Source organism: Caldibacillus debilis DSM 16016 (assembly GCF_000383875.1).
GTDB lineage: Bacteria > Bacillota > Bacilli > Bacillales > Caldibacillaceae > Caldibacillus > Caldibacillus debilis.
Map to the genome: position 1 here is coordinate 173,015 of NZ_KB912879.1, position 230,686 is coordinate 403,700.

General features: G+C 50.7%; 193 protein-coding genes, 6 tRNA genes, 1 pseudogene and 2 riboswitches (2 of these 202 cut by a window edge). Of the genes and pseudogenes, 53 read left to right on the plus strand and 147 right to left on the minus strand.

The genetic code is table 11. The features are described 5' to 3' along the window. The 8 genes from A3EQ_RS0101205 to A3EQ_RS0101240 form a co-directional block, all read left to right on the plus strand. Window positions 1–1,297, plus strand: partial view of a BglG family transcription antiterminator gene (locus tag A3EQ_RS0101205; protein ID WP_020153361.1) — the 3' portion only. The gene continues 758 nt to the left of window position 1, outside the view; the window shows 1,297 of its 2,055 coding nt (coding positions 759–2,055); the start codon falls outside the window, past its left edge; the stop codon is at window positions 1,295–1,297. Window positions 1,298–1,543: 246 nt separating this feature from the next. Further along, a complete protein-coding gene (locus A3EQ_RS0101210; protein WP_040369020.1) occupies window positions 1,544–2,227 on the plus strand; it encodes an L-fuculose-phosphate aldolase in 684 nt (227 codons plus the stop codon). Next, a complete protein-coding gene (locus A3EQ_RS20450) occupies window positions 2,214–2,681 on the plus strand; it encodes a PTS sugar transporter subunit IIA (RefSeq protein WP_020153363.1) in 468 nt (155 codons plus the stop codon). Before A3EQ_RS0101210 ends, A3EQ_RS20450 begins: the two co-directional genes overlap by 14 nt. Window positions 2,682–2,726: 45 nt before the next feature. After that, window positions 2,727–3,002 carry a PTS sugar transporter subunit IIB gene (locus A3EQ_RS0101220; protein WP_020153364.1) on the plus strand — a complete coding sequence of 92 codons (276 nt, stop codon included), beginning with the start codon at window positions 2,727–2,729 and terminating at the stop codon, window positions 3,000–3,002. Between the two features lie 24 nt (window positions 3,003–3,026). Then, complete coding sequence (locus tag A3EQ_RS0101225) at window positions 3,027–4,391, plus strand: PTS galactitol transporter subunit IIC (RefSeq protein ID WP_020153365.1); 1,365 nt, start codon at window positions 3,027–3,029, stop codon at window positions 4,389–4,391. Between the two features lie 161 nt (window positions 4,392–4,552). Further along, window positions 4,553–5,494, plus strand: coding sequence for a 1-phosphofructokinase family hexose kinase (locus A3EQ_RS0101230; protein WP_020153366.1), 942 nt, complete (start codon window positions 4,553–4,555; stop codon window positions 5,492–5,494). 176 nt (window positions 5,495–5,670) lie between these two features. Next, window positions 5,671–6,315 (plus strand): class II aldolase/adducin family protein, encoded by a 645-nt coding sequence (locus A3EQ_RS0101235; RefSeq protein ID WP_020153367.1) that lies wholly within the window; start codon window positions 5,671–5,673, stop codon window positions 6,313–6,315. 1 nt (window position 6,316) lies between these two features. Next, window positions 6,317–6,577 carry a hypothetical protein gene (locus A3EQ_RS0101240; protein WP_020153368.1) on the plus strand — a complete coding sequence of 87 codons (261 nt, stop codon included), beginning with the start codon at window positions 6,317–6,319 and terminating at the stop codon, window positions 6,575–6,577. A gap of 440 nt (window positions 6,578–7,017) precedes the next feature. Here the strand turns inward: A3EQ_RS0101240 and A3EQ_RS0101245 are convergent, their stop codons facing one another. From A3EQ_RS0101245 to A3EQ_RS0101305, 8 genes are all read right to left on the minus strand, one after another. Beyond that, entirely contained in the window at window positions 7,018–7,200 is a 183-nt protein-coding gene (locus A3EQ_RS0101245) for an ATP-binding cassette domain-containing protein (protein WP_061570165.1), read from the minus strand. Between the two features lie 233 nt (window positions 7,201–7,433). Then, a complete protein-coding gene (locus A3EQ_RS0101255) occupies window positions 7,434–7,871 on the minus strand; it encodes a hypothetical protein (protein WP_026499640.1) in 438 nt (145 codons plus the stop codon). Further along, window positions 7,838–8,158 carry a hypothetical protein gene (locus A3EQ_RS0101260; RefSeq protein ID WP_040368963.1) on the minus strand — a complete coding sequence of 107 codons (321 nt, stop codon included), beginning with the start codon at window positions 8,156–8,158 and terminating at the stop codon, window positions 7,838–7,840. Before A3EQ_RS0101260 ends, A3EQ_RS0101255 begins: the two co-directional genes overlap by 34 nt. Before the next feature lie 187 nt (window positions 8,159–8,345). Further along, window positions 8,346–8,705, minus strand: coding sequence for a hypothetical protein (locus A3EQ_RS0101270; protein WP_026499642.1), 360 nt, complete (start codon window positions 8,703–8,705; stop codon window positions 8,346–8,348). Window positions 8,706–9,706: 1,001 nt separating this feature from the next. Next, window positions 9,707–11,137 carry an Asp-tRNA(Asn)/Glu-tRNA(Gln) amidotransferase subunit GatB gene (gene gatB / locus A3EQ_RS0101285; RefSeq protein ID WP_020153374.1) on the minus strand — a complete coding sequence of 477 codons (1,431 nt, stop codon included), beginning with the start codon at window positions 11,135–11,137 and terminating at the stop codon, window positions 9,707–9,709. Window positions 11,138–11,149: 12 nt separating this feature from the next. Next, on the minus strand, window positions 11,150–12,610 hold the full coding sequence (gene gatA / locus A3EQ_RS0101290; RefSeq protein WP_020153375.1) for an Asp-tRNA(Asn)/Glu-tRNA(Gln) amidotransferase subunit GatA: 1,461 nt from the start codon (window positions 12,608–12,610) through the stop codon (window positions 11,150–11,152). A 10-nt stretch (window positions 12,611–12,620) separates the two neighbouring features. Continuing rightward, the gene (gatC, locus tag A3EQ_RS0101295; RefSeq protein WP_020153376.1) at window positions 12,621–12,911 is read right to left on the minus strand and encodes an Asp-tRNA(Asn)/Glu-tRNA(Gln) amidotransferase subunit GatC; all 291 of its coding nucleotides are present in this window, start codon (window positions 12,909–12,911) and stop codon (window positions 12,621–12,623) included. 587 nt (window positions 12,912–13,498) lie between these two features. Beyond that, window positions 13,499–14,458: a hypothetical protein gene (locus A3EQ_RS0101305; protein WP_020153378.1), complete on the minus strand. Its 960-nt coding sequence runs from the start codon at window positions 14,456–14,458 to the stop codon at window positions 13,499–13,501. 209 nt (window positions 14,459–14,667) lie between these two features. Between A3EQ_RS0101305 and A3EQ_RS0101310 the strand changes: the two genes are divergently transcribed. After that, window positions 14,668–15,222 carry a hypothetical protein gene (locus A3EQ_RS0101310; protein WP_154652789.1) on the plus strand — a complete coding sequence of 185 codons (555 nt, stop codon included), beginning with the start codon at window positions 14,668–14,670 and terminating at the stop codon, window positions 15,220–15,222. Here A3EQ_RS0101310 and A3EQ_RS0101315 read toward each other — a convergent pair. Beyond that, the gene (locus tag A3EQ_RS0101315) at window positions 15,179–16,006 is read right to left on the minus strand and encodes an alpha/beta fold hydrolase (RefSeq protein WP_020153380.1); all 828 of its coding nucleotides are present in this window, start codon (window positions 16,004–16,006) and stop codon (window positions 15,179–15,181) included. The two genes, A3EQ_RS0101310 and A3EQ_RS0101315, sit on opposite strands and share 44 nt — an antisense overlap. A 191-nt stretch (window positions 16,007–16,197) precedes the next feature. Between A3EQ_RS0101315 and A3EQ_RS22360 the strand changes: the two genes are divergently transcribed. After that, complete coding sequence (locus tag A3EQ_RS22360) at window positions 16,198–16,359, plus strand: hypothetical protein (protein ID WP_154652790.1); 162 nt, start codon at window positions 16,198–16,200, stop codon at window positions 16,357–16,359. A gap of 293 nt (window positions 16,360–16,652) precedes the next feature. Here A3EQ_RS22360 and A3EQ_RS21610 read toward each other — a convergent pair whose 3' ends face one another. Next, a complete protein-coding gene (locus A3EQ_RS21610) occupies window positions 16,653–17,033 on the minus strand; it encodes a VOC family protein (RefSeq protein WP_020153382.1) in 381 nt (126 codons plus the stop codon). A gap of 305 nt (window positions 17,034–17,338) precedes the next feature. Here A3EQ_RS21610 and A3EQ_RS0101335 point away from each other — a divergent pair, with 305 nt between their 5' ends. Beyond that, a complete protein-coding gene (locus tag A3EQ_RS0101335) occupies window positions 17,339–18,337 on the plus strand; it encodes an ArsR/SmtB family transcription factor (protein WP_211212053.1) in 999 nt (332 codons plus the stop codon). A 179-nt stretch (window positions 18,338–18,516) separates the two neighbouring features. Here A3EQ_RS0101335 and A3EQ_RS22365 read toward each other — a convergent pair whose 3' ends face one another. From A3EQ_RS22365 to A3EQ_RS0101390, 8 genes are all read right to left on the minus strand, one after another. Further along, on the minus strand, window positions 18,517–18,660 hold the full coding sequence (locus A3EQ_RS22365) for a hypothetical protein (RefSeq protein WP_020153385.1): 144 nt from the start codon (window positions 18,658–18,660) through the stop codon (window positions 18,517–18,519). A 390-nt stretch (window positions 18,661–19,050) separates the two neighbouring features. Continuing rightward, window positions 19,051–20,598 (minus strand): L-glutamate gamma-semialdehyde dehydrogenase, encoded by a 1,548-nt coding sequence (gene pruA / locus A3EQ_RS0101345; protein WP_020153386.1) that lies wholly within the window; start codon window positions 20,596–20,598, stop codon window positions 19,051–19,053. A gap of 207 nt (window positions 20,599–20,805) precedes the next feature. After that, entirely contained in the window at window positions 20,806–21,972 is a 1,167-nt protein-coding gene (locus tag A3EQ_RS0101355) for a CamS family sex pheromone protein (RefSeq protein WP_020153388.1), read from the minus strand. Beyond that, entirely contained in the window at window positions 21,969–23,990 is a 2,022-nt protein-coding gene (ligA, locus tag A3EQ_RS0101360) for an NAD-dependent DNA ligase LigA (protein WP_020153389.1), read from the minus strand. Before ligA ends, A3EQ_RS0101355 begins: the two co-directional genes overlap by 4 nt. A 34-nt stretch (window positions 23,991–24,024) precedes the next feature. Beyond that, window positions 24,025–26,211: a DNA helicase PcrA gene (gene pcrA / locus A3EQ_RS0101365; protein ID WP_026499645.1), complete on the minus strand. Its 2,187-nt coding sequence runs from the start codon at window positions 26,209–26,211 to the stop codon at window positions 24,025–24,027. Window positions 26,212–26,403: 192 nt separating this feature from the next. Then, complete coding sequence (gene pcrB, locus A3EQ_RS0101370; RefSeq protein WP_020153391.1) at window positions 26,404–27,096, minus strand: heptaprenylglyceryl phosphate synthase; 693 nt, start codon at window positions 27,094–27,096, stop codon at window positions 26,404–26,406. A gap of 416 nt (window positions 27,097–27,512) precedes the next feature. Then, on the minus strand, window positions 27,513–27,833 hold the full coding sequence (locus A3EQ_RS0101385) for a YerC/YecD family TrpR-related protein (protein WP_020153394.1): 321 nt from the start codon (window positions 27,831–27,833) through the stop codon (window positions 27,513–27,515). Window positions 27,834–27,985: 152 nt separating this feature from the next. Further along, complete coding sequence (locus A3EQ_RS0101390) at window positions 27,986–29,017, minus strand: DUF3048 domain-containing protein (protein ID WP_154652802.1); 1,032 nt, start codon at window positions 29,015–29,017, stop codon at window positions 27,986–27,988. 240 nt (window positions 29,018–29,257) lie between these two features. Between A3EQ_RS0101390 and A3EQ_RS21980 the strand changes: the two genes are divergently transcribed. After that, window positions 29,258–29,572, plus strand: a complete 315-nt coding sequence (locus tag A3EQ_RS21980) for a YgaP family membrane protein (protein WP_081626168.1) — start codon at window positions 29,258–29,260, stop codon at window positions 29,570–29,572. Between the two features lie 308 nt (window positions 29,573–29,880). Here A3EQ_RS21980 and purB read toward each other — a convergent pair whose 3' ends face one another. The 15 genes from purB to nadE all read right to left on the minus strand — a co-directional run bounded on the left by purB (window position 29,881) and on the right by nadE (window position 49,751). Continuing rightward, on the minus strand, window positions 29,881–31,188 hold the full coding sequence (gene purB / locus A3EQ_RS0101410; RefSeq protein WP_026499646.1) for an adenylosuccinate lyase: 1,308 nt from the start codon (window positions 31,186–31,188) through the stop codon (window positions 29,881–29,883). A 388-nt stretch (window positions 31,189–31,576) separates the two neighbouring features. Next, window positions 31,577–32,695, minus strand: coding sequence for an NAD(P)/FAD-dependent oxidoreductase (locus A3EQ_RS0101415; protein WP_020153400.1), 1,119 nt, complete (start codon window positions 32,693–32,695; stop codon window positions 31,577–31,579). Window positions 32,696–33,444: 749 nt separating this feature from the next. Next, window positions 33,445–34,779 carry an NCS2 family permease gene (locus A3EQ_RS0101430; protein ID WP_026499647.1) on the minus strand — a complete coding sequence of 445 codons (1,335 nt, stop codon included), beginning with the start codon at window positions 34,777–34,779 and terminating at the stop codon, window positions 33,445–33,447. A gap of 173 nt (window positions 34,780–34,952) precedes the next feature. Continuing rightward, window positions 34,953–35,054, minus strand: a riboswitch (purine riboswitch). 214 nt (window positions 35,055–35,268) lie between these two features. After that, a complete protein-coding gene (gene guaA, locus A3EQ_RS0101435) occupies window positions 35,269–36,846 on the minus strand; it encodes a glutamine-hydrolyzing GMP synthase (protein WP_051091382.1) in 1,578 nt (525 codons plus the stop codon). A gap of 75 nt (window positions 36,847–36,921) precedes the next feature. Beyond that, a riboswitch (purine riboswitch) is annotated at window positions 36,922–37,022 on the minus strand. A 240-nt stretch (window positions 37,023–37,262) separates the two neighbouring features. Further along, on the minus strand, window positions 37,263–38,756 hold the full coding sequence (locus A3EQ_RS0101440; protein WP_020153405.1) for a PH domain-containing protein: 1,494 nt from the start codon (window positions 38,754–38,756) through the stop codon (window positions 37,263–37,265). After that, complete coding sequence (locus A3EQ_RS0101445; RefSeq protein WP_020153406.1) at window positions 38,749–39,228, minus strand: PH domain-containing protein; 480 nt, start codon at window positions 39,226–39,228, stop codon at window positions 38,749–38,751. Before A3EQ_RS0101445 ends, A3EQ_RS0101440 begins: the two co-directional genes overlap by 8 nt. A gap of 120 nt (window positions 39,229–39,348) precedes the next feature. Next, the gene (locus tag A3EQ_RS0101450; protein WP_020153407.1) at window positions 39,349–40,032 is read right to left on the minus strand and encodes a DUF1129 family protein; all 684 of its coding nucleotides are present in this window, start codon (window positions 40,030–40,032) and stop codon (window positions 39,349–39,351) included. A gap of 215 nt (window positions 40,033–40,247) precedes the next feature. After that, the gene (locus A3EQ_RS0101460) at window positions 40,248–40,577 is read right to left on the minus strand and encodes a PadR family transcriptional regulator (protein WP_020153410.1); all 330 of its coding nucleotides are present in this window, start codon (window positions 40,575–40,577) and stop codon (window positions 40,248–40,250) included. A 230-nt stretch (window positions 40,578–40,807) separates the two neighbouring features. After that, on the minus strand, window positions 40,808–41,005 hold the full coding sequence (locus A3EQ_RS0101465) for a hypothetical protein (protein ID WP_026499648.1): 198 nt from the start codon (window positions 41,003–41,005) through the stop codon (window positions 40,808–40,810). A 236-nt stretch (window positions 41,006–41,241) separates the two neighbouring features. Next, entirely contained in the window at window positions 41,242–43,479 is a 2,238-nt protein-coding gene (locus A3EQ_RS0101470; RefSeq protein WP_020153412.1) for a transglutaminase TgpA family protein, read from the minus strand. Then, window positions 43,476–44,690 (minus strand): DUF58 domain-containing protein, encoded by a 1,215-nt coding sequence (locus A3EQ_RS0101475; protein WP_026499649.1) that lies wholly within the window; start codon window positions 44,688–44,690, stop codon window positions 43,476–43,478. Before A3EQ_RS0101475 ends, A3EQ_RS0101470 begins: the two co-directional genes overlap by 4 nt. A gap of 5 nt (window positions 44,691–44,695) precedes the next feature. Beyond that, window positions 44,696–45,652, minus strand: coding sequence for an AAA family ATPase (locus tag A3EQ_RS0101480; RefSeq protein WP_020153414.1), 957 nt, complete (start codon window positions 45,650–45,652; stop codon window positions 44,696–44,698). A gap of 1,301 nt (window positions 45,653–46,953) precedes the next feature. Then, window positions 46,954–48,288 (minus strand): type I glutamate--ammonia ligase, encoded by a 1,335-nt coding sequence (glnA, locus tag A3EQ_RS0101505; RefSeq protein WP_020153419.1) that lies wholly within the window; start codon window positions 48,286–48,288, stop codon window positions 46,954–46,956. A gap of 24 nt (window positions 48,289–48,312) precedes the next feature. Further along, the gene (locus A3EQ_RS0101510; protein WP_026499650.1) at window positions 48,313–48,711 is read right to left on the minus strand and encodes a MerR family transcriptional regulator; all 399 of its coding nucleotides are present in this window, start codon (window positions 48,709–48,711) and stop codon (window positions 48,313–48,315) included. A 221-nt stretch (window positions 48,712–48,932) separates the two neighbouring features. Continuing rightward, a complete protein-coding gene (gene nadE, locus A3EQ_RS0101515) occupies window positions 48,933–49,751 on the minus strand; it encodes an ammonia-dependent NAD(+) synthetase (RefSeq protein ID WP_026499651.1) in 819 nt (272 codons plus the stop codon). Window positions 49,752–50,205: 454 nt separating this feature from the next. Here nadE and A3EQ_RS0101530 point away from each other — a divergent pair, with 454 nt between their 5' ends. After that, window positions 50,206–51,969, plus strand: coding sequence for a methyl-accepting chemotaxis protein (locus A3EQ_RS0101530; RefSeq protein WP_020153424.1), 1,764 nt, complete (start codon window positions 50,206–50,208; stop codon window positions 51,967–51,969). 330 nt (window positions 51,970–52,299) lie between these two features. On the opposite strand, the gene A3EQ_RS0101540 is transcribed toward A3EQ_RS0101530, so the two are convergent. The 5 genes from A3EQ_RS0101540 to groES all read right to left on the minus strand — a co-directional run bounded on the left by A3EQ_RS0101540 (window position 52,300) and on the right by groES (window position 57,088). Continuing rightward, window positions 52,300–52,866, minus strand: a complete 567-nt coding sequence (locus A3EQ_RS0101540) for a DJ-1/PfpI family protein (RefSeq protein ID WP_020153426.1) — start codon at window positions 52,864–52,866, stop codon at window positions 52,300–52,302. Window positions 52,867–53,186: 320 nt separating this feature from the next. Then, window positions 53,187–53,888: an HAD family hydrolase gene (locus tag A3EQ_RS0101550; protein WP_026499653.1), complete on the minus strand. Its 702-nt coding sequence runs from the start codon at window positions 53,886–53,888 to the stop codon at window positions 53,187–53,189. Between the two features lie 405 nt (window positions 53,889–54,293). Beyond that, the gene (locus tag A3EQ_RS0101560; RefSeq protein ID WP_020153430.1) at window positions 54,294–54,791 is read right to left on the minus strand and encodes a DUF5946 family protein; all 498 of its coding nucleotides are present in this window, start codon (window positions 54,789–54,791) and stop codon (window positions 54,294–54,296) included. 317 nt (window positions 54,792–55,108) lie between these two features. Further along, window positions 55,109–56,728, minus strand: coding sequence for a chaperonin GroEL (groL, locus tag A3EQ_RS0101565; RefSeq protein ID WP_020153431.1), 1,620 nt, complete (start codon window positions 56,726–56,728; stop codon window positions 55,109–55,111). Between the two features lie 75 nt (window positions 56,729–56,803). Continuing rightward, window positions 56,804–57,088, minus strand: coding sequence for a co-chaperone GroES (groES, locus tag A3EQ_RS0101570; RefSeq protein ID WP_020153432.1), 285 nt, complete (start codon window positions 57,086–57,088; stop codon window positions 56,804–56,806). A gap of 758 nt (window positions 57,089–57,846) precedes the next feature. On the opposite strand from groES, the gene A3EQ_RS0101585 reads away from it, so the two are divergent. After that, a complete protein-coding gene (locus tag A3EQ_RS0101585) occupies window positions 57,847–58,527 on the plus strand; it encodes a CPBP family intramembrane glutamic endopeptidase (protein ID WP_020153435.1) in 681 nt (226 codons plus the stop codon). Between the two features lie 139 nt (window positions 58,528–58,666). Here A3EQ_RS0101585 and tatC read toward each other — a convergent pair whose 3' ends face one another. The 3 genes from tatC to A3EQ_RS0101600 are packed head-to-tail and all read right to left on the minus strand — an operon-like array spanning window position 58,667 to window position 60,402. After that, window positions 58,667–59,452, minus strand: a complete 786-nt coding sequence (gene tatC, locus A3EQ_RS0101590; RefSeq protein WP_020153436.1) for a twin-arginine translocase subunit TatC — start codon at window positions 59,450–59,452, stop codon at window positions 58,667–58,669. A 26-nt stretch (window positions 59,453–59,478) separates the two neighbouring features. Next, window positions 59,479–59,664 (minus strand): twin-arginine translocase TatA/TatE family subunit, encoded by a 186-nt coding sequence (gene tatA / locus A3EQ_RS0101595; protein ID WP_020153437.1) that lies wholly within the window; start codon window positions 59,662–59,664, stop codon window positions 59,479–59,481. Between the two features lie 54 nt (window positions 59,665–59,718). Next, window positions 59,719–60,402 carry a redox-sensing transcriptional repressor Rex gene (locus A3EQ_RS0101600; protein WP_020153438.1) on the minus strand — a complete coding sequence of 228 codons (684 nt, stop codon included), beginning with the start codon at window positions 60,400–60,402 and terminating at the stop codon, window positions 59,719–59,721. Window positions 60,403–60,743: 341 nt separating this feature from the next. On the opposite strand from A3EQ_RS0101600, the gene A3EQ_RS0101605 reads away from it, so the two are divergent. Beyond that, window positions 60,744–62,684 (plus strand): ABC-F family ATP-binding cassette domain-containing protein, encoded by a 1,941-nt coding sequence (locus tag A3EQ_RS0101605; RefSeq protein WP_026499654.1) that lies wholly within the window; start codon window positions 60,744–60,746, stop codon window positions 62,682–62,684. A 44-nt stretch (window positions 62,685–62,728) separates the two neighbouring features. On the opposite strand, the gene A3EQ_RS0101610 is transcribed toward A3EQ_RS0101605, so the two are convergent. Next, a complete protein-coding gene (locus A3EQ_RS0101610) occupies window positions 62,729–62,917 on the minus strand; it encodes a hypothetical protein (RefSeq protein WP_154652791.1) in 189 nt (62 codons plus the stop codon). A gap of 439 nt (window positions 62,918–63,356) precedes the next feature. Continuing rightward, window positions 63,357–64,088 carry an NAD-dependent protein deacylase gene (locus A3EQ_RS0101615; protein ID WP_020153441.1) on the minus strand — a complete coding sequence of 244 codons (732 nt, stop codon included), beginning with the start codon at window positions 64,086–64,088 and terminating at the stop codon, window positions 63,357–63,359. 311 nt (window positions 64,089–64,399) lie between these two features. Between A3EQ_RS0101615 and pepF the strand changes: the two genes are divergently transcribed. Further along, window positions 64,400–66,205 carry an oligoendopeptidase F gene (gene pepF, locus A3EQ_RS0101625; RefSeq protein WP_020153443.1) on the plus strand — a complete coding sequence of 602 codons (1,806 nt, stop codon included), beginning with the start codon at window positions 64,400–64,402 and terminating at the stop codon, window positions 66,203–66,205. Window positions 66,206–66,403: 198 nt separating this feature from the next. Here the strand turns inward: pepF and A3EQ_RS0101635 are convergent, their stop codons facing one another. The 16 genes and pseudogenes from A3EQ_RS0101635 to A3EQ_RS22860 all read right to left on the minus strand — a co-directional run. Beyond that, a complete protein-coding gene (locus tag A3EQ_RS0101635; RefSeq protein ID WP_020153445.1) occupies window positions 66,404–66,883 on the minus strand; it encodes a YaiI/YqxD family protein in 480 nt (159 codons plus the stop codon). Window positions 66,884–66,995: 112 nt separating this feature from the next. Further along, window positions 66,996–68,021: a tRNA (adenosine(37)-N6)-threonylcarbamoyltransferase complex transferase subunit TsaD gene (gene tsaD, locus A3EQ_RS0101645; protein ID WP_020153447.1), complete on the minus strand. Its 1,026-nt coding sequence runs from the start codon at window positions 68,019–68,021 to the stop codon at window positions 66,996–66,998. After that, window positions 68,018–68,467 (minus strand): ribosomal protein S18-alanine N-acetyltransferase, encoded by a 450-nt coding sequence (rimI, locus tag A3EQ_RS0101650; protein WP_020153448.1) that lies wholly within the window; start codon window positions 68,465–68,467, stop codon window positions 68,018–68,020. Before rimI ends, tsaD begins: the two co-directional genes overlap by 4 nt. A 16-nt stretch (window positions 68,468–68,483) precedes the next feature. Next, window positions 68,484–69,179 (minus strand): tRNA (adenosine(37)-N6)-threonylcarbamoyltransferase complex dimerization subunit type 1 TsaB, encoded by a 696-nt coding sequence (gene tsaB, locus A3EQ_RS0101655; RefSeq protein WP_020153449.1) that lies wholly within the window; start codon window positions 69,177–69,179, stop codon window positions 68,484–68,486. Continuing rightward, window positions 69,160–69,633 (minus strand): tRNA (adenosine(37)-N6)-threonylcarbamoyltransferase complex ATPase subunit type 1 TsaE, encoded by a 474-nt coding sequence (gene tsaE, locus A3EQ_RS0101660; protein ID WP_026499655.1) that lies wholly within the window; start codon window positions 69,631–69,633, stop codon window positions 69,160–69,162. The genes tsaB and tsaE overlap by 20 nt, the downstream gene beginning before the upstream one ends. 300 nt (window positions 69,634–69,933) lie before the next feature. After that, window positions 69,934–70,004 (minus strand) — tRNA-Gly (locus A3EQ_RS0101670). Between the two features lie 304 nt (window positions 70,005–70,308). Next, window positions 70,309–70,382 (minus strand) — tRNA-Pro (locus tag A3EQ_RS0101675). Window positions 70,383–70,421: 39 nt separating this feature from the next. Continuing rightward, window positions 70,422–70,495 (minus strand) — tRNA-Arg (locus tag A3EQ_RS0101680). 38 nt (window positions 70,496–70,533) lie between these two features. Next, window positions 70,534–70,616: transfer RNA gene (locus tag A3EQ_RS0101685), tRNA-Leu, on the minus strand. A 74-nt stretch (window positions 70,617–70,690) separates the two neighbouring features. Then, window positions 70,691–70,762, minus strand: a tRNA-Gln gene (locus tag A3EQ_RS0101690). Between the two features lie 8 nt (window positions 70,763–70,770). Then, window positions 70,771–70,842: transfer RNA gene (locus A3EQ_RS0101695), tRNA-Glu, on the minus strand. Between the two features lie 283 nt (window positions 70,843–71,125). Next, the gene (locus A3EQ_RS0101705; RefSeq protein WP_020153452.1) at window positions 71,126–72,823 is read right to left on the minus strand and encodes a M3 family oligoendopeptidase; all 1,698 of its coding nucleotides are present in this window, start codon (window positions 72,821–72,823) and stop codon (window positions 71,126–71,128) included. 70 nt (window positions 72,824–72,893) lie between these two features. After that, window positions 72,894–73,355 carry a SprT family protein gene (locus A3EQ_RS0101710; RefSeq protein WP_026499656.1) on the minus strand — a complete coding sequence of 154 codons (462 nt, stop codon included), beginning with the start codon at window positions 73,353–73,355 and terminating at the stop codon, window positions 72,894–72,896. A 369-nt stretch (window positions 73,356–73,724) separates the two neighbouring features. Further along, on the minus strand, window positions 73,725–75,911 hold the full coding sequence (locus A3EQ_RS0101720) for a Tex family protein (protein WP_154652792.1): 2,187 nt from the start codon (window positions 75,909–75,911) through the stop codon (window positions 73,725–73,727). Window positions 75,912–76,357: 446 nt separating this feature from the next. Continuing rightward, window positions 76,358–76,756: an SRPBCC family protein gene (locus A3EQ_RS22855; RefSeq protein WP_026499695.1), complete on the minus strand. Its 399-nt coding sequence runs from the start codon at window positions 76,754–76,756 to the stop codon at window positions 76,358–76,360. A gap of 3 nt (window positions 76,757–76,759) precedes the next feature. Continuing rightward, window positions 76,760–77,083, minus strand: a pseudogene (locus A3EQ_RS22860) (ArsR/SmtB family transcription factor); the annotation flags it as partial. A 433-nt stretch (window positions 77,084–77,516) separates the two neighbouring features. Between A3EQ_RS22860 and A3EQ_RS22370 the strand changes: the two are divergent. Both A3EQ_RS22370 and A3EQ_RS23190 read left to right on the plus strand, forming a co-directional pair. Then, window positions 77,517–77,729, plus strand: coding sequence for a hypothetical protein (locus A3EQ_RS22370; RefSeq protein ID WP_020153457.1), 213 nt, complete (start codon window positions 77,517–77,519; stop codon window positions 77,727–77,729). A gap of 168 nt (window positions 77,730–77,897) precedes the next feature. Continuing rightward, on the plus strand, window positions 77,898–78,029 hold the full coding sequence (locus A3EQ_RS23190) for a transposase (protein WP_154652793.1): 132 nt from the start codon (window positions 77,898–77,900) through the stop codon (window positions 78,027–78,029). Window positions 78,030–78,490: 461 nt separating this feature from the next. Here A3EQ_RS23190 and A3EQ_RS0101745 read toward each other — a convergent pair whose 3' ends face one another. The 6 genes from A3EQ_RS0101745 to acpS all read right to left on the minus strand — a co-directional run bounded on the left by A3EQ_RS0101745 (window position 78,491) and on the right by acpS (window position 84,354). Further along, window positions 78,491–78,841 (minus strand): type II toxin-antitoxin system PemK/MazF family toxin, encoded by a 351-nt coding sequence (locus A3EQ_RS0101745; protein ID WP_026499658.1) that lies wholly within the window; start codon window positions 78,839–78,841, stop codon window positions 78,491–78,493. A gap of 4 nt (window positions 78,842–78,845) precedes the next feature. Then, window positions 78,846–79,127 carry a hypothetical protein gene (locus tag A3EQ_RS0101750; protein WP_026499659.1) on the minus strand — a complete coding sequence of 94 codons (282 nt, stop codon included), beginning with the start codon at window positions 79,125–79,127 and terminating at the stop codon, window positions 78,846–78,848. Window positions 79,128–79,281: 154 nt separating this feature from the next. Continuing rightward, window positions 79,282–80,424 (minus strand): alanine racemase, encoded by a 1,143-nt coding sequence (gene alr / locus A3EQ_RS0101755; RefSeq protein ID WP_020153461.1) that lies wholly within the window; start codon window positions 80,422–80,424, stop codon window positions 79,282–79,284. Between the two features lie 600 nt (window positions 80,425–81,024). Beyond that, a complete protein-coding gene (locus tag A3EQ_RS0101765; RefSeq protein ID WP_020153463.1) occupies window positions 81,025–81,792 on the minus strand; it encodes a sporulation protein in 768 nt (255 codons plus the stop codon). Between the two features lie 992 nt (window positions 81,793–82,784). Continuing rightward, the gene (locus tag A3EQ_RS0101785; protein ID WP_020153467.1) at window positions 82,785–83,798 is read right to left on the minus strand and encodes a LolA family protein; all 1,014 of its coding nucleotides are present in this window, start codon (window positions 83,796–83,798) and stop codon (window positions 82,785–82,787) included. 202 nt (window positions 83,799–84,000) lie between these two features. Next, the gene (acpS, locus tag A3EQ_RS0101790) at window positions 84,001–84,354 is read right to left on the minus strand and encodes a holo-ACP synthase (RefSeq protein ID WP_020153468.1); all 354 of its coding nucleotides are present in this window, start codon (window positions 84,352–84,354) and stop codon (window positions 84,001–84,003) included. 465 nt (window positions 84,355–84,819) lie between these two features. Here acpS and A3EQ_RS22690 point away from each other — a divergent pair, with 465 nt between their 5' ends. After that, entirely contained in the window at window positions 84,820–85,392 is a 573-nt protein-coding gene (locus A3EQ_RS22690) for a rhomboid family intramembrane serine protease (protein WP_169382632.1), read from the plus strand. Between the two features lie 218 nt (window positions 85,393–85,610). Here A3EQ_RS22690 and A3EQ_RS0101805 read toward each other — a convergent pair whose 3' ends face one another. The 4 genes from A3EQ_RS0101805 to A3EQ_RS0101830 form a co-directional block, all read right to left on the minus strand. Beyond that, a complete protein-coding gene (locus tag A3EQ_RS0101805) occupies window positions 85,611–87,029 on the minus strand; it encodes a DEAD/DEAH box helicase (protein ID WP_020153471.1) in 1,419 nt (472 codons plus the stop codon). 582 nt (window positions 87,030–87,611) lie between these two features. Next, complete coding sequence (locus A3EQ_RS0101820) at window positions 87,612–88,997, minus strand: UDP-N-acetylmuramoyl-tripeptide--D-alanyl-D-alanine ligase (RefSeq protein WP_026499661.1); 1,386 nt, start codon at window positions 88,995–88,997, stop codon at window positions 87,612–87,614. Between the two features lie 105 nt (window positions 88,998–89,102). Further along, complete coding sequence (locus A3EQ_RS0101825; RefSeq protein ID WP_026499662.1) at window positions 89,103–90,206, minus strand: D-alanine--D-alanine ligase; 1,104 nt, start codon at window positions 90,204–90,206, stop codon at window positions 89,103–89,105. Window positions 90,207–90,325: 119 nt separating this feature from the next. Beyond that, complete coding sequence (locus tag A3EQ_RS0101830; protein ID WP_020153476.1) at window positions 90,326–91,135, minus strand: hypothetical protein; 810 nt, start codon at window positions 91,133–91,135, stop codon at window positions 90,326–90,328. Window positions 91,136–91,473: 338 nt separating this feature from the next. On the opposite strand from A3EQ_RS0101830, the gene mgtE reads away from it, so the two are divergent. The 4 genes from mgtE (at window position 91,474) to A3EQ_RS0101885 (ending at window position 98,394) form a co-directional block, all read left to right on the plus strand. After that, the gene (mgtE, locus tag A3EQ_RS0101840; RefSeq protein WP_020153478.1) at window positions 91,474–92,832 is read left to right on the plus strand and encodes a magnesium transporter; all 1,359 of its coding nucleotides are present in this window, start codon (window positions 91,474–91,476) and stop codon (window positions 92,830–92,832) included. 224 nt (window positions 92,833–93,056) lie between these two features. Next, window positions 93,057–94,418: a hemolysin family protein gene (locus A3EQ_RS0101850; RefSeq protein ID WP_244874550.1), complete on the plus strand. Its 1,362-nt coding sequence runs from the start codon at window positions 93,057–93,059 to the stop codon at window positions 94,416–94,418. 956 nt (window positions 94,419–95,374) lie between these two features. Next, window positions 95,375–96,724 (plus strand): hemolysin family protein, encoded by a 1,350-nt coding sequence (locus tag A3EQ_RS0101870; protein WP_020153483.1) that lies wholly within the window; start codon window positions 95,375–95,377, stop codon window positions 96,722–96,724. 497 nt (window positions 96,725–97,221) lie between these two features. Beyond that, window positions 97,222–98,394 (plus strand): FtsW/RodA/SpoVE family cell cycle protein, encoded by a 1,173-nt coding sequence (locus A3EQ_RS0101885; protein WP_020153486.1) that lies wholly within the window; start codon window positions 97,222–97,224, stop codon window positions 98,392–98,394. A 322-nt stretch (window positions 98,395–98,716) separates the two neighbouring features. On the opposite strand, the gene A3EQ_RS0101895 is transcribed toward A3EQ_RS0101885, so the two are convergent. The 7 genes from A3EQ_RS0101895 to A3EQ_RS0101950 form a co-directional block, all read right to left on the minus strand. Further along, a complete protein-coding gene (locus A3EQ_RS0101895) occupies window positions 98,717–98,953 on the minus strand; it encodes a hypothetical protein (protein ID WP_040368970.1) in 237 nt (78 codons plus the stop codon). Continuing rightward, window positions 98,925–100,283, minus strand: a complete 1,359-nt coding sequence (locus A3EQ_RS0101900) for a PTS sugar transporter subunit IIC (RefSeq protein WP_020153489.1) — start codon at window positions 100,281–100,283, stop codon at window positions 98,925–98,927. The genes A3EQ_RS0101895 and A3EQ_RS0101900 overlap by 29 nt, the downstream gene beginning before the upstream one ends. Before the next feature lie 28 nt (window positions 100,284–100,311). Beyond that, the gene (locus A3EQ_RS0101905) at window positions 100,312–100,617 is read right to left on the minus strand and encodes a PTS sugar transporter subunit IIB (RefSeq protein ID WP_026499664.1); all 306 of its coding nucleotides are present in this window, start codon (window positions 100,615–100,617) and stop codon (window positions 100,312–100,314) included. A 348-nt stretch (window positions 100,618–100,965) separates the two neighbouring features. Next, window positions 100,966–102,300, minus strand: coding sequence for a 6-phospho-beta-glucosidase (locus A3EQ_RS0101915; RefSeq protein WP_020153492.1), 1,335 nt, complete (start codon window positions 102,298–102,300; stop codon window positions 100,966–100,968). Further along, entirely contained in the window at window positions 102,297–102,620 is a 324-nt protein-coding gene (locus A3EQ_RS0101920) for a PTS lactose/cellobiose transporter subunit IIA (RefSeq protein ID WP_026499665.1), read from the minus strand. Before A3EQ_RS0101920 ends, A3EQ_RS0101915 begins: the two co-directional genes overlap by 4 nt. A 745-nt stretch (window positions 102,621–103,365) precedes the next feature. Further along, on the minus strand, window positions 103,366–105,324 hold the full coding sequence (locus A3EQ_RS0101940; RefSeq protein WP_020153496.1) for a BglG family transcription antiterminator: 1,959 nt from the start codon (window positions 105,322–105,324) through the stop codon (window positions 103,366–103,368). Window positions 105,325–105,640: 316 nt separating this feature from the next. Then, the gene (locus A3EQ_RS0101950) at window positions 105,641–106,348 is read right to left on the minus strand and encodes a uracil-DNA glycosylase (RefSeq protein ID WP_020153498.1); all 708 of its coding nucleotides are present in this window, start codon (window positions 106,346–106,348) and stop codon (window positions 105,641–105,643) included. Window positions 106,349–106,475: 127 nt separating this feature from the next. On the opposite strand from A3EQ_RS0101950, the gene A3EQ_RS0101955 reads away from it, so the two are divergent. Further along, window positions 106,476–108,266 (plus strand): alpha/beta hydrolase family protein, encoded by a 1,791-nt coding sequence (locus A3EQ_RS0101955; protein WP_020153499.1) that lies wholly within the window; start codon window positions 106,476–106,478, stop codon window positions 108,264–108,266. A gap of 377 nt (window positions 108,267–108,643) precedes the next feature. On the opposite strand, the gene A3EQ_RS20480 is transcribed toward A3EQ_RS0101955, so the two are convergent. Beyond that, on the minus strand, window positions 108,644–108,976 hold the full coding sequence (locus tag A3EQ_RS20480) for a DUF2680 domain-containing protein (protein WP_169382634.1): 333 nt from the start codon (window positions 108,974–108,976) through the stop codon (window positions 108,644–108,646). A gap of 921 nt (window positions 108,977–109,897) precedes the next feature. On the opposite strand from A3EQ_RS20480, the gene A3EQ_RS0101975 reads away from it, so the two are divergent. From A3EQ_RS0101975 to A3EQ_RS0101995, 5 genes are all read left to right on the plus strand, one after another. Beyond that, a complete protein-coding gene (locus A3EQ_RS0101975; protein WP_020153503.1) occupies window positions 109,898–111,946 on the plus strand; it encodes a BglG family transcription antiterminator in 2,049 nt (682 codons plus the stop codon). Between the two features lie 124 nt (window positions 111,947–112,070). Continuing rightward, window positions 112,071–112,352 (plus strand): PTS sugar transporter subunit IIB, encoded by a 282-nt coding sequence (locus A3EQ_RS0101980; protein WP_020153504.1) that lies wholly within the window; start codon window positions 112,071–112,073, stop codon window positions 112,350–112,352. A 12-nt stretch (window positions 112,353–112,364) separates the two neighbouring features. After that, on the plus strand, window positions 112,365–113,717 hold the full coding sequence (locus A3EQ_RS0101985; RefSeq protein WP_020153505.1) for a PTS ascorbate transporter subunit IIC: 1,353 nt from the start codon (window positions 112,365–112,367) through the stop codon (window positions 113,715–113,717). Window positions 113,718–113,809: 92 nt separating this feature from the next. Further along, complete coding sequence (locus A3EQ_RS0101990) at window positions 113,810–114,649, plus strand: transketolase (RefSeq protein ID WP_020153506.1); 840 nt, start codon at window positions 113,810–113,812, stop codon at window positions 114,647–114,649. Further along, window positions 114,646–115,617 (plus strand): transketolase family protein, encoded by a 972-nt coding sequence (locus A3EQ_RS0101995; RefSeq protein WP_020153507.1) that lies wholly within the window; start codon window positions 114,646–114,648, stop codon window positions 115,615–115,617. Before A3EQ_RS0101990 ends, A3EQ_RS0101995 begins: the two co-directional genes overlap by 4 nt. Window positions 115,618–115,990: 373 nt before the next feature. On the opposite strand, the gene A3EQ_RS0102005 is transcribed toward A3EQ_RS0101995, so the two are convergent. The 6 genes from A3EQ_RS0102005 to A3EQ_RS0102030 form a co-directional block, all read right to left on the minus strand. Then, window positions 115,991–117,172, minus strand: coding sequence for an SIS domain-containing protein (locus A3EQ_RS0102005; RefSeq protein ID WP_244874551.1), 1,182 nt, complete (start codon window positions 117,170–117,172; stop codon window positions 115,991–115,993). Window positions 117,173–117,341: 169 nt separating this feature from the next. Continuing rightward, window positions 117,342–117,779 carry a PTS sugar transporter subunit IIA gene (locus A3EQ_RS0102010; protein WP_020153510.1) on the minus strand — a complete coding sequence of 146 codons (438 nt, stop codon included), beginning with the start codon at window positions 117,777–117,779 and terminating at the stop codon, window positions 117,342–117,344. Between the two features lies 1 nt (window position 117,780). Then, window positions 117,781–118,599: a PTS galactosamine transporter subunit IID gene (gene agaD / locus A3EQ_RS0102015; protein WP_051091383.1), complete on the minus strand. Its 819-nt coding sequence runs from the start codon at window positions 118,597–118,599 to the stop codon at window positions 117,781–117,783. Continuing rightward, on the minus strand, window positions 118,577–119,368 hold the full coding sequence (gene agaC, locus A3EQ_RS0102020; RefSeq protein ID WP_020153512.1) for a PTS galactosamine transporter subunit IIC: 792 nt from the start codon (window positions 119,366–119,368) through the stop codon (window positions 118,577–118,579). Before agaC ends, agaD begins: the two co-directional genes overlap by 23 nt. A gap of 12 nt (window positions 119,369–119,380) precedes the next feature. Further along, a complete protein-coding gene (gene agaB / locus A3EQ_RS0102025; protein WP_020153513.1) occupies window positions 119,381–119,854 on the minus strand; it encodes a PTS galactosamine transporter subunit IIB in 474 nt (157 codons plus the stop codon). Window positions 119,855–120,552: 698 nt separating this feature from the next. After that, the gene (locus tag A3EQ_RS0102030) at window positions 120,553–121,278 is read right to left on the minus strand and encodes a GntR family transcriptional regulator (RefSeq protein WP_020153514.1); all 726 of its coding nucleotides are present in this window, start codon (window positions 121,276–121,278) and stop codon (window positions 120,553–120,555) included. A gap of 577 nt (window positions 121,279–121,855) precedes the next feature. Here A3EQ_RS0102030 and A3EQ_RS0102035 point away from each other — a divergent pair. The 9 genes from A3EQ_RS0102035 (at window position 121,856) to A3EQ_RS0102080 (ending at window position 130,952) form a co-directional block, all read left to right on the plus strand. Further along, window positions 121,856–122,578 carry a GntR family transcriptional regulator gene (locus A3EQ_RS0102035; RefSeq protein WP_026499670.1) on the plus strand — a complete coding sequence of 241 codons (723 nt, stop codon included), beginning with the start codon at window positions 121,856–121,858 and terminating at the stop codon, window positions 122,576–122,578. 142 nt (window positions 122,579–122,720) lie between these two features. Next, entirely contained in the window at window positions 122,721–123,896 is a 1,176-nt protein-coding gene (locus tag A3EQ_RS0102040; RefSeq protein WP_020153516.1) for an SIS domain-containing protein, read from the plus strand. 93 nt (window positions 123,897–123,989) lie between these two features. Next, complete coding sequence (locus A3EQ_RS0102045; RefSeq protein WP_020153517.1) at window positions 123,990–124,859, plus strand: tagatose bisphosphate family class II aldolase; 870 nt, start codon at window positions 123,990–123,992, stop codon at window positions 124,857–124,859. Window positions 124,860–124,871: 12 nt separating this feature from the next. Further along, window positions 124,872–125,798 carry a 1-phosphofructokinase family hexose kinase gene (locus tag A3EQ_RS0102050; protein WP_020153518.1) on the plus strand — a complete coding sequence of 309 codons (927 nt, stop codon included), beginning with the start codon at window positions 124,872–124,874 and terminating at the stop codon, window positions 125,796–125,798. 275 nt (window positions 125,799–126,073) lie between these two features. Next, complete coding sequence (locus A3EQ_RS0102060) at window positions 126,074–126,892, plus strand: ABC transporter ATP-binding protein (protein WP_020153520.1); 819 nt, start codon at window positions 126,074–126,076, stop codon at window positions 126,890–126,892. 68 nt (window positions 126,893–126,960) lie between these two features. Beyond that, window positions 126,961–127,899 (plus strand): iron-hydroxamate ABC transporter substrate-binding protein, encoded by a 939-nt coding sequence (locus A3EQ_RS0102065; RefSeq protein WP_020153521.1) that lies wholly within the window; start codon window positions 126,961–126,963, stop codon window positions 127,897–127,899. A 23-nt stretch (window positions 127,900–127,922) separates the two neighbouring features. Further along, entirely contained in the window at window positions 127,923–128,945 is a 1,023-nt protein-coding gene (locus tag A3EQ_RS0102070) for a FecCD family ABC transporter permease (protein WP_020153522.1), read from the plus strand. Further along, window positions 128,942–129,952: a FecCD family ABC transporter permease gene (locus A3EQ_RS0102075; protein ID WP_020153523.1), complete on the plus strand. Its 1,011-nt coding sequence runs from the start codon at window positions 128,942–128,944 to the stop codon at window positions 129,950–129,952. Before A3EQ_RS0102070 ends, A3EQ_RS0102075 begins: the two co-directional genes overlap by 4 nt. A gap of 13 nt (window positions 129,953–129,965) precedes the next feature. Continuing rightward, complete coding sequence (locus A3EQ_RS0102080) at window positions 129,966–130,952, plus strand: NAD(P)/FAD-dependent oxidoreductase (RefSeq protein WP_020153524.1); 987 nt, start codon at window positions 129,966–129,968, stop codon at window positions 130,950–130,952. A 199-nt stretch (window positions 130,953–131,151) separates the two neighbouring features. On the opposite strand, the gene A3EQ_RS0102090 is transcribed toward A3EQ_RS0102080, so the two are convergent. The 8 genes from A3EQ_RS0102090 to A3EQ_RS0102125 form a co-directional block, all read right to left on the minus strand. Further along, the gene (locus A3EQ_RS0102090) at window positions 131,152–131,925 is read right to left on the minus strand and encodes a Cof-type HAD-IIB family hydrolase (protein WP_020153526.1); all 774 of its coding nucleotides are present in this window, start codon (window positions 131,923–131,925) and stop codon (window positions 131,152–131,154) included. A gap of 11 nt (window positions 131,926–131,936) precedes the next feature. After that, the gene (locus A3EQ_RS0102095; protein ID WP_040369034.1) at window positions 131,937–133,037 is read right to left on the minus strand and encodes a M42 family metallopeptidase; all 1,101 of its coding nucleotides are present in this window, start codon (window positions 133,035–133,037) and stop codon (window positions 131,937–131,939) included. Between the two features lie 43 nt (window positions 133,038–133,080). Then, the gene (gene rpe, locus A3EQ_RS0102100; RefSeq protein WP_020153528.1) at window positions 133,081–133,752 is read right to left on the minus strand and encodes a ribulose-phosphate 3-epimerase; all 672 of its coding nucleotides are present in this window, start codon (window positions 133,750–133,752) and stop codon (window positions 133,081–133,083) included. 40 nt (window positions 133,753–133,792) lie between these two features. Beyond that, the gene (locus tag A3EQ_RS0102105) at window positions 133,793–134,287 is read right to left on the minus strand and encodes a PTS sugar transporter subunit IIA (protein ID WP_020153529.1); all 495 of its coding nucleotides are present in this window, start codon (window positions 134,285–134,287) and stop codon (window positions 133,793–133,795) included. 21 nt (window positions 134,288–134,308) lie between these two features. Further along, a complete protein-coding gene (locus A3EQ_RS0102110; RefSeq protein ID WP_020153530.1) occupies window positions 134,309–135,652 on the minus strand; it encodes a PTS galactitol transporter subunit IIC in 1,344 nt (447 codons plus the stop codon). Between the two features lie 35 nt (window positions 135,653–135,687). Further along, window positions 135,688–135,969 carry a PTS sugar transporter subunit IIB gene (locus tag A3EQ_RS0102115; RefSeq protein WP_020153531.1) on the minus strand — a complete coding sequence of 94 codons (282 nt, stop codon included), beginning with the start codon at window positions 135,967–135,969 and terminating at the stop codon, window positions 135,688–135,690. Window positions 135,970–136,054: 85 nt separating this feature from the next. After that, window positions 136,055–136,873, minus strand: coding sequence for a BtpA/SgcQ family protein (locus A3EQ_RS0102120; protein ID WP_020153532.1), 819 nt, complete (start codon window positions 136,871–136,873; stop codon window positions 136,055–136,057). Window positions 136,874–136,902: 29 nt separating this feature from the next. Beyond that, the gene (locus A3EQ_RS0102125; protein ID WP_020153533.1) at window positions 136,903–137,688 is read right to left on the minus strand and encodes a DeoR/GlpR family DNA-binding transcription regulator; all 786 of its coding nucleotides are present in this window, start codon (window positions 137,686–137,688) and stop codon (window positions 136,903–136,905) included. 328 nt (window positions 137,689–138,016) lie between these two features. On the opposite strand from A3EQ_RS0102125, the gene A3EQ_RS0102130 reads away from it, so the two are divergent. After that, window positions 138,017–138,679, plus strand: a complete 663-nt coding sequence (locus A3EQ_RS0102130) for a type 1 glutamine amidotransferase domain-containing protein (protein WP_020153534.1) — start codon at window positions 138,017–138,019, stop codon at window positions 138,677–138,679. 72 nt (window positions 138,680–138,751) lie between these two features. Here A3EQ_RS0102130 and A3EQ_RS22380 read toward each other — a convergent pair whose 3' ends face one another. The 10 genes from A3EQ_RS22380 to A3EQ_RS0102225 form a co-directional block, all read right to left on the minus strand. Continuing rightward, the gene (locus tag A3EQ_RS22380) at window positions 138,752–138,889 is read right to left on the minus strand and encodes a hypothetical protein (protein ID WP_020153535.1); all 138 of its coding nucleotides are present in this window, start codon (window positions 138,887–138,889) and stop codon (window positions 138,752–138,754) included. Window positions 138,890–139,495: 606 nt separating this feature from the next. After that, on the minus strand, window positions 139,496–141,043 hold the full coding sequence (locus A3EQ_RS0102145; RefSeq protein ID WP_020153537.1) for a solute symporter family protein: 1,548 nt from the start codon (window positions 141,041–141,043) through the stop codon (window positions 139,496–139,498). Window positions 141,044–141,046: 3 nt separating this feature from the next. Then, the gene (locus A3EQ_RS0102150; RefSeq protein WP_322786152.1) at window positions 141,047–141,328 is read right to left on the minus strand and encodes a DUF485 domain-containing protein; all 282 of its coding nucleotides are present in this window, start codon (window positions 141,326–141,328) and stop codon (window positions 141,047–141,049) included. Between the two features lie 297 nt (window positions 141,329–141,625). Next, window positions 141,626–142,378 carry a LytR/AlgR family response regulator transcription factor gene (locus A3EQ_RS0102160; RefSeq protein ID WP_020153540.1) on the minus strand — a complete coding sequence of 251 codons (753 nt, stop codon included), beginning with the start codon at window positions 142,376–142,378 and terminating at the stop codon, window positions 141,626–141,628. Then, a complete protein-coding gene (locus A3EQ_RS0102165) occupies window positions 142,375–144,162 on the minus strand; it encodes a LytS/YhcK type 5TM receptor domain-containing protein (RefSeq protein WP_020153541.1) in 1,788 nt (595 codons plus the stop codon). Before A3EQ_RS0102165 ends, A3EQ_RS0102160 begins: the two co-directional genes overlap by 4 nt. Further along, on the minus strand, window positions 144,140–145,702 hold the full coding sequence (locus A3EQ_RS0102170; protein WP_020153542.1) for a solute symporter family protein: 1,563 nt from the start codon (window positions 145,700–145,702) through the stop codon (window positions 144,140–144,142). The genes A3EQ_RS0102165 and A3EQ_RS0102170 overlap by 23 nt, the downstream gene beginning before the upstream one ends. Continuing rightward, window positions 145,699–145,974 carry a DUF485 domain-containing protein gene (locus A3EQ_RS0102175; RefSeq protein ID WP_020153543.1) on the minus strand — a complete coding sequence of 92 codons (276 nt, stop codon included), beginning with the start codon at window positions 145,972–145,974 and terminating at the stop codon, window positions 145,699–145,701. Before A3EQ_RS0102175 ends, A3EQ_RS0102170 begins: the two co-directional genes overlap by 4 nt. A 771-nt stretch (window positions 145,975–146,745) precedes the next feature. Then, on the minus strand, window positions 146,746–148,776 hold the full coding sequence (locus A3EQ_RS0102195; RefSeq protein ID WP_020153547.1) for a penicillin-binding transpeptidase domain-containing protein: 2,031 nt from the start codon (window positions 148,774–148,776) through the stop codon (window positions 146,746–146,748). A gap of 463 nt (window positions 148,777–149,239) precedes the next feature. Next, window positions 149,240–149,404: a hypothetical protein gene (locus A3EQ_RS22695; protein ID WP_169382636.1), complete on the minus strand. Its 165-nt coding sequence runs from the start codon at window positions 149,402–149,404 to the stop codon at window positions 149,240–149,242. A 521-nt stretch (window positions 149,405–149,925) separates the two neighbouring features. Then, entirely contained in the window at window positions 149,926–150,996 is a 1,071-nt protein-coding gene (locus tag A3EQ_RS0102225; protein WP_244874556.1) for an AbrB family transcriptional regulator, read from the minus strand. A gap of 264 nt (window positions 150,997–151,260) precedes the next feature. Here A3EQ_RS0102225 and A3EQ_RS0102235 point away from each other — a divergent pair, with 264 nt between their 5' ends. Then, on the plus strand, window positions 151,261–151,929 hold the full coding sequence (locus tag A3EQ_RS0102235; protein ID WP_020153555.1) for an HAD family hydrolase: 669 nt from the start codon (window positions 151,261–151,263) through the stop codon (window positions 151,927–151,929). A 366-nt stretch (window positions 151,930–152,295) separates the two neighbouring features. Here A3EQ_RS0102235 and A3EQ_RS0102245 read toward each other — a convergent pair whose 3' ends face one another. The 6 genes from A3EQ_RS0102245 to A3EQ_RS0102285 all read right to left on the minus strand — a co-directional run bounded on the left by A3EQ_RS0102245 (window position 152,296) and on the right by A3EQ_RS0102285 (window position 160,303). Continuing rightward, window positions 152,296–153,525 (minus strand): MFS transporter, encoded by a 1,230-nt coding sequence (locus A3EQ_RS0102245; protein ID WP_020153557.1) that lies wholly within the window; start codon window positions 153,523–153,525, stop codon window positions 152,296–152,298. A gap of 800 nt (window positions 153,526–154,325) precedes the next feature. Next, on the minus strand, window positions 154,326–155,249 hold the full coding sequence (gene opp4C, locus A3EQ_RS0102260) for an oligopeptide ABC transporter permease (RefSeq protein WP_020153560.1): 924 nt from the start codon (window positions 155,247–155,249) through the stop codon (window positions 154,326–154,328). Window positions 155,250–155,261: 12 nt separating this feature from the next. Further along, complete coding sequence (locus tag A3EQ_RS0102265; protein ID WP_020153561.1) at window positions 155,262–156,227, minus strand: ABC transporter permease; 966 nt, start codon at window positions 156,225–156,227, stop codon at window positions 155,262–155,264. 246 nt (window positions 156,228–156,473) lie between these two features. Beyond that, entirely contained in the window at window positions 156,474–158,204 is a 1,731-nt protein-coding gene (locus A3EQ_RS0102275) for a peptide-binding protein (RefSeq protein WP_026499677.1), read from the minus strand. A gap of 101 nt (window positions 158,205–158,305) precedes the next feature. Further along, complete coding sequence (locus A3EQ_RS0102280) at window positions 158,306–159,319, minus strand: ABC transporter ATP-binding protein (RefSeq protein WP_020153564.1); 1,014 nt, start codon at window positions 159,317–159,319, stop codon at window positions 158,306–158,308. A 12-nt stretch (window positions 159,320–159,331) separates the two neighbouring features. Then, entirely contained in the window at window positions 159,332–160,303 is a 972-nt protein-coding gene (locus A3EQ_RS0102285) for an ABC transporter ATP-binding protein (RefSeq protein WP_020153565.1), read from the minus strand. A gap of 378 nt (window positions 160,304–160,681) precedes the next feature. On the opposite strand from A3EQ_RS0102285, the gene A3EQ_RS22385 reads away from it, so the two are divergent. Further along, window positions 160,682–160,864 (plus strand): hypothetical protein, encoded by a 183-nt coding sequence (locus A3EQ_RS22385; RefSeq protein ID WP_154652795.1) that lies wholly within the window; start codon window positions 160,682–160,684, stop codon window positions 160,862–160,864. Window positions 160,865–161,059: 195 nt separating this feature from the next. Here the strand turns inward: A3EQ_RS22385 and A3EQ_RS0102295 are convergent, their stop codons facing one another. From A3EQ_RS0102295 to A3EQ_RS0102325, 7 genes are all read right to left on the minus strand, one after another. Next, complete coding sequence (locus A3EQ_RS0102295) at window positions 161,060–162,010, minus strand: MTP-1 family protein (protein WP_020153567.1); 951 nt, start codon at window positions 162,008–162,010, stop codon at window positions 161,060–161,062. A 109-nt stretch (window positions 162,011–162,119) separates the two neighbouring features. Continuing rightward, window positions 162,120–163,736: a glycoside hydrolase family 13 protein gene (locus A3EQ_RS0102300; RefSeq protein ID WP_020153568.1), complete on the minus strand. Its 1,617-nt coding sequence runs from the start codon at window positions 163,734–163,736 to the stop codon at window positions 162,120–162,122. A gap of 77 nt (window positions 163,737–163,813) precedes the next feature. Continuing rightward, on the minus strand, window positions 163,814–166,336 hold the full coding sequence (locus tag A3EQ_RS0102305; RefSeq protein WP_026499679.1) for a beta-mannosidase: 2,523 nt from the start codon (window positions 166,334–166,336) through the stop codon (window positions 163,814–163,816). Between the two features lie 90 nt (window positions 166,337–166,426). Continuing rightward, window positions 166,427–167,257 (minus strand): carbohydrate ABC transporter permease, encoded by an 831-nt coding sequence (locus tag A3EQ_RS0102310; protein WP_026499680.1) that lies wholly within the window; start codon window positions 167,255–167,257, stop codon window positions 166,427–166,429. Continuing rightward, window positions 167,244–168,119: a carbohydrate ABC transporter permease gene (locus tag A3EQ_RS0102315; RefSeq protein ID WP_020153571.1), complete on the minus strand. Its 876-nt coding sequence runs from the start codon at window positions 168,117–168,119 to the stop codon at window positions 167,244–167,246. Before A3EQ_RS0102315 ends, A3EQ_RS0102310 begins: the two co-directional genes overlap by 14 nt. Then, on the minus strand, window positions 168,120–169,439 hold the full coding sequence (locus A3EQ_RS0102320; RefSeq protein ID WP_020153572.1) for an extracellular solute-binding protein: 1,320 nt from the start codon (window positions 169,437–169,439) through the stop codon (window positions 168,120–168,122). Between the two features lie 163 nt (window positions 169,440–169,602). Then, window positions 169,603–170,667 (minus strand): BtaManbiosPhlase, encoded by a 1,065-nt coding sequence (locus A3EQ_RS0102325; protein WP_020153573.1) that lies wholly within the window; start codon window positions 170,665–170,667, stop codon window positions 169,603–169,605. A 502-nt stretch (window positions 170,668–171,169) separates the two neighbouring features. On the opposite strand from A3EQ_RS0102325, the gene A3EQ_RS0102330 reads away from it, so the two are divergent. The 8 genes from A3EQ_RS0102330 (at window position 171,170) to A3EQ_RS0102390 (ending at window position 182,273) form a co-directional block, all read left to right on the plus strand. Beyond that, window positions 171,170–172,204: a substrate-binding domain-containing protein gene (locus A3EQ_RS0102330; RefSeq protein ID WP_020153574.1), complete on the plus strand. Its 1,035-nt coding sequence runs from the start codon at window positions 171,170–171,172 to the stop codon at window positions 172,202–172,204. 1,231 nt (window positions 172,205–173,435) lie between these two features. Then, a complete protein-coding gene (locus A3EQ_RS0102350; RefSeq protein WP_020153578.1) occupies window positions 173,436–173,978 on the plus strand; it encodes a helix-turn-helix domain-containing protein in 543 nt (180 codons plus the stop codon). A gap of 29 nt (window positions 173,979–174,007) precedes the next feature. After that, complete coding sequence (locus A3EQ_RS23075) at window positions 174,008–176,038, plus strand: ABC transporter ATP-binding protein (protein WP_020153579.1); 2,031 nt, start codon at window positions 174,008–174,010, stop codon at window positions 176,036–176,038. A 47-nt stretch (window positions 176,039–176,085) separates the two neighbouring features. Continuing rightward, a complete protein-coding gene (locus tag A3EQ_RS0102360) occupies window positions 176,086–177,315 on the plus strand; it encodes a dipeptidase (protein ID WP_020153580.1) in 1,230 nt (409 codons plus the stop codon). A 61-nt stretch (window positions 177,316–177,376) separates the two neighbouring features. After that, entirely contained in the window at window positions 177,377–178,993 is a 1,617-nt protein-coding gene (locus A3EQ_RS0102365) for an ABC transporter substrate-binding protein (RefSeq protein WP_120670340.1), read from the plus strand. A gap of 241 nt (window positions 178,994–179,234) precedes the next feature. Next, window positions 179,235–180,170, plus strand: coding sequence for an ABC transporter permease (locus A3EQ_RS0102375; RefSeq protein WP_020153583.1), 936 nt, complete (start codon window positions 179,235–179,237; stop codon window positions 180,168–180,170). Between the two features lie 151 nt (window positions 180,171–180,321). After that, window positions 180,322–181,215 carry an ABC transporter permease gene (locus A3EQ_RS0102385; RefSeq protein WP_020153585.1) on the plus strand — a complete coding sequence of 298 codons (894 nt, stop codon included), beginning with the start codon at window positions 180,322–180,324 and terminating at the stop codon, window positions 181,213–181,215. 203 nt (window positions 181,216–181,418) lie between these two features. Then, complete coding sequence (locus A3EQ_RS0102390) at window positions 181,419–182,273, plus strand: alpha/beta fold hydrolase (protein ID WP_040369037.1); 855 nt, start codon at window positions 181,419–181,421, stop codon at window positions 182,271–182,273. Between the two features lie 315 nt (window positions 182,274–182,588). Here A3EQ_RS0102390 and A3EQ_RS20485 read toward each other — a convergent pair whose 3' ends face one another. Continuing rightward, window positions 182,589–183,158, minus strand: a complete 570-nt coding sequence (locus A3EQ_RS20485; protein WP_020153588.1) for a PadR family transcriptional regulator — start codon at window positions 183,156–183,158, stop codon at window positions 182,589–182,591. A gap of 216 nt (window positions 183,159–183,374) precedes the next feature. On the opposite strand from A3EQ_RS20485, the gene A3EQ_RS0102405 reads away from it, so the two are divergent. Continuing rightward, on the plus strand, window positions 183,375–184,103 hold the full coding sequence (locus tag A3EQ_RS0102405; protein WP_020153589.1) for an ABC transporter ATP-binding protein: 729 nt from the start codon (window positions 183,375–183,377) through the stop codon (window positions 184,101–184,103). Continuing rightward, a complete protein-coding gene (locus A3EQ_RS0102410; protein ID WP_020153590.1) occupies window positions 184,087–184,827 on the plus strand; it encodes an ABC transporter permease in 741 nt (246 codons plus the stop codon). Before A3EQ_RS0102405 ends, A3EQ_RS0102410 begins: the two co-directional genes overlap by 17 nt. Window positions 184,828–185,176: 349 nt before the next feature. Here A3EQ_RS0102410 and A3EQ_RS0102415 read toward each other — a convergent pair whose 3' ends face one another. From A3EQ_RS0102415 to A3EQ_RS0102470, 8 genes are all read right to left on the minus strand, one after another. Next, complete coding sequence (locus tag A3EQ_RS0102415) at window positions 185,177–186,520, minus strand: PTS galactitol transporter subunit IIC (RefSeq protein ID WP_020153591.1); 1,344 nt, start codon at window positions 186,518–186,520, stop codon at window positions 185,177–185,179. Window positions 186,521–186,541: 21 nt separating this feature from the next. Beyond that, window positions 186,542–186,817, minus strand: a complete 276-nt coding sequence (locus A3EQ_RS0102420; protein WP_020153592.1) for a PTS sugar transporter subunit IIB — start codon at window positions 186,815–186,817, stop codon at window positions 186,542–186,544. A 22-nt stretch (window positions 186,818–186,839) separates the two neighbouring features. Further along, entirely contained in the window at window positions 186,840–187,304 is a 465-nt protein-coding gene (locus A3EQ_RS0102425; RefSeq protein WP_026499682.1) for a PTS sugar transporter subunit IIA, read from the minus strand. 1,496 nt (window positions 187,305–188,800) lie between these two features. Further along, on the minus strand, window positions 188,801–189,748 hold the full coding sequence (locus tag A3EQ_RS0102450; protein ID WP_020153598.1) for a sugar-binding transcriptional regulator: 948 nt from the start codon (window positions 189,746–189,748) through the stop codon (window positions 188,801–188,803). A 134-nt stretch (window positions 189,749–189,882) separates the two neighbouring features. Then, window positions 189,883–191,253, minus strand: coding sequence for a dihydrolipoyl dehydrogenase (gene lpdA / locus A3EQ_RS0102455; protein WP_020153599.1), 1,371 nt, complete (start codon window positions 191,251–191,253; stop codon window positions 189,883–189,885). A gap of 13 nt (window positions 191,254–191,266) precedes the next feature. Beyond that, a complete protein-coding gene (locus A3EQ_RS0102460) occupies window positions 191,267–192,607 on the minus strand; it encodes a dihydrolipoamide acetyltransferase family protein (protein ID WP_020153600.1) in 1,341 nt (446 codons plus the stop codon). 13 nt (window positions 192,608–192,620) lie between these two features. Then, window positions 192,621–193,604, minus strand: a complete 984-nt coding sequence (locus A3EQ_RS0102465; protein WP_026499684.1) for an alpha-ketoacid dehydrogenase subunit beta — start codon at window positions 193,602–193,604, stop codon at window positions 192,621–192,623. Window positions 193,605–193,621: 17 nt separating this feature from the next. Then, the gene (locus tag A3EQ_RS0102470; protein WP_120667740.1) at window positions 193,622–194,539 is read right to left on the minus strand and encodes a thiamine pyrophosphate-dependent dehydrogenase E1 component subunit alpha; all 918 of its coding nucleotides are present in this window, start codon (window positions 194,537–194,539) and stop codon (window positions 193,622–193,624) included. A 1,020-nt stretch (window positions 194,540–195,559) separates the two neighbouring features. Here A3EQ_RS0102470 and A3EQ_RS0102480 point away from each other — a divergent pair. Continuing rightward, window positions 195,560–195,901: a hypothetical protein gene (locus A3EQ_RS0102480; protein ID WP_026499685.1), complete on the plus strand. Its 342-nt coding sequence runs from the start codon at window positions 195,560–195,562 to the stop codon at window positions 195,899–195,901. Between the two features lie 357 nt (window positions 195,902–196,258). Here A3EQ_RS0102480 and A3EQ_RS0102490 read toward each other — a convergent pair whose 3' ends face one another. The 10 genes from A3EQ_RS0102490 to xylA all read right to left on the minus strand — a co-directional run bounded on the left by A3EQ_RS0102490 (window position 196,259) and on the right by xylA (window position 209,656). Further along, window positions 196,259–197,251: a Gfo/Idh/MocA family protein gene (locus tag A3EQ_RS0102490; protein WP_020153606.1), complete on the minus strand. Its 993-nt coding sequence runs from the start codon at window positions 197,249–197,251 to the stop codon at window positions 196,259–196,261. 31 nt (window positions 197,252–197,282) lie between these two features. After that, entirely contained in the window at window positions 197,283–198,461 is a 1,179-nt protein-coding gene (locus A3EQ_RS0102495; protein ID WP_020153607.1) for a sugar ABC transporter permease, read from the minus strand. Continuing rightward, entirely contained in the window at window positions 198,458–199,975 is a 1,518-nt protein-coding gene (locus tag A3EQ_RS0102500; RefSeq protein WP_020153608.1) for a xylose ABC transporter ATP-binding protein, read from the minus strand. Before A3EQ_RS0102500 ends, A3EQ_RS0102495 begins: the two co-directional genes overlap by 4 nt. A gap of 95 nt (window positions 199,976–200,070) precedes the next feature. Next, window positions 200,071–201,168 carry a D-xylose ABC transporter substrate-binding protein gene (gene xylF / locus A3EQ_RS0102505; protein WP_020153609.1) on the minus strand — a complete coding sequence of 366 codons (1,098 nt, stop codon included), beginning with the start codon at window positions 201,166–201,168 and terminating at the stop codon, window positions 200,071–200,073. A 544-nt stretch (window positions 201,169–201,712) separates the two neighbouring features. After that, window positions 201,713–202,534, minus strand: coding sequence for a carbohydrate ABC transporter permease (locus tag A3EQ_RS22390; protein ID WP_020153611.1), 822 nt, complete (start codon window positions 202,532–202,534; stop codon window positions 201,713–201,715). A 15-nt stretch (window positions 202,535–202,549) separates the two neighbouring features. After that, window positions 202,550–203,425: a carbohydrate ABC transporter permease gene (locus tag A3EQ_RS22395; RefSeq protein ID WP_020153612.1), complete on the minus strand. Its 876-nt coding sequence runs from the start codon at window positions 203,423–203,425 to the stop codon at window positions 202,550–202,552. A 109-nt stretch (window positions 203,426–203,534) separates the two neighbouring features. Beyond that, window positions 203,535–204,836 carry an extracellular solute-binding protein gene (locus tag A3EQ_RS0102530; RefSeq protein ID WP_020153614.1) on the minus strand — a complete coding sequence of 434 codons (1,302 nt, stop codon included), beginning with the start codon at window positions 204,834–204,836 and terminating at the stop codon, window positions 203,535–203,537. A 206-nt stretch (window positions 204,837–205,042) separates the two neighbouring features. Beyond that, window positions 205,043–206,656: a glycoside hydrolase family 43 protein gene (locus tag A3EQ_RS0102535; protein ID WP_020153615.1), complete on the minus strand. Its 1,614-nt coding sequence runs from the start codon at window positions 206,654–206,656 to the stop codon at window positions 205,043–205,045. Between the two features lie 19 nt (window positions 206,657–206,675). Next, the gene (gene xylB / locus A3EQ_RS0102540; protein WP_026499687.1) at window positions 206,676–208,175 is read right to left on the minus strand and encodes a xylulokinase; all 1,500 of its coding nucleotides are present in this window, start codon (window positions 208,173–208,175) and stop codon (window positions 206,676–206,678) included. A 158-nt stretch (window positions 208,176–208,333) separates the two neighbouring features. Next, window positions 208,334–209,656: a xylose isomerase gene (xylA, locus tag A3EQ_RS0102545; protein WP_020153617.1), complete on the minus strand. Its 1,323-nt coding sequence runs from the start codon at window positions 209,654–209,656 to the stop codon at window positions 208,334–208,336. A gap of 332 nt (window positions 209,657–209,988) precedes the next feature. On the opposite strand from xylA, the gene A3EQ_RS0102550 reads away from it, so the two are divergent. Next, entirely contained in the window at window positions 209,989–211,167 is a 1,179-nt protein-coding gene (locus A3EQ_RS0102550) for an ROK family transcriptional regulator (protein ID WP_020153618.1), read from the plus strand. A 283-nt stretch (window positions 211,168–211,450) separates the two neighbouring features. On the opposite strand, the gene A3EQ_RS0102555 is transcribed toward A3EQ_RS0102550, so the two are convergent. The 14 genes from A3EQ_RS0102555 to A3EQ_RS0102640 all read right to left on the minus strand — a co-directional run. Further along, window positions 211,451–212,224 carry a patatin-like phospholipase family protein gene (locus tag A3EQ_RS0102555; RefSeq protein ID WP_020153619.1) on the minus strand — a complete coding sequence of 258 codons (774 nt, stop codon included), beginning with the start codon at window positions 212,222–212,224 and terminating at the stop codon, window positions 211,451–211,453. Between the two features lie 515 nt (window positions 212,225–212,739). Further along, on the minus strand, window positions 212,740–213,417 hold the full coding sequence (locus tag A3EQ_RS0102570; protein WP_020153621.1) for a helix-turn-helix domain-containing protein: 678 nt from the start codon (window positions 213,415–213,417) through the stop codon (window positions 212,740–212,742). Between the two features lie 252 nt (window positions 213,418–213,669). After that, window positions 213,670–214,659 carry a LacI family DNA-binding transcriptional regulator gene (locus A3EQ_RS0102580; RefSeq protein ID WP_020153623.1) on the minus strand — a complete coding sequence of 330 codons (990 nt, stop codon included), beginning with the start codon at window positions 214,657–214,659 and terminating at the stop codon, window positions 213,670–213,672. Window positions 214,660–214,726: 67 nt separating this feature from the next. Continuing rightward, a complete protein-coding gene (locus tag A3EQ_RS0102585; protein WP_026499688.1) occupies window positions 214,727–215,776 on the minus strand; it encodes an aldose epimerase family protein in 1,050 nt (349 codons plus the stop codon). 525 nt (window positions 215,777–216,301) lie between these two features. Further along, entirely contained in the window at window positions 216,302–217,831 is a 1,530-nt protein-coding gene (gene galT, locus A3EQ_RS0102595) for a UDP-glucose--hexose-1-phosphate uridylyltransferase (RefSeq protein ID WP_020153626.1), read from the minus strand. A 10-nt stretch (window positions 217,832–217,841) separates the two neighbouring features. Further along, window positions 217,842–218,831, minus strand: a complete 990-nt coding sequence (gene galE / locus A3EQ_RS0102600) for a UDP-glucose 4-epimerase GalE (RefSeq protein WP_026499689.1) — start codon at window positions 218,829–218,831, stop codon at window positions 217,842–217,844. A gap of 186 nt (window positions 218,832–219,017) precedes the next feature. Next, window positions 219,018–220,205 carry a galactokinase gene (locus A3EQ_RS0102605; protein ID WP_020153628.1) on the minus strand — a complete coding sequence of 396 codons (1,188 nt, stop codon included), beginning with the start codon at window positions 220,203–220,205 and terminating at the stop codon, window positions 219,018–219,020. A gap of 231 nt (window positions 220,206–220,436) precedes the next feature. Continuing rightward, window positions 220,437–223,178 carry a glycosyl hydrolase 53 family protein gene (locus A3EQ_RS0102610; RefSeq protein ID WP_020153629.1) on the minus strand — a complete coding sequence of 914 codons (2,742 nt, stop codon included), beginning with the start codon at window positions 223,176–223,178 and terminating at the stop codon, window positions 220,437–220,439. A 51-nt stretch (window positions 223,179–223,229) separates the two neighbouring features. After that, window positions 223,230–225,293, minus strand: coding sequence for a beta-galactosidase (locus A3EQ_RS0102615; protein ID WP_020153630.1), 2,064 nt, complete (start codon window positions 225,291–225,293; stop codon window positions 223,230–223,232). Between the two features lie 106 nt (window positions 225,294–225,399). Continuing rightward, a complete protein-coding gene (locus tag A3EQ_RS0102620; RefSeq protein WP_020153631.1) occupies window positions 225,400–226,251 on the minus strand; it encodes a sugar ABC transporter permease in 852 nt (283 codons plus the stop codon). Between the two features lie 2 nt (window positions 226,252–226,253). Next, the gene (locus A3EQ_RS0102625; protein ID WP_020153632.1) at window positions 226,254–227,510 is read right to left on the minus strand and encodes a carbohydrate ABC transporter permease; all 1,257 of its coding nucleotides are present in this window, start codon (window positions 227,508–227,510) and stop codon (window positions 226,254–226,256) included. Window positions 227,511–227,611: 101 nt separating this feature from the next. Continuing rightward, window positions 227,612–228,892 carry a sugar ABC transporter substrate-binding protein gene (locus A3EQ_RS0102630; RefSeq protein WP_020153633.1) on the minus strand — a complete coding sequence of 427 codons (1,281 nt, stop codon included), beginning with the start codon at window positions 228,890–228,892 and terminating at the stop codon, window positions 227,612–227,614. A 269-nt stretch (window positions 228,893–229,161) separates the two neighbouring features. After that, on the minus strand, window positions 229,162–230,154 hold the full coding sequence (locus tag A3EQ_RS0102635) for a LacI family DNA-binding transcriptional regulator (protein WP_020153634.1): 993 nt from the start codon (window positions 230,152–230,154) through the stop codon (window positions 229,162–229,164). 304 nt (window positions 230,155–230,458) lie between these two features. Beyond that, window positions 230,459–230,686 carry the final stretch of a carbohydrate ABC transporter permease gene (locus A3EQ_RS0102640; protein ID WP_040369043.1) on the minus strand. It continues 588 nt past the right edge of the window, so the window shows 228 of its 816 coding nt (coding positions 589–816); its start codon lies off the right edge, out of view; its stop codon occupies window positions 230,459–230,461.

Consider the following 230,686-nt stretch of genomic DNA (forward strand, 5'->3'; position numbering starts at 1 on the left):
GGAAGATTTGTTCGGCAACGATGAAAAACTGACCGAGCAAGACCGGCTCTATATCGCCTTGCATCTCCTTTCGTCGAGCGTCGTCTCCACGGAAATGGACCAAGTGAATTTTAAAGAAAAACTGTACGGCGCCATCGAACGGTTCGTCGCCAATTTCGAAAAAGTGGCCTGCGTGAATTTCCAAAGCAAGCACACCCTCTATCAAAAGCTTTACCAGCATTTAAAGCCGGCCTTTTACCGGGTGACCTATGAACTTTCGGTGGAAAACCCTTTGCTGGACTTGATCAAGCAGGAATACGGGGATATCCATCACTTGGTCAAACAGAGCATCGGCCCTTTGGAAAAGTTTTTCTCCGCGCCGATTCCGGAAGACGAACTCGCCTATTTGACTTTGCTGATCAAAAGTTCCCTGCAGCAGCAAGGCGATGATCTTTTGAAAAAGCCGAAAGCGATCGTCGTCTGCCCGAGCGGGATTTCCGTCTCAAAGCTCGTCTTCGAAGAATTAAAGCAAATGTTTCCCGACATCATCTTCCTCGACCATATTTCGGTGCGGGATTTTCCGGCCTTTGAACCGGATTACGATATCGTGTTTTCCACCGTGTTTTTAAATACAAAGAAAAAATTATTCCTGATTCCTCCCGTCTTCACGGACCAAGAAAAACAAAACCTGAAAATCGCCGTGGAGCAGGAACTGAAAAAGAAGAGCCCGGCGCTCATCAATTATGACCGGCTGATGAACATCATCGAAAAACATGCGTCGGTGAAAAACCCGGCTTCCCTGAAAGAAGAACTGAAATCCTTTTTCTACCACACCCAATTTCCGGATGAGAACTACGGGGAAGATTACAAGCCGAATCTGACCGATCTCGTTCCCGTCGAATTCATCCGGCTGCAGCAACCGGCAAGGGATTGGAAGGAAGCCATCCTTTTGGCCTCCCGGCCGCTTCTGCAAAATTCCATCATCGACATGAGCTACATCGATGCCATGATCCGGGTCATCCAGGAGTACGGGACGTACATGATCGCGCCAAAGGTCGTCATCCCCCATGCCAAACCGGAGGACGGCGCCCACAAACTGTGCATGAGCGTGCTCACGCTGAAAAATGCGGTCCGTTTTCCGAAAAATATCTTCATTCAAGTGCTGATCGTCATTGCCGCCGTCGACCGGAAGTCCCATATCAAGGCATTGACCCAGCTGTACGATTTACTGATGGATAAAAACAATGTGGAAACGATGATCGGAACGGACAACCCGATGGTGATCCACCGGCTTTTCCGGGAGTATTCCACCCATTGAATACCCATTTTCTTGCATCGGAAAGGTGAATGGCGGGGAAAGGATCCCGTATTCCGCCCATGGAATGCCCATATTCCCGGCGTCATCTTTCGGGCCTATTTCGGCTGCGGGATTTCCCGGACTTTGCACCGTCTCATGACATCGAGTTTTCCACCGTTATAACGAATGGCACTTGAAGGAGGTGATGGATTTTTCCGCAAACGCCACCATTCGAGAGGAGGGAGCAGCATGACGCAGCAAAAAAAATTGCTGATGGAAGAAGAACGAAAAGCGATTGTCCATTATGGGAAAAAACTGATCGAATCCGGCCTGACGACCGGAACGGGAGGCAATTTGAGCATTTACGACCCGGAAACCGGATATATGGCGATCAAACCGACCGGCATCGATTATTTCGAAATTCAACCGGAAGATGTCGTCATCACCGACCTCAACGGCAACATCGTCGACGGCCGGCTGAAACCGTCCAGCGAGTATGAAATGCACGCCATCGTTTACCGGAACCGCGACGATGCCAGGGCGATGATCCATACCCACGCCTTGTATTTGACAACGATCGCCTGCCTGCGCTGGGACTTGCCCGCCGTCGATTACCTTGTCGCCCATGCCGGCGGAAAAAACGTGCGTTGTGCGGAATACGCCACTTACGGAACGAAGGAACTCGCCGAAAATGCATTGAAGGCGATGGAAGGGCGCAAAGCGGTCCTCCTGGCCAACCACGGCGTCAATGTGATCGGGGAAACCCTCGAACAGGCCTTTGCCGTGTTGGAACAGCTGGAGTTTTGTGCAAAGCTCTACTGGCAAGCCAAGGCCATCGGCGAACCGGTCATCTTGCCGGACGAAGAAATGGAGCACATGGTTTTCAGATTCAAAGATTACGGTCAAAAGAAGAAACCACAGCAAGGAAGGGAACAACATGGGATTATTTAACGAATTGTTCAGCGAGGATCTGGTCTTCCTCGATTTCCCATGCCGGGACAAATACGAATTCTTTGAAAAAATTTCCCGTCTGCTTCTGGAAAAAGGCTATGTAAAATCCAGCTTTCAAAAGGCTCTCGTCGAAAGGGAAGAAAAATATCCGACCGGCTTGCGGACGACGCCGTTCCATGTGGCCATCCCGCATACCGATCCGGCAAACATCGTCCGTCCCTTCATCGCCGTGATCCGTCCGGAGCGCGCGGTCGAATTTAACGAAATGGGAATGAGCGACGAAAAAGTGGAAGCCAGATTTTTGTTCCTGTTGGGACTGAACCGCGGGGAAGGCCAAACGGAACTGCTGTCCCGGCTGATCCATTTATTCAACAACCGGGAAGCCATGGAGCGGCTGATCAAGGAAAACGACAAAGGGAACGTCATCCGGCTGTTGAAGGAAAACATCAACTGATCCCATCGGAACCCAAAAAACTTCAAAATATTGGAGGTTTTCATCATGAAAAAGATTATCGTTGCCTGCGGATCCGGCGTGGCCACGTCACAAACGGTGGCTTCCAAAATCCAGAACCTGCTCCGGGAAAGAAACATCCAAGCCCAAGTGGAAGCCGTCGACATCAAATCGTTGGATACCCATATTAAAACATCCGCCGCCTATGTCGCCATCACGAAACCCGACAAAGAATACCCCATCCCGGTGGTCAACGGCATCGCCTTCCTGACGGGCGTCGGCATGGAAGCGGAACTGGAAAAGATCATCCGCGCACTACAATAAAATATTTGAAAGGAGAAATCATTCATGGATGTGATCCGCTCGATCTTCCAATTCATCCTGGACATGGGCGCCTCCGTTTTCGTCCCGCTCATTTTGCTGGTCATGGGCCTCATCGTCCGCATGAAATTCAAAGACGCTTTCACGAGCGCATTGACCCTCGGCGTGGCGTTCGTGGGCATGAACATCGTCGTCGGTTTCATGATGAACTCGATCGGCCCCGCGGCCCAACAATTTGTCAAAAACACCGGCATTCAATTGAATGTCATCGACGGCGGCTGGACTTCCATGGCGACCCTCGCCTGGGCCTGGCCGCTCGCGTTCCTCATGTTTCCGTTCCAAATCGGCGTAAACCTGCTCATGCTTTTAACGAAACAAACGGATACGTTGAATGTGGACCTCTGGAACGTATGGGGAAAAATTTTCACGGCCGTTCTTGTCATCGGGGTGACCGGAAGTCCGACTGCGGCCTTTGCGGTGGCAATCATTCAAATGTTTATTGAATTGAAAATTGCCGACGTAAACCAAAAACAAATTGAAAGGCTGACGAACATTCCCGGGGTGACCACAACCCACAGCATGAACATCATCGCCGTCATCCTCTATCCGATCAACCGGCTGATGGATTACATCCCCGGCTTGAACAAACGGATTGACGCCAACTGGCTGAAAGGGAAAATCGGCGTCTTCGCGGAAAACCACGTCATGGGCTTTATGATCGCCATTTTGCTTGGAATCTTTGCCAAATATTCGGTCCAGGAAACTTTAATTCTCGGCGTGCAAGGCGGAACGGCATTAACCTTGTTCCCGATGGTGGCGAAGCTGTTCATGCAAGCGTTGGCCCCGATTTCCGACGCCACGAGCGAATTCATGAAAAAGCACTCCCGCGGAAGAAATTTCTATATCGGGTTGGACTGGCCGATCCTTGCGGGCTGCAATGAAATCTGGGTCACCACGATCCTTTTGGTGCCGATCACCTTGGTGTTGGCCGTCATATTGCCGGGCAACAACATTTTGCCCTTTGCCGGCATCATCAACTTGTCCATTGCCGTGCCGGCGCTGCTTGTGACGGGAGGAAACCTGCTCCGGATGGTCATCCTGGGGACCTTGGCGACACCGATCTTCCTGTATGCGGCCACCGAGTTCGCCCCGACCATCACCCAATTGGCGCTCGACACGAAAGCCTTGGAAATTCCCTCCGGGCAAATGCTTTCCTGGAGCACGATCGAATATCCTGTATTCCGTTATATCTTCGCCCATGCGGCAAATATCATCAACGGCGAATTCACCGGATTCATCGCGGCGATCATCTGGCTCGGCCTGTTCGCCTGGTATATCAAAGGCATGCGGGCACGGACAAAAGCCTTTGAAGAAGAAGAAAAAGCGGCATAATTCATCCCGGAAAGGATCATTGAATCATGCCGCACTCGGGAACGGGGCTCCTTTTCCCACGGGGATCGGGAGCCCTTTCTAAAAAAATATCATGAACCTTGGAGAAATTCAATTACCAATTTCCAAATAATTCCGTTTCTACAGATAAGGTGTGGATAGTCGTGATCTATACGGTGACTTTGAATACGGCCATCGACCGGGTTATTTATATCGATGGCATTTTAAGCCGCAAAAAAAACAATAAGGTGAAACGGACCTTTTACGATATCGGCGGAAAGGCCACCCATGTCTCCGTCGTCCTTTCCCGGCTGCGCATCCCGAATATCGCCACGGGATTTGTCGGGGAAAAAAACAAAGAAAAGCTGATGCAATTATTGGAAGAAAAGGGCGTTGCCTGCGACTTCATCGCGCAGGCGGACTGTCCGACGCGGGAGACCCTCGTCATTCTTGATGACGCCGGCGAAGGCAGCTTCATGATTACGGAAAAGGGATTTTCCGTTCATGGGGATACCTTGGAAAAACTGAAAAGGAAATTATCGGAAAAGGTGACGGAAGGCGATTTTGCCATATTCGCCGGGAGCCTTCCCCCCGGGCTGGACGGCGATCAATACCGGGAACTTTTGCAAGCGGCCGCCGAGAAGGGCGGAAAACTCATTCTCGATACAACCGGCGCGCAATTGCGCTCCGCCATCCGACTGAAGCCATATGCCATCAAACCCAATGAAGACGAATTTCAAGAGCTTGTCGGAAAACGGCTGAACACGCCGGACGAATATGCTTCCGAAATCAAAAAACTCCTGCAAGCCGGCATCGAATACGTCATCGTGACTTTAGGCAAAAAGGGCAGCCTGGTCGGGCACGGGGACGAAGTTTACCGGGTCCTTCCGCCCAAGGTGAAGGAAGTCAACGACACGGGCTGCGGCGATGTATTTGTCGGGGGGTTCGTCGCCGGACTGCACCAACGCTTTCCCTTGGAGAAAATGATCCGCTTCGCCACCGCGTTAAGCGCATCGAAAGCCGAGCAGCCGGAAAGTTCCGCCTTTTCCCCGGAAAGGGCAGAACAGCTGGAGGGAGAGGTCGTCATCCGGCGATTGCCGGCATGACGAGCCTTTTGCTGAAAGGAAGAACAATAGGCTGAACGGGTTTGCGTGCATTTATTCGAAATGAAGCCAAAGAAGCGCCCGGCCCGGAAGAAGGGAACCGAATCCTTCGGCCCATGCAGGTAGGCCGCCCGTTCCAACCGGCTTTCGAAATACTTCGGATCGGAGGTAGGCAATTGATGATGTTTCTTGATGAACGGATCGATTTGTGCGAAGTCGCAAGAATGATGTTTGACCGGTACCTGACCAACGCCGCCGGCGGAAACATCACGGTCAAGGTGAGCGAGGAACTATTTCTTATGACCCCCACGCTCATGTCCCAGGCGAAATTTTGCCGGTTGACCCCGGAGGATATCCTCGTTGTCGACAAACATGGAAACATTTATGAAGGAAAGGGGAAATTGACAAGGGAATTCAACATGCATATGGCCGCCTATGAGGCCCTTCCCGAGGCCGGCGCCGTCATCCACGGCCATGCGAAGGAATCCATGGTCTTTGCCTCCCTGGGGATGCAGATGCCGAACTTGACCGAAGCGACACAAAAATTGGGCGATATCGCCACCCTCGAATTCGCCCCGGCGACGACGAAAGAACTGGCGAAGATCGTGCGCGAGCATTTATTGTCCCGGAACGGACAGCTTCCCGTCGCCGCTTTATTGAACAAACACGGGGTGATCGTTGTCGACCGGACATTGCGCAAGGCGTACGATATGTTCGAGCGGCTGGAATACAATGCCTACGTGGGCATCCACGCGAAAATCTTTTCCGCCTTGGGCCTTTATAAGGAAGAGAGGAAGGCGTACAATTATAACCTGGAGGAATGACATGAACAAATGGCTTTGGTATTTCCTCGTCGTCGTCGCCACGGTGCTCCTGATCCTTTCTTTTCTGAAAGGGAACGCCCTGCTGGCTGTCCTCGCCTTCCTGTTGGCGCTGTTTCTGCGCCGCTTCTACGATTCCATTCCGCTTCCCAAATCGATCCGGGAACGGATGGAAGCCGCTGAGGGAAGAAGCAAGGGCGCGGTCCCGCCGGTTAATTCCACCGAAAAGGGCGCAAGCAGCCGTCGGGCACAAGAATCAGAATGACCGCGCTGTCCAGCATCCATGAAAAAAGATATTTCCATGATTATCCAAATGAATGAAGCCAATGAATTGCCGGCAACTAGACATTCATCCCAGCCAAAGAAAAAAATGGGGCGGCCTTTTTCCGTATACGACCGGAAAAAGGCCGCTCTGTCGAAAAACGGAAATAACGGCACGTGCAGTCTAATCTCTTTCCCATTTACCTTATGCTTATCGCTCAATCAATCATTTTCTGGAAAATTTTCGATTGCAAACCGATCACAAGTACATGAACAATACCATCGATAACAAACTGCAGCTAAAACGTATCGCTGATGAACAGCTTCACGGTCCAATACGGCGGCAGCACCATGCCAAGCGCCGACGACGATCTTGAATCGATCAAATGGATCACGAACGGTGTGAGGAGAAGATCGTTGTCCCTTCTTTTTTCTTCTGCAAAATCAAATTTTTTTATTTCGCGCGTTAACCGGATCCAATCCGGATGTCGGTTCATCCAGAAATAATATTTTCGGATGATTTAATAATGCTCGGCAAAAATTCAGGCGCATTTTCATTCCCTTCGAAAAATGGGATAAACGAACATCCGCAGCATCCGCCAACCCGACAAGCTTTAGCAGTTCCACCGGATCCGCTGTCGGTTTCGTATACAGCTTTCGAAAAAAAGTAAATTTTCGAGCGCCGTCAATCGGGCATAAAATTCGGAAATTCAAATTTGTTTTTGATGATTTTTTTATTCCTTCTCATCCTCCTTTTCGGACGGTCGCAACCGCCTGCATGTCAAGGCGCCCCGCAAATGCGCCCCGTTCCACGGCAATTTTCGGATAGCAAAAGCACCGGAATTGACGGTTTGCGATAATCATTTCGTATGGACCGCCGTTTCGCTGATGAGATAACTCAGCCTAAGTCGCGATAACCATCTCTCAGCTTCTGTCTTATTTTGTTCGGAATGATTAATATCTTCCCGATACATCAGGCCGTTCACTTTCATAAAACCGACCTTTCCCTTTTCCATGCGCTTGATGATCATCGGCCACTCCGCATCGGTGACCGAGGCCTTCGATTGCCCGGCAATTTTTAATAAACCGGCTTTGTTCAGGCCGCAGGAACCGGCCGTCACATCGATCTCATCCCGGCTTCCGAATTCGAGCGTAAAAATCTTGTTGGTAATCTTTTCCGTTTCCCGCCATGCGGCCGGATGGGACCGGAAGGCCGCTTCCGTTCTTCCGATGATCAGATAGTCGAATGTTCTGATCCTCTCCTTTACTTTTTCGAACTCCTCCGGATGGACAAGCACCAGGTGATCATACGGTCAAGATCACAATAATGAAAATGGGCATGACCGGTGTGTTGAACAAGCTGCAAAATGCTTCGCCGCGCGGCCGCGGCGCCCCTTTTTTCGATGAAAAATACGACAAAACCGGCCCCTTCAAGCAGCCGCTTCAATTCCCGGTCCGTATTTTCGCTTAATGCAATATAGCCGTTGCTGTAATGCCTTTTTAAAACAGGCAATGCTTCTTTCAAGCTGTTTGCCAATGATCCTTTTGGATCGTGCATGACAGAGATGAAGGCAACATCGTTCAATTTTATCTGCTCCCCAAATCATGTTCAATCTTCCTTCCGCCGCAAAAAAACGGGGAGGGTCCTTCCCCGCCGGGATCGGCAATGACCGCCGGCCAATATCCAGCCGCGGCAATTTTTCACGGAAATTTTTCCCGAAAAGTTCGTGCCGCAAGAAAGCAAAACCGAAAGCGGCAAACGGCCCCTTCCGTCATCGCATGCTTCTTCTCTCGATGAACCCCCCTGTGACGACGGTCAGTGAGCCGATTATCGACAGGGCATAAAAGGAAAACCGGGACAAGGCGACGCCGGCGGGATATAAGACGGCGGCGTAAAGCAAGAAAAAACCGAGGATTTGGATGAGATACGGATAATATTTCCGTTTCTTTTCCCCGCCGTTTCCGCCCTTTTTTCGGAGGATGATGCCTGCGTAGGCGGTCAACGTTCCGAAAATCGCAAGGGGATAAAAGGAAAACAAGGGTATTCCTTCACCGACCAAATAGAAGAGGGAAAGCAGCATCAGGAGAAAACCGCCCCATTGCATGGCAAGTGGAACATAATTCTTTATCATACCGATCCCGCTCCTTTGCAAATGAACGCCGGAATCCGGTCAAACCCGGCGATGAGCCGCTGCGCCCAGGGCACGATTGGACGGACCGCCGTTCGGAAACCTGGCGCTTAGGTGTAATCAAGCCATTCCCCCGCGGGGTGGATCTGCCCCTTAGCGGCGGATCAAGTAAAAATAGGAAACGGCTGTTGGGTGAAGGTAAATGGCGAAATAATTTAATTAATTATAATATTTCAATTCTTTTTGTGTCAAGGCCGGTGAACGTACGGATATCCTGCCGGATCATGGAGGTATACTTCTTCATCGCTTACTTCATATACGGCGCTCCACGCCTTGGGGATAACGGCGATTGGGATCGTAGGACGGAAATTCCATATCCGATGGGCCGACGGCAACCATTTCTTAAGACCGGGATCCGATCAAAACCGCAAATAAGCCGTTGTACCCTGTGGTGCGATTGGACAACCTGCCCTCCGGCAACCTCGCACCCGCGGCGAAAGCAAACCTAGCCCCTGCCGGGGAAAAGTGCCGGGGGATCTCCCCTCGCCGGCGGATCCGGTAAAAACGGAAAAATCGAAATGGCGATCGAGCGGCAATAAATGGTAATATATTTGAATTCTTCGTGTGGCAAGGCGAAACTCCGGTTATCCAACCATTTCAAACGCCACATTGCCTGTCCCGGCTACTTCCCCCGGGAGCGGCCGTCTTTCCTTTGCGAAGAAAAATGAGGGACGGGAGAAGCCGGTCCGACAACCATGATGGAACCTTTGCCCGGGAGGGCAGCCGGACCGGGACCGAATTCGCGGCCGGTCATCCCCGTCTTTCCCAAAAACATGCGGCCCTTCCCCGGCCGGTCGCCGGGAAAAGGCCGCAAGCCTGATCCGCGTTTGATTGTCTGCCTGGACAGGTTTTTGTGTATTCCGGGAACCGTCTTTACTTTTTCCGGACTTCATCTTCGGCCGGATGCCGGCCTTCGCTCCATCCCCCGCCGTTTCTCTTCCGCTTTATCTCTTTCCGATTTCTTCCAACAGCAGCTTATTTACGAGCGGAGGGTTGGCTTGCCCCTTCGTCCGCTTCATGATCTGCCCGACCAGATAGGCCAGGGCCCGGTCTTTTCCGTTTTTGAAATCCTGGACGGATTGTTCGTTTTCATCCAAAACTTCCAGTACGATTTTCCTTAGCGTGGCTTCGTCGGAAATTTGGGCAAGGCCTCTTTCCTTGACGATTTCTTCCGGATCTCCGCCCTTTTCGATCAATTCCCGGAACACCTTTTTGGCGATCTTCGAGGAAATGGTGCCGTTTCCGATCAATCGGATCAATTTGGCCAGGCTTTCCGGCGTCAAGGCCGTATCTCCCAATTCCTTCTGTTCGGCGTTGAGATAAGCGGACACTTCCCCCATCAGCCAGTTGGAGGCTTGCTTCGGATCGGCGCCGTGCCCGACCGTCGCTTCAAAGAAATCGGACATTTCCTTCGTCAGCGTCAGTATCTTGGCGTCGTATTCGGGAAGCCCCAGTTCTTCGACGTACCGCCGTTTCCTCGAATCGGGAAGCTCGGGGATCTGGGCCCGGATTTCTTCCTTCCACTTTTCATCAATATATAGCTCCACCAGATCCGGTTCGGGGAAATACCGGTAATCCTCGGAACCTTCCTTTACCCGCATTAAAACCGTCGTTCCCGTCGCCTCGTCGAACCTTCGCGTTTCTTGGCGGATGACCCCGCCCGAAAGGAGGATTTTTTCCTGCCTTGCCGCTTCATATTCCAGCCCTTTGCGGACGAAATTGAAGGAGTTCAAGTTTTTCAATTCCGTTTTCGTCCCGAAGGTTTCCTGGCCGAAGGGCCTGAGGGAAATGTTCGCGTCGCAGCGCAGGGAACCTTCTTCCATCTTGCAGTCGGAGACGCCGGTGTATTGGATGATCGACTTCAATTTTTCCAAATAGGCGTAAGCCTCTTCCGGCGAGCGGATATCCGGTTCGGAAACGATCTCGATCAGCGGCGTCCCCTGCCGGTTGAAATCGACCAGCGAGTAGCCGTCATCGGTGTGGAACAGTTTGCCGGCATCCTCCTCCAGATGGATCCGGGTAATGCCGATCCTCTTCTTTTTCCCGTTCACTTCGATTTCGATCCATCCGTTTCTGCCGATCGGCTGGTCGTATTGGGAAATTTGATAGGCCTTCGGGTTGTCGGGGTAAAAATAATTTTTCCGGTCGAATTTCGTAACCGTGGCGATCTCGCAGTTTAAGGCCATCGCCGCCTTCAAGGCGTAATTCACCGCTTCCTTATTTAAAACGGGGAGAACCCCGGGATAGCCGAGATCGATCACATTGGTGTTCGTATTCGGTTCCGCGCCGAAATGGGCCGGGGCCGGCGAAAAGATTTTTGATTTCGTCTTCAATTCCACATGGACTTCGAGGCCGATTACGATTTCAAAATTCATCCTTTTCCCCCCTTACAAATTTGGCCGTTGCCTGTGGTAGTCGGTCGCCTGTTCGAAGGCGTGCGCCACCCGGTAGACCGTCGTTTCGTCAAAGGGTTTGCCGATGATTTGCAGTCCGAGGGGCAGATGTCCCGCAAAACCGCACGGGACGGAAATCGCCGGCAGCCCCGCCAAATTGACGGGAATCGTTAAAATGTCGTTGGCGTACATCGTCAACGGGTCGTCAATTTTTTCGCCGATCTTGAACGCCGGCGTGGGGGTCGTCGGCCCGATGACGACGTCGAAGGCTTCGAATACCCGGTCGAAGTCCTGCTTGATCAGCGTCCGGACCTGTTGCGCTTTTTTATAGTAGGCGTCGTAATAGCCGGAACTTAAGGCAAAGGTCCCGAGCATGATTCGGCGTTTCACTTCATCGCCGAACCCTTCCGCCCGGGTCTTTTTATAAAGATCCCAAAGGTTCTCGGCATCCTTCGCCCGGTATCCGTAGCGGATCCCGTCAAAACGGGCGAGGTTGGAAGAAGCTTCGGAAGAAGCCAGCAAATAATAGCAGGCCACCCCGTATTTGGAATGGGGGAGGGAAACCTCTTCCCAGACGGCCCCCAGTTTTTCCAGCACTTTTAAGGCCGCGAGGACGGCCTGCCGCGATTCCTCGGATACGCCTTCGCCCAAATACTCTTTCGGCACGGCGATTTTCAGGCCTTTTACATCTCCGGTAAAGGCCTTCGTATAATCCGGGACTTCCACGTCGGCGGATGTGGAATCGTGGGGATCAACGCCGGCAATCAGCTGCAGCAAATAGGCGTTGTCTTCCACGTTTCGGGTGATCGGGCCGATTTGATCCAGCGATGACGCGAAGGCCACCAGCCCGAACCGGGAAACCCGCCCGTAGGTCGGCTTCATGCCGACGACGCCGCAAAAAGCGGCAGGCTGCCGGATCGATCCGCCGGTATCGGACCCGAGGGCGAAAGGCACTTCCCCCGCGGCCACGGCAGCGGCCGATCCCCCCGAAGATCCTCCGGGCACCCTTTCCAAATCCCACGGATTATACGTTTTTTTGAAGTGGGAGTTTTCCGTCGAAGAGCCCATGGCAAATTCGTCCATGTTCAGTTTCCCGATCATCACCGTTCCCGCGTTTTGCAGCTTCTCCACGACGGTGGCGTTGTAGATGGGGATGAAGTTTTCCAGGATTTTGCTTGCGCATGTGGTTAGGACGCCCTTCGTGACGATGTTGTCCTTGATCCCGATCGGCATGCCGTAGAAAAGGCTATGTACTTCCGCTTCTTCCCGCCGTTCGTCGAGCTCCTTCGCCCTTTTTCTCGCCCCCTCCTCATCGAGGGTGATAAAGGCTTGAACCTTATCTTCCACTTCGCGGATCCGGCGGAAGGATTCATCGACCAAATCCGCAGCGGATATCTCCTTTTTCACGAGCATTTCGTGCAAATCCTTCAGCTTATGTTCGAATAAACCCGCCATGGCGTACCTCCTATTCCAAGATGGACGGAACCCGTATTAAACCGTCCTTATGATCCGGTGCGTTTTTCAACACTTCTTCCCGCGGCAATCCCTTTTCCGGGATGTCCTCCCGCATGACGTTTTTTATATCCAATACGTGGGAAGTCGGCTTGACGTTTGTCGTGTCCAGCTCATTCAATTGTTCGGCGTACTCGATGATCGCCCCAAGCTGCGTCGCGAATTTTTCCGTTTCCTCTTCCGTAATGGCGAGCTTGGCCAATTCCGCCACATATTTTACCTCTTCTTTGGAAATCTTGGCCACCCCTGTCACCTCCGTATCAATGTTAAGGAAAAAATAAAAAATGGATATGTATTTGCACAAGACATAACTTATTTTACCATGTTTTCAAAGGCAAGGGAAACCGGCCCGGGGCTGAAAAACCCGTGGCCGTCCCTCCTTGGAATCCCGCCCGGAAGGGATTGCCCACATCCGTTGCAGAGTTTTTGCCTGCGGTCCGCCGCTCCCGCTGGCCCCGGATCCGGTCTCGCCCATCAACGGCCGGAAGAGATGTGAACATAGCTTGGTTCCCCTCCCTCAACGGGTTCGGGATGCTGATCCCGCCGCGGAAAATCCAAATACTTCCTCCGTCCCGGACGGGGCGAACCCATGGGGTTTGGCCCGGACTTCGACGGCATCATCCAAAAGGCGAAAACCTGTGTCGTCCGCAAGATGTCATTTTGGGATATTTCTTTGCTTGGGGCAGGCTCTTGTCCATAAAAGTTTTAGGGGGACCGTTGAAAGAAAAAAGCCGGCCATTTGGCCGTATGTTCCCATGCAGGGGGCTGAAGGGCAAATTCCGTTTTGGGGCAAAAGGTTCCGGCAATTCGCTTCCGGCACCGCTCCGCCGTTCACCACATCTTCAAGATTTCCTCGAGATCAGCGACGTACACTTTATCCTCATGGAAAACCGCCATTTGGGACAGGCGGCAGCTCAGGATATCCATGGGGATCTCTTTTCCTTTTTCATCGAGGAAGGATAGCCGCGCCTTCCTTTTCAGCTTTCCTATTTTCCCCATCTCGAACAAAACGAACCGATTGTCGTCCCAGCCGGCTTTGAACAGGATGTACGGCTTATGGACGAGGAAGGCGGTCGAGCTTTCCACATCCGTTTTCCAGTAGGACAAGGCACCGTCGCGGTAACGGGCCAGCTCGAAATCGTTATAATCGTTATAATAATAAAACCAGACGTCCCGGTCGCCGCATACGTTCATCGCATAGCAGTCGACGATCTGATGCTTTCCTCCGTTCGGATATTCATATAGGATGTTCCCGTTGGCGTCCCACCGGATCAGCCCCGCCGATCCGACCGGTTCGTCCCAGCCGTAATTGCCGAAAATCCCTTCATCGAAGTAGCCTGTCCAAATGTTGTTTTGTTCCGTCACAAAAAGGTGCTCGATCCCGTCGCCGAGAAGGAATTCGCGAACCAAGTTCCCCTCCGGGCCATACACTTTGGCATTCAAGTCGGCCGTACCGTCATCGTAACGGGTGCAGCGTGCGGCGGCGAGCAAATAGTTGCCGCCGTCGATCGGCTGGACGAAATGGAAATTCCAATGCTGGTCCGGGATGGAAATTTCTTCGCAGCCGCCGCCGGAATATCGGATGATTTTGTAATGGAACGGTCTCTCTGTCTGCGCCTCGGGGAACCGGTCCTCGATCAGCTCCGGCGGTTCATGGACCGCAAGAAGGAGGATTTCCCCGTCGTGCCCTTGGCCAATGTTCACCAATTGATAGTCTCCCAGATCCGCTTCAAAAACCGGGGAGAGGGTGACCGTGATTTCCCCTCTTTCAGACAACTGCCCTTTTATCATGACCTCACCTTTTTCCCTTCGTTTGCTCCTATTATAAAAATTGAAAGAATGGAAGTAAAGCTGGGGGGATTTTGTCGGCCATGGTGTTCAAAGGGCGGTCATGCCAGCCGACAAACGCCGCACGCCGTTCCTAAACCTGTCGGCCAGATCCTCATTAATAAAGCGGATTGCTTTGCCCCACGGACTGCCGTTTCTGGGTTCCTCATATTATGGCCATGCTTACCGTCGCCGGAGCGGAGTCCAATTCCCCGTCTATGACGAGGGAAATTTGCCGGTTGGATCACCGCGGCGGAAATCTCTTATCGGTTGAGAAGAACGTGGAAAACGGCCTGATCTCGATTGGGGATACCCGGGTGCGGGACGTGTTGGAATACGAAGAAGAGAAAGACAATTATCCTTTCATCGGCCGTGACGCCAATGGATACGAAGTGAAAGAATTGTTCAAAAAACGCTTGGACAAAGGGAAGCGGCCGGATGCCGTGCTGATCACCGAAAATGGGAACGCCGACGATGCGCCGCTCGGGATCATCACCTCTTGGGCCATGTTGAAGCGGTACAAGGGCGTATCGGCGGAAAACGGACTCCCAGAAGGCGGCCGGACGCTGACGGGTCCGCCGTTTTACTTTATGAAAACGCAAACCGGACCTTCCCTTTGGAAAAGCCCGGCTTCAGCTTTTCACCCCGTCCCGCGCGAAAATCCCTTCGGGACATGCCGCACCGCTACTTCCGGCTTTCGGATAAAAATTGTTCCAGAATCTCATTAAATTTTTCGCTGTGTTCCCAAAACATCATATGCCCGCCCAGCACGGCCACCTTCGAGCGGGGAGCCGTCTTTTCAATGAAGGCCTTCGCCGTATCCGCCCAATGTTCCGCCACGACGTTCAAAACCGGAACCGTTTCGCTGGCAATCCTCGCTTGTTCCCGGTAATCGGAAAACATCCCCGACGCGAAGAGATTGGCCGCAATGTAATAGGGCGTCTTCAGCGACTCGCCGACAAGCCACGCCAGTTCTTCCTCCCGAAGCTTTCTTTGCACCATCACTTGGGTGATGTAGCCGGTGATAAATTCCCGATGTCCTTGCGGATTTCGCAAATACGTGTTGTAGATGGCGCCGATCTCATCCAGCGGCCCCTCGGTCCAATCGCCGTCATTGACCGATAACGATTTTGGCGACATATCGATGAGAACCAGCGATCGGATCCTTTCAAAGCCGAATTGTTTCACATATTCCCAAACGGTCAGGCAGCCGAAGGACCAACCGGCGAGGACGGCATTTTCCACATCCAGTTCCCGCAGCACTTTCCCCAAATCGGTTCCATGGGTCACATAATCATTGCCGTGCACCGTTACGGTGGACCGGCCATGGCTTCTCGGATCGATGACAATCACCCGGTTGGTTTTTGAAAAATGTTCCACTTGTTTGGAAAAAACTTCCGTCGTAAAGGTAAACCCCGGAATAAAAACGATCGGGTCCCCCTTTCCCACATCCTGGACGAACAATTCCACGCCGGGGTCGACTTCCACATACTTTCCCCCTGAGACCGCCATACGCCCATCTCCTTTCTTTGAATTCTCGAGAAATTGTTTTTTTACTATATTCGCAGCGGACGGCCCCTATCCCTTTTCACAAACCGAAAAAAAATGCCGGTATCCCGCAAAATTTGCCAAAATTTGCGGAACCGGCGGAATCGGTACAGTCGATTCGCCCATTTTTCCGGTAACATCGGATGTCCCTGAAGATGACCGTCCGGCAGTCCAAAGGATATTCAAGTCATGGCTTCACCGAAGGGAATGTCAAGCATGTTTCTTTTGGCGACAAGCACCTTCCCCCCTTTGCCCTCCTGTCATTCTGTCCTCGGGTGATCGCCGCCAGCATCTTCCTTTCCGGTCTGCGCTTCTGATTCAAATAGAGGACAAACAGCTCAGCAGCTTCCTTATCCGTCATCCCCACCACTGGCTCCAACCACTTGTCCTCTATCAGCGGCGACATACCAGCTTCGTTCCACTCCCGGGAATTTTTTCTGATTCTCATTTCGTTGTAATATTCCTTTATCATCGCTTGTATATGAACATCCTGATCAATCCCCCGATAGTCTTTGTGCCAGTCTGTGGGTCATACTCTGCATATCCAGTAGCATCCTTCGAGCGGGCAAACCTGATTTCAACCAAAAAAACCCCTTTTTCCGTCACGGATTTATCCGTTCAAAGGCTGATTGCACCAGAACTGATATCCGTCCGGATCTTCAATAATTGCTTCCCTAACGCCCCATTCGCGATCGACCGGTTCTTGGACGACTCTGCCAATTCCTGCGGATTTGACGGCAGAAACCAATGCATCGACATCATCGACACTGAAATCGACCGAAAGACCTGCTGTCACCGGATTCGGTTTTTCCGACGGATGAAGCATCAGCGGCGTCGCATTTTCCCCTTCACCGATTAGAAACCATACCATACCGTCATATTCATCGGTTTTTTTGAGTCCGAGGACTTTTCCATAAAACTCGGCGGAAACTTTCGTGTCCTTCACATGAAGCACTACGGACGAAATCTTGGAAACAGAAAATGTATTCATATTCTCATCCTCCTTACTTTGTTTCAACCGCCATATTGACGGACTTTTCCGTATTTTGATAAAATTTTATTATCAAATTGCAAAATTGTCAATTTTGCAATTTTTAAATAATAAAGGTGATTCAAATGCAAAGGGACATCATTTTTACAACTAAGCCTGCGCCCCGTTATCGTGTTATCCATTCGCTGGCGATCAATTTATTTACGGAAATGATCTTTGTCGACTATGCCGTCCACTGTGCTGAGACGCCATCCGAATGGACAAAGGAGCTCGCGGCGAAACTTTCCGATACGGACAAAGAAATATTGAAATCCATCCGTTCCGTCCTCGCACACGGCTGGGTGTTGCGTGATTTCGCCATCAAAAAACTCCAGGGAAGCCATCCCGCACATCATAACTTCCATGATCTGATCCGTTGGCTTGAACATCTGGATGAGACGGAAATGACCGATTTGGCCATTGATGGCGTTATTTCTGGCTTGGATTATTACCATACCTATATGGAACCGATGCCGGTCGTGGAAGCGATTCTGAAGGACCTTGGCACCCCCATGCCGGATAAAAAAATGATGTTAGACGCCGAAAAACGGAAGCTCGCGATACATGCCCTTCTGGAAAGCTGGAGCGTAAAAGAAACCGGAAAAATTGCGGCTGTCATCATGGATCCTGAAGCATTCCGGGGGCGGATCATCCATTTCATCAAGGCACTTTGGGAAAAGGGGTATCAAGAAGAGTGGAACCTACAGGAAAGGACGCTTCGCCAACATGCAGGAGCGATTCAGCAACAAATCGGAACTCCAATGGCACCAGGAGACATGGTCTTACGGATCACCGGTATGGAACCGGAAGAAAAAGCCAAACAGATCTTGAATGAATCGCCTTCCGTCACTTTTGTGCCATGTCTGCACCTCGGAAAATTTATGGCCGTCTTTCCGGTAGAAAGGGAATGTTATGTCCTGTTCGAACCGGTTATTCGTACGGCCGAGGGCCAACAGACTGAAAGGCCATTTTTTGCATCTGCCAGGAAAGACGAAGAAATGGCCTCCATACTGGAAGCCATCGGTGACAAAACCCGGCTGAAAATCGTGATGCTCTTGAAAAATCAACCGGGGCTGCACACCGTCCAAATCGCCAAGGCCCTTGACATTCATCAAAGCACCGTATCCAGACAATGTGGAGTACTCGTAAAGGCCGGCATCCTGGAGATTCATAAAGACCATGCTTTTAAATATTTCCGGCTACGCCCGGGTTGGGCGGCAGACCTTTCCCGATGGCTCATGGAAACTTTCCGGAACGGACAATGACCTCTTAAAATATGGAATACAATAAGACTTGTTTCTTAAACAAACGGATGAAGGGCAGGTTCTCTCCTTCATCCTAATCTTAAATAACGATCCACCTTGATATCCTCGCTATTCGCTACCAGTTGCGAAGATGCTCAATGTGTCCCATCAATAAATCCGTTGTCAATTGACCCTTATTTTTATCTTTCAGCATCGCCATAAATTTTTGCACACACCTCTCCCCCTTCCTTAATCACCAGGATTTTTGCTTCGAGGGTAACCCGCTTAGCCTCAAGTTCCTCATTTAAAGCTCGCTCGCTTCCATGCATGAAATTTTCATTCAAGGAAGCTCACTTCTTCATGAATCAAATTCCATTGTCCGTCCATATCTCTGAATCTCTGATGGAACATTGGTCGCGTCTTCGTACTCCGATACAAAACGGCTTTCTAACCCTCATAGCGGGATCGGTAAACAACTCCCGAACGTTCATCAGCCTTAATCCATTGGACGCCGGACTCGATAGACTTCATCCTTTATCTAATATTTCACGCTTTGGCAAGATAATCTTCGATTGGTTGTACACCTTTGATCCGCAAACAATACACCACCTTTGGATACAGTAGTCCTCTGACCGTTTCTAGTCGATCGGGGCTCTGCCGTTTTTTCAAACGCTTCCCTCCAAATTACAAAAAAAGAGACAAGCCGGTTCAGCTTGTCTCGTTGCGGGTGGCTTTCAATACATTTCAGAAACGGTTTTGGCCTGCATGTGCAGCAACAAATAATCGGGTCCGCCGGCCTTTGAATCGGTGCCGGACATGTTGAACCCGCCGAAGGGTTGATAGCCGACGATCGCGCCGGTGCAGCCGCGGTTGAAGTAGAGGTTGCCGACGTGGAATTCTTCCCTCGCCTTTTCCAGGTTTTCCCGGTTGTTGGAGATCACCGCACCGGTCAACCCGTATTCGGTATTGTTGGCAATTTCAAGGGCATGGTCGAAATCTTCCGCTTTGCAGAAGGCGACCACCGGGCCGAAGATTTCTTCCTGCATGATGACGGCCTTCGGGTCGAGGTCGGCAAACACGGTCGGCTGGATGAAGAAGCCCTTCGAGCTGTCCCCTTCGCCGCCGGTCATCAATCTTCCTTCCTTCTTGCCGATTTCAATGTATTTCATGATTTTGTCGAAGGCGGCCTGATCGATGACCGGGCCGGTGAAGTTTCCGTAATCGGCGGGATCTCCGACTTTCAGTTCCTTCGTCAGTTCCACCACCCGGTCAAGCACTTGGTCGTAAACCTCTTTGAGGGCGACCACCCGCGAACAGGCGGAGCATTTTTGCCCGGAAAAACCGAAGGCGGACGTGACGATGGATTGGGCCGCCAATTCCAGGTCGGCGTCCTTGTCGACGATGATCGTATCCTTGCCGCCCATTTCGGCGATGACCCGTTTCAACCAGATTTGGCCCGGATGGACTTTCGCCGCCCGTTCATAAATGCGGACACCCACTTCTTTCGATCCGGTGAAGCTGATGAAGCGGGTCTTCGGATGATCGACCAAATAATCGCCGACTTCGGCGCCGCTTCCCGGGATGAAGTTCAGCACGCCGGCGGGAAGCCCGGCCTCTTCCAAAACTTCGACAAATTTCGCAGCCACGACCGGCGTGGCCGATGCCGGTTTCAATAAAACCGTATTCCCGGTAACGAGGGCTGCCACCGTCGTACCGCACATAATGGCAAAGGGGAAATTCCATGGCGAAATGACCACGCCGACACCGAGGGGAATGTACCCGAAGCGGTTGGATTCCCCGGGGCGGCTCTCCACTTCAAATCCGTCCTTGATCCGCAGCATCTGCCGGCCGTAATATTCCATAAAGTCGATGGCTTCCGCGGTGTCCGCGTCCGCCTCCCGCCAGGATTTGCCGGCCTCTTTGACCATCAGCGCGCTGAATTCATGCTTCCTTCTGCGGACGATGGCCGCCGCTTTAAACAAGATGTCGGCACGGGCCTCCGGTTTGAACTTCCGCCATTCGTTGAATTTTTCCAGGGCGGCCTGCATGGCCTGTTCGGCAAGTTCCCGATTGGCCTTCGACACCCGGCCGATGACTTCGTTTTTATTGGCGGGGTTGACCGAAACGATTTTTTCCTCCATCCGGATCCTTTTTCCGCCGATGACAAGATCGTACTCCCGCCCCAATTCGGCTTCCACTTTTTTCAATGCCCGCAAAAAAGCTTGACGGTTTTCTTCCCGGGAAAAATCGGTGAGGGGCTCATGCTTAAACGGAACAACCATGAAAATCCTCCTTTTCAAAACGTGTTCACAATCAACCTCATTCTATCATGTTCCCGAACGGTCGTTCAACGGCCGCGCCTTTCGGCCGCCGTGCCTCCATTCCCTTCCCTTTGACGCGGCCGGATGAAAAGCGAGTCTTTCCATTCCCCGGCATCTCCTGCGCCGAAGGCCCGCATCGCGGATCTGGCGCCCCGATTCGCCGGAAAACTAATAAATATGGACGAAAGGTTCATCCATGTCCGGCTCCCAAAGGATGAGCGCCTCCATGCCGTCCTGGGATTTCAGGTTCACTTCCACCGACCATTGTTTCGGGAAATAGGAGAGGAGCCCGGCGATATATTGGGCGAACCCGATGACTTCCGTCTTCCCGTAAAACTGCATGGAAATATCGATCTTCAACTGCTTCAATTCATCATCGACATAAAAGGCCCGCCCAACGATGCCGTTGTAGTTCGGGAAATATTCGCTGACCTGGTCCTGGAAGGTTTGAAACTGCTTGTAGTCCGCGCTGTATTTCTTCGCTTCGCTCGACGGGAAGAGGACGTACTTCTCATTGACGGTTTCCCATTTCAGCGACGTCCCTTTTTCCGCATAGCCGTAGGCGATGAAATGCCCCGGCACGACGGAAGTCCTGTCCTCCAGTTTATAGATGCCGACCAGGATCGGGACGTCCCCGACCTCCTTCTTTTGGCGGAGGCGTTTCACGATTTCCTGGGCCATTTCCCTGCCCTTTTCCATGATCTTTTTCTCGGAAATTTTTACCTTCAATTCCTTTGTCCCGCCGCCCTTTTCCTCCACCGTGTAATAATAGACCGAATTCATGGCGAGCCCGATGGACAGGCCGGCCGGTTTCACCTTGTTCTTCTCCGATTTTTTCAAAAAGTTATGCTCCAAAATATGGGATAAATAGATCGGATTTTTTTCCTGCTCTTCGGCATTGTTTTCATCCGCCACGACAGGGTTCAACCCGAGATTTTGCTCCTCGCTCATCCCCTTTTCTTTCAATTGGGCGGCGGTCATCTTCCGGCTCAGCCAGCGGGTGACCGTTTCCTCATCCAGATACTGGCCTTCCTGAAAGATGTATTCGTCGGTCGGAAAAACCTTCTGGGCGAGGCGAAGGAGGCCTTCCTCAAATTCGTCGCTGTCATAGCGGGAGCTCAAATTGTAAACGATCGTTCCCCGGGATCCGGAAGGCGTAAAAGGCAAAGCGGTCCTGTAATAGGAATCGGAAATCTGGTAGTTGGGAACGATGGATTTTTCCGCTTCCTGCGTCTTATTGTTTTCCTGGATGACCTCTTCCGGATTATCCACATGGGGAAAACATCCCGCCAGGAAAAAGGGGAGCAAGCAAAGGATGAAGAGCCGCCTTTTCATGGTAACACCTCTTGATTTTCCAATTCTTTCAAAAACCTCGCCTCATCCCAAATCTCAACGCCCAGGCTTTGGGCCTTCGTCAGCTTGGATCCCGCATCGGTGCCGGCGACGACGATATCCGTATTTTTGCTGACGCTTCCGGTTACGTTGCCGCCCAATTTTTCAATCAGTTCCTTCGCTTCGTTCCTTGTAAATCTTTCCAATTTCCCCGTCAAAACGACAGTTTTCCCGGCGAAGGGCGAATCCTTCTGTCCGGCGTCAAGGGATTGCCCGCCTTGATAAACCGTATTGACCCCTAGGGATTTCAGCTCCTCCACCAATTCCCGCACCTGGGGCATGCGGAAAAAGGTGACGATGGAATCGGCCATTTTTTCCCCGATCTCGCGGATTTCCATCAGCTCTTCCCGGGAGGCGGCCATCAGCCGGTCGAGGGTTTGGAATCGGGCGGCGAGAATTTTTGCCGCCTTGGCACCCACGTGGCGAATGCCGAGCCCGAAAAGGAGCCGTTCGAGGGAATTTCGCTTCGATGACTCGATGGCCCGGAGGAGGTTGTCGGCGGATTTGTCGCCCATCCGTTCCAAGCCCGTCAATTGATCCTTTCGCAATTTGTAAATGTCGGCCACATCCTCCACAAGCCCCTTCTTGTGCAGCAGGGCGACCACCTTTTCCCCCATTCCTTCAATATTCATCGCATCCCGGGATGCGAAATGGATCAATCCTTCCCGGATTTGCGCCGGGCATTTCGGATTGATGCAGCGCAGCGCCACCTCCCCTTCCAGGCGGACGAGGCGGCTTTTGCATTCGGGGCAGTTTTCAGGCATGGCGTAAGGTTTTTCATCCCCCGTCCTTCGTTCCGGCAAGGCGCGCACCACTTCCGGAATGATGTCGCCCGCTTTCCGGATGACGACGGCATCGCCGATCCGGATGTCCTTTTCCCGGATGAGATCTTCATTGTGGAGGGAAGCCCGCTGAACGGTCGTCCCGGCAACCCGCACCGGTTCCAGGACGGCGGTGGGCGTCACGACCCCCGTTCTTCCGACGCTCAATTCGATGTCGATCAGGCGGGTCACCACTTCTTCCGCGGGAAATTTGTAAGCGATCGCCCAGCGGGGGCTTTTGGCGGTATTCCCCAGCATCTCCTGCTGCCGGTAACTGTCGACTTTAATGACGATCCCGTCGATCTCGTAGGGAAGATTGTTCCGTTCCTTCTGCCATTTCTCGATGTAGGCGATCACTTCGTCGATGTTCTTGCATTTCCTTCGCTCTTTATTCGTTTTAAATCCGAGATAATCCAAATAATCGAGGCCTTCGCTGTGGTTTTCGATCCTCTTGTTTTCGATATAGCCGATGCCGTACAAAAAAATGTCCAGCTGGCGGGAGGCGGCGATTTTCGGGTCCAGCTGGCGCAAGGATCCCGCCGCCGCATTGCGGGGATTGGCGAACACCTCTTCCCCGTTTTCCTCCCGTTTTTTGTTTAAGGCGAGGAAGGCTTTTTTCGGCATGAAGGCCTCCCCGCGCACCTCGATGGTCACCTTCTCCTTCAGCTCCAGGGGAATCGAACGGATCGTACGCAAATTGGCGGTGATATCTTCCCCGGTCGTGCCGTCGCCGCGGGTGGCCCCTTGGACGAAAACCCCGTCCTCATAGCGCAGGGAAACGGCGAGCCCGTCGATTTTCAATTCGCAAACATAGGAATAATCCCCGCCGACGGCCTGGCGGACCCGCCGGTCAAAATCGCGGAGATCCCCTTCGTTGAACGCGTTGCTTAAACTCAGCATCGGCACCCGGTGAACGACTTTCTGAAACCCGGCCAAAACTTCCCCGCCGACCCGTTGGGTAGGGGAATTGGGGGTCACCAGCTCGGGGAATTTTTCTTCCAGGGCGATCAGTTCCTGCATGAGCCGGTCGTATTCCTGGTCGGTGACGCTCGGCCGGTCGAGCACGTGATATTCGTAATTATACTGATTGAGCAAGCGCCGCAATTCTTCCGCCCTTTTTTCCGCTTCTCGGATATCCATCGCTTCTCACCCTTCGAACGATTCATTGAAAATATTACTGCTTGGTAATCGGGGCGAATTTCGCCAGCAACCGCTTGATCCCGATCGGCCGGGGAAAGGCGATGTCCAGTTCCAGATTCTCGCCCTCTCCCTTGACGGCGACGACGGTCCCGGTTCCCCATTTCTTGTGGTAAGCTTTGTCCCCCGGTTTCCAAGACTGTTCCGTTGCCCCTTCGGACGGGGCGAAGACGATCTCCCGGACCCTTTTTTCCCGGCTTTCCCCCGCCGGCATCCTGCCCAACGGCCGCAAATACTCGTCCGGTATCTCCGACAAAAACCGGGAAGGGGGATTCATATTCGAATAGCCGTACAGGGTGCGGACTTGCGCGTTCGTCAAGTAGAGCTCCTCCTTGGCCCGGGTGATGCCGACATAGGCCAGCCGGCGCTCTTCTTCCATCTCTTCATCGCTTTCGTAGCTTCGGCTGTGGGGGAATACCCCTTCCTCCATTCCCGTGATGAACACGACGGGAAATTCCAGCCCTTTGGCGGAATGCAAGGTCATCAGGAAGGCCGCGTCCCCCTTCTTTTCTCCCTCATCGATCCGGTCGATGTCGGAAACGAGGGCCAAATCGGTCAAAAAGGCGATCAGGGAACGGTCCTCGTTTTCTTCCTCGAAATTTTTCGTAACGGATAAAAATTCTTCGATGTTTTCCAGGCGGCTTTGCGCCTCGAGGGTCTTTTCCAGCTTCAGCATCTCCCGGTACCCGGTCCGCTGCAAAATTTCTTCCGCCAGCTCGGTGACCGACAGGTAATCCTGCATCTTATGGAGCTGGCTGATCAACTGAGAAAATTCGGCGGCGGATTTTTCCGCTTTCCCGCCCAGGCCGATGGATTCGGCTTCGGCGAGGGCCGCGAACAGGGAACATTCATGTTCCGTCGCGTACCGGGAAATTTTTTCCAGGGAGCTCGCCCCGATGCCCCGTTTCGGCACGTTGATGACCCGCAAAAAGCTGATGTCGTCGTTCGGATTGGCCACCAGCCGCATATAGGCGATCAAATCCTTGATTTCCTTTCGCTCATAGAATTTCGTGCCGCCGACGATGACATACGGGATGCCCGCTTTCATCAGCATTTCTTCCAGCACCCGGGATTGGGCGTTGGTGCGGTACAATACGGCGAAATCGGAATATTTCCGCCCTTTCTTTTCCGCCAGCTCCTTGATTTTCCCCGCGACAAAAAAAGCCTCATCCTGCTCGTTTACGGCGCGGTAATAATAGACCGGCTCCCCTTTTCCGTTTTTCGTCCACAGCTTTTTCGGCTTCCGGTTGATGTTGTTCTCGATCACATGGTTCGCCGCGGCCAAAATATTTTTCGTCGAACGATAGTTTTCCTCGAGCAAGATCACCTTCGCCTTCGGATAATCCTTTTCAAAGGACAAAATATTGGAGATGTCCGCCCCCCGCCAGCGGTAGATCGACTGATCGGAATCGCCGACGACGCAGATGTTTTGGAACCGGGCCGAAAGCAGGCGGACGAGTTCGTACTGGGCCCTGTTCGTGTCCTGATATTCATCGACGTGGATGTATTGAAATTTCCGCTGGTAATATTCCAGCACGTCCGGGACCCGCTTAAAGAGCAAGATGGTTTTCATAATGAGGTCGTCAAAATCGAGGGAGTCGTTTTGCAGCAATTTTTTCTCGTATTCCAGATAGACCCGGCCGACCAATTGTCCGTAAAGATCGCCCTCATTTTTCCCGGCGAAGGTTTTGGCGTCGACCAGTTCGTTTTTCGCGCCGGAAATGTCGGCCAAAATGCCGCGGGGGTCATATTTTTTCGGATCGATGTTCAATTCGTTCAGCACCGTCTTGACCACGGACAGCTGGTCGGTCGTATCCAAGATCGTAAAGTTGCGGCTGATCCCGATCCGGTCGGCGTCCCTGCGCAAAATCTTCACGCACATGGCGTGAAAGGTGGAGATCCAGACTTCGGCGGCCGTTCCGCCGATGATCTTCTCCACCCTTTCCTTCATTTCCCTGGCCGCTTTGTTGGTAAACGTAATCGCCAAAATATTGTAGGGGTTGACCCCTTTTTCCGCGATCAAATAGGCGATCCGGTGGGTCAACACCCGCGTCTTCCCGCTCCCCGCGCCGGCCATGATCAACAGGGGGCCTTCCGTCGTTTTAACGGCTTCCTCCTGCTGTTTATTTAAACCTCTGAGCAAACGTTCCGATAAAAAATTCACGACAATCACCCTTATCCAATTTTGCCGCCTGTCCGAAACCTTCCGGACCAATTGCGGGGAAAGGGCCGGACGGATGGCCGCATCCGGCCTTTCTTCCCCTCGGGGGAACTTCCCCGCGGGGGAAAGCCTTCCGCGAAGGGTTTCCTGCCCGCATGCGGCGGAAACCCGGTGCGGACGGAAGGAGGGGGCCCTTCACTTGGCTCCCTTGGCGGCCTTCACCGTTTTCAACGCATTCTCCAGGTCGGTATACAGGCTGTTGCCGACGACGATGCAATCGGCATGCCGGGCCATCGCTTCCGCCTGTTCGGGGGTTCGAATCCCCCCGCCGTAAAACAGGACGGTGTCCGACAGAGCCGATTTCACTTTGGCGACCGTTTCCGGGTCTCCGTATGTACCGCTGTATTCCAGATAAAAAACGGGAAAATGAAACATTTTCTCCGCCACTTGGGCGTAGGCGAGCAAATCATCGAGGGACAAATCGGCGGCGGCTTCCGTCAGGGCGGCGGCCTTGCTGTCGGGATTTAAAATGCAGTAGCCTTCCATGACGATTTCATCCCAATTGATGAGGGGCCCGTATTTTTTCACGGCTTCCACATGGGCGTCGATCAGCCATTTTTTCCTTTTGCTGTTCAACACCGAAGGGATAAAATATAAGTCAAATCCGGGAGCGACCGCGTCCATGTCGGAAATCTCCAAAACGCAGGGAACGGAATATCTCCGGACCCGGGCCATTAAATTCACGACCTTTTCTTCCGTCACTCCGTCCGTTCCGCCGATCATGACCGCGTCGGTTCCGGATTCGCAGATCTTTTCCAAAGCGTCGTCGGAAATCTCTTTATTCGGATCGAGTTTAAAGATATGTTTCCACTCGCGAAAATGCTCCATTCACGGTTCCTCCATCGGTTATTCCGTCTAATAATTATAACATTCCTTACCGCCGGATAAAATCTTTGAAACGGAGGAAAAATAAGGGGGAAAAGGATCGGGGCAGAAACGGAAAGGGCGCCGAAAAAAGGGGGGCACGGCGCGATATCATTAAATCCGTCCCTTTTAACCATCCGTCCACGCCTCCCTATTCCGGCGGAAGGATAGACGCAAGGTGACGAAACCGAACGTTTTCCGCCGTCTACGTCCCCATGTTCCGGCGGAAGGCCCGGGCACGGATCCGCCATCGCTGAAAACCATGGCAAATACGGGGCGGACGGCCGTTTTCGTTCGGCACCCGGCTCCCGGTTTCCCCTTCCGAATGCAAAAAAAGACTTGATTTTCCGCCAGAAAACCAAGTCCAGCTTCGGTTCCGCTTACCCCTTCCCTCCCTCCGGATGCCCTTGTTTCTCCTTCATCCGGCGCAAAACGAGCTGATATCCGTCGCTGCCGTATTGCAGGCAGCGTTTCACCCTGGAAATCGTCGCCGTGGAGGCGCCGGTTTTTTCTTCGATTTCGTGATAGGTCGCCCCCTCCTTCAGCATGCGGGCCACCTCCAGCCGTTGGGAAAGGGAAAGGAGCTCATTGACCGTGCACAGATCATCAAAGAAACGGTAGCATTCTTCCAAATTCCGCAAGGAAAGGATGGCTTCAAACAGCTGATCGAGTTCTCTTCCGCGCAATTTATCGATTTGCATTCTCTCTTTCTTCCCCCTTGCCTCTTGTCGTGGCTTTATGAAAAACCGTGCGGTCCGCGATCCGATGCAACCGGTTTCGGATGTGAAAAAACCGGTTTCCGGCGCGGGAGGCTTGCCGCCCCCGCTTCCGGATGACCGTTCGCTATTGCCCTTCACTGCGCCGGCACGGAAAGGACGTTTTCCATCGGGGCCGGAACGATATTGATCCATGTTTTGCCGGGGACAAGCCTTGCTTGTTCAGTCCCGTCGTACGGGACGATCCTTCCGTTCACGTTTTCCCAGCGGATCTCCCGCATCTTGCCCTTTTGCAGCAAATATCCCCTTCCGCCGGATTCCAGATCGATGGCGATCCTTCCCGATCCGTCATTCAACGATGCGTGATCCATTTCCACGATGAGCACGTTGTCCAATAAGACCGGATCGCCCGTGTCATAATCGACGGTTTGCGCCCCTCCGGAATACCGTTTATATTTTTCCGCCGCCGGATCGTATTCGTAACGGACGAGAAAATCATCGGTGGAATAGGAGACGGCGACGGAGCGGACATCTTCGCCTTCGACGGTCTCCCCGCCGGACAGGAAACGATAGGGTGCCGGCGGCGTGTCCAGATCGCATCCCGCTTTTTCCGCCCCTTTTAAAATATTTTTATAGGAAATATAGGAATTGTGCGGCGCCTGCCGGAAAGCGACCCGCTGGAACAGGGTGCCGTCATAAAAAAGGCCGTTTAAGGAATCGATGTACTGGCTCTCGATTAATTTTTTTGCCTCGGGGCTCCAGCCGTGAAAGACGAACAGGCCGTCAAAGCCTTTGGCCAGCCGGATATAATAATCCCTCGCGCTGCGCACCGGACCGATTCTTTCCGGAAATTCGCTTTGGAAGACGGCAAGGAAGCGGGTGATGCCGCCTTCCGCCAGCGCCTCGATCACCACGTCCGCCTTTTGAAGGCCGGATTGGGGACGGGCCTTCGGATGGTTATTGATCATGACGGTGATCGCCCGATGGTTCGGCTTTTCCTCCGATAAAAGGCCGGTCAACGGAAAAGGATAGGACGGTTTTTCAACGGCTTCCGGCTTGTTTTCCGCCGGGCTTTCGCTTCCCTTTTCCGGAACCCGCTCCTTTGTGCAGGCGGAAAGAACGACCGCGGCGGCAACGGTGAAGATCAACAGCCATTTTTTCCCTTTCAAAGGGCTCACCTGTCTTCTGTCAAAAATTTGTTTATACCATTTTAACGCATCAACGTACAAAAAAAAATCGGTTTCCGACAATTTTGCCTTTCGTTTCGCCGGCCGGACCTGCCGGCGAAGAAAGCCGGAAGGAAAAAGAAAGAACGGGATTTCAAACGGGGATCCCCATGCATATTGCGGTTTCCGTTGGAAAGGCTAATGCTGAACGGACATCCCGAATCGGAAGGGGAGGTTTTTGCCATGCATGTGAAAAAAAATATCGGAATCATCAACGCTTTAATCCGGATAACGGCCGGTTTGACCCTGCTGTCCTGGTACACCGCCAAACTCGTTCGCCGGCCTTGGCGAAGGCGCGGGTATTTCTTCATCATCCTGTTGGCGGCTAATCAAGTCGCGGAAGGAATCGTCCGGTATTGCCCGATCACCGATCTGGCGAAAAAGGGATGGGCCGGCGGCTTCGACCGGAAAATGAAAGAATGGCGGGAAACCATTTCCCGGAATTTTGGGAAAGAGAGAGAAGGCGGGCGAGAAGAATCCGCCGACGAAGGCCTTTAACCGGCCGCGGGGCCGCCGCTTCCCCGATGGCTGGCGCGGGCAGGTCCCACGTCTTTTTAAAATTGATATAAACAGCATATTCGTAATTTTCCGAAAATCCCTTGTCAGTTGTCCAGCCTGCGAAAAAGTTTCAAAGGTTTCCAGGCGGCCGCCAACGTGAGTCCCGCCATGCCGGACGGCCGCAGCCGCGGACCCGTTAAATCCCGATGCAAAAGCGGACGGCGCCATCCGTGGAGAACCCTTGCAAAAAGGACCGTCCCGGCCTTTTTCGCCGGCCGGGACGAAGAACCCCAAACCGGATCCTGTCCTTATTCTCCCTCCGCATCAAGTCCCAGCCGGGCAAAAATCGTATCCACATATTTCAAATGATAACGGTTGTCAAAGCATTCAGCGATCTCTTCCGGGGTGAGGAAACGCCGGATCCTTTCGTTTTTTTCCAGAAGCCCCCGGAAGGAAACTTGCTTTTCCCAAGCCTCCATGGCGACGGGCTGAACCGTGTCGTAGGCCTCTTCCCGCGACATGCCGGCCTCGATCAGCTTCAGCAACACCCGCTGGGAGTAAATTAACCCGAAGGTTTTTTCCATGTTTCTTTTCATATTTTCCGGATAAACCGTCAAGTTTTCCAAAATGGAAGCAAAACGGTTCAGCATGTAGTTCAACAGGGTCGTCGCATCCGGCAGAATGATCCGCTCCGCCGACGAATGGGAAATATCCCGCTCGTGCCAAAGGGGAATGTTTTCGTAGGCGGTTGCCATATAGCCCCGGAGCACCCGGGCGATGCCGACCATGTTTTCCGATCCGATCGGGTTCCTTTTGTGGGGCATGGCGGAAGACCCCTTTTGGCCGGCCGCAAAAAACTCCTCCGCTTCCCGGATTTCGCTTCGCTGCAACCCCCGGATTTCGGTGGCAAATTTTTCGATGGAGGAAGCGATGAGGGCAATGGTGGCGACGTAGTAGGCGTGCCGGTCCCGCTGCAGCGTCTGGGTGGAAATCGGCGCCGGCTGCAGGCCCAGCCTTTCGCAAACGTATTTTTCCACGAAAGGATCCACATTGGCATAGGTGCCGACGGCGCCGGATATTTTCCCGACCTCCACCCCCTCGGCGGCCGCCCGGAAGCGGGCCAGATTCCGCTTCATCTCTTCATGCCAGAGGGCCATCTTTAAGCCGAAGGTGGTCGGCTCGGCGTGGACCCCGTGGGTCCGCCCGATCATGATCGTATATTTGTGGGCGGCGGCCTTTTCCCGGATCACCCGCAAAAGCCTCTCCATATCCCGGATCAATATGCGGTTGGCCTGTTTCAACAAACAGGACAGGGCCGTGTCGACCACATCCGTGGACGTCAGGCCGTAATGGATCCACTTCCGTTCTTCCCCCAATGTTTCCGAGACGGCCCGGGTGAAGGCGATCACATCGTGTTTCGTTTCCTTCTCGATTTCTTTCACCCGGTCCAGCCGGAAGGAGGCGTTTTTGCGAATCTTTTCCGCATCCTCCTTCGGAATGACGCCCAGTTCGGCCCATGCTTCACAGGCCAAAATTTCCACTTCCAGCCAGGTTTTGAATTTGTTTTCCTCCGACCAGATGTCGGCCATTTCCCGTCTTGTATAACGTTCGATCATTTCGGTCCTCCAAATTTGAAAAAATTTTGCCGGCTGCGCCGGAATCCGGGAAAAAAGCCGGAACCCGTTTCCGGTTGCGGCGCCGGCTGCTTCCACTCCATTTCCGTTCCCGCGTCCGGCCGCTCCCCAGGCGCGGCCGGCGTTTATCCTTCCCCGCCCGGCCGCTGAAAATCGCGGTGCGTAACGGAAGAGTACCGAGGGGGAAAGAAAGCAAAATGAAGCCCCCACCCGGCGGAGGCCGGCCGTTCCGAAAGGGCAAAGGTTTCCTTTCTCCCTCTTTTTCCGCGGTTTCATAGCCTTCATGACCGGTTCGCCCGGAAAGGATCCCCGCGATTTCAGTCTTTTTTATCGCGGGTGTATGGCCCCGGTGCCGACCTTCCCCGCCTTTTCACCGTTCGATAATCCTGGATACATCATAGGGGGATAGGGGGACATCGCATTTTTCCCCGAGGGCGATCTTCGCCACCTGCAGCCCGAGATAGGGCCCGACCGTCAAACCGGAAGAACCGAGCCCGTTGGCGACCAGCAAACCGTCGAATCCCGGGACGGGCCCGAAAGCGGGCATAAAATCGGAAGCGACGGGGCGGAACCCGAAGCGGGCCTCCAGAAATTGCCCTTCCGCCAATCCCGGGGCGGCAGATAAGGCCTTGTCCAAAATGGCATGCAGCCCGCCGGCCGTCACCCGTTCGTCGAAGGCGTCATCATCTTCATGGGTTGATCCGGCGAGAATCCTCCCGTCGTCAAAGGGCAGGATGTACTGGCTTTCCGGGAGCATGAGCATCGGCCAATCCTCCGTCTCCCGGTTTCTCAACTGGAGATGGACGATTTGCCCCTTCTGGCCCCGCACCTTCATCCGGATCCCGAGGGGCCACAGCAGCTCCGGCGTCCACGCCCCCGCGGCGACGATCACCGTGTCGGCCGGATAATATTCCCCCGAAGCGAAGACTCCGGTTACCGTATTTCCCTGGAAATCCAATTCCGCCGAGCGGATCGCGGTTTTAGCGCCGTGTTTTTTTGCGGCATTGAGGAGGGCCTCCCTCAAGGCGGAGCCGTTCACCCTCGCCGCCCCGCTGACATAAAGGAAGTAAAAATCCTTGCTTAACAAGGGGAACATTTCCGCCGCCTCATCGGGCGCAAGTTCGCGGACCTCCCCCATCTCCGGGGCATCTTCCCGCCTTTTCAAGACCCTTTCCTTCATTTTTTCCAGTTTGGACCGGTCCCTGTGGAGGGTGATGACGCCCACCCGGCGGTAACCGGTGTCCGTCTCCCCATCCTTTTCCAGCTCCTCCACCAATTCCGGAAAGTAACGGGTCCCCAACTTGGCCAGCAAATACCAGTCTTTGTTTCTCCGCTGGGAAAGCCACGGGCACAGGACGCCGGCCGCGGCATCCGTCGAACGGCCCGTTTCCCCGCGGTCGATCACCAAAACGTCCGCCCCCGCTTTGGCCAAATGATAGGCGCAGGAGGCGCCGAATATCCCCGCGCCGACAATCACGATTTTTTTCATCCCATTCACCTTTTTTCAAGATTCCCTATTCTTCATTTTATATAATACGGGGGCCAGCCTCAAAAGGAAAATGCAGGCTTTTTGTGCGCCCTTGCCGTTCCGCCTGCCGCCGGTCAGAAACGCGGATTTTCGCGGCCGTGCGCCCCTTGGCCCCCTTGCAATCTTTCGTTCCCGGCGCCCTTCCGGCCTCCTTTTTCATCCCGGCTGAATCTGCGCGTCCCGGCACTTCCGTGGCCGGAATCCAGACCGGCCTGCCCGGCGGCTTTCCATTAAGAAAGATCCGGCCGCGGGCGCCGCCTTGACGGCGGATGGCTTTTTCGCGGGCGAACTTTTCGGGAGGCAAGATCCGTGCGCTGATCCCAATCCGGCCATCCCCCGGTCCGGCATGCCTCCGGGGAGCGGATCGCGGCTTCCCGGTTCCCGGGTCGCCTCTTTCGGGCACGCCGGATCTCCCGTGGAAAACTTGTCTTTCCGGCTGGCATCCCCCGCTTCCTTCAGCCTTTTCCGCCGGCATACACACGGGCATGGGGATCCCCGAAACCATCCATAACAAAAGGTGCCCGGGGAAGGATTCCTCCCCGGACACCTTGATCCGCCAAAAAAGCCAGATTTTCATCCCTTTCCAGACCGTTCGCCTGAAGCCCGGTCCCTGTCCGCCCGCAACGCCCCCTTCCCGGGGACCGCGCGGCAGGAACCGGCGATGCCTTCCGGCGGTTTTCCCGCCATGGAAAAACCGACCGTTTATCCCGCTACCTTAAAAAGATAAAGTACAGGAGGAAGATCACCGCCATGCCGTACATGATCGGATGGATCTCCCTTCTTCTCCCGGCCAAAATCATGGTGATCGGGTAGAAGATGAATCCGGCCGCGATCCCGTTGGCGATGCTGTTGGAAAGGGGCATGGCGGTCAGCGTTAAAAAGGCGGGAACCGAAATTTCAAAGCGGCCCCAGTCGATTTTGTTCAGCGACGAGACCATGAGCACCCCGACAATGATCAGGGCGGGCGCGGTTACCGGTTCCGTGATGACGCTCAAGAGCGGATAGAAAAACAGGGACAACAGGAACAGCGCGGCGGTCACCACCGCGGCGAATCCGGAACGGGCGCCGGCCGCCACCCCCGCCGAAGATTCGATGTAGGAAGTGACCGTGGACGTTCCCAAAATGGAACCGGAAACGGTCGCCAGCGCATCGGCAAAGAGGGCCCGTCCGGCACGGGGCAGCTGATTGTTTTTCAACAGACCGGCCTGGTTGGCGACGGCGACCAGGGTGCCGGCGGTATCGAAAAAGTCAACGAACAGGAAGGTTAAGGCGACCGCCAGCATATCCAGCGTAAAAATTTGCTCCGGATGGCGGATGATCGCCTCGATCGACGCCCCGAAGGTAGGGGCGATACTGGGGATTTCCCCGACGATTTGCCTCGGCGTATCAATCAGGCTGGCGAACATCCCGACGACGGCGGTGATCACCATTCCGATGAAAACGGCGGCATTCACCTTTCTCACCATTAAAATGACGGTTACGAACAGCCCGAAAATGGCGAGCAATGTATTCCCGTTGGAAAAATCCCCCAAAGTCACCAGCGTGGAATCGTGGTTGACGATGATCCCCGCATTCCGGCAGCCGATGAAGGTAATAAACAGCCCGATCCCGGCGCTGACGGCATACTTCAATTCCTCGGGGATGGCATTGATGATTTTTTCGCGGATCCCGGATAATGTCAGGATGATAAACATCAGGCCGGAAAACATGACGCCGGTCAAGGCGTTTTGCCACGGGATGCCCATCGTCAGGACGACGGTGAAGGCGAAAAAGGCGTTCAACCCCATTCCCGGTGCGAGGGCGATCGGGTATTTGGCGATGATCCCCATGAACAGGGAGCCGATGGCGGCGGACAAAGCGGTGGCGACAAACACCGCTCCTTTGTCCATGCGCATGGCGTCCGGGAAATCCTCAACGGAAGACAGGGAAAGAACCAGCGGATTGACCACCAATATGTAGGCCATCGACAAGAACGTGGTCAGCCCCCCGATAAACTCCCGGCGATAATTGGTACCCAGCTCGTCAAACATGAAATATTTCCGCATGAATGACCTTCCCTTCCTTTTTTGATGGTTTGCGGCGAATGAAAGCAATAAAAGAAGCTCCGTGAAACTACCGGAGCTTGACGAGAGGGTACGCGGAAAGAAGGGCATGATCCGCCCGTCCCGCTCCCCCGCCGGGAAAAAGAAAACAACGGGGAAGGGCGGCGTCATCCCGTTCCTCTCACGCATCTCCTCGTAGTCAAGCTATTTACGGTAGCTTGGTAGAGACTTGCGGGCCATATTCCCGCAATTATACGAGTTTTCGATTCAGTTTTCTTTAGAATACAAAGAAATGGCCGGAATGTCAATACAATAAACGAACTATTTTAACATAAAAGGCAAAAAATGTTCGTTTACTTTGGCGTGCCCTCCGCTGAAACGCAAAGGGCGATCATCGCGGACAGAGGCCCGTTTCTATCCCGGGACGCGATGCAGGCCCATGCCGGTTCTCCCCGGCCAGACGCTTCTATCCCTCCGAAAAAAACCGGAACCTCATTCCCATTCGATGGTCGCGGGAGGTTTGCTCGTGATGTCGTAAACGACCCGGTTCACCCGTTTCACTTCATTGACCAATCGCGTTGAAATTTTCTCCAAGACGTGCCAAGGGATCTTCGCCCAGTCGGCGGTCATCCCGTCGACGGAGGTCACCGCCCGGATCGCCACCGTGTAGTCGTACGTGCGCTGATCCCCCATCACGCCCACCGTCCGGATCTCCGGAAGGACGGTGAAATATTGCCAGATTTCCCGGTCCAGCCCCGCTTTTTTTATCTCTTCCCGCAGGATGGCGTCCGTCTCCCGGACCAATTCCAGCTTTTCCTCCGTCACTTCCCCGAGGACGCGGATCGCCAGGCCGGGCCCCGGGAAGGGCTGCCGCCAGACGATTTCGTCGGGAAGCCCCAGTTTTTTCCCCAATAGGCGCACTTCGTCCTTAAACAACGATTTCAGCGGCTCCAGCAGGGAAAAATTCAGGTTTTTCGGCAATCCGCCGACGTTGTGGTGGGATTTGATCGACGCGGAGGTTTCCGTGCCGCTCTCAATCCAATCGGAATATAAAGTTCCTTGGGCCAAAAAAGGAATGTCGCCCATGCGGCCCACTTCATCCTCGAACACCCGGATAAATTCCTCGCCGATGATTTTTCGCTTCCGCTCCGGATCGGTGACGCCTTTTAACCGCCGCAAAAACCTTTCTTTGGCGTCGACCATGCGGACATCTACGGAAAACCGGTCCCGGAACGTCCGCATCACTTGTTCCGCCTCTCCCTTTCTCAACAGGCCGTGGTCGACAAACAAACAGACGAGCTGATCGCCGACCGCTTTGTGGACAAGGGCGGCCGTCACCGACGAATCGACGCCTCCGCTCAAGGCGCAAAGCACCCTTTTGTCCCCGACGGTCTCCCGGATCCTTTCGGCTTCTTCGTCAATGAAGCGGTCCATCGTCCAGTTTTTCCCGCAGCCGCAAATATGGCGGGCAAAATTTTCCAAGATTTGCAGGCCATATTCGCTGTGGCTCACTTCCGGATGGAATTGGACGGCGAAAATCCGCCTTTTTTCGTCGCTGATCGCCGCCGTGATCCCGTTTTCGCTCACCGCATCCGCGGAAAATCCTTCGGGAAGGCGGCTGATCACATCCCCGTGGCTCATCCATACGATTTGCTTCTCCGGCGTATGTTCAAAAAGGGCCGTTTTCCTTTGGCAAAAAATCTCCGTTTTTCCGTACTCCCGGGAAGGCAACGGACGGACCTCCCCGCCGAACCGATGGGCGATCAGCTGCATGCCGTAACAAATGCCCAAAATGGGGATCCCCAAGTCAAAGATTTTTTCGTCGCACCGGTATGCCCCCTCATCGTATACGCTCTTCGGACCCCCGGAAAAGACGATTCCTTTCACCTTCCGTTTCTTGATTTCCTCCGCGGATAAATGATGGGGATGAAGTTCGCTGTACACGCCGATTTCCCTGATCCGCCTCGTAATGAGCTGATTGTATTGGCTTCCGAAATCCAGGACGATGATCATATCTTGTTCCGGCAAAAAAATCCACTCCCTGTTTCGTCTTGTTATCGGCCGGATCATGCGGAATGATCCTGAGAAAATAAAAAACTAGAATCCCGCGAAAAAGGCAGAATTCTAGTATGTTTCCAAAAAAAGACATACAGGATCTGCCTTCATAGTCAAATCATTTCCGGTGATTTGGTAGAGACTCCCGAACCGATTATCGGGATTATATGAAGGTGATTGGACAGCCTATTCAGTTTTTCTGCGGCGGATCGATGACCGCCGCCTTTGGCGGTTCTTACAAGATTGGAGCACCCATTCCGTTTTTCCGGGTTCCGGAAAAATCCGTTCCCGGTGATAAAATGCTTTGCATTTAGTCTATCAACATCGGGAAACAGCGTCAAGCTAAATTTTTGCAGCCGAAACGCATATGTTGAGTCACCGAAACTATAAGACCGGAGGCGCTCCAATCCAAATTTTCGCAGCGGAAACCCTCACGCCTCCCGGGACGTGCGGCTGTACCAGCGATAAATTTTTTGCAAATCCCCGCCGTCCAGGTTGTTTCCGCGGCCCGCGGCAATGCCGATCCCCGATTTGATGTTCGCCTGGATGTTCCCCAAATTCTGCCGCTTTTGGAAAAGGTTTACGGATATCTCCAGGGATTGGATGCGATGCCGGAACAGGTACGCGGTCCGGGCGGTGACGAACCAGCTTCTCAAGGCGAGCTGGTCTCCGGTAATATTCCATCCCGAATGTCTGTAAGCCAGGTGGCCGAGCCACGCGGAAAGGGGAACGAGCACCAGGAGGACCCATCCCCAAGGCCGGAAAAACCAGACGGCCAGGCAAACCGGAAGGACGGAGACAAGGACCGGTTTGATGATGAACCGCCATCTCGCCCGTTTCGGCGCCGGCCGGAACCCGATTTCAACCGTATACTCGGGAAGGCAGGCCCGGATGAAGCGGCCGATTTGATTTTTCCGGATGAGCGGGAAGATGACGATCTCTCCGCTGACCTCGTACTTGTCTTCCCCGCTCGTTCCGGCGCTGACGAGAACGACGGTGGCATAGCCGAACAGTTTGCGGATAATATTTTCTTTCACCATGATTCCCTGCACCCGGTGGGCGGGAACGGATAACTGCCTTTTTTCCAGAAGCCCCCTGGAAATGAAAAGCTCCTCTTTCCCCCGTTTCACCGTAAAATGGGCGTATTTGAGCATCGTCTGCGCGATGGCCGCCAGGTAGGCGGCAAGAAAAACGAGGATGACGAAGGTCGCAACAAGGAGGATGTCCTGATGGATGAAAAACAGCGCTTCACGGTAGATCCATTGAAAGGAAATGAAATCATCCAATTCCTGGGCGAAGGCCAAGAGGGCGGCGATCACCCCCCACACTCCGCCGCTGGTAACCGCAAGCAGAAAAAGTTCCCGCATGTTCATCGTAAAAACGGTTTCCCATTCCTCGTCTTCCGCATGTTCCAAATCAGGCTCCCCGTCTTGGGAAACGGCTTCGCCAAGAGACGGATCCTCCGCTGTTCCCTTCTCTTTTTTCCACCGGATCTCCTTCTGCAGTTTGACCGCTTCTTCTTTCGTGATCGCGGTCAACTCCGCATCCGCCTTTCCGATCTCGTTGGAACCGGCGGTTTCCACCCGCACCTTCGCCAGCCCGAACAGCCTTTGCCACAGGCCTTCGGAAACGATCACGGATTGGATCCGCTCCAAAGGGATATACCTCTTTTTCCGGATGATGACGCCGTATTCCATCCGAAGTTCCCCGTCTTCCATCCAATAGCGGAACGTCAGCCATTTCAGAAAACCGAAAACGGCCGTGAGAAGGACGATGAGGAGGGGGAGGAGCAAAAAATTGGTTTTTATATTCCCTTTGGACCCGTTGAAAATGAGGACGAGGACATAGGGAAAGATCAAATCTTTTATCCCTTGCAAGGAAGATATGAAAATGGCGACGGGATGCAATCTCTTTTTTTCAGACATCTTCCCTTACCACCCTCACCAAATAGGAAATCGTTTTTCGGAGCTCCTCCGCCTCATCTTCGTCAAGGGCCGGGATTTCATGGGTCGTGGCCGCCGAGGAAATCACGACGGAGGCGAGGCGGTATTTTTTCATGATCGGCCCCTGGTTCGTGTCCACGTGCTGGACGCGGATGATCGGGATCAGCGTCCTTTTTACGACAAACAGGCCGTGCTGCAGTTCGATTTCCTGTTCGCGCAATTCGTAGCGCCATCTTTCCCAGCGGATTTTCGGTACGAAAAAGACGGCGATCAAAAGGAAACAAATATCGACAACGACGAGGATCGGTATGATCCATTTCGGCAGATCCAAAAGAAAAATGGCGACCGTTGCGGCGATGGAAAGGGCGAAAACAATTAAAGATAAAATGGCGCCGTAAATTTTCCAAACCTTCAACGCTTTCGGCGAGATCCTTTTTTCCGGACTGGTCAGCATGCGAATCCTCCCTTATATTGCCCGCTTTTTCAAATGACAGCAAACTCCGACAATTTTTACGGAAGAAAGACGGAAAAGATTCACCTCCCTCTTCCCGGCGAACAGCCTCATTTCACCGATCTATTTATTCGCAAAAATTTTCTTCGCCACCCGGACCGAAGCCCAAATCACAAAACCGGCGAGGATCTGGACGGGCCAGCTTACGGTGACGGACGGGCCGAAATCGGGGAAAAAGGCGGTAAAGGCGATCATCAGAGCGCCGCCGGTCCCCACGATGAAAAAGATTTCCAGGGAAAACTTCTTTTCCGCCTTTGCATTTTGCAAATAGACGGATTTTTTGATGAACCGGAACACGACCGCAGCCAAGGCGAGAGACATCGACAGGTTCACGAGGAAAACCACGAGTTCTTTTATCAGGAAAATTTCCGGGTCCACTTCCCGAAATTGGGAAACGATGAACAGGATCAGCCCGGAAATCATCAAAACGATCCCGAGGAGATCGGCGGCGACGACGGCTATGAAGGAAAGCCATCCGGTGAGCTTTTCCTTCGGCAAAAGCCCGAGAATTTCGTCCGCGTATTCCTTCGGATTCTTCCCGAATATCTCTTCCGCCGTCTTTCCCTCCCTTTGCCCTTCCAGCAAGTGCTCCAATATCTCCAGCAGGATTTCCTCGGTGGCTCGCTCGGAAACCGACATGTTGCTCCGGATGTAGATCAGCAAATCGGAATAATATTTTTCATTTTCCTCGGTCAAAAGCTTCCTTTTGCGATTGTTGATTTCAATTAACGTTTTCGCGCTAACCATCATTGTCCCCTCCGTCAAACTGAAACACGGACATGTGACACTTTTTGCGGCCGTTTTTTCCGGATGATGTTCTCCGTTTCGCGAGAGAGCGGCCCGGGTTAAACGCCGGAACCCGATTTTCCCGGATCATGTTTTCCCTTCACCCGGCGCCGGGCCGGCCCGGCCGTGCGGGGCCTCGGCTTTCCCCCATTTTCCGCGCCTTCCCCTTTCCGGCGTCACGGCTTGAATGCGCGGAACAGCCGGTCGACCGGCCGGGAAATCTTGTTCCATTCCTCCATAATTTCAACGAGGGCCTTTCGGCCTTCCTCCGTCAAATAATAATATTTCCGGTTCGGTCCGTACATGGAGGGATGCATCTCCCCGCGGATCATCCCGTTTTTTTGCAGCCGGAGAAGGATCGGGTAGACCGTGCCTTCGCTGACGTCTTCCAATCCCGCTTCCCGCAGCTTTTTGGACAATTCATAGCCGTAGACCGGTTGTTTGCCGATGATGGCCAGGACACATCCATCCAATACCCCTTTTAACAACTGGCTGCGGATCGACATGTCACATCCCTCCGTTGTTTCCGTCGGCTTTTTTGCGAAGCAAGGCAGGTGCAGCCCAAGGCCTTCCATTTCCGGAACCGACTATTTGGCAATGCAAGATAGATGGGTAAAATAAAAGGTCCCGTTAAAGAACAACGTCGCTCATCTGATAAATCGAATGGAACGCTTAAAAAACGTGGGGCCCTTGCCGAATGGCCGGCAATGAAACGAAAGAACCGAAAAGGGCAAGACTATTTCTGCCAAATCTTTTGAAATAACTTGGCATAGGTTAGGGCAAGTACGGATTGCAAGATGATGAAGAAAGATAAAATAACCGTTTGCCCGTTATGGTTTATCGCGCCTGCGACTGCCATAATCATGCCGAACAGGATAAATAGAACACTCAGGAAAGGCATTGCCTTAATCAATAGTTCAAGTGTTTTGTTCACCGCATCGATTCCCCTTTGCATTTTCCTTTGTCGGCGGGTTCTTAAAGACATTAAACGGAACCAAGCCGCATTCCGCTCTCGTCACTTTTATGTTCCGCCGAGGAACATTTGTTTGCTTTAACCAATCACATGGACAAAAAAAGAATGCAAGTATCTTGCATAACAAAATACCTGCATTCATTATAAGGCAATCCCTTCCATTTGTAAAGGAATTTGTTGGAAAAAGGGGATGAAACCTACCGCAAGATCTTCAACAGCCGTCTCCAGCTCAATTGCCATTCCGCCGATGCATCAAACGAAGCCGGCGGATAATAGACGACCCTTTCGTACAACCGGGTCAGCCGTTCCATATCGCCGGTGGAGAAATACCGGTCGATCCGTTCCGCATATTGGCGCAGCGATTCCCCTTCGTCCTTTTTCATCCCGCTTCGCTCCAATTGTTTCAAAAGGGCGAGATAGGCGCCGGCGAAATTTTTCGCGTCCGTTTTCCTTCCGTATCGGGCAACATACCAAAAAGGCAGCCATTTCCGGCGGAACTTATAGGTAAGAAAGGCGGCCAGGAGGAGGGCGATTCCGGAAGCGATGAGAGAAAACAGATGTTCCTTCATCCATTCGGAAAGATCGGTTCCCTTCCTCCCGCCATTTTCCGCGGCGGAATTGTCCGGCCCCTGTTCCGGAACATTGTTCCTTTCATTCGGCCGGTTTTGTTGAGGAGTCTGTTCCTCCTCCGGCTCCGGCGTATCCGAACCGGCATTTTCCTGGCTGTAGACGAAATTTGCCGGGTTGGTGAACCCTTTCGTCGGTTCGAAGGGAACCCAGCCCACCTCCGGAAAATAGACTTCCGGCCAAGAATGGGCGTGAGAATTTTTCAACTCGTAAACCCCGATCCCGCCTTCTTCCGTATCGACCAGTTCCCCGGACGAATACCCTTTAACCCATCGCGCCGGAATGCCGACGGAACGGAGCAGCACGACCATGGCCGTCGAAAAGTTGTCGCAATACCCGGTTTTGCTTTCAAACAAAAATTGGTCCACATAATCTTCGTCCACATCCGGAAAAGGGACATCGGCGGTGTCATAGGTGAATTCCGGACCCTTTAAATATTGTTCGATCGCCTTCGCCTTGTCATACCAGTTATCATAAGGGGCGGTGATCTCCGCCGCCAAATCCGTCACCCGCCGGGGAAGGTTTCCGGGAAGCTGGGTATATCGAAACAAAAATTCGAACCCTTCCCGGGAACTGCGGAAAGAATTCACACCGGATTCATCGTTAACGGCCCTCAGTTTATCGATCTCATAGACCGGTTCCCGGTACCCGACGGTATAGTCATCCTCGAATCCCGCGACGACTTTTTCCGTGGTTTGATTGAAGGCAAAGACGCCCCCGGAAAAATCGAAGTATTCAAATCCCCGCGGATAAATGATGTGGGGGTAATAGGTGGGGAAGGCTTTAATTTTCGCCCTGTGGATTTCATATCTCCGCTGAAGCACACTTGTATAGATCGGAAGGGATTTTTGGCTTACCAACTCGGCGGAAGCGATATCCCGCACCGTGGGAGAACCGGAAAAATAAACGATCTGGTCTGCTTTGCCGGTTGCCCATCCCTTTCCGGTATAATAATCCTTCGTTTCCACGACCCAGTAATTCCGCATAGGCGTTTTCACCCGGAAAACCAGGCCCTCATCCTGGGCAAAAGGCCCGCCCAAAAAGAGGTCGTCCGGATCATATCCGACCCTTGACATGCCTTTCCCCTTTCCCGGGCCGCCATCTCCGGAAAGGGACTGGATATAGGGCACCGGATCCGGCCAGATCGGGTCCGCCTTCGGCATGATATAGGCGAAAGCCGTGCTGAAAAAGACGAGAACCGCCAAAGAAAACGCCCATTTCGCCTTCAGCCCCGTTTTCAGGCGGACCCCTTCCCTTTCCGCGCAGCGGTCCAAAAACAGCATCCCCATGCTGAAGAGGCCGAAAACGACGGTGCGGATCATCGGCCATTTGCCGTCATAGGGCATGAAGGTGTCGAAGACGGCAATGTAAAGGATGGTCATCAACAGAAAGAAGAGAATCTTTTTCCGGACGACAAACCAATAATGGAGCAAGTAAACCATCAGCCAGATTAACAGAAAAAACTCCAGCGTCCGGAAACTGTCGCTTTGCCCGGTCCATTCCCGGCGGAACAGGATTTTCACGTTCGCCGCGACATCCTGGACGAACCACCCGACCCATTGGAAAGTGAAAAAAGGTTCATGAACAAAGGTCCGGTTCAGCACATAAAAAATGTAAACCGAGCCGGCGGCCAGCTGGACAAGAAAGGGAACGCGAAAGAGGAAAAACAGAAAGCAGAGGCCGGTGAACACGAGGAAAACCGGCATATTGTGAATGCCGCCGATCGTTTCCAAGGGGCGCATCCATTCCCAAAGCAGCAAAAAACCGGCCGCACAAAAAAGAATCGTGTTTGCCCGCAGCGTTCTCATCTGTCCATCCCCCCGCCAAAGGCATTGGCAAAATTCTCCTCCCGCAGGATTTTTACGAATATTCCCCGGTTTTTCGCCAGATTCATCATTTTCGTATCCCCGGGAGAAATTTGTTCATCGTTCCCTTTTACGCAGACCAACAGTTTCGCCCCCCGCGGCGAAACATTTTTGCCTATGGCCTCGATGTCCTCTTCCCGCAAGGCCGTCGTGACGAAGATTTTATTGATGTTCTGCAAAAAAATCACCGGATCGTTTTCAATCTGCTTGTGCCATGGGATGGCCGATTCGTCCTCCACCTTTGCCAAAAAGTAAAACATCGCCTGTTTATGAAAGACTCCCCCTTGGACGGGGAAATAGTGCCGCTCCTTTTCGCAGGCATACAAACCGGCTTGGCCGCCCTTTTTGATCACCGCCTGGATGAGGGAGGCGGTAAATTTCACCGCCAAATCAAAGGTGCCGCTCGGCGAACAATCAAGAACGATCATGATATCGTTCGTTTGCCTTTGTTCAAACTCTTTCGTCATCAATTCGTTCCTCCGGGCGGTGGCCTTCCAATGGATCCATGAAAACCGGTCGCCGGGCTGGTAATCCCTTAATTGGACGGCCATGGTGGAATCCCTTTTCACCTGGTCTCGCACCGTCGCCATCCCCTGGTCGAAATAATTTTCAAAGGGCCGGTAAACCATGTCCACAACGGCGGGATAAACGAGAAAAGAATCTTCGCAGGGAATCCGCCTGCTTTTTTCGACGAATCCGAACCAGTCGGCCACATATATCCGGACGGCGGGAAACACGTATTCCCCCCGGGTGATATTCGGGATGGCGTACTGAACGGCCAGCTCTTTTTTAAAGAAGGCAAACAGCAAAGTCTTGTAAGGAGTTCTCCCCCTTTTGGCCAGTTTCTCCGGCATTTCGTCCAAAAGGGTGAGAAAGAAAAGGGGCGAACGGAAGGGCAAACGGACGGTCATTTTCATCCGGACCGTTTCCCCTTCGGAAACATCCGTCTTTGCAATCTCCCGCATCACTTGAATTTTTTGAACCGGATAAAACAGGATGAAGAGGGCGTACAGGGCAAAGGGCAGGATGCTGAAAAAGAGAAACCAGGAGACAAAGCCGCCTTGAAACATTCCATAGGAAAAGGCCGCAAAGAACAAGAGCAGGAAACCGATGATTTTCGCGCCGGCGATGACATGGCGATTTACCGCTTTCATTTTCATTATTTTCCGTACCTCTGGATCGGGACTTTTACGGTTCGGACGACATCGTTGACCAATTGCTCCGCCGTGATGCCGTTGTATCTGGCCTCCGATTTTAAAATGAGGCGATGGGCGAATACGTAAGGAGCCAAAAACTGGATGTCATCGGGGATGACGTACTCCCTCCCGTGGAGGAAGGCGTAGGCCTGGGCGGCTTTCATGATGGCGATGGAACCCCGTGGGCTTACCCCCAGATAAATGTGGGGATGATTCCGCGTCCTTGCGACGATGTGGACGATATATTCCTTTATCGTTTCATCGACAAAAACGGACCGGATTTCCTTTTGATATTCCTGCAATTCATCGGTGGTGATCACCGGTTCCAGTTCTTCGACGGAAACGTCCGCCTGGGCGCGGGTCAAGACTTCCACTTCTTCCTGAATGGAAGGATAGCCCATTTTCATTTTCAGCAAAAAACGGTCCAATTGGGCTTCCGGAAGGGGATAGGTCCCTTCGTACTCGATCGGGTTTTGCGTGGCCATGACAAAGAACGGTTTTTTGAGCGGATATGTGACCCCGTCGATGGTTATATTTCCTTCCTCCATCCCTTCCAGCAAGGCGGATTGGGTCTTCGGGGAAGTCCGGTTGATTTCGTCGGCCAAAATAATGTTTCCCATAATCGGACCGGGCCGGTATTCGAACTCCATTTCCTTCGGATTATAGATGGAAACCCCCAAAACATCCGAAGGCAGCAAGTCCGGCGTGAACTGGATCCTTTTAAACTGGGCGTTGACAGATTTCGCCAAACTTTTTACCAGCTTCGTCTTCCCGACACCGGGCACATCCTCCAGCAAAACGTGCCCGCCGGCCAACAGGGCGGTCAAACAGAGCACCGCTTCCTTTCGTTTTCCGATCATGATTTTTTCGATGTTTTCTATAATATCGCCGAGCTTGGGATGCAATGTTTCCGTAATCACAGGGTCCCCTCCAAAAATAAAGATCGCAACGTATTCATTCGACAATCGACAAAAGGATTCCTTTCTTTAAAAATAATCAAAATTATGGAATAATGCAAACTTTATTTCCTGTGATCCGGCGTTTTAAGAGGAACTGGCCGGGAAAAGTTTGCAAGGGAAATGCGGACCCTGTTCCCGCCGCCGGGTTCAAGAATAATCGGAGGTTCCATCCATGTCCCGTCTCTGCCCGCTTTTTTCCCGCTGGCGGGGTTAAAAACAATCGGTCCTGAGACGGGGCAAGGCCGGATCGGCACATGTTTCGCTTCGCCGGAAGGCCGACGGGGAATCCGCCGTTTTTTCGCCGCGACCCATTCATGATTTGCGGGAAGATTTGCGGACGGATGGACCGCCGCAGCTGAAGGGCATTCTGCGGCAATTCGAAAACGGGATCGTTGCCGGACAATGACCAATTGGGACCGGATTTTGGACATATCGCGGACGATGATGGACACCGGGAGCGATGATGGACATTTTTTGTCCGGTGATGGACATTTTTTTCAGGATGATGGACATTTTTCCTTTCATGACGGACAAATTTTTTCCCGTGTTGAACATAAATGTGAAAATGATGGACCAATCATCGAAAATGACGGACAATCGCATACGGTGCCGGACGGTTTTTTTATGATATGGAACGATCCGAAGGAAATGGCGGATAATCCCCTGTAAAGTCATAACATAGGTTGAACGTTTTACCCAAGATATTGGACATACCAATCTTTTATTGGACTTTTTTGCAAAATGTCGGACACTTCCCCTTGATGCCGGATCATCCTTCCACGGCGGAAACAGGGATGTTGGACATTCCGGTCGGGCAAAAACCGCACGTCGGACATTCCTGCGCCGCGCCGAACAATCCGCCCTCCGTGCCGGTCAACGAAGGACAGGCGGCGAACCGAATCCAATCCGATATGAAAAAAACCGACTGCCATGAAACGCCCCTCGGAATTTCCCCCATCCGCAGCAAGCATCGGCCGCGATTCAGTAGGGGGGCTTGCCTGAACGGGAGCCGGTCATCAAGGAATGACGGCATTTCAAGATGCGGCGTTTCATCTCTCCTCAATGAAGCCCGGCGTCTTCGCAACTGAAAAAATGGCACGGCTCAGCCGTGCCATTTTTTTGTTCCGCATCTTTTATGTATCCTGAACAACATAAGGAAATACGATAATTAACTAAATAAATTTAAAATTTCGCGGGTGTCTCCGCCGGCAAACCACCATCCGGCGGAACCACCCACAAAGAAAACATTAATCCATCGCCCCTCAATACTGCTTCAAATATTGCTCCAGCTCCCACGGATGCACCTGCACGCGGAACATATCCCATTCGATCTCCTTCGCTTCGATAAACCGTTCCAAAATATGGGGGCCGAGGGCATCCTTGATGACTTCGTCGGATTTCAGATTTTCCAAGGCCTGTTCCAAAGTGGACGGCAAATCGACAATGCCTTCTTTCAGACGTTCCTCCTTCGTCATCACATAGATGTTCCGGTCGACGGGATCGGGCGGCGTCAGCTTGTTCTTAATGCCATCCAGCCCCGCCTTCAGGATGACCGCCATCGCCAAATAGGGATTGGCGGAAGGGTCCACGCTCCGGATTTCCAAACGGGTGCTCATGCCGCGGGACGAAGGGATGCGGACGAGGGGGCTCCGGTTTTTCGGCGACCAGGCCACGTAGCAGGGCGCTTCATACCCCGGCACCAGCCGTTTGTAGGAGTTGACCGTCGGGTTCGTCACCGCGGTGAAGTTCGGCGCGTGTTTCAATACCCCGGCCAAAAACTGGTACGCCGTTTCGCTCAATTGGAATTTCCCCTTTTCGTCGAAAAAGGCGTTTTCCCCGTCCTTGAACAGGGAAACATTGCTATGCATGCCGGAACCGTTGATCCCGAACACCGGCTTCGGCATGAACGTGGCGTGGAGGCCGTGCTTTCTGGCGATCGTCTTTACCACCAGCTTGAAGGTTTGGATGTTGTCACAGGCCGTGACCACATCGGCGTATTTAAAATCGATCTCATGCTGGCCGGGGGCGACCTCATGGTGGGAGGCTTCAATTTCAAACCCCATGTTTTCCAGCTCGATGACGATGTCCCTGCGGCAGTTTTCCCCGAGGTCCGTCGGGGCCAAATCGAAATAGCCGCCGGCATCATTCAGTTCCGATGTCGGTTCCGCTTTTTCATCCAATTTAAAAAGGAAGAATTCCGGTTCCGGACCGAGGTTAAAACTGGTAAAGCCAAGTTCCTTCATTTCTTCGAGAACCCGTTTCAAATTCACCCTCGGGTCTCCGATGAAGGGAGTGCCTTCCGGCGTGTAAATGTCGCAGATCAGGCGGGCAACTTTTCCGTCGCCGGTCGTCCAGGGAAAAACCACCCACGTGTCCAAATCCGGATACAGATACATGTCCGATTCCTCGATCCGCACGAATCCTTCGATGGACGAACCGTCAAACATAATCTTGTTGTCCAAGGCCTTCGGCAGCTGGCTGATCGGGATCTCGACATTTTTAATGGTCCCCAAAATGTCGGTGAATTGGAGACGGATAAATTTGACATTTTCCTCTTTTGCCATTCGTTCAATATCTTCTCTCGTGTATTTGCCCATATGCAAAATCCTCCATGACATGGATTAATGTAAAAATCTGGAAAGTTCCCCTTGGCGAATGGAAAACTGGTAATTTTTCCCGAGATGCAACGTTTCTTCCCGGAGTCTTTTTCTCAGTTCGTTTTCGGTGATTTCCTTCTTCTCTTTTTCGATCCGGTCCAACTTTTCCTTTTGCTCTTCCTTCAAGGAAAAAACTTCCTTGATCCCGGCGATGTTCAGTCCCTGATTCAACAAATCCTTGATTTCCAGCAGCTTATCGATGTCGTTCAAAGAAAACAGGCGGTGCTTGCCGTCGCTCCTGGCCGGAGAAATCAGTTGGTGTTCTTCGTAATAGCGGATCTGCCTGGCGGAAAGGCCCGTCAGCTTCATGACCGTACCGATGGAAAACAACGGCATGGATCGGCGGATCTGGCTCTCCTTCAAATTCACCTTCCTCCCTTCCAACCTATATGATGATTATATACAAATGTTATATTTTTTGTCAATATTATGTTAAAAATTCTTACATAAACACGGCCGAGCGGAAATTATAAAAAAAAGCTGTCATCAGCCATCGGTGATGGCTTTGATGACAGCCTGTCATTCACCCATAATATCCCCTCTTCCCTTCGTCACAGCACTATGGAGAAAACGATGGTTTTATTTCATTTCCACCAGTCATCAAACATCGTCGCGGGCAAACGGCGTTTATGTTCCGTCCGCAAATAGATCGCCTCGATCTTCTCCTTCACTTCCGGCGGGACTTCCTTGCCTTCCAGGTAATCGTCAATATGCTGGTACGAGAGCCCCAATTCCGTTTCATCCGCCTGTTGGGGGTTTTCATCCAGCAGGTCGGCCGTCGGGGTTTTCGTGTAAATCCGTTCATCCGCCCCCAATTCCTTCAGCAGGCTTTTCCCTTGCCGCTTCGTCAGGCCGCTCAAAGGCAAAATGTCCGCACCCCCGTCGCCGTATTTCGTGAAAAATCCCGTCACCGCCTCGGCGGCATGGTCCGTACCGATCACGAGGAGCCCTTCCTGGCCGGCGATGGCATATTGGGCGATCATCCGCATTCTCGCCTTCACGTTTCCTTTGTTATAATCCGTCAGCTTTTCCCCCGTCGCCTGCAAATAATGGCCGTCAAAGGCATCGACCGCATCGGAAATGTTGTAGGTGACCACCTTGTCGGGATTGATGAACGATAAGGCCAGCCGGGCATCCTCTTCGTCCTTTTGAACCCCGTACGGAAGCCGGACGGCGACGAAAACGGCTTGATAATTTTCCTTCCGCAGCTCTTCCACCGCCAGCTGGGCCAGCCGTCCGGCCAGGCTCGAATCCTGTCCTCCGCTGATCCCCAAGACATATCCTTTCGCGCCGGTCTTTTTCAAGTATTCCTTCAAGAAATCGATCCGTTTTCGGATCTCTTCCTTCGGGTCAATGACCGGGCGGACGTGCAAAGCCTCCATGATTTGGCGCTGCAGACTCATCCGCGATCCCTCCTTGAAAATGAATCATTCTCATTTTACATTTACTACTTTTTTCCTTCTCCGGTCAATCGGTTTCTACAGGAAATGGAAAAAAGGAACGTGGCGGGCCGGGAAAAGAACCGGCAGAAACGCCGGCGTAGGGAAAACGGCGAACGCCGCCCGCTTGTTCGAGACCGGGAAATTCCGAATGACATATGGCAGGGCGCCAGAAAAAATTTTTCCATTTATGCCACTTCAAGAACTTGAAAGTTTGTAAAACATTTTGCAAAACCGGCCCGAAAAAACGGCAAACATTGTTGAATTTCGGCAAATTTTGTCGAATATAAGAATGTCAAGCGATTTTCAACCCCATTCCCAGATCCCGGAAAGTTTTCCGGAAGATTGATCCGCATAGGACGGCCCACTGAAGGGGATTGCATCCGGCAAGAAAAATAAAGACAGAAAGGTGATTTCCATGAAGCGCAAGTCCTTCTTCGGCTTTTTGTCATCGATTCAATCAAAGCTGATCTTCTTTGCCGTTTTATTTTTGACCGTCCCCGCCGTCATTTTCTCCGTATTTACATATTACAAGACTTCCACCAGCCTGAATGCGGTCGGCGAAACCAATTTAAAAAACAGCGTGAAAATGACGATCGAAATGATCAATGCCTTAAACGATGAAGTGGAACAGGGAAAAATTCCCTTGGAAGAGGCCCAGGAAAAGGTGAGAATCGCCATATTGGGGGAAAAAGATGAAAACGGCATCCGGCCGGTCAACAAAAAGATTGATTTGGGAAAAGACGGGCATATCATGGCCTTCGATCAAAATGGAGTTGCCGTCGCCCACCCCGATAAAGAAGGCCAAAATTTGTCGGATCGAAAGGACTCGAAGGGCGTAATATTTGTCCGGGAGATCCTGAAAGCGGGGGATAACGGCGGAGGTTTCGTTTATTTCGATTACCCCCGGCCCGGCAAAAATAAGGCCGAAAAGGTCATCGCCTATGCGGAAACCGAACCGAACTGGGGATGGACGATCTGTGTCACCGCCTTTATGAAAGATTTTAACCAGCCGGCCCATGAAATCCTTATCTTCCTTGCCATCACGGCGGGAATCATGCTGCTCCTCGAAATTTTGATCGTATGGAGATACGCGGGCAACATCTCCAAACCGATCCGCCGCGTGACGGAAAAGATGATCCGCCTCGCCGACGGGGATTTGACCCAGGAAAAAATCGAAATCCGGTCGCGGGATGAAACCGGACAATTGGCTGAAGCGGTAAACATCATGGCGGAAAAATTAAAGGAAATGCTCCGCAATATTTCCAGCGCATCCGTTTTAATTTCCAGCCACAGCGAAGAATTGGCCCACTCGGCCAATGAAGTGAAAACCGGGGCGGAACAAGTGGCGCAAACCATGGAGGAATTGGCCGCCGGTTCGGGCAGGCAGGCCAGCAGTTCCAGCGAAATGTCCGAAAAGATGAAGGATTTTGCGGCAAAAGTCCAAGAATCCAGCCTTCACGGGGAAAAAATGGAGCAGTCCTCGAAAGAAATCCTGGAAATGGCCGGCGAAGGCAATCAATTGATGGACGCTTCCGCCAAACAGATGGAAAAAATCGACCGGATCATGAAGGAAACCGTCGACAAAGTGCAGATGCTGAACAGCCAGGCCCAGGAAATCAACAAACTCATCTACCTGATCCGGGACATCGCCGATCAGACGAATTTGCTCTCCTTGAACGCCGCCATTGAAGCGGCCCGGGCGGGAGAACAAGGAAAGGGATTCGCCGTTGTCGCCGACGAAATCCGGAAACTGGCGGAACAGGTGGCCGTATCCGTTTCCGAAATTACGGAAATCATTCAAAACATCCAAAAGGAATTCCAAAACGTGACCGAGGCGTTGCAGGAAGGCTATCAAGAAGTGGAAATGGGGACCGCCCAAATCGAGATTACGAAAGAAAGATTCCACAGCATCAACGAATCGATCCGCAAAATGGCCGAAAACATCCAAACCATTTCGCGAAATCTTGCCGATATTGCCTCCAGCAGCCAGGAGATCAACGGATCGATCCAGGAAATCGCCGCGATCGCCGAAGAATCGGCGGCCGGCATCCAGCAGACTTCCGCTTCCGCCGAACAAATCTCCAGTTCGATGGAAGAAATCTCGAAAAGCTCCGATCAGCTGTCCAAGCTGACCGACAACCTCAACGAACTGGTCGGCAGATTCAAGCTGTCGTCCTGAGCTCGCACAAACGGGATGCGGGGAATGTTCCGCATCCCGTTTGATTTTTACGGATCTCTTGGGCCCGCCGCGGAAGAATAGCGGCATACAAATGCCCTTTAATCAAAAAGTGAGGGCCCCCGTTTTCCATTAAAGCGGATTATGAAGAAGATTGCGGCAAAAAACCGAAAACCATGCCTCAAAAATCCCGCGGGCATTTTCCTGCATTCAACGGGGGAGAAACCGGGTTCGTTCATCAAAGATTTTGACGGCGGTTTCGGCCAAATCTTCGGCTTGAATAAAGCGACGCCCCATATTTAAGCGTCGCTCCGTTGATCGATCCCATATTTTTTATTCCTTTATGTACCACCTTTTGTCGAAGTTTAAGTTCAGCATCTCGCCAAATTTGATGGCAAAATCAATAAAGGCCGGTCCTTTGGCGGTGATGAGATTTCCGTCGATCACGACAGGCGAATCCAAATAATGGGCGCCGTTAAAAGTCCCGAGGAATTTTCTTTGATCGGCGGTCAATCCGGTCGTATACTTTCTCCCATCCAACAAACCGCTCATCGATAACAGATACGGGGCGCTGGATATGGCGCCGATCACGATGTCCTTTTTCCGGAATTTCCGCAGGAAGCCGGTCAAATCCGGATGATCGACCAAATGCGCAAAATCATCCACGCCGGGCAGGACAAGACTGTCCAGTTGACGGATATCCACCTCATTCACCGTCGCCTCTGGAACGCACGGCAGCCCCGACTCTCCTTTTACCACTTGATCATTCAAACCAATATATACCGTTGGTTTCTGCCCCTGCTTCAGCACGGACAGCAACACGGATAATTCATATTCACTGAATCTGGGATACAGTAATATTCCTGTATATATGATCAACACCCCCATTAAATGGTTCAAAAATTGGCCTTCTGGATCGAGCATCCTTTCCTTTCGATTTGTCTTCCATGAAATCCTTCCTTTTTGGAAAACAATTGGATTTTCTTCCGAACCGTTTCCCGCATGTTTGGCGGGAACGGCTCCAGAAAGCATAAAATGTCGGCAACGAGAAGGCGCCGCTTCGACAATCTTCTCTGCTGTGAATCTAAAAATCTTTTTCCCAAAAGGGCTTAAAGCGAATACGTTCAAAATGAACTTTCCCATGAATGGGGCTTGACCAAAATTTTGCAAAAACGATATCGATTTGAAATGTCCCCACTATGATTCCCCGTTATTCCGGGTTACAGGCAGAAATCAGCCAAATCCAACAATTCTCTTGGGCTATATACGATTTTATCAGGAAAGACACGGGAATCCGGCATATCCCTTTTTCGGTGGTTCATCCATATCGCCTTCCATCCCGCTTGTTTTGCCCCGATTACGTCATTTTCAAATGAATCTCCTATATATACGGCTTTTTCTTTCTTCAATTGGAGCTTTTTTTCCACATAAAGAAAAGCAGCCGGATCAGGCTTGGCACATCCGATCGCACCGGAGATGAAGATATTTTCGGCCGGGATCCACTTCGTCAAACCCAACTGTCGGACCTTCATCAGCTGGTGCTGATGCGGTCCGTTCGACAGGATAGCCAGCTGTTTGTTTTTTTGACAAAGCCGTTCTAATAACGTAATTATTTCGGGAAAAGGCGCAATCTTTTTTTGCTCTTTTTCGTAAGTTTTTTGAAACTTGACCGCCTCTTCATATTTTATGTCAATGCCGAATTCTTCGCAGGCGGCCATGATTCGGTAGGTGTGCAGCTCAAGCAAGGATACGGTTCCCGCTTCGCTCTTATGGAATAATCTGTCGCTGTGTTTTCGGCTGGAAAGATAAAGTTTTTCTATCGGAACATCGGATAAATGTTTAAAATGAAATAAAAATGCCTTTTTAAAAGGCTGAAGCTGATCATATAAAGTATCATCCACATCGAAAATTACCGCGTCCACGAACCGTTCACCGCCGTCACATAAGATGCTCTTTCCGTTCATCAGTATTATAGCATTTCAACATTCGGACGATAATGCCGAAAGTTGCAACAATGATGTTGCAACCGGCTGTTATTTAATTCTCTCCATAAAAGCGTTTAGAATAAAAATGCGGGAGGAAGAAAGCGCTGACAAACGACGTTTATGATTTCCATGTTGAAGAGGATTGTAAACACGTTAAAAGGGGGGAGGGGGAGATGGTCCAAATATCGGACGGCGGATCCAACCATCAAGAAATTGAAAACGATCGCAATGTCCGAATCGCTGGAGAAGACCGACAACAAAAACTCATCAAAAACCGACTCCTTTTAAATTACCGATCATGGTTTTTCCACCCATATGTTTTTTGCTTCATCAGAAGTCAAACTATTTTAACAGGGATTGTGAAAGGTTCCTTATCCACTCATGCTGATGTTCCCAACACAGCCACACGTCACGCATCCATTCCCGAAGCATGGCATCCCGATTTTTTCCCGGTTTCTCTTGCAGTACATCATTTACAGTCAAGGAATAGGGTTTGTCGGGAACCGGCAACGGCGGCCAGTCAAATTTCCGCCGGCTAAGCAGCATATGCACGCGCTGTACCTGTTTTCCCGTGTAACCACGCTCAACCGCATAATATAATCCGATTAATGAAAATGCGACGGTGATCGTTTTCATGCCGCACCCCGCATGCTGGGCGCTGTAAGCATCGACAGCGTGCTGGTGGATGAAATCGATGTCTTGTTTGTTCAGCGTGTATACGCTCAGTTCGCTGTATTTTTGGTAGCATTCTCCCGTCGCATGGAAACCGCGAGGCCTTTCCATTTGTCGGTCGGGCAGCATCAGCCCGCAACCCGGGCATATGCTCATTCGGCTCCCCATTTTCTTCCTCCCTTTCCGTTGCTTTCGCCGTAACCGCCATGGGTTCCTCCAAAGGGTTGCATCTCCTTCTTTCCCCCGTCCGCATCGCCAGCCTCTTCCCGTATTTTCCGGCGCGGCTCGTATCCGGCAACCGATCGCCATCAGATCTCCGGCACGAGCGCCCGCTTACCTGGAAACAAACGCCGGCATCCAAGGGTGGCGCAGTTTGCCCATACGAACTATGAGCTAGACGTCCGACGGCCCCATTGCCGGATTCATAAAAATTTAAAAAAAGGAACACCGGGCAAACCCCGGTGTCCCTGGGTCTCAGGCGGAGATTACATCATCCCGCCCATGTCGTTCATGCCGTTGTTATTGCCTTTGTTTTCTTCCGGAATATCGGCGACGACCGCTTCCGTCGTCAGGAACATGGCGGCAACAGAGGCGGCGTTTTGCAGCGCGGAACGGGTTACCTTCATCGGGTCGATGATGCCGGCTTCGATCATGTTCACCCATTCATTGGTGGCAGCGTTGAAGCCGACGCCGGGTTTTTCTTTCTTCATATGTTCGACGATGACGGAACCTTCCAAACCGGCGTTGCGGGCGATTTGGCGAACCGGTTCTTCCAGCGCGCGCAGGACGATTTTCACGCCCGTTGCCACGTCGCCTTCCGCTTCAATGGAAGCCACTTTGTTGTAGACGTCGATCAACGCCGTGCCGCCGCCGGCCACGATGCCTTCTTCAACAGCGGCGCGGGTAGCGTTCAACGCGTCTTCAATGCGGAGTTTCTTTTCTTTCAATTCGGTTTCCGTCGCCGCGCCGACTTTGATGACCGCTACGCCGCCGGCCAGTTTAGCGAGACGTTCTTGCAGTTTTTCTCTGTCAAAGTCGGATGTGGTTTCTTCGATTTGCGCTTTGATTTGGTTGATGCGGGCGGCAATTTTCGCGGAATCGCCGGCGCCTTCCACGATCGTCGTATTTTCCTTCGTCACGATGACTTTGGAAGCGCGGCCCAATTGGGAAATATTCGCGGATTTCAGTTCCAGACCGAGATCTTCGGTAATGACTTCACCGCCGGTCAAAATGGCGATATCTTCGAGCATGGCTTTTCTGCGATCGCCGAATCCCGGAGCTTTAACGGCAACAGCGGTGAAGGTGCCGCGGAGTTTGTTCACCACCAGCGTGGCCAAAGCTTCCCCTTCCACATCTTCGGCGATAATCAGCAACGGTTTGGATTGTTGGACCACTTGTTCCAAGAGCGGAAGGATTTCTTGGATGTTGGAAATCTTCTTATCGGTAATCAAAATGTACGGATCTTCGAGAACGGCTTCCATTTTGTCGGAATCGGTGACCATGTATTGGGACGTATAGCCGCGGTCGAATTGCATCCCTTCGACGACGTCCAGTTCCGTAACGATCCCTTTCGATTCTTCCGTGGTAATGACGCCGTCTTTGCCGACCCGTTCCATGGCTTCCGCGATCAATTTCCCGATTTCTTCGTCACCGGAAGAAATGGTGGCGACTTGGGCAATGGATTCTTTGCCTTCGATCGGTTTGGAAATGGCCTTTAATTCTTCCACGGCCACTTGGACGGCTTTTTCGATCCCTTTGCGGATTCCCATCGGATTGGCGCCCGCCGTTACGTTTTTCAAACCTTCTTTGATCATGGATTGCGCCAAAACCGTTGCCGTCGTCGTACCGTCACCGGCGACATCGTTGGTTTTGCTGGCGACTTCGGCGACGAGTTTCGCGCCCATGTTTTCAAAGGGATCTTCAAATTCGATTTCTTTCGCGATGGTCACGCCGTCATTGGTGATGAGCGGGGAACCGAATTTTTTCTCCAACACCACGTTGCGGCCTTTCGGTCCCAATGTGACTTTGACGGCGTCAGCCAGCTTATCGACACCGCGGAGCATCGCTCTGCGAGCTTCTTCGTTAAATTTGATTTGTTTAGCCATCTTCGTGAACCTCCTCGAATCTGATATTTAAGTATGCGATGGAAAATTATGTTATGATTATGTTATGGTTAAGGCTTATTCGACAACCGCCAAAATATCACTTTCACGCAAAATTAAATATTCCTTGCCGTTGTATTTTACTTCGGTTCCGGCATATTTGGAGAAAATGATGCGATCGCCGACGTTCACTTCCACTTTCACCCGTTCACCGTTGTCAAGAACGCGTCCGGAACCAACGGCAACCACTTTTCCTTCTTGGGGTTTTTCTTTTGCCGTATCAGGCAGAACAATGCCGCTGGCAGTTTTTTCTTCCGTTTCAACCGTTTCAATAACGACGCGATCTCCTAGTGGTTTTAACACAATGAACGACCTCCTTAATGTTTTGATTTAGCACTCTCGGGCTAAGAGTGCTAACACCACTTATTATATTAATGAATCACCTGTCATTTTGCAAGTCTCAAGGAAAAAAATTTTGTGATTTTCGCCCGGTCCGGCCGCGCCTCGCCTCCCGGCCGTTTCACGGCCTCCCCGAGCAGGGGATCTTGGCACGAAAGGATGTTTCCGTTAAAATCAAGGGAAAATGCGATGGCGGCCTCCACCCGGGCAGGCGGCGTTTTCCGGATATGGGAAAACAGGACGGGAATCGCCTTGAAAACAGCGGAAAACCCGGGAACGCTCAACATGCAAAAGGATACGCAAAACAGGAAACTCCGGAAAAACCGCCGGCGAACGGTCCGAAAAGCACCGGAAAGCGTCTTGCACGCGATAAGCCAAGAACCTTTCCTACGGCTGAAATTTGGGAGCAGGGCTAAATCACCCGGAAACGGCATGAGCCGCCGGCCCCGGAAGGCAGCCGGAGGAGCCGAAAGAACCGCTCGCCGGCCAAGGCGCAGCGTAAGCAGCCGGGAAAGCTGGCCGCCAAGGCGGCTCGATCAGGCCTGAAGAACCTGTGCAGGCGCCAGGTCCGAACCGCCGACAAGGCCGGAGAGAACCGCCGGCAGGCACGCAGCCAAAACCGCCGGGATTGACTTGAAAACCGCTTGCCGGCGCGACGGAAGACCGCCATCGCCTCGCCAAACAACGGGGGCAAAAATTTCAGAAAGCAGAGGGAATCACTTGTGAAACGGGAATACAAAATCGTGCTTCTCACCTATCTCATCATGCAGCTGTCATCGCCCGTCGGGGTGCCCTTCACCTATTATTTGTTAAACGGGCTTGGTTTTTCCGGGAAGGATTTGGAAAGCCGGAGCCTTTCCCTTTGGCTCCTGTTCAGTTTCTCGGCGGCTTTCATCGTCACGCTCTATTGCCTGAGAAGGGAAATGCGCTTCCGAAGCCAAAAAGCCGCTTCATTTCCCGTCTCCGCCTTTTGGGCGTCCGCCGGGGTCTTTTTGGCCCTCTTCGGGCAATTGGCCGCCGCAAGGATCGAAATGCTTTTCGGCGTGGAACCGGGATCGGAAAATACGAGGGAAATCATCGGGATGATCGAAAAAGCCCCCGCCATTTTCCTCGTCGCCGCCGTTTTCGGGCCGATTTTGGAAGAAGTGGTTTTCCGGAAAATCATCTTTGGGACGTGCATGCAAAGGCTCGGTTTTTTTCCGTCGGCGCTGATCAGCTCCCTGTTTTTTTCCGCGGCCCACATGGAATTCGAACATCTGCTTTTGTATACGGCCATCGGGTTCGCATTTTGCTATGTTTACCGGAAAACGAACCGCATCCTCGTCCCGATTTTTTCCCATGTGTCCATGAATGTGATCGCCATTCTTTCCCAGTTGGATCCGAAGATCTTTTCGATGTTTTGAATCTTGTGCGGTCCGGTTCTTTCAGGAAGCCAACAGGCGAAAGACAAGTCCCGGCTTGCCAAGGTTTCCCGGACCGTTTCCGCGAACAGCTTCCCTGCCTTTTCCAAAAAACGCCGCCGCTTCGGCGGCGATTTCGGTTTTATCCTTCCGGACCGTCCGAAAGGGTCTCCGCCATTTTTTCCTCTTCCTTTTTCCTCGCTTCTTCCGCGGCCAGCATCTTCCGGTAGGCCAGCTTGGAAATCCAGATGCTGAATTCATACAAAAGGCAGAGCGGCAAAGTCACCATCAACTGGGACAGGACATCCGGAGGGGTGATGACGGCGGCGATCACCAACAGGACGAAATAGGCGTACTTCCGGATCTTCCCCAAAAAAGCCGGCGTAATGATGGACAATCTGGTTAAAAACAGGATCACGACCGGAAGCTGGAACAAAATCCCGAATGGCAGGGTGATTTGGAACAAAAAGGTAAAATATTCGTTGATCCCGATGACTTGATGGATCTCCAGCCGTTCCCCCAAATTGGTCATGAACCGGATGAAAAAGGGGAAGAGAACGAAATAGGAAAAGGCGATTCCCAATATGAACAAAAGTATGGAAACCGGTATGTAGCTCAAGGTGATTTTTCTTTCTTTTTCATAAAGCCCGGGGGCGACAAAAGCCCAAATGTGGTAAAGGATCACCGGGGAAGTGAGAACGCACGAAAGCACAAAGGAAATCTGAAAGTAGATTTTCAACGGGTCGGTAATGCGGAAGGCGTTTAGGGAAAAATTTCTGGCCTCCGCCGAATGCTGCAGAAAAACGATGACCGGTTCGGCAAGGAAAAAGGAGACGATGAAGGCGAGACAGAAAAAAACGGCGACAAAAATCAGCCGTCTTCTCAACTCTTCAATATGTTCAGAAACGGTCATATCTTTATTTTTCATATCGATCGCATCCTAACGTCATGCCGTCAATTTTTCGGCTCGTCTTCTTCCTTTTTCGGCGGTTCTTCCTCTTCCGCCAGGCCTTTTGTGGCCTCTTTGAACTCCTTCAACGATTTCCCCGCCGCCCTTCCGATTTCCGGAAGCCGTTTCGGACCGAAAACCAGCAAAGCAACGATCAAAATGAGCAACAAACTGCCGGGTCCGATTGGCACAATATCTCCCTCCTCGACGTCCGAATGAAAAACGATGGCGCCCCGTATCCGGTCTTACCTATTATAATCTTTCTTTCCCTTCCCGTCCATTTTTTCCGAATGATCGGAGTAATGCTTGATAAAATAAACGAATGACTGCAATTCCACCGCCAAATCGATATGATGGACGTTGATGTTGGGCGGGACCGTGAGCCTGGCGGGGGTGAAGTTCAAGATCCCTTTGATGTTGGTGCGGATCAAACGGTCCGTCACCCCTTGTGCCGCCGATGCGGGAACGGTCAAGATGATGACCGGAATTTGTTCCTTCTCCAAGACCTCCTCCAGTTGATCCAGACTGTAAATCGGGACCTCTCCGATCTTCTTCCCGATTTTTTCCGGAGATATATCAAAGGCGGCGACGATCTTCGTATTGTTGTTCTTCGTGAAATTATATTGCAATAATGCCGTTCCCAAATTTCCGACACCGATCAGCCCGACTTTCGTCAATTCATCCTGATCGAGGGTTTTCCGGAAAAAGGAAAGCAAATACTGGACGTTATAACCGTACCCTTTTTTCCCCAGCGCGCCAAAATAGGAAAAATCCCTCCGGATGGTTGCGGAGTCGACTTTTACCGCCTGGCTCAACTCCGCCGACGATACCTTCTGTTTTCCCGAATTGTACAAGTATTGCAAAAAACGATAATACAACGGCAGCCTTTTCGCTGTCGCTTTCGGTATTTTCAATTGATCCGATGTCATCTTTCTGCCTCCAAAGCGATTTGGTTCTCCTGTTCGCGGTCATGGAAAGAAGCCCCGTTTCGGAATGGATCGGGAGCACGGGGTGGGAACGCTTCCAATCCCTTCCCATATTCCTTTTTCTACTATAATACACGATTTTTGCCCGTCTGTCTTGTCCCATTCTAAAATTAAGATCCTTTGGCCTTTCACCCGCCGTTATTGTACTATTAAAATTGGTACAGATGGGCGCGCAAACGGATTTTCTGCCCATGGAACAGCGAGGAACGGGCAATGGCCCCGCGGACGGGACGAGAAAGGCCCGCCGGAAGGGAAATCGCATCGAACGCTTAGGAGTGAACGGAATGATTTTGCTGCAGGCCAACCATATCGCAAAATACTTCGGAGCGGAACAAATTTTGACGGACGTCAAGCTGGAGATCCAAACCGGCGACCGAATCGCCCTCGTCGGCCGGAACGGCGCCGGAAAATCCACCTTATTAAAGATCCTCGCCGGACAATTGTCCGGTGACGGCGGGGAAATCATCAAACCGAAGGAGACGGCGGTCGGCTATCTGGATCAGCATGCGGGTTTGAACCCTGACGCCACCCTTTGGGAAGAAATGCTTTCCGTTTTTAAGCATTTGCAGATCATGGAAAAAAAATTAAGGGAACTGGAGCGGCAGATGGCCGACGAAAAGGTTCTCGCCGACGGCAAGTCCTATGAAAAGGTCATGGCGGAGTATGACCGGCTCCATCACGCCTTTCAAGAGGCGGGCGGATACCAATACGAAGCGGAGATCCGCTCCATCCTCCACGGGCTGAAGTTTCGCGATGACCCGAAAAGGGTCAAAGTCGCCACGTTGAGCGGCGGGCAAAAAACCCGCCTGGCGATGGGGAAGCTGTTGCTGGCCAAACCGGACGTCCTCATCCTGGACGAACCGACGAACCACCTGGACATGGAGACATTGACCTGGCTGGAACAATATTTGCAGACGTATCCGGGGGCCATCCTCGTCGTCTCCCACGACCGGTATTTTCTCGATAAAATCGTCAATCAAGTGCTGGAATTGGCGGACGGACGGCTGACCAAATATATCGGAAACTACAGCCAGTATGTAATCCAGCGGCAGGAAAACTATGAACGGGCCTTGAAACGGTACGAACAGCAGCAGGAACAAATCGAACGGATGAAAGACTTTATTCAGAGGAACATCGCCCGATCCTCGACGACGAGACGGGCCCAAAGCCGGAAAAAAGCGCTGGAAAAAATGCCGCGGATGGAAAAGCCGAAGGACGCCGGCAAAACCGCCCGTTTTTCCTTTGACATCAACAGGCAAAGCGGCAATGAAGTGCTCACTGTGAAAAATTTGCAAATTGGCTATGGGGAACGGACGGTGGCCGAAGGCATCCGCTTCCGGCTGACGAGGGGGGAAAGCGCCGCGATCATCGGGCCCAACGGGATCGGCAAATCCACCCTGCTGAAGACCATCGCCGGAAAACTCGCTCCCCTCAAAGGGGAAATCCTCCTCGGCACCAATGTGGAAATCGGCTACTATGACCAGGAGCAGACGGAACTGCATTCGAACAAAGACGTCCTGCACGAATTGTGGGATGAAAACCCGTTCATGAAGGAAAAGGAGATCCGGACGGTTTTGGGCAATTTCCTCTTTTCCGGGGACGATGTCTTCAAGCCCGTCGCCGCTTTGAGCGGCGGAGAAAAGGCCCGCTTGGCCCTGGCGAAGCTGATGCTGAAAAAGGCTAATTTCCTCGTCCTCGACGAGCCGACGAACCACCTGGACCTGGAAAGCAAGGAAGTGCTGGAAAATGCGCTGATGGACTTTCCCGGGACGATCCTTTTCGTTTCCCACGACCGGTATTTTATCAACCGGATGGCGACAAAAATCTTCGAGCTGTCGGAAACGGGATTCCGCGAATATTTGGGGGATTATGACTACTATTTGATGAAAAAGGAAGAAGAAGCCCGCTCCGGCCAGCCGGAAGCGCCCGATAAAGGGAAAGGGGCGCCATCGCGGGGCGAAGGGAGGATCCCCGAGAAGGATTATTTCATGGAAAAGGAAGCAAAAAAGCTGGAACGAAAACGGATCCGCAGAATCGAAGAAATACAAAAACGGATTGAGGAGCTGGAAAGGGAGATTGCGGAAAAGGAAAGGCAGCTGCTCGATCCGGAAATCTACAACGACCCCAAAAAATCCGCGGAGATTTTAAATGGGATCGATTCTGCGAAGAAGCAGGTGGACCGGTACCTCGACGAATGGGAAAAGCTGGAGGACCCTGCCGATTAAATCGGCAGGTCTTTTTTTGTTTTTTCCTGCGGGATGGGAGTTATTCACTTTTCCACAGGGTTATTCACAATTTCATGGTTGATTTGTCCATTTTCCCGGCCATTTTCCACATTATCCACAAAAAACGGAACGGTTATCCACAGAGTTGGGGATAACTGTTCCTGATACAGCCTTTCCTTTGCATATTCTGGCTTTTCGGCCTGTTCTCCCGCAAGCCGTTCCGATTCATCCACAGGAATATCCACAGGCAATAATTTGTCCGACCGTTGGGGCAAAAAAAATGCCCGCCCATGCAGGCGGAACGTCCTTCCTTTTCCGCCGGAAATCCTCCGTGATTGACGGTATTTTGCCGTCCGATATTGAAGTTAAACGGAAAAGGACTTCACCCTTACGGGAACTGTAATTTTCGGCTGAACCGGCTGTCGAGCGGCTGTCGAGCGCCGGTTGCGAGACAAACCGCAAACGGGCGGAATCCCCCTTCATCGTATGATGCTGCTTGCCGTTCCAGCCGATGCCGGGGGTTGCGGATAGATCGGCCGACAAGCCGTCCGGCCGCGATCTCCCCTTGATAGGAATACCGGCGGGCCCCGGCCGCAGGCCGGTCAGGCATCCTTCCATGAGCGAGGGAACCGGCAGCGCCGGCTAGGCGCCGGCTGGTGCCGCCGGCCGGACTCATGGAAGCCGGCTGTCGAGCTTTTCCAATAATTCCCCGATTTTTTCGCCGTGAATGACCAGGTCCGCCATGCCGTCGAGGGGCGTCTCATCCATGTTGACGATGACCAATTTCGCCCCGTTTCTTTTGGCGATGACCGGCATTTGATTGGCGGGAGTGACCGTTAACGAGGAACCCAAAACAATGAACAGTTCCGCCCTTTCCGAGTCTGCCAAGGCGTTTTGGAACGCCTCTTGCGGCAGCGGCTCCCCGAACAATACGACGTTCGGCCGGAAGATCCCGCCGCATTCACAGCGCACATCCCCCGTCAAGTACCGTTCATTGCTTTCTTCCCTGCCGCATTTTTGGCAGTGGACCCGTTGCAAGGTGCCATGCAATTCATGGACCCGGTTGCTGCCGGCCATTTGGTGGAATCCGTCCACATTCTGGGTAATGATGCTTTGAATACGCCCTTCCTTTTCCCACTTGGCCAAAATTTGATGCCCTTTATGGGGCTTATATTCATGGACGCCGATCACCCGCTGCCGGTAAAAATCAATGAAGGCCTCCACGTTTTTGTTCAACGATTCGATCGACGCCACCCGGCTCGGGTCTTGTTGCTTCCACAGCCCTTTGCTCGAACGGAAATCCGGCAGCCCGCTTTCGGTAGACATGCCGGCCCCCGTAAACACGACGGTATAGTTGGACCCGCGAAGCCAATCCAGTAAAAGATCCACCTGTTTCCCTTCCATCTTTTTCACCTTCTTGCATTGGAATTCTCAGGAAGTTCCCTGCCTTTATTTTAACACTTCTTCCGCCTTGCGCTTAAACGGATGGTTTTCCGAATCGGGTTGCGGGACGGTTTTTTTCCGTTATTTCCGGAGGATGATGCCCGGGTCCCGGCACAATCCGCGGGGATTCCGATCCTTTCCTTTTCCTTTCTCCGCGGGCAACGCCCTTCCTTTCGGCAAACCGTATTTCCATTTGCCCGATTTTTTCATATAATAAAAATAATTCGTATAACGAAATATTTTGCACATGCCTAAATAAGGGAGGATTTCGGATGGAACGCGCAAAGCGGACGCCGCTTCGCTCGGAAGTGGCTATGGAAGAGACGTGGGATCTTACCGACTTGTTCCGGACGGAGGCGGATTGGCGGGAGGAATTGACGGCCATCCGCAGGGAGGTCAAAACCGTCACCCGATTTAAGGGAAAGGTTTGTGAAAGCGCCAAGAATTTGTTGGATGCATTGCTCGCGAAAGACGCATTGTTGGAGCGGCTGAACCGGGCGGCCATTTATGCCTTTTTGAATCAGGCGGCGGACGGAACGGACCCGGTCTTTCAGGCCAACACGAGCCTGGCCGACAGCCTTTCTTCCGATGTCCATGCCGCCATTTCCTTCATCGATTCGGAAATCATGGAAGCGGATGCGGAGACGCTTAACCGGTACATGGAAGAAGAGAAAGGTTTGCAGGAATTCCGGAAGGTGCTTGCGGATCTTATGGAGAAAAAGCCCCACAAACTCCACCCGGAAGCGGAGGAAGCGCTGGCGGCCTTCGGGGAAATCCACAATGCCCCCTATGCGATTTACCAACGGAGCAAGACCTCCGACATGCGGTTTTCCCCGTTCCGAACAAAGGACGGGACGGAACATCCGCTCACCTTCAATTCATTCCCGAAATATGAGGAATCGGCCGACACGGAATTGCGCAGGAAGGCCTATCGGGCATTCGTGGAAGGATTGAACCGGTATAAAAACACCTATGCCGCCGCATATGCCACAGAAGTGAAAAAACACGTGATCGAGGCCGCCTTGCGCAAATATGCCTCGGCCACCGACATGCTATTGGCCGGTCAGCAGGTGACAAAAGAAATGTATCACGGGCTCTTGGATACGATCCTGGCGGAGCTGTCTCCCCATATGCGGCGCTACGCCAAATTGAAAAAAAGGGTATTGGGCCTGGATAAATTTTATTATTGCGATTTAAAAGCATCCCTGGACCCGGAATATGATCCGCAAATCAGCTACGAAGAAGCCGCCGAACTGATCCTCGAAGCTTTGCGGGTCATGGGGCCGGAATATGCGGAGATCATCGAGCAGGGGCTGTACAACCGCTGGGTCGACCGCGCCGACAATATCGGGAAAAGGTCCGGCGCCTTCTGTTCCAGCCCATATGGCGTCCATCCCTATATTTTGATGACGTGGAACGGCTCGATGCGAAACGCCTTTACATTAGCCCACGAACTGGGGCATGCCGCCCATTTCGTTTTGGCCGCGAGGAATCAGAAATTTTCCAATACCCGTCCGTCGAGATACTTCGTGGAAGCTCCGTCGACGCTGAATGAACGGCTGTTGAGCCGGCATATCCTCACCAGGACGAAAAACGCCCGGATGCGCCGATGGGTCATCCTCCAGTCTTTAAGCACCTATTATCATAATTTTGTCACCCATTTGCTGGAAGCGGAATTTCAGCGCCGGATTTACGATTTGGCGGATAAAGGGACGCCGATCACCGCCAAACTGCTTTGCGAGCAATTTATCGATCTTCTTGAAAAATTCTGGGGCGATGCGGTCATCATCGATGAGGGGGCGGGGCTGACCTGGATGCAGCAGCCGCACTACTACATGGGGCTTTACCCGTATACGTATTCGGCCGGTTTAACGGCCTCCACCGCCGTGGCACAAATGATCGAAAAGGAAGGAAAACCGGCCGTGGAACGATGGCTGGCGGCGCTGAAGGCCGGCGGCACGCTGAAACCGCTGGAACTGATGCAGCTTGCCGGCGTCGATATGTCCACCGCCAAACCGATCCGGCAGGCGGTGGCTTATGTCGGCACTATGATCGACGAGCTGGAGAAAAGCTTCTGACGAAATAAAAAAGGATGTCCGACAGCCTTTTGGCTTCAGACATCCTTTTTGTCCTTTTTCGGGGCGGGCCAACGGTCCGACCATACCTTTGCACACCGGCTCATCCCGGCCCTCGGCCGTTCGATTTTCCCGGAACCATCGGCAATCTTCGATCTTCCCCATTTCGCCCGGTTCCGACGAAAGGCAGGAAAAAATGATTCATCGGCCCTTCGGATCTTGCCCTTCTTCGTCTTTTCTTTCCGCGATGGCGGTCCGGCACAAACCGACGAGCCGTTCCCGAAAAAGGAGATCGTCCGTTGCCAACCGCTTTTTTGGTCCCTTCATCCGGACCCCGGCCAGGCGCATCTTTTGGGCAAGCTGCCTTTGCGCAAGCAGCCGGTCGATATTGGTTTCCGAGTAGATCAGGCCCTTCGGATGAATGGCGTATCCTCCCTTGGCGAGGATCAACGCCGCCAGGCCGTAATCCTGGGTGACGACAATATCTTTTTTCCGGACGCGGTTCAGGATGGCAAAATCCGCCGCATCCTTCCCCTCGGACACGGTGAGCGTCTCCGCGCCCTCACGGATGATATAATGGGACGTATCGCAAACGATGCAGGCGGGGATATGGAATTCCCCGGCGACCTGTACGGCAATGTCAACGACCGGACAACCGTCGGCATCGATCCATATCTTCATGAGACCCATCGCTTTCCGTCGGAATCATTCCGGATTCCCGGCTTTTGCAAAAAGGCGTCCGTTTTTCCGATATCCTCTTTACCGTCGCCGGCCCGCTTTGGCAAAAAGAGGTTCATCCTGAAGACTCCACAAGGCCGTAGGACGGATCGGCATTCAGCGTCAAATCGGCGCGCACCCCTTTTTCAAATAAAACACTGCCGCATGCGGCGATCATGGCGGCGTTGTCGGTGCATAATTCCAGGGAGGGGATGACCAAGGGTACGCCGGGAAGAGATTTCATCGCTTCCGCCATTTTTTCCCGCAATCCCCGGTTGGCCGCGACTCCCCCGGCCACCAGCACCTGTTTGGCCTGAAACTCCTTCGCCGCCCGGACCGTTTTTTCCGCCAGCACCTCTACGACGCTCGCTTGGAAGCTTGCGGCAAGATCCTTCGGGTCGATCGTCTCTCCCCGCTCTTCCGCGTCCCGAAGGGCATAGATCACCGCCGATTTTAAACCGCTGAAACTGAAGTCGTAGGAATCCTTTTCCAGCCAGGCGCGGGGAAGATCGATCACCGGCTTCCCTTCGCGGGCGAGACGGTCGATCTGCGGCCCCCCCGGATAGGGAAGATTGAGGGTGCGGGCAACCTTATCAAAGGCTTCTCCCGCCGCATCATCCCTCGTTTCCCCGATCAGCCGGAAACTCCCATGTTCCTTCATGTAAATGAGTTCCGTGTGGCCTCCCGAGACGACGAGGGCGATCAAGGGGAATTCCATTTCCCGTTCCAGCCGGTTGGCATAAATATGCCCGGCGATGTGATGAACCGGAACGAGGGGAAGCCGATGGGCGAAGGCCAACGTTTTCGCCGCCTCGATGCCGATCAATAAGGCTCCGACCAGCCCCGGCCCTTTTGTGACCGCAATCGCCGTCAAGTCACGGAAACCGATCCCGGCTTGTTCCATCGCCGCTTCGATCACGAGGGTAATCTGCTCCACATGATGCCTGGAAGCGATCTCCGGCACCACCCCGCCGAAACGCTTATGGCTTTCGATTTGCGAGGCGACCACATTGGACAAGACGATTTTTCCGTTCTTCACGACGGCGGCGGCCGTTTCGTCACAGCTTGTTTCGATGCCTAAAATGAATTGGTCCTGTTTCATATCCTCACCCACATGACGATTGCGTCTTCATAATTGTCCGTATAGTATCCTTTGCGGATGCCGCCGTAAACAAACCCCAATTTTTTATACAGGTTTTGGGCGACCGTATTGGAAATTCTCACTTCCAAGGTAACGGTTTTCGCCCCCCTCCGTTTTGCCGTGTCCATCACATGCCGCAGCAATTTTTCTCCGATCTTTCTGCCGCGGAATTCCGGAAGAACGGCGATATTGGTGATATGGGCCTCGTCCATGATGATCCAGATGCCGCAATAGCCGACCAAGTTGCCGTCGAGGCATGCCCCGGTGTAAAGGGCATAGGGATTCATCGTCAGTTCCCGGATGAACGCTTCCCGCGTCCACGGCAGCGAAAAGGACACGTTTTCAATTTTTAAAATCTCATCCACGTCCGCCACGGTTAACTGCCTGAAGGTCAGTGCCGTCTCCATACGATATAACCTGCCGTTATCCGTTTTTTTCCCGCCATTTGGCTTCCGCTTCCGCCAGGCGCAAATAGCTCGGCGTAAACGAATGGACGTCGGCGGCGGGGGCTTCCATTCCGAGCCGGGCCAATTCCGCGGGCCGGATCAGGTGATCGGTCAAGCTGCCGAACAGCGCCCTTTCGCCCAAAACTTCCGCAAAGGTTTGTTCATGTTTTGTGGCATCATAACCTAAAAACAAGATCTGTTCCGAATAACGGCTTAAACGTTCCGCCCATTCTTTCGCCGAAACATGCCGGTCTTCCAGGACGGGTTCCGGTTTTCCCGCAGCGTTCCACCGATACAGGCCGGAATAGATATTCCCCCGGCGGGCATCAATGACCGGGGCAATGAAGCCGCCGAAGTTTTTCCCCCCGGATGCCGCCATGACTTGCAGGGTGGAAACGCCCGACAGGGGAATATTCATGGTCCAGGCCAGGGTTTTGGCGATGGTGATTCCGATCCGGAGTCCGGTGTAGGAACCCGGGCCGCTGGTTACGACGACCTTGTTGATTTCCGGCAAAGTCACCCGGCAGTCGTCCAAAAGTTCCCGAACGGCGGCCAAGACCCGGACCGAATGGGTCCGTTTAATATTCGTCACGTATTCCCCGAGCACTTTTTCCCCGTTGATTAATCCTATGCCCATGATTTCCGTGGATGTGTCAATGGCCAAAATATTCATGGAAAAACTCCTTGCATAATGATTTGTACCGCTCGCCGCGCGGTTCAAAAAACAGCCTCCGCCTGTTTTCGCCGGCAATAAAAAAGCGGATGGCCAAGTATTGATCGGGAAGCTGGTCTTCGATCAAATGGGCCCATTCGACGACGGTGACACCGTCCCCGTGAAAGTATTCGTCAAACCCCAAATCTTCCCGGGAATCCTTCAAACGGTAAACATCCATGTGATACAAAGGAAATTCCTTTCCCTCGTATTCCCGGATGATCGTAAAGGTGGGGCTTTTGACCGTCTCTTCGACGCCCAATCCTTTGGCAATTCCCTTCGTAAAGGACGTCTTTCCCGCCCCCAAATCCCCTTCGAGACAAAGCACGTCCCCCGGTTTAAGATGCCGGCTCAGCCGTTCTGCGAGCTGCAGGGTTTCTTCCAAATAATTGATGAGGATTTCATATTTTTCCATCGTCGTCACCCGAAAATTCCTTTCTCCATCTAATGTAGCGAAACTATCGGAGAAGATCAATGTTCTTCCCTTTTCATCGGGGCGGGGTACCGCATGGGACACGGGGCTTCCCTCGTCTTGCCGGTCACCTTGTTCCGGAGGTTTTTCCATGGCGAACCGGGAAGGCGGAATCCCTTGGCCTGCCGGGGCCTGACGAAACGCCCGGCGAATGGAACAAATAAAAAAAGATGAGATCTTCTTCGTTCTCATCTTCGTTGTTTTCGCGTTTTTCTTTTTGACGTTTGGCAGACATAAAAATAGAGCGGGTGATGGGAATCGAACCCACGACAACAGCTTGGAAGGCTGTGGTTTTACCACTAAACTACACCCGCATTTCAGGCATAGTCTATAACACAAGTACCGGTTTGGAATGCCTCTTCCACTGCTAGCCGTTTCCGGGGAGCTGGGTGCGTCGAGGCAACTCGCAGCCTTTTCAGCGGAGCGTCGCTCGTGGCTGTGGTTTTACCACTAAACTACACCCGCGTATCAGGCATAGTCCATAACACAGGTATCGGTTTGGAATGCCTCTTCCTCTGCCAGCCGTTTCCGGGGAGCCGGATGCGTCGAGGCAACGCACAGCTTTCCGACGGAGGATCGCCCGTTCCCCGCAAAAAAGGGCGATATATGAAAAAGGAGTCGGGAAGACAGGATTTGAACCTGCGACCCCCACGTCCCGAACGTGGTGCTCTGCCAAGCTGAGCTACTTCCCGAAGTTCAAACCGCGGCTGAAAGCCGGTTTGCATAAGAAGCGCGCCCGAGAGGAATCGAACCCCTAACCTTCTGATCCGTAGTCAGACGCTCTATCCAGTTGAGCTACGGGCGCATGTGGGAAAATATTATTGGAAAATAGCTTTTCCAATATGCGGCCGAGAGGACTTGAACCTCCACGGTGTTGCCACCACTAGGCCCTCAACCTAGCGCGTCTGCCATTCCGCCACGACCGCTTCATCGTTATGGATGCATTTTTTATTTTACAGCAAAAACAACAAATTGTACAAGGAGAAATTTTGAACAATAACTGGGCCAGCTGGATTCGAACCAGCGCATCACGGAGTCAAAGTCCGTTGCCTTACCGCTTGGCTATGGCCCAACAGAGAATGACCCGTACGGGATTCGAACCCGTGTTACCGCCGTGAAAGGGCGGTGTCTTAACCACTTGACCAACGGGCCATCGAAATCGTTCAGACTCTTAAAATTATAGATAATGCATCATATCTTGTCAATACACTTCCCCAAATTTTTGGCCAAATTTTTTCCCTCCCTTCCGCTCCCGTTCGGGCGTTCCTCCGGCGATGTTTTGCAAACTTTGAAACCGCTCCGGATGCGGGAGCGGGGCGGAAGGGAAACGCCCGGGGGATGTCCCGTTCCCCGCCTCCCCTTCCCTTCCCGCACGAAGGGGAAGGCAATCCCCCCTGCACCCGGTTCTTCCCGCAAGAGGGAATGCCCGCCGGCTTTACAGCGCTTTGTCGTCCACCTGCTCCAGCCACTCCTTGATCGGCGCGATCACGGAGGAAACGGTCCCCTTTTCAAAGGGAGAACGAAGATTCGCCGCTTTTGCCAGGTTCAAAAAGGATCGGGAACCGCCCAGCCGGCAAAGGCGCACATAATCCTGCCAAGCCCCTTCATGATCCTCCCGGTCCCGTTTCCAAAATTGGAAGGCGCAGATTTGGGCGAGGGTGTAATCGATATAGTAAAAGGGATCCTCAAAAATATGGAGCTGCCGGTGCCAATATCCCCCTCCTTCCAAATATTCGTTTCCGTCATAATCCCGGTGCGGGAGGTAGATGTGTTCCAATTGCCGCCAGGCCTGATTCCGCTCCTGCGGCGTCCAATCCGGATTCGCGTAAACCAAATGCTGAAATTCATCCACCGCCGCTCCGTAGGGAATGAAGGTCAGGGCGTCGGTCAAATGGCTGTATTGATATTTCAGGGCATCTTCCCCGAAGAACAGGTGCATCCACGGCCAGGTGAAAAATTCCATGCTCATCGAGGAAATCTCCGCCGATTCGTGGGTCGGATGGAAATACTCGGGCACGGAAAAATCCCGGCTGCAATAGACTTGAAAGGCGTGGCCGAATTCGTGGGTCAACACGTTCACGTCTCCTGCGGTGCCGTTAAAATTGGCAAAAATGAACGGTGACTGATAATCTTCCAGATAGGTGCAATAGCCGCCCGGCGCTTTGTTCGGTTTCGATTCCAAATCCATTAAATTCCGATCAAGCATAAATTGGAAAAATTCTTCCGTTTCTTTTGCCAACCCGCGGTACATGGTTTTCCCGTTTTCAATCATCCATTCCGTCGGACCCTTCGGTTTGGCGTTTCCGCTTCGGAAATAAAAACTTTCATCGTAAAATTTCAAGGCATCCACGCCGATCCGTTCCCGCTGCCTTTTGTAAATTTCCGCAGCCACGGGAACGATATGTTCCCGCACTTGCTTCCGGAATGCTCCAACCATGCGGGCGTCGTAATCGATGCGGTTCATGAGCAGATAGCCCAGTTCCACAAAGTTTTTATAGCCGAGTTTCACCGCCCGTTCATTCCGCAGCTTGACGAGCTTGTCGAAAATCTCATTATACGTTTCCGCATGGTCGGCAAAAAAACCGTATTTTAGAGCCGCGGCCTCCTTGCGGGTGTCCCTGTCGGGATCCTGCAGGAAGAAATCGAGCTGGGACAGGGTCCATGTCTTCCCGCGGAACTTGATTTGCGCGGAAGCCCCCAATTTTTCGTATTCCGTCGTCAGCTTGTTTTCCTCTTGCAAAAGGGGAATAACTTCCTCAGAAAAAGACTTGATTTTGTATTCCGCAAGCTTAAACAGTTGGCTGCCGAACTCCTTCTCCAGTTCCTTCCGGTAGGCCGAATCCGCCAACGCCCTGTAAAACCTGGTCACCCGTTCCTCGAACTCCGGCATGACCGCGTCAAAAAATTCCCGCTCCTTTTGGTAAAAAGGATCGCTGACATCGACGGTCGAACGGATGTACACGAGATTTTCCAGGGTGGACAGCCGGCTCCGCAGCCGGTTGATTTCCTGCAAGGCCGCCTTGGCCGCCTCCAAGGAGGAGGCATTGACAAAATTTTTCAACAAACCGTCGAACTGGTCGTTTATCTCGGCCATCTTCGGCCGCTCATAAGGATAATTTTCAAATTTTAACACGTGGCTCCCCCCTGATTCGTCATCATTTCCGGCTGCCGGACAGATCGGTCTCCCCGCCGTGGACGGCCGCTCACGTCCGGTAGGCCACCAGTTTCCCCAGGCATCTTCCGCAAACGAATTTTTCGGTATTGATCCTCCGTTTTCTCCGGTACAAAGCCCCGCACCGACTGCACCGGTAAAGATGGATTTTTTCCGGTTTTCCCGCGGCGCCCTGCCCCGGCAGCGGTGTGCAATACCGCGGGGCCCCCACTTTTTCGATCAGCCGCTTGAAGTCTTTGTCCTTATGGCGAAAACCTTTCCCCGTTTGATGAAGATGATAATGGCAAAGCTCATGTTTAATGATGCCGATTAACTCCGGCATGCCATGGGCATCAAAATATTTTTTGTTGATCTCGATATTTCCGCTTGCCAAAAGATACCTGCCCCCGGTCGTCCGCAGCCTGGGATTAAACGTCGCCCGGTGGAGAAAGGGGCGTGAGAAAAACTTGAGGGAAATCTCTTCCGTCAGCCGTTGCAGCCGCTCGTCGTCCATCGGAGCGGAAACATTTTCTTCCATGAAGCATTCGAATTCTTTGTCTTGTCTCTCCATCCCCATAAAACCCCTTGAACGGTTTTGCCTCTCCTTTCTTTCGCCGTGTTTCAGCCTTCCCATCCGTCCGGAAGCCGCAAGGCCCATCGGCCCGTCCCTTTTCAACAGAAAAGGGAAGCTGGCGCAGGATGAAGAAGGCGTTGGCCAGCGGCCGAATCAGAAGAAAAGATCCATGTTTGTTTTCGCGAAAGGAAAAAGGGATCCGCCGGTGAAGGAGCCTTCGGTCCCCTTCGATTCCAAAGGGCGCAAAAACCCTCCTTCGGGCGCCGGGGAAATTCCCGGACCGGATGCTTGGCGGTTCTTTTTTACCGCTTATTTTGGAATCATCGTCAAGGAGATCCGTCCTTTTTGCACATCCACCTGCTCCACCCAGACGGTCACGATGTCCCCGACGGATACGGCATCGAGGGGATGTTTGATGTAGCCTTTGCTCATCTTGGAGATATGCACAAGCCCGTCCTGTTTCACGCCGATATCGATAAAGGCGCCGAAGTCCACCACGTTGCGGACCGTTCCTTGCAATTCCATTCCCGGCTTCAAATCCTCGAGCCGAAGGACGTCCTTTCTCAACAGCGGCTTCGGCAAATCGTCCCGCGGATCCCGTTCCGGACGCATGAATGAATCCAGGATATCCTTTAACGTGTATTCGCCGATGCCGATTTCTTCGGCGATTTTCCGGACGTCCGCCCCCTTCAGTTTTTCAGCCAATTTTTCCGTCCCCAGATCCGCCGCCGAGAGCCCCAAGGTTCGCAGCAGTTTTTTCGCGCTCGCATAATTTTCGGGGTGGATGCCGGTGCGATCCAGGGGCTCGTCCCCGTCGGGGATGCGCAAAAAGCCGATGCACTGCTCGTAGGTTTTGGCGCCGAGCCTCGGGATCTTTTTCAACTCTTCCCGGTTTTGAAATTTGCCGTTTTCTTCCCGGTATTTCACGATGTTTTTCGCCACGGCCTTGGACAATCCCGAGACGTATTGCAACAGGGAGACGGAAGCGGTGTTCACATTCACCCCGACCTGGTTGACGACGGTTTCGACGACAAATTGCAAAGATTCCTGCAATTTTTTGCCGGATACATCGTGCTGGTATTGGCCGACGCCGACGGATTTCGGATCGATCTTCACCAGTTCGGCCAAGGGATCCTGGATCCTCCGGGCAATGGACACCGCGCTCCTTTCCTCCACCTGCAAATCGGGGAATTCTTCCCTGGCCAAATCGGAAGCCGAATATACGCTGGCCCCGGCTTCGTTGACGATGGTGTAAAAAACTCTTTCATCCGCCTCCTGCAAAACGTCGCCGATAAATTGTTCCGTCTCCCTGGACGCGGTTCCGTTTCCGATGGCGATGATATCCACCCGGTATTTCTTCAAAAGGAGAAGCACTTTGCTTTTCGCTTCCTCCCGCTTTTCCGCCGGCGGGTGGGGATAAATGACGTCCACGTGAAGCAATTTTCCCGTTTCATCGACGACCGCCAATTTGCATCCGGTCCGGTAGGCGGGATCGACGCCGAGGACGATCTTCCCCTTCAACGGCGGCTGAAGCAGCAGCTTCCGCAAGTTTTCGGAAAAAACATGGATCGCCTGTTCTTCCGCCCTCTCCGTCAATTCGTTGCGCACTTCCCTTTCGATGGACGGCTGGATCAGACGCCTGTACCCGTCTTCCAAGGCCTCCTCCAGCTCTTTGGCGCAGACACAGTTTTCATCGGTTATGAACCGCCGTTTTAAATAGGCCAAGATCTTCTCCGTATCCGGCCGGATCGAAACCTTTAAAACCCCTTCCTTTTCCCCGCGGTTCAAGGCGAGCACCCGGTGGGGGACAATTTTGGCCACCGGCTCCTGATAATCGTAATACATTTCATATACCCGTTTTTCGTCCTTGCTTTCGTCTTTCACGGCCGATTGGATCACGCCGTTCTTCATCGTTTCCGAACGGATCCAGTTGCGGATTTCCGCCTGGTCGGCGGCATATTCGGCGATGATGTCCTTCGCGCCGCCGACCGCCTCTTCCGCGCTGTTTACTTCCAAATCTTCACGGACGTACCGGGATGCCTCTTCGAGCAAATCCCCCGACGCGGGACAGGAAAGCATCCAGCGGGCCAGCGGCTCCAGCCCCCGTTCCTTGGCGATGGCGGCCTTGGTGCGCCGTTTTTGTTTATAGGGCCGGTATAAATCTTCCACCTCTTGGAGCTTGGACGCCGCCCGGATTTGCGCGGCGAGTTCCTCCGTCAGCTTTCCCTGTTCGCCGATGAGCCGCAGGACTTCCGATTTTCTTTCTTCCAAATGTAAAAGATAATTCCAGCGCTCCAGGATGTCGCGGATGGCGACTTCATCCAAAGCGCCGGTCCTTTCCTTCCGGTATCTGGCGATGAAAGGGATCGTGTTCCCTTCCTCCGTCAGCTCGATGACGCTTTTCACCTGGCTGGCCTTAAGGTTCAACGCCTTGGCGACCGCCAGATAGGCCGAATCTCTTTCGAAAACCTGAACCAAACGATTCACTCCCGTCATGCCTTTTTCCGGACGCAGGCAAGGCATCCGTGGATGTCTCCATTTTAACAAACCGGAAGGAAGGACTGAAGAGTTTTCGAAGGCGAAGACTTTCAGACGCCGCAGGAAGGGGACGGAGGAATACGGGACGCGGAGAATGGGGGAGGTACGGAACGGCGCAATCGGACAAAGCCTTTGGGGGATCCCGAAGGCAAAAAAACGGTTATTCGGAAAATCGTGTTGAAGCCCATTCGGGCCGGCTTCGGCCAAGGATCCGGTTTTCCCTATCCGTATGCACTTCGTGCGATCTTGACCCGAAACGGCAAGAACTTGTCAGATTGTCCGACGTAGACATAACCGGCTGCTAACTACATGCAGCCGGTTTATGTTGATTCGGTCAAGCAGGGTTCAATTATCGTACCCATTAATTTGGCATTGGGGAGGGTGATATTTTGTACCAAATGCGGTTATTGATCCAACACTTTTTCAAGCTCGCCGATCCATCGACTCCAGCCATACTTAGCGCCTTGGACTCCTTTAGCATTTGAGAATCCGATTTGTTCGAGATGAAGGTTAACCTTTCCGTTCCCTAAATCCTGCAGCGTCCAGGTGACCGTGTGCTTCTCCCCTGCGCTTTCCCAAGTATAGGACAACCGGTTTGGCGGGTCCACGATAAGCACTTCACCTTCAATAATTCCATCCCACCATTCATTTGGCTCAGTTCGGAATTGAAATTTATGTCCTACGATTGGTTTAAAGTTATTTTCCATTATCCATTTTGCAAGAGTATCCGAATCTGTTAATGCGTTCCAAACCTTCTCGATCGATGCGTTGAATTGAAAATCCAAAGATAATGTTAAACTCATTCTTTCTTCCTCCTCTAATAGTTGGTTCAAGCGCAACAAATTCGTACTCCAGAACTTGCTGTAGAAAGCCACCCAATCTTGAACTTCTTTGAGTGGAGAGGCGTTTAGCCTAAATCGCGTTTCTCTGCCGACTTTCCGGTCAAGTACCAGTCCGGCCTCTTTAAGGATTTTCAAATGCTTGGATACCGCTGTCCGGCCAATTTGAAACTGTGCCGTTAACTCATGAAGCGGTTTCTCCTCTGCCTCTGCCAACAGCCGAATCAGTCGGCGCCTAGTTGGATCCGCAATCGCCTCAAACACATCCCGCGACTGGATCTTCTCGCTCATAACACCCCCTCCTAAGTATTTTGTTCATTCAAGTGAAACTGATACAGGTTCCAACTTTCCAAATGAATAACTCCTAATTGGACACCATTTGGTGGCGGTTTGATTATAGGACACCATATGGTGTCGTGTCAACAACATTTTTAAACTCCACATGAAAACTGTCAGTCAGCTATGTGTATTGATTTTATGCCATTTGGCTCCTTGACAACATGTTAAAAAGCCTCAGTGCGATAATGCCGAAGCTTTATGATCATGACTCAGTCTTGTTGGGTGTCGGGACTGCTTGATTAATCTCATTCGGTCCTAGATAACTGCCATTTATCACAGGAATTCAAATTCATTATGTAAATGGAACATCGATCTTTGTCTATAAAATAGAACTTAGCTATACTGGTTTTTAACCATATTAGGAACCTTTCTCGGAGGGGATCATGTGAAGCGAAATGGGGAGCTGGACGAGTTAATTGAGCATTTTACGTTTCTTCCAAACGAAATGCAGCAAGTTGGGAACAAATCAGGGGGAACTCGTTTAGGATTTGCCGTACTATTTGATGAAGACCAGGACGGCTCAAGCAGCGGTGAGGGACTTCTTTCTTTTCAGGAATTAAAGCTGATCCGGGTAAACCAGGCGTCGAAAATGTGTTAAAAGAAGTCAGTAAGCTGCGAACGATTCGAAATCTGGAACTTCCGCGGCCTTTTGCCGTTGGCTGAAACGGGCGAAAGACAACGGGGCGGAAGGCATCCTTCAAACCAAGAAAGAATTGCATGAGTGTTATAAACGCTGAGAACAGTCGGGGATTGAAGCGTTCCAACGATGTGTCCGGACATTCAGGAATTGGGATATGGAGCTCGTTTTGTTTTTGGCTGCACGAATGGCTTTTTGGAAGGGATCAATAATCATACGAAACTGATCAAACGCAATGCGGTATGGATTCAGGAACTTTAGCGGGCAAGGGCCAGGATACTGCTTACATGCAAGTAAAAAAAATCGGGGTCCATGTGGGGTATGGCCGCAGGCCCCGCCCCAACATTTGACAAAGGACCGACTTTAAACGGACAGGAAGAACCGGAAAAGTAAAAGGAACGGACCGAAAAGGCAAAAGAAGTCCCCGTTCCGGAAGGAAAAACCGATGTTTTTTAGCAATGAGACGGGAATCGGCTTCGTCGGTTTCAGAGAGGCAGGCGGACCGTTCCGCAAGCAGGAAAAAACAGTCCGACGGGGTTCTGCTTCATCGCTTCAGAAAGGCCATGCGGAAGGAGGCGGGAAACGGGAAAGAGACGTGCCGGTGGAGAACGCGTTCCCCTGCGGAATGCCCGGCTCCGGGGAAGGCCGGACGCGTTTTTCTTTTATGTAATGAATCTTCTTTATGTACAAAAACGCTCTTTTGGCAAAAAGAGCGTTTCCTTTCAAAAATCGATCAGTCCCAGGCTGATTTGCAGCGCCCTGTCCACTTTGGCCATCATCTCATCATCCAGATGGGTGATCTTGTCGGTGAGCCGTTGCTTGTCGATGGTGCGGATCTGTTCCAGCAATATGACGGAATCCCTGTCGAACCCGTATTTCTCGGCGCTGATTTCCACATGGGTGGGCAATTTCGCTTTTTGGATCTGCGCGGTAATCGCTGCAACGATCACGGTCGGGCTAAAGCGATTTCCTATATCATTTTGCAGGACTAATACCGGGCGCACCCCCCCTTGCTCGGAGCCGACCACAGGGGAAAGGTCAGCAAAATAAACATCGCCTCGCCTTACAATCAAAGGTTCATCCTCCACTTACCATTTTCTCTACCGTGGTTTCCGCCTCATCCTCCGCCTGGAAAGCTTCCGAAGCAATGGACAAATTGATCTTCGCCATCTCCATATATCCCCGCCGCATCGACTCGCGGATCTGCTTTTGTTTCCGTTCCCTCAGATACCATTTGACGGCTTGATGGAAAAATTCGTCCTGGTTGATCTCTTCCTGTTGGATGATGCCTTCGACTTCCAGCATTAATTTTTGCGGCAAGCTGATGACGACTTCCTGCATTTCTCTGGACTCAGACACAAAAGCACACCTCCACCACGACTGCATCCGAACTGTTAGTGAAATCAACTAAATCGTAACATTATTTTCCCGCCAAGAAAAGAAATTTTTAAAATTTCTACCCTATTATCCGCTGAAAAACGGACAATTTATGCATGAACTGTAAAATTTTTCATCATGAAAACAGGGCATTTTTGATCTTCACGATTTTCTCTCCCTGTTTGTAAATCCGGGGAATCCGCTGGGAAAGGGTGCTGACGATCTCGTAATTGATCGTGTTCCGCTTCCGGGCAATTTCATCGGCGGAAATTTCCTCGTCCCCCTGCCTGCCGATGAGGGTGACCAGCGTGCCCGGCTCCACCCTTTCCGGCAGCCTGATCATGCATTGGTCCATGCAGATCCTTCCGACGATCGGGGCCCTCTTCCCGTTGACCAGCACTTCCTGGCCTTGCAGGTCCCTCAGCCAGCCGTCCGCGTAGCCGATCGGAACGGTGCCGATCCACTCGTCCTGTTCCGCCGTGTACGTGCAGCCGTAGCTGATTTTTGCCCCTTTTTCCGCCTTTTTGACGTGGCTGAGCCTGGAATGGAGAGACAGGGCCGGTTTTAAAGGAAACGGGAGCGCCGGCTTGATTTCTTCCGAAGGGGAGAGGCCGTACATGACGATGCCGGTCCGGACGAGGTTAAAAGCGGCTTCGGGATGCAAAAGGGCCGCCGCGCTGTTGCTCGCATGGATCCATTCGGGACGCTCCGGAAAGCGGGACAGAAACGCCTGGAATTTTTCCAATTGTTTTTGATAATAGTCCCCTTCCAAGGTATCCGCCGCGGCGAAATGGGTAAAGACCCCTTCGGTGCGGATCCATTTGCTTTTTTTCAGCGCCGCAAGCAGCGAATCGAGTTCGTCGAGGGTCCGGACGCCCAATCTTCCCATTCCCGTATCGCATTTGACATGAATGTTCAAAGGAGAGGTCAAATGGCGCCCGGCCTCCTCCAGCCACCCTTCCTGGAAGGCCGTCAAGGAGATGCGGTTTTCCGCGGCGACTTGGGCGTGCTGCGGCGGGCAATAGCCAAGGACGAGTATGGGGGCGTCAATCCCCCGTTTGCGCAAAAAAAGCGCCTCATCCAACATGGCGACACCGATCCACTTGGCGCCCGCCTCCAAGGCGGCCTCCGCCGTCTCTTCCGCCCCGTGGCCGTATCCGTCCGCCTTCACGACCGCCATGAGTTCCGTACCTTCGGCCAAATGGCGGCGGATATTCCGGACATTTTCCGAGATGGCATCCAATCGGATTTCCATCCACGTATCCCTGTAATAATGCATCGTTACACTTCCTTAAAATTTCCTTTTTATAATATTGAATTATGTGCCTTATTTTTCCCAATGTCAAACGGTTTTCCACAAGAGTCCGGGGGTCAAGGGATGCGGGCATTTTTCCGTACGGGCCCATTCGCAAAAGGATTCAGGCCCGGGTGATCATCCGCTTCATCCGAATCAGTCCGTTTCTGAAAACCCCGCGTATGCGGCATGGAAAGACAGCCTGAAAACGAATGGCCGCTTTGCACGCGGTCCTACTTTGGGGCCCGGTCTTTTGAAATGGAGACCAAACCCTTTCCCGCAAACAACGCACCGGCCTTCTTTGGGGCTCGGTTCTTTTGAAATTGGATGGAGCCTGCCCGATTTCGCAAAGCGATTCTTCTTTGGGGTTCGGTTCTTTTGAAATCCCTTGGCGAGGAAACGTCCGGCCTGCCGGCCCGGGGAGGTTCGTGATTGCGGTACCTGTTTGGGGCGCCGATAAAGCCGGCAGGGGGCGGGATGCGTTCTGAACGCGGAATTTGCGGCAAAAGGACCGGATGAATTTTTCTTTATCATAGCCGCGAAGACGGGCCAGCCCCTTTTTTAATGCAACGTTCTTCATCCGGTTTAACTGTAACGGGATATAACGGAGCCAATGATTTCGGTCAAATTCGGAATATCCTGTTCCGATACCGTAAATCTCACCAGGCTTTCATCCATTTCCAGCGCCTCGGCCAATAAGCTGGCGAATCCTCGGGCTTTCCTGTCCACTTCCATCAACACTTCGACTCCCTGGCGTTTCGGAAAGAAGACGACCTCCAATTCGTCAAGTTTGCCCCGAAACGGCCCGCGCACGGGAACAAATTCAAATTCCTGAATGAAAGGGAGGCGGTTGCGGAAAATCCCTTTCGCCTGTTCACAATCGGCATTCCGCAAACGGAACCCTAATTGGCTCAATGAGTGAAAAATTGCACCGGTCAACGGCGTCGGGACAATGGAAATGTAATCACGGTCAGCGGGATCGACGGCATTTTTAATGTCCAACCCCGTCCGCACCCACACTTTCGTTTTCCCGATGGTAAGCGGGGTGTCGAGCGGCAGCTCAAAGGAAAAGGGAATTTCCTTTCCTTCATTCGGCCGGATGACGAGGGATTGGGTAAGCCGGTAGCGGCCGATCTGGATTTGTTCCCTTACCCGCCGGTCATCTTTTTTCAATTCATATGTCGTATACAAAGAAAGATAAATGCTGTCAATTTGTTGCTCGACATTCCCTCCTCGGATTTGCACGATCCCCTCCACTTTCTCGCCGGGAACCAACTCGCTCCGGAAAATTTTCGTATCCACTGTCGCCGAGCCGATCCCGACGCTTGCCAAGAGCTTGTTCACGAATGACATCGGTTTCGCCCTCCCTTTTCATTGATTAAGATCATTCTATCATAGGGTCTTCGGATTTCCTATGTGTTTTGTGATCACCGCGTTTTGCACGTTTCGTGATAAGGACAAGCTCACGGCGATAAAGCGGAGAGCCGCTCCGGACGGCGCAGGGCGGCCGCCGCGGCCGGAGAAGGAAACATGCATGTCCGCCGCAGCGTCAATCCGGCGGGTCGTGGAAGGATGCGGGGATTGGGAGCGGCTCTGTCTGGTTAGAAAATGAAAATCCTCACTTGAAATTTGGGGTAGAGCAAGTACTTTCAGGATGAAAATCCAAAGCGCTTCTTCACGGATAATCCGTATCCCAAAACTGGAATAAGGTTTTCTCCATAAGTCCGCAGGTCCGGAAAACGTTTTGTCGGAAATTCGGCTGCCCTATGGGAAACCAGGGTAAAGGCAGCCGGATCCGCTTGGTTGATCGACGCTTTTCCTTGCCCTTTGGTCGTCCCCGATCGGATGTACGGAAAAATTGGGCTGCGGTTTCTCTACGCGGGAATGCGGCAACCCGACCGGGTCCGGCAAGCGACGTCGTTTTCTTTTCCCGCGGGAATGCGGCCATATGGACGGGTTTCCGCCGGACTCCCCGGATCTTCCTTTCCGAAAAGCAGCTTCCCCGCGGAAAAACCGGCCCGACCTGCTTTCCGCGGTTTTCCCCGAAAAAAACCCCCTGTTCGCGAGAGAGAAACGTTCCGTTATTTGCGGCAAGATTTTGCCGGAAAAGGGCGGGCCGTCCCCGGGTGCGGCCAAGGCGTCCATTTTGCGGCAATGGTTGTGAAGAATAATCGTTTACCGCGCTGCCGGCGAACGATCCCCTGCCGAAAAAGGAAAACCCGACCATCAGGGCCGGGGTGTCCAATGGCTGAGACAGGCTTCAATCGAGAAAAGGGGGAAAGGAAAATCCCTTTCTCCCTTTCCCCGGCTTCCCAGAAAAACAGCCGATCTTTTCGGGAAAAGCGTCATTTTTCCGAAGCGGCATCGACGGACTTGGCGAGCATGACCATTTCCTCCCTCGACAGATCGTTGGAGGCGATCATATATTCCACCCCGTCATCGGCCCAAAGGAGGGAATGATCCGTTAAAACGCCGACGGTGAAGCCCAAATCGACCGGATCCCCTTCAAGGGCCAGCGTCGGCATCGCAACCGTTTCCTTCACATGGATCTTCTCCTGCATGAAGGTGAAGGACTTTTCCCCGTCGTAGGTCATCACGACCCGCTTCCCGTTCCCCGTCATCACTTCCTCTTCGTCGACCAGCTCCGCGCCGGGGATTTCCGCCATCGGAATTTTAACGGTGAAGTTGCTGTCGGCTTCTTCCTTTGCCGCCGGCACTTCCAAAAGGGCGCTGGACATGTTCCGGTTCAAATCGAAGGCCTTATCGTCAAAGGGAGCGTTGAATTTGATATCGGTGAATTCCACCGTAAGCATCACTTTCCGGTCCTGGTCCATCACTTTGACGCTGACCGGAGACAGATCCTTTTTCCGGAAGGTGACTTGCTGGTAAGGCAAGGACTTATTGTATTGATAGCGGGTTTTCCCTTCGAAAACATAATAGTCTTTCGACTGGGTGAATTTCGCGTCCTGATCTTCCGACAAATCTTTGATGAGCGATTCGTAGAAATAGGGCTGGCTGCTGTTTTTCGGCCAGTCGCTCCGGAATTTAAAACTTTTATTCATGGAAGGGGTAAGGACGTATACGCCGTCTTTATTGCGCAGGATCATCTGGCTTTGGTCCCGCGCGGCGTTTTTCATGTACACCCGGTAATATTCCGGTTTTTGATGCCACACTTCCACGTTGTACTCCTGTTTTTCCGTCCCGAGGGCAAGGGACATTTTCGCGTTGTATTTATACCCCTTGATCTTTTCCGCTTGTTCGGTCAATTTGTCCAGCACTTCATCCTTCGATTTTTCCCCGCATCCCGCCAGAAAAAATGCCAACAACCCGATGAAAAGCAAAAACCCGATCCTTCTCATTTTTCCAACCCCTTTGGCTCATTTCGATTGTCCTTAAAAAGGAAAGGGAATAAATCCTGTTGCCTTTCTCCCCGGCTTCCCTTCCCACTGATGTTGTCCGTTCTTCTTGCTTCGAATATATGAGACAACCAATCGATTTATGCCAGAAGAAATTTTTCCCTGGGGTTGGAAAGAATCGCGCCGGGCCGTCTTTCGGGAAATCCTATGGCGATTCGATCACGACCATGGCGACGGCGCAAGTTTTGCTGTGGGAGATGGATAAATGCACCCCCCTTTCCTTCGGTTTCGCGAAAAAGGGCTTCCCTGCCGGATCCGTTTGAATCTCGATGTCCCGGAAGGACAAATCTTTGCCGATCCCCGTCCCCAGCGCCTTGGCAAAGGCCTCCTTGGCGGCGAATCGGCCGGCCAAATATTCGGTTTTCCGGGATTCCGGCAGGCGCCGAAAATCCTTTTGTTCCCTGTCGGTCAAGATCCGGTCGGCAAATCTCGGTTTTCTTTTCATGATTTCCCGGATCCGTTCGGTCTCCACAATATCGACGCCGATTCCTGCGATCATGAAACCCACCTTCTAACCAATGGAATTTTGCATAGATATGTATTGTCCAAGTTTTTTCCGGCGGCCGTGATGCCCGTCACCTACGCTCCGGTTCCGGGAAGGAAAAGGCCCGCCCGTCGAGATAAATTTCCGGCCTGGTCTTGCAAAGGAAGGACGGCCGGAAGCCATCCGGGGAAATTTCATTTTCCCGGGACGGCACCCATCCCTTCGGGCGGCGGCAATGTTCCCGGCGAACATGGGGCGGAAACGCTCCGCAAGCAGGGGAACGCTTCCGGAAAATCCGGCGAAATCCGAAATGCGCCTCGTCCGGACCTCCAGGAACCCGTCCCTTCCTCCTTGCGGCGTTCAAGCCGGAGCAACCCCCCGAGGCCTGTTCCGGGGCGGATCGGCTTTCCTTCCGGCCGTTCCGGCAGCGTCCGTCCCGATGCATTGGCCGCAAAAAAACAAACAGGCGAGGGATCGTCCGTGATCGTTTCCAGACCGATATTGAATCTGCAAAGCTTGAAAACATCGGCCGCCGTCCACATCCTGCTCTTTCAGGCCGTCTGCTATTTGCTTTTGACCGTGCCCTTCTTTCCCAACCGTCTCCTGTTCGAAAAAACCGCCTGCATCCATCTGTACATTGCGGAGGGAGAATGGTGGCGGCTTTTGACATCCCTGTGGATCCATACCGATTTCTCCCATTTATTCGCCAATTCCATGACCTTTCTCCTGTTCGGGCTCCTTTTGGAAGCCGAACGGAGCCGTTCGGATTTGCTGCTCGTTTACTTGAGTTCCGGCATCATCGCCAATCTTTTCTGTTTCTTCATCACCCCGCTGACCTACATCCACGTCGGGGCGAGCGGGGCGGTTTTCGGGACGGCCGGGGCGGTTTTTGCCGGACGATGGCGGAAGGAACGGTTCCACAGGCTTTCCCTTCCCGCGTTATTGGTGATCTTTTCTTTCATCATAACAGCCTTTCAAGAAAACGAGAATGTCTACACCCATATTTTCGGTTTCCTTTGGGGAATGGTCTGCGGCTGGGCCGCGAGAAAATGACCGCCCGCCCCTTCGTCCCGGCGGCGTTTCAGCCGGAGCATAAACCGCCGGGTCCTTTTCGGAATGGTTCAGCCCATTCCTGATTTCCTCCGGGCGGCCGGTCCGGCGGGACCCTTTTTGGCGGCGGGAGGCGGATCTTCCCGGCCGGTTTCATGAAGAAAAAAGAGAGGATGATATGCCTTGGGCATAGGATCCTCTCTTTTCGGTCCCGTCTTTGCCTACCTTTTTCCGGCGGTCTTCCTGCGGAAATATTTTTGCCCGTTGACCGCCTCTTTTTGTTTGACGGAAGTTTTCCGATTTTTCGCCGTCCGCTTTGCCGGAAGGGGCCGCTCGAAGGAAAGCTTGACGGGCGTCCTGTCCGGCTCCTTCGTCAACAGTTTTAACGCGGCGCTCACCACCGCCACCGGATCGCTTTCCGAAAGCAACTCTTCCGCCGCTTCCCGGTACAGGGACAGATCATTTTCTGAGATCGCCGCATGAATTTTTTCCATCGCCAGGCGCTGCTGGCCCTCGATCGCTTCCTTCAGGGAAGGAACATCAATCCTTCTCATCCTTCTCCCCGTCGTTTTTTCCACTTCCCGCAAATAGCCCATCTCCCTCGGCGCGACAAAGGTGACGGCCATTCCGGAATTTCCCGCCCGCCCGGTTCTGCCGATGCGGTGCACGTAGGATTCCGGATCCTGGGGAATGTCAAAATTGTACACATGGGTGACGCCGGATATGTCGAGTCCCCGGGCGGCGACATCCGTCGCCACAAGGACGTCGATGTTCCCCTCCTTGAATTTCCGCAGGACGGAAAGCCGTTTCGCCTGGCTCAAATCGCCGTGGATGCCTTCCGCCGTATACCCCCGGATGGACAAGGCCTCCGAGAGTTCGTCGACGCGCCGTTTCGTCCTGCCGAAAACGATGGCCAGATCCGGGGAATGATAATCCAAAAAGCGGGTGAGGGCATCGAATTTATCCTTTTCTTCCACTTTGACAAAATATTGGTCGATTTGCGGGACGGTCATTTCCTTCGAACGGATTTTGATGAACTCGGGATTTTTCATGAAGCGGAGGGCCGTCTGCCGGATCCGCTCCGGCATCGTGGCGGAAAACAGCAAGGTCTGCCTTTCGGCAGGCAGTTTTTCCAAAATGGCTTCAATATCCTCGATGAATCCCATATTCAGCATTTCATCCGCCTCGTCGAGGACGACGATGCGGATCCGTGACAGGTCGACCGTCTTCCGGTTCATGTGATCCAGCAACCGCCCCGGCGTTCCGACGATGATCGCCGGCTGTTTTTTCAGCGCCCGGATCTGCCGCTGGATGTCCTGGCCGCCATATACGGCCAACACTTGAACCTTTTTGTCGTAGCCGATTTTATGCAGTTCTTCCGATACTTGAATGGCCAACTCCCGGGTCGGGGCGATGACCAAGCCTTGGGGGGCTTTCACCCGCGCATCCGTTCTTTCCACCATCGGGATTCCGAAGGCGGCCGTTTTTCCCGTTCCCGTTTGCGCCTGGCCGATAATATCCCGCCCCGCCAGGCTGAAGGGGAGGGATTGTTCTTGAATCGGCGTCGTTTCTTCAAATCCTATCCTTTTTAAGGATTTTAAAATGCTTGGACTTAACTGAAAATCTTGAAATTTTACCAATCGTTTCTTCTCCTTTTTTATTCATTGCTTTTATCCTTATAAACAGTTTTTCCCGTGTTTATACGTCTTACCCCGGAGATGTGCGGAAAATATTTCCACGGCCTGCGGGGACCGTCGTGCCTTCCTTTCCGGGCGCTTTCGGCCGCCAGCGAAACCGCCCGCCTCCGGTCGGGTGGTCCGGCCCTCCCGCCTGCGGCAGGTTTTTGCCCGGAGATGTCCTTAGAAAAGGCAATAAACAAATGCCCCGCCCGCTGCCGCCCATCGTTTTCCCCGAATCGGTTCTCGGAATCGGGGACTTTGAGAAAAGAAGGCGGCATCGGCATGCTTTTGTCCGAATCCCCCCGGCCCGGCCATGGGAAGTTGGTAAACATTGCCGTCCGCAAGTCTTTCCATTGTACCATCCGGCGGACCGGTTACGCAATTTTCAAGCTTCGAAAAACTCTTTTTTTCGGAAAAAGTGGAGGACCGGGCATCATCCGGGATTGTTCGCAACCGGTCAAAGGAGCAAAAAGGGGGACGCCTGCGAAAGCGAAATCCCTTTCCGGACTTCCCGGCCATCCCCCGCAACGGGAAGGAATTCGGCTATTCCGTTTTTTCACTGATGGCGTTGGCCACTTCCTCGAGCTTCATTCCCCTCGATGCCTTGATCAAAACGAAGGTGTTGGCGAACAGGTTGGCTTTTAAATGATCGATCAGCGCCTGTTTATCGGTAAAGCTGAAGACACGTTCCTCCCCGAAATGTTTTTTCGCCCCCTCGGCGATGAATTTTCCCAGCCTTCCATAGGTATAGACAAGATCGATCTCCTTGGCGTCGATCGATTCCCCGATTTCATAATGGAATTTCTCTTCCATCGGCCCCAGTTCCAGCATATCGCCAAGGACGACGATTTTGCGTTCATAGCCCTTCAGCTTGGCGAAGAGGTCCAGCACGGCCTTCATCGATGTCGGATTCGCGTTGTACGCGTCGTTTAAAATCATCGATCCGTTGATTCCGGGAAGCAATTCCAGCCGCATATCGGACAGCTTCAATTGGGAAAAGGCGACATTCAGCCGGGAGTAGGGCACGCCGAACTCGGAACCGACGAGGATTGCGGCAAGGGCGTTATAAACGTTGTATTCCCCGAGAACGGGCAAATAGACCGGTTCTTCCCATCCGGAGAAGGTAAAAATCGTCCCCTTGCCATGCAGGTCGACGGACGTCGGATAAATATCATTCGTCGGGCTTTTCCCGAAGGTCTTCACCCTGTAATGGCGGTTTTCGGCAAAGGCCCGTTCGGCGAGCAGCGGCTCTTCCCCGGGAATGATCAACAGGCCGCCTTCCTTCAAGCCGTTGACGATCTCGAATTTCGCCTTGGCGATCCCTTCCCTCGAGCCCAGCTCCTGCAAATGGGCGTCGCCGATATTGGTGATCACCGCCACGTCCGGCTTCGCCAGGCGCGTTAAAAAGTCGATCTCGCCGAAATGGTTCATGCCCATTTCCAAAACGGCGACTTCCGTATCCGGCTTCAATTCCAGCACGGTCAGCGGCAGCCCGATGTGGTTGTTCAAATTCCCGATCGTTTTTTGCACCTTGTATTGGACCGCCAAAATTTCGGCGATCATATCCTTCGTGGTCGTTTTCCCGTTGCTGCCGGTGACGGCCACCACCTTCAGGGACAATTCTTCGCGATATTTTCTCGCCAGCTCTTGCAACGCTTTCAACGTATCGTCGACAAAAAGAAGGGGCAAATGCTTCGGGGGATTGGGACGGTCCTTTTGCCAAAGCGAAGCGGAAGCCCCCTTTTCAAAGGCGGCTTCCACAAATTCGTGGCCGTCCCGTTTTTCCCCTTGAAGCGGAATGAACAGGTTCCCCTTTTGCAATGTGGCCGTGTTGATGGACACCCCTTTGATCAGCCGATCGCCGATGCGGGAGATGTCGTTGGAGATGGGAATCATGCGCGACAACTGTTCGACTGTCTTTTCTATCAAGCCTACCACCCCAATATACCGAAAGGATCGACGCGGTTTTCATAAGGCACCCGCACGGGTAGAAAAAAAGGGCCGGAGAAGATGCCAACCCCGATGACTTCACAGTCAGTCCTTATACGTATATTTTATCTTTTGTTTTTCCCGGTATCTTTCCAGGCCGAGCTGGATCAGCCGCTCGACCAATTGTTCATAGGAGAGTCCGGAATGCTTCCAGAGCAGCGGGTACATGCTGACGGGCGTAAAACCGGGCATCGTATTGATTTCGTTGATGTAGACTTCCAAATCGTCGGTCACGAAGAAATCCGCGCGGGCAAGACCGGAGCAATCCAAGGCCTTAAATGCCTTGATGGCCATGGCCTTGATCGTTTCATACGTTTCCTCCGGCAAGTCGGCCGGGATGATCAGTGCCGTGTCTCCATCTTCATATTTCGCCTGATAATCGTAAAATTCCTTTTTCGGCACAATTTCTCCGGCGACCGAACATTCGGGTTCCTCATTGCCGAGGAGGCCGATTTCGATCTCTCTGGCCTTCAGCCCCTGTTCCACGATGATTTTCCGGTCATATTGGAAGGCTTCGTGAAACGCCTTGACGAGATCCTCCCTGTTTTTGCATTTGTTGATCCCGACGCTGGAACCGAGATTGGCCGGTTTGACAAAGCATGGATAGCCGATTTCCTTTTCCGTTTTCCCGTAGCAGCCTTCCTCGTCCTTTTCCCATTCTTTTCTGAGAAAATGGACGTAGCGGACCTGTTTCAAGCCGGCCTGTTGAAACAGGTTTTTCATGAGCACTTTATCCATGCCTACCGCCGATGCCAACACCCCGTTGCCGACATAAGGCAGGTTCAAAACTTCCAAAAGCCCTTGGACGGTGCCGTCTTCCCCGTTCGGTCCGTGCAGCAGGGGAAAAATGATGTGATTGGCCTCTTCTTCCCCGTCCCCTTCCGCAGGCCCGGCGACATCGAACAAATCCGATCCCACTTTGATCAGCGAATGCTCCCCTTCTCTCCCTTTCATCTCCAGCTGTTTGACGGATTCCACCGGCCCTAAGAGGGGGCCGCTTTTGATCCATTTCCCCTCTTCGGTAATGTAAACGGGCAAAACTTCATATTTGTTGAAATCGACCGCTTGAATGACCGACATGGCCGTTCGTATGGAAACTTCATGTTCAGCAGACTTTCCGCCGTATAACAAAAATAACTTTCTTTTCATCAGGATCCCCCAGTTTTGATGCATGTGCATTCCTTGATTTTTATTATCCTATTATAATAATTCAAACTTCATGCCTTGTATAGTCCCATTCCGCCGCCCGGCCTCCCGCCGGCGAAACGCTATTTTTGCAAAAGGGACTTCCCCCCGGATGGAAAATTGACCGTCCATTGCCTCGTTTTTTTGTCAAAGACCAGGACTCCCGAAGGCTCTTCTTCCCGTCTCACATCATACTGTTCCATCATTTCGTCCATGTTGTAAAAATCCCCTAACGTCCAAAACGGGATCTCGATCCTTTGCCTTGTCGAATGAAACAGACCCAGGGAAAATACGCCTCCTTCGGAAAAGACGTTCGTCAGCTGATGGATGACTTCCCGGTCGACGGGAGGAAACATATTCTTCTTCCGGAAAGGCAGGAAGGACCGTTCAATTTTCAACGCGCTCAATTTCCTGCTGATCACGTTGCCGAACATCTGGTAAAAATCCTGCCAGCTGCGGAAATAAATCTTGTTCATCCAGCCGTCCATTTCCGTCAAATAAACAAAACGATTGTTCAATTTTTGATAAAACGGCGGGGACAAATGCCTTTTCCGGTGTCCCAAATACAATAATTCCGCCAGCTCCTCCTCTTCGATCGAATCCATGGTGAAAAGGTCGTCGAAGTCGATCCAGCAAAAATCCCCGTAATTTTTAATATCTTCCTCCTCAAGTCGGCGGATTTGATCCTGGGTCACGTAGTCCAGCTGGGTGTGGAGATGGTATTCGCTTTCCCCGAATTTATGTTTTAAAAGGAGCAAATACGATGGCTTCTTATCCAACGATTCCATGAACCCCTTGAAGTCGATCCCGCTGGAAATGATGTATTGGTCCTTGGCGTTGACCAGGATGTAGATCAAATCGTTCCTTTCATTCGACTGAGGCATTTTTTTCATCCCCAATTCCCCATAATATAACTAAAACAATCGTTACTATTTCATTTTTTCATAAAAATAACTTTTTTTAAAGGGCTCCGCCGCCATTTCTTGAAATCTTAACATGTGAAATATTATGGAAAAGGAAGGAAAACGGTTCCTTCACCGCCTCTCCGGGAAAAGGGCATTTTCCACGGGGATCCCCGGGAAAAACCGGCCCCGCCGCGCAAAGGATCTTCCCGGAAAGGTTTCAGGAAAAAAAAGGGTTTTTCGCCCATCTTTTTATTGCCTCCCTTCCACCGATTGAATATAATAAACGAGTCAACGGATCATACCGAAAAACGAAAGGGGGAAGCGAAATGAATCATCTGTTAACCGAGGAACAACTGACCCACCTTGCCGTAAAGCTGCTGCGGGAAAACAAAAAGAAGGAGCTGGATCTTTTATTAGACGAACTCCAGCCCTATGACGTGGCAAAAATTTATACCCGCCTGCCGGATCGGCTGCGATCCCGATTTTTGGTCCATTTAAACAATTCGTTTTTGGCCGATGTCATCCAGGAACTGGATCGCAATTGGCAGATCGAGATACTGAACAACCTGGGGATCGACAAAAAGGGGGAAGTCCTCAATTTAATGGATAACGATGATTTAGCTTCCCTCCTTGATGACTTGTCGCCGGAAAAATCCTCCTCCCTGCTTGCCGAAATGGAGCAGGAGGAATCGGATTTCGTTAAAAATATATTGCAATATCCGGAAGAAACGGCCGGCCGCTTGATGACCAACCGTTTCGTCTGGATCCGCAATTATTATACCGTTCAAGAGGCCGTGGAAAAACTGAAATCCTTCGCGGAATATGCCGAAACGATCCATTATTTGTATGTCGTCGACGAAAACCGGAAGCTCGTCGGCGTCGTCTCCTACAGGGATTTGATCCTGGCGGATGCGGAGGAAAAAATCGAAAACATCATGTATGAACGGGTTATCTCCGTCTCCGTTTACACCGACCAGGAAGAAGCCGCCCGGCTCATGGAAAAATACGATTTCCTCGCCCTCCCGGTCGTGGATGAAAACAACGTCCTTCAAGGGATCGTCACCATCGACGACATGTTGGACGTCATCATCAACGAAGCCTATGAAGATATCGAAAAATTGTCGGCCACCGGGAAGGCCATCGACTTCCAGACGAATTCCGTCACCGCCGCTTTCCGGCGCCTTCCGTGGCTGATCCTTTTACTGTTTATCGGCATCCTGTCAGGGAGCATCATCAGCCATTTCCAAGACACGCTGAATGTCGTCGTTTCCCTTGCCTTCTTTATGCCGATGATCTCCGGGATGACCGGAAATACGGGAACCCAGTCCCTGGCCGTGGTGATCAGGGGGCTGGCCAAGGAAGATTTGAACAAGGGAGTCGTATGGCGATTAATTTTCCGGGAATTTTTCGTCGGTGTGATCATCGGCCTGACCTGCGGCGCCATCATTGCCGTAATCGCCTTCTTGTGGCAGGGAAATGCCTATTTGGGGCTGGTGGTCGGCCTGTCCCTGCTTTTGACGATCATCATCGGAACTTTGTCGGGAACCTTGATCCCGCTTCTGCTGTACCGTTTCCGCATCGATCCGGCCGTGGCTTCCGGCCCGCTGATCACGACCTTGAACGACATTTTTTCCATAAGCACCTATTTTTCGATTGCGACCCTTTTCCTCAAATATTTAGTATGAAGCCCCCTATTCTCTGCGCAACCGGCTTTTCCTCAAAAAAGAAGGGGCGGTTCTTCCCGCTTCCTTCTTCCCTCAGCGGCAGGAATCCGTCTCGCGCGCCCGCCGGAAGCCAACAAAGCCCGGAGAAGACGGGAAAAAAGCGGCGGGCCGGGTAAGCCGGGGAAGCGGCGGCGCCGACAGCCGCCGGCTGCCAGGAAGAACGCCTTTGCATGAGAAAGAAAAAGATGGGGAAAGTTATAGGTACCGACAGGCGATCGGGAGGTGAAGATCTGCCGGAAGGCGGAGTTCCCATGACTTTCCTTTATCTTTTTCTTTTTCTTTTCCTCATCGGCCTTCTCTCATTTTGTGCCTCCGCCGAATATGTGCTCGGAAATTTAAGGCCTTCGCAAATCCGCAAATGGTATCACGACGGACAGAAGAAAAAAGCCGCGGATGATGTCCATCCCGCCGAAGAATACTCGGCCGCCGTCCAAAAGGGAACGGTCATGGCCCTCCTCGGGCTCGGATGGCTCGGAAATTCGGCGGCGGAACGGTGGATCAAGCCCCTCTTCGCTGCAACGGAAATCCCTTTCATTTGGCGGCAAGCCTTTTCATTCCTTGCCGCTTTTTTTCTCTTGGCTTCATTCGTTTTTTTCGCCAGATGGTGGCCGGGCATCGTGATCGGCAACCGGTTCGGGCAGATGGCGCCGCTTTTTCGGAAGCCGTTAAACCTCCTTCTTCGGGTGCCGTTCCCCTTTTCCCGGATTTTTGGCCGGTCGGTCCGGATGATGGGAAAATCCTTCGGCATCGGGATATCATCGAAAAGGAAAAGGGCCCACTCCGAGGAAGATCTCCGTCTTTTGCTCTCCGAAAGTTTAAGAAGCGGCGAAATCAATCCGTCGGAATATAAATACGTGACAAGGATTTTTGATTTTGATAACCGGATCGCCAAGGAAATCATGATCCCCCGCACGGAAATCGTCTGCTTCCAAAAGAATGCGCCGCTTAGGGAAATCCTTAAAACGGTGCATGAGGAAGGATACACCCGGTACCCGGTGGCCGAGGGAAACAAGGACCGGATCATCGGTTTTGTCAACATTAAAGAGGTGCTGACCGATTGCATACACAACCATTGTCCCGAAGAAAACCCGCTTCTTCCTTACATTAAACCGATTCTCCGGGTGATGGAAACGACGCCGGTCCAAACGCTGCTCGTCAAAATGCAGAAGCAAAGGATCCCGATTGCCATCGTGCTGGATGAATACGGCGGGACGGCGGGCATGGTTACCGTGGAGGATATTTTGGAAGAAATCGTCGGCGAAATCCACGACGAATTCGACGCCGATGAAATTCCCTTCGTCCGCCAAATCAAAGACCGCCATTATGTCCTCGACGCCAAAATGCTGATCGAGGAAGTGAATCAATTGCTGGGAACGGATCTGGACGATGATGAGGCGGACACCCTCGGCGGCTGGCTTTTGACCAGGAAATACAACATAAAAAAAGGCGACGAAATCGAGCAGGACGGCTACATTTTCCGGGTTTTGCAAATGGAAGGGAGGCATCTGCAATACATCGAAGCGTTCCCGCGGGCGGAGAAGGGATGATTTTTTCATGGTCCGAAATGAATCCGGCCATCGATAATATGGGAGAAGGCCGCATATAATGGTAAAAACGGCCGGAGCGATCTCCCCGTTTTTCACCCAGAAAAAAGGAGCGAAGAAGGAGACGGACCCGGCAAAAGGGGCGATCTGATCGGAAAGGCCGTTCCCGGATTCTGCGGGCCGCGGAAACGGGCAGCGGCGAACAGATAAGGAAGGGACCCGGTTTTCGGAACCGGCCGTCGGCCAACCCGGATGGCCTACGGTTCAGTTGCCGCAGAAATCCCGCCATTCATTTTGTCCCGGCCGGAATGTCCAACATTTTCTTTTTCTTCGGGATCGGATGGTTCCACATCGCAAGAAAAATGTTCAACATTTTTGGAAAATCGTCCAATAAAAGATCCGTTTGTCCAATATTTCGGACTGAACGTTCAACATCGGTTTCGGCTTGATCGACGGAATGTCCAACATCTCCGCCGGATGGTTCGACATCGGTAAAAAACCGTCCAACACTGCATAAGACTGTCCAACATTTTCAAAGATTGGTTCAACATTTTAAAATTTAGGTTCAACAAGGGAAGAACTTTGTCCGACATCGAAGAAAAAATAACCATCATCGCGAAAAAAACGTCCATCATCGCGTGAAAAATGTCCATCATCCCTCCTGCCGGCCCGGAGAAGGGGCGGCCCTTTTCGCTGCCTTCATTGACTGCCGGGCAATCCTTTCATATAATAATTATTAATAATGTGTCAGATTGCAGACGCCATCGAAATCGGACTGAACCAATTCAATGATTCTCATATATTCGTTTCTTTAAGAATTTTTCATCATTAAGGAGTGATGCGCTTTCCCGGTCTTTTTCGTCTTGCCCCGCGGAGCCAAACGTTCGCATCCTTTCATTTCTCAAAACTTTAGGAGGTGGACTCCCTGCTCTTTCCGCTGACGAGGAGAGGGGAATTTCTTGGACGATATAGTTAACCTTATATTTATTGCCATTTTAATCGCGTTGACGGCGTTTTTCGTAGTTTCCGAGTTTTCCATCGTACGCGTCCGCAGTTCAAGGATCGATAAACTGATTGAAGAAGGAAGAAGAGGAGCCCGCTCGGCAAAGCTTGTCATCAGCAAATTGGACGAATATTTGTCCGCCTGCCAGCTGGGGATCACGGTTACCGCCCTGGCCCTCGGCTGGATGGGGGAACCGACCGTTAAACAGATGGTGGAAAGGCTGTTCGGGCACGTTCCGATCCCTTCGTCCGTTTCCAGCGCCCTTTCCGTCGCCATCGCCTTCTCCATCATCACTTTCCTCAGCGTGGTTGTCGGGGAACTGGCTCCGAAAACATTGGCCATCCAGAAGGCGGAAACCGTTACGCTGATGGTGGCCAGACCTTTGATTTGGTTTTATCGGATCATGTATCCGGCCATTTGGCTTTTGAACGGATCCGCCCGTCTGGTGATCCGGATGTTCGGCTTGAAGTCTGCTCCGCAAAACGACGGCGCCCATACGGAGGAAGAACTGCGGTTCATCTTGTCGGAAAGCTATAAAAATGGCGAAATCAACCATTCGGAATTCAAATATGTGAATAAAATTTTCGAATTTGATGACCGGATCGCGAAGGAAATCATGGTTCCGCGGACCGAGATCATCACCATCTCGATCGACGACACGCTGGAAAACTTCTTGAACATCGTCCGGAGTGAAAAATTTACCCGATACCCGGTCATCGACGGCGACAAGGACCACGTCATCGGGCTCATCAATATCAAAGAAGTCTTGACCGCCTTGGTTTCCGGCAACGAATGGACGAAGGAGACGCTGCGGTCGTTTATCCGCCCGATCATTCGCGTCATCGATACGATACCGATTCATGACCTCCTTGTTAAAATGCAGACGGAGCAAATCCACATGGCGATCCTGTTGGATGAATACGGAGGAACTTCCGGCCTGGTGACCGTCGAAGACATCATCGAGGAAATCGTCGGGGAAATCCGGGACGAATTCGACTTAGACGAACTTCCCCTGGTGCAAAAGCTCAGCGAAAACCATTATATTATCGATGCGAAGATGCGCGTCACCGACATCAACGACCTCCTGGGGATCCATATCGATGACGAAGATGTGGACACGATCGGCGGATGGATTTTGACGGAAAACTTCGAAGCGAAACAGGGGGATGTCGTTTCCTTCGAAAAGTACAACTTTAAAATTATCGAGATGGAAGACCATCACATCCGTTATATCGAAGTCACGAAAGCGCCGGATGATGAAACCGTCCAATCGATCGACTTCGCCGCAGACAAGGAAGCCATCTGATGACGGACATAAATCCCTCCCGCATTTGGGAGGGTTTTTCATGGAAAACGCCGGCCCTTATCGTGCCTTCCGGCAGCAGCCGCCGAACACGGGTTTTTCCCGGAAACGAAAACGAAGGCCGCGGATGGCAGCGGAAACCCCGCCCCTCCCGCAAACGGATTGGATGCGGAAACAAGCAAGAACCGCTCCGAGGGACCCATCCTTCCCTGCAGAAAAAGATGCGGACGCGGAAACGGCAACGGCCGTTCGGCTACCATCCGCCGATCGGGACCATCCGGTGATAAATAATGCCGGAGAAAAAAATCGGAAACCGGCGAACGGTCCGGAGCAATCTGTTAAGGAAAAACGGAGGACGGCAATTCCGGAATCCTTTCACCGATTTTTCCTTCGTTTTTTTATTGTCATGAAGGTGGATCTTTGCTACCATAAGGGCACATGAAGGTTTCTCTTTTCTTCGGACAGGAAAGGCAGTTTCTTTAAACAAAAGGTGAAGAAAGATGGAAAATGAACAAAGGAAAATGGACCGTTTCGACTGGACGCTGGCATTCCTGCTGTTCCTTTTTTTTGTGGTCAGCTGTCTGGCCATTTCCAGCGCGCAGACGACGAGTCCCTATGAAGTCAATTTTGTGAAACAGCAGATTTTTTGGTATGTGGTCGGAAGCATCATTATCGCCGGCTGCATGCTTTTCGAGCCGGAACAATACAAAAAGCTTTCCTGGTATTTATACGGATTTGGCATATTTTTGCTGCTCTTTTTAAAAATCGCTCCGGAAACGATCGCCCCGTACACGAATGGCGTCAAAAGCTGGTTCAGGTTCGGGAGGGTAGGCTTCCAGCCTTCCGAATTCATGAAAATTTTCATGATCCTGGCCATGGGGCGGCTGATCGTCGATCACCATCAAAAGTATCTGATGAAAACGTTAAAGACCGATTTTCTTCTGTTCGCCAAGATCGCCTTGACCGCATTGGTCCCGTTGGCCTTGGTCCTGGACCAACCGGACTTGGGAACCGGCCTCGTCCTAATGGCCATTACGGCCGGGATTCTCTTGGTTTCCGGGATCAGCTGGAAAATCATCATCCCCATGTTTTTATCCGTCGGTCTGATCGGCGCGGGCATCATTTATGTCATGATTCAATTCCCGGAATATTTGAAGGCCCATATTCCGGATTACCAGTTCAAACGCATTTATTCCTGGCTGGATCCCTACAGTTATCCGACCAAGGAAGGCTTTAACCTCATTTCCGCAATGCAGGCCATCGGTTCGGGGGAAATTACGGGAAAAGGATATCTGGACCGGGAAGTCAATGTGCCGGAAAACCATACCGATTTCATCTTTACCGTGATCGGCGAAGAATACGGGTTTATCGGCGCCAGCATTGTCATTATCTTGTATTTCCTGTTGATTTTTCATATCATCCGAACCGCCCTGGAAACGAATTCCCATTTCAACGCCTATGTCTGCGCGGGGATTATCAGCATGACTGCCTTCCATGTCTTCGAAAATATCGGCATGTCCATCCAATTGCTCCCCATCACGGGCATTCCCTTGCCTTTCATCAGTTACGGGGGCAGTTCCCTCATGGGGAACATGTTCGCGATGGGCATCATTTTCAGCATCCGCTATTATCATCGGAATTATATGTTCGCGACAGAGGACGAGGAGGAATAGCGGGGGTTCGCCTGGCTGCCGGCGGCCATGAAAGGTTTTTGTAAAAATAAAAAGCGCTGAAAAAAGGAAGGGGGCGTCTCCGTCACGATGAGACAGCCCCTTTCCTTTCTTCATGGCGGCCGCAGCGTCCCCCATGGTGCGCATGCTGCACCGATGGCGGGAAGGCCGCTTTCCCTTTTACGCGATCCTTGAGGCGGCCGCCCTCCTTTTGCCGCCTATAAACCCGGGCGGCGACGGGGCGGCTCTTTCGTTTGGCCGCCGACAGGGCGGCGGACCGGCTTCCTTTCCGCCGGACGATCCCGGAGGCGGCCCCCCTTCCCTATTACTCTAACAATTTGAAAGAATAATGGAGGGCGGTGCCGTATTTCGTTTTCTTGAACAACGATTTCAAATATTGGACCGTTTCCTCTCCGCCCATTTCCGTTTCGACGGCGAGGACCATGCCGATTTTATCCAGCCGCTCCACTTCGACCTTTACCCGGTCGTCCCGGTAATCCTCGAAATACTCGTGCAAAAATTTGATCTGTCCGCTATACACTTGTACTTTGTGTCGGTTCATCCGCGATCCTTTCCTTGTTTTGATTTACGTCTGCAGCCTTATTGGCCGCGATGACAAAGGGGAGATAAATCAATGTGGCGACGGCCAGGCAAAGGAAACCGATGAAGAGCGCCAGCCAATTCCCTCCCGTTCCCAAAAAGGCGATCAACGGACCCGGCGTCGTCCACACGACGGAATAGGCCACAGGAGGAATCAGCCCCAATTTGATGGCGGAATAACCGATTAAGGCGTTGATAGGCGGAACGATGACAAAAGGTACGATTAAAATCGGATTCAAAACAATGGGAATCCCGAAGATGATCGGTTCATTGATGTTGAACAGCCCCGGGGCGATGGATAATTTGGCGATGTCCCGATAATCCTTCCTGCGGGAGGCGATGAACACCGCGATGATGAATCCCAAGGTCATCCCGGATCCCCCGTAAAAGCTGAAGGCGTCGACAAGGGACCAGGTGCCCGGGTACGGGGCCCCCCAAGCGGAGCCGTGTTCCGCCACATATTTAAGGTTTTCCAGGTTGGCTTCGGCAAACATGGCCTCACGGATGGCCGCGGTCGTATTCGGTCCATGGATCCCGAATACCCACAGGAGATCGGATACGATGATCAGCACGATGAGGGAAAGGATATTGGTACCCAGCTGTTTTAAAGGCGCTTGCAGCACGTTATAAATCAACGCATGAAGTCCTTTCGGATACAACGCATTCATGATTGCGTTGCCAATGGCAAAGACGATCATTATGATGACGATGGGAAACAACACTTTAAACGTCCGGGAAATGGCGGGCGGCACGGATGCCGGCATGTTGATCTGCAATCTTTTCGATTTGGACAGCTGGCTGAAAAGCTCCCCGACGAGGATCCCGATGATGATGGCCACAAACAGTCCTTGGGCACCGGTCCATTGGGTCGTCATATAACTCACGCCGTCGAACGTTTGGAACGGCGGATAAACGATAAAAAACGTCGATAAGGCCGTAATCCCGCAAAGCAATTCATCCGCTTTTAACGCGATGGCAATGTTTCTCGCGATCAAAAAGACGATGAACATCGACAGGATATTGACGGTTGCGTTAATGATCGGTGAAAAAATCGATTGGTAATCGGCCAAATTCGGAAACAATTTGTGCAAAAAGAGCATTTTTGCGATAAACCCCTGCGGATCCAAAACGGCAAAGTTCAGCAAGATGATCAAGGAGCCGCCAAGGGTGATCGGAAATGCCAAAATGAAGGCATCCCGAATGGCGACGACATGACGCTGGGAATTTAATTTGACGGCCACCGGCACCAGGATTTTTTCCATGACGCTTTGAAAGCGATCCATGAATGACATTCCCCACAACCTCCTTTTTGAAGAATCCTTATTTATTCATCAATTCCAGCGCCCGATTCAATACGGCCTCCCCGTCCATCGTTCCGTATGCCCGCATGTCGATCGTTTCGACGGGAATCCGGCCGTTTACCATGGCATCGACCTGCGGTTTTTGGTAACGCACCTGCGGACCGAGCAGCACGATATCCACTTGATCGATCACGGAACTGCTTTCAGATACCGGCAATGCAAAAATTTCGATCTCCACCCCCTTTTTTTCCGCCGCTTCCTTCATCCGGTTGACAAGAAGACTTGTAGACATCCCCGCTGCGCAAACAAGAAGAATTTTTTTCAATGCTGTACCACCGCCTTTTCTGTTTTTTGAAAACCTTTTGCATTGAATGCGCTGATGTCCGTTCTTTGCCTGTTATTATATTTTGGAAACGGTTACAACTGCATATCTTTTTTTTCCTTTGCGGTTTAGGAAATTTTATATGGATAATGCCCGAATTTTTTTGCCGGGAACCGGACGAAAGGATTCCGGTGTTTCGGCAACCCGGTCCCCGGTTCGGCGGAAAAAGCCCCGGCCGCTTTTCCTCCATCAGCGGGGAAAACGGCCGGGGCGAAGCTTTTTCCATTTGTCGGTCCCGGTTCAGGGCCAGCCTGCGAAACTTTTGTCCGCTTCTTTTATGCAGTTTGAATCTCATTGCACCGATTGCCGCTTATTGAAAAATTGGGGCAAGTATTTTTTGTGGGCTTCCAACATTTCGTCGACGATCTTTTTGGCAAGGGTGTCCGATGCGACCAAAGGATTGATCGTGAGCGCCAACACGGCCATGTCGTAATCGCCGGTCACCGCCGCCTCGATGGCCGCCCGTTCAAAGGATTTGATCTGTTGGACGAGCCCCCGGACCGGGAAAGGCAAATCCCCGACAGCGATCGGTTTCGGCCCGTTTTTCGTGATGATGCAGCTGATCTCCACCGCGCTCTCCGCCGGAATGCCGGCGATGGCCCCGTTGTTCCGCGTATTCACCGGCTGGATGTCCTTCTTGTCATTGTATAGGCTGGATATTAAACGGACCGCCGCTTCCGAATAGTAGGCGCCCCCTCTTTTTTCCAATTGGGGGGGTTTGACGTCGAGATTCGGATCTTTGTATAGTTCGAACAATTCCTCTTCCAATTTTTGCACGACTTCCCCCCGCGTCCCGTAGGTCTTTGCCTCTTCCAGCACCTTCTCCGTCATTTCCCGGGTTTTAAAATAATATTGATGGTACGGACAGGGCAGGAGGCGGAGGGCTTTGATGAAGGAAGGTTCCCAGCCGGCCCCGGGGACATTTTTGACGACTTCCGTGTTCTTCGGATCCGTGACCATCCCGATGACCTTGTCCATGATGCTTTCCCCGTCCAAATAGACGTCGAGCCCGAACACCATATGGTTTAAACCCGCAAAGTCGATGCGGATCCGCGAATGATCCACATTCAGCATCCTGGCCACGGCCATTTCCATGCCGATCGGAACATTGCAAAGCCCGACGACCTTTTCGATGTTGGAATACCGCAGCACCGCTTCCGTAACCATCCCGGCCGGGTTGGTAAAATTGATGAGCCAGGCGTCGGGGCAATATTTCTCCATTTCCCGGCAAATGTCCAAAATGACGGGGATGGTCCGCAACGCTTTAAACAGGCCGCCGGGACCGTTCGTTTCCTGGCCGATAACGCCGTATTTCAACGGAATCTTCTCATCCTTGATGCGCGCTTCCATCCGGCCGACCCGGAATTGGGTCGTGACAAAATCCGCCCCTTCCAGCGCCGCTTTCCGGTCGAGGGTCAAATGCACGTCAATGGGAAGCCCGCTTTTTTTCACCATCCTTTTCGCCAGGTTCCCGACGATTTCCAATTTTTCTTTCCCTTCTTCGATATCCACGAGCCAGATTTCCGAAACGGGCAGCTCATCGTAACGCTTGATAAAACCTTCGATCAGTTCGGGCGTGTAACTTGAGCCGCCGCCGATCGTCGCAATCTTCAGCCCCGTCTTCATTCCTTTTCCCCTCCATTCATTTTCCGGTAAAGCCGGATCAATTCATTGGCCAGCTCTTTGACCGTTATTGCCGTCATCAAGTGATCCTGGGCGTGGACCATCAGCAGGGAAACGGGAATCCCTTTTCCGCTGACTTCTTCTTGAATCAAGGCGGTCTGAACGCGGTGGGCTTCGTTGATTTCCTTCTCCGCCTCTTTCAGGGCGTTTTCCGCTTCGGAAAAATTGTCCATCCGGGCGAACGAAATCGCTTCCATCGCCAGGCTTTTTCCATTCCCGCTGTGAAGAATCATCTGAAAGATCGTTTCCTCCCGCCGATCCATCATTCACATCCTTTCCTGAATTGAATCGGTCAGATCTGTTAATCTCACTTACAGGTTAAAGAAAAAATCCTCCGATTTGCATCCAATTTTTTTCCTTAAGGATGAGGAAAAGGATGTTTTCAAAATCGGAAACCGCGGAAAGCCGCCCGAAGGGGAGCCGGGAAGAAGCCGGGCGGCCTGCGGCCTTGGGCGGCGGCGGGAGAGGAAAGATTTTTCGTTCCGCAATGGCCCGCCCGGTTTTGCAAATCAAAAAGCCGTGAGGCATTCCCGTTCCGTGTCTGAAGAGACGGGGAAGGAATGCTCCAACGGCTCTTTCCGTATTTTTTCCCGTCATCGGATGTCCCGGATCGGGAAGCGGCCGGAGATCCGGGGAAGTTCTTCCGGCTCCGTCGCCTTTTTTCAGCCGGCTTCAGGACCCGTAACCGGAATGTTTCAAAGCGGGAAGCAATTTTGGATGATTTCCGTCGGATAAGAATTCAATACAGGAAAAATTTCGAAGGATGGATTTCCGGACCGGACCAATCGCGGGGCGCCGGCCCATTCCAAGAGGGAGAAACCGGATGGCGAAACGGGATTGGGAAAGGTTTGCGGGCCGCAGCCGGAACTTGCATCGACCGTCCTTTCCTTGCTTCCGGGCTCCGGAGCCTGCGCCGGCCTCCCTTCCTGAAACTTTCCGGACGAATCCGGCTCCTTCCGCTTCCCCGTTCCCTTCCCCCATCCGGTCCGGAATTTTCGGGAAGGGCGTTTACGCGCCCGGGGTCTCCTTGACGAAGGCGTCGTAAAACACGCTGGCGAACGCTTCATAGGTGTCGGCTTTTACAAGCTGCTGGACGATGGCAGGATCGTCCAGGACGCGGATCAAGATTTTGTACATCTCCTGCAAATCCTTCGCGTTCTTTTTTTGCACGCTTAACAGGAAAACCAGCTGCACCCTTTTATCGGACCATTGGATCGGTTTTTTCAGCGTGCAAACGGACCAAAAGGTGGTATCCGTTTGCGGGACCATCGGATGGGGGATGGCCACAAGATTGCCGAAGCAGGTGGGGGCGATTTCCTCCCTTTCCATCACCGAATCGAAAAAGCCGTCCGGGATCATTCCCCTTTCTTTTAATTTTTCGCAGAGAAAGGAGATCACCTCTTCCTTCGCCGCAAAGGATTTTTGCAGAAAGATGAGATCCTTCCCCGAATATTTTTCCAGCGGATTCCCGTCCCTTTCGGAAAGGAACCGGGCGATTTTCCGCACATCGCCCTCTCCCAGGATGGTGTTCACCTGAATGACGGGGACGTTCATCGGCTCGCGGATCGGGATGGTGCTGATGATGAAATCGATTTCACCAAAGGGGAAAGTTTTCCGGTTGTAATAACCGGTCGTATCCACAATCTCGATCTTCGATCCGAACGCCTCCTTGATTTTATACATCAACAGATAGGCGCTCCCCGCTCCGGAGGCGCAAATGATGAGGCATCTTTTCCGGGGGGAAGGCCTTTTCCTTCTTTCGATCGCCGCGCCGAAATGGATGGCCAAATAGCCGATCTCGCTCTCCTCAATTTTGATTCCCAGCCTTTCCTGGATCACCGTGCTGGCGATGACCCCCGCCTCGAAGGCCAACGGGTAATTCGTTTTAATATCCTCCAGCAGGGGGTTGCGCAAATTCATGCCGAACCGGTGGCGGTTGATCGCGGGCTCCAGATGCAGGACGAGACTGATGGCGAGTTTCCGGTCCCCCGCGATCCCCAGGTGCATTTTTTCTTCCACTCTCCGTATGATCTCTTTCGCCAATTCGCCCGGCGGACCGTCCAGCAGCGATTTCACTTCTTCCTGGTCCGTACGGTCCTCGTGGAACAGGCGGTTCCCCAGCAAATGGAGGGTGATATAGGCGATCTCCTGCGGAGGGAATTTGACCTGAATTTCCTTTTCCAATTGGCGGACTATTTCTTCGGCGATTTTATATTCCCTCTTGTTCATGATCTCCTTTTCTTCAACAGAAGGCATGGAAACATAATTTTTGTTCCGGATCCTTGCACAGCTGATGGCGATGTGGACGATGAGGTTCGTCAGGGCAATGTCGGTCATGACAAGCCCGTATCGGCCCATTTTTTCCAAAATGATCCTCTGAATCCCGGCGATTTCCCGGGAAGGCAAAAAAGGGAATTCCGTAATCAACCGGTGGATATCGTCCCTGCGGTTGAAAAGATATTCCGACAGCATGAACCGGAGCTTTTTTTCATCCCCCTTAATTTTGATGCCGTAATTCGGTTTCGAAACGATTTCGATCCCGTTGGACCGGAAAATTTTTTTGACGGCCTTGAAATCCATCTGCACGGTGGAGCGGCTGACAAAAAGTTCATCCGCCAAATCTTCCAATTTCAAATAATGGTTGGTCAAGAGCAGGCGGCGGATCATGTAGCGGACGCGGTCTTCCGGGTAAAGGGGGATGATCCGGCCGTGGCGGGAATCAATCTCCGCAACATCGGTCAAAAATTTTTTAAATTTTTCCTTGTCGATGATTTTCAACAGATAGCCGGTCCCGCGCATCGATTCGATCCGCGCGCCGTGGCCGGCAACGGCTTCCTCCAACATCCGCATGTCATGACGGATCGTCCGTGACGTGACGCTGGCAACCTTCGCCAAATATTCGCTCGTCAAGGGGGAACTCGCCCCCAACAGCTCCTGCAAAATGATGCGCATGCGGGAATTCAACATGGAAAACACCTCATGTTTGCGTCGAACCTCGCCCGATCTTTTCAAATCTTTTTCATCTATCTCATATTAATGAGCAGGATCATAAAAATTTGCAATTTTTTTAATCCGCTTCCGGCGAATCTTTCGGAGGGGCGGCAACCGCTCCCCGGACAAGGATGCCTTTCCGACGGTTATGGGTCCTGCGGATTCTGTAAAGCTTGCAAATATGTTTGGGGAGTTGTTGCTTTCCGTCCGTTCGGATCCGGCGGATGTCAGAAAACGGATGCGGGAGGCCGGAAGGTTTCCTCCCGGACGGAAAAACCTTGCCCATCCTTGATCAGCGGGCCAGCGATTGCCGGAATTCGGCCAATTTGGGAATTTCCCAATCGATTTCTTCCAATCCCAGCTGCCGCAATATGGCGTTCGTTTTGGAAAAGGGACGGCTGCCGAAAAAGCCGCGGTGCGCCGACAGAGGACTCGGGTGGGGGGAACGGATGATGTAATGCTTGGATGTGTCGATCAAAGAAACTTTGCTTTGGGCGGCGCTCCCCCACAAAATGTACACGACCGGCTCTTCCCTTTGGTTGAGAACTTCGATGACCCGGTCGGTAAAGATCTCCCATCCCACGCCCCGGTGGGAATTGGGCTGGCCTTCGCGGACCGTCAAAACCGTATTTAACAGGAGGATCCCCTGTTCGGCCCAAGGAATCAAACAGCCGTGATCGGGTATGGGGCAGCCCAAATCGTTGTGAAGTTCGGCAAAGATATTTTTTAAGGAAGGGGGCGGTTCAACCCCCGGCTTTACGGAAAAGCTGAGGCCGTGGGCCTGGTTGGGCCCGTGATAAGGATCCTGCCCCAAAATCACCGCCTTCACTTTGCTGAAGGGCGTGTAATGGAGGGCGTTAAAAATATCATACATGTTCGGATAGATGGTCCGGGTCATATATTCCTTTTTCAAAAAAGCCCTCAGTTTCAAATAGTACGGTTTTTCAAATTCCTCTTCCAAAAGGGGAGCCCAATCGTTTTTTAAAATCTGCTTTTTCACTTCCGCCTCATCCCCTTCTCTTCATCTTACTACCTTCCATTCTAGCAAAAATGGCTTCATTTCGCCCCGTGTCTTTATCCCGAGATTCTGATAGAATAATAGTAAAATTCGGAAAGGAAGTGGAAACATGCTCCGTTTTTCCAAACCTGATGCGGAGAACTTTTTCCGTGTCGTTCACGTGGAAAATTTCGCCGTCAGTCCAGACGAAAAACAATTGGTTTTCAGCGCCAACATCAACGGCCGGTACAATCTTTGGGCGATGGATTTGCCCAATGCCTTCCCCTATCCCTTCGCCTTCTACGGCCAAAACACGGATGCGCTGCGCTTTGACAAGGAAGGCCGCTTTCTGATTGCCAGCTTCGACAAAGACGGCGATGAAAATCTGCAAATCTACGCCCTTCCCCCGCACGGCGGCGAATGGGTGCCGCTTCGCGTCCAGGAAGGGGAGCGTCATTTTTTCATCGATCTCTCGGAGGACGGAAGACGGTTATATTACACGACGACGAAAAACAATCCCACGTTTTTGAACACGTATGTTTACGATATCGAAACGGGGAAAGAAACCCTGATCCTGGAAGGAAAAGACGCCGGGACGACCCTTTGCGCCGTCAGTCCCGGGGAAAATAGCGTAGTATACGGAAAATTTTTCAGCAACAGCCATTCGCGCGGCTATGTCCGCGCTGGCGGCAACGACTTCCCCCTGATCCCGGACGCGGAGGAACCCCATCTCGAAGGGGAATTCGTTTATGTCTCCGAAAACGAAATTTATTTTTTAACCAATTATCAAAGCGATTTTGTCTATTTGGCCAAATTTGATGTATCGGCAAAGCGGTTTTCAAAAGTCCTGCAAATGGATAAAGAGGAATTCTCCCTCCTCCGTTACGGCAAAAAGGATCAGGTTCTTTACATCGTCGGCTCTTACGGGATGGAAGACAGGCTGTACCGTTATGATCTGAAAACCGGCGAAGCGAGGCAATTGAACTTGCCGGCCAGTGTGGTGGAAAAACTGACGGTGGCCTATTCCGGGAACCTGTACATACTCGCCCGCTCCGCCACGCGGCCGAACAATATTTACCGTTCCGCGGACGGGGGCATGACCTGGGAAGAGCTGACCCGCTGCCGCGTCCCGGGGATTTCCGAAGCGGACTTGGTGGAACCGGAGATCGTAAAATATCCCTCCTTTGACGGATTGGAAATCGAAGCATTGTTTTTCCGGGCGAAGGGGGAAAAGGCCAACGGCCACGTCATCCTCTGGCCCCACGGCGGACCGCAGGCTGCGGAACGGAAGATGTTCCGCGCCCTTTTCCAATTGCTCCTTTCCCGGGGATATTCCATCTTCGCGCCAAACTTCAGGGGCTCGACCAATTACGGCCTGAAATTTTTGAAAATGGTGGAGCGGGATTGGGGCGGCGGCCCGCGCCTGGACAATATCGCCGGTTTGGAATGGCTGATCAAAAACGGCTACGCCGACCGGAAGAAAATCTTCCTGATGGGGGGAAGCTACGGCGGATACATGGCGCTTTTGCTCCATGGCCGCCACGCGGAATATTTCAAAGCCGTCGTGGATATTTTCGGCGTCAGCAACCTCTTCTCCTTTATCGAATCGATGCCCGAATTCTGGAAACCGATCGCCCGGGAATGGGTCGGCGATCCCGAGAAAGACAAGGAAAAACTCACCGAAGACTCGCCGATTACCTACATCGACGGCATGGCGAAACCGATGCTCGTCGTTCAGGGCGCCAATGACCCCCGCGTCGTCAAGAACGAGTCGGATCAAATCGTGGAAGCTTTGAGGAAAAAGGGACGGGAAGTGGAATACATCGTGCTGGAGGATGAGGGCCACGGATTCTCGAAAAAGGAAAACGAAATAAAAGTTTACAATCAGATCCTCGCGTTTTTTGACAAGCATGCCAAATGACAGGGATCCCCTGAAATGGAAGAACGGGGCGACCGCAAGGGGAACAAAGACTTGCGGGACACCCCGTTTTCCTTTGGCGGCCCTGCCTGAATTTCCCCTTTTCCGCCCCCGCCATCCCGGCCCGCTTCCGCTCATAAATAAAAGAGCCGAATCCGCATGTTCCGCTGAAATCCGGCCCTTTCCTCAAATGGACGATTCAGATAAGGGAACGGCACCCGTTCGGAAAGCGGATTGCCGACCGACTTTTCTTCAAAGGGACGATTCAGAAAGCCCGCTCAACGGTTAAAAGATCCGCAAGGGATTTCCCCTTGGTGTCACCCGCCGTTCCGCAAGGCCTTCCCCATCTTCTCTTCGCCGTTTTGGCGTTCCCTCGCCGTTTACTGTTCCTTTCCCCGTTCTTTCACCTTCCAATGCCAATGGGGGATAAATCCGCTTTGTTTCAGCCGTTCAAAACGGCTTTCCATATGGGACAGGTAGTCTTCCGCTTGTTCTTTGGAAAAAATGCCGTACTCCACGTATTTTTCCATCAATTCTTTCCGCAAGTCCAAAATTTCCGTATGTAAGTTTTCCAATTCCTTTTGTTGTTCTTCCGTCAATTGGGTGTTTTTTCCCCGTTCAAGGGAGGAGGGTTCTTCGGCAAACGCATGCCCGGCCCCTAAACCGAAACAAGCGAGGAGAACCATAAGCATGATGATTTTTGAAAAGCGCAACATCGATCATCCTTTCCGTTCGTTCTTCCCTCCTATTATCTGCGGGGACTGCCTTTTGTATGCATCGGATCTTGTTCATTGCGGAAAATGCAGCCGCACCCGGATGAGGGGATCCGGCCCGATCCGGCTACGTATCCGCACGGCGATTTTGGCTGCCACTTACGGATGGGCCCGCGGCGCATTCCGATCCGGCTACGTATCCGCACGGCGATTCCTTTCCTGATCCGGGCGGGCGAAGGAAGATGGCAGCCCGGGACGCACGGCATGGCGTCCGCTCCGCATTTTTCGGCCGGCAACCGTCGCGGGCCGGACGGTCCGCTTCGGATGGCTTTCCATCCGTTGGAAAACCCCCCACTTCCCGGGAAGAGGCCCCCTGAAAAACGCAGCCTACGAGGCAGCTGGCGGCAAACAACCCGATCCTTTGCGAAGGAACCGGCTGTAAACATCTCGATCGCCACCGATGCGGCCGGCTCCGCCTTGCCGTCGAAGGAAAGAAAAAAGTGAGGCAATCCGATCCCTTGCCGGCAGATTCGTTCACCCTCCGATCACCGCCGCCGGCCCCTTTCCCTGCCCGGCCCAAAAAGTTCGGACCAAGATGTTTGTGCAAAATCCTGCACCGAGTCCAGGGAGCACAATCTTCCGGAGATGGAACAGCTTTGCGCCCGCTTCTTTTTACACATATTCTTGGACCTCATCAAAATTCGCCCCTCCCCCGGATTTTTCCGTTTCCCGCACATACTATGAATGAAGCCGAAGAAGCGGATGGACAAGAACGATACAAGAATCGGAAAAATTGTAAGGTTTTAAAAAATTTGTCTGCATCCCAATCTCCCCCGAATTTCACCACACAGGTTGGGACTAATTGGGAGTGTTCTTGGAAACGATTGCATTTACAATGAAAGTAAAGGAGGGTTCTCCGCCATGCTGGAAAAGAAAAGCCTGCAACTGTTTCATCTGCTTTTATCGACGAACCCGAAATCCTATCCGCTTTTCATCGAAAACGTCCAAATGAGCGAAAGGCAATTTTTTTATCACTTGGACAAGATCAATTATTTTCTCCGGCAAAACCAGGCGCCGCCCATATCCATCGCCCAGAAGGAAATCCGGATCCCGGAGGAAGTGTTCGACCAATGGAAAACGGGACGGCTAAATGTCTTGCCGAAAGATTTTCAATTCGATGAAGAGGAACGGAGTTATTTGCTGCTCATTTACACCTTCATCCGAAAGGAGCCGATTTCCAATACCCACTATCAGCTTTTGTTAAACGTCAGCAAAAACACGGCAACATCGGCAGTCAGGCAGGCGAATCAGTTCAGCAAGAAATTTCGGGTGGACATCCGTTACTCGCGGGAAAATGGCTTTCATTTGAAAGGCCAGGAAGAAGACAAAAGGAATTTGACGCTGAAATGCATCTCCATGTTTTCTTCCCACCCGAAAAAGCACGAAATTTTACGGCACCTCCTCCTCGAACACGGATACGAAGACCGGTTCCAGCTGTACGAAAGCAAATTGCGGGAAATCGGCGCCTCTTTCGGATTGACGTTTATCGAGGAGAGATTGTTCGATTTCCTGTATTTGCTGCAGATGATCCATATCCGGCAAAGGCAGAAGAAATGGGTGCAAATTCACGCGGACACGATGGAGTTTCTGAAAAAACAGGAAATGTACCAGGTGGCGAGGGCGATCCAGGAAGAGCTGGGCGAGAGCACCGATCCCCAGGAACTGGCCTACCTGACGATGTTGCTTTTGGGCATCACGTTGGGAAATTTGTCCGCCGTGCCGTCAGGGATTTTAAAAACGATGACCGAAAAGATGATCAACGACTTTGAAAAATTCGCTTGTTTTCAAATTCAAGACAAGGAAAAGGCCGTCAACACCCTGTTCAGCCACTTCAAACCGGCCTATTACAGGATGCTCTATAAGATCCCGATCACCAACCCATTATTAAACGAAATCAAAAAGGAACACGCGACCCTTTTTCACCTGGTCACGGAAGTGATGAAGCCGATCCAGGAAATGCTCAATATCGACATCCCCGAGGACGAGATCGGATTTTTGACGCTCCATTTCGGGGCGCTGCTGGAACAAAACGCGATGAAAGAAAAACCGATTCAAGCCATCATCGTCTGCCCGAACGGCGTCAGTTCCAGCCTGATGGTGGAAACCTATTTGCGTTCCCTGTTCCCGTCCTTTCGATGGATCACTTCCATCTCAAAGGAAGAATTTTCAAAAACAGACGAAGATCTTTACGACATCGTATTTTCCACGGTGCCATTGCAGACGGAAAAGCCCCTGTTTATCGTCAAACCGATCATGAACGAAGCGGAAAAAAAGATGCTGCACCACCGGGTGATGGAACATCTGTTCAAACAGCCGGCGCCCTTTCCCACACCGGAAAGATTGATGAAAATCATCGGGAAATACGCCGAAATCAAGGAACCGGAAAAATTAAAAGACGCTATAACCATGGAATTATACGGGAAAACCGGAGGAACAACGATAAGGAGGATTCAACCGTTGTTAAACGAGCTGTTAACGGAAACGATGATCCAATTTGAAACGGCCGTACCGGACTGGAAAAACGCCATCGCGAAAGCGGCCGAGCCATTGCTGAAAAACGGGTACATCGAACCGTCCTACATCGAAGCGATGATCACAAACGTGGAAAAAATGGGTCCTTATTTCATCATCCATCCGGGGATCGCCATCCCCCACGCAAGGCCGGAAAACGGCGTGAACAAACTGGGCATGAGCTTTTTGAAATTAAAAGAACCGGCATATCTGCTGAATGAAGAAAAAAATGCGGCCTCCGTTTTCATTTGCCTGGCGGCCATCGATAATACCACCCATTTAAAAGCCCTGTCTCAGCTGACCCGGCTGCTCGGAAACAAGGAAAGCTTAAACCGGCTTTTAAATGTGGAAAATACGGCGGAACTCTTAGCCTTGATCGACGAGTATTCCACTGAATGAAATGACGGATAGAAAAATCATCCATTGAAGGAGGTGAGGGGAAAGGCAAAGGGGATGCGCCAACGGCCACTTTCATTCTTATGTACAGGATGGACTTCAATGAATATTTGCGGAGGTGTTGGTTATGAAAATCTTAGCCGTCTGCGGATCCGGGCTCGGAAGCAGCTTCATGCTGGAAATGAATATCCGGCAGGCCCTTCAGGAACTCGGGGTTAGCGGCGTCGAAGTGGATCACAGCGATTTAAGTTCGGCAACCAGCGACCTGGCGGACCTGTTCGTCATGGGCAAAGACATCGCCGAAGGGGCCGGTCATTTGGGAGAGATCATCGTATTGGACAGCATCATCGATCAGGATGAATTGAAGGCAAAGCTGAAAGAAAAATTGGAACAATTTGGATTACTCTAGGAGGGATGCTTGATGCGCCAATTAGTACTGGATATTTTAAGCCAACCGGCGGTTTTGGTTGCCGCGATCGCATTGATCGGTTTGCTCATTCAGAAAAAATCATCGGCCGAAATTATTAAAGGAACGACGAAAACCTTTTTGGGATTTATCGTTCTCTCGGCGGGCGCCAATGTGCTCGTCGGCTCCTTGGACCCCTTCGGAAAAATGTTTCAGGAAGCCTTCCATGTGAACGGGGTCGTTCCGAATAATGAGGCCATCGTCGCCATGGCGCTGACAAAATACGGTTCTACAACCGCACTTATTATGTTCTTTGGAATGATCGCGAACATTCTTGTCGCCCGTTTCACGAATTTGAAATATATCTTCCTTACCGGCCACCATACGCTGTACATGGCTTGCATGATCGCCGTCATTTTGCTGGTGGCGGGAATGGAAGGATTCCAGCTGGTATTGATCGGTTCTTTGGCTCTCGGATTGATCATGGCCGTTTTCCCCGCATTGGCCCAGCCGTTCATGAGGAAAATCACCGGCAATGACCAAGTCGGTTTCGGCCATTTCAGCACCTTGGGCTATGTTTTGTCGGGGGCGATTGGAAGCGTTGTCGGCAAAAATTCCCCTTCCACCGAAAAAATCAACTTTCCGAAAGGGCTGGGATTTTTGCGCGACAGCTCGATCAGCATCGCATTGACCATGTCCGTCCTCTATATTATTGTCGCCATCATCGCGGGGCCGGACTACATTGAAAAAAATCTCAGCAACGGAACCCACTTCATCGTCTTTTCCATCGTACAGGCGGTCACCTTCGCGGCAGGGGTATTCATCATCTTGACCGGCGTCCGTTTGATTTTGGCGGAAATCGTGCCGGCCTTCAAGGGAATATCCAATAAGCTCGTTCCCAACGCCAAACCAGCCCTCGATTGCCCGATCGTGTTCCCCTATGCGCCCAACGCCGTTTTAATCGGGTTCTTCTGCAGCTTCCTGGGCGGCATCGTCGGCATGTTCATCCTCGGTGCGGTCGGCGCGGTCATCATCCTTCCCGGAGTCGTTCCCCATTTCTTTACGGGGGCAACCGCCGGCGTTTTCGGCAACGCCACCGGAGGGATCCGCGGTGCAACGATCGGTTCGTTTTTCAACGGTCTCTTGATCACCTTCCTGCCGGTGTTCCTGATGCCGGTCTTAGGGGATCTGGGCTTCGCCAACACGACCTTCTCCGATTCGGATTTCGCCGCATCCGGCATCATTTTGGGATACATCACGAAATATCTCGGTTCCGCCGGGCTGACGGTGTTCGTCCTCGCAGCCGTGATCATTCCGGTTGCCGTGTATTTCTTGCGGGGGAAGAAAAGGGTGTCCGAGGATCATTGACCCGGGCGCCCGGCCGGCTTCCCCGAACATCTCCCGGCAAATATCCTCTTACGGGGTTTTGCAGCGTTTGAAAATCATAAGGGGGCACGACGATGAACGCATTGGAATTGTTTAGGGACCAAATCCGGCTATGGACATTGAAGCAGCTTTACCATCTCGGATTCGGCCATTACGGCGGGAGCCTCTCCATCGTGGAGGCTCTTGCCGTCCTTTACGGAAAGGTGATGAAGATCACGCCGGACAACTTTCATGATGAAAAGCGGGACCGCTTCATTTTATCGAAGGGACACGGCGGACCTGCGCTTTATGCGACGCTCGCCCTCAAAGGTTTTATCCCCTTCGGCATGCTTTATACCCTCAATCAGAACGGCACCAGACTCCCTTCCCATCCGGACCGGAATTTGACGCCGGGCGTCGAAATGACAACGGGCTCCCTCGGCCAAGGGATTTCCGTTGCCGTCGGGGTCGCTTTATCCCACAAACTTTCCGGCATCCCCGCCTACACCTATACGATCGTGGGAGACGGGGAACTCAACGAAGGCCAGTGCTGGGAAGCGATCCAATTTGCCGCCCATCATCAATTGCACAGGCTTGTGGTATTGGTCGATGACAATAAAAAGCAATTGGACGGTTGGACAAAGGATATCGTCAATCCCCGCGATTTCGTAGAAAAATTCAAATCCTTCGGCTTCTGGTCGCGCCGGGTGGACGGAAGCAGTTTGGCGGAAATCGAAGAGGCGATCGAGGAAGGGAAAAAACAGACGGAAATGCCGATCGCCATCATCCTCGATACGAAGAAAGGACAAGGGGTGCCATATTTGGAAGCGAAAGAAGATAATCACCATATCCGGCCGACCGAAGAGGACAAAAGGGCGATCGAAGCGGCCATCCAAGAACTGGAGCGGAAATGTGCAGGAGGGGTTGCCCAATGAACGCTTTATCTTCCCAACGATTAAAACCCGAAGAAAAGGAAATGAGACAGGTCTATGCGGAGACGGTCTTGGAACTTGCGCAAAAAGACCCCCGCGTCATCGCCTTGGAAGCCGATCTTATGAGCTCCATTTCCACCAACAAAATCCAGCCGTTCATTCCGAAGCAAATCATCAATTGCGGCATCATGGAAGCCCATATGATGGGCGTCGCCGCCGGGATGGCCCTGACCGGAAAGATCCCCTTCGTCCATACTTTCGCCCAGTTCGCCACGCGGAGGGCGTTCGACCAGCTTTTCGTTTCCCTGGCCTATGCCAAATTGAATGTCAAGATCCTCGGTTCCGACGCCGGGGTAACGGCGGAACATAACGGCGGAACCCATATGGCTTTCGAGGATCTCGGGCTCGTCCGGCTCATTCCCCACGCCACCGTCTATGAGGCCAGCGACGGGACCATGCTGAGGGAACTGCTCGTCCAAAGCTACGGGGAATACGGCGTCCATTATATCCGGACGATCCGCAAAAAGGCGTTGCAGCTTTACGACAAAGGGGAAAAATTCCCGAAGGGAAAAGGAAAGCTGCTGAGGGACGGAAAGGACGCGGCGATCATCGCCTCCGGGATCATGGTCGCCGAATCGTTGCTCGCCGCCGATCTTCTGGCGAACCAAGGGATTGACGTGATGGTCATCGACATGTATACGATTAAACCGATCGACCGGGATCTTTTGATCCATGCCGCCAAGACGGCCGGACTGGTGATCACGGCGGAAAATCACAATGTCATCGGCGGTCTGGGAAGCGCGGTGGCGGAAACCTTGGCGGAGACCTTCCCGGTTCCGGTCTACCGGATCGGCGTGAGGGAACAATTCGGCCAAGTGGGCAAAACGGATTATTTGAAGGAATATTACGGCCTGACCGCAAAACACATCGCGGAAACGGTGCTCGAACAAATCAAAAGGAAAAAAGAATAGGTCTGAAATCGCTGACCGGGTGAAACCTTGTTTTCCGCGAACGGAAAATGGGAAGCTCCCGGACAGGAATTTCCTGTCCGGGATCTTTTCAAACCGTTTCAATTTTCTTATCCGAATATGCCCCTGGCTGAACACGCCGTCTTCCGCCCGCCGATGGATTTCTGCCATCTCCGCATTCCTCTCGGATTGTCCGCTTTTCCCGGTTCTTTCTCTTTCATTTTTTTCGAAAGAAGGATAAGCCTATGGTTCCGAATGGAAAATACCTTGATCCCCAAATCTCATAAAACAAAAGTAAAGTCCGCCGCGGAAAGGGGCCCAGCATTTTTTAAATGATAAAAAACCCCAATGGGTTGGGGTTGATTCACCTTTCCATTCATTTTTTATAAATATTTACTCCCTGGGCCACTTTGTTTATGAAGCCGTCCGCATTATTTCCCAATGTATCGGGGGATATCCCGAGGTTGACGCCTTTTAATATGGAAAAGGATTGTAAATATAACGAGTAAAGGAATACGATGTGGGCATCATCCCTATAAGGAAAACCGTTTCCATTGAAATGGAAATAATAATCGCAGTGTGCGTCAATCTCGGAAACGTAATCCATGGATACGGCAACAATTGTACTTTTCCGCTTATCCTCCGAACACTCTTTCAGCATATCGATTTCATATTTCATCGTTAAGGGATCGCGGCTGAAAAAAAATGAAACGAGCGTTTTTGAATTCATGACGACCTTCGGGCCATGTCTGAATTCCAAAACCGAATGAAACTGGGAACTTTGCAGTCCGCCTGTCAATTCAGTGATTTTCAGGCACATTTCTGCCGCAAGGGGAACGAGGGAGTTGGAGCCGAGAGCGGCGATTGTATCATAAGGCTGATTGGCAATGCTATGAACCTTATATATGTCTTTATCAAAAAAGCGCGCTGCATCACGGGAAGCATTTTGAAACAATTCCTTATAATAGTCATAATTCTGGATATCAAATAAAAGCAAGGCATATTGAATAAGCAAGGTGAACTCTCCGGTGGCGGCTATGCTTTTTCCCTTCGTTCCCGGAGGGATGGGGATGTATAAAACGCCTTCCTTCGCGCCATATTTTTTTACCATTTCCCCTTCATCCGAACATATGATCAAAAGTTGATAGAGTTCTTTGCATCTTTCCTGAAAAATCTCCACAGCCTCCAGTCCCTCAATGGTATTTCCCGAACTGCCGAAGGACACAAGCAACACAGGTTCATCTCCAATAATATAATTGTCGGGCTGCGTAATTAAATTTGTTGACGAAATGCAATGAACCTCTTTTTTTGTAACCCTTCTTATATAATTTTCCACAATGGAAGCGGCTTTTGCCGAACTGCCGGCCCCGACCAGAAATATTTTTAAATCTTTAATTGAATTCATTTGATCCATAAATTTCTGTATTTCTTGTTTGTGTTCTCCGATTATTTTTNCCCCTTCGAGCCATAGATTCGGTTGGTTAATCATTTCTATGCAGGTAAAATATCCATTGATTTTCTTTAATTCATTCTCTCTTAATCCTAAAATCCGCATCATTCAACACCTTTTCCTATGAAATTTTCCGTTTCGGAATGTGTCATAAAAGAAATAAAACCCGTACGGAACCTCTTTTGCGTCACAGGCCGATGAGAAATGGTTCCTTTATTTCCAAAAAAAAGGCGGCCATAAACCGAATAACGAATTATGGCCCGCCCTCCGATCGAATTTAAATACCTTCTCCTTCCGGAACATTAAAGGCACTTGCACTTCCGTTTATTTTTTTAAATACCATCGTTGATTTCTTGCTGCCTTCAACCATGCTTTCCGCAAGTTCAGACAAGGACAGCTGATCCTTCATCAATACCGATTCCAGTATTCCCCCGATATTGCACCCTGCCACGAGCTCCATTTTCGGAGAAAAATTGGAGATAGCAGCTGCGACTTTAAATGGCGTACCGCCGATTATGTCGCAGACAAAAAGCACTTCGGAATCCTTATTTTCTTCCAGAATCTCCATAAATTTATTTTTTAATGTTTCATCGGTATCCTCTTCCGTAAAATCCACATAAAACAGATCTTTATTTTTACCCGCAAGAAGTTCCAAAGTGCTTTGAAGCCCGGTTGCGTATCTCCCGTGGCCGCTGACGATGACAATTTTCCTCATCTTACAGCAATCCAATCAATGAGCCAAATATTGCAAATGCAAAAGTTATCAAAATCAGTACAACCGGGCTGACCTGTTTCTTTTTCAATAAATAATACATTAAAAACACATAACCGAGCGGCAGAATATTCGGGAATATCTTATCGATAAAATCCGTTTGAAGGGAAACCGTCTTTTCTTTATTAATGACAATCTTCGGAGCAAGGCTGATTTTTACATATGTTGCAATCAGTCCCCCTATTACTGTAACCCCAAGAATGGTTGCAGCTTTAGATACGATTTGTGTACCCGTTTTTATTTTATCAATGGCCCTTACGCCCAGGTTATACCCTAGGTGTGTAAAAACAATGCGTAATGAGAAAACCGTCAGATAGACGAGGAAAAATATGATCGGACCAATGATGCTTCCTTCCATCGCAAGAGAGGAGCAAATCCCCGCCACAATCGGAAGAAGCGTGAACCAAAACAAGGCGTCTCCAATCCCCGCAAGCGGTCCAAACAGGGCGACTTTCAAGCCTTTAATAAATTGTCTATCTTCCTTCTTTTCCTCAAGGGAAATGAGAAGTCCCATGAGAAAACCGACGAAGTTCGGATGGGTATTGATGAATTCAAGATTGTCTTTCATTGCCGCAGAAAGACCTTTTTTATCGTCTTTATATATCTTCTTTAACAAAGGCAGCTGGGAAACTAAAAATCCGCCCGCCTGCATCCTTTCATAGTTGAAGCTCGCTTGCAAAAAGGATGAGAAAAAACCCAACTTTGTAATATCCTTCTTTGTCAACACCCTTGCCGTTTCTTTAGATTCCGCCACTGAAATCATCTCCTTTCGATGCAGCATTCACCAAATTAGCCTGCAATTCTTTGGATTTATAATATTCATAAAGCGCAAGCGCCGCACCGATGACAGCGATCGGCAAAAGGTTGGGAATTTCAATGAATGTCGCAATAAAGAAACCAATGATTAAATAGGGTACATAGTTCGCTTTTAACATGACCTTTAAAAGCATTCCGAAACCTACCGCAGGAAGAATTCCCCCTGCAATTTCAAGGCCATGGGTCAGCCAGCCGGGCATGGCATTAACAAGCGATTTCATCGCATCTTGGGCAACATATGCGCTTAAGAATACAACGATTCCGTAAGTCACGGCAACAATCAGGGTAAGCAAGACGTTAATCTTCACAATGGCTTTCGTATCCCCCAGCTCTGCGGCCTTGTCCGCTTTCCCCATAAATAATGAAAAAGACGAATAATAGAAAAGGATGATATACTGCATAAGAATACTAAAAGGCAAAGCAAGGCCAATGGCAGTCTTCGGATCCGTTCCTGTAGTAAAGGCTATAACTGTGGTCATTATGCCTGCCAAGACAGGGTTCGGCGGCTGCGTTCCCCCGGCAGGAGTCAAACCGGCAAAAGCAAGTTCAGTTAATCCCCCTGCAATCAAGCCAGTTTCTAGATCTCCCAGGATCAAACCTGTCAGCGTTCCGACAATGATCGGTCTGAAAATGAACAACGCTTCAAGCCAAAAATCAACTCCAAGTATAATTGCCAACAGTGCCAAAGCAATTCCTTGACCCAAAGTTATATCCATATCTTACCCTCCTTAATCTAAATATTCTTTTGTATCGCCAGGAACATCCTGTATAAACACCTCAACACCCCTTGACTTTATAAACTTTAGATCTTCCAAATCTTTATCATCCACATACACCTTTTTGCTGATCGGGCGTTTTCCCTGCGAAAAATGCATGTTTCCAACGTTGACTTGCTTTATTGGAACACCTCCTTCGATCAAAGCTCTAACTTGTTGAGGAGTCCTGCATACTAAAAATATTTTTTGGGATGGAGAAGCTTTTCCAATAATGTTAATGGTATGCTGAATCGTAAAAAACCTGATTCCGGCGCCGGCTGATTCAGCCACCAGGCTCATGAGCTGTTGTTGCAACGGATCTTTCGCCACTTCGTCATCGGCAACAACGATAAGATTCGCCCCTAGGGTCGTCGTCCAGGTAACGCCGACTTGTCCATGGACTAAACGATTATCTATACGGGTCAATAAAATATTGGGCGTGCCCATATATAAAAACCTCCTAGAACGTTATAAAGCGTTTTCTTTTTACCAAAGAAAAATAAGCTCGATTCTCTTTGATATTCATCCAGTCATAAAAAAGGGGATAAAGAACAGGGATAATGTCTTATAATTTAAAACCATTTGGTACCAAAATGGTTCTAACTAAATAATACCACTTTGTACCTTAGTTGTACATATCTTTATTTCTAGTTATTTAAAAAATTTTTTTACGTTGCATCAAAAAACAAGAAAGCCATAGATAAACCGCGCAAGATTTTCGGCATCTAACCCACAATCAAACGGAGGGTTTATCTATGGCCGAGTCCAAGTCGTGGAAAAATAACAGCGTGTTGTCGAAAATTCCATGCAAGCGGCTCCCAATAAAATAGGCTGCCTAAAAGTACGTTTTCTCGTGAATGCCAACCTGGAATTGCCGCCGTCCGAATTAATGGATTGGCTCGCTGTCCTTTCGGGAAATTGCGGGCTATACGCCCAATAAGGGATACGGGGGATTCGTCTGGGACCCTTTGCTCAAACGGGTGAATTTCCTAAGCCCAATTCTTGGTGCAGTTTGCTTTGGAGCGTTTTTGAACGACGGCCCAAAATCAGTTTGTTGGCGGCTCCTTGCCTTTTTCAGCCGGGAGCTTCGATGGTCTTCCCCTTTTCGCATTGAATATAAACAAAAAAACACCCTATTTCTCTCTTTACCGGTTCATCAGTTTGATCGTGTATTTAAATTTATCTCCCCTGGCTATGCTGATGGTATATTCGATTAGCCGATCATCGCGGTTATAAGCATATCTGCAAATTTTTAGACTCGGAGAACCGACTTCGATATCCAATTTTTCCGCTTCTTCTTCGTTGGTCAGCACCGGGGTGAATTCCTCGACCGCATATTCCACAACGGTGTTAAACCGCTTCCTGAAGATCTCATAGAGGGGCGTTTTGTTCAATTCGTCTTTGGTGATTCCCGGAAACAGGTTATAAGGTACGTAAGTTGTTTCCAACATCATCTTCTCATTATCGGCAAGCCTGAGCCTTGAAAATTTATAAACCAGCTCTTCGCTGTCAAGATTCATTTTTTTGGCGATTTCCTTATTGGCGGTCATTATCTCAAATTTGACTACCTTTGAAGAAGGCTCTTTTCCCAGTTTTTTCATTTCTTCCGTAAAGCTGTAAAACGACTGCAGATTTTGATTAAACCGATTGGATGCCACAAAAGCGCCCTTTCCGTGTTTGATGACGATGTAGCCGCCCAATTCCAATTCTTTAAAAGCCTGCCGTACACACGTCCTGCTCACATTATATTTCTTGCACAATTCCCTTTCTGAAGGCAGTTTATCCCCTTCTTTCATATTGTTTTGAATTTCATGTATTAAAATATCCATCAGCTGGGAATATAATGGGATTCTGCTGTTTTTATCCAGCATGCCATTTACACCTCATAATCCAAAATGAATAAGTGGTAATTACCAGTTGCCATTAAAATAATACCTTTATTATTTTTCAAAGTCAAGATGAAGCCCGAATATCGGGAATATTGAAACGGGCAGACCATAATTTATCGTTTCTGCCCAAAATTCATTTAGCCGGATTTCTGAAAGTTTGGCATGCTTGTTCAATCTTCATTCTTGGAAATGAAAGCGGAAGTATGATAATGACTTATTTAAAGATCCCTTTTTAACGATCGGCGGATACTGGAAAATTTCGCCATTATCCTTTCCTGAGGCGGCCCATGATCCCGATGTGCATATTCCGTACCGTTTATCGATTCGCTTAAATTTCGAGTATTGTTAAAAATTATGATCACTCGAACAAACAGGAAAAAATAAAATGCGCTTTGCCCATTGAACTTTACAAACCGAATCAATTGTCTTATAATGGAATCGCCCACTGGTTATGACAACATATCCAATCTCCGGGCCAAGATCCCGGCATTTTTAATTGCACCCCAAATTCAGGGAAACCTGCCCCTTCACCATACTGGAGGTGAAAACAATCGAAGCCATCATAAATAAACAAAGCAGGATCCCGCTCTACATTCAATTGATGGATATTATCATCAATCAAATTGAACGCGGAGAATATAAACCGAATGACAAATTGCCCTCGGAAAGGGAATTATGCGAAAAATACGATGTCAGCCGGATGACCGTCAGACAAGCTTTATTGGAATTGGAAAGAGACGGCTATATTTATAAAAAACACGGCTTGGGCAGTTTTGTGTCGCCCCGATCAATCAATCAAAAATTAGATAAACTTTATAGTTTTACCGAAGAAATGAAAAAACTCGGAAAACATCCGGAATCGATCATTTATCAGTTTGAAACGATTCCGGCCACAAAAAAGATTGCGGAAAAATTAAAGATAAGTGCCGATGAAGAAATGCATAAGATCATCCGCATCCGGTTGGCGGACAAAGAACCTTTGATGTATGAAACCACTTTTTTGCCCGCGGGAATTTTCCGGAACCTTACCAAAAAGCATTTGGAATCCAAACCCATGTATGACGTTTTTCGAGATGATTATCATATCAACATTACAAAAGCCATAGAGAAATTTTCCGTTACCAAAGTTCGCGCCGAAGAAGCGAAGTGGTTAAATGTAAAAAACGGAGATCCTGCGATGCTGATCAAAAGATACTTATACTCTGGCGATATGATTTGCGAATATACAATCAGTGTGGCAAGAGGCGACAAATTCATTTATTCCGTCGAATTGTCAAATTAATGTTCAAGTTCAAATAGAAACTTGGTTAGTTCTATTGAATTTTTTTGAACTAATCAAGTGATTTTTTAGATGAAGTGGTTATGACAACATTATAACTGCCTATTAAATTGCTCATTTCTTTAAACAATTAGGAGGGAGCCCCATGATCTTAGACTATTCGAAGGAAGATTTGGTGAAATTGGGAGGAATTCATACGGCGGCAGAAATCGAACAACAGCCCGCGGTTTGGGAAAAGGTCTATCGATTAATAGCAGAAAAGAAATTCGAAATAGAACGATTCCTACAACAACTGAATAAAACCTATCCCTTTGTCCGGGTCATCTTGACCGGCGCCGGCACGTCCGCCTATGTGGGGGAAACAATTCTTCCCTATTTGCAATGTTACCGGCGCTATGAACATTTTTATTTTGAAAGCATCCCGACAACGGATCTCGTTTCATCTCCTTATTTTTATTTTCAAGAGGAAATCCCTACATTACTTGTTTCTTTCGCCCGCTCCGGCAACAGTCCCGAAAGTGTCGCTGCATCCCAATTGGGCGAACAAATCGTCAAACATTTTTATCAGATCATCATCACATGCAACAAAGACGGACATCTCGCCAAAAATGCCGCGCAGAACGAGAATTCTTTGTTATTGCTAATGCCCGAGGAAACGAATGACAAAGGATTTGCCATGACAAGCAGTTTTACAGCCATGCTCTTGGCCGCCATACTTGCATTGCAAACTGAAAATCTCGACAATATCCGCAGCTGGCTGTCTGAAATCGTCAATCAAGGAAAAAAGTTTTTACAGGATCATTTGGAAAAGATCAACGAAATCGCCGATTGGGATTTTGGCAGGATCGTCTATCTGGGTTCAGGACCGTTAAAGGGACTCGCCAGAGAATCTGCATTGAAAATGCTGGAACTGACCGGCGGGAAAACAGTAACTGCTTACGAGTCATCCTTGGGGTTCCGGCACGGTCCGAAATCCATCATTGATGATAAAACGGTTGTCGTAATGTATATTTCCGGCGATTCGTATACAAGAAAATACGATATTGACATGATGAAGGAAATTTACACCGGCAGGACCAATTCCAAGGTAGTAGCTTTAACACAAAACCCGGATGATGAAATCCAAAGGCATTGCCATTATTTGATCGACAGTTCCACAAAGGATTGGCCGGATATCCGGCTTGCATTCCTGTACATTATATTTGCCCAAACATTAGCATTAAAAAAATCAATAAAGCTGGGGATCGCTCCTGATAACCCGAGTCCTGTAGGAATTGTGAACAGGGTTGTCAAAGGCGTGACAATTTATCCCTATAAATAATGGGTTAAAAAGCATAAATTTGGATTTCATCGACTCTATGAACCGATTGATCTTTGATTGCAAACTAATTCAGGAAGAAGGATTGAGCGGCACATGGTATTGGAAAAAAGCCGAATCGTCAACACAAAAGAAATGCTCCTCGACGCCCAGAAAAATAAATATGCGGTCCCGGCATTCAACATCCATAACCTGGAAACGATTCAAGCCGTCGTCGAAACCGCCTATGAAATGCGCTCCCCCGTCATTCTGGCCGCCACCCCGGGCACGTTTCAATATGCCGGCCGGGATTATATCCAGGCCATCGTGGAAGCGGCGGCGAAAAAGTACGATATCCCCATCGCCCTTCACTTGGATCACCACGAAAAATTTGAGGATATCGTTGAATCGGTGGAATTGGGTACGAAGTCGGTCATGATCGACGCTTCCCGCCTTCCCTTTGAGGAAAACGTGCGGCTCGTTAAAAGAGTCGTTGACTATGCCCATGCCAAAGGGGCAACGGTGGAAGCGGAACTGGGCAGGCTCGGGGGACAGGAAGACGATTTAACCGTTGCTGAAGAAGATTCCTTTTATACGGATCCGGATGCGGCGGCGGAATTCGTGGAAAGGACCGGAATCGACTCCCTGGCCGTCGCCATCGGAACCGCCCACGGACTCTATAAATCCGAACCGAAACTGGACTTTGAACGTTTGGAAAAAATACAGGAAAAGGTGAAGATTCCCCTCGTATTACACGGAGCGTCGGGCATTCCCGAAGAAGATGTCCGCAAATGCATCGAACGGGGAATTGCGAAAGTGAACATCGCAACAGAGCTGAAGATTCCTTTTTCCGACGCCCTGAGGAAATATTTATTGGAACATCCGGATGCGAACGACCCGAGAAAATACATGTCTCCTGCCAAACAGGCGATGAAACGGGTCGTTCGGGAAAAGATCCGCATGTGCATGAGCGAAAACCGATTTTAAGGAGAGACGGCGATGATCTTATCCATTACGCCAAACCCGTCGGTTGATATTTCCTATCGGCTCGCTTCTTTCCGGCTGAACACGGTCAACCGGTGCTCCCATGTCCATAAATCTGCGGGCGGGAAAGGTTTAAACGTCGCCCGAGTCATCCATCTTGCCGGCCGGAAAGTATGTGCGACGGGTTTCATCGGCGGCGCAAACGGCCAATTTATTAAAGAGGAACTGGACCGGCTCCAAATCCGGCACCAATTCGTCGAACTTGACGGAAATACAAGGAACTGTATTGCCATATTGCACGACGAGGGAATGCAGACGGAAATTTTAGAAGAAGGGCCGCGGTTGACAAAGCGGGACGAGGAGAATTTTTTAAGCCAATACTGCAAACTTCTTGACTCCGCCGTCGTCGTTACCGCGTCCGGCAGTCTCCCGAAAGGATTGGATGCCACTTTTTACACGAAATTAATAACGATCGCCAAAGAGAAAGGAAAAATATTTATCCTCGATACGAGCGGCAATCCGTTGAAAGAAGGAATAAAAGCTTCTCCGTTCCTGATCAAACCCAACTTGCAGGAGCTGTCCGGACTGGCCGGCAAGAAATTGCAGACCATGGATGAAGTAAAAAAGGCCGTTCTTTCCCTCGCCCGTTGGAATATCCCCTGCATCGTCGTCTCTTTAGGAAAAGATGGGGCGCTGGGATACTTTGGGGGAAAGTTCTATCAAATTATTCCTCCCAAAGTACAGGCCGTCAATCCGGTGGGTTCCGGTGACTCCATGGTCGCCGGGATGGCCATCGCCCTTTCAGAAGGGCTCCCCGACCAACTGGTCCTGGTTTACGGATGTGCTTTCGGGACTTTAAATGCCATCGAAGAAAAAACGGGATTTATTCGAAGAGAATTATTAAATGAGTTTATCGGCAAGACGGAAGTGATCCCAATATAAATTAAATTTTGCGCTTCAGCCGGCGATGAGGCGCTCAACATCCGCCGTCCCTTCTTCCCCATTTCCCCAGCCCTTCTTTCCGACGTCTACGGCCGTTTTCGGAGGAAGGGCCTGTTCTTTTTTCTTATTCATCATTCTCCACATTCTTACATGAAAAAAATCTTTCGTTTTTTGCTTAAAATTAGAAAAAAACAGTATTGACAACGTGATAGCGGGATAATATCATTAAATGAGAATGGTTATCATTATTAACGGTTTCGAGGGGAGATGGCGACTTGGATCGGCTGTCTGCGATAAATCTCACGGTTGGTTACGGCAATACGGCAATTGTATCCCAATTGCATTTAAATATTCCCGACGGAAAAATTACGACGATTATCGGCCCGAACGGCTGCGGAAAATCCACCTTGTTAAAGACCTTATCCAGGATTCTGAAGCCGAAATCCGGCACGGTTTACCTGGACGGAAAAGAGATTGAAAAGCAACCGACAAAAACCGTCGCCAAAAAGCTGGCGATCCTGCCCCAGGCCGCTTATGCTCCGGAAGGTTTGACGGTCCGGGAACTCGTTTCCTACGGGCGTTACCCCCATCAAAAAGGAACGGGAAGACTGAAGCCTTCCGATTGGGAAAAGATCGACTGGGCGATCCATGTGACCGGATTAACGGCCCTTCAAGACCGGGAAATCGATTCCTTATCCGGCGGGCAAAGACAAAAGGTGTGGATCGCGATGGCCCTCGCCCAGGAAACCGACCTGATTTTGCTGGACGAACCGACCACCTATTTGGATATGTCCCACCAACTGGAAGTATTGGAGCTTCTCCAATATTTAAATCAAACGGAAAACCGGACCATCGTCATGGTGCTGCACGATCTGAACCACGCGGCCAGGTTTTCCCATTATATGGTCGCCATGAAAAACGGGATCATCGTCAAGGACGGGACGCCGGAAGAAGTGCTGACGCCGGAGGTCCTAAGGGAAGTCTTTCAAATCGATGCGGTCATCGGGAAGGATCCGAGAACGAAAAGACCGATTTGTTTAACCTATCACGCCCTTCAACCCTCTCCGTTTTTTCAACAGTCTTCGGCCGTATGATTTTTTTTTGAAATTTACTGAGAATGATTATTAACTTCATAGCAGATCTGAAAGGAGATTGGTCATCGATGAAAAAGCTCTTATCCGTTCTGATCGTTCTGATCTTGACCGTTGCCTTGGCCGCTTGCGGAAAATCCGATAATCATAAGGAGTCGGCCGGCGATAAAACGTCGGAAAATAACGAAACGAGGATTTATCACTCCGAAACCGGCGACGTGAAAGTGCCCGCCAACCCGAAACGGGTGGTCGTCCTCGCTTCCTCCTACACCGGCCACTTTTTAAAGCTGGGAATCAAGCCCGTCGGCATCACCCAATGGGAGACCCAAAACAAATTTTTTGAGGGCAAATTGGACGGCGCGGAAGTCGTCACCTCCGATTCCTTGGACAAAATATTGGAACTGAAACCCGATTTGATCGTCGCTTTCTCTCACGAAAAAAACATCGACAAATTGTCCAAAATCGCGCCAACTGTTGTTTACACCTATGACAAATACGGTTATTTGGACATTTTCCGGGAAATCGGAAAACTGGTCGGCAAGGAAAAAGAAGCCGAAAAATGGATTGACGAATGGAACAAAAAGACGAAAGAAGCCGCCGAAAAAGTGAAGGAAGCCATCGGCGAAGATGCGACCGTCACCGTTTTGGAACCGTACGGAAAAGACTTATATATTTATGGAAACAATTGGGGCCGGGGCACGGAAATCCTTTATCAGGCCCTCGGCTTGAAAGCCCCGGAGAAAGTGGAAAAAGACGCTTTTGGAACGGGATATAAAGCCATTTCCGCGGAGGTCATCCCGGAATACGCGGGCGATTTCATCTTCCTGGGGGACGGCGGAAATAATCCGGATACCTCCTTCATGGAATCCGACGTATGGAAAAACATCCCCGCCGTCAAAGAAAACCGGGTGATCCCCTTCGATTCCAAGTCCTTTTACTTCAACGATCCGATCTCCCTTGAAAAGGAACTGGACTATATCGTCGAACAGCTGACCAAATATAAGAAATAACCGGAGGATTTAAGGTAACCAAGATGAAACAGGGACATTCAGCGACGCCTTCCAAGGCGAAAAAAGGATGGTTTTTGCTCATCAGCCTCTTGGCCCTCGTCCTCAGCCTCGCCGCAGGAATTTCCCTCGGGGCGGCGGATATTGGCTGGGCCACCGCCTGGAAGGCCGTATTCCGATATGAAGGCATCAGCGAGGGAGAACGCATCATCCGCGAACTGCGACTCCCCCGGGAATTGGGCGCCGCGATCGTCGGCGCCTCCTTTGCCGTCAGCGGGGCCATTATGCAAGGGATGACAAAAAACCCCCTCGCCGATTCCGGACTTTTGGGATTGAATGCGGGGGCAAGTTTCGCCATCGCCGCTTTTTATGCGGCCTTTTCCGATTTTTCCTATTGGGCGGTCATGCTTGTTTCCTTCGCCGGCGCAGGGATCGGCGCCTTTTTGGTCTTCGGGATCGGCGCCTTATCAAAGAACGGGCTTTCCCCGATCCGCATGACCTTGGCCGGGGCGGCCGTATCCGCCCTGCTGACCGCCCTCGGGGAAGGAATCGCCCTGTATTATCAGCTTTCCCAAGACCTTGCCTTTTGGATTGCCGGCGGGGTCTCGGGCACGACTTGGACCCAGCTAAAAATCCTTTTCCCCGTGATGACGGGCGCTTTGCTTCTCGCCTTTTCCCTCGCCCGGCCGCTGACGATCCTCCATTTGGGGGATGAAGCGGCGAAGGGGCTGGGACTGAACACCTTTTTTATAAAAACCGTTCTTATCCTTATCGTTTTTGTTCTCGCCGGCATTGCCGTATCCGTCGTCGGTCCCGTCGCCTTCGTCGGGCTGATGATCCCCCACATCGCCCGCTTTTTCATCGGACAGGATTACCGCTGGGTGCTTCCCGGTTCCGCCATCCTCGGGGGAACATTCATGGTTCTGGCGGACACGGCGGCCCGGCTGATCAACGCCCCCTATGAAACGCCGATCGGTGCGGTCGTGTCCTTTATCGGGGTTCCCTTCTTCCTGTACTTGGCCAGGAAGGGAGGAAGGGAATTCGCATGAAAGGCTTTCCGGGATCTGTGAAAAATTGGGCCATTTTCGGTGCGGCCCTGGTTTTATTGTTCCTCGTTTTTCTCATCAGCATGGCGGCGGGATATATTTCCCTTACCCCGGCCCAGCTGCTTCGCACGATCGCCGGATCGGGAACGGAGCGGGAAAATTTGATCCTGTTCGATTTCCGCCTGCCCCGGATCCTGATCACCGTCCTGGCCGGAATGGCCTTTGCCGTAGCGGGCGGCGTCTTGCAAAGCATCACAAAAAATCCCCTGGCGGATCCGGGCATTTTGGGCATCCATTCCGGCGCCGGGGTAATGGTGGTTCTCTATATTTCCTTTTTTTCCGTCGAACCGGGCAGCTTCGTATATATCCTTCCCCTTTTCGCCTTTTTGGGCGGCATGATCACGGCCGCGATCATCTATGTTTTGTCCTACAAAAGGGGAGAAGGCATCCATCCTTTCCGCCTTGTGCTGAACGGCGTCGGATTGGCGACCGCCTGGTCGGGGGCCGTACTGATGATTTCCATCCGCCTGGAACGGAGCGACTACCAATTTATGGCCAATTGGCTGGCGGGAAATATTTGGGGGGACGATTGGCCTTTCGTTTTCGCCTTTCTCCCCTGGCTCGTTCTTTTCTTCCTGATCATCTTTGCCCGCCTGCAGGCCTTGAATCTTTTGAATGTGGATGAGCAGGCGGCGATCGGTTTGGGGGTCCGGGTGGAAAAGGAAAGATGGATCCTTCTTTTCAGCGCGGTCGCCTTGGCATCCGCAGCCGTCTCGGTGACCGGGGGCATCTCCTTCATCGGCCTGATTGCCCCCCATATGGCAAGAAGGCTCGTCGGGCCGCGCCACCAGGTTTTTTTGCCGCTCAGCGCGTTGATCGGCGCGATCCTGCTCTTGTCCGCGGACACCATCGGGAGGGTCATCCTCGATCCGAAAGGGATCCCCGCCGGCGTCATCGTTGCCGTGATCGGCGCCCCCTACTTTTTGTATTTATTGTCCAGGCAGAAATGAAGGAGGAGTTCCGGTGAAAGAAGTTTATGACGTGACGATAATCGGAGGCGGTCCGATCGGCCTGTTCACGGCCTTCTATTGCGGAATGCGAAAGCTGAAGACGAAAATCATCGAAGCGAGCCTCCAATTGGGGGGAAAAATCTCCCTCTTTTATCCGGAAAAAATCATCCGGGATATCGGAGGAATTCCCCAAATTAAAGGGGAGCTACTGGTGAAACAGCTGATCGAGCAGGCCAAAACCTTTGATCCGACGGTCGTGTGCGGGGAACGTGCGGACCTTCTGGAAAGGTCGGCCGACGGCACCTTCGTGATCACGTGCACCAACGGGAACAAGCATTACACAAAAACGATCATCTTGGCCGTGGGCCACGGCCTGTTCAAACCGAAAAAATTGAAGATTGACGGCGCCGAGCAATATCTCGGGACCTGTTTGCATTACACGGTGGACCGGCTGTCCATTTTTGAAGGGAAGGACGTGGTCATTTCCGGCGGAGGAAACACCGCCGTCGACTGGGCCAATGAATTATCTTCCATCGCCAAAAGCGTGACGATCGTCCACCGGAAAGACGAATTCTCCGCCCACGAGCAGCAGGTGGAAAGGATCAAGCTGCAGGCGCGGATTTGCGCACTTTGCCAAATTAAAGCGATCCATGGAAAGGAAAATCAACTGGATATCTCCGTGGAAAACTTGCGGACGAAACAAACGGACCGGTTAAAAGCCGACCACCTCCTCATCTGCCACGGCATCGAATCGGATTTCGGGAATTTGGTGAATTGGGGATTGAAGATGGCCGAAAATCGATTTGTCGTAAACAACCGGATGGAAACGAATATCCCCGGCATCTTTGCCGTGGGCGATGCGGTGATCTACCCGAACAAATTGAAACTGATCGCTGGCGGTTTCATGGAAGGCCCGGTCGCCGTAAACAGCGCCACCCAATTCCTCCATCCGGACAAACCCCTCGTCGACCTGTATTCCACCCATTACGATTTTTCATGAAAAAGGATGTCCCCAAGGGACATTTCCTCGAAGAAGGGAAAACCGATCCGCCTTGAATAAAAGGCAAGGGGCGCTCCCGCCGGCCCATTTCAATTGGGAATGGAGGGAGCGCCCCGTTTTTAATTCCGTTTTGATGTTTGTTTGAAAAAGAAGCTTCCGGACTCCATCACGGATTATATCATCGGTTTTCAAGACAGGTTTAAATTAATCCCAATTTGCTTAGCGCATACGGTATCCCGTCATCGTCTGCGGATCTCGTGATCATATCGGCATAAGGAAGAAGATCTTGATGGGAGTTGCCCATGGCGATACCCATGCCGACAAACGATAACATCTCTTTATCATTTAATCCGTCGCCAAAAGCGATGGCTTCCTCGGGCTTTATGCCGAGATATTCCAACATGGCTTTTATTCCGGTCGCTTTTGACAAAGTCGCCGGAATGACATCCAGCACCAGAGGATGCCAGCGGACGAAGGAAAATTCGGGAAATAATTTTTTATACGGCTCCTCCTCATTGGCCTTACAATAGAGCATCACCTCATAAATTTCTTCCTTATGCCAAAAATCCGGCTGATATTCAGGCGTATAATTCAGATTCAGAGAATCGAAGGATTCGATAACCTCCGGATGATTCATCACATTACTTACCGTTTTTTCCAGGTTGGAAAAAACAAGCGGGTGATTCTTTTTCCCGGCATATTGAATGAATTTCCCTAGAAGCGTTTTATTAAAGGGTACGGCTTGGATCGTCTTCCCTTTGTAGCTTGCATAAGCGCCATTAAAGGATATAAAAGCATTTACTCCCAGCTGTTCACTTACGGCAGTTAAATGATGCGGGGCCCTGCCGGTTGCTAAAACAACCTCCAAACCATTTTGTTTTAACTGCAGCACAGCCTTTAATGTATTGGACGGGATTATTTTTTCTTGATTAAGCAAAGTTCCATCGATATCAAAAAATACAATTTTGAACATGGAGATTTCCCTTATTTTGCAAATTTATAATTTTTGCCGAAACCGGTGTTCTTTTCCAACCCAATAATAAAGCTGTATAAAAGTTTTTCCGCCCATTCGACATCCTTCATGCTTATTGTTTCTATCGGCGTATGCGTATATCTGGCAGGAATCGATATGTTTGCGACAGCTGCGCCCAATTCATCGAAAACAATAAAAGCATTTTCTGTAATTACGCCAACGGCGATTTCCCTTTGGAAGGGTATGGATTCCCGGCTACATATTTTCTCTAATTCTTCAATTAATCCCGTGTCCGGCAAAACGCCCGCCAACGTTCCTTTCCCATGAAAATTTAGATAAGTCAGCGCCGGCCCCCCGTCCAGTTTTACGTCGGTATAGCCATACAAATCTGGCGTATCACATGCAGGTGTCACATCTAATCCGATCGATACATTTGGTTTAATTTTCTTTACCGCAGGCAATATGCCCCGAATATTGAATTCTTCCTGGACACATGCGACCAGATAAACATCCCAATTCAATTGATCTTTATTTTTGGCCAGGTGTTCACCAAGCTGCAATAAAATTGCACAAGCAACACGGTCATCAAGCGCCTTACTTGTAATCCAGCCGTTATCCCTTTCGATAAAATCCGCATGAAAACAAATCCAGCTCCCAATCTTTACGCCTAACTTTTCCGCTTCTTCTTTCGATTTTACGCCAATGTCAATATATAGTTTATCCTGCGAGGGAAACGATCCTTTTTCCTCCGGTTTAAGAAAATGATAGGATTTTGTTCCTGCGACTCCCGGGACAACCCCTTTTTCTCCGATTACATCAAGCCGCAACCCCGGAAGTACGTTTACATTCGCACCGCCGATTCTTTCTACATAGAGATATCCATTTTTATCAATATTTCTTACGATAAAACCGACTTCATCCATATGCCCAAAAACCATTATTTTTTTTGCATTCGGTGCCCCGGAAGAGATGCGGCAAATCACATTGCCGATCACATCCACTTCAACTTCGTCACTAAATTCCAGAAAATGGTTTCTCATGTACTCAATTACCGGATCCTCTTTGGAACTGACCGCATGAATAGCCGTTAATTCTTTTAAATATTCTTTCATCGTTTTCAAAACGGATCACCTCAAGGCTGATTTCTGATTAACTCTAGATCGCACATAATGCCTCCCTGATTGTTTCCACAGCCCGTTTTTTATCGTCAAAAGCTTTATTTTTAAAAATGTATGAACCTACAACGAAAACGTTCGCACCTGCATCCGCACACATTTTCGCTTCGGCCGGGGTGATCCCCCCGTCCACTTCAATATCTACTTTGGCGTTCTTTTTTTCTATCAGTTCCTTCAATTCCGATATCTTGGGCAGGACATTCGGAATAAAGGGCTGCCCCCCGAATCCCGGATTTACCGTCATCACCAGTACCATATCCAAATCATTGATCAAATATTGGATGGCGGATATCGGTGTCGCAGGGTTTAAGGCGACACCGGCCTTCTTATTGTAACTTTTGATTTGATGCACAAGGCGGTGCAAATGGTAGTTACCTTCCGCATGTATCGTTATAATATCGGCGCCCGCATTGACAAAATCGGGGATATATTTTCCGGGTTCATGAATCATCAAATGGACATCAAATACTAAATGGCAATGCTTTCTGATCGATTCGATGACGGTTGGACCGAAAGAAATGCTCGGCGCAAACTGACCATCAATCACATCCAAATGCAAAAAATCAGCCCCTCCACATTGAACGGCCTTTATCTCTTTTTCTAAATTCCAGAAATCCGCGTTTAATATGGAAGGGGCTATTTTATAATTCATTTCTAACACCTCTTGCTTGAAAAAGTCGCTTCATCTTATCTTATTTTTCCAACAGGTCTCCAAAAAAAGAATCTATAACCATCATTACCCCGCTTTTATTTTTGGCGTTCTTTATATCTAACAAAGCCTGCTCATCGCGTATAAGTTCCATAATCTTCTGAAGCGTTTTCAGCTGTGAAGCAGGATGGGTAATGGCAAGCATGAAAATGATGCTGACCGGAACATCTTTTTTTGTATCCATTGCCTGAAAAGTAACCGGATTTTTCAGGATCCCGATGCCCAAACTTCCTTTGATGACATGTTTAGGATCGGTATGGGGAATGGCAATCCCTAAACGGTTTGTTTCCAATCCTGTCGGAAACGTCTTTTCCCTCTCGATCAATGCGTCAGGAAAAGTCCTTTTTACATAGTTTTTTCTTAAAAAGTTTCGGCTCAACACAGTAATGGCTTCTGCAAAATCATCCGCATCAATATTTCGTTCAATCAAATCTTCCTCTATAATGAGTCTGCCATTGTCTTTTGCTTCATTTTTCATCGCTGTACATCCTTCTCTTCTTCAGCCTTTTATTGTTTCATTTTGCTGATCCTTGAACGATATTTTTTTAATGTAAAAATAGATGGGTACGGCGGCAAGCACAACTAACGCGATGATTCCTGCTACGCCCAAACGCATGAACAGCGTTACGACAAAGTCGTAAACGTTTCCAACATACAATGCAGAAACATTTGTTCCTTCCTTTGCAAAACCGCCTTTCACCGCCAGTTCCGTATAATAGGGGGTAAACCAAGTAGAAATATATAACACGAGGGCCATATTAATCGTTGAACTGATCAATGTACGGATCACATCACCCTTATGAAGAATGGTAGCCATACAGATAAAGAATGGTGCAAAAGCTAAGTCTGCAAGCGGAAGCACACGGTTTCCAGGCAAAATCGCAGCCAACAACAAGGTAATGGGTATAATGAGAATCCCTACCGTAATAGTGGTCGGATGGCCTAAAGTGACAGCAGAGTCAAGGCCAATATAGAGTTCTTTTCCGCCGAAACGTTCATTGAAGAATTTTTTCGCCGCATCCGAAATCGGCAATAACCCTTCCACAATAATGCGAATAACGCGAGGGAATAGAATCATGATGCCTGCGACAACGATTACCAATGTAGCCCCTTCTTTGAATCCCGTCCCCGCCAGCAAACTGATGATGATTCCTAAAATTACACCAATAATGACAGGATCGCCGAACATCCCGAATTTCTTTTGGATAAACTGGGTATCGACATTTCTGTTTTTCATGAAAGGCAATTTTTCATAAATCGCTTCCAACAATGCATATAATGGAACTGTCGATGAAGCATAGCCTTGGGGAATGGATATCCCCTCTATCCCAATGACCTTCTGTACCCGTTTTGCCGTAAAATCTGCTGCAATCAATGAAAAAATGCAGTGCATCATGGCGGCAATCAAGCCATAGATTAAACTGTCCGTGATTAACGCAACAATGGAACCGGTTAAAGCGTAATGGGAATAATTAAAGATATCGATATTCATTGTTCTAGTCAGTCTGAGGAGAAGCAATACAACGTTGAGGGCAAATATAATGGGAATGATCAAAGCGCCGACTGTCGTAGAGAAAGCAATGCCTGCGGAAGTTCCCGAACCCAGATCCATTACTTGCAATTGAAATCCGAATCGATCAACCATTGCATTGACTGCAGGAGATAAATACTCGCCTATCAATGTTGTAACTAAGTTGAGTCCTAAGAAGCCAACCCCGACAGTCACTGCGGATTTCAATGATTTTAAAAAACTCAACCGGAAAAGCAGACCGACTAAAATGAGGACTAACGGTACAAAGACATAGCCGCCGAGGGACAATACATAATCGATGACTTTTTGCATGGCATCCACACCTCCTGGAGAAATGCGTGAATCTTTTACTTCGAAAGAATTTCAATGATTTTCTTTTTCGTTTCCTCTTCACCGATTCCGGTTAATAAGGGAGTGCCTAAAACGTTGGGAACGCCAAAATCATTCTCGACTTTCATGCTGGTCACGATTAAGTCTGCATTGCTCGCTTCATAAGTAAGTTCCGATAAGGTCCTTTGAGTCACATTCGCGTCGATATTGGCTTGGGCCAATAATTCCCGAACCTTGTCGGCTATGATTGTTGATGTTGCGATCCCACCGCCACATGCCACAATGACGTTTTTTTTCATTTTTGATCCCTCCTTTTAAAATTTTTTTCTCCGTCGGAAAATTTATTTTATGCTTGAGATAAAGTCCCCAAGCAAAAATAACAAGTTACTTAACCGCAAGGGAACGAAAAGCCCGTACTTTCCTCATAAATTCTTCCACTCGATTTTGGTCTACATGATTTTCAAATTTTCCTTCATATTTGAATGCCGTTCCGACAACAGCTCCATCTGCAATTGACAATTGCTCTTCCAAATTATTGAGTTTGACGCCCGTATTTGCCAGGACAACAACATTTGGCACCGCATCCTTAACCTTTTTCAAAATTTGCGAATCAGTGCTTGCTCCGGCCGTCAATCCTGAAACGCAAAGGGCGTCAGGACGATTGTTAAAAACAGTAGATTTTGCGATTTCCTCAATATCCCGATCCGCCAAATATTTCGCGGCCTCCGGCACAATATTGAAAAGCAGCTTGACATTTTTGGCGCCAATGCGATGTTGATGTCTGACCGTTTCACCGACATCCGTGTCCCAAAGGCCGAAATCGCTTGCATAGACCCCAGTAAATATTTCCCGAACAAATTTTGCTCCTGTCGCTGCCGCCAAATCCAGCGATAACTTCGCATCCCACAAAACATTAACGCCAAAGGGAACTTTGATATCATGCATTAGTTCTCCGATAACTCTAGCCATCGCTGCCACTGTTTCAGGTTTCACTTTCGTCAAATAAGGCATGCTGAATTCATTTGAAAACATAACCGCGTCTACCCCGCCGTTTTGCAAGGCCATTAAATCCTTTCTGGCCATCTCTACGACGTAATCCATTCCTTTTTTTTCATCATAGTAAGGATCTCCAGGCAGAGGTCTTAAATGACACATCGCAATGATCGCCTTTTCTGTACCAATAACATCTTTTAACCAAGTCAATGTCGTTCACTCCTTCAATCATCGATGGTTTAATCTTCATTTTCAATTGGCGATATTTCTATGGCAATTCCCAAATCTTCGAACATTTTTATGTCCTCTTCCGGTAAATTCGCATCCGTGATGATCCGATCGATCACATGAATATCCGAGATCTTCGCAAAAGCCACTTTATGAAATTTACTGCTATCTGCCAGCAAAATTTTTTCCTTCGCGATTTCAATCATCGTTTTCTTAATATTTAACTCTTCAATATTGGAGTTTGTTAAACCCGATTTAATATCTATCGCATCCGTTCCCAAGAAAACTTTGTCAACATTTAACTGTTTCAATAAATTTTCTGCAAAGGGTCCGATTAAGCTGTAAACCCCTTTTCTTTTTTGGCCGCCGATCACGACCAGTTCTATATTGTCATTATCACTAAGGGTCATTGCTATTTTGATGTCATTCGTAATGACCGTCACATTTTTGATCGAAGATAATTTCTTTGCCAACATGAGGCTTGTGGATCCGGAATCCAATAATATGGTTTCTCCGGGACATATATGTTTGACCGCGAGCTCCGCGATCGCTTGTTTTTCCTTGACCGCCTGTTTTTCTTTTACAGAATATTTAGGCTCAAAATTCGTTCCTTTGTTCCTTTTACTCACTGCGCCGCCATGAACACGCACGATCAAATCTTGTTCGTCAAGTTTTTTCAGATCCCTTAACACCGTCGTTTTCGACACTTTAAAAAAATCGACGAGTTCCGGAATATTGACCGTGCCTTTTTCATTGATATATTCCAGTATCTTTTCCAACCTTTCCACTTGAAGCATAAGATCACCTTTTAAATTTTAATTTTCACGAATATTATCAAAATGAACTTTTTTGATCTTTTTTGCTGTTTTATGGTCTATTTTGATATTATCACGACTTTTTTATTGGCGCAATATGAATTTTTAGATACTTAAAGTAATTTTTTCTGTTAAATATATGGCGTGAAATGATATTAATTTGAATTTTAATGGATTTTTTTGATGCCTTTTGGCCCGATCGTATAAATTGAATTTACGTTTTCATCAACTTAAAATTGAGATTAGAATTCCGAAATAATCTGGCAGAACGCGTTAAATTTAACATTTCCAATATTCGGGGGTGGGAAAATTGGCGGAAAAAAGGGTGTTGATGCTGGTAACCAATACCGGTCAAATTGAAGGGGGGCCAAAAACCGGGTTATGGCTGGAAGAATTCGCCGTTCCCTATGAAAAATTCACGGAACGGGGATATCAAGTCCAAGTGGCAAGCATAAAGGGCGGCAAAGCCCCCATTGATGAACGGAGCTTGCCGAAGGACGGCCGGTGGGAAGAGGCAATCAAACGGCTGGAGGATACCGTGCCGCTCCATGCCCTTTCGGCCGAAGCCTTCGACGCCCTGTTTTTGCCCGGCGGCCACGGAACCATGTTCGATCTGCCGGGGAATCCGGATTTGGAAAAGGTAATCCGGGCGATGTATGAATCGGGGAAGGTGGTCGCCGCCGTCTGTCACGGGCCGGCGGGGTTCGTGGATATGCGGTTGTCGGACGGCCAATATCTCGTGAAAGGGAAAAAATTGACCTCCTTTACCAACGAGGAGGAACGGGCCGGGAAGCTCGAACGGTATATGCCGTTTCTTCTGGAAAGCCGGCTCCGCGAACAGGGAGCCATCTTCGAGAAAAAACCCCTTTGGTCGGATCACGTGGTGATTGACGGAAACCTGATCACCGGGCAAAATCCCCAATCGAGCAAGAGCATCGCCGAAGCGGTGATCGATGCACTCGAAAACAAATAAAAACCGGAAAAGGGGGAACCGCAAGGTTTCCCCTTTTTCTGATCATAACGATTCGCCCCGCACTTTTTCTTCCTAGATCACCTGACGAATCCGTCTCACACCATCTTTATCCGGCGAATTCGTCGGCTCATTGAGCATCATGAACTTCTCCTTTTCCATAATCGCCTGTGCCATCCGGGAAACGGTCATGGACGGATTTTTTTGAAACATTTCCAGACTTGCCGAATGCCGTTACTATATTGTCAGTCTCCCGTCGGTTCTGTCGTTCAGGACAAACGGAATCCCTATTGAAAAGTAACTTCGTAACCTGCCCGTCTCAGGGGAGATGTTTCCCGTTTACGCTTGATGAACCCTTCGAATGAGCGCTTTCCTGCTCAAAAAAGACATCTCAAAAAAATTGAGCGACCCGCTTGTCATGTCTTGACAAGGGACCGCTCCCTCATTTGGGCGAGTACGCCTAAGGAAAGGAACTATACCTCCCCGCCCACGCCCCGATACCGCTTATAATGCAGCAGGTTCCGCCTCGGGCATTAAATCCTCTTTACACAATCCCTTCAGAATATCATCCAGGATTTTCCCACCACATCCAGTTCCCGTTTGATCCTGATACAAAATCCCCACGTATTCTCCTCGACCCGTTTCCGTTCTTCATCTTCTTTAAAACGGGTTCCCCTTCTCCCCCGATTTATTGTAACTTTTCGAAACATCCTTCCACAGACTGCGATCGTTTCTTATCCGAATCCGAACCCGGAGACGGAAAAGGTTTGACATTCGGTTGATATGATCTCCGTTTTTTTCTCCGCAAAAAACTGTCATTTACGGCCCTGCTGATTTGGTTCCCCGATAGCCCGTATGGGCGCGAACCGAAACCTCAGCATAGCGCCTCAGATCTTGTTCCTTCGAGAAAATGGTTCCAAGAAAACCGCCAAGAAATCCTAACGGAACACTAACCAACGCCGGATTGTCCAGCGGGAAAATCGGCTCGCCGACAAACAGCGCCGCTCCTTCAACCGGGGAGAACACGCTCGGACTGATCGAAACAAGTACCAGCGCGGAGATTAAGCCGGAAAGGGAGGCCCAAACAGCCCCGGACGTATTAAAGCGCTTCCAATAGACCGTATATAAAATAACCGGCAAGTTGGCGCTGGCTGCGATGCAAAAGGCCAAGGAAACAAGGAAAGCCACATTTAAATACTGCGCACCGAGCGAGATGAGGATCGAAAGGACCGATACGCCCAATGCCGCATAGCGGGCGGCCAGCATTTGCTGGCGATCGGAGATGTTTCCTTTTTTGATGATCTGGCCATAAATGTCATGGGCAAAGGCCGAAGCGCCGGATAATACAAGCCCGGCCACGACCGCCAAAATTGTGGCAAAGGCGACGGCGGAAATAAAGGCAAACAGGAGATTTCCGCCAATGGCTTCGGCAAGCAGCGGCGCAGCCATGTTTCCGCCCGGATTCGCTTCGAGAATCTTGCTTTCGCCGACGAAAATAGCCGCTCCAAAGCCGAGAAACAATGTCAAAATATAGAAAATCCCGATCGTCCACGTTGCGGTGATAACCGAGCGACGGGCGGTTCTTGCATCCTTTACCGTAAAAAAGCGCATCAAAATATGCGGCAGACCGGACGTTCCCAGCACCAGGGCCAGCATCAATGAAAGCGTTCCCAACGGATCTTTGTATTTAATGCCCGGATTCAAGTAATCCGCGCCATGGCTTGTCGCCGTTTTCACTTCCGTAAACATGGCCCCGATATTAAAGTGAAATTTCAAGAGAACGATAAAGGAGACGATGATCATTCCCGCCATCAGGAGGACGGCCTTGATAATTTGGACCCAGCTGGTGGCAAACATGCCGCCAAAAAGGACATAAATCGTCATCATGACGCCGACAATCAATACGGCAATCCAATACGGGATATCAAACAACAGCTGGATGAGCGCGCCGGCGCCGACCATTTGGGCAATCATGTAAAAAAGGACAATCGTAATCGTGCTTATCGCGGCGACTCCACGGACCTTTCTCGCGTCAAAACGGGAATTGATCATATCCGCCAATGTGTACTTCCCCAAGTTTCTTAGCGGCTCGGCAACTAAAAACAGGACCACTAAATAGGCGATAAGAAAGCCGATACTGTAGAAAAAGCCGTCAAACCCTTGTAATGCGATCATCCCGGCGATTCCCAAGAAGGAGGCCGCCGATAGATAATCGCCGGCGATGGCGAGCCCGTTTTGCCATCCGGTCAGTCCCCCACCCGCCGTATAAAAATCGCCGGCGGATTTTGTCCGTTTTGCGGCAATGTATGTGACAATCAGCGTCAGAATTACGATCGCCAAAAAAAGAACGACGACAATCGGATTCATGAATCATTCCCCCTTTAGCTGGTCCCGGATGATTTGCTCCGCCTCTTCATCAAAGGAATTTGCCTTTCGCACATAGATGGCGCTTAACACCCATACCATGACAAACTGGGAGAAGGCAAATATCCATGTCCAGGAAATATCGCCAATTGCGGGGGTGTTTAGAAATTTGGTGTAGGAAGTGCAAATCGGCAATAGAAAGTAAAAAACCATGAAGAAAATGGTCATCGGCACCAAAAATTTCCTTTTTCTTTTTAAAAACTGTCGAAATTGATCACTATCTGCCACTTGTTCAAAATCAATCCGGGACGCTCCGGAGGGGATCCATTCTTTTTGCGCCAACGATCTTAACCCCTTTCTTTTTTATTTACCTTCTATTATATAAATTCAGAATATTAAGGAACAGATAATCGCTCTAAACGGCGGATTTTGGGGGATTAATGGTTTAATTGGGAGGATGAACGGTATGGAAAATGAATCCTGGCTTGCCTTGCCCATCTTCCCCGGCCAATCAAGCGGGACAATATTCAAATGGGGGCATTCCGCCATCCTCTTCCATTTTGATGCTTTCTTTTTTTCCTTCGATTAACGCCCTTGGAAAAACGCCCGGATCATTTTGTTTGCCTGACGGCTGACCGGAATTTTCGTCCGATTTTTATCGCCCAGCGTCAAATTGCTCGTTCCGTTAAACCACGGGGTGATCTCTATAACATGGTTGAGATTCACCAAATAACTCCTGTGCGGACGGAAAAATGGATGACCTTTTAATTGTTCCTCCAATTCCCGCAACGTCATTCGGCTTTGCAGAACCTTTTCCTCGGTATGGATCTCCAAAATCTTCCGGTTCGGTACGGCATAGTAAATCGATTCGGGCGAAACGACAACCATCCGCTCCCCGTCATCAATTAACAGCTTCGATACCGCCTGGGTTTCCCGAATCTCTTCAGGAGAATTTTTCTTTTTCCGATGATCCAAACTTTTACGAATCCGTCCCAATGTCCGCTGAAATCTCGCTTCATCATACGGCTTCAGCAAATAATCGACCGCTTCCACATCAAAGGCGTCGAGGGCGTACTCATCATAGGCCGTCGTAAAAACAAACAACGGCTTCGGACCTTCCCGTTTTAATATTGATCGGGCCGCATCAACACCGGACAGACCGGGCATTTCCACATCAAGGAATATGACGTCCGGATGATGTTTATGATACAGTTCGATCAGCTGTTCACCAGTCTCCGCGTGGGGCGTCAGAATAATATCCTTTTCTGCCTTTAATAGATACATCAATTCTTTTCTCGCCATCAATTCATCTTCGGCGATCATGGCCCGAATTTTCATGCCATCACCCTCTTTTTCTTCTCCGGAATGGAATCCGGTATCGAAAATTTCACTTCGCTTCCCCCGTCCGAAAAGTTCCGAATTCGGAGTCTGGAAGACTCACCCAATAATTGGACCAAACGCTGATTGACATTATAGATGCCGGTTCCCCCGTTTTGCTGGTGCCGCAATGGCTGATTCCCCACAATCGGCAAAATCTCTGTCGGAAAACCGCAGCCATTATCGCGGACGGATATCTCCACCCTCCCGTTCTTTTTTTCGACCAGGATTTCAATTTTGGCATGACCGGTGATATTTTTTAATCCATGTTGAACCGAATTTTCAACCAACGGCTGAATGGTCGACGGCGGAATATAAATATTCGTAAGATCATCCGGTCGGACTAATGAAATTTCCAGTCTTTCTTTAAACCGCTCTTGAATGATCGCCGTATAAGCCTCCACATGTTCGCACTCTTTCTCCAGTTCCACCAGGGATTTGGATACCAAGCGCAAATTAAACCGCATATAATTGGCGAGCTGTAGGGTAAGCTGACGGGCCTTGGCCGGATCTTCCCGAAACAGCCCGGCGATCAATTGCAAAGTGTTAAACAGAAAGTGGGGATTGATTTGGGCTTGCAGGTTCCTTAACTCGGTATCGCGAATATGGGCCTTCATCTTTTCCGCCGCCAACCTGTTCAATTGATCGGAAATCAGTGGACCCAAACCTTGCGCCATCATAACATCTACAGGTGAAATATGTTCCGGTTTCCGGAAATAAAACGTAATCAGGAAGGCGACTTCATTATCTTCGATAATCGGAATATAAATCGCCGCTTCGAGCGGGCAATTTTTGTTGAAACATTGCAAATCGGACTTTCCCCTGGCAATTTCCACCTTTTTTTGCATAATCGACCGCAAGGCTGCCGGGGATCCGATCTTGTCGCCAAAGCGGTGGTGGTCGTCCCCCATCCCTTTATGGGCCAATACTCCCTTTTGGTTCGTCACAGATACGGCGGCCAATCTCAAACGGCTATATAATAAATCCGCCAAACCTTCGGCAACTTCAAGGGGAGAATCGTTTTTCAAAAAGGGAAGGGCTTCCTTCGCAATGGTTAATGCCTGCTTTGACGCCAAGGCCGCTTCATTTTCCTGTTCGCGTAAAACAATGCCGATCATTGCGGTAAAAATGGCGACGGCCATGCTATTGGATAACACCAGGGGAATGCCGATGATGTTTACCGCTTCGATGATATCCGAACGACCCGGGTAGAAAATCAGCAGAAACTGCATGTACAAAACGGGCGGAAAAACCCCGATAAACAAAGCCTTTAACGGGGAAATCACCCGTTCGTTGGAAAAAAATCTGGCCGTCAGCCCTGCCAAGAAGCCTGTAATCGGATTGACAATCGCATTGGCCAGCGCACCGATTCCACCAAGGAAAAGAAAATGGACGCAGGTAATCAGCCCGGCACCCAATCCCAGCGCGGGGCCGCCTAATAACCCGACGATCACTATGGCCACAAGACTAAGGCTGACAATAATATCCCCCTCTCCCACCGGTAACAGGATCAATCCGTGACGAATTTCGCCATCCGCTTGAATAACAATTCCCATTACCGTGCTGGCAATTCCAAACAAGCCAAATACGCAGGCATGAACGAACGACATCGGCAAATTGTACTTCCGATACAACAGCGCCTTAAACGCACGGGTTCGGGTCGTGACAAAGGCAATGATGAGAATGAGACCCAACCGTTCAAACAACGTAATCGTCAAGTTTTCAATTCCCATCAAATTTTTCATTCCCATCTCTCCCCGAATGGATTCCGGTCTGCGCTTGAATCGAAAACTTTTGGAATTCTTTCAAGGATTGGGACTGCCTGCGGAAAATAAATGATCCTCCGATCGCGCCCATAAATCCGATGGGAATCGTAAGAATTCCCGGATTGTAAAGGGAAACGACCGCTTCCCTCCGGATCCATCCGTCGACCGGATTCATAATATGCGGCCCGAGGGCGACAGCAAATAGCGAAGCAAAAAGCCCCATCATCATTCCTGTAAAGGCACCTCCGGGAGTAAAGCGTTTCCAATAGATCGTTAAAAAAAGAACGGGAAAAATACTGGAAGCTGCCACAATAAAGGTCATCGAAACGAGAAAGGTGACATTCAACCTTTCCAAACGCAAAGCGAGTAACGTGGAAATGAGCCCGATGGCCACGGCTGACAATCGTGCCGCACGCAACTGATCCTTTTCCGTGGATTTCCCCTTTTTCAAAATATGATGGTAAATATCATGGGAAAAAGCGGTCGTCGCGGAAATTACAAGACCCGCGACAACGGCGATGATCGTTGTAAAAGCGATCGCCGAAACAAAAGCCAACAGAAAATCGCCGCCGACGGCCTGTGCAAGAAGCGGCGCCGCCAAATTCCCGGTCGAATCCCGTTCGAGAAGGGCGTCCGTTCCGAGGAGCGCAACGGCCCCCAGGCCGAGAATCAAGGTCATGATGTAAAAAATTCCGATGATCCAGGTCGAACTGATCAACGAACGACGAACCTCAAAGGTATTCCGGACAGTAAATAGGCGAATTAAAATATGGGGCAAGCCTGCCGTCCCGAGGACAAGGGCTAGCTGGAGTGAAAGAAATTCCAAGGGATGGTCGTATAAATGTCCCGGAAGGAAGAAATCCTTTCCCAGCGGTGTCCCTCCCTTTACATCCTCGATGAGCGTTGCAATGTTCCAATTAAAATGGGAAAAAACGATCAATGTCAAAAGAAAGGTGCCCGACATCAGAAGAACCGTTTTGACAATTTGTACCCAGGAAGTGGAGATCATCCCGCCCGTTATAACATACAGCGTCATTAATGCCCCGATGACCATCACGGAAACGGAATAATCGAGATTTAGGAGGAGACGAAGAAGAAAACCGGAGGCCACAAGCTGGGGAATCATATATAATATAGAGATGATGAACGTACTAAACGCCATCAAAAAACGCATTTGCCTACTCGGAAAACGGGAACAGATGACATCACCGAGGGAATAGTTTCCCAACCGATGAACCGGTTCAGCGATTAAAAATAGAACGACCACATAGGACACTAAAAAGCCGATGGAATATAAAAATCCGTCATAGCCGCGGAACGCCACCATTCCGATGATCCCCAGAAAGGATGCGGCGCTGATGAAATCGCCGGCAATGGCCATGCCATTTTGAAACCCGGTTAATTTCCTCGAGGCGACATAAAACCGGAGCGTCGTTTTACTGCGTTTCGCCGCCCAATAAGTAATGATTAACGTGCTAACGACTATATAAATGAGGAACAAAAAATACGTCGGATTCAAGGACCTCCCTCCTTCTCCATCCCTTCCAGTTTCTCTTCCATGCTTTTCGCCTGAGCATGGTAAACGCCGCAAAAAAACCATGTTAACGGAATTTGCAGGAATGCCAATAGCCATGCCCAAGGAATCCCGTAAAAGAAACTCGGTCGATTCACGACATCCGCTATGAACATAAGGGATAGAGGAATCAGAAAATATAACGATAAAGCAATCGTTAAAAAAATCCCTGCCCTGCGATTTTTTTTCCGAATGATTGGCAATACCTGCTTTTCCATCCTCTGCCACCCATTTAATAACAGAATTATCAGTATAATCTTATATTTCGAATATTACATGATGATTTCCTGCTTGTAAAGTTCCTTCCATCCCCTTCGTTCAGAAAGGCGAAATGAATGAGATTGCAGACGTCGTCCTACCCTCAACCGGCCTTTCCATCGGCACATCCGAATCCTCCGGCGAGTCCGTCTCAAAGACGGAACATGGAACTGTTGAAAGCTTTTTCCTGAAAAAGAAAAAGCCCCTATGAATCTTCATCCTGCAGCATCCCCAACGTTCCCGCAAGGCCTTGCAAAACCATCTTGAACTTAAGTTTCGATGTTTCTTCGATATGAATCGGCGTTTTTGTTTCAAAAGCGAATTCCGCCAAACTTAATAAATACTTTACGAACTAATTCAATCGGGATTTCATATTTCAACTTTTCGGGTTTGGGAAAAACCGCCTCGGTATATTTTTTGCAATTTTGTCTGAAAGAAGGAATAATTCGTTTTAAGAAGAAACTACAGTAATTTTTTATTTTCATCCTCAAATCCTCCCGTTCCATCCGCCGGCCAAGCAAATAAAAAGGACGGCCTGACCGGACCGTCCCGAACATTTTTCCTTCTTCGGCTTTGGCATAAAACAAATAGGGGAGAAGCGGAACCTTCTCCCCGCAGAACATTCCTGATCAGCCCCCATGCCGCACCCCCGCACCCTCCGGACGAAAAAATGGAAGGCCGAAGGGATTTCCATCCCGCAAAAACAGGGGTTCGTCCTTGCGGCCGGCCGCTCATTGCCTTTCCTTGAAAATCTCCGCCACTTTGTTGACCACGTAACTGCTGCCGCCGTCCTTTTCCACGTTTTCAATCATCATGGCGATCAACAGATCGGGATTTTCCGCAGGATAGGCGACGAAGAAGCCGTTCTCCTGCCCTTTTTCATCTTTTTTCGCCTTCAGCTCGGCCGTTCCCGTTTTCCCGGCCAGGACCAAATCTTTCATATACGCCCCGCGGGCGGTCCCATACGGGCTCGCCACCACTTCCTTCATCATATCGGCAACGGCGTCGGCCGTTTCCTTTGAAATCACCTTTTCTTTCCAAACGGTATTCGCTTTCGCCTGTTCAATGACGGGCAGGATCATGTTCCCGTCGTTGATGAACGGCGTATAGACCGCGGCCAGATGCAGGATGCTCATCAGCATTTCCCCCTGGCCGTAACCCGTATCGGCCAGCTGCGGACCCTTTTTCAATGTTCCGCTGTTCGAAATTTGCGAATCTTGTACCGGATAGCCGAATTTCAACTCTTCCCCGAACCCGAATTTTTTCAAGCCGTCCGCCAGCTGATCCGGGCCCATCTCAAGGGCGGACATGGCGAAATAAATATTATCCGAAGTAATCAGGGCATCCTTCAAATCCACTTCGCTCAAACGGGTGCTGACCCGGGTAACGGAATAATTTCCCCAGGAAGGATCATCGGGGCGCCAAGTCTTCCCGGAGATCTTCTTTTTCTTCTTTGGATCGATGGTTCCCGTCTCCAAGCCGATGGCCGCCACTACGGGCTTGATCGTGGAGCCGGGCGCATAGGCCGAAGCGAACCGGTTGATCAGCGGCGTATTTTTATCTTCCTGCAATTGTTTCAATTTTTCCGAAGAAATGCCCAACACAAACGCATTGGGATCGAAGGCGGGGGTGCTCACCAGCGCCAAAATTTCCCCGGTTTTCGGATGGATCGCGGCGGCAGACCCCTTCCTTCCCTTCATTTTTTCATAAATCTTTTTCTGGAGTTCCGCATCGATCGTCAACGTAATCGACTCGCCTTTTTCCGGCGCTTTTTCCGCCAGAACCACATCCGAGCCGTCGGTTTTTTCAATGTAAATTTTTGCTCCGTTCTTCCCCCTCAACCGGTCTTCGAAGAGTTCCTCCAACCCCCGTTTTCCGATCCGGTCCCCCGCGGAATAACCCTTTTCCTTATTTTTTTCCAATTCTTCCGCGGTGATTTCGCCGATGTAGCCGATCAAGTGAGCGGCCGCTTCCCCGTAAGGATATTCCCTTTCGCTGACCTCCCGGACGGAAACCCCCTGGATTTCCTTTGCCTTATCGATGAGCGCCGTTTCGGTTCGCGCCACTTTTTTGATCGGGACGAAAAAATGGGGTTGAACCCAGGAAGCGTTTAACGCCTGGTCGATTTTCTCCACGGAGACATCCAGCAGTTCCGCAAGCTCTCCTTTGATCTTTGCCTCATTCCCTTGCATTTGTTCGGGCACGAGCCCGATTTCAAAGGCGCTGCCGTTGACGGCAAGGGGCAAACCGTTCCGGTCGAAGATTTCCCCCCGCTCCCCTTTGGATGTGGTGATGCGCACCTTGTCCCCTTCCTGCAAATTCGGGAAAATATACGTGGTATTCCATTGGATATACCAGTCTTCCTTGTCATCCCGTTTCTCTTTCACGAGGGAGGCCTCATGTTCGAAGGAAATCTCTCCGGCCAATGTGTCCATTTTTACGGAAAAGGGAAGTTTGACCGATTTTTCTTCCTTTTTCCCATCCTTTTCTTCCACTTTCACGGGCTTCACTTGCAAATCTTTCACTTCGAGATCTTTATAAATCTTTTTATACCTTTCCACAAAATCTTCCTTAAAGATGCTTTTCCTGCTGGATTCGGAAAGCATCTCATACATATCCCCAAATTTTTGTTCGGACCAAAGCTTTGTGAATCTTTCCAATCTTTCTTCGGGAGTCGGTTTGTCTTTGCAACCGGAAAGGAGAATGACGGCTCCCGCGATGATCACGAAGAAAATAAAGGGAAAACCTCTCTTCCGCTTCATATGACGCCCTCCGTCTTTTGGATATCCGACCGGGTTTGCAAAAACGGTCTTGAATCGTCCGCACCGAAACCTTCCGCAACGGAAATTCCGATCCGAATGATGTGAAAAACCGGAAAATCTGTCGGGTTTCATTTTGGAGACAAAAAGCAGGTTCCTATCCGACGATGGCAAAAACGGTCTCTCGTTCTTATTCATTGTACCATAGTTGCCTGAAACCAATCTATGCAATCTTTCCCTCCATTCCTTCGGCAGCCCCGGCTCCGGTGAAAGCTCTAACGGGCGCATCCCGAAAGGGATTTTGGCCTGCAAAAATTTTACGCATCCTTTGCCATTCCCATGTGCCAAAAAAACAAAACCCGGGCGGTCAGCGCAGCGAAAAGCCGGGGCCGGCACCGGGTTCTCCCGGCGGATGTCCGCCAACGGGCAATGATTTTCGGACACAGGGAGCAATGATGGACATTTTTCACGCGATGATGGACGTTTTTTTCGCGATGATGGTTATTTTTTCTTTGATGTCGGACAAATGTCTTCCCATGTTGAACATAAATTTTAAAATGTTGAACCAATCTTTGAAAATGTTGGACAGTCTCTTGCGATGTTGGACGATTTTTTGCCGATGTCGGACCATCCGGAGGAAATGTTGGACATTCCGCCGATCCGGCCGAAACCGATGTTGAACGTACAGTCCGGAATATTGGACAAACGGATTTTTTCTTGGACGTTTTTCCAAAAATGTTGAACATTTTTCCTTCGATGTGGAACCATCCGATCGGAAAAAAATGAAAATGTTGGACATTCCGTCGTTAAAGCCGAACCCAATGTTGAACGTTCAACTCAAGAGATTGGACAAACGGGTTGTTTATTGGACATTTTCCAAGTAATGTTGAACATTTTATCCCGGATGTCGGGCCATCCGGCCGCGAAGAAAGCTGAGATGTCGGACATTCCGGCCCGGCAAAAATGAACGCGGACGTTCCTGTTCGAAGTTGTTCAAACATGGAACAATCCGTCCAGACAGGCGGGCAAGGGGTGCCGCGCAATCCCCGGTGCAAGCGGACCCGCCATGATCCATGTTCGTCCCTTCCCGCCCTTTATGCAGCCGAAAAAATTGCGGATAAGCATCCGTATAAGCTGCCGCGCCGCCTTTCCTTAAGCGTTTTTGGCCCCTTCGTTTTTCCGTTTTAAAAGTTTCACGGTAAGGGGAGTGGCGATGAATAGGATGACGAAAATGCGGAACAGGTGAAAGCTCGTTACGAATGACACATCCAGTTTGAGGGCCATCGCCGTAATTGCCATTTCCGCGATTCCTCCCGGGGCGACGCCGAGGAAAATTTCCCCCACCGGATAGCCGAAAAGGGCGTGGAACAGGAAAGCGAGCAAAAAACAGAACAGGATCAACGCGGCGTTTGATAAAACGGTAATGAAAACGAGGCTCGCGCTGAATTGGTTTCGGCTGATTTTCATTTGCCGGCCCAAATGGGCGCCGATCGCCACTTGGGAGGCGGCCAGGACGGGATCGGGAAGGACAAGGTTCGGCAGTTCTGCCGCGTTCAGGCAAATGCCCGCCAGCATCGGCCCCAACAAATAAGGGATCGGCATTTTTATTTTTTTCCCGGCATATATAAAGAGAACGGCAAGGGCGAACAGCAGGAACCCGTGAAAAACGGTAAATGCCCCGGCGGCATCCTGCCCACGGCCTCCCGCTGCGCCGGCATGTTCCGAGATCAAGAAATGGGTCGTCAAATAGGGGACGGCGGATATGACAAAAATGATCCGAAAGGTTTGCATGAAGGTGACGACCGCTTCATCCGCATCTTCGATCTCCTCGCTTAAGACGACCATCTGGGAAAGGCCGCCCGGGAAGCTGCCGATCGCGGCAGAAGAAAGGGTGATGTTTGCATATTTGCAGAGCAAATGGGCGGCCAGCACCGTGAAGCCGATGACCGCCGCCGACGTAAACCCCATAAGGGGCAAATGCCGGATCATGCCGCCGAGGACCTCTTTCGTAAACGTGCTTCCCAGCTGAAGGCCCAGGCAAATCAGACCGGCGTTCCTTAACGCGGCAGGCCAAAAGACGGACGGGAGGAAAGCTTTGGCCAGAAGGACGGCAAACATCGGCCCCAGCAGCCAAGGGAGAATGATATGCAGCTGTGAAAAAAGAATTCCTCCGGAGAGGGCGATGACAAGCGACAAAGCAAAAGGAAAGATCTTCTTCTTCACCAATTCCAATCATCATCCTGCAAGTTTCAGTTTTTGACATTCTGGCATCTTGCACTGCCGGATCGCCGGTTCCGTTGCCGCGGACCGGAGGCGTTCCTTGGCCCGGCGGATCCCCCGCACCGGTTGCCGGTTTTCCTGCCGGGCTCTGCGTCCCAATCCTGTCCCCGCTCCCCGACCAAGCAGCGGAACGGCTTGATTTATTCCCCCGCTTCCACGGATAATAGAATACAAGAGCAAAACAAAACATTAGAAAGGGATCAGCCAATGGAGATTCGCTTTTCAAAACCCGATGCCATGATCTTCGACATCGACGGAACGCTTTTTAAGACGGAATCGGTTCTCGAACGGGCCTATTACAAAACCTTCGCCTATTTACAAGAAAACGGCCTGTATCGCAAGCAAGTCCCGCCGATTGAAAAATTTTACGGCACCCTCGGAAAATTGCTGGATGAAATTTGGGCGGAAGTCTTGCCCGGCGAAACGGAGGCCGTGCGACAAATCGCCTCGGAAAAATTGCATGAATACGAATTGGAAGGGCTTCTTCAAGGAAAGGGCGAACTTTACGGCGGCGTTGCCGAAACATTGAAGGCTTTGCATCAGCAAGGCATCCGGCTGTTCGTCGCAAGCAACGGGCTGGAAGAATACGTGAAGGAAGTCGTGCGTTCCTGCGGCATCGCCCCGTATTTTCAAAAAGTGTACAGCGCCGGAGAATACAAAACCCCGTCCAAGGTCCGCCTGGTGGAAATGATCATGGAAGAAAACCGTTTGAAGAATGCGTGGATGATCGGGGACCGCTCCTCGGACGTGGAAGCCGGAAAAGCCAACGGCCTGGTCGTCATCGGCTGCGACTATGCCGATTTCAAATCGGACGGGGAGCTGGACCATGCCGATGCGGTGATTACCGATTTCCGCCAATTATTGACGTTGTTTTGAGACCGGCGGAAAAATCCGGCGGTTACTCTATCCACACGTTTAAATGCCTTCACCGGCGCGGGCGGAACGGAGAAAAATTCAGCAGTTGCTATGCTCATTTTTTTACAAACCAGTGAGGGAATTTTGTCCGAAGGTCCTCCCGTTTCCATCCCGAGCCCAGCCGGATGTCCTTCCACCTTTTTTCCGCAGCTTCGAACATCATGGAAAGATCCTTCCCTTCCCTCCTCCCCCGCGGAGAAGGCGGGTCTTGCCACCGGGGACGGCCGCCCCTGCCTTGCCAAAGGGGAATCGGCCGCAAGCGGCGCACCCTATCCGAAAAACGGCGGGGGATCTTCCGGCCGAACGGGATCCCGAAACATTCCCCCCTTATTTTTCCTGCGCGTAAAACTGTTTGACCGCCTCGTCGTCGGGCAAGGCAAGGGCCAGCGTGCCGACGGCCGGCAAAAAACTGCAGAGGATCATGACGGTGCGGATGCTCGTAAAATCCGCCAAACTTCCCAAAAGCACCGAACCGATCGCCCCCATGCCGAAGGCCAAGCCGACGATCAGCCCCGAAGCCACGCCGACTTGATTCGGGATCAATTCCTGGGCGTAAACGACGGCGACGCTGAAACTGGACATGATAATAAAACCGGTCGCGGCGAAAAACGGAATGACGAGGGAAAGGGGCAGATAGGGCAGCAGCACGGCGAAAGGTGCGGCCCCCAGCATGGAAAAGGCAAGGATATTTTTGCGCCCGAACCGGTCCGCCAACGGGCCGCCGAAGAATGTCCCGAGCACCCCGGAAATCATGAACACGAGCAGATAGACCTGGGCTTCCTTCACCGTCAACCCGTAATCGTGGATCAAATAAAATTGGTAAAAGTTCGATATCCCCGCATGATACCAGGAACGGGCGAAGACAAACAAGACGAGCAGGATGAGGGCGGCCTTCACTTTTTTCTCCAATCGGAAGTTTTTCGTTTTCCCCTTTTCCCCGGTCTTTTTGGCCGGCGGCATCTGCCGCAGCCGCAATTGATACCATTTGGAGACATGGAAAAGAACGGCCATCCCGAGGCAGGTAAGCAGGGTAAACAAAAGGGCGGCCCTTTGTCCGAAGGGAACGAACAGATAATAGGTAAACAACGGGAACAGGGCCTGTCCCAAGTTTCCCCCGACCTGGTAAATGGATTGGGACAGGCCGCGCCTGCTTCCCGCGGCCATATAGGCGACCCGGGAACCTTCCGGATGGAACAGGGCCGAACCCAGGCCGATCAATAAGACCGCCAATAAAAGAAGGGCATAATTTTGCGCCAGGGCAAGCCCCGCCAATCCGGCCGTGCTCATGAGCATTCCGGTCGGCAGGAAAAACGGGGCCGGCCGTTTGTCGGCGATGTATCCGAATACCGGCTGCATGACCGACGAAGTCATGTTCAGCATAAAAGTCATCAAACCGATTTGAAAATAGGAAAGATGCAACGTATCTTGCAAAATCGGAAAAAGTGCCGGGACGACCGACTGGGCGGTATCATTGATCAAGTGTCCGGCACTTATCGCAAACAATATACCGTAAACCGTATTCAACGGCACGGAAGTTTCCCGCAAAGGATTTGCCATGATGAACCTTCCTTCCGATCTTCACATCAACTACATCTTATCATAAAATTCGCAAAATGAACCCAAAAAAGTTTTGTAAGCCGTTTCAGGGGGCGGCCCCGCTGTTTTTTCCGCCAAACGCCGTTCCGGGAAAACCTTGCGCTTTCCGGCAATGACCGGTCCGGGAAAAAGCCCCGGGCTTGTCCGCACACCGGGGCTGACCGCAATCACCGGTTCCGGTAAAGATCCGCTTATTTGCAACCACCGATGCCGGGAAGGAATGCGCGATTTAGTCATTTCCGATACCGGAAAAGGCCGACTAGGGCCGCACCGAAAAATGCCGGGGCGCAACACTTCCATGCCCGGCATGGACGAAGTTGCCCAAGCCCAAGAAATCTTGGCGACGATGGCGCAACGCCTCTATGTCCGGCATGGACCCGCAGATGCCTTGGCGGAAAGCGGCGGGTTGAAGTCCCGGACATCTTTTTTCGCCGATAAAAAACCCGCCGGGTGTCCCGGCAGGTATTCCGACTGCCATATTCGCACCTTCCGGATCAGTTGGTCAAAATCGACTTCCTTGCCCCGGCAGGTAATCCGTCTGCCATTTTCTCCTTCCCATGGCAAGAAAGGCGGTCCCCAAACCGCCGTTCCGGCGGTTGTCTCCCCCGCTCCTTCCAAGCATCACATCCTGCCTCGCATGGCGCTTGAAAGAGCAACCCTTCCCTTTTTGCCGCACCGGGTAATGTATTTGCATCCGGCTTCGCATGGCGCTTGAAGAGGGGAACGAAGGTTCCCCTTTCCGCCCTCGCACGAGGCAGGACTCACATCCTTTTGCTGCTTTTCGGATCGAAGGCGTCGCGCAGGCCGTCGCCGATGAAATTGATGCTCAGCACGGTGAGGAAGATCGCCAGCCCGGGCGGAATCCAGGCCTCGGGATGAAACGCCAGGATCCGGTAACTTCTCGCCTCCTGGATCATATTTCCCCAGGTCGGCGTCGGCTGCGGGATCCCGAATCCGATGAAACTCAAGCCGGATTCGACAATGATGTAAGTCGCCACCATCAGCGTCGCATTCACGATGATCGGGCCGATCGCGTTCGGAATCAAATGTTTAAAAATGATGCGGAAACTCCCCGCACCGATCGCCTTTGCGCCCAATACGAATTCCTGCTCCCTCAGGGACAAAAACGTGCCGCGGACGATCCGGGCCAGACTCGGCCAGGACGTGAGGGCGATAATGGAAACGAAGATGCCGATCGTCACTTTCTCCAGGAGGGCGACGACGGTCAGCACCAAGACCAAAAAGGGCAGCATCAAAACCAAGTCCGCGAGGCGCAGGATGATATTTTCCACAATCCCCCCGTAATAGCCCGCGACGGCCCCCAGGGTCACACCGATCAGGAGGGTGAAAAACATGGCGCTGAAACCGACGGTCAAAGACACCCTTCCCCCGTACAACAGCCGGGACAGGTTATCCCTGCCGGAACTGTCCGTTCCGAGGGGATGGTCTTTGGAAGGCGGATGTTCGACCATCGCCATATTCGGCTCCGTAGGATCCTGATCGGTCAAAAGGGGCGCGCAAAGGACGGCCAATACGATGAACAGCAAAATAAAAACCGATAGGACGGCCAGCTTGTTTTTCATGAACCGGCGCATGGCCATTTGCCAAGGGCTCGTCCCTTTTTTGATCTTTCCTTTTTCCTTTAATGTCATCTCCGGCCGTACCGGTTCGGGACTCATCGTCATTTGCCGCACACCTCACTCATATCGGATTCGCGGGTCGACAATGGCATAGAAGATGTCGGCCAGCAAATTCCCCAGCAGGATAAAAAAACCCAGCAACAAATTGATGGCCATGATCGTCGGATAGTCGCGGTTTCCGATCGCCTGCAAAAACAGCATCCCCAGACCGGGATATTGGAAAACGCCCTCCGTTATTACCGCTCCGCTGAGGATCGTGCCCAGTTCAAAACCGAGCAGGGTGATAATCGGAATCAACGCATTCCTTAACGTATGTTTGTACAAAACCGTGCGTTCCGACATCCCCTTCGCCCTGGCCGTCCGTATATAATCGCTGGTCAACACGTCCAGAACCTCCGACCGCATATATCTCATATAGGCTGCGGTCCCCGACAGCCCCAAGGTGATTCCCGGCAGAACGAGATGGTGCAACCGGTCAAAGAACAGTTCGAAACCGGACAGGCCCGGCTCGCTGACGGAGCCTTGGGAAGGAAACCAGCCGAGGGCGATGGAAAAAATGTAAATGGCGATCAGCCCGAAAAAGAAGTTGGGAATGGCCAGACCGAAAAAGCTGAAGGCCGTCGCCCCGTAATCGAGAAGCGAATAAGGCTTTCTCGCCGAGTACATCCCGATCGGTATGGAGATGATAATGGTAATAAACAAGGAAAACACGCCCAACTGGATGGTGTTGGTGATGCGGCTGGCGATTAAATCGGTGACTTCCCTTCCTTTGTAGACGATCGATTCGCCGAAATCCCCCTGCAAAACTTGGGACAGCCAGCGCCAATATTGGACCGGGACCGGATCGTTCAAACCGAGGGCTTCCCGCTGTTTTTCGTAAACTTCCGGATCGATTTTCGGATCCATCAGACGGGCCGTAAAGGGATCCCCCGGAGCCGCCCGGACCAATGCGAACACGATCACCGTCAATATGAAAAGCATCGGGATAAAAACAAGGAGCCTGCGGATAATATATTTGTACATCATTCCACCCCCGTCTGCCTGCAATGTTCCGCAAATGGCAAATAAACGTATGTAAAAGGACAGCCGAACCGGCGGGCTGCGGATGAAAAAATTTGCCCCCGATCAGGGAAATGCTTTTTCATCCGTGCCTTCCCGAAGCACGGCGGTTCAATGCTTTCATCGGCGGCACCCTCCCGCAATAAGCGATCTTTAAGGGAAAGAGCATGCGGCGCAAAAACCGCACGCTCTTCTTTTCGCCCCCTATTCCTATTGATCCACCCACCATTTATGGGGATCGTTGATGAATACGTAGGGCAGCGGATCGACATTATGGAGCCGCTTATTGAAAGCGTAAATTTTGTTTTGGGCGTAGAGCAGCAATGCCGGCAGATCTTCCTGGAACTTCACTTGCCAATCGCTGTAGATTTGCTTCCGGTAGTCCTGTTCAAAAGCTTCCGGCGGTTTCAAGGCATCCTTCAACAGCTGATCGGCTTCCGGATTGTTCCAGCGGCCGAAGTTATACGCCGCCCTCGCCGACCAGAGACCGGTCGGATCGGGATCCGTGCTTGACAGGCTCCAGCCCAGCAGATAAAGGTCCCAATCTTCGTCCGCGTTCGTTAACGCATCGACATAGGCGGACATTTCCATCGGCTGTTTCAAATCGATGTTGATGCCGACTTTCTCCAGATCCTTTTCGATAATCGGCGCGGATCTTTCACGAATTTGGTTTCCCGACGGATAATGGAGGGAAAGCACCCATTTGTTTCCGTTCGGATCTTCCCTGAATCCGTCGCCGTCCACATCCTTATATCCGGCTTCGTCCAACAGTTGTTTTGCCTTTTCCGGATCATAGGGATATTGGTTCGGTTTTTCCCCGTCATAGGCAAAGAATTGGGGAGCGATCGGCGAGTTGATCACCGAGCCTTTGCCGTGGAGCAGGCCGTCGATCAATCCCTGACGGTTCACCGCATAGGCGATGGCTTGGCGGACCTTTTGATCCTTCAATTTTTCGTTCGGAATCCAATTATCCGGATTGATGGATTTATCCCCCGGTTTCCGGTAGTTGTGAATGAATCCCATGATTTGGTAACCGAAATCCTGCTGCTCGATGACTTTCACATGCTTCATTTCGGAGACCAATTGGAAATCGGCGGCGGGCACCCCGTTCGGATCGGCGACAAAATCAATTTCCTTGTTCTTCAAAGCGCCGAGGATGACCGACTGATCCATGACCTTCCAGACAATTTTGTCCAGGTACGGCTCCCCTTGCCAGTAATCCGGATTCTTCTCCAATACATATTGTTCGCCTTCCACCATTTCGGTGAATTTGAACGGCCCGGTGCCGATGACCTTTCCGGGTTCCTTGGATTCGGGGGCCGAAGGCATCTTATCGATCGGGATATCTTTAAACACATGTTCCGGGATGATCGGGAAGCTGGCGTCCGACAACGCGATGACGTTCGGTTCGGAGAAGCGGAATTTCACGGTGTGGTCGTCGATTTTTTCCACGCCTTTGAATTCTTTCGTTTTGCCGGTGCTGAACTCCTCGTAGCCGAGCAGTCTTTCCACGTAATCCGTCCTCACGCCGCCGGCTTCCACATACCCGGGGCTGGAAATCATCTTATAGGTAAACACGACATCGTCGGCGGTAAACGGTTCGCCGTCATGCCACTTTACATTTTCCTGCAGATGGAAAGTCAGCTCCGTATGATCCGCATTGAACTCCCAATCTTTCGCCAGGTTGGGGATGAATTCCAGCTTGTTATTTTGCGAAACAAGCCCCTCATGGGTAAAATCGAGAATGTTCGCTTCATAGGCCTCCTGGTAAAAGATCGGATTAAATTGCCCGGTCGGCGCGGTATCCATGGCGCCGGTCAGCGTGCCGCCCTTTTGCGGCTCGGTGTTTTTGTTTTCGGAGGAAGATTCTTCATCTCCCCCGCATGCCGCCAGGATGCTTAGCGCGAAAACCACAACCAACAACAACCATCGTTTTTTCATTCGAGTTTTGATCCACCCCTTTTTGAATTTGTCCGTACCGCCAAAGCCCTTCGTCAAACTGTCCCGGAGAACGGATATCCCCCCTTTCCCTCCTCATGTATTTATTTCTCATCATAAAGATGACAAGCCACATAATGATCATCGGCCTTCGGAAGCAGTTCCGGCCGCTCGGAAGCGCATCGGTCATGGGCAAAGGGACAGCGGGTCCGGAAGGCGCAGCCGCTCGGCGGGTTGGCGGGACTGGGCAAATCGCCCTGCAAGATGATCTTCTCCCGCCGCTTCCGGGAATGGATGGATGGGACGGAGGAAAGCAAGGCCCGGGTATACGGATGCAGCGGGTTTTCATACAGTTCCTTTTTCGGCGCGATTTCCACAAGCCTTCCCAAATACATGACCGCGATCCGGTCGCTGATATGCTTGACGACGCTTAAGTCGTGGGCGATAAACAGGTAGGTTAAATGGAATTCCTCTTGGAGATCCGCCATCAAATTCAACACCTGGGCCTGGATCGACACATCCAGGGCGGAAACGGGCTCATCGCAAATGACAAGCTTCGGGTTCAAGACAAGGGCCCGGGCGATGCCGATCCTTTGCCTTTGGCCGCCGGAAAATTCATGGGGGTATTTCAAACGGTCCTCCGGATTCAACCCGACTTTTTCCAGCATTTCGACGACCCGATCTTCCCTTTCCCTTTTCGATAAACCGGTTTGCACGATCAGCGGCTCTTCAATCAGTTCCTTCACGCTCATGCGGGAATTCAGCGAACCGTAAGGATCTTGGAACACCATCTGCATATCCTTGCGGATCGGCCTGAGCTTGCGGTCGCTCCAATGGGAAATGTCCAATCCTTGGAATTTGATCGTTCCTTCCGTCGGTTCGAGGAGGCGCAGCAGCACCCGCCCCAATGTGGATTTTCCCGATCCCGATTCGCCGACGATGCCGAGGGTCTCCCCTTCCTTCACGGTGAACGAAACGTCATCCACCGCCTTCACATGGCCGACCGCCCGCTTGAAAATTCCGCCTTTGATCGGAAAATATTTCTTGATATGTTCCGCCTGAAGTATCCATGTCTCCTGTCCGGTATGTATCTTCTTTTCTTCCACTGCCTGCGCCACATCATGTCCTCCTTATCCGTAGAGATAGCAACGGACCAGATGGCCGTTTCCGGTTTCCTGGAACCCGGGGGCCGACTGTCTGCATTTTTCCATCACGAAGGGGCAGCGGTCGGCAAAACGGCAGCCCGAAGGGTAGTTGTATGCGGGAGGGACGGTCCCTTTGATCGATCCCAGCCGTTCCACATCCTTATCCAGGCTCGGCAGGCTTTCAATCAGCCCTTTCGTATAAGGATGTTTCGGATCGTCAAAGAGCTCGTCCACATCGGCATCCTCCACAATTTGCCCGCCGTACATGACCAAAACCCGGTCGGCGTGCTCCGCCACGATTCCCAAATCGTGGGTGATCAATAAAATGGACATGTGAAATTTTTCTTTCATTTCGTCGAGCAAATTCAAAATTTGGGCCTGGATGGTGACATCCAGGGCGGTCGTCGGCTCATCGGCGATCAATAGTTTCGGTTCGCAGGATATGGCGATGGCGATCATCGCCCTTTGCCGCATCCCGCCCGAAAGCTGGTGGGGATACTCTTTCATCGTATCCTCCGCCCGGGGAAACCCGCACATTTTTAAAATTTGCACGGCCTTCCGGTAAGCCGCCTTTCTCGGAATCTTTTTATGCTTGACGATCGTTTCCACAATCTGCTCGCCGATGGTGTACACCGGATTCAAGGCCGTCATCGGCTCCTGAAAGATCATCGCGATCTCTTTTCCCCGGATATCCGCCATCTGTTTATTGGTTAAGGGCAGGAGGTCGCGCCCGTGAAATTCAATTTTCCCTTCCACAATTCTTCCGGGCTTATCCACCAGCTTCAAGATGGAAAGGGAAGTTATGCTCTTCCCGCACCCGGATTCACCGACGAGGGCAACCGTCTCCCCCGGCCGGATCGAGAAGGAAATCCCGTCCACGGCCTTTGCCACTTTTTGGCCGTCCAGGAAAAAATACGTTTTTAACTGTTCCACTTTTAATAAGACCGACTCAGCCATGAACGTCACCTCGGCGCAAAAAATGTTTGTCTTTTTTACAAGTTAAAAACTTATTTTTTAAGAAGTATAATGATTTTGTAATAATTGTTCAAGTGTAAATATTCTGTCTATTTTTCCCGAAACATGTCCAAGTTCGTCAGAACTCCGTCGAATTTTCTCTAATCTGCGCGCAAATGTTCGCTTTCTGTCATAAAAAAATCTATAAAACTTGTTAAAAATCCGGGGAAAAATCTTCTTTTTTAGGGGGGAATGCGGAAAAAACCGGCCGGCAGGAAAGGAAATTTTTATTTCATCGGATATTTATTGCATATTTTTCGTATCCCTTATATGATGAAAGCAAAATTTTCCAATGAAATCGAAAAGGAGGGGGAGCATAGGATGGACGGCGGCAAGCGGAAGAAAAAAATCACGGATGCGGCCGCGTTCCAAGCGCCCGTGAAGGATTTTTCCGAATTGGACAGGATGCGCCTGATCGGGGAAGCTTTGCTTCTCGAATTTCTCATGGCGGAATTTTTCCGGGAAACCCATGAACCGAAAAAAATCCATTTTCGCTGCAAATAACGGGCCGAATGTTTCAGATAGAGGCAAGCCGTTCGGGACCTGCTTCCCGATACCGGAAAAAGGGAAAGGGCCGGCGGGCCTTTTCCCCTTTCATAAAAAAGGGCGAAGCGGCAGAGTCCCGGAAGCCCGTCGTTTCCCGTCGCGGGGGAAAAGTTCCGGAAACCCTTTATTGCTTCGCCCGAAAATCCATGTTTTTTACCTCTTTTCCCTTTCAAATTTGCCGAAGGGGTCGGCCATCGTAATCTTTTGCGCTTCCGCATCGCTGGTGCCCGCATACAGTTCGGCGGTGCCGTCGGGTTTGCGGATGAGCCCGCCGCTGAACACCACATCGACGAGATCGCTCCGCTTCGCCGGTCCGGCAAGAAAATCGGATCTCGTCGCGATGATCTCCATCTCGGAAAACTCCAGCGTGTCCGGATTGAAGACGAAAACCATCGGATAATAATGGCGGTTGCCCTCCCCGTCGAAACAGGCGATATGGCCGAGGACGCCGATCCAGCCGTTGGCCAGCCGGTGCAATTCGTTGACACCGCCCCACTCTTCATCGGAAAACTGGCCCTCCAATATCGGCGCCTGTTCGATGGCTTCAACGGTCAAATCCTGAAGGGAAGGGATGCGGGTAAAACCGATTTTACCCCTTCCGCCCCGTTCTCCCTGGGGACGGGTGAAGACCCCTACCGAGCCGTCCTCCAGACCGATGAGGCGGATATCCTTCATCCCGTCGGGGCCCTTGGCAAATTCCTTCAAATCGGCGATTCTTTCTCCCCGATAAAAAACCGTCCGCCAGCTGAGGGAATCTTTCTTTTCCGGATGGGGAAAGATTTGCACCCCGCCGAAAACCAATTCCTTCCCGATCCTCGTGTAAAAGGGGTCCTGCAGCTGAAAGACGGGGGCGCCTTCCCGAGGCACCCATTCCCCGCCCCGGTTCACGAAAAAATACACTTCCGAATGTTCCTGATCCCGGGCTTCCACCCGGCCGGCGATCACCAATTCCCCTTCGTCCTCAAAAGGGGCGGTAATGTTGTAGACATCCCGGTTTCCGACCCCGCTGAAGACCATCTTTTCCGGCTGAAAAGGTTTCGGGGAAAGGCGATATTTTTCCAGCAGGCGGGCGCATGTGTTCACCCCGGTGTTTTTCGTAAACATCCGAAGCCTCCTTTTTCCGAAAAGCATTTATTAAAGATTATATTTAAAAATCTTATGTTCACAAGATCCGGGGAAGATTCCGTTTTTCCGCGGCTTTCAAGATCATCAATCAGATTTTCACGATCACCCCTTCGAAGGGGGCGAGCTTCAGGGGTTCATCCGGTCGGATGCGGCGCCTTTCGCCGGGAAACAGCCATTCGGATCCTTCCGAGAGGAAATCGCCGGCGGGAAAGGAGACGCTCCTTCCGTTAAAATTCAACACGACCAAAATCTTTTCTTCCTGATGGGAGCGGATGTAAAAAATGACGCCGTCCCTTTCCCGCAAAACCCGGTAACGGCCGGCATGCAAAGCGGGAAACGCCTTTCTCAGCCGGATGAGCCGCCGGTAATGGTTGAACAGGGAATCGGGATCCTTCCGTTGTCCTTCCACATGGACCGATTGGTCCGAAAGGGGAAGCCACGGGGACGCGACGGAAAATCCCGCAAATTCGGAGCCGTCCCACTGCATCGGCGAACGGGATTTGTCCCTCCCCCTTTCGTTGGCGATCTTTAAAGCTTCTCCTTCCGTTTTCCCGCTCGCTATCGCCATTTCATAGGCGGCAATCCCCTGAACATCTTTCATTTTCTTTACATCATCCAAATACAAATCCCGCATGCCGATCTCATCGCCGTAATAGATGAAGGGAATCCCCCTTGCCGTCAGCATCAGCGTGGCGATCAATTTGGCCGTCTCCACCTCATGGGGAGGCCGCCCGAAACGGGAGATATGCCTGGACATATCGTGGCTGCTGAAAAACAACGTGGGAGTCTGTTCGTCCGTATAGGCTTCCTCCATCCTCTTCAATTCGGCAAAGATCCGCTTCACCGAAAACTTTTCCATGCTGCCCAAGTTAAAATTGAAAACCGCATCCAGAAGCCCCTTCCCGGAATACCTTTTTAAAATTTGCAAATCCTCCGAGCCGACTTCCCCGACCAAAAACGGTTCCGGACGGCGCCGGCATTCGGCGCAAATTTCCTGGACCGTCTCCAATATCCCTTCCTGATCCTTGTCGAAGCGGTGGATCTGCTCCCCCTTTTCATCATAAGGATTGTCGGGAAATTTTCCGCTCGTCTTCAAAAAATTGATCACATCGAACCGGAAACCGTCGACCCCTTTCGCCTGCCAAAAATCGATGACGGCAAACATCGCTTTTTTTACTTCCGGATTCGTCCAATTGAGATCCGCCTGATTTTTTGAAAAGGCGTGGTAATAATACTGTCCCGTCTTTTCATCATATTCCCAGGCGGATCCGCCGAAAAAGGATTCCCAATTGTTCGGCGGCGCGCCGCCGGCCGGATCTTTCCATATATACCAGTCCCTTTTCGGATGGTCTTTGGCGGATCTCGCTTCCTGGAACCAAGGGTGGCTCGTGGAAGTGTGGTTAAGCACGAGGTCGGCGATCACTCGGATGCCCCGGCGATGGGCTTCCGCGATCAGCCGTTCGAAATCCGCCATCGTGCCGTAATCCCGATCGACGGCGAAATAATCGGAAATGTCGTAGCCGTTGTCAACCTTCGGCGACCGATAAAAAGGGGTAAGCCATATGCCGTCGATCCCCAGCTCCCGCAAATAATCGAGTTTGGAAATGATCCCTTGGATATCCCCGATCCCGTCGTTATTGCCGTCGCAAAAACTCGGCACATAAATTTCGTAAAATACCGCCTTTTTCCACCAGGGCAAGCTCATGGTCCAGCTCCTTTTCCACAAGGATTGTCCTTTTTGCGTTCACCCCGCCGGCCGTTCCCGGAGGCGTCCGGCGCTTTTCATCCTTCCTCCCCGTCCGTTCCGTTTACCGCGGAAACGGTCAAATATTCCAAAGCGACCGCTCCCCCGTCCAAAGACGCGATTTTTACCCGTTTTTCTTCCCCCGGAAGCAGATCGAAGAAATTGTCGGAAAAGAGGATGCCTTCCCCGGGGACATCCAGATGGACAAAGCGGGCGAAGCGGTCGGTGCGGACCGTGATTTCGCCTTTTTCCGGATCCTTCCGGACGTCCAATTTTGCCTTCGGCAAGTCCAACTCCTTATGGTTCCGGAGATAGTGGAAATTGTCTTCCGCCCTTTGTCCGAGGGATTTCAAACGGATGACGGCCCGTTCCGCCGGGCATCCTCGCAAAATCTCCGCCTCCGCCAATTCGGCAATGAAGGCGGACCGCCCGGCTTCCGCGGACACGGGAAAGGTCTTCGCGAAGATCCGCCCGCCGTAAAAATCATGGACTTCCAAAAGGAGGGTGTCTTCGATTTTCTCCCGGCTGTCATTCGTCACCCAGATTTTCAAATTTTCCCCCGGGTCATGCTCCACGGAGTAGTGGAAAGGGGCGAAAAATTTTTTGCTGTAGTAGTAGGAAGCCTTCGGCAGCAGGCAATAATCGATCATCGACCAGCTCGTTCCCGGCCAGCAATCGTTGAGCTGCCAGATCAGCGCCCCGCTCGTTTCCGGCATGTTGCGCCGGTAATGCTCCACCCCGTATTTCAGCCCTTCCGCCTGGGTCATCATGGAAAAATAGAAATATTCCCGGAAATCCTTCGGGATTCCCGTGAAGCCTTCCATCAGCAGGAATCCCTTTTCCTGGTGGAAGTCCTTGTTCCGGTAGGAAAGCTCCCCGCTTCCCAAATGCAGGCTGCCGGGCGGGAGGTATTTTTCCAAGGTGTGCCGGTTGGCCGAGGCGTGGATGCCGAATTCGCTGGAGAAACGGGTCCGGTCCTTCCGGAAATTGCGGAAGGAAACCCCTTCAGGGGTCAAGTTTTGCCCCAAATTCTCGCCGAACTTCCGCGGCTCGACGTTTCCGTGCCAAACTTGCCAATTGTGCCGGTCGCCTTCCTCCTGGGAATTGTGGTCGTTCCCTCCGTAGGGGGAGCTGGGCCAGTATGGGCGGGAAGGATCCAGCCGCGCCAACAATTCCGGAATCAGCTCATGATAAATTTTTTCCCCGTAAAAGGGGGTCCGGATCTCCCCGGCGGAGACGCCGACCTCATACAGCCAATCGTTTTCGTTGTTCCCGCACCACAGGGCGAGGCACGGGTGGTTTCGGAGCCGGCGGATCACGGCGGCTACTTCTTTCCGGACGTTTTCCATAAAATTCCGGTTGTAATCGGGATACAGGGCGCAGGCGAACATGAAATCCTGCCAAACGAGTATCCCCTGGCGGTCGCACTCCCGGTAAAAGACTTCCTTTTCGTAAATGCCTCCGCCCCAGACGCGGAGCATGTTCATGTTCGCTTCCTTCGCCAGCCGGATCAAATGCTTGTACCGGGATTCGGGCGCGGATCCCAAAAGGAGATCCACCGGTATCCAGTTGGCGCCTTTGGCGAACAGTTCCTTCCCGTTCAGAACGAAGGTAAACCGCGGTTTTCCCTTTTCGTCTTCCCTTTTCAGCCCGATCGTCCGGATCCCGATCTCCGTTTCCCGCCGGTCGACGGTTTCCCCGTCCGCCATCAAACGGACGGTCAAACGGTAAAGATGGGGTTCGCCCAGATCGTGGGTCCACCAGAGTTTCGGATTTCGGATTTGAAGGGTGGCCTCCATCCGGTCTCCGTCCATGGCGGACGTTCTTGCGGTCACTTCTTCCCCGCCTTTTTCCAGGCTGATTTCCGCGGCCAACGGCAGCCCGTTCACGAATGTTTTTACCTGAATTTCGACGTTTACTTCCGCCGAATGGGCGTCGGCCTTTAACGTCCGGGCATAGACGCTTTCAATCTTCGCCCGTTTTCTTCTCTCCAGCCGCACCGCTTGCCATATTCCGGCGGAAACGAGCGGCGGGCACCAGTCCCAGCCGAATTGGTACTGGGCCTTGCGAACCCAGATCCGGTCCTTCGAAAAACCGGACCAATAGTTTTTTTCCTTCCCCTTCACCCGGTCCGCCACGGGAGAAAATTTGACCGCCAAGACGTTTCTTCCCTTCCGGATTTCCCTCGTCACATCGAAGATGTGGGGGATGAACATATTTTCGGCGGTCCCCAGTTCCTTCCCGTTCAAATAGACGGTGGCGAAGGTGTCCAAACCTTCAAAAATCAGTTCGAGCCTTTCATCCTTTGCCGGTTCTTTCCCGTCAAAGGCAAATTCCGTCCGGTACCACCATACCTTCCTTTCCACCCACCGGCATTTCTGGTCGTTATGGCCGAAATAGGGGTGATCGATGAGGCCGTTTTCCAACAAGGTGGAATGGACATCGCCGGGGACTTTTGCCGGCAGCCAAAAATGGTCGGTGTAATCGGGGTCGGCGACCGCAAGGTCCGGCACCTCCCCTTCGTCAAACCAGCGGATCTTCCAGTTGTCATGGATGAGCAAATCGCATTCCTCCCTTTCCAAAAAAGCGGACTGTTCCCTCCGACGGAAGCCGGCGCCCTCGGCAGAACCCGAACCCGTGGGCAAAAAGGTTCACTTCAAGACAAAATCCATGCCCTTCTTGAAGTTTCTGCTGAAGATGATGAACAGGATCAAGATCGGCAGCGTGAGGAGCACCGATGCCGCGTACATCGGACCCGGATAAGCGCCGTACGGCCCGAACATCTGCGCCAGAAGCACGTTTAACGTCTTCAGATTTTCATCGTTGACGACCAGCATGTCCCACAACAATTCCACCCATCTTTCCATGAACAAAAACAGGAAAATGATCGTCGTAATCGACTTGGACATGGGCAGAATGATGCTGATGATGATCCTGAACGTGCCGGCGCCGTCGATCTTCGCCGCCTCGATCACCTCATTGGGGATGCTCCGGAAATAGTTCGTGTACATGAAGATGGCCCATAAACTGACCGCCTTCGGCAGGATCATCGCCCAATAGGTGTCGTACAGCCCGAAATGGCGGATGATCAAAAACAGCGGGATCAACAGGATGACCGCCGGATAAAACATTTGGAACAGGATGACGTTGTTGATAAAACCGCTTCCTTTAAACTTTATCTTCGTCAAGGAGTAACCGACCAGCACCGCCGTAGCCATCATCAAAAAGGTCGACGACAGGGTGACGATGATGCTGTTGAAAAAGGCGCGCAGCCACGGCCGGGGCAAAACGGTATCCCCTCCGCCGAACAGCCATTCATAGGACCGCAAAGTCAGCCTGGAAGGGATGATCTTTTTGTCCACCTCATCCCAAGGCGCAAGGGATCCCAGCACCATGTAAACATACGGAAAAACCATGATGATCAGGATCGCAAAAGCCAAAACATACAGCAGGAAGGTTTTCAATTTTTTACTCCCAGCCATGCCGTTCACCCCACTTTTCCAGCACCTTTTTGAACACGAAGATGGACAGGAAGGTCACGACGGAGTTGATGACGGCAATTGCGGTACCGTATCCGGCGTTCAATTTTTCAAAGGCCTGGTTGTAAATTTCCAGCTGCCACGTGTGGGTGGCGTTGTCCGGCCCGCCGCCCGTCAAGACATAGGGTTCGGTGAAGATGCCGAACATCAGCCCCACCGCCAGGATCGTGACCGTGTAAAAGGAAGGGTACAGCATCGGAATCGTGATGTACCAAAACCTTTTCCAGCCGACGGCCCCGTCGATGGCGGCGGATTCGTAAATTTCCTTCGGGATGCTTTCCAGGCCGGATAAAAACAAAAGGGCATAATACCCGACAAATTTCCACGCCATCATAAGGGAGATCACGAGGGGAGCCAATACCGGGGAACCGAGCCAGTCGACATCCAGCCCGAATTCCCGCAACTTTTCGTTAAATGGGCTGTTGTAGGACAAAATCCCGTTGATGACGACGGAGGCGGCAACCCCCGAAGCCAGGTAGGGCAAGAAATAGCCGACGGAAAACAGGCCTTTCAGCCGCGGCAGCGAATGGATGAGATAGGCCAAAAAGAGGGAGCCGGCGATGACGATCGGCACAAACATCAGCATGAACTTGTACGTCACGAAGAATGCGGCCTTCACGGTATCGCTCGTCAGGGCCTCCATAAAATTGCGGAAGCCGACGAATTCGTATTCCGGGGAGATGATGTTCCAGTTGGTAAAGGCCAAAAAGGCCGCCCACACCATCGGGATGACAAAAAAGATCAGCGTATAGATGAGGTATGGGCTGGCGAAAAGCCAACCCAGCCTCGCTGCTTTTTTATTCATTTATTTCAACACCCCGTTGATGGCGTTCACCATGTCGTCCCATGCTTTTTCGGGGTCCTTGCCGCTCTTGATGACCGGATTCAAAGCGGCCTTTCCGATTTGTTCCTGAATTTCCACCATCTTTTCGTTGTCGATCGGAGGAATGGCGTTCGGAATGTTTTCCGCATACATTTTCAGCTGCGGATTCTCATTCAGATAGGAAACAAAGGCATCGTTGGTCGACAGGTCATCCCGGGCAGGCGGCAGGTTGGTGTCTTTGAACCAGGCCAAATCGTTCTCGGGATTCGAAAAGACCCACTTCACGAAATCGAAGGCGGCCTGCTGCTGTTCTTTGGAAGCCTGGGCATAGATGACAAGCCCTTTCGTATCGGCAAAAGTTTTCGCATTGGCCGGGTCGGCATCGTCCGGAACCGGCGGCAATGACAGGGCGTAGGTTTCATTGTATTTCATCTTCGGGAATTTTTCCGCCCAATAGGGGAAGGTCCAGGGACCGAGATCCACCATGATGGCCGTTCCGGTTTCAAAGGGATCCTTCGCGGCCTTTGTCAGCAAGAGATCATTTTCCTGCAAATCCTTGAAAAATTGCAAGGTTTTCACGCCGGCATCCTTATCGGCGACGAAGTTGTTGCCTTCCATGAAGTTTCCGCCGCCGGAAGCCGCATTGTAGAGCATGAAGAAGTCAAACCATCTGGCCCACCAGGTCGGCTGGACCAAATCGGGACGGGCCCATAAGAATTTCTTCGGATATTTTTCTTTCAATTTTTTGCCCACTTCCAGGACTTGGCTGTACGTTTTCGGCGGTTCATTGTAGCCCAATTCCTTCAAAATGTCGAGCCGCCAGCCGAACAGCATGGCATTGGAATAGATCGGCAAAACATATTGATGGCCGTCGGCAAATTTCCAGGTGGAAATCGTTTTTTCCATCTTTCTTTCGCTGATTAATTCGTCATAGCCCTCGAATTCTTCCAATGGCACAATCGCTTTGCTGGCCGCCAGCTGGGCAGCGAACCCCCGGGAGATGTTTTCGGAGATGGCAGGGGCGCTACCCGAAGCGATGGCCGTTTGGATTCCCGCCTCGGAAGACGGACTTTCGGGCATCGGCGAGACCTTGATCTTCACGTTTTTATTTTCTTTCATATAGGCATCGGCCATCTTTTTCCAAAACGCTTCCTGGGTCGGGTTCGGAGCCGCCCAAAACTCAAACTCGACGACACCTTTCTTTTTGGAAGTACCGGTTTCCTTGCTCCCCTTTCCGCTGCATCCCGCAAGCAAAAGCAAGAGCGCAAGCATCAAGGCGAACCATTTTCGACAGGCTTTCATTTCCTTTTCTCCCCCTATCTTTTAAATTTTTTATTTTACAGCCGTCAAAGCTTTCAGCCGCGCCCGGCCAGAACTTTGGCGGCTGCCGCAAACGCATTCAAATTCCCGGAAAGGGGCTTCCCGCCAGGCGGGAAGCGGATTTCCGGAAAGGGATGCGGGCCGGTTACCGGTAAGGTTTCAGCTTGGCCATGATCTCGGACAGAGGCATTTCCGCGCCGGCCACGCATTCGTCCGCGGCGCCGTAATAGACGGTGATCCGCCCGGCCTCATGGAGCACGCCGCAGGTGAAGACGACATTACCGAAAAACCCATTTTTCTCGTAATCGGCTTCCGGCTGGAAGATCGGCTCCTCCGTTTTTGCCAAAATCTTCGCCGGATCGTTCAAATCCAATAACAAGGCGCCCAAACAATACCGTTGGTTTTTGTCGGCCGCATGGTAAATTTCCAGCCAGCCTTCATCCGTCCGGATCGGGACCGCTCCCGCCCCGATGCGGCCGCCTTCCCAGCCGTCGCCGCTGACTCCCAGCAAATGCCGATGATTTCCCCAATGGATCAAATCCTCCGATTCCGCCAGCCATATATCCGGCGAACCGATTCCTTTCGGAACCGGGCGGTGCAAGGCATAATATTTCCCGTTGATTTTTTCCGGAAAAATGGCGACATCCTTGTTTTCCGGGTGAAAGATCAACCCGTGCCTCCGATAATGTCGAAAATCTTTGGTCGAGATCAATCCGACGCCGATTCCTTCCGGCGACACGGACGTGTACTGGATGTAGTAAGTATCGCCGATTTGGGTGACCCGGGGGTCTTCAATCCCCCACGCCTCCCTTTCCGTTTCCGGATAGATGCACGGCCGATCGTCTATGGTAAAATTTCTTCCGTCTCGGCTCCGGGCGATGCGGATGTAGGAAAGGGACGTCAAATAGGCCGCAGTGTCCGTACCTTTCCAAAGAACGGTCCGCGCATCGGAAAAATCGTAGCGCTCGTCCTTCTTGTTCAGCGCGACCGTCTTCAGCTTCCCCTTTCCCCCGGAAAAATCGATAAAACTGGTTTTCACCGTATCCGGATCGCCGCTTTTCGGGCGTTCGGCAACCCGCATAAGCAACAGGATCTCATCCTGAAATTTGGCCACTCCCGCGTTAAAAACGCCGATCACCTCATGATCCGGGTGAAAAGGTTTGACTTGTTCCGGAGTTATCAGCGGGTTTTCTTGAAAGCGCTTAACCATCAAAAACATCCCTCGATTCTCTGAAGAATTGGCAATGGGTCACATCAACGGGTTCATGAAAGGCCTTTCAAAAATCACCGTTTTCCGAACTTCATTCCCTTTCCAACCCCATAGGATGATATCATCCCTTGTGCGGGACAGTGATTGTAACGTTACAATCTGCTAAATATATAATTACAAAATTAAATTGTAATCCTAACTATATTATTTCACCGGCCGCTTTATCCGTCAATATTTATTTTTTTATAAAAGAATTTTACAGAACTTTACCTTGATAAATCCCAGTATTATTAGTATATTACTTATAAACATTATTTTATTTTTGTAATGTTGTTTGTAATGGAAGGTTTTTTGCGGACCCGGCATTCTTTCGGATATTTCCCCGGAAGAATAATGTTATAATTGACTTAGGAAATAAATCGCCTCTTCCTTTTCCGAACCATTCCGCTATCATCTCTTTCAGATGGACATCCAAGAAAATATCTGTCAAGCGAGGTAGCCTATGAGAAAAAAAGTGACGATGCAAGATATCGCGGACCGGCTGAACATTTCCAAAAACTCCGTATCCCAGGCCCTGCGAGGAAAAGACGGCGTCAGCGAAGAAACGAGGAACATGGTGATCAATGCCGCCAAAGAAATGGGGTACGAATATCCCGGGAAACGCAGGCAAAACAAGCGGGGAAAAACCGGGAATATCGGATTGATCGCCTCCGATATGACGTTTTCCTTCAAATTCTTTTGGGAAATTTATTTGAGCATCGAAAAGGAAGTCATCGCCCGGGGCATGCGCCTCCATATCCAATCGGTCAATGACGAGCAAAAGGACCGGTTGGTTCTGCCTTCCTTTATCGAACAGAAAACGGTGGACGGCATCCTGATCCTTTCCCATATCAGCAACGAATACATCCAAAAGGTGATCGAGACCGGAATCCCGACGGTTTTGGTCGACCATCACCATCCGAATATCAAGGCCGACGCCGTCTTGACCAACAACCGCTTCGGCGCCTATCTGGCCGTGCAGCATCTGATCGAGCTCGGGCACCGGGATATTGCCTTCCTTGGCAATATCGACTACTCGCCCAGCTACGAAGAGCGCTACGAAGGGTATCTGCTCGCGCTTCGGGAGCACGGAATAAAACCGACCGAAGATTTTATTTTCACGAGCGCCGTCGAGGAAGAAAAGGCGCTTTCCGAATACATCCGCAGGCTCAAAAAACAGCCGACCGCCTGGTTTTGCGCCAACGACGGTTTGGGTTTCTTCATCACCTCGGCGTTAAAACAACAAGGGTTCCAAATTCCGAAACAAGTTTCCGTCTGCAGTTTCGACAACGGCCAGCTGGCGAAAATCGCCACCCCCAAAACCTCCGCCGTCGACATCGATCTCAAGCTGTACGGAAGAAAAGCCGTGGAAACCCTGTTTTGGCGGATGGAAAACCCGGATGAACCCCATCAGGAAATCCTGCTCTCTTCCAAACTGATCAAGCGGGAATCCACCGGCGCGGCGCCGAAAAGCGACGATTCGCCGGGAAGCCGGTGAGGGCACGCGGACCGTGCAAGGACCAAGTCCTCCTTTGGGTAAAATCCCGCACCCGGCCGGAGGAACAAAGCCTTCCGGAAAAGGAACGGTTTTGTCCTCGCTTCTTTTTACGCAAATTCTTTAACTTCATCCGTGCAAGGCACGCCGGCCGCACCGGAAGACGTCCCCGCATCCCGCCCCATGGGAAAATGCCGCCTTCGGCCGGCGCCGGAAAACCGCAAGATGGATGAAGGGGCAAAAAAGGCGCGGCTTCCCCTTGCCCCGGAAAGACCTGTCTCTCCATTACACGGTGCCTCAGGCATCGTGCCGATGGAGATTTTTTTCTTTACGGCCGGATTTTCATCCGGTCAAAAAATTCCTCCGCCCCGCTCCCGGCGCGGCACCGCGGGAATCCGCGACATGCCGGGACAAACTCCTGCCGTTTTTTAAGGACCGTTCAAGATTTTCCGGAAAACCTGTCCCTTCGCCGGAAAATATCCCTGACGGCCGCACCCGAAGATGAAGCAGGAAAACGGCGGATTTCGGCGGAAGCGAAGGCGCGCATGCCGGGAATGCCTCCGGACAAAACTTTTTGCGGGTGTATATTGGTTCCGGAAGGCCATCAGGAAAAAAGATAGATCGTGACGCAAGGGGTGAACCGGACGGAAAAAACGGCTTTCCGGGGTTTTGGTTTGCACGCCGCCCCGTCGGCCGCTTCAGATCCCCGGGAACCCCGCCAGTCATTAGGAGGAAGTCTGTCCGGAGATGGATCGTTTTTCAAGCGATAATTTTATTACCGGATTTTTCTTTGCCAAAAAGGAGGACGGAACGGTCCGCCCCTCCCTGACAAAGGAAAAACGAACCGCACGAACGCAGGGATTCACGGCCCATCCCGAATCAAAGCCGGAACCGGGCAAAATCCCCGGCTGGCGGCAAGGGAATTGTAAAAAAATTATTATACTAATATATTTTTTAACGGATAATCGAAAGACGATCGAAATCCAAAAAGTAAGGGGTTACATGATGATCTCGGCCGGAATGTATCCTCTTTCATCCACCGGCCTTCGGAACGGGACGAAAAATTTTATTTTAATAATTATTGTCAGAAATATTAAATTTTTTTCAAAAAACATACTTTACTTTTAAATTTTTTGTGGTATTATTATTAATAAAATTTTACAAATATCAAATAATTTTAGGAATACTGTAATTTTGTTCAATCCATCTTCACGCTGTTCAGGTGATTGTGATTATGGAAGACATCGGTTTAAAAATTAAAGAATTGCGTTTGATGAAAGGTCTGACGCTCAAACAATTGAGCGAAAAGACAAGCCTGTCCGTCAGTTTTCTGTCGCAAATTGAAAGGGGGACCACCTCGCTCGCCATCCAATCCTTAAGAAAGATCTCCGATGCGTTGGATGTCGATATCGTCTACTTTTTCGACAGCAAAAAAAAGGAAAAATACGTGGTCCGAAAGGAGGAGCAAAAACCTTTTGAAATCAAGCATTTGAAGTCCAAATACGTCCGCTTGAACGGCGAATTCCCCAACCGCTCCCTGGCGCCGTTTCTCGTCACCTTAAGGCCGAACCAGAAAAAAACGAGCACCTTCAGCTTTTTCGGCGAAGAATTTTATTACGTGCTGAAAGGGGCGGTCTTGTTCTACGTCGGGGAAGAAAAATACCTGCTCCGGGAGGGCGATGCCATCCATTTCCCTTCCAAGCTTCCCCATTACGGAGAAAATCCGTTGAATGAAGAAACCGTGCTTCTTTGCTGCATTACGCCCGTCATCTTTTAACTTCCGGACTTGGAAAGGAGGTGTAGCCGATGGAACCATTGTTACAAGTGAAAAACTTCACAGCTGGGTTCCTGACTGACAACGGCATTTTAAAAGCGGTGGACAATATTTCCTTCTCCGTCGGACGCGGCGAAACCGTCTGCATCGTGGGCGAATCGGGAAGCGGGAAAAGCGTGACTTCCCTCTCGCTCCTGCGCCTGTTGGAATATGAAAACGGAAAAGTCCTGGACGGGGAGATCATTTTCGACGGCAAAAATCTCTTGGAATGCAAAAAGGAAGAACTGCTGCGAATCCGGGGAAAAGAAATCGCGATGATCTTCCAGGAGCCGATGACCGCCCTGAATCCCGTATTCACCATCGGCCGACAAATAACGGAAGCGATCCTGCTGCATACGGATTGTTCAAAAGCCGAGGCGGCGGAAAGGGCAAAGGAACTTTTAACATTGGTGGGCATTTCCGATCCGGACATGCGTTTGAAACAGTATCCGCATGAATTGAGCGGCGGCATGAGGCAGCGCGTGATGATCGCCATGGCCCTCGCCTGCAATCCGAAATTGCTGATCGCCGACGAACCGACGACCGCCTTGGACATGACGATCCAGGTGCAGATCCTCAGCCTCCTGAAAGAGATAAAGGAAAAGCTAAATATGGGCATCGTGCTGATCACCCATGATATCAGCGTGGCCGCGGAAATGGCGGATCAAATTGTCGTCATGTATGCGGGAAAAGTGATGGAAGCCGGGAGCGCTTTGGAAATTTTAACCGAACCCCGGCACCCGTACACCATTGGGCTGTTGGCCTCCGTGCCGACCGCTTCCACCGATAAAACCAAGCGCCTGAAATCCATCGGCGGCAGCATCCCGAGCTTGTTCGAAATGCCGAAGGGCTGCCGTTTTCATACCCGATGCCCCTTCCGTACGGAAAGATGCATGCGGGAAGAACCGCCCTTCCATACCGCCGGCCAACGAAGGATCGCCTGTTGGCATTGGGACAAAATCCAAAAAGAAACCGGATCGGAAACGGCTGCCGCCGCAATGGCGATCCTGCGGACGGCCCCCGCCGGCGCGGGGAAACCGGAAGAAAACGCCGCCCTTCCCCTCGTCGAAGTGAAAAATCTGAAAAAATATTTTCCTGTCAAAAAAGGACTTTTCAAGTCTTCTTCCGCATTCGTCAGGGCGGTGGACGACGTCAGCTTCTCCATCCGGGAGGGCGAAACCTTCGGTCTCGTAGGCGAATCGGGATCGGGAAAATCGACGCTCGGAAGGACGATCCTGAAACTCCATGAACCGACAGCCGGCGAAATTTATTTCCAGGGAAAAAATCTGTCGGAACAAAAGGGAAAGGCGCTCCGCAGGATCCGGAAAGATATGCAGCTCATTTTCCAGGATCCCTTCGGCTCCCTGAATCCGCGGCTGACCGTCGGGGAAATTATCGCGGAGATGTTCCGCATCCATCAAGCGGCCGAGAAACGGGAGATCGATGCCGAAGTGTGCCGGCTTTTGGAAATGGTCGGCATTGACCCGAACCGGCGCCATCTGTATCCCCATGAATTCTCCGGCGGTCAAAGGCAAAGGATCGGGATCGCGCGGGCGATCGCCTTAAACCCGAAATTTATCGTCGCCGATGAAGCCGTATCGGCTCTCGATGTTTCCGTACAGGCACAGATCCTTAATCTGTTGAAAGATTTGCAGGAAAAGATGGGGTTGACCTATCTGTTTATCGCCCACGGGCTGAATGTGGTCCGATATATTTCCGACCGGGTCGGCGTCATGTATTTGGGCAGCCTGGTGGAAATCGCGGAAACGGAAGAACTGTTCAGCCACCCGGCCCACCCGTACACAAAGGCGCTGATATCGGCCAATCTGGAACCCGATCCGCGGAAAAAAAGCAGCCCCATCATTTTAAAAGGGGAGATCCCATCCCCGAGCGATCCGCCGAAAGGATGCAAATTCCATACAAGATGTCCGTTTGCCACGGAAAAGTGCAAAAGGGAAGCTCCCGAATTCAAGCCATTGGCGGCCGGCCATTCGGTCGCATGCCATTATCCGCTTTCATCCTAATTGCCTGATAACAATCGGGAAAATGAAGAATGACAGGAGGAATGGATATGTCTGAAACCGCGGGAAAACCAAAAACGAAAACAAAACCCTATAACGGCTACAAATCATTCAGCTATCTGGAACCCGGAGTCGATTACAAACCCTTCAAACTGGCGAAGGAAATCGGCAGGGTCGAACCGTTCACCTATCCGGTGAGCGAAGAAGAGGAAGCATTGGTGCAGACGATTTTGGAAGAAGAGATGATCATCTCCTTGCATGAACATACCTTCGTCTGCCCCGAAAACGTCTATGAAATCTTCGAATTCCGCCGGCAGGGAAGGGATTGGACGGGGTATGAGGGCCTCAGCGTGTCCGGTCTGGATGTCGTGTTTGAAAACTTCATGGACGGGACGGCCTTAATCACGTCCAACGCCGGCTGGAAATGGACCGACATCATCCATGACCTGGGAATCCGCTACAGCGATTTCGCCCATCAGGACTTGATCATCCGCGCGGAAACCGTCGATGATCTGTACCGGGCAAAGAGGGAAGGAAAGATCGCACTGGTGTCATGCCTGGAGGCCGCGACTCCGATCGAAAACGAGATCGACCGGGTGGACGTGCTGTACGGATTCGGCGTGCGGGTGATGGGAATCGCCTATTCGGAAGCCAATGCCCTCGGTTCCGGCCTGAAGGAAAAGAATGACGGAGGGCTGACGGATTTCGGCCATAAAGTCGTGAAGCGAATGAACAAATTGGGAATGACCATCGATGTCTCCCACTGCGGGGATAAAACCGCCCACGATGTCATCCTGGCCAGCGAAAAACCGGTTTTCATCACCCATGTCGGCGCCCGGGCATTGTGGAATACAAACCGGATGAAGCCCGACTACGTTTTAAAAGCCTGCGCGGAAAGGGGCGGCGTGATCGGCATCGAAGCGGCGCCCCACACGACGCTGACGAAAAACCATCCGAAACATTCCATCGAATCGGTCATGGAGCACTTTGAATATGTGGTGGATTTAGTCGGAATCGATCATGTCGCCTTCGGATTGGACACGCTGTTCGGCGACCACGTCGGCTTGCACCACGCCTTCGCCAACCAGCTGTCCATCGGGGAATCCCATAAGGGACCGGAATTCCAGGAAGTCAGTTATGTAAAAGGGCTGGAAAACCCGGCGGAAAGCTACCCGAACGTGGTGCGCTGGCTGGTCAAACACGGATACAGCCGCGACGAGATCCGTAAAGTGATGGGAGAAAACATCATCCGCGTGCTGAAAGAAACATGGGTGAAATAAAAATCATGTCTGCCGTTCGAAAAAAACATGATTCGAAAAACAATAGAGGGTGATGATTGAAATGGACGTTAAGCCGCTGAAGAGATATTTCCTGATGTTCGCAGTACTGATTCTCCTTTTATCCGGTTGTTCTTCCGGCAGCAAAGAATCGGGGAACAATGAAAGTTCCGGGCCGAAAAAGGGAGGGACGGTAACGATCCCGATCGTCGGCGACCCGATATTTAACCCTTGGCATCCGAACGCCTACGCGGAGTCGAACCTGGTCAACCGGGTCATCTTCTCCGGATTGACAAAGCCGGGCAAAGATTTGACGCCCGCTCCCAACCTGGCAAAGGAATGGTCCGTTTCCAAAGACGGGCTGGTGTGGACCTTCAAGCTCCGCGATGACGTAAAATGGCACGACGGCGAACCGTTCACCGCGGAGGACGTGGCTTTTACCTTCAACGAAATCGTTCTGAAAAAGGAACTGGGATCCAACGGCGCTTCCAACTATAAAGCCTTGGATCATGTGGAGGCCGTGGACGACTATACCGTGGAATTCCATTTGAAAAATCCTTGGGCGGCTCTTCCCGCCTATCTCGGATTCAACTCGGGGATTTTGCCGAAACATATTTTCGAAGGAAAGGATCCATGGAATTTAACTTCCTTTAATAAGGAAAAACCGATCGGAACCGGTCCGTTCAAAATCGGGAAATACGTTTCCGGACAAAGCGTGGAACTGGTTCCCAACCCGGATTATTTTGACGGCGAGCCGTATTTGGACAAGGTGGTGTATAAGATCCTGCCGGACGCCAACACCCAGGTGGTACAGGCTTTGAGCGGCGAACTGGACATCTTCGTGCTGGAAGATATGGCGTCCCTTGAGCGCATCAAAAAAGCCGGCCATTTGACGGTCATTCCTTCGGACATCACCAGATATTTTTGGATCGCACTCAATCAAAAGCATGAAAAGTTCCAGGATGTAAAAGTGCGCCAGGCATTCCTGCATGCCATCGACCGCCAAGCTATCATCGACACCGTTTTGAAAGGCTACGGGAAAATCGCCCATTCGGCGATCACGCCAAACTTGAAGGCTTACTACACCGATGAGGTGACCAAGTATGAATATGATCCGGAGAAGGCGAAACAGCTGCTCGCCGAGGCCGGATGGCGGGATACGGACGGAGACGGAATCCTCGATAAGGACGGGAAACCCTTTACGGTAGCCTTCGAAGTCGCCAAACAAGGGAATTTGGAACAGATCGCCCAAATGGTCCAACAATATTTGAAGGATATCGGCGTGGATATCAAACTAAGCACGCTGGAATGGAACGCCATGATCGAAAAACACGTGATCAAACGGGATTTCGAAATGACTTTAAACTGGTGGTCCTACCCGGACGATCCGGATGTTTTCGCCCAATACCATTCTTCCAACGCGGAAACGGGGAACAACATCCCCGGCTATAAAGACGAAAAACTGGATGAATTGCTCGTCCGCGGCCAAAAAACAAGCGACCAGGCCGGACGGGTGGAAGTGTATAAAGAACTTCAGCAATATCTTTCGGACACATTGCCTTATCTGTACCTATGGTATCCGCAGGAAATCCAAGTAAGGAACAAGAAGCTGAAAGGGGTGCCGGAGATGTATTTCGGCGGGACTTTGCACTACATCCATGAATGGTGGGTCGGAAATTAAACGCCGCAGGGGAACCTGACCGGCAAAGAAAATCCGTTCATCCGCCACCATCGGCCGGAGATGCCGCGGCAGGGATGCCGGTTCTTTCCGGACGGCCGCCTTTTTCGCCGGCGGCCGATCTTTTCCCCGCCCCGGCAAAATATCCGGCTCCCGAAGACGAACGGTTTTTGCCTGGAACAGAAAATCCTTATCCCGTTGAATCCGCCCTCCATCACCCTACGCAGGCAAAGGAAGTGAACTTATGCTTCGTTATGTCTTGAACCGTTTTTGGCAAAGCATCATTCTCATTTTTATCGTCACCGTTTTAACCTTTTTCCTGATCAACCTGGCTCCCGGCGGTCCGAGTTCATTGATGCGGATGGATGCGACGGAGGAAGAAAGGCAGGCGCTGATTGAAAGGATGGGGCTGGATAAACCCGTCCATGTTAGATACGGGGAGTGGCTTGCCAAAGCCATACAGGGTGATTTGGGCGTTTCCCTTACCAGCGGGCAACCTGTCATGCAGCGGATTGCGGAACGTTTTCCCCATACTTTGGAGCTTGCCGTTTACACTTTAATTTTCTCCGTTATATTGGGCGTTCTTTTGGGGACCGTTTCCGCGGTCCGCCGGAACAGGTTCGCCGATTATTCGATCAATTTCTTCAGTTCCTTGGGCTTATCCGTGCCTCCCTTTTGGCTGGCCGTCATGTTTATGTACTTGTTTTCCGTTGTTCTCCAATGGCTTCCCGCTTCCGGCGTCGGCTCCGGGGGATTGACGGACAGGTGGAAGCACCTGATCATGCCGGTTCTCATCCTTTCCACAACCACCTTGCCGACGATCATCCGTTTTACAAGGTCATCCATTTTGGAAGTCATTTCGCAAAACTATATCCGAACCGCCAGAGCCAAAGGAGCACCGGAACGAACCGTAATTGCCGTACACGCCCTGCGGAATGCCCTCATTCCGGTGGTCTCGGTCATCGGCGTATTAATCCCCCGCTTGCTGGGAGGGGCGGTCATTACGGAAACCGTCTTCGGCTGGCCCGGAATGGGACGCCTGATCATTGAAGCCGCCGAGGGGAGAGATTACAACCTGATCATGGGGGTTACGGTGGTCGTGACCGTCATCGTGGTTGTGACCAACTTCCTCGTGGACATCCTATATTCCAGAATCGATCCCCGGGTAAAAAATTATTGATCCGGGAAACAGGGCATCGCCGCATGATCCTGCCGGTGATGCGCCCGGACGGCGAGAAAAACATGTTCCTCGCGGTCACCGGAGCGAAAAAACAGACGGGTACTTCCCTTTTTCCATGATGAATTTTCCGCCGCTAGCGGGAGGTGAAAATATGACAGCCATCGCGTTAAAGAAAAAGGAAGAACCGGAAAGGGCGGGCGGGAAGACAAGGTTGAAAAACCATTTCGCTCTCCGCCTTTTCAAAAACAAAATCGCATTCATTTCCCTCCTTTTTCTCGTCTTCGTGCACATCGCCGTTTTCATCGGACCCTTTTTTTGGACCATTCATCCGGAAAAAATCGATCCTCAACATGTATTGGCCGGATTTTCCGCCAAACACCCCCTCGGGACGGATGAACTCGGCCGGGACGTCCTCAGCCGGTTGCTGCACGGGGGCAGGATCACGCTTTTGGTCGGATTTTTTGCCATGCTTTGCACGATTTTTGTCGGATCGTTCATCGGAGCGGTGGCCGGCTACTTCGGCGGCTGGCTGGAGGCTTTGCTCATGCGAATCATTGAAGCGATGATGGCCATCCCGAACTTTTTCCTGGCATTGATCGCTTTAACCGTGCTCGGCAATAGCCCCGTCATGGTCGTGCTCGTCATCGCGCTCACTTCGTGGATGGAGATCGCCAGGATCGTTTACGGGGAAACCCTCAAATGGAAGGCCCAAGAATTTGTCGAGGCTTCCGTCGTGGCGGGGGCATCTTCCTTTTGGACGCTGTTTCGGCACATACTCCCGCAAATTTATCCGACGATCATCGTGTCCGGCACCTTATCGATTGCCGGTTCCATCTTGACGGAAAGCGCGATCAGCTACTTGGGACTGGGCATACAGCCCCCGACGCCCACGTGGGGAAATATGCTGCAAAACGCCCAGCAATACATTTGGACGAATCCATCTTTAGGTTTCGTGCCCGGCGCCGCCATCACCCTTGTCGTATTGGCGTACAACTTTTTGGGCGACGGCATGCGGGACGCGCTGGATCCGCGATATAAACGTTGATTCGCGCATCGCCGGGACATTCAGCCGGGGAAACCGATATCCGCGACAGGAGCGTTCGTTCGGAAACGACGGACGAATCCGGCCGGAAAGGACGGATCCGGTTCTTGTCCCGAACGAATGAAGAGGTTCCCTTTTTTCGGACAGCTACGTTTGGAAATATAACGGGGAAAATCGATTTTTTCGCCGCACAGAGGAGGATCAACATGTACATTACCATCAACGGCTGCAAAATCTATTACGAAATCCACGGAAATGAGAACGGAGAAACCATCTTCTTTATCCACGGGGGCCCCGGGATGGGGGATTGCCGAAGCGATATTCAAGCATTTTCGCCGCTCGGCGATGAATACAGGCTTGTCTTCTTCGACATGCGGGGGTCGGGCCGGTCGGAAACGAAACCGCCTTTCACCCATGAACAATGGGTTTCGGATATTGACGAAATCCGGAAGCAATTGGGAGCGGATAAAATCATCATGATCGGCGGTTCCTACGGAGGTTTTCTTACGCTGGAGTACGCCCTCCGCCACCAGGAGCATTTATCCCGCATCGTTTTACGGGATACCGCGCCGAGCCAAAATTACGACGACCTGTCCATGAAAAAAGCCTTGGAAAGCCGTTTGCCGGGGATCAACGAGGAGATGCTCAACCGCCTGTTTTCCGGCCAAGTCCGTTCCAATGAGGAATTCAAAGAAATGTATAAAGCCATCCAGCCGCTGTATACGGTGGAATGGGACGAAGAAAAGGCGAAGGAAAGACTCCAATCGATGTATTTCCACTACGAAACCCATAATTACGCGTTCAGCGTAAATAAAAAAAGCTATGATGTAACCGGGAAACTGCATACCATTAAGATCCCCGTTCTCGTGACCGTCGGCCGCCACGATTGGATCACGCCTCCCGTCGCTTCCGAAGATATTGCCAAGGAAATCGAAAATTCCACCCTGGTCATCTTTGAAAACAGCGGCCATTCTCCGCATATCGAACAAAACGAGGCTTATCTGGAGCTGGTCAGGGACTTTTTGAAGGATAAAATCAAACCGGGCGCTTTTACAATTTAGAAAAGGCAAAGGCGGCTTCCGGAACCCGTGAAATCTTTCCGGAAGCCGCCTCTTTTTTTAAAAGGGAGAATGCCGTTATTCCCCGTGGCCTTCGCCCGCTCCACTTCCTTTGGCAGGATCCGCCGCCAGAAAAACATCTCCGAAACTTCATGGAGCTTTCTTGTACGATCTCGTCCATTCGCCCCTTTTTATCATGGGTTCCTCTCCCGTTTCGTCTTTGGCGGCCGATCCGGTTTCGCTCCTGGTCATGCCGGCAAAAAACAGAGTCCCTTTCTCTCGGCTCCCCGCTCTCTTTTGTCCGCATGCATCTCCCTTTCACGGTTCTTCCATTTTCGGAATCTCAATGTCCTCTAACTTCGCCTTTTCCAACAGTTGTTGGAGTTCGTGAAGGAACTCAAGATGCAGGCGGATATGTTTTTCGGCATTGGCAAAAATCGCGTGGATATATTCGGCATTCACTCCCGCTTCCGTTTTCGCCTTTCTTCCGATCTTCAAATTTTCCATCTTCTTTTTGATTTCTTCAATATGCTCGGACAACGCCTGCCGGATTTCTTCCTTCGGAAGATCCGCCAAAAAGGCCAAAGCCGAATAAAAATTCCTGGGATAGGGCAAATCGGGCGTCTGCAGCGCCTCCCTTAACATGGCGGTATAGGCCTCCCGCCCCTTCTCCGTGATTTCATATACCGCCTTTGAACGGTGGCCGGTCCTGACCACCTCCCGAACCTTCACCAACCCCTCTTTCTCCAATTGTTTCAGTGCATGATATAAAGATCCCGGAAGCACATTCGTCCATTCTTCCGTTCTTCCTTGCTGCAAATGTTGTTGGATCTCGTAGCCCGACATCGGCCTTTTGTTCAAAAACCCCAACACCATCAAACGGGCCATTAGTATCCCTCTTTCTCTGATTTCATTTACTTTGTTTATACAATACCATATACTTCAGCTTGAATACCAGCCCATGGCCGGCGGCGACTAAAGAAGGAATCCTCAGCCGAAACCCGTTCAACCTTTTCCTCCCGAAGAAAAAGGATTGACTTTGATGAAAAAAATTGTATAATCAAATTTGAATATACAACATTAATTTTATGAGGAGGAAAGCCCATGCTGCCCCAAATAAAGGTCAAAAACCTTGAAAAATCCTACGGCGGCAACAAAGTGCTAAAGGGAATCGATTTGGCCATCGAGGCGAAAAAAGTCCACGCCATCATCGGGCCGAACGGTGCCGGGAAGACTACTGCCATCGAGATCATGCTGGGAATAAGGGATAAGGACGAGGGAAACGTCGAATATGTGCACCTCGCGCCCGGCGAACTGGGGGTGCAGCTGCAAAACGTTCCCCTTTTTCCCGCTTTGACGGTGAAAGAAAACATCGAAATATTTTCTGCCTTTTATCGCCTTTCCGAACAGGTGAAAAATAAGATTCCGGAAATTCTGCACATCCTTGAATTAACGGACGCGGGAACGAAACTTGCAGGCCAGCTCTCCGGAGGGCAGAAAAAGCGGCTGTCCATCGCTTTGGCCATCCTGCACGAACCGAAGGTGTTATTTTTGGATGAACCCACCGCCGATCTGGATCCGAGGGGACGGATGCAAGTCCGCTCATTGATCAGAAAGCTGGCCAACGAAGGGAAGGCGGTGGTGATCACATCCCATGATATGGATGAAGTGGCGAAAACCGCCGACCAGGTATTTTTTATCAAGGATGGTAAGGTCATCGACCAGGGATCCCCCGAGTCCTTATTGAACAAATATTCCGCCCCATCCTTGGAAGCGGTGTTCATGACTTTGACGGAAGAAAATGGGAGGGAAAACGATGGGCAAAGTCTTTAAAATCTTTTTGGTCGCAACACTGAGGGACAAATTGACGATGTTTTGGTCGGTTCTCTTTCCGATCGCACTGCTCCTCATATTGGGCCAATTCATTGATTCTCCCCGCTATCATCGGCAGTTATTGGGTACGGTCACCGGAATGGGGATTTTATTTCTCGGATTGTATACCATCGGATTCGAAGTCCTTATGAACCGGAAGGCGGGCATATACAAACTGCTCCGCATCACCCCGTTCCGTTCGTGGCAATTGATGATCGCTTCCTGTTTAAGCAAAACATTCTTTGTCCTGATCAGCAGCTATTTAACGATCCTTATCGGAGCGTTCGTTTTTGACGTCCGCGTGAACCTTTCCGGCGTCCTGTTCCTGTTGCCGGTCCTTTTTCTCGGCACCCTAGGTTTTATGTTTTTGGGATTTACGATCGGAAACCTGGCCCGGCTGGAACCGCAAGTGAACGTTTTGGCCAACCTCATCGGCATGCCGATGCTGTTCATCAGCAACGGCTACTACAACATTTCCAACGGTCCCGTTCTTTTTGAACGATTGGCAAAAATAAACCCTTTCGAGCACTTCATCCGTTTGATCAACATGTTCATCCGGGGGGATTTTTCCGGCATCTGGTCCCCGCTTTCGGTCATCGTCCTCTTTACCATTTTGTCCATTTTCCCGGCGGTCCTCACCTTCAGGTGGGATCCGGAGCAGCCGTTCCGCCTGAACGTCCGTTAAAAGGGAAAGCCGGGATCCGATGCGGCGGGCGGATCTTCGGTCTCGCCCGGACGGAAACCATATCCATGTAAAGCGGTGCAAGGAACGTCTTTCCGTACGTCTGGTTCCCGGATTCCGCCCGATTTTTCTTTCGCCTCTTTAACCGGACTTTGCACCGGCGGGCTGCGGCCATGTGATGTTCTCATAACCGGAAAGCGGAAGGACGCCGAGGACCGGTCAGAATCCCAAGCCGTCCATTATATTAGGAGGGGAAATCCCGAAAATGACCGCAGCCGACGGAAAAAAAGGGAGCTGATGTTCCTTCTCTTCATCAGCTCCCTCCGGTCCCAACGGGCCCGTTTTTCTGTTTCTAGGCGGTCCGTTGGTCCTCCTGATTTTTTCCGGCCCGCCTGTTGATGTAGTAGGCGGTTGCCAAGGCTATCAAACCGATAACCACCAACCCGATATAGCCTAGTTTCGCACCAAATATGAAGATAGCGGTCGTCGGCACGGCCCCGTCGACAAGGGACGAGATGGCGGTTGCCCCCTCGGGGAACGAGAATCCGACGTTTTTCGCGGCCGTTGTGAACAGCGGCGAAATATAGGTGGAAAGCAACAACCCGAAGCCGAGGGCGATGGTGCTGGCCACCACCGTACGGATCACATTTCCGCGGAAGATCGGCACCATCATGCACACGATGAACGGAATGGTGGCCAAATCCCCGAACGGCAGCACTTTGTTTCCGGGCACGATGACCGCCAAAAGAAGGACAATCGGCACCATGATCAAGGATGAAGCGATCGCGGCGGGATGTCCGACGGCCAATGCGCTGTCCATGCCAATATAGACTTCTCGGCCCGGGAATTTGGATTTGACAAATTCACTGGCCGCCTCCGATACCGGCGCAAGCCCTTCCATCAACAGGGACACCATCCGCGGGAGAAGCAGCATCACGGCCGCGGTGGATACCGCGAGATTCAGCACATCTTTTCCATTCCAGCCTGCCAGCAAACCGATAACCAATCCCAAAATAAGTCCGAGTACGGTGGATTCCCCTAAAATCCCCAATCTTTTTTGGATGGCTTCAGGGTCCGCCTTCCAATTTTTAAATCCGGGAATCACGTTGAACAATTTTTCCAAAGGCCAGGCAAACAGGATATACGGCGTCGACGTCCCGTGGGGGAAGGAGATGTTCGGATACCCGTAAAACTTCTCCACCTGCTTTTGCGACAGATCGGCGAGAACCAATAGCACGATGGCGTGCACGACGGCCGTCAGCAAGCCCATCGGGTAGCTTCCCGTCATCACGCTGACCAGCGCGCCCGTAAAGGCAATATGCCAAAGGTTCCACAAGTCAATATTCAACGTTTTCGTTAAACCGAAAAGCAGCAAAAGGACGTTCACGCCGAGTCCGATCGGAATGGCCAGCGCCCCGACGGTGGAACCGAAGGCGATGGCAGAAGTCGCCGGCCAGCCCACGTCGATGATGTTCAATTCAATCCCTAATCTTTCCACCATATCCTTGGCGGCGGGACCCAGATTATCCACGAGCAGGCCGATCACCAAATTGATCCCGATAAATCCGATCCCGACCACCAGGCCCGCCCGAAAGGCACGGGAAGGTTTCATCTTAAGAATGAGGCCGAATAAAAAGATTATGACGGGCAGGACGACGGATGCGCCTAAGTCGACGATCTTCTGAATAATCTCCATTCGATCACTTCCTTCCTCCGGTTATTTTAAAGCTTCTAATATGTCGTTAAATACCTTTTCCTTTCCGACACCCGTCAGCAAAGGAATGGCATTAACAACCTTGGTTTTTATCGTCGGCGGAACGATCGTTGTCGAGACGATGAGATCATAGTCGTTCCCGACCGACAGAATGTCGGAGACCTTTGATTGGTCCAATTGGACCTGCATTTGTTTTTCCGCGAAAAACTCTTTCAATTTGTTCATGATCACCGTAGACGTAGCGATTCCGGTTCCGCAAATAACGAGCACTTTTTTCATTTCCATCACCGCCTGTTATTTTTTAATTTTTCAATAATTCACTTTCCAAAAAAGTGACAACCTCTTTCTCCGACGTCATCCTTTGCATCTTTTTCAGTTCTTCTTCCCTTTGGAAAAATTCAATGAGTTTGGTGAGCATCTCCAATTGTTTTTGCCCATCTCCCATTGCCAGCATGAAAATGATGGAAACCGGCACGTTTTCCCCTTGGCTTCCCATTAAAGAAAACCGGACGGGATTTTTTAAGACCGCAACCCCCACGGAAGTTTGATTCACATGGACAGCGTCCGTATGCGGGATGGCCACCCCCATCGAGAGAAGGCGCAGCCCGGTGGGAAATTTCTCCTCCCTGTCAATGACCGCCTGTTTGAACGTATCCTTGACGAACCCCCGCCTGTATAATGTATCGGAAAGTTTGGACAAAATTTCATACTTATCATATGCTTCAATGTTTAACAAAACGCAATCTTCGTGAAACATAGATGCCATGAATATTATTCTCCTTCCTCCCCTGTTGCGAAAAATATTACATTTGTTCTTATATGTTACCTTTGTCTAAATTATATCTGCAACCGTTTTCCGTTGTCAACAAAATATTTCAAAATGCTGAAAAGTGAAATTTATAGATCCGCCGCCGGCAGGGCCGGGGTTTCCGGCCGGTCCATCCTCTCCCGCTTTCGGAACATCCCCGCTCCGGAACCCGCGTTTCAACCCCCGGCGTAGCCCCGCTTCATCGCCCGTTTTTCGGGCGATCCTTCCAAAAAGTTGAAAGACAGCCGTTCGGGCTCACCCATTTCCGGTTTTCCCGCGGCGCAAATTCCGCCGCTCCCGCGGGCCGGCAAAATGGGCGGGATGCTTCCCCAATTCGGCGGATGGCCGCCCTCACCGCTCCGGAACAGTCCTTATGCCTGCGTTCAGCCATTTTCTAAATTGATAGGACAACAGAGGGATTTTTTCTATTTGTCCGCTTTTTCACCACCTCCATTTTCCGTTTCCCGTCCGGCCCGCTTGCCCGCTTCTTTCCCCATCATCCCATAAACATCGTGGCAATCTTGGAAACGGACCGCGGCCGGGCCCGGCTAGCCCGCGAAACCGCTCACGTCCGCCCGGGAATCGGCCTCCGCGGGGCATCCATTTTTCTCCCCGGACAAGCCGTCCGCCGCTTCTCCCGCTTGACCGCCCGCAACCGCCCCGGCCTTTGCGGCACGGGATCCCCTTTCCATTCGCCGGTCGCTTTGGTATTTTTGGAACCGTTTGCAGTTCTTTTTATACCGTCCCCCGGGAACCGGCGGCGGCAATCGGGACCACCTTTTGGCGGCCTGGTTCCGTCCCAACGCTGGCTTTGGGCTGGGAATCTTTTCCCGCATGTTCTGCGCCGATCTTCTTTCCAAAAAATCCGCCGGCCGACCCCAACCTTTCCATTCCGGACTTCGCGCGAAAATCTCGATCTTTCACCTTTCGCGCCGCTATGCGGACACCGCAGGAGGGCAGGCTTTCCTTTCCTTCATCCGGGAAAAAACAGGCTGCGATGCCATGGAGACGGCTTTGCCACGGGGGAGGGACGTTCCCTTAGAGATACTTTACTAAATTTTCCGCGCCAAATAAACCTAGCCACATTCATTTTCAGGCAAAGCCATGGATGCGCACGCCGAAGCCGCATGCTTGATTTCCCCGGCTGGCCGGGTTAGTTGCCGTTCATGAAAAAATTTTTCCGGCGTGCAGGCCGCTTGCCCGTCGTCCGCCGGCCAGGTGCATTTCCTGCCGCGCGATCTTCGTCCGGCGCGGCAAAACGGCAGGAAACATGGGCAGGAAACGGCTTTGCCCATACACGCGGACCGCTCGCCCCGCTTTCCCTTCTCCATAAAAAACAGGAAGCGGCTTTGTCTCCTCTGGAGAACCGCTCCCTCTTCCCAAAAAACAGCACAACCCCCGGGTCTGTACCGCGATTATCTTCGCGAACGGAAACCGCCCGCCATGCTGAGCGATCACCAATTTTCCACAATCGCCGCGGCCGTTTGTTCATCCACGACCAAGACGTCAATAAACCTTCCGTTCAGGGCCCCTTTGATGCTGTCCAATTTATGGATGCCCCCCGCGATGGCAATCACCTGTTTGACCTTCTTTAATTCCTCCAGGGACACTCCGATGACCCGATTGGTGAATTCGTCGATGACCACGTTGCCCGCCGCGTCGAAAAAGCGGAACCCGATGTCGCCGACCACGCCCAATTTCCGCAAATAATTCAAATCGTTCTCGTCCAAATACCCCAGCTCCCTTAAGGTGGACAATTTGTGCGGGTTGCCGATCCCGATGACGGCGACATCGACGGTTCTCCCTTCCTCGAGGACGAGCTCGATGTCGGGCATGGCCAGCAGCCTTTCTTTCAATTCCGCCGATTCCACGATGGCCGGGGCGTACAAATATAAACAGGTGCAGTTCAGCTTTTTGGCCAATTCATGGGCCAACTGATTCGCATGAATTTCCACATGCCTGCGCCCCATCCCCCCTTCCAGCGGGACGACTTTCACATCCTCTTTGCGGATATACGGAAATTCCTTCACCACTTCCGCCAGCGTGGTCCCCCAGGAGATGCCCAGTTTTTTCACGGATTTCAAATTTTTCGACAGATAGTAAGCCCCCGCCTTTGCCACCGCCCGCTTGACCATATCCGGCGTCAACCCGACCGTGGGAACGACGACGGCATCCTTCAGGCCGTATTCATTTTCCAATTTTTGCTCCAGCTCCACCGTGTGGATGCTGTCGTCCTTGATATAGATTTCAATGATCCCCGCTTCCTTCGCCTTCTGCAGCATTTTGGAGACAATCGGGCGCGACACCCCGATCTTTTTCGCAATTTGTTCCTGCGTCCAGCCTTCCGTATAGTACAACGTGGCAACTTTGACCAGCTGCCTTCTCTCTTCCCAAGGAATCATGCTTCTCACCTTTTCTTTCCAATCTCTGTTATCCCTATTGTATAATAAGGCTTCCTTGGGTAAAAAGCCTGTTTTTGTATTTTAACGGACCGGGGGCGCCCACGATTTCCAAGCGGGATGAACAGAATCCTCCCCTATTCGAAGATTTTCCAGGCGGCGTCAAAAAAGGCTTCCGAGATCGTGGGATGGGGGTGGATCATTCCCGCCATTTCTTCCACGGTTCCTTCCAGGGAAATAAACGAAGAGGCCTCCGAAATCATTTCAGTCACATGGGGGCCGACCATGGTGACACCGAGGATTTCCCCGAATTTTTCCTCATAAACGATTTTCACGAAGCCGCCCGTGTCCCCGGAAATGAGCGCCTTGCCGTTTCCCGCCAGATCGAATTTCGCCGTCTTGACACGGAGGCCCGCCTTCGCCGCGGCCTCTTCCGTCAATCCGACGCCGGCAACCTCGGGCAAAGTAAAAATGCAGCGGGGGACCACCTTATCATCCATCCTTTTGTCCAATCCGGCCGCGTTGGATGCGGCAACGATCCCTTCCATATAGGCCGCATGGGCCAATTGGTAGCCGCCGATGACGTCGCCGACGGCATAAATATTCGGAACGCTCGTTTCCATCCTTTCATTGACCTTAATGAAAGGACCGTTCATTTCCAGACCGATTGTACGGACGGCGGACAGATTGGGCTTTCGCCCGACGGAGATCAAAACCGCATCCCCCGTCACGATCAAGGGATTGCCTTGCCCGTCCGCGCATTCGGCAACAACGGTTTCCCCTTCTTTCGTCAATCTTTTTACCGTGGCCTTTGTGATGATTTTTACCCCTTTTCGTTTTAGGGCCTTCGCCAATGTTTCCGCGGCTTCGGCGTCTTCCGCGGGAATGATCCGTTCCGCCGCTTCAATGATGGTGACCTTCGTTTTCAATGCGGCAAAAACCGTCGCCATTTCCACTCCGATGACGCCGCCGCCGATAATGATCAACGATGCCGGTATGCTTTCGATATCGAAGATCGTATCGCTCGTATAGCAAGGGACGGAGGCCAGCCCTTCGATCGGCGGCAATGCCGGGGAAGACCCGGTCGCCACAATGATCTTTTCGGCGCGGATCCGTTCCTCCCCTTTTTCCGTAACGGCTTTCACCGTATGTTCGTCTTCGACAATACCTTCCGCCTCATAGACATCGATTTTCCCCTTCTTTAATAAAAGGGAAACTCCGTTGCGAAGCCTGGTGACGACCTCGTCCTTCCGCCTTTTCATCTTGCCGAAGGAGACGGAGATTTCCGGGGTTTCGATCCCCCATTCCTTTGCCCGTTCCATGGATTCGAGGATCTCCGCGTTTTTCATCCAGGTTTTGGATGGGATGCAGCCCCGGTTTAAGCAGGTGCCGCCCAAAAATTCCTTTTCCACCAGCATGACTTTTTTTCCGAGGCGGGCCGCCCTAAGAGCGGCCATATATCCCCCCGGACCGCCTCCGATCACGGCGATTTCATAGGATTTTGCCAAAGCGACTCCCCCTTTAGACGATCATTTCCAAGGGATTTTCCAGGATCCGTTTGATTTCGGCCAAAAATTCCGCCGCGGGCGCCCCGTCGATGACCCGGTGGTCGAAGGAGAGGCTGGCGGTCATCATGGGCCGGATCACGATTTCACCGTCGATGACAACCGGCTTTTCCTGGATTCTTCCCACGCCCAAAATGGCGATCTCCGGAAGGTTAATAATCGGCGTGAATACGTCGATCGGGTACATGCCCAAGTTGCTGATGGTAAAGGTGGAACCCTTTAAATCATCCGGAAGGAGTTTTTGCTCCCTCGCCCGTTTGCTCAAATCCTTGGCCTCCGCGCAAATGGCGGCCAAGCCTTTTTTATCCGCATTTTTAATGACCGGAACGAGCAAACCGTCCTTGACCGCAACGGCCATGCCCACATTGACCTCATCCCGGGAGACGACCTCATCGTTTTCAAAATGGACGTTGACTTCCGGGAAGCGTTTCAGGGCCGTTGCCGCGGCTTTGATGAGAATGTCCGTATAGGTCAAACGGAGCCCGGTCTGTTTTTCGATCACCGGGAGGAGGGATTGCCGCATTTCGACGGCCTTTGCCATATCGATATCGGTGGACAACGTCACATGGGGAGCGGTAAATGCGCTTTGCGCCATCCGGTTCGCCACAACTTTCCTGAGGCCCGACAAGGGTTTCCGAATTTCTTCCCGCTTTTCTGTTCTTTGTTGTTCGGATGCCCGGACGGCTTCAAGCACATCCCGCTTCATAATTTTCCCGCCGGAACCGGTTCCGGAAATCGCCCGCAAATCCACCTGTTCTTCCTTGGCGATTTTTTGGGCGAGCGGTGTTGCCTTCGGTTTCGTTCCGGCCGCTTCCAAATATTGTTCGACATCCTTCTTTTGAATCCGGCCGCGGGGTCCGCTTCCGGAAATTTTCCCCAGATCTACACCCGCTTTCCTTGCCAGCGCCCTTGCGGCCGGGGTCGCCCGGACCTTTCGGATTTCATCCTCCGGCTGATGATCGGCCGCTCCCTGTTCTTCTATAGACGTTCCTTCCTGCCCCCGCGGGCTTTCCGCCGGGCCGGAACCCGGAGCCGGAGGTTCGTCCGGTACCTTTTCCCCCAGTTTGCCGATGTAGCCGATCACTTGGTTGACCGGGATTTCCGCTTCCGGTTCGTAATACTTTTTCAGCAAGATCCCGCTGTCGTAGGACTCCACTTCAATGTTGATCTTGTCGGTCATGATTTCGAACAGCGGTTCCCCGATTTCCACCGGCTCCCCTTCTTCTTTAAACCAGCGGAGCAGGGTGCCCACCCGCATCGTGCTGCTCAGTTTCGGCATGAAAATTTCCTTCGGCAACGGACTCCCCCCCTTATTTAAAATGAACCGTTTCTTTTACCGCTTTGATGATGTCCGGCACCTGCGGGACCGCAGCCTTCTCCAGTTTCGGATTGTAGGGAATCGGGACCGGCAATCCGCCCAAACGTTTGATGGGCGCATCCAAATAGTCAAAGGCTTCGCTCTCGGCGATGACGCCGGCGATTTCCCCGCCGATTCCCCCGCGTTTCACCGCTTCATGGACGATGACCACCCGCCCGGTTTTTTTCACCGAACGGACGATCGTTTCTTCGTCGAGGGGGACGAGGGTGCGGGGATCGACGATTTCCACATCGATTCCCTCTTTTTCCAGTTCCTTTGCCGCTTCCAACGCCCGATGGACCATAATGGAAGTCGCCACGATCGTGACATCTTTCCCCTCCCGCTTGATATCCGCCTTGCCGAGGGGAATCGAATAGGGTTCTTCGGGTACATGGCCCTTCGTCTTGTACAGCAGCTTATGTTCATAAAAGATGACCGGGTTGTCGTCATCGATGGCGGCCTTCAGCAATCCCTTCGCATCATAAGCCGTGGAAGGCTGGACGACTTTCAATCCGGGAATATGGACCGTCCACGCCTCCAAACTTTGCGAATGCTGGGCGGCCGCTCCCGTACCCGAGCCCCCCGGCGTCCGGACCACCATGGGAACCTTGCCTTTGCCGCCAAACATATAGCGCAGTTTGGCCGCCTGGTTCACGATTTGGTCCAAGGCGATGGTAATAAAATCGGAAAACTGGATTTCCAGGATCGGCCGCATCCCCGTCAGCGCCGACCCGACCGCCGCTCCGGCGATGGCCGCCTCCGAAATCGGGGTGTTCCGGATCCGTTCGGGTCCGAATTCTTCAATCATTCCCCTGGTTACGCCGAAAGCGCCTCCATATACGCCAATATCTTCCCCCATCAGATAAACGTCTTCGTTCCTTCTCATTTCCTGGGTCATGGCTTCCCTGACCGCTTCCAAATACGTGATCTCCCTCATGTTTCCTCCCCTTTCCGTCAAGCGTATACATCTTCCAAAAGCGATTCGATGGCCGGTTCCGGACTGGATTCCGCGTATTTTACCGCATCCTCGATTTCCTGGAAGGCCTCTTCGCGCAATTGTTCGGCCTTTTCTTCCGTCAACAGCCCTTTGTCGATCAGATACTCCTTGAAACGCTTGATCGGATCTTTCTTTCTCCATTCCTGCTCTTCTTCCCGGGTCCGGTACTTCCGCGCATCGCTCTTGGAATGCCCTTTCCAGCGGTACGTTTTTGCCTCGATGAGGACCGGACCCTTTCCGGAACGGGCGTGCTCCACGGCTTCATGGGTGACTTCCATCACTTCCAGGATGTTGTTTCCGTCCACCACTTTTCCCGGAATGCCGTAGGCGACCGCCCGGTCGGCGAGGTTTTCGATATTCACCATTTCTTTTACGGAACCGGACATGCCGTATTGATTGTTCTCGCAGAAGAAAACGACCGGAAGTTTCCAAATGGAGGCAAGATTTAACGATTCGTGAAAGCTTCCCTCGTTCGTCGCCCCGTCTCCAAAAAAGCACAAGACAACGTAGCCTTTCTGCTTCATTTTCGACGTCAACGCCGCACCGACCGCCAGGGGAATTCCTCCGCCGACAATCCCGTTGGCGCCAAGATTGCCCTTATCCAGATCGGCGATATGCATCGAACCGCCTTTCCCCTTGCAGTAGCCGGTGGCTTTGCCGAACAGTTCGGCCATCATCCGGTCCGGCGTCGCCCCTTTGGCGATGCAATGTCCATGCCCCCGATGGGTGCTGGTGATCTTGTCTTCCTCCCGCAAAACGGCGATCGCGCCGGCAGCCGTCGCTTCCTGACCGACACAAAGGTGGGTGGTGCCGTGGATCATCCCTTTGGCAAAAAACTGGTCCACCTTTTCGTCAAAATATCTGATTACCCACATTTGTTTGTACAGCTCAACCAATTTGTCATTTGTGATGCTATCGGGTAATTTGTACTCTTTCAAGTTGTATCCCCCTCCCCTTACATTTGTTCTTATTAGTTACGTTTGTAATAAATATAGAATTTTTTCGCCTTTCTGTCAAGGTGAAGGGATCGGGTTCGGTTCCTTATCCGCCAAAGCGAAAGACCTATTACCGCGTACCGGAGGTTTGGCAAAAGAGATGAAAGAATATAACCATCCTCCTTGCGGCAATGAACGGCGGCCCGGACGCCTTCTGGGCAGTGAATCTTTCGGTTATTTGCGCTTCTGCGCTCCATTCGGAAACCTGGTGCCAAGGCCGTGCGCATTCGTTCTTCCTGGCTGTCTTTCCGGGCGCTTGCCGGTCTTCGCCCTGACAAACAGAAACAAAGGAACAAGGGGAAACGGATTCCAAAAGGGAGAGAAATATACCTGTTACAGGACCCGTCGAAGGGAAAACGATCGGTCCATTCCCCGATCCGACTGATCCCCCGCATGCCGAAAGCACGAAATGATTGCGGAGTTCCGGCGCCGCGGGGCAAATCCACCCGTTCCGGTTATGCCCGAATTCCGTAAGCGGCCTTGGTTCGGATGATTCGGAAACGATTGCCGGCAGGGACAGCATGTTTCGGCTTTTCCCTTTCCAAAGCGGGAACACGACAGCCGTCCCAGCCCCCGGCATGATCCCGGATGATATTTGGCCGCCAAACCGAGGCCTGTTTTTCTGCGCCGATGGCACCGCCCGGGACCTCCCCCAATCGGCATCCCCGAATGAATGCCTGGTTTCTTTTGGCTGTGTATGTCCATCTTTTCGCATTCGTAATTTTATGTTACATTTGTAATAGAGCGGGGAGAAAAATAGCAGAAATACCCCTTTTCCTCTTGAAATATTTTCAGATTTGGAAAGTCTTAAAAAAGATTCGATATAATAAGAATGAGAGGAAGTTTCGTTTTTAACCGCGGGGAAAGATTGCAGCGCTCAATCAAAAAGGGGTGAAAACCGTGGAAATCAAGGAAATGGAGGCCGCGCTGTTTTGCATTCACTGCAATGATGAGCAGGATCACGTGATCACTTACATCAACAATCACATTTCCCGGATCGAATGCAAGAATTGCGGACATTCGGTGGAAATCAAGGTCGATCTGTTAAAGGAGCTCTATAAAGAAGTATACGAAAAAATCGTCCATAAACCGGCCGAAATCACGGAAGAATACCGGAAAGACCTCAGCAGATTCCTGCTGTCTCTCCCCATCCGCATCATCCGCAAACCGTACAGGATTTACCGATACATCAGGCAGACGAGGGATGTGTTTAAAACATACAACAAAAAGTACAGAAAGTAGGATTCGGCCAAGTCAATTCTTTTTTATTTTTGTGTAAAATGGGAACAAAAGAAAAAATGTAAACGGGTCCGGATCCTCGACCCTTTTTCGATCGCCGGCTTTGCCTTTGAAATTTGCCAGGAAGAACGGGCGGCATCGCCTTTGAAAAACGCCCACTCCATTTTGCTGTCCGCGGCCTCAATGGCAGTCGGCAACAAGGCTTTATGTTCAATGATCACCGATATAAAAAGCAGCAAAATCGGCCGGACATCTAATTCCGTCATCAAGCACGAACAAAAAACACCTCCAAAGCGGATCCCGGGCCGGTTTAAACTTAAAAAGCCCGATGCTTCGGAGGCGTTTTTCATTTGCCGAATCTCACAAACTTACTTTTTCACCCGTTTTTACGGACTCAAAACATGCATCAATCACCCTCATATTTTTTACCGAGTTTGCACCGTCATAGGCAAGTTCCGTTCCGTTCAAAATTGCGTTCGAAAAATGTTCAATCTCCAATTTATATTGGTCGCCGTAGATCCTTTCAATCCTTTGGCCATTATTTTTGTTTATAATGATTAAGCCTTGGCCTCCATTATTATCCGGACGATAAGCCTGCGGCACTTTAATCGTCCCTTTTGTTCCGATGATTTCATACTCTTCCCTAAAATCCATTTCAAAACTGCAGTCGATGATCGCTTTGACGCCATTATCCATTCTCATAAACGCCCAGGCGGAAACGTCCACGCCGTATTCGGGATCAATATCCGCAAACGCAATAAGCTCCTTCGGTTCCGCTTTTAAAATATTTCTGACTGCATGAATGCAGTAACAACCCACATCATATATGCATCCCCCGCCCTTTTTAGGATCCGTCCGGATATTTCCCTCTTTCTCTTCCAATAGGAAAGAAAAACTGGCCTTCATTAATTGAATCTCGCCGATTTCACCGGAACGAATGATTTCCTGCACCCTTTGATGCTGGGGATGAAATTGATACATCAACCCTTCCATCAATAAAACATCGTTTCTTTTGCAGAAATCAAAAACTTCCTGGGCATCTTTCGCATTCAACGTGATCGGTTTTTCGCACAAGACGTGTTTTCCGGCTTGGGCAGCCTTCATGATCCATTCTTTATGCAAGGAATTCGGCAAAGGGATGTAAACAGCGTCGACATCGGGATCATGCAGCAATTCATCGTAATGATGATAAGATTTGGGAATATCGAAGGCAGAAACGATTTTTTCCCTTCTCTTTGTATTACTGCTTCCAATGGCCGTCAATTCTGCGTTCGATGCCCTTAAAATGGCGGGGATAATTTGCGTTTCCGCAATATTGGCGGTGCTTATAATGCCCCAGCGCACCCGTTTCATCTGCTCTCATCCTCTTTCATTTATTTGATGATTATGCCGCTCTTTTTTGACTGTAAATATCAATCCACACCGCCAGCAATAAAATGGTCCCTTTCACGATGTATTGCCAAAAGGCTTCCATGTTCATCATGCTCATGCCGTTATCGATGCTCGCCATGATTAGCGCACCCAATATGGAGCGAATAACATTCCCTTTGCCCCCCATCAGACTGGTGCCCCCGATCACACAAGCAGCGATGGCGTCCATTTCGAAAGAAGTGCCGGCGCTGGTTGTGGCGGCATTTAATCTTCCCGTTAACAATATGCCTGCAGTGGCGGCTAATACGCCCATTATGATAAACACAAACAATGTATTTCTTCTTATATTTATCCCTGAAAGAGCCGCCGCTTCCGCATTCCCGCCAATGGCATACAAATACCTGCCGAATGCGGTTTTATGGCTGACAAATGCGATGATTCCGCCAAATACTACAACGATAAGAATCGGTATAGGCACGCCGAAATACCGGTTCAACATGTAAATAATCAATAAGATCAGGAAGGCGTATACAGCCGTTTTCCCGTAACTCGACCAAGCACTGGGAACCATGAGCCCTAATTTGATGCGTTTTTTCCTGTTTCTGTAAGTAAAAAAGAACCATAAAACGATGCTCACAAGGCCTAAAATATAGCCCAAAGCATAAGGCAAATAACTGTTTCCGATCGCTTTAAAACTGTTTTCCAACGGGGCGATCGTCTGCCCTCTCGTCAAACCGATCAAAATCCCGCGAAAAATTAACATCCCCGCCAATGTCACGATGAATGCGGGAACGCCTCGATATGCAACCCACCATCCCTGCCAAAGCCCGATTAGAGCTCCGATCAAGATCGCCGCGAGCACGACGGCCCACGTGCTCCACCCATACCATACTTGAAGAATGGCGGCAATGCCGCCCGTCAATCCGACCACGGATCCGACGGACAAATCAATATGGGCAACAATCAGTATTAAAGTCATTCCGATGGCCAACAAGGCAATGACCGACATTTGCGTAAACAGATTGGAAATATTTCTGGAAGACAAAAATTCTCCGTTTGTCAAAACCCCAAATAAAAGGATGATCACCAAAAAAGCTAGAATAAGCACATACGCTTGCAAATCAAACTTAAAAGAGAGTTTCGCGGATTTTCCGGTATTTAACCAATGACGTTCTTGCATATTAAGATTCATCTTTTCGTCCCCCCGGTGGCATAAGTCATGATTTTTTCCTGGCTGGCCTCATCCCGTTTTAGTTCGCCTGTTATTTGTCCTCCAGCCATCACTAATATCCTGTCGGACATCCCCAATATTTCGGGCAATTCCGAAGAGATGAGTATAATGCCGACTCCCTGGCTTGCCAGTTCGTTTATGATTTTATAAATCTCGTATTTCGCACCGACGTCGATGCCCCTCGTAGGCTCATCCAATATTAAAACCTTGGGGTCATTCAATAACCATTTGCTGATTACAACCTTTTGCTGGTTCCCGCCGCTTAATTGGGAAACCTTTATTTCCAAATTCGGCGCCTTGAGCTTTACCTTATCGTTAATTTCTTGCGCCGTTTTCAATTCGATCGTTTGATCAATCAATTGATATCTCATTACCTTTTTTAATGACGATAGAGTTGTATTTTGGATGATATTCATGCCCAATACCAGACCATATCTTTTTCTGTCTTCTGAGACATAGGCGATGCCTGCTTCGATGGCATCCCTCGGATTTCTAATTCTTTTCTCTTTTCCGTCTACTTTAATTGTTCCCGTAACATGGCCGGGATAATATCCGACAAGGCTGCTGAACAATTCCGTCCTCCCGGCTCCCATTAATCCCGCGATCCCTAAAATCTCTCCCTTTTTCAAGGAAAAGGAAACATGGTTGATGATTTTCTTTCCCGTACTTTTTTGCACCACTGCCCAATCATTGACTTCCAGAATAATGGGGCCTATTTCCCGTTTTTTGTAGGGATAGATGTCTGTGATCTTTCTCCCGACCATTTTCGTTATGATTGTTTCTTCGGTCAACTTTTCAATGGGATCGGTGCTTATCGTTTCCCCATCCCTTAACACGGTGACCGTGTCCGCAATCTCCAAAACTTCGGATAATTTATGGGAGATATATATACAAGTAACGCCTTTTTTCTTCAAATTTCTCAATATCCCCATTAATACTTCCACTTCATTTTTGGTTAATGCGGCAGTAGGTTCATCTAAAACGATGATCTTGGCATTCAATGTCAACGCTTTCGCAATTTCCACCAATTGCTGTTTTCCAACGCTTAACTGTTTCACTTTCGTCTGCGGGTCGATTTCAAGCCCCACTTCTTTTAACCATTTTAAAGATTCCGCAAATATTAAATTCCAATCGATGTATTTTCTTCTCATTAAGTCGTTGCTTAACAGGATGTTTTCGGCAACAGACATCTCTTCAACAAGGGCCAGTTCCTGATGGATGATAGCGATTCCCGCATCCTGCGATTCTTTGATCGACTTAAACTTTACCTCTTTTCCGTCCAAATAAATTTCCCCTTTGTAAGTGCCATAAGGGTATACGCCGGTTAAAATTTTCATAAGGGTTGATTTTCCGGCACCGTTTTCTCCGCAAAGGGCATGAATTTCCCCCTTCTTCACAAAAAAGGTGACATTGTTCAAGGCTCGTACACCGGGAAATTCTTTCGTAATGCCTTTCATTTGCAAGATATATTCCATAAAATTTCTCCTCCGAAAGAATGATTCTTGCCGAAAAAGAATAAATCTTCTCCGACAAGAATCATCAAAATATTAAATTTGTATGGCCGGATGAATTACGGCCGCGGCGGGCGTTGATCTTCCGGGACATTTTTGTACACGTCATCGTAGGAGTGGAATCCGTCTTTGATCACTGTATCGATTAAATTGTCCTTGTCCACCATGATCGGTTCCAATTTGACGTAGGGGACGTCCATTTTTCCGTTGTTGATGGTGTCATCGGTTTCTATCTTTTCCCCTTTTCCTAATTTAACGGCTATCTCAGCGGCTGTTGCCGCTATTTTGTGTATGGGTTTATAAACCGTCATCGTTTGCGTCCCTTCCGCAATCCTTTGTACTGCCGCCAAGTCGGCATCCTGCCCTGAAATGGCCACTTTGCCAGCAAGACCTTGCGCGGCCAACGCTTGAATGGCCCCGCCTGCCGTGCTGTCATTCGAGGCAACGACCGCATCGATTTTGTTATTATTGGCAGTTAAAGCGTTTTCCATAATCTTCATGGCTTCATTGGCATCCCAGAGTTTTACCCATTGATCGCCGACAATTTTAATATCTCCCTTGTCAATGAATGTCTGAAGAACATTCATTTGCCCTTCCCTAAATAATTTCGCATTATTGTCGGTTGGCGAACCGCCCATCAGGAAATAATTCCCTTTCGGGACTTTTTTCACCAAATATTCCGCCTGTAATTCCCCGACCCTGACATTGTCGAACGAAACATATGCATCGACATCACAGTTCGTGATCAGCCGGTCATAGGCCAACACCTTGACCCCTTCTTGTTTCGCTTGATCGACGACGGGAGACAGTGAGTCACTGTTTACGGGAATGATGACCAAAACATCGATGCCTTGAGAAAGCATGTTTTGAATTTGGGTTAGTTGTTTCGTCTCGTCATTGTCTGCGGATTGGACAATCACATCCGCACCCAATTCCTTGGCTTTATCAATAAAGATGTCCCGATCATGCTGCCATCTTTCCAACGACAAATCCGTAACAGACAGTGCAATTTTAATTTTTTTATTTTCCTGGCCGTTCGACGAATTTTTGTTGTTTCCGCTTTCATTTCCCTTACCCGCATCCTCCCCGCAAGCAACAAGGGCAAAAGCGAAGACAAGGAGTACCATCATTGAAAATGCCTTCTTCATCCACTTCATTCGAGATCCCCCCTAAATTAAAAAAATATAAGCGTTTTCATTAAAAATTATATCATCGTAAACTTCGTTTGTACATTGGATAAACTAATGTTTTATGAATCATTTTTTTAATCGAATCCCGGCGTTTATGATACAAATTTTTTATCTCTTGCCGGTTGTTGCGGGCGTTCCCGCGGCGATCAATGTAGAAGCTTTCTGTCTTTGTGAAGCCCACGGTTCGCACCATGGATGAAACGGGAGAACTGAAAACCGAACCCGACCAGCGCTTCAGTGACCGCCCAGCGGTGCGGGAACCCGATTATCCTTGAGGAACAAAAGCTTCGGGGAATGGGAAAAAAGTGGGGTTTCGATTCTTTCGGCTGCGATGTTCCATCGATTCCTGCAAGCCTAAAGGGGAAAGAGGCCGGTCACGGGAAAAGGAGGCCCAACAAGCAAAGCAGAAGGATCATTGCGATCCTTCCGGGGAATTTTAAACCGATTGGGGGAAAAATCACCGGTCTTGTCAAATTGGGTTTTCCAAACGTTTTAGTTTTTTAATAGATTGCTAACCTTTAATCGCGGTGGAAGACATCCCTTCCACGATCTTATCGCTGAAAAACACGAAAGCAATTATAATCGGGAGTATGCTTATTATTAATGTGGCGCCGATCGGGCCCCAATCCGTCATGTATTGCCCAATAAAGTTTTGCATGCCGACGGTCAGGGTTTTATATTTGTCGGAACTAATAAACGTATTCACAAAGACAAATTCATTCCAATTATAAATCATATTTATGATCGCAGTCGTTGTGATCACCGGGGTGGTCATCGGGAGAATGATCCGAAAAAAGAGTTTGTTGACGGAACAGCCATCAATAATGGCCGCTTCTTCGATTTCACGCGGAATCGTAGAGTAAAAGCCAAGCATGATCATGACGGTGATCGGCAAATTGTAGGCGACATACGTCAATACAAGGGACAGCGGATGATCGATCAAATTCATGCGCAAATACATATTGAAAAGCGGGATTAACGCGGAATGAATGGGAATCATCAAACCGATCATAAACAAACCTAATACGAATTTGCTTAATTTCCACTTCATCCTTGTGATCGCAAAAGTCGTCATGCTGGCCAATAAAACCGTTATGACAGTTGCAGCTACGGTAATCCAGACGCTGTTAAAAAAGTAATTCCCTATGCCTCCCTCCCATACTTTTTGATAATTTTCCCATCTGAATTGAGAGGGCAGTGCAAAAGGAGAACCGGCAAAAATCTCCCGGTTATCCTTCAACGAAAACAGGAAAAGCCAAAAGATCGGATATATTTGAACAACGGCAATGAAACCGAGCAGAACATATAATATGCCATAACCGAATTTTCTCATGGGCCAACTCCCCCGCTAGTATTGGATATTCTCGGACTGCGTCAATTTTCGGATAATCAGCGTTGCAATCGAAGCGATGACGAGGAGCAGGAATCCGATCGCGCTTCCATACCCGAAGTCATATTTGACGAAGGCCAGTTTATACATATAGGATGCCATCACTTCGCTCGCCCCGTTCGGGCCGCCGTTTGTCATGACATAGATGAGATCGAAATATTTTAAAGAACCTACGACGGCCAAAATCACCGTTACATTAAATACGCCTCTTATCAAAGGGATCTTTATTTTATAAGCGATTTGAAAAGGCGAAGCCCCGTCAATTCTGGCGGCTTCAATGATGGATTCGGGGATGTTTTTTAATGCCGCGTAGTAAATCAAAATGTAGAATCCCGCATACTGCCATAAAATCGGAATAAATATGGCGTACAAGACGATCGACGGTTCGGCAAGCCATGACGGAGGATTATCCACTCCCAGCGCCTTAAGGATGGCATTCAGAATCCCGTTGGTGGGGTTATACACCTTAATCCAAAGCTGGGCAATGGCAACCGAGGACAATAACATCGGAATTAAATAAATTTTTCTCAGCAAATTCGTTCCTTTTAGCTTGGAAGACAGTAACAGCGCAACGGCCAAATAGGCAAACAACATGAGCGTCGAAAAGAACGCGAGCAAAAACGAATGATATGCGCTGGCCCAAAACTTCTTATCCTGCAATGCCGTCATGTAATTCTCTAAACCTATGAACGTCATTTTCCCGATTCCATCCCATTCCATCAAGCCGAAAAAACCTGTTAAAAATAACGGAATAAATATAAGGGTCAAGACCAGAAAGAGGGATGGAAGAATATACAACGCAATAGCCAGTTTGTTCGACATCACCTTGTTCATCAAATCAACCCCATATCGATAATGAAGCAGAAAAGGACTATCCTGATTCCAGGATATGTCCTCTTCTTTTCTTTAATTTCATTTTTAAAAAATGTCCCCGCGTTTTCATTCACTGGCCGCTTATGGCCTCCGCATGCTCTTTTGCAAATTGTTCCGGGGTCATTTCCAGTCCGAAGAGCGATTGAATCGCGTCCAAATGCACTTGTGCCGGTTTCGCCGGCATTTGCACGTCCGCATATAACGTTAAGTTGGTGGCGTTGTTCAACTCGTTCAAAACATCAATATACATTTGGGGCAAGTCTAATGACGAGGTGTCCAGTTTTGTCGCAGGAATGACCCCAACTTCCGTCACGGCCCTTTCGGCCCATTCTTTGACAAAGAAGGCCACAAATTGTTTGGCTTCCTCTTTCACTTTGGAATCTTCGGAAACGAACAGGCCGACACCGGGTCCGCCGACGAAGCTGTTCAAATCGCCTTTTCCATTGACGGTCGGAAATTTTAAATAACCAATCGATTCCCTGAATTCTTTCGGGACATCTTCATTCGTCGTATAGTTTGGCAAATCCCACGTGCCGATCAAGTACATGGCCGCCTGACCGTTCATAAACATGCTTTTCGCTTCTTCATCCGAAAGTCCATTAAACCCTTTGACGAAAGCATTCATTTTCACTAGATTTTGAACTTCCTTCGCCGCATCGATCAGCGCCGGTTCTTCAAAGGAGGTTTCCCCTTTGAGGGCGCTTGACAACACGTCCGCTCCGGCCATCCTGTCGGCAAAATACATGTACCAGAGGGAACCGGTCCATCGATCCTTATTCCCTAAAGCAATTGGCTGAACGCCGTTTTTGGCCAGGGTTTCGACCACCTGTTTAAATTCATCATAGGTTTTAGGGGCCGACAGTCCGTATTTATCGAAGATGGCTTTATTATAAAAGATCAAAGCGATATTTAACTCGAGCGGCAGTCCGTAGGTCTTTCCGTCGATGGCATAGGCTTCGACCGTGCCGGGGACAAAACTGTCTTTTAATTCTTTCTCGACGACATCATCCAAGGGAGCAAATTTGTTACCGTTTACATAGGGTTCCAAAAAACCGGCCGCCCATGTCATGCCGACGTCAGGCAATTCGTTCGACGCGGATAAAATTTTCAATTTTTCTTTATACTGCTCATTGCTCAACACTTCCATTTGCACCCGTACATCCGGATGTTCGTTTTCGAAATCGGAAATAATCTTTTTCACGATGTTGTAATGGATTTTTGAACTTCCTTCGGGCCAAAGATGCATAAATTTAATCGTTTTTTTCCCGCCGCCATTGTTGTCGCCCGAAGACTGGTTCGAACCGGAACAGCCGAACAGCAGCACCAAGCACATCAGGACCGCAACAATCGAAAGCGCTTTCTTCCACCTCATCATCATTTCCCCCCTAAATTAAACGTCAAAAAATATTTTCAAATAAAGGATACCAAAACAAACATCGTTTGTACAGTGGATGAACTAACTTTTTTGCCACGAAGCTCCAAAACATTTTCGACAGATTTCACGCGCAAATTTCCACCCAAAAGGGATGGACCGGCAGCTCAAACAGACATAACGATCCCCCCCTTCAACGATCGACGTCATTCGTCCTTCGGCCTGTAGATAAAATAATCAAAATCCGCATGTTTCCTTTGCCCCGAAGTATCCTGGCAATGCATGCCTACGAAAGCTCCCGTGAAAAATCCCCCGCCTTGCACGTAATCATCGGACAGTTTATAGGAATAAAAATCGATCGGTATCTTTTCCCAATGTTTGCCGTCAAAGGAATACGAATAATGATAGAGGTTCGTGTTCACATCCACCCTGAGATAAACGTACGCCGCTTCTTCCGGTACCGGTATTTCCTTTCCTTTTAAAGGCTGAGCAAAGACAAAATTGTCGCAGGTCGTGATTTCAAGTACTCTTCCCTTTTCCTCGTGCCAGGTGATATGCAAGGCGGTCCAGTTCTGCGTGTTATAATAGTTGACCAATCCGGCGGCTTGCTGGAAATTTTCCGGTTTGAAGTCCACTTTCGTTTCGGCGGTGAAATTAAAATGCTGCCAACGGCGTGCCACAAAGGCTTGCACAAATTTCGAAGTCAACGACTCACGGCCGTATAAACGCAAATGGCCCGGCCGGTCCGTTAAGGACATCGTGTCTTCTCCTAAAGGAATGCGCAATGTTTGAAAATGAAGGTTTAGTGTCTTTGAATCAAAATCGTCCTTTTCCGGATAATCCCTTTCCCATTTCACTTCCTCGATCCGGGGGCCTTCGATTTCCAATGAAGGCTGATTCCCGCCGACCACATAAGGCCAGCCGTTTTTCCATTCCAGCCGCTGGATCGCCGTCTCCCTCCCTAACGGACAATAACCTCTCGGATCAAGCAGCGGCTGATCCTCTTTCGGCAAAGGACGGCCGGTCAGGTGAACCAGGAACCATTCATCGGTATGGGTATGAACGATGGACGCATGCCCGGCTTTTTGCAAAGGATTGCGGGGGTACGGCCATGAAGTGATGAGCGGATTATCCGGATGAACTTCATACGGGCCCCAAAGATTTTTGGAACGGGCGATCGTGGAGGCATGCTCGTATCTCGTTCCGCCTTCGGCCGTCAACAAATAATAATAACCGTTGACTTTGTACAGATGGGGGCCTTCGGTCAATTTTAAATCTGTCCCTTTAAAAATGATTTTGCGCTCGCCGACCAATTTTTGTTGGACCGGATCGTATTCTTGAAGGGCGATTCCGTAAAAATTGTGATGGCCTACCCGATGATCCCACACCATATTCAGCAAATACTTTTTGCCGTCTTCATCATGAAACAGCGAAGGATCAAATCCAGAACTGTTCAGATAAACCGGGTCTGACCATTCGCCGTCGACCCTTTCGGCGGTAACCAAATAGTTGTGGCAATCCTTCCACTGTCCTTCTGTTACCTTGACATCCGTATAGATAAGCCAAAACCGGCCGTCATGGTAAGACAAATCCGGCGCCCAAATTCCGCCCGAATCGGGATTTCCCAACATATTCAATTGGCTCAGCCGATTCAGCGGTCTGCTTACCAAACGCCAATGTTTCAGATCCTTCGAATGATAAATCCCGACACCGGGAAACCATTCGAAGGTAGAAACGGCAATATAATAGTCCTCCCCGCACCGGCAGATGCTCGGATCCGGATTGAAACCGGTCAGAATAGGATTTTTGATTTTTCCCATTTCGATCACCCCGATCGCCTTATTTTCTAAAGTTTTTCAATTGATGGGAAAGCACCTTTGTTTGGGAATAAATATTTTTATAGATTTCATACATTTCCTGATAAATTTTGACGTTTTCTTCAACAGGTTCATAGACTTTCTTCGTTTGCAAAAACTCTTTTGCGCATTCCTCCAGGCTTTCAAACCAGCCGCAACCATAGGCGGCCAGCATCGCCGCCCCCATTCCCGGCCCCTGCTCGCTGGACAATTTGATGATTTTGGCATTGAAAATATCCGCCTGGATTTGCAGCCATGTCTCATTTTTTGCACCGCCGCCGATGGAGACGACCGTATCGACCCTTTTCCCGCTTTTCCTGAAAATCTCAATGGATTCATTTAAGGAAAAGGTGATCCCTTCGATCACGGCCCGGATAAAATGTTCCCTGGTATGGGAGGAATCGATCCCGATGAAGCTGCCGCGAATCGCCGCATCCGCATGGGGCGTCCGCTCTCCGACGATATACGGCGCAAACAGCAGACCGTCGGATCCGGGAGGAACGCGGTCGATCCCTTTCAAGAAATCGTCAAAACTTTCTTTTTTCGCGAAGGCATCTTTAAACCAGCTCAAACTGTATCCTGCCGCCAGAGTCACACCCATGGTATAGTAAGCGTTCTCTTTTCCGTGGTAAAAATAATGGACCTTCCCTTGAAAATCTTTGTCCCCCCGTTCTTCATAGGATAGAACCACGCCGGATGTCCCGATGCTGCACAGCGTGCTTCCTTCCGACAATATTCCCGCGCCAATGGCGCCACAGGCATTGTCCGCTCCTCCGGCGAACACCTTGGTGGTTTCTTTCAGTCCGCATCTTTCGGCAAATTCTTTGGAAAGGGTGCCCACACACGCGTGGGGTTCGACCAGCGGCGGGCAGATCGAGGGATCAATCGAAAGCAGCCGGCATAATTCCTTGCTCCATTCTTTTTTTTCAAGATCCAACAACAAAGTTCCTGCCGCATCGGAATATTCCATATGGATTTTTCCCGTCATCCGGAAGCGCAAATAATCCTTGGGCAGCAGAAACACCTTCGCCCTTTGAAAAATTTCCGGTTCGTGCTGCCTGACCCATAAGATCTTCGGGAGGGTAAAGCCCTCCAAGGCAAGATTTTTGGTGATTTGAAGCAGTCTTTCTCTGCCCGCTATCTCATAAATTTGCCTGCATTGTTCCGTCGTCCGCGTATCATTCCATAAAATCGCGTTTCTTAACGGCCTGTGCCGTTCATCCAACAACACCAATCCGTGCATTTGCCCGGAAAAGCTGATCCCTTCGATGTCCGCGGGATCCCCGTTAAAACCGGCCGCCAATTCCGCCAAAGCCTCGGCCGTTTTTTCTACCCATTCTTCCGGATCTTGCTCGCTGTAACCGGATTTTTCCTGAATCAACGGGTAAGCCTTTGCGGCTTCCTTTACGACCTCGCCTTCCTGATTGACCAATAAAACCTTGACAGCGCTCGTTCCAAGATCAACGCCGATCACATATTTCATCTTTCCACTTCTCCTTTGCGGTTTCAGCAAAATCCCCCAAAGGCCGAACCCCGGCATTTTTTTGGAGTTCAGCCTTTATGGTTAATATGAATAAACTAAACTTCATTGCCCGGAAGCAGATTTGTTAGGGTCCGGCCTTTGTGCTGTACACGCAGTCCTTATTTTGCAAAAGCGGTCAATAAATATTGGTTGATCAGCGACCGCAATTCTTCCACTTTTCCCGATTCGTTTTTAATTTCCTTCATATCGAGCACATGGTTTTCCAGCGTATGAAAATCGGCTTTTCCTTCCACAATATCCCGCCCGATTCCTTCCTTGTAACTGCTGTACCGTTGTTCGATGAATTTATCCAGGACTTGATCTTCGATCAATTTATGGGCCACTTTCAAGCCGACGGCGAAACTGTCCATTCCGGAAATATGGGCGAGGAATAGATCTTCTGGTTCAAAAGATCCTCTCCGGACTTTCGCGTCAAAATTCAACCCGCCTTTGCCAAGTCCCCCGTTTTTGACGATTTCATACATGGCCAAAGTGGTGGCGTAAAGATCCGTCGGGAATTCATCCGTATCCCAGCCGAGCAAAAGATCGCCTTGGTTGGCGTCGACGGAACCGAGCTTGCCGTTGATCCGGGCGATCCTCAGCTCATGCTCGAAGGTATGTCCCGCCAATGTGGCGTGGTTTGCTTCAATATTGAATTTAAAGTAATCCTGCAGGCCGTATTTTTGCAAGAAGGCCAGACCGGTTGCCACATCGAAGTCATATTGGTGTTTCGTCGGTTCTTTCGGTTTCGGTTCAATTAAAAATTGCCCTTCAAAACCGATTTCTTTCGCATAATCGACGGCCATATGGAAGAAACGTGCCAAATTGTCCAGCTCGAAACCGACATCCGTGTTCAATATCGATTCATAACCTTCCCGGCCGCCCCAAAACACATAATTCTCGGCATTCAGGCGCTTGGCGATTTCCAGCCCTTTTTTCACTTTGGCCGCGGCATAGGCGAACACGTCCGCGTTGCAGGAAGTGGCGGCTCCATGGACGAACCTCGGATGGGAAAACATATTCGCCGTGTTCCAGAGCAATTTTACATGGCTCGTTTTCATGTATTCTTCGATCATGTCTACAATTTCGTCCAAATTCTTGTTGGTTTCCCTCAACGTATCGCCTTCCGGGGCGATGTCCACATCATGGAAACAAAAATAGGAAACGTTCAGTTTTTCAAAAAACTCGAACGCCGCCTCCACACGGGCTTTGGCCAGATCCATCCCCTTCAGGTGATTCCAAGGCCGAATCATGTTCCCGTGCCCAAAAGGATCGGTGCCGTCGTACGTAAACGTATGCCAATAGGCGACACTGAAGCGCAGCCAGTCTTTCATTTTTCTGTCCCCGATTTTTTCCTCCGGGTTGTAAAATTTAAAGGACAGCGGATTTTTGGAATCAGCCCCTTCATACTGGATTTTGGAAACGTTTTCGAAATACGCCATCATCCGTTCCTCCCCTTCAGTCAAGAACTTAACTTTACTGGATTTTATGTTAAAATTATAACATGAGAATCTTTGTTTGTCTATCGTATAAACAAAGATTCCGTTTTCTTAATCGCCCCGGTTTTGCCTCCCCTGTCCATTTATCTTAAGGAGCGAAAAGGAAGTGAAGGATGAATGTAAAGCTGGCAGGATGCGATCCGATCATTGAGCGGCATATCTTTTTTTAATGCCAATTTGGCAAATGACCGGTTTCCGCTGGAACAAAAAGGAAAATATACAAAATCTAATCAATATATTATATTAAAAATAAAAGCTAAAGAAGGAGCGCTCGTATGACGATACTTACCGGCAACCAGCAATTGGTCAAACAAATCAATAAAACCTTGGTACTGGAAACCATTTTAAACGAAGCGCCGATATCGCGGGCCGATATTGCCCAAAAAGTGGGATTGAATAAAGGAACCGTCTCCTCCCTCGTCAATGAGTTAATCGAAGAGCAGCTCATTTATGAATCCGGTCCCGGGAAATCAAGCGGGGGAAGAAGGCCGGTTATGCTTTTATTCAATGAGAAAGCCGGGTATTCCATTGGCATAGATTTGGGCGTCAATTACATTTTGGGAATATTGACGGACCTGAAAGGCCATATCGTTGCGGAAATCCAAAAGAAATTATCCGTCACCGGCGTTGAACAAGTGAAACAGATGATGATTGCCATCATTGAAGATTTAATCCAGTCCGCCGGTCAGAGCCATTACGGAATTATCGGCATCGGCATCGGGATCCCCGGCATGGTGAACAATGATGGGGAAATCTTGCTCGCGCCGAACCTGGGATGGAAGAATGTCCGCATGAAGGAAGAGATCGAAAACCGCTTCCAAGTTCCGGTCATCATCGAAAACGAAGCCAACGCGGGGGCTTACGGGGAAAAGCTGTACGGCGCAGGAAAGGAATTTGACAATATTTTATATGTCAGCGCCGGGATCGGGATCGGCGTCGGGGTGATCCTGGACGGCCAATTGTTCACAGGCTCCGGCGGATTTTCAGGGGAAATGGGGCATACCATCATTATCGTTAACGGAAAGGAATGCTCCTGCGGAAGCCGAGGCTGTTGGGAACAATACGCTTCGGAAAAAGCTTTGCTGGAAGAGGCCAAAAACATCCCCATTCCATACGCCGACAAGGATTCCATCTCGATTGAATTGTTGGTTGAACTGGCGAAGGAAGGAAACGAAGAAGTCATCAACCTGTTCAAAAAAATCGGCGCGTATTTGGGTGTGGGCATCAACAATATGATCAATACGTTCAACCCGGAACAAATCATCATCGGAAACCGACTGGCCATGGCAAAAGACTGGCTGGAAGAATCCATTACCCATTTTGTGAAAAGCCACACCATTCCCTTTCATCAACAAGATTTATCCATCACCTTTTCCCAATTAACCACCCATTCGACGGCCGTCGGCGTGTGCGCCTTGTCGATCGAGAATTTTTTGAAGACGAGCGTTAAATGATTTCGTTTAGCCGAAAAGAAACCGCTCCAGATTTAGAGTCAATCCCTTTCCGGAACGGCAAAACCTTAAAGGGGCCCAAAGCCTTGCTCCACAGGAAGCCCCGGGCGAAAAAACGCCCGGGGTTTTTGCGTGGTTTCGGGCTTTTGGGCGGAACAACCCTCTACAGGATTTGAACGATTTCTTCATCGAATACGCAAACGGTCTTTGGGAAAGCCAGCCGGAAAACATTCGTCCGATTGAACGGGGGATTGGAGCGGACCCCCCTATCCCTCCCCCATGTTCTTCAATCGAGCAGCGCCAGGACTTCGTGAATTTTTTGCTCCGCTTCCCGTTCGCCAGCTTCCATGCAGTCGCGGATTTTTCCTATGTCAAAGGCCAAAATATGCCCGACTTCCGGGCGAAAAACGACGTTCGCATATTTGAGATTGGCCCGGCGCTGTTCGGTCATCATGATCATATAGGAACGGTAGATCACATCAAAAATATTCCGGGGAGCATGCTCTTCATGCTCCCTTTCGACATCCACCGCAATCACGATATCCATTCCCGCCTCACGCGCGAGATCGGCCGGGAGGTTATTTAACAGCCCCCCATCCACCAATACTTTGTCTTGATAATAAACGGGGGAGAAAATTCCGGGAACCGATGTGGTCGCCCGAATGGCCAAACTGAGGTTCCCTTTGTCAAAAACAAACCGTTCTCCCTTTATCAAATCGACCGCCACGGTCCGAAAAGGAATCTGCAGATCCTCTATCCGAATATCGCCGAGCCCTTTTTGACTTAAAAAATCAATAAGCAAACGGTAGATTTTGTTCCCCCTGAAAATTCCGGATTTTAGAATTCCAAGGTCTACCATCCGATAGGACGGCGTGTTCAAAATAAAGGCTTCAATTTCTTCGATGTCGATACCGGCGGCAACTAACCCTCCGATGGCGCCGCCCATGCTGGTGCCTGCAATAAAATGGATCGGGATTTGATATTTTTTCAGCACTTTTAACACGCCGATGTGCGCCAGCCCCCGGACCGCCCCTCCCCCCAAGGCTAATCCTATTTTCATGGCGAAAATCTGTCCTCCGCTAAAGATGTGCTTCTGTTATGAAAATGATGTGCTTCCGTTGTCGAAATGTCAACCCTGACGCAGTTAAAAGAGACCGGCCGACAGCTTTTCGATTTTTTCAGAAAAAGAAATATCAGGCAAACTGACGCAATTGATCTTCGTCTTGAATATTCCAAACAGGGCGGGGATTATGAGCACAAGGGAGAGAACGATGATGAAAACTTTGCTTTTGACGACTAATTTTCCAAAAAGGGCAAGCAAATCGATCACCTGCCTGGGCAATTGATGGACGGTTAGAGAAGTGGCGCAAAGGATTAAAAACCTTATTTTCTTCGAAAGACGTTTTTGAAGGATTTCAGGATCCCCTTAAAGAAATCGAGAAGACTTTTCATCATCGCCATCACCTCCTTTTTTGTTTATTTGAGTTCATCCGTTCTTTCTAATTCGACAAAAAACACAAATAACCCAAAATACCAAAAAACTAACGAAAAAAAATGAAGGTTTCCCCGACCGGGTCATGCCAGCGCTTCATGAAGAAAATCGGAAAGAATTTCTTTCTCGCGATGGGAAAGGTCGGCAATGGATTTCAAATACCGTCCCACCAAATTTGTCACTTCCACGCCAAGTTCGTGATTCATGGTTTGAATAATGCTGCCGAGGACCGTCCCGACAAACATCGTCAGCCGCATATCCTTTGTCGGCGCGTTTTGGACGAGATTTTTGATCAGCACCTCGGTCCTTCCGCCAAGCTTGCGGAGATAAACAAGGAGAAGGCCGATGATGTATGCGCAGAAATCCATCCGAATATGTGCTTTCGGAATCTCCTCCAGCACCTTTTGAATGGCCGTGCTGGGGCTGGAGCTTTTTAAACTGTTCAAAAGCTCAAGGATCTTCGTTTTTGTATGAAGCCAGTCGTCCGGATCGATTTCTTCCGAACGTTCTTGCTCGAACAGGCTCGAAGCTTTGGCCGTCGGCAGAAAAACGATCTGGGAACGTCCCGCCTCGCCGGGATTCACAGTGTAATCGCGGATCAGATAACCAAGTTTTTCAAGCTCTTTCAAGATGTCGTAGGCCGTCCATTTGCTTACGCCGATATATTTTGCCAAAGTTTCATAATGAACCGGAACATTTGTTTTTTGATACAAGTCGACCAGCTTCCGAAGAAATTGTTTCCGCCGTTCGGTCAAAATCACGTCTCTTCCACATCCCAAAAAACCAAAATTTTGTTTTCAAGTATAGCCCCATTCCAGGCTTTTGTCAAATGTTTGAAACCGGCCCTTCAGCCGCTCTTCCTTTTGCGGGATTTCCGGTTAAACGGAATCGGCCGAAGGGTTGTCGAAAGGATGAAGAAAACAGCAAAGCTTCCTATCCAAAATGAGAAAGAGGACGCCCCATGGCAAAAACGGCCGCATGGGGCATCCCCTTATCCCATACTATTCAACTTTTTAAAAACTGCTTCCCCTTACCACTAATTCGGTGGCGATGAAGATTTTCTTCGGGATTTTTCTGCCTTGAATTTGTTCCAGCAAGGCGTCCACCGCCGTTTCGCCCATCAATTCGGTGTGCACTTTTAAAGTGGTCAGCGGCGGGAAAATATATTTCGACACACTGATGTCGTTGATGCCGATCACATTGACCCGGCCGGGGACATCGATGTTCTCCTCCAAAAGCGCCCGAAGGGCGCCGATGGCGATCGAATCGTTGCCCGCAAAGAAGGCCGTCGGGAGATCTTCCCCGTGCTGGGCGATCGCCTGTTTCATCAGCTCGTACCCGTCGTTTACTTTAAATCTTCCGTAGTACATGACGGAAGGGTCGAGCAACCCCTTTTCTTTCATATACCTGATGAAGGTTTTTTCGCGAAGGTCGGTGATTTCCCCGGATTCGTCTTTAAAGGTTTCCCGGCCGCCGATGTAGCCGATCCTTTTATGGCCTTTTTCCAGGAAATAATCGATGATTTTCATCGTCGCCTTTTCAAAATCGATCACGATCGAATCGTAGGAATCATCATCCGGGCTGCAGTCGACAAAAACGATGTTCTCAGAAAGCTCCTTCAGCTTCTTCGCCTGGCCGGGGCTGAATTTGCCGACGGCGATCAATCCGTGGACATCGTCAAAATTGGCGGATTTCATATCCTGGTAAAAATATTTGACGGTATCAATATTCAGCTGTTTGCAGCGGTTTTCAATCCCCAGGCGGATCGACAAATAATACAAATCTTCCAGCTCTTCATTTTCCGTATACCAGCTGACGACGGCGACTTTGTAATGATTCGTCTTCTTCACCGAACGTTTTTTATAGGAAAGCTCTTCGGCCGCCTCAAAAATCTTCTTCCGGGTTTCATCGGTGACGGATAAAGTCGGGTCGAAGTTCAATACCCTGGACACCGTCGCGATGGAAACCCCGGCCCTTTCGGCAATATCTTTAATCGTTGCCATTTCGATCCCTCATTTCATTTCCGAACGCTCAAGACTAGGCCGAAAAACGCCGGCCAAAGTGGAACGCCTATTCCGTCGAAAACGTGTACGTGGTCAGCGCCTCGTACCGGCCGTCCGGTTCCAGGACAACCGGCGGAAAATCGCTGTGGTGGACGGCATCGGGAAGCCCTTGGGTCTCAAGGCAAATCCCCAAATATTTTCTCGACGGGACGCCGCCTTGAATGGCAAAATCTTCTCCCAACGCATTGCTGGTGTAAACGACGACGCACGGTTGATTCGTTTCAACGGTCAATTTCCTGCCGCTTTCCCGGTGGCGCAAGACGATCTCTTGATTCAGATTTTCCGACAGGAGAAACGGATGATCATACCCGTTCCCGGCCAAAAGATTTTGCGGATGGCGGGATACGGTCCCGTCAAAAATTTTCCTTCCCTTCCGGAAATCAAAGGGGGTGCCTTCCACCTCCAGCTTTTTCCCCGTCGGAAGTAGTTCCTCGTCCAATTCCAAAAACCGGTCGCTTTTTAATGTCAATTCATGATCCAAGATAAGATCTTTCCCGTTTCCGGACAAATTAAAATAACTGTGGTTGGTCAAATTGACGATCGTTTTTTTGTCCGTTTTTGCGGTGATTTTTTGGATCCAGCGGTTTTCGTTGGTCAGCCAATAGACAGCGCGGACTTGCAAATTTCCCGGATACCCTTCCTCTCCGTCTTTGCTCAAATAGGTAAATTCGACGCCGACCGCGTCCTTTTCTTCGACCGGTTTCGCCTCCCAAATCCGTTCATGGAAGCCCCTGATTCCGCCGTGCAAATGGTTGTTCCCCTCATTGGCGGGGAGTGTATAGGTCTTGCCGTCCAACGCGAATTCCGCCCCCCGGATCCTTCCGGCAATCCGGCCGATAATGGCCCCGAAATAGGTTTTACGGCGGAGGTAATCTTCCACCCGGTCAAAGCCCAGCACGACATTTTCCAAATTTCCGTCCCTATCCGGCGCCAAAATTTCCGTCACCGTGCATCCGAGGTTTAAACAGGTGAGCCTCATGCCGCGGTCGTTCTCCAACGTATAAGCATAGACGGGTTCATGACCGACTTCTCCGAATTTTTGCTTTGTAATCTTCATCCCTTTTCCTTCCTTTCGATAGGGTTTCCCGAAAATCTCCGTTTCTTCCCGTTCCGTCGGCAAAAGATCCCCGCATCCGAAAAAGTTCCCGCCTGGCCATCGATGCCGCCAAGCCGCCGGCCGGCGAAGGGAAACGTTAACGCGCCTCCAGGCCGGCTTGACCTCCAGAAACCGGGGGACAGGTGATGGATGAGCGAAATGACAATTTTCACGACAGATGACGGCAAACGGGGCTCCGCCGCATGACAAAAACCGCCTTCGGACCGAAAACAGGGCTTCCTTCCTCATTTCCTTCCATATTAATGAATCGGCAAAAAAATCCGGATGTTTTTCCCCGAAGCATGGTGCGCCGGGAATGCCGAAGGGAAAGCCAAGAACCGCAGCCGCCGGGAACGTCGGAAAAAATCATTTGGCCCGGCCGGCTTGGCCAATTTTCCCCAATTCTTCCTCCCGATTTTGGCGAAATTTTTTCTATTTTATCCGGCCGGCTTGGCCCATTCTTCCCGGACCGCTCCGCCCGCCGCCTTATTCATTCAAATGGTCGATAAAGCGCCGGAACGCCCGTTTCCCCTTTTCATCCCGCTTAAACACGCCGGAATCGGAGAGGACGCGGATAAATTTGTTCCCGACTTCAAGTTTTACAATTTTTTCCGCATCCGCGGCAGAAACCGCCGTGCCGTATTTCCGTTTTAATTCTTCCGCCCAGGGCAGATGGTATTCCTTGATTTCGTTCGGTTCGCCCAACAAATATTTCTCCACTTCCTTCAGTTCACCTGCCAGCCTTCCCGGCAGCACGGCCAATCCCATGACCTCGATCAAGCCGATATTTTCTTTTTTGATGTGGTGCACGTCCGCGTGCGGGTGAAAGATCCCAAGCGGATGCTCATCGCTCGTCCGGTTGTTCCGGAGAACCAAATCCATTTCATAGCGCCCGTCCCGGATTCTGGCGATCGGCGTGATCGTGTTATGCGGGACATCCCCGGTAAAGGCCAGCACGTCCGCTTCCGGATCGCTGTATTCTTTCCACCTCTTTAGGATATAATCGGACAGCTCGACAAGATCCTCTTTCCGGTCGGCCCGGAGCCGGATGACGGACATCGGCCACTTGATGACGGCGCACTCCACCCGGGGAAAATGTTTGACGGTGAAGGAAAAATCCGCTCCTGCGGTCTCCATCGGAAAAACATGGCGGCCGCCCTGATAATGATCATGGGACAAGATCGAGCCGCCAACGATCGGCAAATCCGCGTTGGATCCGAGGAAATAATGGGGAAACCTTTCAACAAAAGCCAACAATCTTTTGAAAGTTTCCCGGGAAATTTTCATGTTTCGATGTTCCCGCGACAATAGGATGCAGTGTTCATTGTAATAAACGTACGGAGAATACTGGAGATACCAAATTTCGTTTTCGATGGGGATCCGGATCATCCGGTGGTTGGATCTGGCGGGGAAACCGACCCGCCCCGCATATCCTTCGTTTTCGACGCAGAGGACGCACTTCGGATACCCGACGGAAGGGGCCGTTCTTTCTTTGGCAATCTGTTTCGGATCCTTTTCCGGCTTCGACAGGTTGATGGTAATATCCAGCGTCCCGAATTCCGTCGGCACCTGATAACGGATATTCTTCTTGATCCGGCTCATTTGAATGTAATTGCTGTTTTTGCTCAGTTCATAAAAATACCGGGTCGCCTTTTCCGGCGATTCTTCGTATTTTTGGTAAAATTTCCGGTTGATTTCCGACGGTCTGCCGACAAAAGCATCCATGATTTTTGCCGCGAAGATTTCTTTGGCATCGAAAAAATCTTCGATGATTCCTTTCCGGCATGCGTATCGGACAATTTCCTCCAACAAAAAGGGGATGATCAGATCCGGATCGCCGGGGAGATCTTTTTCCGGACGGCAAGCGGCATCCGGCGCCGACGTTTCGGGACGAAAATCCTCCAAATGAAGGAGATCCAAAACCCGGTTCCTGGCGTAGATCTCATCCGCTTCATCCAACAATCCCCGTTTTAAACATTCGTGAATCAATCGCTGGATCGTTTGCTCGATGTTCATCTTGACACCTTCATTCCCGATAGCCGTCCGGATGGGTGGAATGCCAGCGCCAAGCGTCTTGAATGATTCGCTCGATATTTGTCCTTGTCGGATTCCAGCCGAGTACTTTTTTGGCCTTTTCCGACGAGGCGATGAGCACGCTCGGGTCGCCCGGCCGACGTTTCCCGATTTTTGCCGGGATTTCCCTTCCGGTGACGGCCCTTGCCATATCGATCATTTCTTTGACGGAAAAGCCTCGGCTGCTTCCGAGGTTGAACACATCGCTTTTTCCGCCCTTTTGCAAGTACTTGAGCGCCAAAATATGGGCGTCAATGAGGTCTTCGACATGGACATAATCGCGGATGCATGTCCCGTCCTTCGTCGGGTAGTCGTCCCCAAAAATGGTAATATGCTCCCGCTTGCCGAGGGCGGTTTCCAAAATAATCGGAATCAAATGGGTTTCCGGGCGGTGATCTTCGCCGATTTCCCCGGTCGATCTTGCCCCGGCCACATTGAAGTAGCGGAGGGAAACATATTTCAAGCCGTGGGCCTGTTCACACCATTTCATCATTTTTTCCATGGCCAGCTTCGTTTCCCCGTAGGTATTGGTCGGAACGGTCGGCATATCTTCCGTAATCGGCACCTTTTCCGGCTCCCCGTAAACGGCCGCGGTGGAAGAAAACACGATCCGTTTGACCCCCGCCCCGATCATCGTCTCGAGCAAGACTTGCGTGCCGTACACGTTGTTATCGTAATAGGCCAGCGGGATCTTCATCGACTCGCCGACAAGGGAGTTGGCGGCAAAATGGATGACCCCTTCAATATCTTCCTTTTTAAAAACATCCTTTAAAAAGTCCCGGTCCCGGATATCTCCTTGATATAATTTTGCTTTCGGATGAACGGCCTGTCTGTGGCCCGTTTGGAAGTTGTCGACCACAACCACATCGTAGCCTTCGTCGATCAGCTGATAAACGCAATGGGAACCGATGTATCCGGCTCCGCCTAAGACCAGGATGCTCAAATGGATCACCTTTCCTTTCTGTCGCATGTGGAAAAAAGGGGATAAAGTCCAAGAATTTGTGAAAGATGCGGGCGCAAAGCTGTTCCATCTCCGGGTGGCCGTGTTTCCTCGGCCGGGAGGAGGGTTTTGCACAAACAGGAGGACTTGGCCGAAAAAGAGGGGAAGGATTTTCCCCTCGGCAAAAATTCAAACCAGATCAAATTCTCCGGCGGCCAATTCCTTCGCTCCATCCCCTATGGTAACATGATAGAAAGCGGCTTCATAGCCGATTTTTTCCTTGTAGATCCGGCCGACGTTTTCGATGAAGCGCGGGATTTGTTCCGTTTCAACGATGGCGATGGCGCATCCGCCGAATCCCGCTCCGGTCATGCGCGCCCCCAAAACCCCTTCCTGCTCCCAGGCCGCTTCCACAATCGCATCCAATTCCGGGCCGGTCACTTCATAGTCATCCCGCAAGGAAATATGGGATTCGTTCATCAACCGGCCGAATAATTGCAAATCGTTCCTTTTTAAGGCCTCCGCCGCCCGGATCGTCCTTGCGTTTTCATAAACCGCGTGCTTCGCCCGCCTGCGGACGACCGGATCCGTCAGATTGGGGCTCAGGTCTTCAAACTGTTCGGGAGTCAAATCCCCCAAACTTTGAATGGCGGCGTGCCGCTGCAAAATTTGCAAGGCCGTGTCGCACTCTTTCCGCCGCTCATTATACTTCGAGCCCGCCAGTTCCCTCCGCTTGTTCGTGTTCATGATCACGATCCGATAGCCGTCCAAGCGGATGGGATAATATTCGTATTTCAAGGTGTTGCAATCCAACAGAATGGCCGTATCCTTTTTTCCCATGCCGACGGCGAACTGGTCCATGATCCCGCTGTTTACGCCGATAAACTCGTTTTCCACTTTCTTTCCGATCTTTACCAATTCCAGCCGATCCACCGAGAGGCCGAACAATTTTTCCAGCATGACCCCCGTCGCCATCTCAATCGATGCGGAAGAAGAAAGCCCCGCCCCGTTCGGGATGTTTCCATAAAACAGGACGTCCGCGCCGCCATCGATCGGATGGCCCGCATCGGCCAGCATCTTTACCATGCCCTTCGGATAATTGGCCCAGTCATGTTCTTTCTTGTACGCCAAATCGTCCAAATCGAACGTGATGATCCCCCGTTCGGGAAAGTTCGCGGAGTACATGCGAAACACCCGGTCGTTCCTTTTCCGAGCCAGGGCGTACGTACCGAAGGTGATCGCGCAAGGAAACACGTATCCGCCGTTATAGTCGGTATGCTCCCCGATCAGATTGATCCGGCCGGGGGCGAAAAACAAGCGGAAGTGATCGGCGGCAAAGGTTTCTTTGAATAAACGTGAGAGTTGTTCCACATTCATCGTTCCTGCTCCTTTAATCAATATTCCTAAGTTAAGAGTAAAATAAACTTATCATTTTATCAATATTTTAGTTAACTTTTACTAAAATTATAGCTTCAGCCGTTCAAAAAATGTTAACATTTAAAATTTTTCTCCCCTGACAAAAAGGGTGTCTTACTGCCAGACACCCTATCAATCGATCCCGAAAATGCCGTCTTATTTATCATCATGTGATGCCGCGATACGGCCTATTTAAGATTTTTGACCGGATAATCTTTTTGCCTTCAGGAATAAAAGGGCACCCGTGAATAAGACCACCGCTCCCGCCAATAATATTTGAAAATGGCTGGTTCCGGTGTCCGGAAGTTTCCGAGCCGGGTCGTTGCTTTCCGCTTCAGGATGATGTCCCCTTGCGAATTTATCAGGCACTAAAATTCCCTGTTCCTCTTTTTCATCCTTTGCATTTTCCTGTTGGCCGTTTCCCGTTCCTCCATGATTCCCGGTCTCTCCCTGTCCGCCTTTTTCCCCGTCCGGCGTATAATCCCCGACCCGATATAAATAGAAGTCGTCCAAAGTTCCCCAGGCGCCGGCTCCGGCTTTAATGCTCGCCCCGATTGTAACCGTACCGTCCAAAACAAGGATCCCTTTAATTTCCGGATTCACCCAATTTGCCCAACCGTTGACGGAAGTCCCCGTTTTGTATAATTTTTCGCCCGTATCGGCAAAAATGTACATTTCTGCGTCTTTCGCGTCTCCACCTTGCAGGAATAAATTGAAGTTATAATAACCCGGCTCCAATCCGGTAATCGTCTGTTCCACCATAAAATCCACCGCTTGGTCTGAATAAAAATGCAAAGAGTAATTCCCCGTCTTTGCATCGGAAGCCTTGTTCAAAAAATCGGTATGGGGAGAGGTGCCGTTTCTGTATGTGATTTTCCACATACTTCTGTCTTCTTCTTCAAAACTCGGATTCAAAACATAATTTTTCGGTTTAATTTCCAGGTACATGGTAACGTTATAAATTCCCAAGACTTTCCCCCGTATCTCATATCGGCCAATGCCTTTCCGGACCGCATCTTCAATCGCCGCTTCGTCCCATGCGACGGTTTCCGACTTTTCCGTACCGTCATTGTAAACCACTGATACTTTTTCGGGGACAGGAATTTTTTCCCCTTCATAAACACTTAAATAAATGTTTTTTATTTCATCAATTTTCAAAGGGGCTACTGCTCCGGTATCCACATATTTGAAAACATTCAAGGAAGGTAACGGATGGCCGTGAAAATCAAACAACGCCTGATTATCAACCGCGCTTCCCCCGTACCATTTGCCCGCGTCTTCAGGATCATACTCGGCAGCAAAACGGGTGGCCCAACCCGACCCATATTTCTCCCAGATTTCTTTATTTTTCTCCAAATTTTCCGGAGGACCTACCGGTATCCAAGCGGGTTCCCAATAAAACACGCCGATCCCTGCTTCGCCCACCTGCACAACCGCATCGATCACATCTCTTATCGCATGTGCTTGTCCCTGAACGGTGACCGGATAGTTTAATGTTTGACCGGATTTTGGAGCGGTGTTTTCATGGCCGTCTCCGTCCTCGTACGTGTAGACATAGGATGTCTCCGCAACCATCACTTTTTTCCCGTACGTGTCCGCCACATGTTTTAATACGGCCGTCAAATTCTCCAGCGAACCGTGCCAATACGGGTAATAGGAGCTTGCAAAAACATCATAATCCACATGGTTTTTATTCAATGTTTCCGCAATCGTTTCGTATCCGCCGGGAACCTCGGGGTTGGTAAAATGCAAAACGACGAGGATATCCTTGCTGACGTCCCGGACGGCTTTGCTTCCTTGATTAAACAATTCGCAGATCTTTGGCCATTCTTTTTCCCCCGCAAGACCTCCGTTCGTTTCATTGCCGATTTGAACCATTCCGACGTCAACGCCCGCATTCCTTAAAGCTTGCAGACTTTCTTTTGTATATTCATATAAAGCTTCTTTCTTTTCTTCAAAAGTTAAATTTGACCAGGCTTTTGGCGCTTTTTGTTTGGCCGGATCCGCCCAAAAATCCGAGTAATGGAAATCCACCAAAACCTTCATCCCGTTTGCGGTCGCTCTTTGCCCGATTTTGATCGCTTTTGTGAGATCATTATTTCCTCCGCCGTAGCCTCTTCCCGAGGAATCATAAGGGTCGTTCCAGACCCGTACACGGACATAATTGATCCCGGCCTCTGCCAATGTTTGAAAAATATCCTGTTCTTCTCCCTTGAAGTTATAAAATTTTACCCCGCTCTCTTCCAACGCGATGATGCTGGAAACATCCGCTCCTTTAATAAAATTTTTACTAATGCCGTCCACTCGCTCCACAAATAGATCAGCCTGTACAGGTTCCGGGACTTTCACCAACCGAAAATGATCGATGTATCCCCAAGCGTTCGGCTTACCGGAAACAGCGGCACCCACAGTAATATTCTGTTGGTCCTCCTTCCATTCAAACTTCAACTTAATCGTCTCCCATTGGTTATAGCCTTTGGTAACGGCAGCATTGGTTATACTTTCCCCCGCAAAGAGGGCCACTTCACCCGCTTCATCGCCCGTCCCGCCCATGATCCTCACCGACAGTTCATAATATCCTGCCGGAAGTTTATCGATCGTTTGCTTGATGGTAAAAGATCCCGTCCCTTCGGCCGAATCCTTGACCCAATACTTGAGAGCGAAATTCCCTTCATCCGGTTCGATATACGGATCGTTTCCGTAGGGAAAGTGTCGGATATCTAAAAAATCCCAATTATCTGTTTCAATTTGCCAAGAATGATCTTCCCAAAAATCCGTTTCAAACCCGCCGTTTTTTAAATAACTGTCTTCGGTTTGATCCAATATCCCTGCCGCATTTACAAAACCGTTTGGCTGTAAACTGTTGAAAAACAGCAAAACAACGGAGGCCATAATGACGTTTATTTTTTTGATGTTTAAACGTTTCCTTTCCATCTCGCACCCCCACCTAAGCTATAGGAAGGTGGTCCCGCAACCGGGTTTGAATTATCTCGATGAAAGGGACCGTTCCGCAATTTTCACCTCGTATTTTTCCAAAACCGTTTCACCGTAAAGGGTTTCGCCGGTAAGCAGATCTTTCAATTCGGTTTCAAATGCGACCGGCTGTTTTTCTTCCGTAAAATTCATCACAAACACATATTCATGGGCCTCATCCCTGCGGACTTGCACCGAAACCCCTTTGCCGTGCCTCACCGTTACGGGCGGTTTAATCCCCAATTCCTCCGTTAAATTGCCATAAAAAGCTTGATGAAAAGCCGCTTCCAGGCGCGCTCCCAGAAAATAAGCCTTTCCTTTTCCGAAGGGATGGACGGTGATTGCCGGCGTATGGGCGTAAAAATCTTCCAAATATTCCCCTAAAACTGCCGCGCTTCGATTTTCGATGACCGTCGCATAATCTTTTACGACAAAAGTTTTATTTTCATAGGTTACGGAGTTTTTATCCTTCGGGTAATAGGTGTCGATCTCAAGGGGAGTGATCCCGAAAACTTCCTGAAGTTCCTTCGGCCATCCGCCCAGGTAGACCAAGTCGTTTTCGTCGACGAGGCCGCTCAAATAAGTCATGACCAAAGTACCGCCATTTTTCACATATTCCTTTAGTTTTCCGAGGGTTTCCCCGCTTGCCAGATAAAGCATCGGGGCGATTAACAGCTTGTATCGGGAAAAATCCTTTTCTTTTGTAATTACATCCACCGGGATGTCCCGTTCCCAGAAAAACCGGTAATGTTCCTGGAGGGTTTGCGGATATCGCTTCGTCTCCATGGCGAAACCTTGCGCGTCATTCAAGGCCCAATTATTCTCCCAATCATATAAAATTCCGACTTCCGATTGACGGTTTGAACCGGTAATTTTTCCTATTTTCTCCAGTATCTCACCCAACTTGGCCACTTCTTTGAACACCCGGTTATCGCTGCGGTTATCATGATCGACGACGGCACCGTGAAATTTTTCCGCGGATCCCCTGGATTTTCTCCATTGGAAATACATGACGCTGTCCGAACCGTGGGCGATCATCTGCAGCGAGGAAAGAATATGCATCCCCGGCCGTTTCGCCTTATTGACGTTTTGCCAGTTTACGCCGCTCGGCGTCGATTCCATCAATATGAACGGCTGCTGTTTTAAACTGCGGTATAGGTCATTAATGAACCCCACTTTCATGGCCAGATCCGCAGTGGTTTCCCAATCGTTGTGCCAGGCGGGATAAGCGTCCCAGCTGACCACGTCCACATGTTTGGCGAATTTGCTGTAATCCAGTCCCTGGAAGGGGATCAAATCATAGGTATCGGCCATAAAATTGGTCGTAATCGGTATGTGGGGCGTGATTTCCCTTAACGGCACGATCTCATTTTCAAAGAAGGAAATGGTTTGATCGGTGACAAATCGTTTCCAGTCCAGTTTCAGGCCGTGAATGCTGTTTTCCCCGATCGGGGACGGCGACTCGATCTGGGACCAGTCGGTGTAAGTATGGCTCCAGAAAGCGGTCCACCATGCATCGTTCAACGCCTTCAAGTCATTGTTATATTTTTTCTTCAACCATTCCCGAAATGCGTTTTGGCAGTTTTCGCAATGGCATTCCCCGCTGTATTCGTTGGAAACATGCCACATCAACAAGGCGGGATGCTTCCCGTATCTTTCCGCCAGCAGGCGGTTGATGTTTTGCGTCTTTTCCCGGTAGATTTTTGAAGTGAAACAGTGGTTGTGCCTTCCTCCGTGCAATTGCTTCATCCTGTATTCATTGACCCGCAAAATTTCCGGATATCTTTGCGACATCCATGCCGGGCGGGCGCCGCTGGGCGTCGCCAAAATGATTCTCCCGCCGTTTTTGTAAATATTGTCGAAAATCTCATCCAGCCATTCGAAGTTGTATACCCCTTCTTCCGGCTCCAGCATGCTCCAGGAAAAAATCCCGACGGAAAAGGTATTGGTGCGGGTCATCTTCATGAACTTCAAATCATCGGCCAAAATATCTTTCCTGTCCAGCCACTGGTCCGGATTGTAATCGCCACCGTGCAAGAAATATTTGGCGTCTGTCACGTATGTTTTCCTTACCATCCTGCAGTCTCCTTTTTGCAAAAATGATTTTGTCGGTTATTCGTAACGCCTGAGACAAAAAATGATTTATCTCTCTTTCGTTCCACCCGAGGTCAAAATTGAAGGGTTATCCCTTCGTTCCGCCTGAGGTCAGACCGGATACGAAATTCTTTTGCAACATGAGAAAGACGATTGCCACCGGTATGCTGATCAAGATCGCCCCAGCGGCGAAGGTTGTGTAACTGGCGCCCATCACTTGGTTGACCAGGTTATACAGCCCGATCGGCAGCGTGTAAGATTCCGGCGTCCGCAATATCGCCGAAGACAGCACAAAATCTCCGAGCGGCCCGGTAAATCCGTTCATCGCCACAACGGCGATCATCGGCTTGGACAGCGGAACCAATATGCGGAAAAAGATTTTCGTGTGACTGGCGCCGTCGATTCGCGCGCTTTCATCCAAATCGACGGGAATCGAATCTAAATATCCTTTCATGAGATAGGTATTCATCGGAATCAGCCCGCCGATGTACAAGAAGATCAGCAGCCAATGGCTGTTCATCATTCCCAGCATTTGTGCCAGCACAAACAGGGCAACCAATGCGGAGAACTGGGGAACCATTTGCAATAGCAGAAACAAAGTCAGTCCGTTCTTTCTCCCTTTAAAACGGAATCTGGAAAAGGCATAGGCGGAAAAGGATACCGTGATCACGCTGCCAATCATGGTAAAAAAGCTGATTTTCATCGAGTTGATAAACCATTGTACGTATTGCAGGCTTTCTTTTCCTTCAAACAACTCTTTATAGTGGTCCAGCGTAGGATTTTTCGGAATGATGGATGTGCTGACCAGGCTGTTGCCCGGATTAAAACTGGCACCGACCGTCCAAAGCAGCGGATAAATGATGATAACCATCATGAAACCCAAGATGAGATAGGAGATAAGAAGGCGAATGAATTTCCTTTTTTTCATATCGAGCCGCATCCCTACACCCCCTCTTTAAACGACCGGGATTTTCGGAAAAACCATAAGGAAATGAGGATGACGAAGGTGGAAAGCAAAATCGTTAAGGCAGCCGCCAAGGAATATTGGCTGGATTGCATCGTCAGCTTATAAATCCAGGAAACCAGTATATCGGTGCCTCCCGCCGTGGAACCGGGCACCGCAGGACCGCCGCCGTTAAATAAGTAAATGATGTTAAAGTTGTTAAAATTGAATGTAAATTGGGTGATAATGATCGGCGCGATGGAAATTAAAATCAACGGAAGCGTAATGTATCTGAATTTCGAAAACACCGAGGCCCCGTCGATGGTCGCCGCCTCGTACAGATCGTTCGGAATCGATTGCAGAACGCCTGTGGTTACCAAAAATACATACGGAAAGCCAAGCCAACCTTGCATAAGGATCAAAGCGAGCTTGGTCCATTGGGCATTCGTCATCCACGGAATGGGATCAATGCCAAAAAAGGCCAGGATCTGATTGTTAATCGCTCCGAAGCTGTCGTTAAACAGTCCGGAAAAAATCAAAATCGTCACAAATCCGGGCACGGCCCATGGCAAAATGAGAACGGTTCGGATCAAACCCTTGAATTTGAGATCCTTTTGATGGACGATGACCGCCATCAGGATTCCCAGGCTGACTTGCAAAGTGGAAGCAACAACGGTCCAAACGATCGTCCAGCCCAGGACGTCAAAAAATGTCGACCGCCAAATGTCCACCGTAAAAATCTTTTTAAACGTATCCAAGCCGACCCAATCGACCAATTTCGCGGGCGGAGAATGATACAGATCATAATTGGTAAATGCCAAGGCGATGCTGAATAAGATCGGGAAGATCACCGCAAAAATCAGGATGAACAAGGAAGGTCCGGTCAACAGATAGGGGTAACCTTGTTCGATCAAATTGTGATATTCTTCCCTTAAAGAACCGACCGGCTTATTTTCATCCCTTAATTTCCCGACTCTGTAGGCATCACGCAGGTTGAAATAATAAATGAGGAGCCCTAACCCGGTTACGATGAGGGCGATGATTCCTTCCGCCAGCAAAAAAATCGAGTTGTCCCGCGGCACTTCCGTACCCAAAGTGACAATTCCCCAAAAACCCATGTTCAATAAATCGTAAAATGCCGAGAAAAAGGCGATGGTTAAAATAAAAAAAACCGCTCCTTTGATCCACTGCCTGTTATAAAATTGGCCCAGCCCGGGAATGAGCGACAAAAGCAGGGCGATTTTCCTGTGGGGCATTCGTCTTCACCTCTTGAACGATCAGGATATGAATATGGAAAGACAGGAATGGTGCCGACTATTGCCTTTTAATAGTTGACACCATCCCCTCAAAAACCCGTTTATTTTTTCCCGTGATTGGCTTTAATTTGATTTTTGATCGTTTGCACCGCCTGATCCAAAGCTTTCTTCGCATCCGCTTTTCCTGTTACAATCGTCTGCAAAGCGGAATCAATCGGAGTCCAAACCTCATTCATTTCCGGGATATTCGGGGTTAATTCGGAAAACTGGGATTGTTGCGCGACGGCCCGGGCCCCTTCATTTTGGGTGATTGCCGGATCTTCGGCCAACGCTTTTACGGCAGGCACTTCTTTCGTAATTTCATACCGTTTCTTTGAATTTTCGGCATTGGCCAAGAAAATCACGAGTTTTTCCGCGAGTTCAGGATTCTTGGAATAGGCGCTTACGTTGTAGCTTTTTACCCCCAGAAAAGAACTCATGTTTTTCCCCGGAGTGACTTCAGGCAATTTGGCCACACCGTAATTGATCCCCGCGGCTTTATAAGGTTCCAGATTCCACGGACCGGAAATGACGGCAGCCGCCTTTCCTTCCGAGAACAAGGAATCCAAAACATTGATCGCCTGTTCCCCGATCATCCCTTTCGGGAAAAGTCCGTCTTGATAAAACTTCTTGATAAATTCAGCACCTTTTACGGCGCCTTCATTGTTCAGGCCGATATCTTCCGGATTATAATTCCCGTTTTCATCCTTCCCGAAGATATAGCTTCCATAAGCGCTCATCACGCTTTGGGCATAATAGATTTGATCCCACAAAGCCAACAGTCCGTACTTTTTGCCGTCGGTCATTTTTTTGGACAGCTCGTACCATTCTTCCAAAGTGGAAGGCAGTTCATCTTCGGAAATCAGATCTTTGTTATAGAAGAGAATGGTCGTCTCTACCGCTTTCGGCAAACCGTAAACTTTGCCGTTTACAATTTGCGATTGCATGGCAACGTCGGTATAGATGGACCGGATATCTTCCCCGACGTTCAACTCCTTGACCAAACCTTCCGTCACTGCAGTTCCGATTTGATCGCCGGGCATGGTAAAGACATCCGGGCCGGTGCCCGCAGGGCCGTCAAGCCGCAAATTTTCCAGTTGCTGGGCATAGGGTTTTTCCACAACTTTGATCTTCACGTTATTTTCTTTTTCAAATTGCTCAATCGCATCTTTAATCCCCTCGGATTTTTCGATGTCTTCCCATACCAGCAAATCATAATCTTTGCCTGATTTCGATTTCGAGGAAGATTTTTCATTGCCGCTTTCCTTTGGGCCGCAGCCGGCCAAAACCAGGCTCAAGGCGAACATGCTCAAAGCCGCGCGCAAAAAACCTTTACCCATCATCGACTCTCCCTTCACTCAAATAATTACTAATTTGAAAACGCTTTTTTTACTAAAATAAATATAGCATATTAAGTAAAACTTGTAAATAATTATTTTACTATAATTTAATAAAATATTTTACTTAATGGAAGAAAAATCCCTGTCGCCTCCATCCCCACCCGGGGAAGGGGATCGAGGATATGGGCCCCGGGCACGCGCAATTTTCGGCCAAATCCGCATCTCGGTTTCAAAGAGGCGCGTTTTCTAAGGATCCGCCACGGGAAATAGGTTTAATTGGTGCTTTTTCTTACGATTAATTTAGCTCCGATATACAAGGTCTTCACGGTTTTCCTTTTTTCCAGCACCTGTTCAAGCAAGAATTGAATGGCATTTTTGCAAATTTCATGGATATCGATATGAAAGGTGGTCAGGGGAGGGGATACGTATTTGGTTATGCTGATATTGTTAACACTGATGATGCTTACCCGGCCCGGTATGGCGATGCCATGTTCATTCAACGCCTGAAGGCAGCCGACGGCAATCGGATCCGAGGCGACGAAAAATGCTGTCGGCAAATCTTCCCCCAATCGCTGAATCGCTTTCTTCATCAAATGGTATCCGTTTTCGACGGAGAAGCCCCGGTTACAAAAAATATAGCTTTCTTTTAAAAGTCCCGCTTCTTGCATATACGTTCGAAAGGTCCGCTCCCGGATGTCCATTTCATCCTCGCCGGTATTCGGATTATAATAGGTGCCGCCGACAAAACCGATTTCCGTATGCTTTTTTTCCATAAAAAAATCGATCGCTCTTGTTGTAATCCGTTTCAAGTCGGGAAGGACGGAGTCGAAATGATCGGGATCCGGAGCCGTATCCAAAAAAACGCCGCACTTGGTAATTTTCCGCAAACGGTCCAGCTCTTTTTCGGAAAAACCCCCGACGGCGATAAACCCTTGGATATCATCGGGGACTTGATCGATCCCGTCGGTGATTTTATAAGTGGTTAATTCCACATTATTTGCCTTTGCCAACTTCTCCAATTCCATTCTCATCGTCTTAAAGTAAACGTCTTCCAGCTCTTCCTTATCCGTGATCCAATATAAAAATGCAATGTTTTTCACAAGCGGACGGATAGTTTTTTTGCGGTAATTCAGCTTCTCAGCCGCTTCAAAAATCTTTTTTCGGGTCTCTTCCGTAACGGAAAGATTCGGGTCATTGTTCAACACCCTGGATACCGTGGCGATGGAATAGCCTGCCTCAGCCGCAACATCTTTTATTGTCGCCATATTGCACCTCCAGATGGTCTCTTCGCCAATCGTAAACGGCCCCTTGACCGCAAGTAAAATTTTTTACTCCTTATTTTAACTTTATACCATTCCGATGTTTCAGCGGTCAAGTCAAAGGGAAGAATCCCGCTCCTTGGACCGGTCTTTGAGAAAAATAAAAATTCCCCCTGCCGCCATCCGGCCGGGCAGAGGGAATGACCTTCCATGAAAATCAATCCTTGATAACTTCCCAATCAATATTAAAGGATGCGGCACAATGGATATGGCGGGCTTCCCAAATTTCGCAACAAAGGAGGTGCCGTAGTCATCCTTTTACCGATCCCGCCAATAATCCGCGAACAAAATATTTGCCCAAAAGGATGTATACAAACAGCGTCGGCAAGGCGGCAAGCAATGCCCCGGCCATTTGCACGTTCCATTGGACGATTTGGCTGCCCGACAAATTTTGCAGGGCAACCATGATCGGCTGCTTATCCGATTGGGTAATGGTGACGGCAAACAAAAACTCGTTCCATATGTTCGTAAACTGCCA

What these genes read in the sequence shown, in the direction of transcription:
- A3EQ_RS0101975 (WP_020153503.1), top strand. Translation starts at nt 109,898, where the DNA reads ATGCTGGAAAAGAAAAGCCTGCAACTGTTTCATCTGCTTTTATCGACG.
- A3EQ_RS0101530 (WP_020153424.1), top strand. Translation starts at nt 50,206, where the DNA reads ATGAAGCGCAAGTCCTTCTTCGGCTTTTTGTCATCGATTCAATCAAAG.
- A3EQ_RS0101475 (WP_026499649.1), bottom strand. Translation starts at nt 44,690, where the DNA reads ATGAAAGCGGTAAATCGCCATGTCATCGCCGGCGCGAAAATCATCGGT.
- A3EQ_RS0102490 (WP_020153606.1), bottom strand. Translation starts at nt 197,251, where the DNA reads ATGAAACGGGTGCGCTGGGGCATTATAAGCACCGCCAATATTGCGGAA.
- A3EQ_RS0102265 (WP_020153561.1), bottom strand. Translation starts at nt 156,227, where the DNA reads ATGTACAAATATATTATCCGCAGGCTCCTTGTTTTTATCCCGATGCTT.
- opp4C (WP_020153560.1), bottom strand. Translation starts at nt 155,249, where the DNA reads ATGACGATGAGTCCCGAACCGGTACGGCCGGAGATGACATTAAAGGAA.
- A3EQ_RS0102045 (WP_020153517.1), top strand. Translation starts at nt 123,990, where the DNA reads ATGGTATTGGAAAAAAGCCGAATCGTCAACACAAAAGAAATGCTCCTC.
- A3EQ_RS0101470 (WP_020153412.1), bottom strand. Translation starts at nt 43,479, where the DNA reads ATGAGAACGCTGCGGGCAAACACGATTCTTTTTTGTGCGGCCGGTTTT.
- A3EQ_RS0102110 (WP_020153530.1), bottom strand. Translation starts at nt 135,652, where the DNA reads ATGCAAAAAGTCATCGATTATGTATTGTCCCTCGGCGGCTATGTCTTT.
- A3EQ_RS22380 (WP_020153535.1), bottom strand. Translation starts at nt 138,889, where the DNA reads ATGTTTCAAAAAAATCCGTCCATGACCGTTTCCCGGATGGCACAGGCG.
- A3EQ_RS21610 (WP_020153382.1), bottom strand. Translation starts at nt 17,033, where the DNA reads ATGAATACATTTTCTGTTTCCAAGATTTCGTCCGTAGTGCTTCATGTG.
- A3EQ_RS0102310 (WP_026499680.1), bottom strand. Translation starts at nt 167,257, where the DNA reads ATGGCTGGGAGTAAAAAATTGAAAACCTTCCTGCTGTATGTTTTGGCT.
- A3EQ_RS0101955 (WP_020153499.1), top strand. Translation starts at nt 106,476, where the DNA reads ATGCTCCGTTTTTCCAAACCTGATGCGGAGAACTTTTTCCGTGTCGTT.
- A3EQ_RS0102365 (WP_120670340.1), top strand. Translation starts at nt 177,377, where the DNA reads ATGGACGTTAAGCCGCTGAAGAGATATTTCCTGATGTTCGCAGTACTG.
- A3EQ_RS0101615 (WP_020153441.1), bottom strand. Translation starts at nt 64,088, where the DNA reads ATGGAAGGGAAACAGGTGGATCTTTTACTGGATTGGCTTCGCGGGTCC.
- A3EQ_RS0102245 (WP_020153557.1), bottom strand. Translation starts at nt 153,525, where the DNA reads ATGGCAAATCCTTTGCGGGAAACTTCCGTGCCGTTGAATACGGTTTAC.
- A3EQ_RS0102030 (WP_020153514.1), bottom strand. Translation starts at nt 121,278, where the DNA reads ATGCTGGATAAAAACAGCAGAATCCCATTATATTCCCAGCTGATGGAT.
- A3EQ_RS0102530 (WP_020153614.1), bottom strand. Translation starts at nt 204,836, where the DNA reads ATGAGGTGGAAGAAAGCGCTTTCGATTGTTGCGGTCCTGATGTGCTTG.
- A3EQ_RS0102495 (WP_020153607.1), bottom strand. Translation starts at nt 198,461, where the DNA reads ATGAATCTTAATATGCAAGAACGTCATTGGTTAAATACCGGAAAATCC.
- A3EQ_RS0101385 (WP_020153394.1), bottom strand. Translation starts at nt 27,833, where the DNA reads ATGCAAATCGATAAATTGCGCGGAAGAGAACTCGATCAGCTGTTTGAA.
- agaC (WP_020153512.1), bottom strand. Translation starts at nt 119,368, where the DNA reads ATGGATATAACTTTGGGTCAAGGAATTGCTTTGGCACTGTTGGCAATT.
- pcrB (WP_020153391.1), bottom strand. Translation starts at nt 27,096, where the DNA reads ATGGAGCATTTTCGCGAGTGGAAACATATCTTTAAACTCGATCCGAAT.
- rpe (WP_020153528.1), bottom strand. Translation starts at nt 133,752, where the DNA reads ATGAATTATAAAATAGCCCCTTCCATATTAAACGCGGATTTCTGGAAT.
- A3EQ_RS0101990 (WP_020153506.1), top strand. Translation starts at nt 113,810, where the DNA reads ATGAACGCATTGGAATTGTTTAGGGACCAAATCCGGCTATGGACATTG.
- A3EQ_RS0102070 (WP_020153522.1), top strand. Translation starts at nt 127,923, where the DNA reads ATGAAACAGGGACATTCAGCGACGCCTTCCAAGGCGAAAAAAGGATGG.
- A3EQ_RS0102555 (WP_020153619.1), bottom strand. Translation starts at nt 212,224, where the DNA reads ATGAAAATAGGATTAGCCTTGGGGGGAGGGGCGGTCCGGGGGCTGGCG.
- A3EQ_RS0102040 (WP_020153516.1), top strand. Translation starts at nt 122,721, where the DNA reads ATGATCTTAGACTATTCGAAGGAAGATTTGGTGAAATTGGGAGGAATT.
- A3EQ_RS0101310 (WP_154652789.1), top strand. Translation starts at nt 14,668, where the DNA reads ATGGCCATGCTTACCGTCGCCGGAGCGGAGTCCAATTCCCCGTCTATG.
- A3EQ_RS0102610 (WP_020153629.1), bottom strand. Translation starts at nt 223,178, where the DNA reads ATGGAAAGGAAACGTTTAAACATCAAAAAAATAAACGTCATTATGGCC.
- A3EQ_RS0102585 (WP_026499688.1), bottom strand. Translation starts at nt 215,776, where the DNA reads ATGAAGATTACAAAGCAAAAATTCGGAGAAGTCGGTCATGAACCCGTC.
- A3EQ_RS0102175 (WP_020153543.1), bottom strand. Translation starts at nt 145,974, where the DNA reads ATGGAAAAGCAGGTATTGCCAATCATTCGGAAAAAAAATCGCAGGGCA.
- A3EQ_RS0101980 (WP_020153504.1), top strand. Translation starts at nt 112,071, where the DNA reads ATGAAAATCTTAGCCGTCTGCGGATCCGGGCTCGGAAGCAGCTTCATG.
- nadE (WP_026499651.1), bottom strand. Translation starts at nt 49,751, where the DNA reads ATGAGTCTGCAGCGCCAAATCATGGAGGCTTTGCACGTCCGCCCGGTC.
- A3EQ_RS0102095 (WP_040369034.1), bottom strand. Translation starts at nt 133,037, where the DNA reads ATGAAAGAATATTTAAAAGAATTAACGGCTATTCATGCGGTCAGTTCC.
- A3EQ_RS0102615 (WP_020153630.1), bottom strand. Translation starts at nt 225,293, where the DNA reads ATGGTAAGGAAAACATACGTGACAGACGCCAAATATTTCTTGCACGGT.
- A3EQ_RS0101225 (WP_020153365.1), top strand. Translation starts at nt 3,027, where the DNA reads ATGGATGTGATCCGCTCGATCTTCCAATTCATCCTGGACATGGGCGCC.
- A3EQ_RS0101600 (WP_020153438.1), bottom strand. Translation starts at nt 60,402, where the DNA reads ATGACATCGGATCAATTGAAAATACCGAAAGCGACAGCGAAAAGGCTG.
- A3EQ_RS0102315 (WP_020153571.1), bottom strand. Translation starts at nt 168,119, where the DNA reads ATGAATAAAAAAGCAGCGAGGCTGGGTTGGCTTTTCGCCAGCCCATAC.
- A3EQ_RS0101765 (WP_020153463.1), bottom strand. Translation starts at nt 81,792, where the DNA reads ATGTCATTCGTGAACAAGCTCTTGGCAAGCGTCGGGATCGGCTCGGCG.
- A3EQ_RS0101355 (WP_020153388.1), bottom strand. Translation starts at nt 21,972, where the DNA reads ATGAAAAGGCGGCTCTTCATCCTTTGCTTGCTCCCCTTTTTCCTGGCG.
- A3EQ_RS0101635 (WP_020153445.1), bottom strand. Translation starts at nt 66,883, where the DNA reads ATGAAGATATGGATCGATGCCGACGGTTGTCCGGTCGTTGACATTGCC.
- A3EQ_RS0101900 (WP_020153489.1), bottom strand. Translation starts at nt 100,283, where the DNA reads ATGTCATTCATGGATCGCTTTCAAAGCGTCATGGAAAAAATCCTGGTG.
- A3EQ_RS0101315 (WP_020153380.1), bottom strand. Translation starts at nt 16,006, where the DNA reads ATGGCGGTCTCAGGGGGAAAGTATGTGGAAGTCGACCCCGGCGTGGAA.
- A3EQ_RS0101830 (WP_020153476.1), bottom strand. Translation starts at nt 91,135, where the DNA reads ATGAAAAAAATGCCTCAGTCGAATGAAAGGAACGATTTGATCTACATC.
- A3EQ_RS0102405 (WP_020153589.1), top strand. Translation starts at nt 183,375, where the DNA reads ATGCTGCCCCAAATAAAGGTCAAAAACCTTGAAAAATCCTACGGCGGC.
- tsaD (WP_020153447.1), bottom strand. Translation starts at nt 68,021, where the DNA reads ATGAAACAGGACCAATTCATTTTAGGCATCGAAACAAGCTGTGACGAA.
- A3EQ_RS0102535 (WP_020153615.1), bottom strand. Translation starts at nt 206,656, where the DNA reads ATGGGAAAAATCAAAAATCCTATTCTGACCGGTTTCAATCCGGATCCG.
- A3EQ_RS0102390 (WP_040369037.1), top strand. Translation starts at nt 181,419, where the DNA reads ATGTACATTACCATCAACGGCTGCAAAATCTATTACGAAATCCACGGA.
- A3EQ_RS0101430 (WP_026499647.1), bottom strand. Translation starts at nt 34,779, where the DNA reads ATGCGGAAATATTTCATGTTTGACGAGCTGGGTACCAATTATCGCCGG.
- A3EQ_RS0102295 (WP_020153567.1), bottom strand. Translation starts at nt 162,010, where the DNA reads ATGTTTACGAAAAACACCGGGGTGAACACATGCGCCCGCCTGCTGGAA.
- A3EQ_RS0102580 (WP_020153623.1), bottom strand. Translation starts at nt 214,659, where the DNA reads ATGGCAACGATTAAAGATATTGCCGAAAGGGCCGGGGTTTCCATCGCG.
- agaB (WP_020153513.1), bottom strand. Translation starts at nt 119,854, where the DNA reads ATGGGCACGCCCAATATTTTATTGACCCGTATAGATAATCGTTTAGTC.
- A3EQ_RS0102330 (WP_020153574.1), top strand. Translation starts at nt 171,170, where the DNA reads ATGAGAAAAAAAGTGACGATGCAAGATATCGCGGACCGGCTGAACATT.
- A3EQ_RS0102465 (WP_026499684.1), bottom strand. Translation starts at nt 193,604, where the DNA reads ATGAGGGAGATCACGTATTTGGAAGCGGTCAGGGAAGCCATGACCCAG.
- A3EQ_RS0102275 (WP_026499677.1), bottom strand. Translation starts at nt 158,204, where the DNA reads ATGAAAAAACGATGGTTGTTGTTGGTTGTGGTTTTCGCGCTAAGCATC.
- A3EQ_RS0102165 (WP_020153541.1), bottom strand. Translation starts at nt 144,162, where the DNA reads ATGAAAAATTTGATGGGAATTGAAAACTTGACGATTACGTTGTTTGAA.
- A3EQ_RS0102620 (WP_020153631.1), bottom strand. Translation starts at nt 226,251, where the DNA reads ATGCGGCTCGATATGAAAAAAAGGAAATTCATTCGCCTTCTTATCTCC.
- A3EQ_RS0102625 (WP_020153632.1), bottom strand. Translation starts at nt 227,510, where the DNA reads ATGCCCCACAGGAAAATCGCCCTGCTTTTGTCGCTCATTCCCGGGCTG.
- A3EQ_RS0102550 (WP_020153618.1), top strand. Translation starts at nt 209,989, where the DNA reads ATGACGATACTTACCGGCAACCAGCAATTGGTCAAACAAATCAATAAA.
- A3EQ_RS0102425 (WP_026499682.1), bottom strand. Translation starts at nt 187,304, where the DNA reads ATGGCATCTATGTTTCACGAAGATTGCGTTTTGTTAAACATTGAAGCA.
- A3EQ_RS22390 (WP_020153611.1), bottom strand. Translation starts at nt 202,534, where the DNA reads ATGAGAAAATTCGGTTATGGCATATTATATGTTCTGCTCGGTTTCATT.
- mgtE (WP_020153478.1), top strand. Translation starts at nt 91,474, where the DNA reads ATGAATCATCTGTTAACCGAGGAACAACTGACCCACCTTGCCGTAAAG.
- A3EQ_RS0102385 (WP_020153585.1), top strand. Translation starts at nt 180,322, where the DNA reads ATGACAGCCATCGCGTTAAAGAAAAAGGAAGAACCGGAAAGGGCGGGC.
- A3EQ_RS22855 (WP_026499695.1), bottom strand. Translation starts at nt 76,756, where the DNA reads ATGAGTTTAACATTATCTTTGGATTTTCAATTCAACGCATCGATCGAG.
- A3EQ_RS0102160 (WP_020153540.1), bottom strand. Translation starts at nt 142,378, where the DNA reads ATGAAAATTCGGGCCATGATCGCCGAAGATGAATTGATGGCGAGAAAA.
- A3EQ_RS0102450 (WP_020153598.1), bottom strand. Translation starts at nt 189,748, where the DNA reads ATGATTCCTTGGGAAGAGAGAAGGCAGCTGGTCAAAGTTGCCACGTTG.
- tsaE (WP_026499655.1), bottom strand. Translation starts at nt 69,633, where the DNA reads ATGGAAAAATATGAAATCCTCATCAATTATTTGGAAGAAACCCTGCAG.
- A3EQ_RS0102285 (WP_020153565.1), bottom strand. Translation starts at nt 160,303, where the DNA reads ATGGCTGAGTCGGTCTTATTAAAAGTGGAACAGTTAAAAACGTATTTT.
- A3EQ_RS0102630 (WP_020153633.1), bottom strand. Translation starts at nt 228,892, where the DNA reads ATGATGGGTAAAGGTTTTTTGCGCGCGGCTTTGAGCATGTTCGCCTTG.
- A3EQ_RS0102375 (WP_020153583.1), top strand. Translation starts at nt 179,235, where the DNA reads ATGCTTCGTTATGTCTTGAACCGTTTTTGGCAAAGCATCATTCTCATT.
- A3EQ_RS23190 (WP_154652793.1), top strand. Translation starts at nt 77,898, where the DNA reads ATGTGTCCGGACATTCAGGAATTGGGATATGGAGCTCGTTTTGTTTTT.
- A3EQ_RS0102010 (WP_020153510.1), bottom strand. Translation starts at nt 117,779, where the DNA reads ATGAGGAAAATTGTCATCGTCAGCGGCCACGGGAGATACGCAACCGGG.
- A3EQ_RS0102125 (WP_020153533.1), bottom strand. Translation starts at nt 137,688, where the DNA reads ATGCTTCAAGTGGAAAGGTTGGAAAAGATACTGGAATATATCAATGAA.
- A3EQ_RS0101710 (WP_026499656.1), bottom strand. Translation starts at nt 73,355, where the DNA reads ATGGACGACGAGCGGCTGCAACGGCTGACGGAAGAGATTTCCCTCAAG.
- glnA (WP_020153419.1), bottom strand. Translation starts at nt 48,288, where the DNA reads ATGGGCAAATACACGAGAGAAGATATTGAACGAATGGCAAAAGAGGAA.
- A3EQ_RS0102235 (WP_020153555.1), top strand. Translation starts at nt 151,261, where the DNA reads ATGGAGATTCGCTTTTCAAAACCCGATGCCATGATCTTCGACATCGAC.
- xylF (WP_020153609.1), bottom strand. Translation starts at nt 201,168, where the DNA reads ATGAAGTGGATGAAGAAGGCATTTTCAATGATGGTACTCCTTGTCTTC.
- A3EQ_RS0101785 (WP_020153467.1), bottom strand. Translation starts at nt 83,798, where the DNA reads ATGAGAAGGATCGGGTTTTTGCTTTTCATCGGGTTGTTGGCATTTTTT.
- A3EQ_RS0101220 (WP_020153364.1), top strand. Translation starts at nt 2,727, where the DNA reads ATGAAAAAGATTATCGTTGCCTGCGGATCCGGCGTGGCCACGTCACAA.
- A3EQ_RS0102420 (WP_020153592.1), bottom strand. Translation starts at nt 186,817, where the DNA reads ATGAAAAAAGTGCTCGTTATTTGCGGAACCGGAATCGCTACGTCTACG.
- A3EQ_RS0101825 (WP_026499662.1), bottom strand. Translation starts at nt 90,206, where the DNA reads ATGAAAAGAAAGTTATTTTTGTTATACGGCGGAAAGTCTGCTGAACAT.
- A3EQ_RS22360 (WP_154652790.1), top strand. Translation starts at nt 16,198, where the DNA reads ATGACCGTCCGGCAGTCCAAAGGATATTCAAGTCATGGCTTCACCGAA.
- A3EQ_RS0101440 (WP_020153405.1), bottom strand. Translation starts at nt 38,756, where the DNA reads ATGTCTGAAAAAAAGAGATTGCATCCCGTCGCCATTTTCATATCTTCC.
- A3EQ_RS0102145 (WP_020153537.1), bottom strand. Translation starts at nt 141,043, where the DNA reads ATGAATCCGATTGTCGTCGTTCTTTTTTTGGCGATCGTAATTCTGACG.
- rimI (WP_020153448.1), bottom strand. Translation starts at nt 68,467, where the DNA reads ATGGAGACGGCACTGACCTTCAGGCAGTTAACCGTGGCGGACGTGGAT.
- A3EQ_RS21980 (WP_081626168.1), top strand. Translation starts at nt 29,258, where the DNA reads ATGCATGTGAAAAAAAATATCGGAATCATCAACGCTTTAATCCGGATA.
- A3EQ_RS0102065 (WP_020153521.1), top strand. Translation starts at nt 126,961, where the DNA reads ATGAAAAAGCTCTTATCCGTTCTGATCGTTCTGATCTTGACCGTTGCC.
- A3EQ_RS0102360 (WP_020153580.1), top strand. Translation starts at nt 176,086, where the DNA reads ATGTCTGAAACCGCGGGAAAACCAAAAACGAAAACAAAACCCTATAAC.
- A3EQ_RS0102105 (WP_020153529.1), bottom strand. Translation starts at nt 134,287, where the DNA reads ATGAAAAATGAAGCAAAAGACAATGGCAGACTCATTATAGAGGAAGAT.
- A3EQ_RS0102350 (WP_020153578.1), top strand. Translation starts at nt 173,436, where the DNA reads ATGGAAGACATCGGTTTAAAAATTAAAGAATTGCGTTTGATGAAAGGT.
- A3EQ_RS0102605 (WP_020153628.1), bottom strand. Translation starts at nt 220,205, where the DNA reads ATGAATGTGGAACAACTCTCACGTTTATTCAAAGAAACCTTTGCCGCC.
- A3EQ_RS0101850 (WP_244874550.1), top strand. Translation starts at nt 93,057, where the DNA reads ATGGGGAAAGTTATAGGTACCGACAGGCGATCGGGAGGTGAAGATCTG.
- acpS (WP_020153468.1), bottom strand. Translation starts at nt 84,354, where the DNA reads ATGATCGCAGGAATCGGCGTCGATATTGTGGAGACCGAACGGATCCGG.
- A3EQ_RS0102090 (WP_020153526.1), bottom strand. Translation starts at nt 131,925, where the DNA reads ATGTTCAAAATTGTATTTTTTGATATCGATGGAACTTTGCTTAATCAA.
- pepF (WP_020153443.1), top strand. Translation starts at nt 64,400, where the DNA reads ATGGAACGCGCAAAGCGGACGCCGCTTCGCTCGGAAGTGGCTATGGAA.
- A3EQ_RS0101240 (WP_020153368.1), top strand. Translation starts at nt 6,317, where the DNA reads ATGAACAAATGGCTTTGGTATTTCCTCGTCGTCGTCGCCACGGTGCTC.
- tatC (WP_020153436.1), bottom strand. Translation starts at nt 59,452, where the DNA reads ATGAAAAATAAAGATATGACCGTTTCTGAACATATTGAAGAGTTGAGA.
- gatA (WP_020153375.1), bottom strand. Translation starts at nt 12,610, where the DNA reads ATGGCGGGTTTATTCGAACATAAGCTGAAGGATTTGCACGAAATGCTC.
- A3EQ_RS22695 (WP_169382636.1), bottom strand. Translation starts at nt 149,404, where the DNA reads ATGGTCCGACATCGGCAAAAAATCGTCCAACATCGCAAGAGACTGTCC.
- A3EQ_RS0102075 (WP_020153523.1), top strand. Translation starts at nt 128,942, where the DNA reads ATGAAAGGCTTTCCGGGATCTGTGAAAAATTGGGCCATTTTCGGTGCG.
- A3EQ_RS0102320 (WP_020153572.1), bottom strand. Translation starts at nt 169,439, where the DNA reads ATGAAAGCCTGTCGAAAATGGTTCGCCTTGATGCTTGCGCTCTTGCTT.
- A3EQ_RS0101605 (WP_026499654.1), top strand. Translation starts at nt 60,744, where the DNA reads ATGATTTTGCTGCAGGCCAACCATATCGCAAAATACTTCGGAGCGGAA.
- A3EQ_RS0101235 (WP_020153367.1), top strand. Translation starts at nt 5,671, where the DNA reads ATGATGTTTCTTGATGAACGGATCGATTTGTGCGAAGTCGCAAGAATG.
- purB (WP_026499646.1), bottom strand. Translation starts at nt 31,188, where the DNA reads ATGATCGAACGTTATACAAGACGGGAAATGGCCGACATCTGGTCGGAG.
- A3EQ_RS0102195 (WP_020153547.1), bottom strand. Translation starts at nt 148,776, where the DNA reads ATGAAGCGGAAGAGAGGTTTTCCCTTTATTTTCTTCGTGATCATCGCG.
- A3EQ_RS0101305 (WP_020153378.1), bottom strand. Translation starts at nt 14,458, where the DNA reads ATGATAAAAGGGCAGTTGTCTGAAAGAGGGGAAATCACGGTCACCCTC.
- A3EQ_RS0102470 (WP_120667740.1), bottom strand. Translation starts at nt 194,539, where the DNA reads ATGTGGGTAATCAGATATTTTGACGAAAAGGTGGACCAGTTTTTTGCC.
- A3EQ_RS0101920 (WP_026499665.1), bottom strand. Translation starts at nt 102,620, where the DNA reads ATGGATCGGCGGGAGGAAACGATCTTTCAGATGATTCTTCACAGCGGG.
- A3EQ_RS0101895 (WP_040368970.1), bottom strand. Translation starts at nt 98,953, where the DNA reads ATGAACCGACACAAAGTACAAGTGTATAGCGGACAGATCAAATTTTTG.
- A3EQ_RS0102300 (WP_020153568.1), bottom strand. Translation starts at nt 163,736, where the DNA reads ATGAGCTTGCCCTGGTGGAAAAAGGCGGTATTTTACGAAATTTATGTG.
- A3EQ_RS0102410 (WP_020153590.1), top strand. Translation starts at nt 184,087, where the DNA reads ATGGGCAAAGTCTTTAAAATCTTTTTGGTCGCAACACTGAGGGACAAA.
- A3EQ_RS0101450 (WP_020153407.1), bottom strand. Translation starts at nt 40,032, where the DNA reads ATGGTTAGCGCGAAAACGTTAATTGAAATCAACAATCGCAAAAGGAAG.
- A3EQ_RS0101995 (WP_020153507.1), top strand. Translation starts at nt 114,646, where the DNA reads ATGAACGCTTTATCTTCCCAACGATTAAAACCCGAAGAAAAGGAAATG.
- pruA (WP_020153386.1), bottom strand. Translation starts at nt 20,598, where the DNA reads ATGGTTGTTCCGTTTAAGCATGAGCCCCTCACCGATTTTTCCCGGGAA.
- A3EQ_RS0101415 (WP_020153400.1), bottom strand. Translation starts at nt 32,695, where the DNA reads ATGAAAAAAATCGTGATTGTCGGCGCGGGGATATTCGGCGCCTCCTGC.
- A3EQ_RS0101560 (WP_020153430.1), bottom strand. Translation starts at nt 54,791, where the DNA reads ATGGGGAGCCGAATGAGCATATGCCCGGGTTGCGGGCTGATGCTGCCC.
- guaA (WP_051091382.1), bottom strand. Translation starts at nt 36,846, where the DNA reads ATGATCCGGCCGATAACAAGACGAAACAGGGAGTGGATTTTTTTGCCG.
- A3EQ_RS0102115 (WP_020153531.1), bottom strand. Translation starts at nt 135,969, where the DNA reads ATGAAAAAAAACGTCATTGTGGCATGTGGCGGTGGGATCGCAACATCA.
- A3EQ_RS0102415 (WP_020153591.1), bottom strand. Translation starts at nt 186,520, where the DNA reads ATGGAGATTATTCAGAAGATCGTCGACTTAGGCGCATCCGTCGTCCTG.
- A3EQ_RS20485 (WP_020153588.1), bottom strand. Translation starts at nt 183,158, where the DNA reads ATGGCCCGTTTGATGGTGTTGGGGTTTTTGAACAAAAGGCCGATGTCG.
- A3EQ_RS0101445 (WP_020153406.1), bottom strand. Translation starts at nt 39,228, where the DNA reads ATGCTGACCAGTCCGGAAAAAAGGATCTCGCCGAAAGCGTTGAAGGTT.
- A3EQ_RS0101985 (WP_020153505.1), top strand. Translation starts at nt 112,365, where the DNA reads ATGCGCCAATTAGTACTGGATATTTTAAGCCAACCGGCGGTTTTGGTT.
- groL (WP_020153431.1), bottom strand. Translation starts at nt 56,728, where the DNA reads ATGGCTAAACAAATCAAATTTAACGAAGAAGCTCGCAGAGCGATGCTC.
- ligA (WP_020153389.1), bottom strand. Translation starts at nt 23,990, where the DNA reads ATGGATATCCGAGAAGCGGAAAAAAGGGCGGAAGAATTGCGGCGCTTG.
- A3EQ_RS0101270 (WP_026499642.1), bottom strand. Translation starts at nt 8,705, where the DNA reads ATGATAAAGAATTATGTTCCACTTGCCATGCAATGGGGCGGTTTTCTC.
- A3EQ_RS0102325 (WP_020153573.1), bottom strand. Translation starts at nt 170,667, where the DNA reads ATGGTTAAGCGCTTTCAAGAAAACCCGCTGATAACTCCGGAACAAGTC.
- A3EQ_RS0102500 (WP_020153608.1), bottom strand. Translation starts at nt 199,975, where the DNA reads ATGGAATATATCTTGCAAATGAAAGGCATTACGAAAGAATTTCCCGGT.
- tsaB (WP_020153449.1), bottom strand. Translation starts at nt 69,179, where the DNA reads ATGAATATTTTGGCCATTGACACATCCACGGAAATCATGGGCATAGGA.
- A3EQ_RS0102635 (WP_020153634.1), bottom strand. Translation starts at nt 230,154, where the DNA reads ATGGCGACAATAAAAGATGTTGCGGCTGAGGCAGGCTATTCCATCGCC.
- alr (WP_020153461.1), bottom strand. Translation starts at nt 80,424, where the DNA reads ATGCATTATTACAGGGATACGTGGATGGAAATCCGATTGGATGCCATC.
- A3EQ_RS0101915 (WP_020153492.1), bottom strand. Translation starts at nt 102,300, where the DNA reads ATGAAGACGGGGCTGAAGATTGCGACGATCGGCGGCGGCTCAAGTTAC.
- A3EQ_RS22395 (WP_020153612.1), bottom strand. Translation starts at nt 203,425, where the DNA reads ATGAACAAGGTGATGTCGAACAAACTGGCTATTGCGTTGTATATTCTT.
- A3EQ_RS0101940 (WP_020153496.1), bottom strand. Translation starts at nt 105,324, where the DNA reads ATGTTGAATTCCCGCATGCGCATCATTTTGCAGGAGCTGTTGGGGGCG.
- agaD (WP_051091383.1), bottom strand. Translation starts at nt 118,599, where the DNA reads ATGATTTCAGTGGCGGAATCTAAAGAAACGGCAAGGGTGTTGACAAAG.
- A3EQ_RS0101460 (WP_020153410.1), bottom strand. Translation starts at nt 40,577, where the DNA reads ATGTCGATCCGCAGCCAGTTGTTAAAAGGGGTATTGGATGGATGTGTC.
- galT (WP_020153626.1), bottom strand. Translation starts at nt 217,831, where the DNA reads ATGAACATCGAGCAAACGATCCAGCGATTGATTCACGAATGTTTAAAA.
- xylA (WP_020153617.1), bottom strand. Translation starts at nt 209,656, where the DNA reads ATGGCGTATTTCGAAAACGTTTCCAAAATCCAGTATGAAGGGGCTGAT.
- A3EQ_RS20450 (WP_020153363.1), top strand. Translation starts at nt 2,214, where the DNA reads ATGGGATTATTTAACGAATTGTTCAGCGAGGATCTGGTCTTCCTCGAT.
- xylB (WP_026499687.1), bottom strand. Translation starts at nt 208,175, where the DNA reads ATGAAATATGTGATCGGCGTTGATCTTGGAACGAGCGCTGTCAAGGTT.
- A3EQ_RS22385 (WP_154652795.1), top strand. Translation starts at nt 160,682, where the DNA reads ATGGACGGCGGCAAGCGGAAGAAAAAAATCACGGATGCGGCCGCGTTC.
- gatB (WP_020153374.1), bottom strand. Translation starts at nt 11,137, where the DNA reads ATGAATTTTGAAATCGTAATCGGCCTCGAAGTCCATGTGGAATTGAAG.
- A3EQ_RS0101720 (WP_154652792.1), bottom strand. Translation starts at nt 75,911, where the DNA reads ATGACGGGAGTGAATCGTTTGGTTCAGGTTTTCGAAAGAGATTCGGCC.
- A3EQ_RS0102050 (WP_020153518.1), top strand. Translation starts at nt 124,872, where the DNA reads ATGATCTTATCCATTACGCCAAACCCGTCGGTTGATATTTCCTATCGG.
- A3EQ_RS23075 (WP_020153579.1), top strand. Translation starts at nt 174,008, where the DNA reads ATGGAACCATTGTTACAAGTGAAAAACTTCACAGCTGGGTTCCTGACT.
- A3EQ_RS0101885 (WP_020153486.1), top strand. Translation starts at nt 97,222, where the DNA reads ATGGAAAATGAACAAAGGAAAATGGACCGTTTCGACTGGACGCTGGCA.